247 protein-coding genes, 7 tRNA genes and 4 pseudogenes (1 of these 258 running past the window's edge) are annotated in these 215972 nt (G+C 68.9%); 116 read left to right on the top strand and 142 right to left on the bottom strand.

Features of this window, described 5'->3' with window-relative positions:
* A protein-coding gene (locus EXE48_RS09795) for a sodium-dependent transporter (protein WP_121599736.1) crosses the window boundary here: on the top strand, positions 1 to 343 show its end. It extends 1013 nt beyond the left edge of the window; the window shows 343 of its 1356 coding nt (coding positions 1014-1356); its start codon lies off the left edge, out of view; the stop codon is at positions 341 to 343.
* Positions 344 to 374: 31 nt separating this feature from the next.
* Here the strand turns inward: EXE48_RS09795 and EXE48_RS09790 are convergent, their stop codons facing one another.
* The 4 genes from EXE48_RS09790 to EXE48_RS09775 form a co-directional block, all read right to left on the bottom strand.
* Positions 375 to 1031, bottom strand: coding sequence for an AIM24 family protein (locus tag EXE48_RS09790; RefSeq protein WP_053771027.1), 657 nt, complete (start codon positions 1029 to 1031; stop codon positions 375 to 377).
* A 115-nt stretch (positions 1032 to 1146) separates the two neighbouring features.
* Complete coding sequence (locus EXE48_RS09785; protein WP_053771028.1) at positions 1147 to 1812, bottom strand: cytochrome c biogenesis protein CcdA; 666 nt, start codon at positions 1810 to 1812, stop codon at positions 1147 to 1149.
* A gap of 16 nt (positions 1813 to 1828) precedes the next feature.
* Positions 1829 to 2374, bottom strand: coding sequence for a TlpA family protein disulfide reductase (locus tag EXE48_RS09780; protein ID WP_053771029.1), 546 nt, complete (start codon positions 2372 to 2374; stop codon positions 1829 to 1831).
* The gene (locus EXE48_RS09775; RefSeq protein ID WP_053771030.1) at positions 2371 to 3066 is read right to left on the bottom strand and encodes an SCO family protein; all 696 of its coding nucleotides are present in this window, start codon (positions 3064 to 3066) and stop codon (positions 2371 to 2373) included. The genes EXE48_RS09780 and EXE48_RS09775 overlap by 4 nt, the downstream gene beginning before the upstream one ends.
* Positions 3067 to 3274: 208 nt before the next feature.
* On the opposite strand from EXE48_RS09775, the gene EXE48_RS09770 reads away from it, so the two are divergent.
* A complete protein-coding gene (locus tag EXE48_RS09770) occupies positions 3275 to 3481 on the top strand; it encodes a cold-shock protein (protein ID WP_004595330.1) in 207 nt (68 codons plus the stop codon).
* Positions 3482 to 3678: 197 nt separating this feature from the next.
* Entirely contained in the window at positions 3679 to 4386 is a 708-nt protein-coding gene (gene radB / locus EXE48_RS09765) for a DNA repair and recombination protein RadB (protein ID WP_121599732.1), read from the top strand.
* Between the two features lie 72 nt (positions 4387 to 4458).
* Here radB and EXE48_RS09760 read toward each other — a convergent pair whose 3' ends face one another.
* On the bottom strand, positions 4459 to 5598 hold the full coding sequence (locus EXE48_RS09760) for a CBS domain-containing protein (RefSeq protein ID WP_053771032.1): 1140 nt from the start codon (positions 5596 to 5598) through the stop codon (positions 4459 to 4461).
* Between the two features lie 126 nt (positions 5599 to 5724).
* On the opposite strand from EXE48_RS09760, the gene EXE48_RS18770 reads away from it, so the two are divergent.
* The 3 genes from EXE48_RS18770 (at position 5725) to EXE48_RS09750 (ending at position 7428) form a co-directional block, all read left to right on the top strand.
* Entirely contained in the window at positions 5725 to 5865 is a 141-nt protein-coding gene (locus tag EXE48_RS18770; protein WP_199236367.1) for a hypothetical protein, read from the top strand.
* Positions 5866 to 5922: 57 nt separating this feature from the next.
* Positions 5923 to 6600, top strand: a complete 678-nt coding sequence (locus EXE48_RS09755; protein WP_053771033.1) for an HAD family hydrolase — start codon at positions 5923 to 5925, stop codon at positions 6598 to 6600.
* Between the two features lie 78 nt (positions 6601 to 6678).
* Positions 6679 to 7428, top strand: coding sequence for a hypothetical protein (locus EXE48_RS09750; RefSeq protein ID WP_053771034.1), 750 nt, complete (start codon positions 6679 to 6681; stop codon positions 7426 to 7428).
* Between the two features lies 1 nt (position 7429).
* On the opposite strand, the gene EXE48_RS09745 is transcribed toward EXE48_RS09750, so the two are convergent.
* On the bottom strand, positions 7430 to 7969 hold the full coding sequence (locus EXE48_RS09745) for a hypothetical protein (RefSeq protein ID WP_137711313.1): 540 nt from the start codon (positions 7967 to 7969) through the stop codon (positions 7430 to 7432).
* A 208-nt stretch (positions 7970 to 8177) separates the two neighbouring features.
* Here EXE48_RS09745 and EXE48_RS09740 point away from each other — a divergent pair, with 208 nt between their 5' ends.
* Positions 8178 to 8954, top strand: a complete 777-nt coding sequence (locus EXE48_RS09740) for an aldo/keto reductase (protein WP_137711312.1) — start codon at positions 8178 to 8180, stop codon at positions 8952 to 8954.
* Positions 8955 to 9047: 93 nt separating this feature from the next.
* Positions 9048 to 9941: a bifunctional methylenetetrahydrofolate dehydrogenase/methenyltetrahydrofolate cyclohydrolase gene (locus tag EXE48_RS09735; RefSeq protein WP_053771037.1), complete on the top strand. Its 894-nt coding sequence runs from the start codon at positions 9048 to 9050 to the stop codon at positions 9939 to 9941.
* Positions 9942 to 9951: 10 nt separating this feature from the next.
* On the opposite strand, the gene EXE48_RS09730 is transcribed toward EXE48_RS09735, so the two are convergent.
* Entirely contained in the window at positions 9952 to 11400 is a 1449-nt protein-coding gene (locus tag EXE48_RS09730; protein ID WP_053771038.1) for a bifunctional metallophosphatase/5'-nucleotidase, read from the bottom strand.
* 278 nt (positions 11401 to 11678) lie between these two features.
* Here EXE48_RS09730 and rpl7ae point away from each other — a divergent pair, with 278 nt between their 5' ends.
* The 4 genes from rpl7ae to ndk are packed head-to-tail and all read left to right on the top strand — an operon-like array spanning position 11679 to position 12946.
* Positions 11679 to 12041, top strand: a complete 363-nt coding sequence (rpl7ae, locus tag EXE48_RS09725; RefSeq protein ID WP_006112392.1) for a 50S ribosomal protein L7Ae — start codon at positions 11679 to 11681, stop codon at positions 12039 to 12041.
* Positions 12042 to 12047: 6 nt separating this feature from the next.
* The gene (locus EXE48_RS09720) at positions 12048 to 12272 is read left to right on the top strand and encodes a 30S ribosomal protein S28e (protein ID WP_004595321.1); all 225 of its coding nucleotides are present in this window, start codon (positions 12048 to 12050) and stop codon (positions 12270 to 12272) included.
* 3 nt (positions 12273 to 12275) lie between these two features.
* Positions 12276 to 12470, top strand: coding sequence for a 50S ribosomal protein L24e (locus tag EXE48_RS09715; protein ID WP_004595320.1), 195 nt, complete (start codon positions 12276 to 12278; stop codon positions 12468 to 12470).
* Positions 12467 to 12946: a nucleoside-diphosphate kinase gene (gene ndk, locus EXE48_RS09710; protein ID WP_053771039.1), complete on the top strand. Its 480-nt coding sequence runs from the start codon at positions 12467 to 12469 to the stop codon at positions 12944 to 12946. The genes EXE48_RS09715 and ndk overlap by 4 nt, the downstream gene beginning before the upstream one ends.
* 162 nt (positions 12947 to 13108) lie before the next feature.
* Here ndk and EXE48_RS09705 read toward each other — a convergent pair whose 3' ends face one another.
* From EXE48_RS09705 to EXE48_RS19265, 3 genes are all read right to left on the bottom strand, one after another.
* Positions 13109 to 14353: an outer membrane protein assembly factor BamB family protein gene (locus tag EXE48_RS09705; RefSeq protein WP_053771040.1), complete on the bottom strand. Its 1245-nt coding sequence runs from the start codon at positions 14351 to 14353 to the stop codon at positions 13109 to 13111.
* A gap of 87 nt (positions 14354 to 14440) precedes the next feature.
* Positions 14441 to 15184, bottom strand: coding sequence for a carbonic anhydrase (locus tag EXE48_RS09700; protein ID WP_137711311.1), 744 nt, complete (start codon positions 15182 to 15184; stop codon positions 14441 to 14443).
* 85 nt (positions 15185 to 15269) lie between these two features.
* Complete coding sequence (locus EXE48_RS19265) at positions 15270 to 15404, bottom strand: hypothetical protein (RefSeq protein WP_255409701.1); 135 nt, start codon at positions 15402 to 15404, stop codon at positions 15270 to 15272.
* 114 nt (positions 15405 to 15518) lie between these two features.
* On the opposite strand from EXE48_RS19265, the gene phoU (EXE48_RS09695) reads away from it, so the two are divergent.
* Positions 15519 to 16193 (top strand): phosphate signaling complex protein PhoU, encoded by a 675-nt coding sequence (gene phoU, locus EXE48_RS09695; protein WP_137711310.1) that lies wholly within the window; start codon positions 15519 to 15521, stop codon positions 16191 to 16193.
* Positions 16194 to 16348: 155 nt separating this feature from the next.
* On the top strand, positions 16349 to 16693 hold the full coding sequence (locus EXE48_RS09690; RefSeq protein ID WP_121599722.1) for a hypothetical protein: 345 nt from the start codon (positions 16349 to 16351) through the stop codon (positions 16691 to 16693).
* A 54-nt stretch (positions 16694 to 16747) separates the two neighbouring features.
* On the opposite strand, the gene EXE48_RS19060 is transcribed toward EXE48_RS09690, so the two are convergent.
* From EXE48_RS19060 to EXE48_RS09670, 4 genes are all read right to left on the bottom strand, one after another.
* Complete coding sequence (locus EXE48_RS19060; protein WP_137704543.1) at positions 16748 to 16837, bottom strand: hypothetical protein; 90 nt, start codon at positions 16835 to 16837, stop codon at positions 16748 to 16750.
* Between the two features lie 291 nt (positions 16838 to 17128).
* Positions 17129 to 17926 (bottom strand): ZIP family metal transporter, encoded by a 798-nt coding sequence (locus EXE48_RS09680; RefSeq protein WP_137704496.1) that lies wholly within the window; start codon positions 17924 to 17926, stop codon positions 17129 to 17131.
* 261 nt (positions 17927 to 18187) lie between these two features.
* A complete protein-coding gene (locus tag EXE48_RS09675) occupies positions 18188 to 20650 on the bottom strand; it encodes a DUF2309 domain-containing protein (RefSeq protein ID WP_137711309.1) in 2463 nt (820 codons plus the stop codon).
* Positions 20640 to 22127, bottom strand: a complete 1488-nt coding sequence (locus EXE48_RS09670) for a proton-conducting transporter transmembrane domain-containing protein (RefSeq protein ID WP_137711308.1) — start codon at positions 22125 to 22127, stop codon at positions 20640 to 20642. Before EXE48_RS09670 ends, EXE48_RS09675 begins: the two co-directional genes overlap by 11 nt.
* A 264-nt stretch (positions 22128 to 22391) precedes the next feature.
* On the opposite strand from EXE48_RS09670, the gene EXE48_RS09665 reads away from it, so the two are divergent.
* Entirely contained in the window at positions 22392 to 23408 is a 1017-nt protein-coding gene (locus EXE48_RS09665) for an amidohydrolase family protein (protein ID WP_053771047.1), read from the top strand.
* Between the two features lie 9 nt (positions 23409 to 23417).
* Here EXE48_RS09665 and EXE48_RS09660 read toward each other — a convergent pair whose 3' ends face one another.
* Positions 23418 to 23897 carry an Lrp/AsnC family transcriptional regulator gene (locus EXE48_RS09660; protein ID WP_053771048.1) on the bottom strand — a complete coding sequence of 160 codons (480 nt, stop codon included), beginning with the start codon at positions 23895 to 23897 and terminating at the stop codon, positions 23418 to 23420.
* Positions 23898 to 24006: 109 nt separating this feature from the next.
* On the opposite strand from EXE48_RS09660, the gene EXE48_RS09655 reads away from it, so the two are divergent.
* The 5 genes from EXE48_RS09655 to EXE48_RS09635 all read left to right on the top strand — a co-directional run bounded on the left by EXE48_RS09655 (position 24007) and on the right by EXE48_RS09635 (position 26020).
* Entirely contained in the window at positions 24007 to 24405 is a 399-nt protein-coding gene (locus EXE48_RS09655) for an acyl-CoA thioesterase (RefSeq protein ID WP_121599718.1), read from the top strand.
* Positions 24406 to 24484: 79 nt separating this feature from the next.
* The gene (locus EXE48_RS09650; protein ID WP_137711307.1) at positions 24485 to 24724 is read left to right on the top strand and encodes a glutaredoxin family protein; all 240 of its coding nucleotides are present in this window, start codon (positions 24485 to 24487) and stop codon (positions 24722 to 24724) included.
* A complete protein-coding gene (locus EXE48_RS09645) occupies positions 24721 to 25254 on the top strand; it encodes a cob(I)yrinic acid a,c-diamide adenosyltransferase (RefSeq protein WP_137711306.1) in 534 nt (177 codons plus the stop codon). Before EXE48_RS09650 ends, EXE48_RS09645 begins: the two co-directional genes overlap by 4 nt.
* A gap of 47 nt (positions 25255 to 25301) precedes the next feature.
* Positions 25302 to 25628, top strand: coding sequence for a cupin domain-containing protein (locus EXE48_RS09640; RefSeq protein WP_121599715.1), 327 nt, complete (start codon positions 25302 to 25304; stop codon positions 25626 to 25628).
* Entirely contained in the window at positions 25628 to 26020 is a 393-nt protein-coding gene (locus EXE48_RS09635) for a rhodanese-like domain-containing protein (protein ID WP_137711305.1), read from the top strand. The genes EXE48_RS09640 and EXE48_RS09635 overlap by 1 nt, the downstream gene beginning before the upstream one ends.
* A gap of 30 nt (positions 26021 to 26050) precedes the next feature.
* Here the strand turns inward: EXE48_RS09635 and EXE48_RS09630 are convergent, their stop codons facing one another.
* The 5 genes and pseudogenes from EXE48_RS09630 to EXE48_RS09610 form a co-directional block, all read right to left on the bottom strand.
* Positions 26051 to 26959 carry a Vms1/Ankzf1 family peptidyl-tRNA hydrolase gene (locus EXE48_RS09630; RefSeq protein ID WP_137711304.1) on the bottom strand — a complete coding sequence of 303 codons (909 nt, stop codon included), beginning with the start codon at positions 26957 to 26959 and terminating at the stop codon, positions 26051 to 26053.
* Between the two features lie 421 nt (positions 26960 to 27380).
* Positions 27381 to 27725, bottom strand: coding sequence for a DUF5802 family protein (locus EXE48_RS09625; protein WP_053771055.1), 345 nt, complete (start codon positions 27723 to 27725; stop codon positions 27381 to 27383).
* An 82-nt stretch (positions 27726 to 27807) separates the two neighbouring features.
* Positions 27808 to 28596, bottom strand: a complete 789-nt coding sequence (locus EXE48_RS09620) for a helix-turn-helix transcriptional regulator (protein ID WP_137704492.1) — start codon at positions 28594 to 28596, stop codon at positions 27808 to 27810.
* Positions 28597 to 28700: 104 nt separating this feature from the next.
* Positions 28701 to 29645: pseudogene (locus EXE48_RS09615) on the bottom strand (NADP-dependent phosphogluconate dehydrogenase); the annotation flags it as partial.
* A gap of 43 nt (positions 29646 to 29688) precedes the next feature.
* Positions 29689 to 30915 (bottom strand): threonine synthase, encoded by a 1227-nt coding sequence (locus tag EXE48_RS09610; RefSeq protein WP_137711303.1) that lies wholly within the window; start codon positions 30913 to 30915, stop codon positions 29689 to 29691.
* A gap of 195 nt (positions 30916 to 31110) precedes the next feature.
* On the opposite strand from EXE48_RS09610, the gene EXE48_RS09605 reads away from it, so the two are divergent.
* Positions 31111 to 31968: a helix-turn-helix domain-containing protein gene (locus EXE48_RS09605; RefSeq protein WP_137711302.1), complete on the top strand. Its 858-nt coding sequence runs from the start codon at positions 31111 to 31113 to the stop codon at positions 31966 to 31968.
* A gap of 30 nt (positions 31969 to 31998) precedes the next feature.
* On the opposite strand, the gene gcvPB is transcribed toward EXE48_RS09605, so the two are convergent.
* The 4 genes from gcvPB to fen all read right to left on the bottom strand — a co-directional run bounded on the left by gcvPB (position 31999) and on the right by fen (position 36513).
* The gene (gene gcvPB / locus EXE48_RS09600; protein ID WP_053771060.1) at positions 31999 to 33429 is read right to left on the bottom strand and encodes an aminomethyl-transferring glycine dehydrogenase subunit GcvPB; all 1431 of its coding nucleotides are present in this window, start codon (positions 33427 to 33429) and stop codon (positions 31999 to 32001) included.
* Positions 33429 to 34757 carry an aminomethyl-transferring glycine dehydrogenase subunit GcvPA gene (gene gcvPA, locus EXE48_RS09595; protein WP_137704489.1) on the bottom strand — a complete coding sequence of 443 codons (1329 nt, stop codon included), beginning with the start codon at positions 34755 to 34757 and terminating at the stop codon, positions 33429 to 33431. The genes gcvPB and gcvPA overlap by 1 nt, the downstream gene beginning before the upstream one ends.
* Positions 34758 to 34928: 171 nt before the next feature.
* Positions 34929 to 35312, bottom strand: coding sequence for a glycine cleavage system protein GcvH (gene gcvH, locus EXE48_RS09590; RefSeq protein ID WP_137704488.1), 384 nt, complete (start codon positions 35310 to 35312; stop codon positions 34929 to 34931).
* A 223-nt stretch (positions 35313 to 35535) separates the two neighbouring features.
* The gene (gene fen, locus EXE48_RS09585) at positions 35536 to 36513 is read right to left on the bottom strand and encodes a flap endonuclease-1 (RefSeq protein WP_137704487.1); all 978 of its coding nucleotides are present in this window, start codon (positions 36511 to 36513) and stop codon (positions 35536 to 35538) included.
* 221 nt (positions 36514 to 36734) lie between these two features.
* On the opposite strand from fen, the gene fer reads away from it, so the two are divergent.
* The gene (gene fer, locus EXE48_RS09580; RefSeq protein ID WP_053771064.1) at positions 36735 to 37391 is read left to right on the top strand and encodes a ferredoxin Fer; all 657 of its coding nucleotides are present in this window, start codon (positions 36735 to 36737) and stop codon (positions 37389 to 37391) included.
* A gap of 81 nt (positions 37392 to 37472) precedes the next feature.
* Here fer and EXE48_RS09575 read toward each other — a convergent pair whose 3' ends face one another.
* The 3 genes from EXE48_RS09575 to EXE48_RS09565 all read right to left on the bottom strand — a co-directional run bounded on the left by EXE48_RS09575 (position 37473) and on the right by EXE48_RS09565 (position 41096).
* Positions 37473 to 38054 (bottom strand): TQO small subunit DoxD, encoded by a 582-nt coding sequence (locus EXE48_RS09575; protein ID WP_053771065.1) that lies wholly within the window; start codon positions 38052 to 38054, stop codon positions 37473 to 37475.
* Between the two features lie 163 nt (positions 38055 to 38217).
* Positions 38218 to 40410 (bottom strand): OB-fold nucleic acid binding domain-containing protein, encoded by a 2193-nt coding sequence (locus EXE48_RS09570; protein ID WP_137711301.1) that lies wholly within the window; start codon positions 40408 to 40410, stop codon positions 38218 to 38220.
* Between the two features lie 74 nt (positions 40411 to 40484).
* Positions 40485 to 41096, bottom strand: a complete 612-nt coding sequence (locus EXE48_RS09565; RefSeq protein WP_077152253.1) for a YIP1 family protein — start codon at positions 41094 to 41096, stop codon at positions 40485 to 40487.
* A gap of 163 nt (positions 41097 to 41259) precedes the next feature.
* On the opposite strand from EXE48_RS09565, the gene EXE48_RS09560 reads away from it, so the two are divergent.
* Entirely contained in the window at positions 41260 to 41727 is a 468-nt protein-coding gene (locus EXE48_RS09560; protein ID WP_053771068.1) for a type IV pilin domain-containing protein, read from the top strand.
* Between the two features lie 45 nt (positions 41728 to 41772).
* Here the strand turns inward: EXE48_RS09560 and EXE48_RS09555 are convergent, their stop codons facing one another.
* Together EXE48_RS09555 and EXE48_RS09550 are read right to left on the bottom strand one after the other, a co-directional pair.
* On the bottom strand, positions 41773 to 42906 hold the full coding sequence (locus tag EXE48_RS09555; protein WP_053771069.1) for a Gfo/Idh/MocA family protein: 1134 nt from the start codon (positions 42904 to 42906) through the stop codon (positions 41773 to 41775).
* Positions 42907 to 42931: 25 nt separating this feature from the next.
* A complete protein-coding gene (locus EXE48_RS09550; RefSeq protein ID WP_053771070.1) occupies positions 42932 to 43903 on the bottom strand; it encodes a sugar phosphate isomerase/epimerase family protein in 972 nt (323 codons plus the stop codon).
* A gap of 177 nt (positions 43904 to 44080) precedes the next feature.
* Here EXE48_RS09550 and EXE48_RS09545 point away from each other — a divergent pair, with 177 nt between their 5' ends.
* Positions 44081 to 44968 (top strand): PspA/IM30 family protein, encoded by an 888-nt coding sequence (locus EXE48_RS09545; RefSeq protein ID WP_053771071.1) that lies wholly within the window; start codon positions 44081 to 44083, stop codon positions 44966 to 44968.
* A 64-nt stretch (positions 44969 to 45032) separates the two neighbouring features.
* On the opposite strand, the gene EXE48_RS09540 is transcribed toward EXE48_RS09545, so the two are convergent.
* From EXE48_RS09540 to EXE48_RS09530, 3 genes are all read right to left on the bottom strand, one after another.
* Positions 45033 to 46079: a dipeptide epimerase gene (locus EXE48_RS09540; RefSeq protein WP_053771072.1), complete on the bottom strand. Its 1047-nt coding sequence runs from the start codon at positions 46077 to 46079 to the stop codon at positions 45033 to 45035.
* The gene (locus EXE48_RS09535) at positions 46076 to 47134 is read right to left on the bottom strand and encodes an N-acetyltransferase DgcN family protein (protein ID WP_137711300.1); all 1059 of its coding nucleotides are present in this window, start codon (positions 47132 to 47134) and stop codon (positions 46076 to 46078) included. The genes EXE48_RS09540 and EXE48_RS09535 overlap by 4 nt, the downstream gene beginning before the upstream one ends.
* Positions 47135 to 47505: 371 nt before the next feature.
* Positions 47506 to 47823 (bottom strand): DUF5785 family protein, encoded by a 318-nt coding sequence (locus EXE48_RS09530; RefSeq protein ID WP_053771075.1) that lies wholly within the window; start codon positions 47821 to 47823, stop codon positions 47506 to 47508.
* 130 nt (positions 47824 to 47953) lie between these two features.
* Between EXE48_RS09530 and EXE48_RS09525 the strand changes: the two genes are divergently transcribed.
* Positions 47954 to 48418: a hypothetical protein gene (locus EXE48_RS09525; RefSeq protein ID WP_137711299.1), complete on the top strand. Its 465-nt coding sequence runs from the start codon at positions 47954 to 47956 to the stop codon at positions 48416 to 48418.
* Positions 48419 to 48433: 15 nt separating this feature from the next.
* On the opposite strand, the gene fdhF is transcribed toward EXE48_RS09525, so the two are convergent.
* On the bottom strand, positions 48434 to 50575 hold the full coding sequence (fdhF, locus tag EXE48_RS09520) for a formate dehydrogenase subunit alpha (protein ID WP_137704481.1): 2142 nt from the start codon (positions 50573 to 50575) through the stop codon (positions 48434 to 48436).
* Between the two features lie 227 nt (positions 50576 to 50802).
* Here fdhF and EXE48_RS09515 point away from each other — a divergent pair, with 227 nt between their 5' ends.
* Positions 50803 to 51972 carry a glutathione-independent formaldehyde dehydrogenase gene (locus EXE48_RS09515; RefSeq protein ID WP_053771078.1) on the top strand — a complete coding sequence of 390 codons (1170 nt, stop codon included), beginning with the start codon at positions 50803 to 50805 and terminating at the stop codon, positions 51970 to 51972.
* 48 nt (positions 51973 to 52020) lie between these two features.
* On the opposite strand, the gene EXE48_RS18760 is transcribed toward EXE48_RS09515, so the two are convergent.
* Positions 52021 to 52188, bottom strand: a complete 168-nt coding sequence (locus tag EXE48_RS18760; protein ID WP_167551894.1) for a hypothetical protein — start codon at positions 52186 to 52188, stop codon at positions 52021 to 52023.
* Between the two features lie 131 nt (positions 52189 to 52319).
* On the opposite strand from EXE48_RS18760, the gene EXE48_RS09510 reads away from it, so the two are divergent.
* Complete coding sequence (locus tag EXE48_RS09510) at positions 52320 to 52499, top strand: hypothetical protein (RefSeq protein WP_137707173.1); 180 nt, start codon at positions 52320 to 52322, stop codon at positions 52497 to 52499.
* On the opposite strand, the gene EXE48_RS09505 is transcribed toward EXE48_RS09510, so the two are convergent.
* Positions 52496 to 53647 (bottom strand): CobW family GTP-binding protein, encoded by a 1152-nt coding sequence (locus tag EXE48_RS09505; RefSeq protein ID WP_137704480.1) that lies wholly within the window; start codon positions 53645 to 53647, stop codon positions 52496 to 52498. The genes EXE48_RS09510 and EXE48_RS09505 overlap by 4 nt on opposite strands.
* A gap of 88 nt (positions 53648 to 53735) precedes the next feature.
* On the opposite strand from EXE48_RS09505, the gene EXE48_RS09500 reads away from it, so the two are divergent.
* A complete protein-coding gene (locus EXE48_RS09500) occupies positions 53736 to 54386 on the top strand; it encodes a hypothetical protein (RefSeq protein WP_137711298.1) in 651 nt (216 codons plus the stop codon).
* 2 nt (positions 54387 to 54388) lie between these two features.
* On the opposite strand, the gene yqeC is transcribed toward EXE48_RS09500, so the two are convergent.
* Complete coding sequence (gene yqeC / locus EXE48_RS09495; protein WP_053771081.1) at positions 54389 to 55120, bottom strand: selenium cofactor biosynthesis protein YqeC; 732 nt, start codon at positions 55118 to 55120, stop codon at positions 54389 to 54391.
* 120 nt (positions 55121 to 55240) lie between these two features.
* On the opposite strand from yqeC, the gene EXE48_RS09490 reads away from it, so the two are divergent.
* Entirely contained in the window at positions 55241 to 57100 is a 1860-nt protein-coding gene (locus EXE48_RS09490) for an aldehyde ferredoxin oxidoreductase family protein (protein ID WP_137711297.1), read from the top strand.
* Between the two features lie 48 nt (positions 57101 to 57148).
* Here EXE48_RS09490 and EXE48_RS09485 read toward each other — a convergent pair whose 3' ends face one another.
* From EXE48_RS09485 to EXE48_RS09440, 10 genes are all read right to left on the bottom strand, one after another.
* On the bottom strand, positions 57149 to 57523 hold the full coding sequence (locus tag EXE48_RS09485; RefSeq protein WP_137704478.1) for a DUF7976 family protein: 375 nt from the start codon (positions 57521 to 57523) through the stop codon (positions 57149 to 57151).
* Positions 57520 to 58557: an Mrp/NBP35 family ATP-binding protein gene (locus EXE48_RS09480; RefSeq protein ID WP_137704477.1), complete on the bottom strand. Its 1038-nt coding sequence runs from the start codon at positions 58555 to 58557 to the stop codon at positions 57520 to 57522. The genes EXE48_RS09485 and EXE48_RS09480 overlap by 4 nt, the downstream gene beginning before the upstream one ends.
* A gap of 81 nt (positions 58558 to 58638) precedes the next feature.
* Positions 58639 to 59454, bottom strand: coding sequence for an isopentenyl phosphate kinase (locus EXE48_RS09475; RefSeq protein ID WP_137711296.1), 816 nt, complete (start codon positions 59452 to 59454; stop codon positions 58639 to 58641).
* Complete coding sequence (mvk, locus tag EXE48_RS09470; RefSeq protein WP_053771086.1) at positions 59451 to 60467, bottom strand: mevalonate kinase; 1017 nt, start codon at positions 60465 to 60467, stop codon at positions 59451 to 59453. The genes EXE48_RS09475 and mvk overlap by 4 nt, the downstream gene beginning before the upstream one ends.
* A 70-nt stretch (positions 60468 to 60537) precedes the next feature.
* Positions 60538 to 61548 carry an AbrB/MazE/SpoVT family DNA-binding domain-containing protein gene (locus tag EXE48_RS09465; RefSeq protein WP_121599690.1) on the bottom strand — a complete coding sequence of 337 codons (1011 nt, stop codon included), beginning with the start codon at positions 61546 to 61548 and terminating at the stop codon, positions 60538 to 60540.
* A gap of 2 nt (positions 61549 to 61550) precedes the next feature.
* A complete protein-coding gene (phoU, locus tag EXE48_RS09460; protein WP_053771088.1) occupies positions 61551 to 62222 on the bottom strand; it encodes a phosphate signaling complex protein PhoU in 672 nt (223 codons plus the stop codon).
* Positions 62223 to 62226: 4 nt separating this feature from the next.
* Positions 62227 to 63150 carry a phosphate ABC transporter ATP-binding protein PstB gene (gene pstB / locus EXE48_RS09455; RefSeq protein WP_053771089.1) on the bottom strand — a complete coding sequence of 308 codons (924 nt, stop codon included), beginning with the start codon at positions 63148 to 63150 and terminating at the stop codon, positions 62227 to 62229.
* A gap of 6 nt (positions 63151 to 63156) precedes the next feature.
* The gene (pstA, locus tag EXE48_RS09450) at positions 63157 to 64785 is read right to left on the bottom strand and encodes a phosphate ABC transporter permease PstA (protein WP_053771090.1); all 1629 of its coding nucleotides are present in this window, start codon (positions 64783 to 64785) and stop codon (positions 63157 to 63159) included.
* A complete protein-coding gene (pstC, locus tag EXE48_RS09445) occupies positions 64785 to 65918 on the bottom strand; it encodes a phosphate ABC transporter permease subunit PstC (protein WP_053771091.1) in 1134 nt (377 codons plus the stop codon). The genes pstA and pstC overlap by 1 nt, the downstream gene beginning before the upstream one ends.
* A gap of 159 nt (positions 65919 to 66077) precedes the next feature.
* Positions 66078 to 67325, bottom strand: a complete 1248-nt coding sequence (locus EXE48_RS09440) for a PstS family phosphate ABC transporter substrate-binding protein (protein WP_053771092.1) — start codon at positions 67323 to 67325, stop codon at positions 66078 to 66080.
* Positions 67326 to 67532: 207 nt separating this feature from the next.
* Between EXE48_RS09440 and EXE48_RS09435 the strand changes: the two genes are divergently transcribed.
* The 6 genes from EXE48_RS09435 (at position 67533) to EXE48_RS09410 (ending at position 71578) form a co-directional block, all read left to right on the top strand.
* The gene (locus tag EXE48_RS09435) at positions 67533 to 68486 is read left to right on the top strand and encodes a halo transducer protein (protein ID WP_137704474.1); all 954 of its coding nucleotides are present in this window, start codon (positions 67533 to 67535) and stop codon (positions 68484 to 68486) included.
* A 13-nt stretch (positions 68487 to 68499) separates the two neighbouring features.
* The gene (locus tag EXE48_RS09430) at positions 68500 to 69300 is read left to right on the top strand and encodes a hypothetical protein (protein WP_137711295.1); all 801 of its coding nucleotides are present in this window, start codon (positions 68500 to 68502) and stop codon (positions 69298 to 69300) included.
* Positions 69301 to 69344: 44 nt separating this feature from the next.
* On the top strand, positions 69345 to 69758 hold the full coding sequence (locus tag EXE48_RS09425) for a hypothetical protein (protein WP_053771095.1): 414 nt from the start codon (positions 69345 to 69347) through the stop codon (positions 69756 to 69758).
* Positions 69759 to 69771: 13 nt separating this feature from the next.
* On the top strand, positions 69772 to 70206 hold the full coding sequence (locus EXE48_RS09420) for an Ig-like domain-containing protein (protein WP_053771096.1): 435 nt from the start codon (positions 69772 to 69774) through the stop codon (positions 70204 to 70206).
* A 99-nt stretch (positions 70207 to 70305) separates the two neighbouring features.
* The gene (locus EXE48_RS09415; RefSeq protein WP_053771097.1) at positions 70306 to 70995 is read left to right on the top strand and encodes a metallophosphoesterase family protein; all 690 of its coding nucleotides are present in this window, start codon (positions 70306 to 70308) and stop codon (positions 70993 to 70995) included.
* 232 nt (positions 70996 to 71227) lie between these two features.
* Positions 71228 to 71578: a DUF4870 domain-containing protein gene (locus EXE48_RS09410; RefSeq protein WP_053771098.1), complete on the top strand. Its 351-nt coding sequence runs from the start codon at positions 71228 to 71230 to the stop codon at positions 71576 to 71578.
* 82 nt (positions 71579 to 71660) lie between these two features.
* Here the strand turns inward: EXE48_RS09410 and rpsB are convergent, their stop codons facing one another.
* The 13 genes from rpsB to EXE48_RS09345 all read right to left on the bottom strand — a co-directional run bounded on the left by rpsB (position 71661) and on the right by EXE48_RS09345 (position 77879).
* On the bottom strand, positions 71661 to 72473 hold the full coding sequence (gene rpsB, locus EXE48_RS09405; RefSeq protein ID WP_053771099.1) for a 30S ribosomal protein S2: 813 nt from the start codon (positions 72471 to 72473) through the stop codon (positions 71661 to 71663).
* A 16-nt stretch (positions 72474 to 72489) separates the two neighbouring features.
* Positions 72490 to 73692: a phosphopyruvate hydratase gene (gene eno, locus EXE48_RS09400; protein ID WP_053771100.1), complete on the bottom strand. Its 1203-nt coding sequence runs from the start codon at positions 73690 to 73692 to the stop codon at positions 72490 to 72492.
* Entirely contained in the window at positions 73692 to 73868 is a 177-nt protein-coding gene (locus EXE48_RS09395; RefSeq protein WP_006628057.1) for a DNA-directed RNA polymerase subunit K, read from the bottom strand. Before EXE48_RS09395 ends, eno begins: the two co-directional genes overlap by 1 nt.
* Before the next feature lie 2 nt (positions 73869 to 73870).
* Positions 73871 to 74065: a DNA-directed RNA polymerase subunit N gene (locus EXE48_RS09390; protein ID WP_006628058.1), complete on the bottom strand. Its 195-nt coding sequence runs from the start codon at positions 74063 to 74065 to the stop codon at positions 73871 to 73873.
* A 12-nt stretch (positions 74066 to 74077) separates the two neighbouring features.
* Complete coding sequence (locus tag EXE48_RS09385) at positions 74078 to 74476, bottom strand: 30S ribosomal protein S9 (RefSeq protein ID WP_053771101.1); 399 nt, start codon at positions 74474 to 74476, stop codon at positions 74078 to 74080.
* A complete protein-coding gene (locus tag EXE48_RS09380) occupies positions 74470 to 74919 on the bottom strand; it encodes a 50S ribosomal protein L13 (protein ID WP_053771102.1) in 450 nt (149 codons plus the stop codon). The genes EXE48_RS09385 and EXE48_RS09380 overlap by 7 nt, the downstream gene beginning before the upstream one ends.
* A complete protein-coding gene (locus tag EXE48_RS09375) occupies positions 74916 to 75269 on the bottom strand; it encodes a 50S ribosomal protein L18e (RefSeq protein ID WP_053771103.1) in 354 nt (117 codons plus the stop codon). The genes EXE48_RS09380 and EXE48_RS09375 overlap by 4 nt, the downstream gene beginning before the upstream one ends.
* 39 nt (positions 75270 to 75308) lie before the next feature.
* Positions 75309 to 75393, bottom strand: a tRNA-Leu gene (locus tag EXE48_RS09370).
* Between the two features lie 149 nt (positions 75394 to 75542).
* Entirely contained in the window at positions 75543 to 76295 is a 753-nt protein-coding gene (locus tag EXE48_RS09365; RefSeq protein ID WP_137704471.1) for a DNA-directed RNA polymerase subunit D, read from the bottom strand.
* 1 nt (position 76296) lies between these two features.
* Positions 76297 to 76686, bottom strand: coding sequence for a 30S ribosomal protein S11 (locus EXE48_RS09360; RefSeq protein WP_004046448.1), 390 nt, complete (start codon positions 76684 to 76686; stop codon positions 76297 to 76299).
* Positions 76687 to 76692: 6 nt separating this feature from the next.
* A complete protein-coding gene (locus tag EXE48_RS09355) occupies positions 76693 to 77220 on the bottom strand; it encodes a 30S ribosomal protein S4 (RefSeq protein WP_053771105.1) in 528 nt (175 codons plus the stop codon).
* On the bottom strand, positions 77217 to 77738 hold the full coding sequence (locus tag EXE48_RS09350) for a 30S ribosomal protein S13 (protein WP_053771106.1): 522 nt from the start codon (positions 77736 to 77738) through the stop codon (positions 77217 to 77219). Before EXE48_RS09350 ends, EXE48_RS09355 begins: the two co-directional genes overlap by 4 nt.
* A gap of 55 nt (positions 77739 to 77793) precedes the next feature.
* Positions 77794 to 77879, bottom strand: a tRNA-Ser gene (locus tag EXE48_RS09345).
* 229 nt (positions 77880 to 78108) lie between these two features.
* Here EXE48_RS09345 and EXE48_RS09340 point away from each other — a divergent pair.
* The 7 genes and pseudogenes from EXE48_RS09340 to EXE48_RS19405 all read left to right on the top strand — a co-directional run bounded on the left by EXE48_RS09340 (position 78109) and on the right by EXE48_RS19405 (position 81871).
* Positions 78109 to 79149: a zinc-binding dehydrogenase gene (locus EXE48_RS09340; protein ID WP_053771107.1), complete on the top strand. Its 1041-nt coding sequence runs from the start codon at positions 78109 to 78111 to the stop codon at positions 79147 to 79149.
* Positions 79139 to 79507 carry a DUF7977 family protein gene (locus tag EXE48_RS09335; RefSeq protein ID WP_053771108.1) on the top strand — a complete coding sequence of 123 codons (369 nt, stop codon included), beginning with the start codon at positions 79139 to 79141 and terminating at the stop codon, positions 79505 to 79507. Before EXE48_RS09340 ends, EXE48_RS09335 begins: the two co-directional genes overlap by 11 nt.
* A gap of 86 nt (positions 79508 to 79593) precedes the next feature.
* Positions 79594 to 80172, top strand: coding sequence for a (d)CMP kinase (cmk, locus tag EXE48_RS09330; RefSeq protein ID WP_053771109.1), 579 nt, complete (start codon positions 79594 to 79596; stop codon positions 80170 to 80172).
* A gap of 19 nt (positions 80173 to 80191) precedes the next feature.
* Positions 80192 to 81190 carry an RNA-guided pseudouridylation complex pseudouridine synthase subunit Cbf5 gene (locus EXE48_RS09325; RefSeq protein WP_053771110.1) on the top strand — a complete coding sequence of 333 codons (999 nt, stop codon included), beginning with the start codon at positions 80192 to 80194 and terminating at the stop codon, positions 81188 to 81190.
* Positions 81191 to 81415 (top strand): annotated as a pseudogene (locus EXE48_RS19315) (succinylglutamate desuccinylase/aspartoacylase family protein); the annotation flags it as partial.
* 46 nt (positions 81416 to 81461) lie between these two features.
* Positions 81462 to 81532: transfer RNA gene (locus EXE48_RS09315), tRNA-Pro, on the top strand.
* 78 nt (positions 81533 to 81610) lie between these two features.
* Positions 81611 to 81871, top strand: a complete 261-nt coding sequence (locus EXE48_RS19405; protein WP_086219721.1) for a DUF7563 family protein — start codon at positions 81611 to 81613, stop codon at positions 81869 to 81871.
* A 26-nt stretch (positions 81872 to 81897) separates the two neighbouring features.
* Here the strand turns inward: EXE48_RS19405 and EXE48_RS18410 are convergent, their stop codons facing one another.
* Complete coding sequence (locus EXE48_RS18410) at positions 81898 to 82398, bottom strand: hypothetical protein (RefSeq protein ID WP_158295110.1); 501 nt, start codon at positions 82396 to 82398, stop codon at positions 81898 to 81900.
* Positions 82399 to 82767: 369 nt separating this feature from the next.
* On the opposite strand from EXE48_RS18410, the gene EXE48_RS09300 reads away from it, so the two are divergent.
* The 3 genes from EXE48_RS09300 to EXE48_RS09290 are packed head-to-tail and all read left to right on the top strand — an operon-like array spanning position 82768 to position 85507.
* On the top strand, positions 82768 to 83244 hold the full coding sequence (locus EXE48_RS09300; protein WP_137711293.1) for a PD-(D/E)XK family putative nuclease: 477 nt from the start codon (positions 82768 to 82770) through the stop codon (positions 83242 to 83244).
* Positions 83244 to 83618: a hypothetical protein gene (locus EXE48_RS09295; protein WP_137711292.1), complete on the top strand. Its 375-nt coding sequence runs from the start codon at positions 83244 to 83246 to the stop codon at positions 83616 to 83618. The genes EXE48_RS09300 and EXE48_RS09295 overlap by 1 nt, the downstream gene beginning before the upstream one ends.
* Positions 83615 to 85507: a DUF7845 domain-containing protein gene (locus tag EXE48_RS09290; protein ID WP_137711291.1), complete on the top strand. Its 1893-nt coding sequence runs from the start codon at positions 83615 to 83617 to the stop codon at positions 85505 to 85507. Before EXE48_RS09295 ends, EXE48_RS09290 begins: the two co-directional genes overlap by 4 nt.
* Positions 85508 to 86150: 643 nt before the next feature.
* Here the strand turns inward: EXE48_RS09290 and EXE48_RS09280 are convergent.
* From EXE48_RS09280 to EXE48_RS09220, 13 genes are all read right to left on the bottom strand, one after another.
* Positions 86151 to 86468, bottom strand: coding sequence for a hypothetical protein (locus tag EXE48_RS09280; RefSeq protein ID WP_137711290.1), 318 nt, complete (start codon positions 86466 to 86468; stop codon positions 86151 to 86153).
* Positions 86468 to 90133: an autotransporter outer membrane beta-barrel domain-containing protein gene (locus EXE48_RS19055; RefSeq protein WP_241991978.1), complete on the bottom strand. Its 3666-nt coding sequence runs from the start codon at positions 90131 to 90133 to the stop codon at positions 86468 to 86470. Before EXE48_RS19055 ends, EXE48_RS09280 begins: the two co-directional genes overlap by 1 nt.
* Before the next feature lie 106 nt (positions 90134 to 90239).
* The gene (locus EXE48_RS09270; protein ID WP_137711289.1) at positions 90240 to 91649 is read right to left on the bottom strand and encodes a hypothetical protein; all 1410 of its coding nucleotides are present in this window, start codon (positions 91647 to 91649) and stop codon (positions 90240 to 90242) included.
* The gene (locus tag EXE48_RS09265; protein WP_233559406.1) at positions 91646 to 92416 is read right to left on the bottom strand and encodes a hypothetical protein; all 771 of its coding nucleotides are present in this window, start codon (positions 92414 to 92416) and stop codon (positions 91646 to 91648) included. Before EXE48_RS09265 ends, EXE48_RS09270 begins: the two co-directional genes overlap by 4 nt.
* 40 nt (positions 92417 to 92456) lie before the next feature.
* On the bottom strand, positions 92457 to 94301 hold the full coding sequence (locus EXE48_RS09260) for a hypothetical protein (RefSeq protein WP_137711288.1): 1845 nt from the start codon (positions 94299 to 94301) through the stop codon (positions 92457 to 92459).
* Positions 94298 to 94717: a transcription initiation factor IIE subunit alpha family protein gene (locus EXE48_RS18755; protein WP_199236366.1), complete on the bottom strand. Its 420-nt coding sequence runs from the start codon at positions 94715 to 94717 to the stop codon at positions 94298 to 94300. The genes EXE48_RS09260 and EXE48_RS18755 overlap by 4 nt, the downstream gene beginning before the upstream one ends.
* Positions 94714 to 94983 carry a hypothetical protein gene (locus EXE48_RS09250; RefSeq protein ID WP_137711287.1) on the bottom strand — a complete coding sequence of 90 codons (270 nt, stop codon included), beginning with the start codon at positions 94981 to 94983 and terminating at the stop codon, positions 94714 to 94716. The genes EXE48_RS18755 and EXE48_RS09250 overlap by 4 nt, the downstream gene beginning before the upstream one ends.
* Positions 94983 to 95357, bottom strand: a complete 375-nt coding sequence (locus EXE48_RS09245; protein WP_241991977.1) for a hypothetical protein — start codon at positions 95355 to 95357, stop codon at positions 94983 to 94985. Before EXE48_RS09245 ends, EXE48_RS09250 begins: the two co-directional genes overlap by 1 nt.
* A gap of 53 nt (positions 95358 to 95410) precedes the next feature.
* Positions 95411 to 95650 (bottom strand): hypothetical protein, encoded by a 240-nt coding sequence (locus EXE48_RS09240; RefSeq protein WP_241991976.1) that lies wholly within the window; start codon positions 95648 to 95650, stop codon positions 95411 to 95413.
* 47 nt (positions 95651 to 95697) lie between these two features.
* On the bottom strand, positions 95698 to 96189 hold the full coding sequence (locus tag EXE48_RS09235) for a hypothetical protein (RefSeq protein WP_137711286.1): 492 nt from the start codon (positions 96187 to 96189) through the stop codon (positions 95698 to 95700).
* A 1-nt stretch (position 96190) separates the two neighbouring features.
* Entirely contained in the window at positions 96191 to 96643 is a 453-nt protein-coding gene (locus EXE48_RS09230) for a hypothetical protein (protein ID WP_137711285.1), read from the bottom strand.
* Positions 96644 to 96679: 36 nt separating this feature from the next.
* The gene (locus EXE48_RS09225) at positions 96680 to 97150 is read right to left on the bottom strand and encodes a hypothetical protein (protein WP_137711284.1); all 471 of its coding nucleotides are present in this window, start codon (positions 97148 to 97150) and stop codon (positions 96680 to 96682) included.
* 1 nt (position 97151) lies between these two features.
* Positions 97152 to 97676, bottom strand: coding sequence for a hypothetical protein (locus tag EXE48_RS09220; RefSeq protein ID WP_199236365.1), 525 nt, complete (start codon positions 97674 to 97676; stop codon positions 97152 to 97154).
* 361 nt (positions 97677 to 98037) lie between these two features.
* Here EXE48_RS09220 and EXE48_RS09215 point away from each other — a divergent pair, with 361 nt between their 5' ends.
* Both EXE48_RS09215 and EXE48_RS09210 read left to right on the top strand, forming a co-directional pair.
* Positions 98038 to 98304: a DUF8053 family protein gene (locus EXE48_RS09215; RefSeq protein WP_137711283.1), complete on the top strand. Its 267-nt coding sequence runs from the start codon at positions 98038 to 98040 to the stop codon at positions 98302 to 98304.
* Positions 98305 to 98661: 357 nt separating this feature from the next.
* The gene (locus tag EXE48_RS09210) at positions 98662 to 99267 is read left to right on the top strand and encodes a site-specific integrase (RefSeq protein ID WP_137708375.1); all 606 of its coding nucleotides are present in this window, start codon (positions 98662 to 98664) and stop codon (positions 99265 to 99267) included.
* 325 nt (positions 99268 to 99592) lie between these two features.
* Here EXE48_RS09210 and EXE48_RS09205 read toward each other — a convergent pair whose 3' ends face one another.
* The gene (locus EXE48_RS09205; RefSeq protein WP_137711282.1) at positions 99593 to 99925 is read right to left on the bottom strand and encodes a DUF8153 family protein; all 333 of its coding nucleotides are present in this window, start codon (positions 99923 to 99925) and stop codon (positions 99593 to 99595) included.
* A 317-nt stretch (positions 99926 to 100242) separates the two neighbouring features.
* Between EXE48_RS09205 and EXE48_RS09200 the strand changes: the two genes are divergently transcribed.
* On the top strand, positions 100243 to 100440 hold the full coding sequence (locus tag EXE48_RS09200; RefSeq protein ID WP_094553699.1) for a hypothetical protein: 198 nt from the start codon (positions 100243 to 100245) through the stop codon (positions 100438 to 100440).
* A gap of 191 nt (positions 100441 to 100631) precedes the next feature.
* Here the strand turns inward: EXE48_RS09200 and EXE48_RS09195 are convergent, their stop codons facing one another.
* The gene (locus EXE48_RS09195) at positions 100632 to 100886 is read right to left on the bottom strand and encodes a hypothetical protein (RefSeq protein ID WP_137711281.1); all 255 of its coding nucleotides are present in this window, start codon (positions 100884 to 100886) and stop codon (positions 100632 to 100634) included.
* 131 nt (positions 100887 to 101017) lie between these two features.
* Positions 101018 to 101716, bottom strand: a complete 699-nt coding sequence (locus tag EXE48_RS09190; RefSeq protein ID WP_137711280.1) for a hypothetical protein — start codon at positions 101714 to 101716, stop codon at positions 101018 to 101020.
* Between the two features lie 174 nt (positions 101717 to 101890).
* Between EXE48_RS09190 and EXE48_RS09185 the strand changes: the two genes are divergently transcribed.
* The gene (locus EXE48_RS09185; protein ID WP_137711279.1) at positions 101891 to 102301 is read left to right on the top strand and encodes a hypothetical protein; all 411 of its coding nucleotides are present in this window, start codon (positions 101891 to 101893) and stop codon (positions 102299 to 102301) included.
* A 94-nt stretch (positions 102302 to 102395) separates the two neighbouring features.
* On the opposite strand, the gene EXE48_RS09180 is transcribed toward EXE48_RS09185, so the two are convergent.
* Positions 102396 to 102674 (bottom strand): DUF3892 domain-containing protein, encoded by a 279-nt coding sequence (locus EXE48_RS09180; protein ID WP_137711278.1) that lies wholly within the window; start codon positions 102672 to 102674, stop codon positions 102396 to 102398.
* A gap of 191 nt (positions 102675 to 102865) precedes the next feature.
* Here EXE48_RS09180 and EXE48_RS09175 point away from each other — a divergent pair, with 191 nt between their 5' ends.
* The 4 genes from EXE48_RS09175 to EXE48_RS09160 all read left to right on the top strand — a co-directional run bounded on the left by EXE48_RS09175 (position 102866) and on the right by EXE48_RS09160 (position 106521).
* Positions 102866 to 103828, top strand: coding sequence for a Cdc6/Cdc18 family protein (locus EXE48_RS09175; protein WP_241991975.1), 963 nt, complete (start codon positions 102866 to 102868; stop codon positions 103826 to 103828).
* A gap of 17 nt (positions 103829 to 103845) precedes the next feature.
* Positions 103846 to 105177, top strand: a complete 1332-nt coding sequence (locus EXE48_RS09170) for a lamin tail domain-containing protein (RefSeq protein WP_137711276.1) — start codon at positions 103846 to 103848, stop codon at positions 105175 to 105177.
* A 146-nt stretch (positions 105178 to 105323) separates the two neighbouring features.
* Entirely contained in the window at positions 105324 to 105923 is a 600-nt protein-coding gene (locus EXE48_RS09165) for a hypothetical protein (protein WP_137711275.1), read from the top strand.
* Between the two features lie 274 nt (positions 105924 to 106197).
* A complete protein-coding gene (locus EXE48_RS09160) occupies positions 106198 to 106521 on the top strand; it encodes a hypothetical protein (protein ID WP_137711274.1) in 324 nt (107 codons plus the stop codon).
* 2 nt (positions 106522 to 106523) lie between these two features.
* Here the strand turns inward: EXE48_RS09160 and EXE48_RS09155 are convergent, their stop codons facing one another.
* Positions 106524 to 106763, bottom strand: coding sequence for a hypothetical protein (locus tag EXE48_RS09155; protein WP_137711273.1), 240 nt, complete (start codon positions 106761 to 106763; stop codon positions 106524 to 106526).
* 478 nt (positions 106764 to 107241) lie between these two features.
* Between EXE48_RS09155 and EXE48_RS09145 the strand changes: the two genes are divergently transcribed.
* From EXE48_RS09145 to EXE48_RS09135, 3 genes are read left to right on the top strand one after another with little or no spacing between them, the layout of a single operon-like run.
* Positions 107242 to 107589, top strand: coding sequence for a PadR family transcriptional regulator (locus EXE48_RS09145; protein ID WP_137711271.1), 348 nt, complete (start codon positions 107242 to 107244; stop codon positions 107587 to 107589).
* The gene (locus EXE48_RS09140; RefSeq protein ID WP_137711270.1) at positions 107589 to 107987 is read left to right on the top strand and encodes a hypothetical protein; all 399 of its coding nucleotides are present in this window, start codon (positions 107589 to 107591) and stop codon (positions 107985 to 107987) included. Before EXE48_RS09145 ends, EXE48_RS09140 begins: the two co-directional genes overlap by 1 nt.
* On the top strand, positions 107987 to 108466 hold the full coding sequence (locus EXE48_RS09135; protein WP_137711269.1) for a hypothetical protein: 480 nt from the start codon (positions 107987 to 107989) through the stop codon (positions 108464 to 108466). The genes EXE48_RS09140 and EXE48_RS09135 overlap by 1 nt, the downstream gene beginning before the upstream one ends.
* Before the next feature lies 1 nt (position 108467).
* Here EXE48_RS09135 and EXE48_RS09130 read toward each other — a convergent pair whose 3' ends face one another.
* Entirely contained in the window at positions 108468 to 108776 is a 309-nt protein-coding gene (locus tag EXE48_RS09130) for a hypothetical protein (protein WP_137711268.1), read from the bottom strand.
* A gap of 56 nt (positions 108777 to 108832) precedes the next feature.
* On the opposite strand from EXE48_RS09130, the gene EXE48_RS09125 reads away from it, so the two are divergent.
* From EXE48_RS09125 to EXE48_RS09110, 4 genes are read left to right on the top strand one after another with little or no spacing between them, the layout of a single operon-like run.
* Positions 108833 to 109117 (top strand): hypothetical protein, encoded by a 285-nt coding sequence (locus tag EXE48_RS09125; protein WP_137711267.1) that lies wholly within the window; start codon positions 108833 to 108835, stop codon positions 109115 to 109117.
* Positions 109114 to 109710, top strand: a complete 597-nt coding sequence (locus EXE48_RS09120; protein WP_137711266.1) for a J domain-containing protein — start codon at positions 109114 to 109116, stop codon at positions 109708 to 109710. Before EXE48_RS09125 ends, EXE48_RS09120 begins: the two co-directional genes overlap by 4 nt.
* Positions 109707 to 110009 carry a hypothetical protein gene (locus EXE48_RS09115; protein WP_137711265.1) on the top strand — a complete coding sequence of 101 codons (303 nt, stop codon included), beginning with the start codon at positions 109707 to 109709 and terminating at the stop codon, positions 110007 to 110009. Before EXE48_RS09120 ends, EXE48_RS09115 begins: the two co-directional genes overlap by 4 nt.
* Positions 110006 to 111154, top strand: coding sequence for a tyrosine-type recombinase/integrase (locus EXE48_RS09110; protein WP_137711264.1), 1149 nt, complete (start codon positions 110006 to 110008; stop codon positions 111152 to 111154). Before EXE48_RS09115 ends, EXE48_RS09110 begins: the two co-directional genes overlap by 4 nt.
* A gap of 330 nt (positions 111155 to 111484) precedes the next feature.
* Here the strand turns inward: EXE48_RS09110 and EXE48_RS09105 are convergent, their stop codons facing one another.
* A complete protein-coding gene (locus tag EXE48_RS09105; protein ID WP_121599679.1) occupies positions 111485 to 112123 on the bottom strand; it encodes a helix-turn-helix domain-containing protein in 639 nt (212 codons plus the stop codon).
* 76 nt (positions 112124 to 112199) lie between these two features.
* On the opposite strand from EXE48_RS09105, the gene EXE48_RS09100 reads away from it, so the two are divergent.
* A complete protein-coding gene (locus EXE48_RS09100) occupies positions 112200 to 113042 on the top strand; it encodes a hypothetical protein (RefSeq protein WP_241991974.1) in 843 nt (280 codons plus the stop codon).
* Between the two features lie 272 nt (positions 113043 to 113314).
* Here the strand turns inward: EXE48_RS09100 and EXE48_RS09095 are convergent, their stop codons facing one another.
* Genes EXE48_RS09095 through EXE48_RS09085 form a run of 3 tightly spaced genes read right to left on the bottom strand, consistent with a single transcriptional unit; the run spans position 113315 to position 116460 of the window.
* Entirely contained in the window at positions 113315 to 115501 is a 2187-nt protein-coding gene (locus tag EXE48_RS09095; protein ID WP_137704469.1) for a type B DNA-directed DNA polymerase, read from the bottom strand.
* 3 nt (positions 115502 to 115504) lie between these two features.
* Positions 115505 to 115762, bottom strand: coding sequence for a DUF8156 family protein (locus tag EXE48_RS09090; protein ID WP_053772784.1), 258 nt, complete (start codon positions 115760 to 115762; stop codon positions 115505 to 115507).
* The gene (locus EXE48_RS09085) at positions 115762 to 116460 is read right to left on the bottom strand and encodes a P-loop NTPase family protein (RefSeq protein ID WP_053772783.1); all 699 of its coding nucleotides are present in this window, start codon (positions 116458 to 116460) and stop codon (positions 115762 to 115764) included. The genes EXE48_RS09090 and EXE48_RS09085 overlap by 1 nt, the downstream gene beginning before the upstream one ends.
* A gap of 297 nt (positions 116461 to 116757) precedes the next feature.
* Between EXE48_RS09085 and EXE48_RS09080 the strand changes: the two genes are divergently transcribed.
* Complete coding sequence (locus tag EXE48_RS09080; protein WP_137704468.1) at positions 116758 to 118248, top strand: replication factor C large subunit; 1491 nt, start codon at positions 116758 to 116760, stop codon at positions 118246 to 118248.
* Between the two features lie 15 nt (positions 118249 to 118263).
* On the opposite strand, the gene EXE48_RS09075 is transcribed toward EXE48_RS09080, so the two are convergent.
* Positions 118264 to 119406, bottom strand: coding sequence for a sensor histidine kinase (locus EXE48_RS09075; protein WP_199236370.1), 1143 nt, complete (start codon positions 119404 to 119406; stop codon positions 118264 to 118266).
* Positions 119407 to 119564: 158 nt separating this feature from the next.
* Between EXE48_RS09075 and EXE48_RS09070 the strand changes: the two genes are divergently transcribed.
* Positions 119565 to 120641 (top strand): zinc-dependent alcohol dehydrogenase family protein, encoded by a 1077-nt coding sequence (locus EXE48_RS09070; protein WP_053772780.1) that lies wholly within the window; start codon positions 119565 to 119567, stop codon positions 120639 to 120641.
* 3 nt (positions 120642 to 120644) lie between these two features.
* Here the strand turns inward: EXE48_RS09070 and EXE48_RS09065 are convergent, their stop codons facing one another.
* The 5 genes and pseudogenes from EXE48_RS09065 to EXE48_RS19310 all read right to left on the bottom strand — a co-directional run bounded on the left by EXE48_RS09065 (position 120645) and on the right by EXE48_RS19310 (position 124800).
* Positions 120645 to 121571, bottom strand: a complete 927-nt coding sequence (locus EXE48_RS09065) for an amino acid ABC transporter permease (protein WP_053772779.1) — start codon at positions 121569 to 121571, stop codon at positions 120645 to 120647.
* Entirely contained in the window at positions 121571 to 122317 is a 747-nt protein-coding gene (locus EXE48_RS09060; RefSeq protein WP_137704464.1) for an amino acid ABC transporter ATP-binding protein, read from the bottom strand. The genes EXE48_RS09065 and EXE48_RS09060 overlap by 1 nt, the downstream gene beginning before the upstream one ends.
* Positions 122314 to 123129, bottom strand: a complete 816-nt coding sequence (locus tag EXE48_RS09055; protein ID WP_137711262.1) for an amino acid ABC transporter permease — start codon at positions 123127 to 123129, stop codon at positions 122314 to 122316. Before EXE48_RS09055 ends, EXE48_RS09060 begins: the two co-directional genes overlap by 4 nt.
* Position 123130: 1 nt before the next feature.
* The gene (locus EXE48_RS09050; protein ID WP_053772776.1) at positions 123131 to 123934 is read right to left on the bottom strand and encodes a basic amino acid ABC transporter substrate-binding protein; all 804 of its coding nucleotides are present in this window, start codon (positions 123932 to 123934) and stop codon (positions 123131 to 123133) included.
* Positions 123935 to 124046: 112 nt separating this feature from the next.
* Positions 124047 to 124800 (bottom strand): annotated as a pseudogene (locus tag EXE48_RS19310) (COX15/CtaA family protein).
* A 274-nt stretch (positions 124801 to 125074) separates the two neighbouring features.
* Between EXE48_RS19310 and EXE48_RS09040 the strand changes: the two are divergent.
* Positions 125075 to 126577, top strand: coding sequence for an MATE family efflux transporter (locus EXE48_RS09040; protein WP_053772774.1), 1503 nt, complete (start codon positions 125075 to 125077; stop codon positions 126575 to 126577).
* 71 nt (positions 126578 to 126648) lie between these two features.
* On the opposite strand, the gene EXE48_RS09035 is transcribed toward EXE48_RS09040, so the two are convergent.
* On the bottom strand, positions 126649 to 127104 hold the full coding sequence (locus EXE48_RS09035; RefSeq protein WP_053772773.1) for a DUF5814 domain-containing protein: 456 nt from the start codon (positions 127102 to 127104) through the stop codon (positions 126649 to 126651).
* A gap of 157 nt (positions 127105 to 127261) precedes the next feature.
* On the opposite strand from EXE48_RS09035, the gene EXE48_RS09030 reads away from it, so the two are divergent.
* Positions 127262 to 127334: transfer RNA gene (locus EXE48_RS09030), tRNA-His, on the top strand.
* A 20-nt stretch (positions 127335 to 127354) separates the two neighbouring features.
* Here EXE48_RS09030 and EXE48_RS09025 read toward each other — a convergent pair.
* Both EXE48_RS09025 and EXE48_RS09020 read right to left on the bottom strand, forming a co-directional pair.
* Positions 127355 to 128065 (bottom strand): GIY-YIG domain-containing protein, encoded by a 711-nt coding sequence (locus EXE48_RS09025; RefSeq protein ID WP_053772772.1) that lies wholly within the window; start codon positions 128063 to 128065, stop codon positions 127355 to 127357.
* Positions 128066 to 128129: 64 nt separating this feature from the next.
* On the bottom strand, positions 128130 to 128864 hold the full coding sequence (locus EXE48_RS09020) for an MBL fold metallo-hydrolase (RefSeq protein WP_053772771.1): 735 nt from the start codon (positions 128862 to 128864) through the stop codon (positions 128130 to 128132).
* Positions 128865 to 129055: 191 nt separating this feature from the next.
* On the opposite strand from EXE48_RS09020, the gene EXE48_RS09015 reads away from it, so the two are divergent.
* Positions 129056 to 130138 carry a DUF7972 family membrane protein gene (locus EXE48_RS09015; RefSeq protein WP_053772795.1) on the top strand — a complete coding sequence of 361 codons (1083 nt, stop codon included), beginning with the start codon at positions 129056 to 129058 and terminating at the stop codon, positions 130136 to 130138.
* A 202-nt stretch (positions 130139 to 130340) separates the two neighbouring features.
* Here the strand turns inward: EXE48_RS09015 and EXE48_RS09010 are convergent, their stop codons facing one another.
* Positions 130341 to 131132 carry a hypothetical protein gene (locus EXE48_RS09010; RefSeq protein ID WP_053772770.1) on the bottom strand — a complete coding sequence of 264 codons (792 nt, stop codon included), beginning with the start codon at positions 131130 to 131132 and terminating at the stop codon, positions 130341 to 130343.
* A 118-nt stretch (positions 131133 to 131250) separates the two neighbouring features.
* Between EXE48_RS09010 and EXE48_RS09005 the strand changes: the two genes are divergently transcribed.
* The 3 genes from EXE48_RS09005 (at position 131251) to EXE48_RS08995 (ending at position 133895) form a co-directional block, all read left to right on the top strand.
* Positions 131251 to 131781 carry a hypothetical protein gene (locus EXE48_RS09005; RefSeq protein ID WP_137711261.1) on the top strand — a complete coding sequence of 177 codons (531 nt, stop codon included), beginning with the start codon at positions 131251 to 131253 and terminating at the stop codon, positions 131779 to 131781.
* A gap of 370 nt (positions 131782 to 132151) precedes the next feature.
* The gene (asd, locus tag EXE48_RS09000; RefSeq protein ID WP_137711260.1) at positions 132152 to 133198 is read left to right on the top strand and encodes an aspartate-semialdehyde dehydrogenase; all 1047 of its coding nucleotides are present in this window, start codon (positions 132152 to 132154) and stop codon (positions 133196 to 133198) included.
* A gap of 70 nt (positions 133199 to 133268) precedes the next feature.
* Positions 133269 to 133895, top strand: coding sequence for a class I SAM-dependent methyltransferase (locus tag EXE48_RS08995; RefSeq protein WP_137711259.1), 627 nt, complete (start codon positions 133269 to 133271; stop codon positions 133893 to 133895).
* Between the two features lie 43 nt (positions 133896 to 133938).
* Here EXE48_RS08995 and EXE48_RS08990 read toward each other — a convergent pair whose 3' ends face one another.
* Positions 133939 to 135921: a 3-hydroxyacyl-CoA dehydrogenase/enoyl-CoA hydratase family protein gene (locus EXE48_RS08990; protein ID WP_053772767.1), complete on the bottom strand. Its 1983-nt coding sequence runs from the start codon at positions 135919 to 135921 to the stop codon at positions 133939 to 133941.
* Positions 135922 to 136103: 182 nt separating this feature from the next.
* Here EXE48_RS08990 and EXE48_RS08985 point away from each other — a divergent pair, with 182 nt between their 5' ends.
* Complete coding sequence (locus EXE48_RS08985) at positions 136104 to 136658, top strand: DNA-3-methyladenine glycosylase family protein (RefSeq protein WP_137711258.1); 555 nt, start codon at positions 136104 to 136106, stop codon at positions 136656 to 136658.
* Positions 136659 to 136713: 55 nt separating this feature from the next.
* On the opposite strand, the gene EXE48_RS08980 is transcribed toward EXE48_RS08985, so the two are convergent.
* Positions 136714 to 137169 carry a ribbon-helix-helix domain-containing protein gene (locus tag EXE48_RS08980; protein WP_121599665.1) on the bottom strand — a complete coding sequence of 152 codons (456 nt, stop codon included), beginning with the start codon at positions 137167 to 137169 and terminating at the stop codon, positions 136714 to 136716.
* Between the two features lie 78 nt (positions 137170 to 137247).
* Complete coding sequence (locus EXE48_RS08975) at positions 137248 to 138603, bottom strand: putative ATP-dependent zinc protease (protein WP_053772764.1); 1356 nt, start codon at positions 138601 to 138603, stop codon at positions 137248 to 137250.
* A gap of 112 nt (positions 138604 to 138715) precedes the next feature.
* On the opposite strand from EXE48_RS08975, the gene EXE48_RS08970 reads away from it, so the two are divergent.
* Positions 138716 to 139753, top strand: coding sequence for a succinylglutamate desuccinylase/aspartoacylase family protein (locus tag EXE48_RS08970; protein ID WP_053772763.1), 1038 nt, complete (start codon positions 138716 to 138718; stop codon positions 139751 to 139753).
* Between the two features lie 24 nt (positions 139754 to 139777).
* Here the strand turns inward: EXE48_RS08970 and EXE48_RS08965 are convergent, their stop codons facing one another.
* Together EXE48_RS08965 and EXE48_RS08960 are read right to left on the bottom strand one after the other, a co-directional pair.
* Positions 139778 to 140302, bottom strand: coding sequence for a DUF7979 domain-containing protein (locus EXE48_RS08965; RefSeq protein ID WP_137711257.1), 525 nt, complete (start codon positions 140300 to 140302; stop codon positions 139778 to 139780).
* 49 nt (positions 140303 to 140351) lie between these two features.
* Positions 140352 to 140429 (bottom strand): annotated as a pseudogene (locus tag EXE48_RS08960) (pirin family protein); the annotation flags it as partial.
* Positions 140430 to 140544: 115 nt separating this feature from the next.
* Between EXE48_RS08960 and EXE48_RS08955 the strand changes: the two are divergent.
* Both EXE48_RS08955 and EXE48_RS08950 read left to right on the top strand, forming a co-directional pair.
* Positions 140545 to 141153 carry a class I SAM-dependent methyltransferase gene (locus tag EXE48_RS08955; protein ID WP_137704458.1) on the top strand — a complete coding sequence of 203 codons (609 nt, stop codon included), beginning with the start codon at positions 140545 to 140547 and terminating at the stop codon, positions 141151 to 141153.
* Positions 141150 to 141554 (top strand): hypothetical protein, encoded by a 405-nt coding sequence (locus EXE48_RS08950; protein WP_137704457.1) that lies wholly within the window; start codon positions 141150 to 141152, stop codon positions 141552 to 141554. The genes EXE48_RS08955 and EXE48_RS08950 overlap by 4 nt, the downstream gene beginning before the upstream one ends.
* Positions 141555 to 141643: 89 nt before the next feature.
* On the opposite strand, the gene EXE48_RS08945 is transcribed toward EXE48_RS08950, so the two are convergent.
* A complete protein-coding gene (locus EXE48_RS08945; RefSeq protein ID WP_137711256.1) occupies positions 141644 to 143005 on the bottom strand; it encodes an OFA family MFS transporter in 1362 nt (453 codons plus the stop codon).
* Positions 143006 to 143348: 343 nt separating this feature from the next.
* On the opposite strand from EXE48_RS08945, the gene EXE48_RS08940 reads away from it, so the two are divergent.
* Both EXE48_RS08940 and EXE48_RS08935 read left to right on the top strand, forming a co-directional pair.
* Positions 143349 to 143858: a universal stress protein gene (locus EXE48_RS08940; RefSeq protein WP_137711338.1), complete on the top strand. Its 510-nt coding sequence runs from the start codon at positions 143349 to 143351 to the stop codon at positions 143856 to 143858.
* A 44-nt stretch (positions 143859 to 143902) separates the two neighbouring features.
* Positions 143903 to 144958 carry an NAD(P)/FAD-dependent oxidoreductase gene (locus EXE48_RS08935; protein ID WP_137711255.1) on the top strand — a complete coding sequence of 352 codons (1056 nt, stop codon included), beginning with the start codon at positions 143903 to 143905 and terminating at the stop codon, positions 144956 to 144958.
* A gap of 121 nt (positions 144959 to 145079) precedes the next feature.
* Here the strand turns inward: EXE48_RS08935 and EXE48_RS08930 are convergent, their stop codons facing one another.
* Complete coding sequence (locus EXE48_RS08930) at positions 145080 to 145367, bottom strand: hypothetical protein (RefSeq protein ID WP_121563854.1); 288 nt, start codon at positions 145365 to 145367, stop codon at positions 145080 to 145082.
* Positions 145368 to 145706: 339 nt separating this feature from the next.
* On the opposite strand from EXE48_RS08930, the gene EXE48_RS08925 reads away from it, so the two are divergent.
* Together EXE48_RS08925 and EXE48_RS08920 are read left to right on the top strand one after the other, a co-directional pair.
* Positions 145707 to 146006 carry a DUF7344 domain-containing protein gene (locus EXE48_RS08925; protein WP_121563856.1) on the top strand — a complete coding sequence of 100 codons (300 nt, stop codon included), beginning with the start codon at positions 145707 to 145709 and terminating at the stop codon, positions 146004 to 146006.
* An 88-nt stretch (positions 146007 to 146094) separates the two neighbouring features.
* Complete coding sequence (locus EXE48_RS08920) at positions 146095 to 147015, top strand: DNA adenine methylase (protein WP_137711254.1); 921 nt, start codon at positions 146095 to 146097, stop codon at positions 147013 to 147015.
* Positions 147016 to 147087: 72 nt separating this feature from the next.
* Here the strand turns inward: EXE48_RS08920 and EXE48_RS08915 are convergent, their stop codons facing one another.
* The gene (locus tag EXE48_RS08915; protein ID WP_137711253.1) at positions 147088 to 148023 is read right to left on the bottom strand and encodes a prenyltransferase; all 936 of its coding nucleotides are present in this window, start codon (positions 148021 to 148023) and stop codon (positions 147088 to 147090) included.
* 3 nt (positions 148024 to 148026) lie between these two features.
* On the bottom strand, positions 148027 to 148545 hold the full coding sequence (locus EXE48_RS08910) for a peroxiredoxin family protein (RefSeq protein ID WP_053772752.1): 519 nt from the start codon (positions 148543 to 148545) through the stop codon (positions 148027 to 148029).
* 100 nt (positions 148546 to 148645) lie between these two features.
* Between EXE48_RS08910 and EXE48_RS08905 the strand changes: the two genes are divergently transcribed.
* The 3 genes from EXE48_RS08905 to EXE48_RS08895 all read left to right on the top strand — a co-directional run bounded on the left by EXE48_RS08905 (position 148646) and on the right by EXE48_RS08895 (position 150763).
* On the top strand, positions 148646 to 149431 hold the full coding sequence (locus EXE48_RS08905) for a DUF547 domain-containing protein (protein ID WP_053772751.1): 786 nt from the start codon (positions 148646 to 148648) through the stop codon (positions 149429 to 149431).
* 73 nt (positions 149432 to 149504) lie between these two features.
* Positions 149505 to 149954, top strand: a complete 450-nt coding sequence (locus EXE48_RS08900; RefSeq protein ID WP_053772750.1) for a universal stress protein — start codon at positions 149505 to 149507, stop codon at positions 149952 to 149954.
* Positions 149954 to 150763: a DUF63 family protein gene (locus EXE48_RS08895; RefSeq protein ID WP_137711252.1), complete on the top strand. Its 810-nt coding sequence runs from the start codon at positions 149954 to 149956 to the stop codon at positions 150761 to 150763. Before EXE48_RS08900 ends, EXE48_RS08895 begins: the two co-directional genes overlap by 1 nt.
* A 17-nt stretch (positions 150764 to 150780) precedes the next feature.
* Here EXE48_RS08895 and EXE48_RS08890 read toward each other — a convergent pair whose 3' ends face one another.
* The 6 genes from EXE48_RS08890 to EXE48_RS08865 all read right to left on the bottom strand — a co-directional run bounded on the left by EXE48_RS08890 (position 150781) and on the right by EXE48_RS08865 (position 156115).
* Positions 150781 to 151263: a DUF456 domain-containing protein gene (locus EXE48_RS08890; protein WP_137711251.1), complete on the bottom strand. Its 483-nt coding sequence runs from the start codon at positions 151261 to 151263 to the stop codon at positions 150781 to 150783.
* A 73-nt stretch (positions 151264 to 151336) separates the two neighbouring features.
* The gene (locus EXE48_RS08885; protein ID WP_053772747.1) at positions 151337 to 151918 is read right to left on the bottom strand and encodes a DUF2150 family protein; all 582 of its coding nucleotides are present in this window, start codon (positions 151916 to 151918) and stop codon (positions 151337 to 151339) included.
* 158 nt (positions 151919 to 152076) lie between these two features.
* Positions 152077 to 153198 carry an SDR family oxidoreductase gene (locus EXE48_RS08880; protein ID WP_137704451.1) on the bottom strand — a complete coding sequence of 374 codons (1122 nt, stop codon included), beginning with the start codon at positions 153196 to 153198 and terminating at the stop codon, positions 152077 to 152079.
* Positions 153195 to 154055 carry a TatD family hydrolase gene (locus EXE48_RS08875; protein ID WP_137711250.1) on the bottom strand — a complete coding sequence of 287 codons (861 nt, stop codon included), beginning with the start codon at positions 154053 to 154055 and terminating at the stop codon, positions 153195 to 153197. Before EXE48_RS08875 ends, EXE48_RS08880 begins: the two co-directional genes overlap by 4 nt.
* Positions 154056 to 154145: 90 nt before the next feature.
* Entirely contained in the window at positions 154146 to 155177 is a 1032-nt protein-coding gene (locus tag EXE48_RS08870; protein WP_137711249.1) for a ring-cleaving dioxygenase, read from the bottom strand.
* An 80-nt stretch (positions 155178 to 155257) separates the two neighbouring features.
* A complete protein-coding gene (locus EXE48_RS08865) occupies positions 155258 to 156115 on the bottom strand; it encodes a DUF7260 family protein (protein ID WP_053772743.1) in 858 nt (285 codons plus the stop codon).
* 174 nt (positions 156116 to 156289) lie between these two features.
* On the opposite strand from EXE48_RS08865, the gene EXE48_RS08860 reads away from it, so the two are divergent.
* Entirely contained in the window at positions 156290 to 156655 is a 366-nt protein-coding gene (locus EXE48_RS08860; protein WP_137711248.1) for a cupin domain-containing protein, read from the top strand.
* Between the two features lie 20 nt (positions 156656 to 156675).
* Here EXE48_RS08860 and EXE48_RS08855 read toward each other — a convergent pair whose 3' ends face one another.
* Positions 156676 to 157014: a hypothetical protein gene (locus tag EXE48_RS08855; protein WP_137704447.1), complete on the bottom strand. Its 339-nt coding sequence runs from the start codon at positions 157012 to 157014 to the stop codon at positions 156676 to 156678.
* A complete protein-coding gene (locus EXE48_RS08850) occupies positions 157011 to 159470 on the bottom strand; it encodes a penicillin acylase family protein (protein WP_137711247.1) in 2460 nt (819 codons plus the stop codon). The genes EXE48_RS08855 and EXE48_RS08850 overlap by 4 nt, the downstream gene beginning before the upstream one ends.
* 89 nt (positions 159471 to 159559) lie before the next feature.
* Here EXE48_RS08850 and EXE48_RS08845 point away from each other — a divergent pair, with 89 nt between their 5' ends.
* Positions 159560 to 160300 (top strand): competence/damage-inducible protein A, encoded by a 741-nt coding sequence (locus EXE48_RS08845; protein ID WP_053772740.1) that lies wholly within the window; start codon positions 159560 to 159562, stop codon positions 160298 to 160300.
* An 83-nt stretch (positions 160301 to 160383) separates the two neighbouring features.
* Positions 160384 to 160812 (top strand): desampylase, encoded by a 429-nt coding sequence (locus EXE48_RS08840; protein ID WP_053772739.1) that lies wholly within the window; start codon positions 160384 to 160386, stop codon positions 160810 to 160812.
* Between the two features lie 180 nt (positions 160813 to 160992).
* Here the strand turns inward: EXE48_RS08840 and EXE48_RS08835 are convergent.
* Positions 160993 to 161067 (bottom strand) — tRNA-Val (locus EXE48_RS08835).
* A gap of 83 nt (positions 161068 to 161150) precedes the next feature.
* Between EXE48_RS08835 and EXE48_RS08830 the strand changes: the two genes are divergently transcribed.
* Entirely contained in the window at positions 161151 to 161678 is a 528-nt protein-coding gene (locus EXE48_RS08830; RefSeq protein WP_053772738.1) for a hypothetical protein, read from the top strand.
* A gap of 34 nt (positions 161679 to 161712) precedes the next feature.
* Here the strand turns inward: EXE48_RS08830 and EXE48_RS08825 are convergent, their stop codons facing one another.
* The gene (locus EXE48_RS08825; RefSeq protein WP_137711246.1) at positions 161713 to 161988 is read right to left on the bottom strand and encodes a DUF7553 family protein; all 276 of its coding nucleotides are present in this window, start codon (positions 161986 to 161988) and stop codon (positions 161713 to 161715) included.
* 126 nt (positions 161989 to 162114) lie between these two features.
* Positions 162115 to 163071 (bottom strand): alpha/beta fold hydrolase, encoded by a 957-nt coding sequence (locus EXE48_RS08820; protein ID WP_137711245.1) that lies wholly within the window; start codon positions 163069 to 163071, stop codon positions 162115 to 162117.
* A 158-nt stretch (positions 163072 to 163229) separates the two neighbouring features.
* On the opposite strand from EXE48_RS08820, the gene EXE48_RS08815 reads away from it, so the two are divergent.
* A complete protein-coding gene (locus EXE48_RS08815) occupies positions 163230 to 164753 on the top strand; it encodes a sulfatase family protein (RefSeq protein ID WP_137711244.1) in 1524 nt (507 codons plus the stop codon).
* Complete coding sequence (locus EXE48_RS08810) at positions 164750 to 165172, top strand: GtrA family protein (RefSeq protein WP_053772734.1); 423 nt, start codon at positions 164750 to 164752, stop codon at positions 165170 to 165172. Before EXE48_RS08815 ends, EXE48_RS08810 begins: the two co-directional genes overlap by 4 nt.
* Before the next feature lie 51 nt (positions 165173 to 165223).
* On the opposite strand, the gene EXE48_RS08805 is transcribed toward EXE48_RS08810, so the two are convergent.
* From EXE48_RS08805 to EXE48_RS08790, 4 genes are all read right to left on the bottom strand, one after another.
* The gene (locus tag EXE48_RS08805; protein ID WP_053772733.1) at positions 165224 to 165925 is read right to left on the bottom strand and encodes a TVP38/TMEM64 family protein; all 702 of its coding nucleotides are present in this window, start codon (positions 165923 to 165925) and stop codon (positions 165224 to 165226) included.
* A gap of 105 nt (positions 165926 to 166030) precedes the next feature.
* Complete coding sequence (locus tag EXE48_RS08800; RefSeq protein WP_053772732.1) at positions 166031 to 166804, bottom strand: DUF429 domain-containing protein; 774 nt, start codon at positions 166802 to 166804, stop codon at positions 166031 to 166033.
* A 160-nt stretch (positions 166805 to 166964) separates the two neighbouring features.
* Complete coding sequence (locus EXE48_RS08795) at positions 166965 to 168038, bottom strand: tyrosine-type recombinase/integrase (RefSeq protein WP_137711243.1); 1074 nt, start codon at positions 168036 to 168038, stop codon at positions 166965 to 166967.
* Positions 168035 to 168232 carry a YbdD/YjiX family protein gene (locus EXE48_RS08790; protein WP_137711242.1) on the bottom strand — a complete coding sequence of 66 codons (198 nt, stop codon included), beginning with the start codon at positions 168230 to 168232 and terminating at the stop codon, positions 168035 to 168037. The genes EXE48_RS08795 and EXE48_RS08790 overlap by 4 nt, the downstream gene beginning before the upstream one ends.
* A gap of 97 nt (positions 168233 to 168329) precedes the next feature.
* Here EXE48_RS08790 and EXE48_RS08785 point away from each other — a divergent pair, with 97 nt between their 5' ends.
* From EXE48_RS08785 to EXE48_RS08765, 5 genes are all read left to right on the top strand, one after another.
* Positions 168330 to 168641, top strand: coding sequence for a winged helix-turn-helix domain-containing protein (locus EXE48_RS08785; RefSeq protein ID WP_137711241.1), 312 nt, complete (start codon positions 168330 to 168332; stop codon positions 168639 to 168641).
* Entirely contained in the window at positions 168642 to 168929 is a 288-nt protein-coding gene (locus tag EXE48_RS08780) for a winged helix-turn-helix domain-containing protein (RefSeq protein ID WP_514111746.1), read from the top strand.
* A 1-nt stretch (position 168930) separates the two neighbouring features.
* Positions 168931 to 169848: a hypothetical protein gene (locus EXE48_RS08775; RefSeq protein WP_137711239.1), complete on the top strand. Its 918-nt coding sequence runs from the start codon at positions 168931 to 168933 to the stop codon at positions 169846 to 169848.
* Between the two features lie 168 nt (positions 169849 to 170016).
* Positions 170017 to 170502, top strand: coding sequence for a hypothetical protein (locus EXE48_RS08770; protein ID WP_137711238.1), 486 nt, complete (start codon positions 170017 to 170019; stop codon positions 170500 to 170502).
* A gap of 109 nt (positions 170503 to 170611) precedes the next feature.
* On the top strand, positions 170612 to 170974 hold the full coding sequence (locus EXE48_RS08765) for a nucleotide pyrophosphohydrolase (protein ID WP_137711237.1): 363 nt from the start codon (positions 170612 to 170614) through the stop codon (positions 170972 to 170974).
* 1 nt (position 170975) lies between these two features.
* Here EXE48_RS08765 and EXE48_RS08760 read toward each other — a convergent pair whose 3' ends face one another.
* The 7 genes from EXE48_RS08760 to EXE48_RS08730 form a co-directional block, all read right to left on the bottom strand.
* A complete protein-coding gene (locus tag EXE48_RS08760; protein WP_137711236.1) occupies positions 170976 to 172256 on the bottom strand; it encodes a hypothetical protein in 1281 nt (426 codons plus the stop codon).
* A complete protein-coding gene (locus EXE48_RS08755) occupies positions 172237 to 173193 on the bottom strand; it encodes a hypothetical protein (RefSeq protein ID WP_137711235.1) in 957 nt (318 codons plus the stop codon). Before EXE48_RS08755 ends, EXE48_RS08760 begins: the two co-directional genes overlap by 20 nt.
* Positions 173186 to 174028 carry a DUF8125 domain-containing protein gene (locus tag EXE48_RS08750; protein WP_137711234.1) on the bottom strand — a complete coding sequence of 281 codons (843 nt, stop codon included), beginning with the start codon at positions 174026 to 174028 and terminating at the stop codon, positions 173186 to 173188. Before EXE48_RS08750 ends, EXE48_RS08755 begins: the two co-directional genes overlap by 8 nt.
* Entirely contained in the window at positions 174025 to 174516 is a 492-nt protein-coding gene (locus EXE48_RS08745; RefSeq protein ID WP_241991972.1) for a DUF8063 family protein, read from the bottom strand. Before EXE48_RS08745 ends, EXE48_RS08750 begins: the two co-directional genes overlap by 4 nt.
* A 30-nt stretch (positions 174517 to 174546) precedes the next feature.
* Positions 174547 to 176244 (bottom strand): Env/VP5 family phage fusion protein, encoded by a 1698-nt coding sequence (locus tag EXE48_RS08740; protein WP_241991971.1) that lies wholly within the window; start codon positions 176242 to 176244, stop codon positions 174547 to 174549.
* A 126-nt stretch (positions 176245 to 176370) separates the two neighbouring features.
* Complete coding sequence (locus EXE48_RS08735) at positions 176371 to 176772, bottom strand: DUF8023 family protein (protein WP_137704437.1); 402 nt, start codon at positions 176770 to 176772, stop codon at positions 176371 to 176373.
* Entirely contained in the window at positions 176772 to 177134 is a 363-nt protein-coding gene (locus EXE48_RS08730; RefSeq protein ID WP_137711232.1) for a hypothetical protein, read from the bottom strand. The genes EXE48_RS08735 and EXE48_RS08730 overlap by 1 nt, the downstream gene beginning before the upstream one ends.
* A gap of 182 nt (positions 177135 to 177316) precedes the next feature.
* Here EXE48_RS08730 and EXE48_RS08725 point away from each other — a divergent pair, with 182 nt between their 5' ends.
* From EXE48_RS08725 to EXE48_RS08715, 3 genes are all read left to right on the top strand, one after another.
* Positions 177317 to 177712 (top strand): hypothetical protein, encoded by a 396-nt coding sequence (locus EXE48_RS08725; RefSeq protein ID WP_137711231.1) that lies wholly within the window; start codon positions 177317 to 177319, stop codon positions 177710 to 177712.
* Between the two features lie 152 nt (positions 177713 to 177864).
* Entirely contained in the window at positions 177865 to 178614 is a 750-nt protein-coding gene (locus tag EXE48_RS08720; protein WP_137711230.1) for an adenylate/guanylate cyclase domain-containing protein, read from the top strand.
* 12 nt (positions 178615 to 178626) lie between these two features.
* Positions 178627 to 179115 (top strand): Pycsar system effector family protein, encoded by a 489-nt coding sequence (locus EXE48_RS08715; protein ID WP_137711229.1) that lies wholly within the window; start codon positions 178627 to 178629, stop codon positions 179113 to 179115.
* A gap of 159 nt (positions 179116 to 179274) precedes the next feature.
* Here EXE48_RS08715 and EXE48_RS08710 read toward each other — a convergent pair whose 3' ends face one another.
* From EXE48_RS08710 to trmY, 4 genes are all read right to left on the bottom strand, one after another.
* Complete coding sequence (locus EXE48_RS08710; RefSeq protein WP_137711336.1) at positions 179275 to 181098, bottom strand: hypothetical protein; 1824 nt, start codon at positions 181096 to 181098, stop codon at positions 179275 to 179277.
* Positions 181099 to 181676: 578 nt separating this feature from the next.
* Positions 181677 to 181749 (bottom strand) — tRNA-Pro (locus EXE48_RS08705).
* A gap of 376 nt (positions 181750 to 182125) precedes the next feature.
* Complete coding sequence (locus EXE48_RS08700) at positions 182126 to 182542, bottom strand: CHY zinc finger protein (protein ID WP_082356887.1); 417 nt, start codon at positions 182540 to 182542, stop codon at positions 182126 to 182128.
* Entirely contained in the window at positions 182523 to 183137 is a 615-nt protein-coding gene (gene trmY / locus EXE48_RS08695) for a tRNA (pseudouridine(54)-N(1))-methyltransferase TrmY (protein WP_053772730.1), read from the bottom strand. The genes EXE48_RS08700 and trmY overlap by 20 nt, the downstream gene beginning before the upstream one ends.
* Before the next feature lie 50 nt (positions 183138 to 183187).
* On the opposite strand from trmY, the gene EXE48_RS18750 reads away from it, so the two are divergent.
* On the top strand, positions 183188 to 183328 hold the full coding sequence (locus EXE48_RS18750; protein ID WP_199236363.1) for a hypothetical protein: 141 nt from the start codon (positions 183188 to 183190) through the stop codon (positions 183326 to 183328).
* Between the two features lie 45 nt (positions 183329 to 183373).
* Here EXE48_RS18750 and pyrF read toward each other — a convergent pair whose 3' ends face one another.
* Positions 183374 to 184204 (bottom strand): orotidine-5'-phosphate decarboxylase, encoded by an 831-nt coding sequence (gene pyrF / locus EXE48_RS08690; RefSeq protein ID WP_053772729.1) that lies wholly within the window; start codon positions 184202 to 184204, stop codon positions 183374 to 183376.
* A gap of 158 nt (positions 184205 to 184362) precedes the next feature.
* Between pyrF and EXE48_RS08685 the strand changes: the two genes are divergently transcribed.
* The gene (locus EXE48_RS08685; protein WP_137711228.1) at positions 184363 to 185625 is read left to right on the top strand and encodes an MFS transporter; all 1263 of its coding nucleotides are present in this window, start codon (positions 184363 to 184365) and stop codon (positions 185623 to 185625) included.
* 25 nt (positions 185626 to 185650) lie between these two features.
* Here EXE48_RS08685 and EXE48_RS08680 read toward each other — a convergent pair whose 3' ends face one another.
* Complete coding sequence (locus EXE48_RS08680) at positions 185651 to 186955, bottom strand: carboxylate--amine ligase (protein ID WP_137711227.1); 1305 nt, start codon at positions 186953 to 186955, stop codon at positions 185651 to 185653.
* 151 nt (positions 186956 to 187106) lie between these two features.
* Here EXE48_RS08680 and EXE48_RS08675 point away from each other — a divergent pair, with 151 nt between their 5' ends.
* A complete protein-coding gene (locus EXE48_RS08675; protein ID WP_053772726.1) occupies positions 187107 to 187664 on the top strand; it encodes a DUF5813 family protein in 558 nt (185 codons plus the stop codon).
* A gap of 39 nt (positions 187665 to 187703) precedes the next feature.
* The gene (locus EXE48_RS08670) at positions 187704 to 188027 is read left to right on the top strand and encodes a DUF7991 family protein (RefSeq protein WP_053772725.1); all 324 of its coding nucleotides are present in this window, start codon (positions 187704 to 187706) and stop codon (positions 188025 to 188027) included.
* A gap of 34 nt (positions 188028 to 188061) precedes the next feature.
* Here the strand turns inward: EXE48_RS08670 and tmk are convergent, their stop codons facing one another.
* On the bottom strand, positions 188062 to 188655 hold the full coding sequence (tmk, locus tag EXE48_RS08665) for a dTMP kinase (protein WP_053772724.1): 594 nt from the start codon (positions 188653 to 188655) through the stop codon (positions 188062 to 188064).
* A gap of 143 nt (positions 188656 to 188798) precedes the next feature.
* Here tmk and EXE48_RS08660 point away from each other — a divergent pair, with 143 nt between their 5' ends.
* The 6 genes from EXE48_RS08660 to EXE48_RS08635 all read left to right on the top strand — a co-directional run bounded on the left by EXE48_RS08660 (position 188799) and on the right by EXE48_RS08635 (position 194872).
* Positions 188799 to 189662, top strand: coding sequence for a universal stress protein (locus EXE48_RS08660; protein ID WP_137704426.1), 864 nt, complete (start codon positions 188799 to 188801; stop codon positions 189660 to 189662).
* A gap of 117 nt (positions 189663 to 189779) precedes the next feature.
* Positions 189780 to 190676, top strand: a complete 897-nt coding sequence (locus tag EXE48_RS08655) for a complex I NDUFA9 subunit family protein (RefSeq protein ID WP_121599625.1) — start codon at positions 189780 to 189782, stop codon at positions 190674 to 190676.
* Between the two features lie 109 nt (positions 190677 to 190785).
* Positions 190786 to 191964, top strand: a complete 1179-nt coding sequence (locus tag EXE48_RS08650) for a tubulin/FtsZ family protein (protein ID WP_173230323.1) — start codon at positions 190786 to 190788, stop codon at positions 191962 to 191964.
* Positions 191965 to 191981: 17 nt separating this feature from the next.
* On the top strand, positions 191982 to 192638 hold the full coding sequence (gene cofC / locus EXE48_RS08645; RefSeq protein ID WP_137711226.1) for a 2-phospho-L-lactate guanylyltransferase: 657 nt from the start codon (positions 191982 to 191984) through the stop codon (positions 192636 to 192638).
* 118 nt (positions 192639 to 192756) lie between these two features.
* Positions 192757 to 193920 carry a 7,8-didemethyl-8-hydroxy-5-deazariboflavin synthase subunit CofG gene (cofG, locus tag EXE48_RS08640; protein ID WP_137711225.1) on the top strand — a complete coding sequence of 388 codons (1164 nt, stop codon included), beginning with the start codon at positions 192757 to 192759 and terminating at the stop codon, positions 193918 to 193920.
* A 94-nt stretch (positions 193921 to 194014) separates the two neighbouring features.
* Complete coding sequence (locus EXE48_RS08635) at positions 194015 to 194872, top strand: mechanosensitive ion channel family protein (protein ID WP_137704424.1); 858 nt, start codon at positions 194015 to 194017, stop codon at positions 194870 to 194872.
* Positions 194873 to 194893: 21 nt separating this feature from the next.
* Here EXE48_RS08635 and EXE48_RS08630 read toward each other — a convergent pair whose 3' ends face one another.
* Positions 194894 to 196345 (bottom strand): MATE family efflux transporter, encoded by a 1452-nt coding sequence (locus EXE48_RS08630; protein WP_053772717.1) that lies wholly within the window; start codon positions 196343 to 196345, stop codon positions 194894 to 194896.
* A 115-nt stretch (positions 196346 to 196460) separates the two neighbouring features.
* Here EXE48_RS08630 and thiE point away from each other — a divergent pair, with 115 nt between their 5' ends.
* Positions 196461 to 197093, top strand: coding sequence for a thiamine phosphate synthase (gene thiE, locus EXE48_RS08625; RefSeq protein ID WP_053772716.1), 633 nt, complete (start codon positions 196461 to 196463; stop codon positions 197091 to 197093).
* A gap of 39 nt (positions 197094 to 197132) precedes the next feature.
* Here the strand turns inward: thiE and EXE48_RS08620 are convergent, their stop codons facing one another.
* Together EXE48_RS08620 and EXE48_RS08615 are read right to left on the bottom strand one after the other, a co-directional pair.
* The gene (locus EXE48_RS08620; protein ID WP_053772715.1) at positions 197133 to 197984 is read right to left on the bottom strand and encodes an SDR family oxidoreductase; all 852 of its coding nucleotides are present in this window, start codon (positions 197982 to 197984) and stop codon (positions 197133 to 197135) included.
* Positions 197985 to 198417: 433 nt separating this feature from the next.
* On the bottom strand, positions 198418 to 199167 hold the full coding sequence (locus tag EXE48_RS08615) for an SDR family oxidoreductase (protein WP_137704422.1): 750 nt from the start codon (positions 199165 to 199167) through the stop codon (positions 198418 to 198420).
* 135 nt (positions 199168 to 199302) lie between these two features.
* On the opposite strand from EXE48_RS08615, the gene crtID reads away from it, so the two are divergent.
* The 7 genes from crtID to moaA all read left to right on the top strand — a co-directional run bounded on the left by crtID (position 199303) and on the right by moaA (position 205809).
* Positions 199303 to 200805 (top strand): bifunctional phytoene desaturase/3,4-desaturase, encoded by a 1503-nt coding sequence (gene crtID / locus EXE48_RS08610; RefSeq protein ID WP_137711224.1) that lies wholly within the window; start codon positions 199303 to 199305, stop codon positions 200803 to 200805.
* Positions 200802 to 201743, top strand: a complete 942-nt coding sequence (locus EXE48_RS08605) for a prenyltransferase (RefSeq protein WP_121599619.1) — start codon at positions 200802 to 200804, stop codon at positions 201741 to 201743. The genes crtID and EXE48_RS08605 overlap by 4 nt, the downstream gene beginning before the upstream one ends.
* Positions 201740 to 202630 carry a bisanhydrobacterioruberin hydratase gene (gene cruF, locus EXE48_RS08600; RefSeq protein WP_053772711.1) on the top strand — a complete coding sequence of 297 codons (891 nt, stop codon included), beginning with the start codon at positions 201740 to 201742 and terminating at the stop codon, positions 202628 to 202630. Before EXE48_RS08605 ends, cruF begins: the two co-directional genes overlap by 4 nt.
* 140 nt (positions 202631 to 202770) lie before the next feature.
* Entirely contained in the window at positions 202771 to 203328 is a 558-nt protein-coding gene (locus EXE48_RS08595; RefSeq protein WP_053772710.1) for a diadenylate cyclase, read from the top strand.
* Positions 203329 to 203414: 86 nt separating this feature from the next.
* Positions 203415 to 203840 carry a universal stress protein gene (locus EXE48_RS08590; RefSeq protein ID WP_121563996.1) on the top strand — a complete coding sequence of 142 codons (426 nt, stop codon included), beginning with the start codon at positions 203415 to 203417 and terminating at the stop codon, positions 203838 to 203840.
* Positions 203841 to 203921: 81 nt separating this feature from the next.
* Entirely contained in the window at positions 203922 to 204689 is a 768-nt protein-coding gene (locus tag EXE48_RS08585; protein ID WP_053772708.1) for an MBL fold metallo-hydrolase, read from the top strand.
* Positions 204690 to 204804: 115 nt separating this feature from the next.
* Positions 204805 to 205809: a GTP 3',8-cyclase MoaA gene (gene moaA, locus EXE48_RS08580; protein WP_121599617.1), complete on the top strand. Its 1005-nt coding sequence runs from the start codon at positions 204805 to 204807 to the stop codon at positions 205807 to 205809.
* Positions 205810 to 205854: 45 nt separating this feature from the next.
* Here the strand turns inward: moaA and EXE48_RS08575 are convergent, their stop codons facing one another.
* Positions 205855 to 206247 carry a DUF1648 domain-containing protein gene (locus EXE48_RS08575; protein ID WP_053772706.1) on the bottom strand — a complete coding sequence of 131 codons (393 nt, stop codon included), beginning with the start codon at positions 206245 to 206247 and terminating at the stop codon, positions 205855 to 205857.
* A gap of 206 nt (positions 206248 to 206453) precedes the next feature.
* Positions 206454 to 206528: transfer RNA gene (locus EXE48_RS08570), tRNA-Arg, on the bottom strand.
* Positions 206529 to 206628: 100 nt separating this feature from the next.
* Between EXE48_RS08570 and EXE48_RS08565 the strand changes: the two genes are divergently transcribed.
* Positions 206629 to 207243: an AAA family ATPase gene (locus tag EXE48_RS08565; protein ID WP_053772704.1), complete on the top strand. Its 615-nt coding sequence runs from the start codon at positions 206629 to 206631 to the stop codon at positions 207241 to 207243.
* On the top strand, positions 207240 to 207692 hold the full coding sequence (locus EXE48_RS08560) for an RNA-binding domain-containing protein (RefSeq protein WP_137711223.1): 453 nt from the start codon (positions 207240 to 207242) through the stop codon (positions 207690 to 207692). The genes EXE48_RS08565 and EXE48_RS08560 overlap by 4 nt, the downstream gene beginning before the upstream one ends.
* Positions 207693 to 207747: 55 nt before the next feature.
* On the opposite strand, the gene EXE48_RS08555 is transcribed toward EXE48_RS08560, so the two are convergent.
* From EXE48_RS08555 to EXE48_RS08535, 5 genes are all read right to left on the bottom strand, one after another.
* A complete protein-coding gene (locus EXE48_RS08555) occupies positions 207748 to 208353 on the bottom strand; it encodes a DUF7978 family protein (RefSeq protein ID WP_137711222.1) in 606 nt (201 codons plus the stop codon).
* Between the two features lie 111 nt (positions 208354 to 208464).
* The gene (locus tag EXE48_RS08550) at positions 208465 to 209058 is read right to left on the bottom strand and encodes a GNAT family N-acetyltransferase (RefSeq protein WP_053772701.1); all 594 of its coding nucleotides are present in this window, start codon (positions 209056 to 209058) and stop codon (positions 208465 to 208467) included.
* Positions 209059 to 209129: 71 nt separating this feature from the next.
* Complete coding sequence (gene lipP1 / locus EXE48_RS08545; RefSeq protein ID WP_137711221.1) at positions 209130 to 210062, bottom strand: LipP1 family hormone-sensitive lipase; 933 nt, start codon at positions 210060 to 210062, stop codon at positions 209130 to 209132.
* 73 nt (positions 210063 to 210135) lie between these two features.
* Positions 210136 to 211056 carry a DMT family transporter gene (locus EXE48_RS08540; RefSeq protein ID WP_053772699.1) on the bottom strand — a complete coding sequence of 307 codons (921 nt, stop codon included), beginning with the start codon at positions 211054 to 211056 and terminating at the stop codon, positions 210136 to 210138.
* Between the two features lie 117 nt (positions 211057 to 211173).
* A complete protein-coding gene (locus EXE48_RS08535) occupies positions 211174 to 211833 on the bottom strand; it encodes an ArsR/SmtB family transcription factor (RefSeq protein ID WP_053772698.1) in 660 nt (219 codons plus the stop codon).
* Between the two features lie 149 nt (positions 211834 to 211982).
* Here EXE48_RS08535 and gpmI point away from each other — a divergent pair, with 149 nt between their 5' ends.
* Both gpmI and EXE48_RS08525 read left to right on the top strand, forming a co-directional pair.
* Positions 211983 to 213506: a 2,3-bisphosphoglycerate-independent phosphoglycerate mutase gene (gene gpmI, locus EXE48_RS08530; protein WP_137704419.1), complete on the top strand. Its 1524-nt coding sequence runs from the start codon at positions 211983 to 211985 to the stop codon at positions 213504 to 213506.
* Between the two features lie 63 nt (positions 213507 to 213569).
* Positions 213570 to 214712: a thiolase family protein gene (locus EXE48_RS08525; protein WP_053772696.1), complete on the top strand. Its 1143-nt coding sequence runs from the start codon at positions 213570 to 213572 to the stop codon at positions 214710 to 214712.
* A 288-nt stretch (positions 214713 to 215000) separates the two neighbouring features.
* Here the strand turns inward: EXE48_RS08525 and thiL are convergent, their stop codons facing one another.
* Entirely contained in the window at positions 215001 to 215909 is a 909-nt protein-coding gene (gene thiL / locus EXE48_RS08520) for a thiamine-phosphate kinase (protein WP_137711220.1), read from the bottom strand.
* Positions 215910 to 215972 lie beyond the last annotated feature (63 nt).

Genomic DNA, 215972 nt, shown 5'->3' with positions numbered 1-215972 from the left:
CCGCGTCCCGGCGTCGGCCGCGCTGGGCGCCGCGGTGTTCCTGCTCGGCGTTCCGGTGACGGTCGACTCGATCTTCCTCGGCCTGTACGACGGGCTCGCGTACGGCATCCTGCTTGTCCTCGGATCGCTGCTGCTCGCGCTGTTCGTCGGCTGGGTCGTGCCCGGCGTCGGTCGCGAGGAGCTCCGGAAGGGGATGGGCGACGCCGCCGGCTTCGACGGCGCGTGGATCTGGGTCGTTCGACTCCCCCTCGTCTTCGTCATCTTCGTCTCGTTAGTCCTCGGCGTCACCGACTACGTCGGCTTCCTCACCGGCGGCTTCGCCGACTGGCTGGCCGCGCGGTAACCGCGGGTCGCGGGGGTGTCGCCTTCCCGCCTTAGACGTGTTCCTCGCGCGGCTGGACCACGACGAAGCCGTCGGCGCCGTCGAAGCGCATCTGGTAGCGCTCGCCCGACTCCTGGCCGATCATGTCCGAGAGGCTCCGGTTGACCTCCACGTCCGGCGACGTGCCGCCCCACGCGACCGTCGCGCTCGGGTCGGTCGCCACCGGCGGTTCCAAGACGATCGGATCGCCGTGCGTCGTGATCGCGACGTAGCCCGGGCCTTCGAGGTAGACGTTGCTGAAGCCGCCGGCGAGCGCGCCGGCGAGGCTGTCGATGGTGTTGATCTCGTAGGAGAGCGACTCCTCGAACGCGAGCACGTCCTCGCCGTTGACCGTGATCGACTCGCCGGCGCCGAGTTCGATCACCTGGACCTTCTTGCCGTCGTCCGCGAAGTAGACGTGGCCCTGCCCCTCGACGGCCATGATCGGCGTCCCCTCGCCGGTGGCGGCCTCCTTGAGGAAGCCGGTGATGCCGCCCTCCGCGGAGGCCTTCCCGGTGAACGACACGTCGCCGGTGAACGCCACCATCGAGCCGGCCTTCGCCATGACGGTGCCGTCGACGTCGACGTCTAAGGTGTAGCTGTTCTCGCGCTGGAAGGGTTCCGCGCTGTCCGTCGGTGCGTTCGCGGCGGTGAATTCGTCTAGGTTCATGGTACGGGGACCGAACCGCAGCGGTTCGGCTGTACGGGAATTCCGCGCTATCGGTTAAGAAGGTATGGGGCGGCGTGCGAGCGCCTCGCACGGGGCGCCCGCGACGCGCCCGGGCTCAGTACACGACCAGCGCGAGGTAGAGCTGTCCGATCCCCGCGACGACCATCACGGCGCCGGCGATCCGCTTCAGCAGGCCGGCGTGGGCCATCACCCGGTTCGCGTTGCTGACGAGGCCGACGCCGGTCGCGACGGTCGTCGCGGCCATCAGGACCGCGACGGTGCCGGCGTAGATGCCTACGAGCAGTACCGCCGTCTCCAGCGGGAGCGCGATGGCGCGGGCGACGACGCTGAGGAACACCGGCGCCACGCAGCCCGCGCCGGCGAGCGCGTACCCCGCGCCGAACACGCCGAATCCGAGTACGCTCGACCGCCGCTCCGGCAGCGGCACCGACACCGACGGCGCGCGCCCGGCGACCACGAGCAGGCCGAAAGCGATCAGTAGCGCTCCGACGAGCGTCTCGAACACGGTGATGTTCGACAGCGTCGAGTAGCCGACTCGGACAGTCGCGCCGGCGAGCAACGCGAACGTCGCGAGCACGCCGACGGCGGCAGCGATACCTCGAACTCCCGCCCCGACGACGGACGCGGAGTCGGCGTCGACGGAGTTCACGTAGAAGCCGACGTACCCGGGTAAGAGCGGGTACGCGCACGGCGAAAAGAACGTTGTTACGCCCGCAGCCACGGCCAGCGGGACGTTCGTCGCGAGCGAGATGTCGGTCATGAGTCGGGTCGCCGCGTCATCCGTCGAGCGCCCGCTCGATGCCCGCGACGAACTCGTCGGCGGTGTGCGTCCCGGAGGTCGCCCACCGGACCCGTCCCGAGGCGTCGATGGCGCGGGCACTGGGATACCTCCCGACGTCGAGCCGCGCCGCGAGTTCGGCTGAGACGTCGGCGGCGACGAGCCAGTCACCGTCGTGTTTACGCCACCAATCCACCACCTTGTCCTCGCTAATCCTCTCGCCGACGGGCTCCGTCGTCACGGAGACGAACAGCACCTCGTCGCCGATCCGATCGTGGGCCGCCGCGAGGGCCGGCATCTGCTCGGCGCAGGGGGGACACCACGTCCCGAAGAAGTCGACGAACGTCGGCCGGCCGGGCGCGGGAAGCGTCACCTCACCGCCTCGGCTCCCGGGCGCGTCGACCGTGTCGAGCGTCACCGGCTCGATCGGCTCTGGAGCGTCGCCGCCCCCGAGTGCGTCCGGGACCCCGCCGGTCGCGACGACCCCGGCCCCGCCGAGCGCCCCGGCGCTCGCGAGCCCCGCCAGCAGGTGTCGTCGCCTCACGCCGTGACCACCCGCCGGAAGTCGTCGACGATCCGTTCCACGTCGGTCGCGGGGCCGCGCGGGTACGCGCGCTCGACGATCCCACGCTTGTTGACGAGGAGGATGAGCCCGTAGTGCGGGAACGTGTACTCCAAGCTCTCGTAGTCGTTGTCGAACGCCTTCTCGATCTTGAGCCCGAACTCCTCGTCGAACAGCTCCTGGCCGCGCTCGTACGTCTCCGGGCGGAGGAAGTGCCAGTTGCCGGCGTCGAGGTCGACCCCGCGCTGGTCCGCGTACTCCCGGAGGACCTCGGCGGTGTCGCGCTCGGGGTCGAACGTGGTGGGGAGGAACGCCGCCTCGTCTTCGAACCCCTCCTCGGCGGCGACCTCCTGCGCGCGCCGAAGGCGGAGGATGAGGGCCGGACAGACGCCGTCGGGGCAGTTGGTGTAGAACATCGTCCACAGGAACGCGCGCTCGCCCTCGAACTGCGCCGTCGATATCTCCTCGCCCGTGATCGGGTCGGGAACGGTGAATTCGGGCATCTCGTCGCCTTGGATCGGGTGGACCGGGTCTCCCCGAGTCTGCTCCGGCGGGCCGAGGATCGTCCCCTCGGGACCGGACTCACCGAGGACGCCGGCACAGCCGGCCGTGGCGGTCGTCCCAGCGACGGCGCCGGAGGCGGCGAGCGAGCGGAGGAAGTTGCGGCGGTCCATGTCGTTGCCCGACCTACGTGGTCGCTCGTAAATGAACCCCGCGCCTGGTGGCGCGCGATGAACACGACCGATATCGCCCGGAAAGCGGTCCCAGCCGCCGTGAACGGCCGCTCCGGTGCGATCAGACCGGTGGACAAACGTCCGGAACCCCCGTGGTACCGTGACCCTCGCAAGGGTTATCCCCCAACCGGCTGTACGTTTATTCGCAATGGCAAACGGTAAGGTTGATTTCTTCAACGACACTGGCGGCTACGGTTTCATCTCGACTGACGACGGCGACCTCGACGACGACGAAGACGTGTTCTTCCACATGGAAGACGTCGGCGGCCCGGACCTCGAGGAGGGGCAGGAAGTGGAGTTCGACATCGAGTCGTCCCCCAAGGGACCCCGCGCGACGAACCTCGTCCGCAACTAACCCTTCACACCGCGGACGACGCGTCCGCACGAACCACCGGATTTCGGCCGTCGCTCGACGCGATCGGCGCCGTCTCCGTTTCTCTCACACGTATCACGCCTCCGCGAGCGGCGGCTGATCGCTGCCGCGCGACGGCCGGCCCCCGCGGAGCGACGCGATCGACCGTTTAAATACGAGCGCGGGCCAAGTCGGGCCCAGTGAGCGATCCGATCCCGACCGGCTGCCGGCCGGTCGACGAGCTGTTGGGCGGCGGCTTCGAGCGCGGCGTCGTCACGCAGGTGTACGGCCCGCCGGCCGCGGGGAAGACGAACCTCGCGCTCGCCGCGGCGGTCGAGGTCGCGGCCGGCGGCGACCGAGCCCTCTACGTCGACACCGAGGGGCTCTCCATCGACCGGTTCGAGCAGATGGCCGCCGGCCGGCTCGACCGGGGCGACGGCGACGAGGACCTCGAAGCGCTCGCCGCGCGGCTGGTCATCTCGGAGGCGTACGACTTCGACGACCAGCGCGAGGCGGTCCGCGACGCCGAGGAGCTCGCCGAGGAGGTCGAGCTGATCGTGTTAGACTCCGCGACGGGCTTCTACCGGCTGGAGCGCGCCGGCGACACTCAGGGCGGCGAGTCGCTCCGGAAGGTCGCAAAGCAGGTGACCCATCTCCTCTCTCTCGCCCGGCGTCACGATGTCGCCGTGGTGATCACGAACCAGGTGTTCACCGACCCGGAGGGGGACCGGGACCGCGCGCTCGGCGGCAACACCCTCAACCACTGGACCGGCGCGATCCTCCGCGTCGACCGGTTCCGCGGCGGGAACCGCCGCGTGACCCTCGAAAAGCACCGGTCGAAGCCCGCGGGCGACACCGCGACCTTCCGCATCGTCGGCGACGGGCTCGCGGAGGGCGCGGACGGGTAGCCGACGCGGCGAACGGCCGCGGAAGGCGGAGAAGAAGAGGGCGGTCGGTGGACCGGACGGCGGCCTACCGGCTCACAGCTCGCCGAGCTTCCGGAGGAGCTGGCCGCGGTACTCCTCGTCGGCGTTGACGCCCTTGATCTCTAAGACGTTCCGCTCTAGCTTGTCGAGCGCGACGTGGAAGGCGTGCTCGGCGCCGTACCCCTCGCCGGAGCCGCCGACCTGCCCCTCGTTGGTGCGGAGGCGGATCTGACACTGGATCAGGGGCGTGCCGCGGAGCTTCTCCTTGTGCGCGTGGAGCCGGACGTGCGCGTGGATGACCTGCATCTCCGCGTACTTGTCCGCGACCTGCTCGATGGACTCGACGATGTGTTCGCGGGAGGTCCCCTCCAGCAGGTCGACGTTCGTGATCTGGACGTCCATCGAGTCCTGCTCGGTGAACGTGAGCGCGCGCAGCACGTCGGTCTTCGTCACCATCCCGGCGACGGTGTCGGCGCCCTCGGGGGTGACGACCAGCCCGGAGACGTCGTTGTCGAACATGCGCTGGACGACCGTCTGCGCGGTCTCGTCGTTCGCCGCCGTGACGACGGGGTTCGACATGATGTCGTAGACCGGGATGTCGAGCATCCGGTCGATGTCGCCGGCGCGGTCGCCGCTGCCCTGCCGCTCCTGGTCGCGGACGACGAACTCCACGATGTCGTTCGTGGTGACGACGCCGACGAGGTCACCCTCGTCGTCGAGGACCGGGAGCCGGGAGACGCCGTTCTCTCGGAGGCGGTTGATCGCGCGGCCGACGCTCTCCGTCTCGCCGATGCCGATCACGTCCTCGGTGGCGATCTGGGCGACGGTGATCGCGTCGAGGCTGTCGATGACGGCCTCGAGGATCTGGTCGACGGTGACGATCCCGTAGAGCTTCTCCCCTTCGTAGACGGGCGCGATCTTCACGTCGCCCTCGACGAGGAGCCGAGCGGTCTCGCGTACGTCCTCGTGTCGGTCGACGGAGGGCGCGGGCTTCATCACCGCCGACACCTTCGTGTCGTCCTCCATGCGCGACCGCACCAGCTGTTTCTCGCCGACGACGCCGGCGTACTCGCCGTCCTCGACGACGACGATCCCCTTGGGGTTCTCTCGCTCGAAGATAGAACGGACCTTGGCGAGCCGCTCGTCGACGTCGACCTCCACGTATTCCGCGACCGCGATATCAGAGATGTTCATAGTCCACTTCGAGGGTTCGACGGGCCGGGTATTGAAAGTGCGGGAGTCGTCGCGCACGCCGACACGTCTCGCCCGTTCGCCGGAATCCGCCTGAAGGTATTTGCGTGTCGCCGACCAAGTCGTTGCGTGAAAATCTCGACCGCCCTGATCGCCGCCGGCGTCGCGCTGATCGTGATCCCGCTGCCGGTTCCGATCCCCTCCGTCGGCGTGATCGCCGGCGCGCTCGCGGTGCTGGGCGGGCTCTTCCTCCGCCTCTTCGGCGTGTGAGGCGCCGTCCACCCGGCGTGTGAAAGCTTTTTGCCCGTTACCCCCGCACGGGGATGCGTGTACGACGCCGTCGTCCTCGACAACGACGGGGTGTTGGTCGGACGGACGCCGTTCGACACGCTCCGCGAGGCCGCGTGGGACGCGTTCGTGAGCCTCGGCGTCGAGGATCCCGACCTCTCGCACGTCGACGACGTGGCCGTCGGCGTCGACCCCGCGACCCTGACCGACATCTGCGAGCGGTACGGGGTCGACCCGACGGAGTTCTGGCGGGTCAGGGACGAGACCGCCGCCGCGGCGCAGATCGACGCGGCCCGGAAGGGGCAGAAGACGCCGTACGACGACGTGGACGCGCTCCGCGCGCTCGACGCCTCGCTCGGCGTCGTCTCCTCGAACCAGCAGGAGACCGTCGACGCCCTCCTCGACCACTTCGGGCTGGCGGGCCACTTCGAAGTCGCGTACGGCCGCGAGCCCTCGGTGGCCAGCCTCTCGCGCAAGAAGCCCTCTCCCTACTACCTCGAACGCGCCCTCGAGGACATGGGCGCCGAGACGGCGCTGTTCGTCGGCGACAACGAGTCCGACGTGCGCGCGGCCGACAACGCGGGGATCGACTCCGCGTTCCTCCGCCGCCCGCACCGCCGGTCGACGGAGCTCGCCTGCCACCCGACCTACGAGATAGACGACCTCCACGACCTCGTCAGCATCTGCGGCCGCGCGCCGACCGACGGTCCGGCCTGACCGCCGGCCCTCGCGGACGACGCCGACCGACCGGGGCCCGACCGCAATCCTGAACTACGCGCCCGACGAGTCAGAGCCGTGTCCGCGCCCTCCGCACGCGTCGGGTCGCGCCGACGCACCGACCGAGACGCACTCGACGACGCGACCGCCCGCTACCGCCGCGCCGAGCGCGCGGTCAGTTGGACGCTCGCGCTGCTCGCCGCCGGCGCCGTCCTCGCGGCCGTCACCGCGCTCTCTCTCTGGCCCGGGGTGGCGGTCGCCGGCCTCCTCTTGCTCGCGCTCCGCGCGCCCGCGTTCCGGCGGCGCGGCACCGCGCGGCTCCGGACGGACGCCCCGCCCGCGACGGTCGTGCGCGAGTTCGCGTCCGGGAAACCGCCGATCCTCGCGTTCCAGTGGGCCGTCGCCGACGAGGTGCGCGAGGTCGACGACGGCCCGACCGACTCCGCCGACGGAGACGCGTCCGGAACGGCCGCGACGTACGAGTTCTCGTACCTCTTGGGGCTCAAGACGGTCGAGCTCGACCTCTCCGTCGACGCGAGCGACGGGGACGCGCTCGGCGGCGCGGTCGACGCGGGCGAGTCCGAGCGCCGCCCGGTCGCGACGGTCGAAATCGAGGGGACTGCCGGCGGGAAGCCGTGGGCGTCGTACGCGGTCGCGGTCCGCGAGGCGGCCGACGGCGGGAGCGTGGTCGACGTCGAACTGCGGCCGACGCGGCGGTTCGACCTCCGCCGCCTCCCGCAGGGACGGGTCGCGGAGCGGTACTACGCCGACGTGCTCGCCGCGCAGGGATACGAGGTCGTCGAGCGGTCGGTGTCGATGACGCGGTGACTCACGCGACCGGTTCGGCCTTCGGCGCGTCGACGACGGTCCGGGAGACGCCCTCCGCGTCGGCCGCGCCGCGGACCTCGATCCCGCGCAGTCGGAAGGCCAGCGCCGCGTCGTTCCGGGCCGCTGGCGACCGGGGGCGAAGGACGGTCTCGCCCTCGTCGCCGTCGTCGTCGCGGACGACGACCACGTCGCCGTCCCTGAACGCGACGTACTGGACATCGCGGGTCGACACCTCGACGCGGGCGTTCTGGAGCGCCGTGACGCCGGTCCCGGCGAGCGCCGTCGCGAGCGCGAACCCGGCCACCTCGATCCCCTCCCCGGACCCGGCGGCCAGCTCGATCAGGGCCCCGAGGAGGGCGATCGCGCCCGCGACGGCCGACCAGCCAACCTCGCGTCCGACGGGCGGCGCTCGGCCGCTCGCGAGGCGCCTGACGGTCGTCTCGGCCACGCGAGCGAGCCCCTTCCGAACACGGATCTCGTCGGGGGCGACCTCGACTCGTCCCACGGTCGTCGCGAACGACCACGTCCCGGTCCGGGTCACGCGGCGCGGGGATCGATCGGCGCTCGTTCGACGGGCGGCGCGGACGGAGCGGGTCCGGCGCGGGGGCCACGCGGAGGGCGGACTGACATCGTCACCCCGGGCTACAAGCGCCGCCCACCTAAGTGATCCCGTGGCCTCCGGCGCCGCGTCGGATTGCGGTCGCCGACGTGACGGGAGGCTTTTGTCCGCGTCGCCCGGACGCCGGCGCATGGACCTCCCGCCGGTCGGCCTCGGAACGATGGGGATCGACGACCCGGACGCGGTCGCGACCGCGCTCTCGGTCGGCTACCGCCACCTCGACACCGCTCGGATCTACGACAACGAGGCCGTCGTCGGCGACGGGCTCGCCGCGGGGCTGACCGCCGTCGACCTCGATCGCGGCGAGGTGACCGTCGCGACGAAGCTGTGGATCGACAACCTCGAGGGCGAGGCGGTCGCGCCCGCGGCCCGCGAGAGCGCGGAGCGACTGGGGGTCGACGCGATCGACCTGCTGTACGTCCACCGACCGCGCGGCGACTACGATCCCGAGACGACGCTGCCGGCGCTCGACCGACTGGTCGAGGAGGGCCTCGTGCGGAACGTCGGCGTCTCGAACTTCGAGCTCGCGGACCTCGACCGCGCGGTCGAGGTCCTCGGCCGCCCGCCCGCCGCCCACCAGACCGAGCTCCATCCGCTGTTCTACCGTCCGGAGCTGCTCGACCACGCCCGCGAGCACGGCTACCCCGTCGTCGCCTACTCGCCGCTCGCCGGCGGGCGGGTGCGCGAGGTCGACGCCGTAACCGAGGTCGCGGACGCGCACGGGACGACGCCCGAGGCGGTCGCGATCGCGTGGGCCGCCGCCAAGGAACCGGTCGTGACGATCCCGAAGGCGTCGAGCGAGGCGCATCTCCGGGCGAACCTCGCCGCGGCCGACCTCGACCTCACCGACGCGGAGGTCGCCGCGATCGACGCCGTCGAGCGCGAGGAGGAGCTGTTCCCCGAATAGTCGATCCATAAATTCGGATCAGATCTGATTCAAATCGGGCTAGATACGCACGATCCCGGTTCACTTTTACCTCGGGACCGCCGACGGTCGCGTATGACCGAGATCATCGACGGCGAGTCGGTCGCGGCCGACGTGCGCGGCGCGGTCGCCGACGAGGTGACGCGGCTCTCCGACGCCGGGGTCGAGCCGGGGCTCGCCACGGTGCTGATGAGCGACGACCCGGCCAGCGAGACGTACGTCTCGATGAAACAGCGCGACTGCGAGGAGGTCGGCATCGAGAGCTTCCACGTCGAGATCGACGCCGACGCCCCCGCGAGCGAGCTGTACGAGACGATCGACGACCTCAACGACCGCGACGACGTCCACGGGATCTTGGTCCAGCTCCCGCTCCCGGACCACGTGGACAAGCGGACGGTCCTCCGACGGATCGACCCGGAGAAGGACGTGGACGGCTTCCACCCGGAGAACGTCGGCCGCCTCGTCGCGGGCGACGCCCGGTTCAAGCCCTGCACCCCCCACGGCGTCCAGAAGCTGCTCGACGCCTACGACGTGGAGACGGAGGGCGCCGACGCCGTCGTCGTCGGCCGCTCCGACATCGTCGGCAAGCCGATGGCGAACCTGCTGATCCAGAAGTCGCCGACCGGCAACGCGACGACCACGGTCTGCCACTCCCGCACCGAGGACTTGGAGGGAAAGCTGGCGGGGGCCGACATCGTCGTCGCGGCCGCCGGGCTCCCCGAGTTCGTCGACGGCTCGATGCTCAAGGAGGGCGCGACCGTGATCGACGTGGGCATAAACCGGGTCGACGCGGACACCGAGAAGGGGTACGAACTCGTCGGCGACGTTGACTACGAGTCGGCCAGCGAGGTGGCGGGGGCGATCACCCCGGTACCCGGCGGCGTGGGACCGATGACGCGCGCGATGCTCCTCTACAACACGGTGAAGGCGGCCGGGCTCCGGCGCGATGTCGACGTGAACTTACCGTAGCGCTCGCCGCTCAGTCGTCGTCGGCCGCGGCGGCGCGGTTCCGGATCTCGATCCGGCCCTCGATCTCGGGGTCGATCCCCCGCTCGCGGGCGTAGTCGGCCAGCACCTCGTACTGGATGTCCGCCTCGTCGATCCGGTGGCGCTGGGCGAGCGTCGGGTACTCGTGTTCCGAGTGGAGCAGGTACTCGGAGACGGCGACCGTGTAGCGGGCGTCGGGGTCGATCGGCTCACCGCCGACGGTGGCCTCCAAGATCAGTTCGGCGTCGTCGTCCCAGACGACCCGGGCGTTCGAGACGTGGCCGTGCCACCAGTCGTCCTCGCCGAAGTCCACGTCGGGCGCGGCCATCTCGCGGAACACGTCGCCGAGCTCCGCGCCCGTGACCGAGGCGAGCGCGACGGGCTCCTCGAACGGGATCAGACTGATCAGGTCCGCCTTCGTCACGCCGCCAGTCCACGGGTCGCCCTGGCGGAGCCCGCCGGCGTTCGACAGGCCAACGTCGGCGTCGTGGACCCAGCGGAACGCGTCCGCGACGAAGTTGCCGACGCGGCACTCCCCGCCGTGGACCACGTCGCCCGTCCGCTCGATCGGCTTCTCTACCGTGTCGACGACCTCGCCGAGGTCGGCCGCGGCCATCCGCTCCGCGAGCGCGGTTTCGAGGCCGGGCGCGGGGTCGGCCCCGTCCGGTTCGTGGAGCGTCGCGGTCGGGGGGTCGGCGTCGAGGTCGATCTCGGCCACCGTCTCCCCGTTGACGCCGGGCCGGACGAGCAGCGTGTCGTCGACGACCTCGTTCCGGCGACTGTGGACGTGGCCGCCGAGGACCGCGTCGACGTCGAGCCCGCGGGCGAGGTCGTCGTCGCCCGCGCCGAGGTGCGAGAGGACGACGACGCGATCGAGGGGGTCGGCGCCGGCGGCCGCGCCCCTCTCGCTCGCCGGCGCCCCCCGGTCCCGGCGCTCGGCGACCGCGGTCCGCATCTCCGCGAGCGCGTCGCGCGCCGCGGCGACGGGGTCGTCGAACGAGAGGTCGGCGGCCATCGGGTTCAGCGAGTCCGTCGCGGGGTCGGTGACGCCGACGAACCCCACCGTCTCGCCGTCGACCTCGCGCGTCGCCCACGGGACGACGCCCTCGGCGCGCCCGAACGGCTCGCCGTCCTCGTCGCGGACGTTCGCGGAGACGAACGTCGCCGGCGAGTCGGCGACGAGGTCGCGGAGCGGGTCGGGCCCGTAGTCGAACTCGTGGTTGCCGAACGTGTCGAGGACGGTGTCGGTCGCCTCGTAGAAGTCGAGGACCTGCCTGCCGGTCGCGACCAGCGAGAGGACGCCCGGCGCGGTCGTGTCGCCGGTGGCGACGACCGCGGCGTCGGGCCCCGAGAGCGCGCGGATCCGGCCGGCCAGGCGGGCCGCCCGCTCGGGGGCGTCGAAGACGTTCTCGATGTCGGAGTAGTGAACGAGGCGGACCATTCGATGTGGGACGGGAGGGGCGAGCGGGGCTTAAAAATCGCGGAGTCGGCCGGCGCCCGCGCGGTCGGGCCGGGGGCGGCTCGCGCGCCGTCCGTTCCCCCGCCCGCGGTTTCGCCCCGTGATCCCCGCTCGCACACGCGCAGGACATTGAAAGCGCTTTTATGGATGTCCGGACTACGACGGGGCACAGCCTCTGTGGGGTCGATGATGTGCCGTTCCGTTAGGGACCGACCACGGGACGGACACGCGAGCCTACACGGAGGATAGGTGAACAACATATGCCCGTTTACGTAGACTACGACACCCCGGCGGACCTCGCGGAGCGATCCCTCGAAGCGCTCGAGGTCGCCCGAGACACCGGCACCGTGAAGAAAGGAACCAACGAGACCACCAAGGCCGTCGAGCGCGGCAACGCCGACCTGGTCATCGTCGCGGAGGACGTCTCCCCCGAGGAGATCGTGATGCACCTCCCCGAGCTCGCCGAGGAGAAGGGGATCCCCGTCGCCTTCGTCGACACCCAGGACGAGGTCGGACAGGCTGCCGGCCTCGAGGTCGGCTCGGCCGCCGCCGCTGTCGTCGACGCCGGCGACGCCGACGACGACGTCGAGGACATCGGCGAGAAGGTCGCGGAGCTCCGATAACCTCCCATGAGCGCAGAAGAGGGCACCGGCGACTCGACGACCGCGGAGGTCATCGAGGTCGTCGGCAAGACCGGGATGCACGGCGAGGCCATGCAGGTCAAGTGCCGCATCCAGGAGGGATCGAACCAGGGCCGGATCATCACCCGGAACGTCCTGGGTCCCGTCCGTCTGGGCGACGTGCTCCAGCTGCGGGAGACCCAGCGCGACGCCGACTCCATCGGAGGCCGATAACCAATGGTCGAGACACGCACCTGCGATTACAGCGGTGAGGAGATCGAGCCCGGCACGGGCACGATGTTCGTCAAGAAGGACGGCACCGTCCTCCACTTCGTCGACTCGAAGGCGGAGAAGAACTACTTCCTCGGCCGCGAGGCGCGCGACGTCGAGTGGACCGAGGAGGGCCACCGAGCCGGAGGCGACGAGCAGTGAGCCACCACGACGAGCGCACGTTCGTAATGGTGAAGCCCGACGGCGTCCAGCGCGGCCTCATCGGCGAGATCGTCTCTCGCTTCGAGGAGCGCGGGCTCAAGCTCGTCGGCGGCAAGTTCGTTCAGCTCGACGAGGAGCTCGCGAAGGAGCACTACGGCGAGCACGAGGATAAGCCGTTCTTCGACGGCCTCGTCGAGTTCATCACCTCCGGCCCCGTCTTCGCGATGGTGTGGGAGGGCGCGGACGCGACCCGACAGGTCCGCGCGATGGTCGGCGAGACCGACCCGACCGAGTCCGCCCCGGGCACGATCCGCGGCGACTTCGGCTTAGACCTCGGCCACAACGTGATCCACGCGTCGGACCACGAGGACGAGGGCGCCAACGAGCGCGAGATCGACCTGTTCTTCGACGACGAGGAACTCGTCGACTACGACCTTGACACCTCGGCGTGGGTGTACGAGGAAGAGGACCACTGACGCCGCTCGCGGATTTCGCTTTTCGCCGCCGCCCCGCCTCCGGAGAGCCATCGCTCGCTCGACACACCGCGTTTCCGGTGAATTCTCCCGGAGAGTTCCGCTCTGTCGTCCGGTTTCTCCCGACGGACCGCACATAAACGACAGCGACGGTCCCCCGCCGGCTCAGGTGTCGACCGCGATCGCGGTCCCGTCGTCGGTGACCACGATCACTTCGTCGCCGCCGTCGCCCGTCACGTCGGCGAACAGGGGCCCGCCGTAGACGACGACATCGGCGGGGCCGCCCCGGGCGAGCACCTCGCCCTGCTGGGTCATCGCGAGCACCTCGCCGGCGCGGTTGACCACGACCGGCGCGCGCTCGCCGTTCCCGTCGACGTCGCCCATCCGCGGCTCGTTGATCCGGGTCGAGGCGCCGTACTGCTGTTTCCAGACCACTTCGCCGTCGAGGAGGTCGACGGCCCAGACGCTCCCGGAGCCGCCGACGTACACCCGACCGGGGTCGGCGTCCCCCACGGCGATCGGGCGGTCCTGGAGCTTCACCTCGTACCGGTCGGAGCCGTCGCTCGTCTCGACGGTCTCGATGTTCCCGTTCGCGCCGCCGAGCGCCAGCACCGGTCCGTCGCGACTGTCCGCCGCGTTCCAACTCAGCGGGTTCACGCTCGGCTCGGTCGTCCAGCGCGTCCCGCCGCTCGCGTCGAGCATGTGGACCGTCGCGGGGTCGCCGGCTGTCGTCAGCACCGCCAGCCCGCCCCGCTCGCCGGCCTCGGCGTCGGGCTCGGCGACGAGCGGTCGCCGGGTCACCTCGCCCGACAGCGAGGCCTCCGCGACCGCGTCGCCCTCGCCGTCGACGACGAGAACGCCCCCGTCGGCCGTGACCGCGGCCACCTCCGCGCTTCCGTCGCCGGTGAGGTCGCCGATGGCGGGGCGGATCCCCGATGGGCCGCCGAGGTCGACCGCGAACCGCCTCGCCCCGTCGGCCGCGTCGACGACGACGAGCCCGCCTGACGCCGTGGTGAGCGCGACGACCGGGTCGCCGCCGAGGGTGCCCGTCGCGAGGCCGCTGACGCCGACGGGACCGTCGCCGGAGCCGTCCCCGTCGTCGCCGCCGCCGCGCTCGGCGTCCGGCCCGGCTATCGGCACCGTCCACGGGGTCTCATCGGTCCCGACGATCGTCGCGCGGACGACCCGCGACCCGTTCTCGACCGCGGGCCGGAGGAGGAGCGGGTCGCCGTCGACGGTCGCGACCACGGCGCCGCTGCCGTCGTCGCCGGCCGCCGGTTCCGACTCCCACACGACCGTCGTCCCCGTGGTGGCGTCGTCGACGCCGACGAACGCGAACAGCGCCACGCCCACGCCGGTCGCCCCGCCGGCAAGCAGGATCAGCGTCGCGAACAGGACGCGTCGGTCCATTTGAACCCCATTCGGGCGTCGCCGTGAAACGGTTGTCGGATGCGGCCCCCCGGCCCGCGTCGCGGGGAGTACTGCCCGGATCCGGCCCTACCGTCCCAGCAGCGTCCCCACGTGGTCGGCGCGCTCCTCGCCGACGAGGTCGCGCAGCGCGGCGGGGTCGCGCTCGCCGTCGGCGTCGACGAGGTAGACGGCGCCGTCGCGGTCGCCGTACGCGCCGTGGAGGTCGTAGACGAAACCGTACACGGTCGCGTCCGCAGCCTCCTCCCGCCCGCGGGCGAACGCGACCTGCTCGTGGACGTTGTGCTCGACGAGGCGGTCGCGGAGCGAGGGGTCGGCGTCGTCGCCCCGGTACTCGCCCGCCGCGTCCCCGCCCGTCTCGTCGGTCGCCCCGCCGACGACCCGCGGATCGCTCAGCCCGTCCTCGACGATCGGCAGCAGCGCCTCGACGTCGGCGCGGACGCCCGGTTCGCTCGGGAACTCGCCTGTGCGGGCCGCCGTGAGCGCGGCGTCGACGGCGCCGCACCCGGTGTGGCCGACCACGACGAGCACCTCGGTGTGGGTGTGTCCGAGCGGATACGCCACGCTCCCGTCGAGGACCCGCTCGCCGTCGACGACGGCGCTGACGCTGTTGCCGATGGTGCCGGACGCGAAGAGGTACCCCGGTTCGTCGACGGCGAACATCCCCTCCTGCGAGACGCGCGAGTCGGAACAGCAGACGGAGACCACGCCCGGCCGCTGTTCGTCGCGGTGCCGGTTGAAGGAGCCGGGCGGCAGCGCAGCGACGTGGTCGTCGTTTCGGTCGAGGAGGTCGGCGAGTATCCGGCCGTCCATACCGTCCCGACCGCCCGCGGGAACAAAAAACGCCGTGCGGGGGCCTCGCCGAAGCGGACCGCGCTCGCCGCGCGGGCGGCCGCCCTCAGGCGACGAGTCCGACGAGGGAGACCGCGATTCCGACGACGAACACCGCGAGGAGCGCGACCGTCGCGATCACGACCGCCGGGGCGAGGGCCTCCTCGTTCTCGTCGAGGACGATGTCTTCGAGGTTCTGCATGTTCGCCCCCTCGTCGCCGCGGGGTTTGAACGCTTCGACCGAGCCGCCGGACCGCGCGGCGTCGCCTCCGCCGACGTGTTTTAGTGCGTCCGGCGTGGCGGATACGCCAACACGATGCCACGCGAAGAGTACCAGACGAAGTTAGAGGGGCTCCGCGACGACGTACTCTACATGAGCGAAGTGGTCGCCGAGCGCCTCCGCAAGGCGCTCGACGCCCTCGAACAGCAGGACGAGGAGTTAGGCGAGGAAGTGATCGCCGGCGACGCCGAGATCAACGACCGCTACCTGGAGTTGGAGGGGCGGTGTACGGACCTCATCGCGTTACAGCAGCCGGTCGCGGGCGACCTGCGGTTCATCGCCGCCTCGTTCAAGATCATCACGGACCTCGAACGGATCGCGGACCTCGCGACGAACCTCGGGGAGTACGCGAAGCGGGCGGACCGCGAGGCGTTCCCCGACGTCGACGTTCAGCGCATCGGCGACGACACGCTGGCGATGCTGGAGGAGGCGATGGACGCCTACGCGGAGTCGGACCCCGAGCGCTGTTACGCGGTCGCCGAGGCGGACGACGACCTCGACGCCGCCTGCGAGGCCGCGAGCGACCTCGTCGTCCGCGACCTCATCGAGCGCGACGAACTCCGCGAGGAGGAGGACGTGGAGGCGACGATGCGGAACGTCTCGCGGCTCCTGCTCACGATCCGCGACCTCGAACGCGTCGGCGACCACGCGGTCAACATCGCGGCCCGGTCGCTGTACATGATCGAGAACGACGACGCACTGCTGTACTGACCGGCGCCCGGGCCCCTCCGATCTTCCGCCGCGTCGACGGTCCGGCCGCTGTCTCCGTCACCGGCCCGGTACAGTCCGCGCCGCCGGCTCGGAACCTGTCACCGAGCCTGACGCTGCCCCCCTGTTATATCCGTCAGACCGGCGATGTCCGACGCATGGTTCTCGGAGCAATCGTCTCGTTCGTCGTCGCGCTGCTGGTCGGCGGCCTGGGCATCTACGTCAGCGGTCGGATCGTCGCGGGCGTCGACGACTACTCGCACGCCGTGGTCACGGCGCTGCTCGGCGCCCTCGCCTGGGCGCTCGGATCGCTGATCCCGCTGATCGGTCCGGTCGTCGCGCTGGTCGCGTGGGTGTGGGTGATCAACTGGCGGTACCCCGGCGGCTGGAGGGACGCGGCGGTCATGGGACTCGTCGCGTGGGCCGCCGCCCTGGTCGTCATCGCCGTGCTGAACGGCGTTCTCGGGCTCGGTATCAGCGCGTTCGGGGTGCCCGGCGTCTGAACAGGCTCTCCCCTTGCGAACGCCGACCCCGGTTCGGGAGGGGCGACCCGGCGTTCAGGTGACGATTTCGATGCGGGAGCCCCCCGCGGCCCCCTCGTCGATGCGTACGTCCCAGCCGTGCGCGTCGACGATGCGCTCGACGATGGCGAGGCCGAACCCGCTCCCGTCCTGTCCTCGTCGTGTGGCCCTTCTCGAAGACGCGCTCGCGCCCGCGCTGCGTCGGCCGGTGTTCGACGTAGGAGACGGTCTTCCGCGCCAGCAGCGGCGCCTGGTTCTCGACGGCGTTCTGGATCACGCAGTCGGCCGGCCTCGATGCTCTCGCTCGCGACCCGATGAGCCGGCGCGGTCCCGGACCGAACGCCGGCCGGAACGGCCGCTCCGGGATCCGCGGAACTCAGTCGGCGGCGGCGGGCGCCGTCAGGGCCTCGGCGCGCGTCAGACCGCGGCCCACCACGCCACGACGACCGCGACGCCGCCGAGGATCGAGCTCAGGACGGCGTGGCGGCGGAGCCGGTCCCGGAGCCGGTGACCGTCGGCGTCGTGGTCCGCGGCGTCGACCGGGCACGTCTCGCTCCCGGTGGTACACTCCGGCAGCAGATCGACGGCGACGTGAAGGAACACGCCGGCGGCGATGCCGAACAGGAGCCCGCGAAGCCCGCTCTCCGGCGAAACCCCGGCGATGCCGACCGGGAGAGCCACGATGCCGACCGCTGCCGCGGGCAACAGCAGGGCGACGACCGACTGCCCCCGCTCGGCGAGGCGACGGGCCGCGGCGTACCCGGCGGGCGCCTTGTGCGAGACGAGCGCGATACCGAGAACGGAGGTGAGCGAGGGCATCGCCGCGTAGATCGCGCCGATGATCGCACCGGCCGAGAGCGCGTGAACCGTCAGTTCAGCCGTCGTTCGATCGACGGGCAGCTCCCGATGTGTGAACAGGTGTCCGACCGTGTGGCCGGCGTACCCGCCGAGGAAACCGATCGCGATGCCGAGACTGCCGAGCCGGCCGTGCTGACCGAGTGCTTGGGGGATCAAGAAGAGCGCGGCGCTGGTCACCATCGCGCCGCTGGCCAGCCCGTACCCCCAGACCGGCTCCAAGGGGTTGCTGCTCCGCACCGCACGCGCTCCGAGCGGTGCGCCGACGGCCATCGCCGCGAACGCGGTCCAAGAGACCGCCACGAGCTTCCAGTTAACACCGTCGACTATCGCTGCCACCGACAGGAGTATGAGCGCCATTAGTCCCGTCGCTCCGACGGCTCGTTCCCGGACGGCCGTCGATCGATCCGTCGCAACTCGGGAGTGATGGTCTCCGGTCACTATTGTGCGGTAATAACTAAATTACCTGAATTAATAAAACTTCGGGGCACGTGTCTAAACCGGACGCGGACCCGCACCTACGGACCGCGGAACAGCCGCGATGACGGTTTGAACGGGGTTACACGGCGGATTACACCCAGAGGTAATCGGCGACGCACCCTCGCCGAGCGGGCCGTGATCTCAGTCGTCCGCCACGGCGGGGGCCGTGCTCGGTTCCGCGTCCGCTCCGGCCTCCTCGGGAGTCGGTTCCCACGTCAGGTCACCTTCGTACTCGAAGGCGCGGTGGTCCCGCGTCGGGTCGACGACCGTCAGCGACAGCCAGCCGTTGTCCAAGAGCCCCGCCACCGACTCGTTGTCGGCCAGGATCTCGGTGACGCGGTTGACCGGCGCGTGGACGACCGTCGAGAGCCGGAGGGGCAGGTGGTACGGCTCGTCGTCGGCGGCCATGACCGACTGGAGCGGGAGGCCGGTCATCAGGTCGCCCCCGTTGCCCTGGTAGACCCCGACGTTCCCGACGGGATTGTGCGTCACCTTCGACCCGCTGCCGTACGCCGCGTTGTCGACCGTCGAGAAGTAGTACTGCGCGTTGATCCACTGGGTGACGACCATCGGTCCGGCGAGGATCGCTTCGAGCGCGTCGCCGTCCGGGTCGGTCGCCCAGTCGTACGAGTGGAGGAAGGCGCGCCCGTCGAGGTCGAGGCCGTCCGTCAGATCGCGGGGTCCGACGACGAAGCCGGCGTTGCCGGCCAGCCCCCACTCGGGGCGTGTCTCGGCCCAGTCGCCGGCGCGGCGCTCGGTCTCGCGGACGCCCGCTCCCGCGGCGGCCCCGCCGGTGCGCTCGTCGGCGGCGCGCTCGCGGGCGGCGTCGAGGTCCGCGCGCAGCCGTTCGAGCTCGGCGGCGTGCGAGTCGGGCACGTCGCGGTCGTACAGCGTCACCTCGTCGGTCGTCGTGTTGTGTTCGGCGGCGAGGAAGACGGTGTCGTCGGGCACGTCGATCCCGCGCTCGCGCAGTCCGTCCCTGACCTCGGGGTCGTTACAGATCGCGGCGAGCACGCGGGCGCTCGGCCCGCCCGGGTTGCCGGCGCAGGCGCCGCAGTCGAGGCTGGAGTCGTAGGGGTTGTTCGCCGTCTCGGCCGCGTGGCCCGTGAAGACGACCAGGCGGCCGAACGACTCCCACCCCATCAGCTCGAACGCGGTCGCGGCGTACTCGACCCGCTCGTCGCGGGACAGCCCCGTCGGAAGCCCCTCGGCGTCGGCGTCGTGTCCGTGGACGCCCGGGTCGCAGAACTCGTGGTCGCCCGGAATCGCGCCGTCGGCGCCGCCGAGCAGGTCGCGTACCCGACCGGGGACGAGCGTGCGCGCGGCGAGCGCGAGCCCGTACCCGCTCCCGGCGCCCTCAACGAAGCTGAACGCGGTGGCGGGGTTCGACCGCAGCGTCTCGACCACCTCGCCGGCGGCCTCCGCGAGGCCGCCCCAGCGGTCGCGGCTCCTGCGCGCGGCGCCGTCCGTCGGGACCTCCTCGACGCGGTGCTGCGGGTCGAGGATCGGCGGACAGGCGTCGACGGACACGTCGGCGCCGTAGCCGCTGTACTCCATCGGGACGCCGAAGAAGCCGGCGTACCCGTGCGTCTCGTAGTCGCCGGTCGCCTCGACGTGCCGGCGGATCACCTCCGAGCGCGTGTCGATACAGAAGACCAGCTGGGCGTCCGGGCGACCCGACGCGCCGCCGTCGGCGCGCGCGCCGCGCTCCTCCCCGCGGGCCTCGCTCTCGGCGGCGACGCGCTCGACGAGCCCGTCGCGGTACGTCGCCTCCCACGCGCTCAGGAACGCGTCGGCGATCTCGTCGCTCGGCTCGACCGCCGGCCCGTCGGTCTCGGGCGGCGAGAGGTCGACCTCGAGGGAGTCCGCCAGCGCGAGCCGCGCCGCGAGGTACCCCGTCAGCGTGATCGGGTACGCGGACTGCCACGCGCCGCCGTCGTCGGCGCGCCGCTTGAGCAGGCCGGTCCACCCGGGGAGCGCGGCGAACTGCGCCTCGAAGACGGCCTCCCACCGCTCGCGGGGATACGGCGCCAGCGCGGCCTCGATCGCCTCGGTCGGCGATGCCGGCAGGTCGGCGACGAGCCCGTCGTCGGGAATTTCGTCGTCGTGGCGGGCCACCGAGCGGAACGCGTCGTAGAACCCCGCCTCGCGGTTCGGCATCGACCACTCGGCCTGCCCCTCGTCGAGGAACGCCGAGAGCCACTTCGTCAGCACGCGGTCGACGCGGTCGGCGCCCGCGTCCGAGCCGTCCGCCTCGCCGGCGCCGCTCGCCCCGTCCGCGTCCTCGGCCGCCGCCAGCCGCTCCAGCACGGCCTCCGGGTCCATCTCGTACCCCCGGTCGGTCAGCTCCCCGTCGAGGCGCTCCGGGTCGATCCGCCCCTCGTCGAGGGCCGCCCGGAACGTCTCCGCGCGCGGGTAGCCGCGGCCGCCGAGCAGGGTCGCCGCCCGGCTCACGGCCTCGTCGAACGGCAGGTCCTCGAAACCGGCGAGGGGGTTCGCGGTCACGAACGAGTGGACCGGCCAGACCGAGCCCACCGCGGTCGCGGCCGCGTCGATCTCCGCTTCGATGCCGTCGGCGTCGTCGGTACCGGTCTCAGTTGTCATTGTACTCCTCCGTGGCGGTCAGAACGGTGTTCGAGGCCGGTTGGCTCGCGTTCAGCAGTGCGACGTAGAGGCGCTCGCTCCGCTCGTGGACGCCGGTCTCGACCGCGACGTACGCCGCGAGGAAGGCGACGGCGACGACGGCGTGGACCGCGGTCAGCTCGGTCGGCGCGGAGACGAGCGGGAGCCCGGAGAGGACCCCCGAGACGGCCCGATACGCGAGCGCGTACACGCCGATGGCCGGGAGCGCGACGAGCGGGACCGCCGCGTAGCGGGCCGCCGTCGAGAGGGCGGTCTGCCGGACGGCGCTCCGGGCTGCGTGGAGCGTCGTGAGCGTCACGAACCCGGCGAGCAGCAGCCCGGTGTCGACGCTCGTCCCCTTCCCCGTCAGGAGCGCGAACGTCGCGCCGCCCGCGAGCCCCGTCAGCAGGACGACGACCGCGCCGACGACGCCCGTACCGCCGGCGTCGTGGCCGGTCGCTCCCGGGGCCGCGCGCTCGACCTCGTCGCCCGCGCTCAGGAAGTGGTACGCCTTGTAGAAGCCGTGGAGGATGAGGTGCGTGACGGCGGCGCCGAAGAAGCCGAGCCCGGCCTGGACGATCATGAAGCCCATCTGCCCGACCGTCGAGCAGCCCAGTTCGCCCTTCACGTCGGAGCGAACGGTCTTGAGCAGCTTCCCGCCGAGGGCGCTCGCGGCGCCGACGACCACGATAGTGAGCATCAGCCCGGTCTCGACGGTCACGACGGGCGCGAAGCGGAGCAGCAGGATCCCGCCCGCGTTGACGAACCCGGCGTGCATCAGCGCCGAGGCGGGCGTGGGGGCGGTCATCGAGGAGAGCAGCCAGCCGTGGAACGGGATCAGCGCCGACTGGATCATCGCCGCGAGGACGAGCGCGGCGCCGGCGACGAGCCACGCGGGCCCGCCGAGGGCGTCGGCGCTCGCGGCGACGCCGGATATGGTCGTCTCGCCCGTCGTCCGCCACAGCGCCGTCAGCGCGACGCCGAGCAGCGCGCTGCTGGCGAGGAAGTGACGCCGGGCGACGCTCGCGGCGGCGCGGGCCTGCGGCCAGCCGTCGACCGTGCCGACGAGCCGGGCCATCAGGAGCCCCATCGCCAGCCAGCAGGTCCAGAACAGCGCGACGTGGTCGGCCGCGACGAGCGCCATCACGGCGAGCGTGAACCCGAAGACGCCGAGGAAGAAGTCGGTCTCGTGGGCGCTCCCGGCCATGTAGCGGCGCGAGTAGCTGTGGACGATCCCGCTGAAGAACGTGACCACCACCCACATCAGGACGGTCAGCCCGTCGACGGCGACCGCGCCGGGGACCTCCCACGGTCCGCCGAGTCGGAGTCGGGCGACGAGGACGGCGACGCTCGCGGCGAACAGCGTCCACGCGAGCCGTGTTAGTGCGACGGGAACGGGCGACGCGTTCGCCGTCTCCCGGAGCGCTCCGACCGTCCGTTTCGAGGTGCGTCCTGACATCGTTCGAGCCGTCACGCGACCGCCGCCGGAGTCCGGACCGCGTCCGAATCCGAATTCGGTCGCATCTACCTGCTTCAGAGAACGTAACGTCTATTAAAATTGTCTGTATTCACAATTCGTTCGCAGATCCCAAATTAAAGAACATTATGTTTATTGACTCGCGACCGCACAACGGACGAGCCCGGCCTTCGGCCGCGCTCGACTTTCGCCCGCCCGGCGTCGCCACTCAGGAAACCATAACGTCCCCCGGTCCGGAGGGGCGGTATGGAAGAACTCTCGGGGACCGTCCTCGCCGGCGAGTCGTTCGAGCCGGTGCGGGGGCGGGTCGTCGTCGAGGACGGGCGGATTGCGGCGGTCGAGGAGACGGCCACGGAGTCGACTGACGTCGTGCTGCCGGCGTTCGTCAACGCGCACACCCACCTCGGGGACTCCGTCGCGAAGGAGGCGGCCGTCGGCCTCTCGCTCCACGAGGCCGTGGCGCCGCCGGACAGCCTGAAACACCGCCGGCTGGCGGCCGCCGACCGCGACGAACTGGTGTCGGCGATGCGCCGCACTCTCCGATACATGCGCCGGACGGGCACCGTCTCCGCGCTGGACTTCCGCGAGTCGGGTCTTCCGGGCGCGCGCGCACTCCGCGAGGCGGCCGAAGACACGGGCGTCGACCCGTTCGTCTTCGGCAGCGGCGACCCGGCGGTGCTCGACGTGGCCGACGGCTACGGCGCCTCCGGCGCTAACGACGACGACTTCGCCGCCGAGCGCGCCGCCTGCGAGGAGCGCGGCGTCCCCTTCGCGATCCACGCCGGTGAGCCCGACGCGACCGACATCCACCCGGCGCTCGACCTGGACCCGGACCTGCTCGTCCACATGGTTCACGCCGAAGAGGAGCACCTCGAACGGGTCGCGGACCAGTCCGTTCCGGTCGCGGTCTGCCCGCGCGCGAACGCGGTCCTCGGCGTCGGGACGGCGCCGATGCGCGACCTGGTCGACCACGCGACCGTCGCGCTCGGCACGGACAACGTCATGCTGAACCAGCCGTCGATGTTCCGCGAGATGGCGACCGCCGCGAAGCGGTTCGACGTCACCGACCGGGAGGTGCTGCGGATGGCCACCGCCGCCGGCGCCGAGATCGCCGGACTCGACTGCGGCGTCGTCGAGCCCGGGCGGCGGGCGGCGCTGCTCGTCCTCGACGGCGACTCGGACAACATGTCCGGGACGGCCGACCCGGTCAGCGCGGTCGTTCGGCGCGCCACCGGGCTGGACGTGAAGCGGGTCGTCGGCTGACCGCCCCGGTCAGTCGCCCTCGTGCCGCTCCGCGTCGAACCGCCCGAATGGGGTCGTCTCGTGGGTCCGCACGAGCACCTCGTCGGCGACCGTGACGCCCATGTCGAGGAGCGCCTGCGCCACGGGCGTGATGTCGCTGTCCGACTCGCCGACCACCGTCACGAGCAGGTTCTGCTCGCCCGTCACGAGCTCCTGGACCGACACCACGCCGTCGATCTCCAGGATGTCGGGGATGAGCTCGCCGCGCTCCGGGATCGACGCGGTGCAGTAGAGCAGCATCCGGAGCGGGTACCCCGACCGCTGGTAGTCGACGCTGGCGCTGTACCCCTTGATCACGCCCTCCGACTCGAGCCGCTGGATGCGCTTGCGGACGGTGCTGTCCGAGGTGCCGGTCCGCTCCGCGATGTCCCCGGACGACGTGTTCCGGGCGTCGGCCTGGAGCGCGTAGAGGATCGCCCTGTCGACGTCGTCGATCGCGCCGTTGTCCATACCCCGTCGATAGGCGCGTGTCGCTTTATACGTTGGCGCGCGGCGTCCGGCGGCGCCTCGCTCGCGCCGATCCCGACGCCTACATACGGACTCCGCCAGTGGGTCGGGTATGGCGCCCTATACCGTGGACATCGACGTGCGGTTCCGCGACATCGACGCGCTGGGTCACGTCAACAACGCCGTCTACGCGACGTACGTCGAGCAGGCGCGGACGCGATACTTCCGCGACGTGCTCGACATCGACATCTCGCAGTCGTCGACCGTGCTGGCGTCGCTGTCGGTCGACTTCCGTCGCCCGATCGAGTTACCGGACGAAACCGTGACGGTCACCGTCGAACTGGCCGACTTGGGGCGGTCGAGCGCGACGATGACCCACGAGATCCGCGTCGGCGACGCGGTCGCCGCGGAGGCCGAGGCGACGGTCGTCGCGCTGGACCCGGAGACCGGAGAGCCGGCGCCGATCCCCGAGGAGCACCGGGCCGAGATGGAGTCGTACCACGACCTCTGAGGGGCTCGGGGGACCGGGTCCCGCCGGCCGATCCGCGCCGGACGCACACCTTCTTGACGCCGCGGACGGATCGATCGGTATGAGCGTTCGACTGTACGCCCTCGACGGGTGTCCCTGGTGCGAGACGGCGGCCGACGCCTTGGAGGAGGCTGGCGTCGACTACGAGACGGAGTGGGTGGAGGCGCTCCACTCGCGGCGGAACGAGGTCAGGCGCATCAGCGGCCAGCGCGGCGTCCCGGTCCTCGCCGACGAGGAGCGCGGCGTGACGATGGCCGAGAGCGCGAACATCGTCGAGTACGTCGAGAGGACCCTCGCATGAGCATCTACACCGGCCGCGGCGACGAGGGCGAGACCGACCTCCGGGACATGAGCCGGGTGTCGAAGTCGAGCCACCGCATCGAGGCGTACGGCTCCGTCGACGAGGCGAACGCCCTCCTCGGCACGGTCCGGCCGACGGGCCACGACGACGTCGACGACCTGCTGGAGACGGTCCAGAACCACCTCCACATCGTCCAGGCGGACCTCGCGAACCCCGACCCCGACCCGGACGACCCGCAGGTGGAAATCGATCACACCGCGGAGCTCGAGGACCGCATCGACGCGTTCGACGAGGAGCTGGAGCCGCTCCAGTCGTTCATCCTCCCGGGCGGCGGCGAGGCCGGGGCGGCGCTTCACCACGCGCGCGCCGTCGTGCGACGGGCCGAGCGCCGCGTCGTCGACCTCGCGCGCTCGGAGCCGATAAACGAGGCCGTCGTCACCTACCTCAACCGGCTCTCCGACCTCCTCTTCACCCTCGGGCGGGCGGTCAACGCGCGCGACGGCGAGCCCGAGGAGTCGCCCACGTACTGAGTCGTCCCGAGCGCGCGATTTTTCCCCGTTCCCCGCGAGGTGGTGGTATGACGCTCGACAGCTACGCGGCGGCGGTCGACGGGCTCGACCCGGGCCCCGGCGAGGTCGAGACGGCGGAGCTACTGGTGACCGACGACGTGCTCGTGAAGGCGTTCGTCCTCGGCCCCGACGCGGCGGTCGACCCGCACGAACACGCCGACGCCACGAACGTGTTCCACGTGCTGGAGGGGGAGCCGACCGTTGTCCGCGACGGCGAGGAGGCTGCGCTCGCGGCGCCCGCGGTGGTGCCGAACGAGCGGGGCGCGGTCCACGGCGCCCGCAACGACACCGACGAGCGAGTCGTGCTCACGGCCAGCATCGCACCCCTCCCCTGATGGACGGCGAAATCGATCCCGAGGCGCTGTCGGCGCTGCTGGCCGAGGGCGACGGCTCCCCCGACGAGTCGCTGCGTATCGTCGACATCCGCGATCGGCGCGCGTTCGACCGCGGCCACCTCCCCGACAGCGAGTGTATCCCCTTCCCGGAGCTGACGAGCCGGGTCGCGGAGCTGGAGGGGGCGGACCGGATCGTCACCGTCTGTCCCCACGGCGTCGCCAGCCAGCAGGCGGCCCGGCTCATCGGGAGCTACGAGGGCACGCAGGACGCGCGCGTCGAGAGCCTCCGCGGCGGCATCGAGGGGTGGCAGGAAGCGGTCGGCGAGCTGACCGAGTCGCCGGCGCCCGAGGGGGACGACGGCGCCGACGAAGGCCCAGCGTCGCCCTTCTGACGCGGCCCGACCGCCCCGGGACCGGGCTTCTCAGACCGCGCGAACCCGAACCCGCCAGAAGTCGCGGAACGCGTCGTCGAGCGCCGCCTCCGGCTTCCCGGTGGCGTCGGAGACGTCGGTGACGTCGGCGCGGTCGCGCACCCGCCCGAGGACGCTGCGCTCGCCGACGGCGATCACGCGGTCGAGGTCGTTCGCGTCGGCGACCTCGGAGAGCGCCTCGGTCGCCCGGTCGAGGTGGTCGTCTATCTGTCCCTCGCGGCGGCGCTCGAAGCGCCCCTGCGAGAACCCACCCTTCGAGTGGGCCTCCTTCACGTCGCTGGCGAACCCCTCGAAGGCGACCCGATCGGCGCCCTCGTAGGTGCCCACGGCGAAGGTGTCCGAGCGGACCAGCGCGAACGCGAACCGGCCGGTCGGGCGGAACCACGACTCGTTGAGCCGGAAGCGGTCGCTCCACCGGTCGAACGGGTCGGGCGCTATCGGCGGGGTCAGGGCGACGCTCACCGCGCCGGTGTCGTCGGCGAGGACCACGGCCGGAGCCGCGCGCCGGACGAGCGCCGCGCGCTCGCCGAACCAGTCCGCGACGGTCGCCGGGACGGAGTCGGCGTCGGGGACGAACGCGGTCAACAGCCCCTCGGGGTCGTCGCTCTCGACGGCGCGGAAGCGGTCGAGCGCGTCGGTCAGCTTCGGTCCGCGCAGGTCGCTCACGCGCCGGAACTCGACGGACGCCTCGGTCCCCTCCGCGCGCTCCAGCCGCTCCTCTAGCGACTCGATCCGGTGTTCGAGCTCGTTGACGCGCTCCTCGGCGCGCTGGCGGTCGGCGACGGCGTCGGACCGGCGCTCCTCTTCGGCCTCCGCGCGCCGTTCGAGGTGTCGCTTCTCCTCCTCTAACTCCTCGATGCGCTCCTTCAGCTCGGCGCGCCCGAGCAGCCTGTCGATCATACCGAATCGGCGACCCCCTGCGACCTAAAAGGTGTGTCTGCGGCGGCACCTATTCGTAACCGAACGACGCTGTGGCGCGTGCCTGCGAGCGGCCGCCCTCGGCGGCCGCGAGTCGCACGCGCGAGGGAGTCGCTGGCGGCGCCAGCCGCCAGCGACGAGGCTGGGGAGGTGTGAGGCGCGGTTGCGGTGCCGTGCGGGGCGGGACTCAAAGGGGCAGCCGGGAGGCGGTGTTCACGGCCGAGCTGCTGACGCTTATTTATAAGCGAGCGGTTGGAAATTTGGCGGTGTTCGCCGCTCTACCGTCAGCAGTCACTCATAGCTGAGCGGCCGAGGACTCGAGAACGTTCTCCACCCCTCTCTGACCGGCTAGTTATGAACAGCAGCTACGATCGACGGGAAATCCGGAGTCACTTCTCGCGTATCACGCGTTCACGAACGGCTCCCAGCCCTCCCAGCGCAGCAGCTTCTCGGCGCGGTCCGCGTCCGCCAACAGCACGTTCCGGCGGTCCGGGAGCGTCTCGTCGGCGAGCTCCCGGGGAATCGCGAGCGTCCCGCTCGGCACGTCGTCGTCGCCGGCGACCGGAATGTGGCCGCCGCCGACCTTCATGACGAGCGGGGCGTCGAGTCGCTCGACCCCCTCGCCGTCCGCGTACAGCTGCTCGTTGACGTGCTCGTGGTCCGCCCGCTGGATGACGGCGCGCTCGCCGCCGTGGGGTTCCACGTACAGTTCCCCCAGGTAGTAGCCGCTCGAGAATCGCTCGAACATACTATGCGTGCTACTCTCTGCCATGACGGGATATAAGCGTTTCCCGCGACTCGCGCGCGCTGAGATTCGGCGGTGGCGTCCGCTACGGAGCGAGCACGTCGCCGTCGTTCGCTCGGTAGTACGCGGCCAACGGCGTGCCGCGCCCGCGCTCGGCCTCGAACAGGTCGGCGAGCCACGCCACGGCGTCCGGGTCGTCGTTCGCGGCGTACCCGAGGAAGTTGCCCCTATCGCCGTGGATCGCGAGGTACGCCGTCGTCCGCCCCTCGACGGTGCTCAGGTACCACGCGAACGGGAGGTCGGTGGCGACGCTCACCTCCACCCCGGCCTCGACGATGGAGCGCGCCCGCTCCGGGCTCTCCGCGGCCAGGTACTCCGCGACCGACTCCGTCAGGACGTACGACAGCTCCAGCGACCCCTCGACGACGGTGCGGCGGTACAGCGTCGAAACGAACCGCTCGTCGTTGGCGGCGATCGATGCCCCCCGGAGCCGGTCGGCCGCCTCGACGACGCGCTGAAGCCGGGACAGCACCGTCGCCGGCGGCGTCCCGGCTATCGTCACCACCTCGGCGTCCGCGAAGAACCGGTGGTTCCGCGGCGACGACGGGAGCTCGTTGAGGACGCCGTTCGCGGTCTCGACGGCCTCCGCGACCGCGACCGCCTCGTCGACGGTGTCCAGGAGGATCCGGCCGGCGTACGTCGCCTCGTAGCCGTCCGCGCCGCGCTCGACGAGCCCGTCCGCTTCGAGGGCCCGGACCGCGCGGTTGACCGTCGACCTGGAGTGCTCGAACGCGTCGACGAGGTCCCGGATCCGCGCGGGGCCGTCTGCGAGGCGGACGAGGTACTGCCGACGACTGAAGGCGAGGTCGAGCACGAGTGAATTGTCGGACAGCCATCAGTAATACGTGTCGTTCGAGGAAGAGGTCTCGCCGCGTGCGGGCACCGGCGCGCGGCGCGGCGCCGCGCGCGCCGGGACGGCTACGAGTCGTCGCGCCGCGCGACCTCGTGGCGGCCGAACCCGTACCGGAGGCGGTTCGCGAGCCGCCGGGAGAACCGCCCCTCGTTCCGCGAGTCGAACCGCTCCGCGAGCGCCTGGTAGATGATCGGGACGGGCACCTCCTGTTCGAGCGCCTCCTCGACCGTCCACGTCCCCGTCGAGCCGCCGGCCACGTGGTCCGCCACGTCGCCGAGGTCGGAGCCCTCCTCGCGGAACGCCTCCTCGCAGAGCTCCAGCAGCCACGAGCGGATCACGGCGCCGTTGTTCCAGGTGCGGGCCACCGACTCCATGTCGAGGTCGTAGCGCCCGTCGGTGAGCAGTTCGAACCCCTCGCCGTACGCCTGCATCAGCGCGTACTCGACGCCGTTGTGGACCATCTTCACGTAGTGGCCCGAGCCGGACTCGCCCATGCGGTCGTGGCCGCCCGGGCCGGTGGCCACCGCGTCGAAGACCGGGACCATCGCCTCGTAGGCCCACTCCGGGCCGCCGACCATCAGGGAGAACCCGGCTTCCGCGCTCGCGGGACCGCCGGAGGTCCCGCAGTCGAGGTATGCGGCGTCCGTCGCCTCGGCGCGGCGGACCGACGCCTCGAAGTGGGAGTTCCCGCCGTCGACGACGACGTCGTCGCCGTCGAGGTGGGGCTCTACGTCCGCCAGGGTGGCGTCGACGGCGTCGCCCGCGGGCACCATCAGCCAGATCCGCTTGCCGTCGGCCTCGCCCGACCCGTCCAGCCGCTCGCAGAGGTCCGCGACCGAGTCGGCCGGCTCCGCGCCGTTCGCCGCCGCCTCGGCGGTCGCCTCCGCCGAGAGGTCGAACGCGACCACGTCGTGGCCCGCCTCCAGCGACCGGTTCGCGACGATCTGCCCCATCCGACCGAGTCCGATGACCCCGAGTTCCATGCGCGAGGGGTGGCGACCGCCCGCCGTAGTGGTTCCGGTTCGGCTCCTCGCCCGCCTGCCCGCCGCGGCGCTATTCGCCCGCCTCGGCCTCGCGCTCCCCGAGGTGCGCGCGGAGCGCGTCCACGTCCTTGTTGCCCGCGCCGGTGTTCAGCAGGACGACGGTGTCGTCGGGGCCGAACTCGCCGGACTCGGCGAGCGCGAACGCCCCGGAGACCGCGGCCGCGCAGGTGGCGCCGACCTCCAGCCCCTCGCTCCGCGCGACCTCGATCGCGGCGTCGAGGATCTCGCGGTCGGTCGTCGCCACCGCCCCGCCGTCGGACTCGCGGACCGCGTCGAGGATCAGGTGGCTCGCGCCCGGGTCGGGGATCGCGATCCCGTTACAGACCGTGTCGACCTCGTCGTCCGCGAGCGGCTCGTGGCGGTCCGCCCCCGACTCGTAGGCGCGGACGATCGGGGCACAGCCCGCGGCCTGCGCGGCGTACATCGGGACCAGCCCGTCGGTCCAGCCGAGGTCGCGCGCCTCGCGGGCCGCCTTGTGCATCCCCACCAGCCCGACGCCGCCGCCGGTCGGGTAGACGACTGCGTCGGGCGCCTCCCAGTCGAGCTGGGCCAACAGCTCCAGCGCCATTGTCTTCTTCCCCTCGTGGCGGTACGGCGTGACGAACGTCTTCGTCGAGTACCACTCGGGGTGCTCGTCCATCGCCTCGGCGTACGCCCGCCCCGCGTCGCCGATCTGCGAGTTGCCGTCGACGGGGTCGGTGACGGTGAGGTCCGCGCCGTGGACCTCCGTCATCGCCTTCTGGGTGAACCCCGCCCGGGAGGGGAGGAACACGTGCGCGTCGAGGTCCGCGCGGGCCGCGTACGCGGCGGCCGCCTGCCCCGCGTTGCCGGCGCTGTTCAGCGCGACCTCCGCCGCGCCGTGCTCGCGGGCCGCCGTCATCGCGGCCGCCTGCCCGCGGTCCTTGAACGTCCCCGTGGGGTTCGCGCCCTCGTCTTTCAGGAGGACGCGGCCGACCCCCATCGCGTCCGCCAGCGCCGGGCACTCGACGAGCGGCGTGGCGCCCTCGCCGAGCGACACCGCCGCCTCGGCCGGGAACGGGAGCAGTTCGTCGTAGCGCCACATCGACCCGTCCGGTCGGGCGTCGAGCGCCTCCGGCGTCAGGTCGATCCGGTCGTAGTCGTACTCGGGGTCGAGGATACCGTCGCAGTCGGGACAGCGGTGCGTCGCCGTCTCCGCGTCGAACGTCTCGCCGCAGTCGACGCAGGTCAGGCCGATGAACGCGTCTGTCGTCTTCATGCGCTGCGGCTCGCGTGCCGGGGACTTCGGTGCTGTGGTCGCGGCGCGATCCGAGGCATTCGGCGTCGCAGTCGCGGGTACTTATGCTCGAAACGAATGAAGGGGTACGCCGAGGGGGACCGTAGCCGTACCTCCACGGGAGATGCTCGCTCCAGCGACCGCGTTCGATCCGCCGCGGGAAGCGAGGTGGAACCGATGAGCCGAACGGAACTGCGGTTGGGCCTCCCGACCGGATCGTGGCTCGGGGACGTGTCCCGACGCGTCCCCGCGGCGACGCTCCGGGTCGCGGAGACGATCGCGGTCGACGGCTCGGCGGCGACCGACGACGACGGCCTGACGGCGACCGAGGAGGACCTGACGGCGGCCGCGACCGTCCGCGTCGGCGGCACCGACAGGGACCGCGTCGAGGCCGCGCTCCGCGAGCACGACCGGGTCGACCGCGCGACGGCGGTCGAGCGCCGAGGGGACGTTCGCACGCTCCGGGTCGTCGGCCGCGCGCCCGCGTACCTCCCCGCGGCGCGGGCGGTCGGCCTCCCGATAGCGGCGGCGGTCGAGGTCGTCGACGGCCGCGCGGCGGTGAGCGTCGTCGGCGACCGCGACCGGGTCGAGGCGTTCGGTCGACGGCTCGCGGCCGACGGCGTGACGGTCGGCGTCGCCGCCACCGGGAGCGACGAGCCGGAGCGCACGCTCACGGAGGCGCAGCGCGAGTTGGTCTTCGAGGCGGTCAAGAGCGGCTACTACGACACTCCCCGGCGGTGTACCCTCACCGAGCTGGCGGCGGCGAACGACATCGCGAAGTCGACCTGTAGCGAGACGCTCCACCGCGCGGAGGGGCGGGTGATGCGTCGGTTCGTCGACGGCGGAGGGCCGTTCTCGGCGTCGGAGGCCGGAGACGTCGACGACGGGGGCGGCGAGAACGTTCCCACCGAGACGGCCGCGCTCGACGGCGAGGAGTCCGACGCGGCCGAGCGCGCCGGCGACGAACTCGACGGCGAGGAGTTCGACGCGGCCGAGCGCGAGGAGCCGGTTCGGTCCGCGGCGACCGAGCCGTGAGCCCCGCGGTCGCCGCGTCGGTCGCGGCGACTACTCCCCGTCGAGCGCCTGCCACGACAGCCGCGGGTTCCGCGCGGCGCCGACCTGGTCGATCCGGCTCGCGGCGGTCCGGCTCGGCGCCGCGTCGAGCGCCTCGTCGGTGTCGGCGTACGCGAGGTTGAACGCCTCCGCGAGGTCGTCGAGGGAGGACTCCCCCTCTATCTCGGTCGGCTCGGTCAGCATCGCCTCCGGCACCATCTCCGGCCACTTCGTCGTCGGCGGGTGGACGCCGAAGTCGAGCATGCGCTTGGCCACGTCGGCGGCGTCGCGGTCTCCCGCCGTCGCCGCGAACTCGTGGTGGAACGGGCCGAAGGGCACGTCGAGGTCGATCCGCTCGGCGAGGTAGTTGGCGTTGAGGACGGCCTTCGCGGCCGCGTCCGCCAGCCCCTCGTCGCCGAGGCGCGCGATGTACGCGTACGCCTTGATCGCCACGAGCCAGTTCCCGGCGAAGCCGTGGACCTTCCCGATCGTGTGCTCGGGCTGGAACCGCTCGTACCCCTTCCCGCCGTTCGTCTCGCGCACCCGCGGGGCCGGGAGGAACGGCGCCAGCTCGTCGACGACGCCGACCGGCCCGGCGCCCGGACCGCCGCCGCCGTGGGGGGTCGCGAACGTCTTGTGGACGTTGTAGTGCATCACGTCGAACCCCATGTCGCCGGGGCGGCCCCGCCCGAGCAGCGCGTTGAGGTTCGCGCCGTCGTAGTAGAGCAGCCCGCCGGCGTCGTGGACGATGTCGGCTATCTCCGCGATGTCGCGCTCGAAGAGCCCGACGGTGTTCGGGTTCGTCAGCATGAGCGCGGCGGTGTCCTCGCCGACCGCCGCCTCCAGCGCCTCCAGGTCGACGCGGCCGTCGTCGCCGGAGGGCAGCTCGACCACGTCGTAGCCCGCGGTCGCGGCCGTCGCGAAGTTCGTCCCGTGGGCTGACGCCGGGATCACGACCTCGGAGCGGTCGTTGCCGTGGTGCTCGTGGTACGCCTTCGCGACGAGGATGCCCGTGAGCTCGCCCGCGGCGCCCGCAGGGGGCTGGAGCGTCACGGCGTCCATTCCGCCGATCTCGGCGAGGGCCTCCTGAAGCCGGTACTGGAGCTCCAAGTTCCCCTGCGCGGAGCGCGCGGAGCGGTCGGGGTGGATCGCCGCGTTCGGGTCGGCCGCCACGTCCTCCGTGAACTTGGGGTTGTACTTCATCGTACAGCTCCCGAGCGGGTACGGCCCCGCGTCGATCGCCCAGTTCATCTGCGAGAGCCGGGTGTAGTGGCGCGCCGTCTCCGGCTCCGAGGGGTTCGGCAGCGTCAGCTCCTCGCGGGTGAGGTCGTCGGGGAGCGGGGAGTCCTCGCGCACGTCGACCGTCTCCTGGCCCTTCTCCGAGAGCAGCGGCTCGCGGACGCCCTCCCCCTCTCGCTCGTAGTTCGCCTGGTCGTGGATCATCAGAGCACCTCCTCGAAGGCCGCGACGAGCCCGTCCGTCCGCCCGGCGTTCAGGTCGGTGACGCACACCTGAAGCAGGTGGTCGCCGATCGCGTGGACCGCGAACCCCTCGGTCTCTAAGTCCTCGGCCACGGCCGGCGCCGGCTGGTCGACGCGCACCGCGAACTCCCGGAAGTGGTGGCGGTCGTGGACCGGCGCCGCGGCCCCGGAGAGGCCGTCGATCCGGTCCGCGAGGTCGGCGGCCTCGCGCACGCAGTCGTTCGCGAGGTCGACGAGCCCGTCGGGCCCGAGCGTCGCCGCGTGGATCGCCGCGCGGAGCGCGACCCACGCCTGGTTCGTACAGATGTTCGAGGTGGCCCGCTCCTTGCGGATGTGCTGTTCGCGGGTCTGGAGCGTCAGGGTGTACGCGCGGTCGCCGTCGGCGTCCTCGCTCGCGCCGACGAGCCGGCCGGGGACCTGCCGCAGGAAGTCGTCGCTACACGCGAAGATCCCCAGCCCCATGCCGTAGGCGGTCGGCAGCCCGAGCGACCCCGCCTCGCCGACGACGACGTCGGCGCCGACCGCGGCCGGCGACTTGAGGACCGACAGCGCGACCACGTCCGAGCCGAGGACGAACAGCGCGTCCGTCTCGTCGGCGAGATCGCCGATCGCCGCGAGCCGCTCCTCGATACAGCCACGGACGGTCGGGCTCTCGGCGTACAGCATCGCCACGTCGTCGCCCGCGCGGTCCGCGAGGGCGTCGACGTCGGCGGTCCCGTCGGCCATCGGGTACGTCTCGACGGTCAGGTCGGCGCCGTCGCAGTAGTTCTCCAGCACCGCCCGCTTCCCGTCGCGGAGCTGTTCGGGGACGAGGACGGTGTCGCCGGAGGTCGACCGGACGCGGTCCGCGAGCGTCGCGGCCTCGCCGAGCGCGGTCGCGGCGTCGTACATCGAGCAGTTCGCGACGTCGAGGCCGGTCAGCTCGACCAGCATCGACTGGTACTCGAAGAGCGCCTGGAGGAACCCCTGGGACACCTCCGGCTGGTACTGGGTGTAGCTCGTGAGGAACTCGGCGCGGTCCGCGAGGTGGTCGACGACGCTCGGGACGTAGTGGCCGTAGTGTCCCCGGCCGAGGAACTCGGTCAGGTCGTCGTTCCGAGCGAACATCCGCGCGCACTCGTCGCGGATCTCGCGTTCCGTCCGGGGTTCGATGCCGAACTCGCCGTCGAAGCCGACGGCGTCGGGAATGTCGAACAGGGCCTCCTCGTCGTCGACGCCGATCTCGGCCAGCATCGCCGCGGTCTCTTCGTCGGTGTGGGGCGCGTACGGCGTGCCGTTCGCCCGGCTCATCGGTGCGTCTCGCCTCGTCCGCGGCGGTTCGGTCGTCCATAGGCGGCCCGTCCGGGTTCGACTCGTCGGTTCGGGGGTGAAGTGAGGTCGGAAGGTGGCGTGGTCATATTCGTGTGTCGGATGGGTGTGTCGTCCGGTGTCCGCGGTCCGCGCTCCGGGGTGTCCCCGGCGTCACGCGATCTGGTCGTCGTACTCGTCGGCGTCGAGCAGGCCGTCGGCCTCGCCGTCCGCGGCGGGGGCGACCTCCAGCATCCACCCCTCGCCGTACGGGTCCTCGTTGACGAGTTCCGGGCGGTCGAACAGGGACTCGTTGACCGCGACGACCTCGCCCGAGACGGGCGCGTACAGGTCGGAGACGGCCTTGATAGACTCGACGACGCCGAACGACTCGCCGGCGGCGACCTCGTCGCCGACGTCGGGGAGTTCGACGAACACCACGTCGCCCAGCTCGTCTTGCGCGAAGTCGGAGACGCCGATACGGACCGCGTCGCCGCCGGTCGTCGCCCACTCGTGCGATTCCAGGTACCGTCTGTCGTCGGGAACGTCGAAGCTCATTGGTCAGGGTCGCCGCGGTCCGCTCGGAGGCCTGGCCGCACGGGCGCCGGGCCGTCGGCGCCGTCGCCGGGGGCGACCCGTCGGTCGGCTGCGGGCGGCGTCCGCGATCGGATGGCGGTCCGCGACACGTGTGGATCACCCTTCCGGCGACGAGGAAATAAAAGGTGTGTTCGCGGCGGTCGAGCCGGGGATCGCCGGCCCGAGCCCGCGTCGCGCCGCCCCGTCAGGTCCAGCGGTCGAGCCCGGTCTGGACCTGCGACTCCGCGATGCGCTCGAACCCCCGCTCGACCTCGTCCGCGGCGACGCCCCACTCGTCGACGACGTACTCGCGGGCGGCCTCGACGTCCGGGTTCACGTCGGCGTCGACCGCGACGTCCTCGGCCGGGGGGTCCATGAACAGCTCTCGGACCGCCTCGGCGTTCTGGATCTCGGCGCCGCGCGCCTCCAGGACGTCCCACAGGTCGCCGTGTTCGCGGATCGACTCCACCGCCGTCTTCGGTCCGATCCCGCGGACCCCCTCGTTGAAATCGGTGCCGCAGAGCATCGCGGCGTCGACGAGCTCTTGGCGGTCCAGTCCGAGGTCGTCGAGCGTCGCCGCCAGGTCCATCAGCTCCGGGTCGCCCTTGCTCGTCAGCTGGCGGAGCGTCGTCGGCGCGCCGAACAGGAGGGTGTCGTAGTCCTCGCTGCCGGCGTGGTCGACGGTCCCGGTCGCGGCCATGTGCGCGCACTGCGCTTCCCCCTCCGCGGGCGCCTCGACGACCGGCACGTCGAGCAGTTCGAGCAGCTCGCGGGTCGTCTCCTGGATCGCGTCGGTGAGCCGCTGGGTGCGGGCCTCCAGGCGCGCCGCCTCCACGGCGTCGCCGCGCTCCGCGGCGGCTGCCCTGCGCTCCTCGGCCGCCTCGCGCTTCTCGCGCCGCTCGGCAACCTCGTCCGCCTTCAGGTCCGTGACGGCGCCGTCGAACACCATCACCGGGATCAGGTCGTGCTCGAAGAACTTCGGGAGCCCCTGGACGACCCCGATGAGGTTCGCGACCTCGACGCCGTCGGCCGTCGTGTACTTCTCGTCGCTCGTCCACTTGACCGTGGTCGTGAGGTAGCGGTACAGCCAGTTGTGCGCGTCGACGGCGACGACGCTCCCCTCGATGTCCGCGAAGGGGACGTCGCGGATCGACGCGAGGTCGCGCAGGTCGGCGTTTCCCATCGTCGGTCAGTGGGGCGCGCCGCTATTAAACGCCCTCCGGTCCCGGTCCCGCGCCGCCCGGTCCGTCTCCGCTGCCGTCCGGTCCGCCTCCGCTGCCGCCCGGTCCGCCTCCGCTGCCGCCCGGTCCGCCTCCGCTGCCGTCCGGTCCGCCTTCCACCGGAACTCGCCTGCCGACTTCTGGGCAGTTTATGTGCGTCACGCGCGTACGAGCCCCTGACTGAATGGTCTCCCCGTTCGAGGTGTTGGAGGTCGACGAGGACGCCGACGACGACGCGATCGAACGGGCCTACCGCGAGCGCGTCAAGCGGGCGCACCCGGACCAGGGCGGGTCGCTCGACGAGTTCCAGCTCGTGCGTCGCGCCTACCGAGAGCTGTCCGAGCGCGACGGGGACGGCGACGAGGGCGACGACCGGGCCGACCCGGCGGACGTGGACCTCACGAAGGGAGCCGACGCGCGCGAGCCCGCCTCGACCCGCGTCGAGTTCCTCGACTACGAGGCCGTCGTCGACTACGGCTGGTCGCTCGACGACGACGAGCTGTTCCGGAAGGCCGGCCACGCCGACCTCGCCCCCGACGCCCACGGTCGGTTGCTGGTCCACCCCGACGAGAGCCTGCTGGAGGCGGCCGAGCGGAGCGGCTTCGCGTGGCCCTTCTCCTGTCGCGGCGGCGCCTGCGCGAACTGCGCGGTGTACCTCGCGGAGGGCGAGCTCTCGCAGCCGACCGACCACATCATGCCCGACGACCTCGCCGAGCGCGGCTTCCGGCTCTCCTGTAACGGCTACCCGCTGACCGACGAGCTGTCGGTCGTGTTCAACGTGAAGCAGCGGCCGGAGCTCGACGACCTCATCCTCCCGCCCGGTCCGTTCACGCGCCGCTGAGCGCCTGCGGCGCGCCGCAAAAATCTCCGTGGTTGCCCCCGGATCGCCGAACGCCGGCGACCGCGGGCGACGCCCTCTCCCTCACCCCAGCAGGTACCGGAGCGCCGGCGTGTTTCGAACCAGCTCCGTCTCCTCTAACGCCCGGTCGATCCCGACGATCCGGCCCGCGCCCCACGCGCCGAGGCCGAACAGGAGCAGCAGGTACACGAGCGAACTGTCGACGAAGTAGCCGTGCGCGACCGGGAACCCGTCCACGAGTCCGCCCTGCCACGCGGCGGTCCAGAACATCGACATCTGGATCGCGCCCATCAGCGCGGCGAACCGGAAGAAGACGCCGAACAGCAGCGCCAGCCCGATCAGGATCTGTCCGAACACGACCATCGGGTCGACGATAGCCGCGTAGTCCGCGAAGAAGAGGAACAGCCCCTGGAGCGGGTTGGCGTCGGCGACGGCGTTCTGGAGGAACCCGACCGAGCTCCACGCGAGCGGGTCGGCGAGGCCGCCCTCGAACAGCTTCGACAGCCCCGCCTGGAGGAACACCCACGCCATCACGACCCGGAGTCCGAGCATCGAGTACGCCAGCCAGGTCTCCGAGTAGTTGAAGTCCACGTTGCGGCCGAGCAGGTCCGCGCGAAGCGTCCGTTCCGACGGTTGTGTTGCCATTGTGTAACACCTCACGTGAGGAAGTTTCATACACCAGCAATAATCTACCGGCGGAGCCGATGCTCGTCGGTTCTACGCGAAGCGTAATTCAAAACCGCCGAACATATTTGCCTCGGGCTGACGGCCGAGAGCGGGGACGCCCGGACCGAACCGGCCCGGCGGCTCAGAACGACTCGGCGACGGCGGCGACGACGGCGTCCTCGACCGCGTCGCGCTCGCCGGAGAGGAACTCGATTTTGCCCTCGCGGACGCCGGCAGTCGCGATGTCGGCGTTCGGCGCGAGCTCGGCCGCGCGCTCGGCCACGTCGCGGACGGAGACGTCCGCGGTCGTGCGCACGTACAGCTCGTCGGTGCCGACGCCGACCGTCGCGAACGGTTCGCCGTCTGCGCGCCGCCGGTGGAGGTCGTCGAGCAGGAGCGGCGTCGGCGGGAAGTCGTAGCGGTGGGTGTAGCCGTCGGTGTCGAGCAGCGCGAACTCGACGCCGTCGACCGCCTCGGTCACGACGTTCGCGTCCGCGGTCTGGATCTCGGTCTCAAGCTTCTCGCGGAACTGCTCGGAGACGTGCGCCGCGAGGTCGCCGCCGTCCGAGAACAGGAGGTCGGCGATGAGCTCCCGCTTGTCCTGGTACGACTGGTAGTACGCCTCCAGCGCGACGGCCTCGCGGAGCTCCGCGACGCGCTCGGCGTCGTAGCCCGCGTCGCGGGCGAGGTCGACGTAGCGGTCGGGGGCGTCCGCCCAGTAGCTCACGGCGGGCAGGTGCCGCAGGTCCTCGCGGACCTCGCCGTTGATCGCCGACGCCAGCGACGCGACGAGCGCGCCCGTCGAGAGCGTCTCGTCGCCGCCCACGTCGGACAGCTCCGGCGAGACGAGCGTGTCGACCGCGTCCCGGGTCTCCGGGTCCGCGACCGCGGCGTCGACGACGACCGCGTCGACCCCGTACACCGACAGCAGGTCGATGCCGTCGGCGGACTCGGTCGTCGAGCCCGCGCCGACGAGCAGGAACAGGGGGAGCTTCTCGTCGTGGCGGTCGCGGTCCTGGAGCATCCGCGTCGCGTCGTTGGTGGCCGCGTCCATCCCGTACACCGGCTCGTCGAGCGGGCGACGGGTGAAGTAGTGGTACTCGGCGTCGCTCTTCGCGTGCTCGTCGCGGATCAGCGGGAGCACGGCGCGCTCGACCGCGGCGCCCGCGACGTAGCCGTCGGCGGTGGCCGGGTGGCGGACGACGATCGGCCGCGATTCGAGGACCGCCCGGCGGACCGCCTCGGCCGCGTCGAGGAGGCCGTCGGCGAGTTCGGCGACCGTCTCGTCGCCGGCCAGCGGCTGGAGCCCCTCCGGCCGCGCCTCGTCCGTGAGCGCCTCGGCCAGGCGGCGGCGGACCGCCTCGGCCGCCTCGCCGTCGAGGAGGACGAGCGCCTCGGACTCGACCTGGATGTCGCCGCGGTGGCTCTCGACTTCCCCGTCGACCCGCACCGCGTCGCCGACCTCGACGTCCGGGTGCGCCCGGACGCCCGGCTCGACGAACGCCGCCACGTCGACGGCGCCGGTCTCGTCGCTTACCTCGAACACCGTCGGGCCGCCGGTCTGACGGACGCCGACGACCTCGCCCTCGATCCGGACCACGTCGCCGACGGCGTCCCCCAGCGTCTCGATCGACACGCGCTCCGGTTCCCCGTCGCCCTCGGCCTCCGGCGTCTCCTCGTCGCCGGTGGTCGCGACGTCGTCGGTCTCGGGCTCTGCGGATTCCGTCTCGCCCCCGGCGGGTTCCGTGTCAACCCCTGTCTCGTCGTCGGACTCCGCGGCCTCGTCCGACTCCGTCGCCTCGTCTTCGGGCGCCGCCGTCTCGGTGCCCGTGTCGGCCTCGGCGGGCTCTGCGTCGGCCTCGGCGGACTCCTCGACCGGCTCGTCGTCGCTCTCGTCGGTCGGCTCCGCGGTCTCGGCGGACTCCTCGGTCGTCGGCTCGTCGTCCGGGTCCTCGTCGGGGAGGTGTTCCCCGGAGGACTCCTGGACGAGGACGCCGCGGAACTCGCGGTCGGCCTGCCGGATCGACCAGGCGAGGTCGACGTTGCCGTTGTCGCGGACGCCCTTCACCTGGACGAACACGTCGTCGCCCGGCTCCCAGCTGAGGCTGTCGAGCCGGCGGTCGAGTTCGGAGCGGTGGAGCAGCCCGGTGACGCCCGGCGCGAGGTCGACGAACACGCCGAACTCGGCGTACCCGTCGACGACCCCCCGGTAGAACCGGCTCGGAACCAGGTCTTCGGGGGAGTCGCCGCGGAAATCGAACACGACGTCTTCCTGGTGCGAGTCGCAGACGCGACCGCCCCCGACGTCGGTGCCACAGATGATACAGGATCCCATTTGAGTACACCGAGAGTCTCGGGCCTAAAACGGTTGTCGAAAGCCCGCTGGCGGCGGCGCGAGCGCCCGGCGCGTCACGCGCCGAGCAGCGTTCGCGCGGCGGCCACGGCGCGGTAGCCGACCCCGTAGCCGAGCGCGGCCGGCGGCACCGCGGCGACGGCCGTCCGGAGCGGTCCCAGCCCGTGGACTTCGCGGAAGCCGACGAACAGAAGCACCGCCGCGTACGCGCCGCAGGCGACCCTGAGCTCCGGGATCGCCGGACCGGCCAGCGCCATCGGCGAGCTCGCGTACGCCACGGCCTGAACCGTCTCGCTCACGCCCCCGCGGTCCCGCAGGGAGAAATGTCCGTCGGCGATCTCGACGCTCGCGACGACGACGGCGACGGTCGCCGCCGCCGCGGTCAGGTGGAGGCCGACGGGCGCCGCCAGCGCGACCACGACGAGGAAGACCACGGCCTGCGAGAGCAGGGGCGAGGAGGGGACGACGACGGGCATCGCGGCGGGGTCCGACGCGATCCACCCGAGCGTGAACGCCGCGGCGACCGCCACCGCGAACGTCAGCGCGGGCGCCTGGTCGCCGGGCGTGATCCCGTTCGCGAACGCCCGCCGCGGCCGGACGAGCACCTCGGCCCACGTGCGCGCTATCCCCCGCGGGCCGCGAGGCCGACCGCCCGACGAACCGCTCATCCGAGAGGTCACGACGGCAGTTCGACCGCGCGGAATAACCCGTTTCCGGTTCGGTCCCGTCCGCGGAGTCGACCCGTGCGTTCGGGGAGGTCGCCTCCAGACTTATCAGCGCTGATACGCGGCGCGCAAACCCTTATAACGGCCCCCGCTGACTGTCGCTCGAATGGCCGCGTTCAGCAACGACGAGCGAGGGTTCACCCCGCTGGCGGGGACGGGGCTGCTGGTCGGGGTCGTCGTGCTGCTGCTCGCTCTCGTCGGCGCGGCGGTGTTCGGGCTCATCGACGGCGTCGCCCCGCCGGACGCCGAGTTCGAGGGGCAACAGCAGAACGGCTCCCTCGTCGTCGTCGCGCTCGGCCCCGAGCCGGTGCCGGCCGAGGAGCTGTACGTCCGCGGCGAGGACCCGGACGGCAACGTCCAGTTCGGCGCGTGGCCCGGCGACGGGATCGTCAGACCGGGCGATCAGGTCGTCGTGCCCAACGCGACCGGCAACGAGAACTTCGAGGTCGTCTGGGAGCCCGTGGCGTTCGACACCCGCGAGACGCTCGGCAGCTACAACGGCGAGGACTCCGCGATAGAGGAGTGGAGCGAGGAGAACGGGGGCGCCGCCGCGGGCGGCGCCGTGGGCGTCTGAGGCCGGTCGGCGTTCGACCCCCGGGCGACGCCCGCCCGCGACCGCTCACGCGACCGCGACCCGCTCGCCGCGCTCGTCGGCGCGCTGGATCGCCGCGAGGACTTTCTGGACCTCGTAGCCGTCCTCGAACGACGGCTCGAACGACCGCCCCTCGGCGACCGCAGAGAGGAACTCGTAGCTCTCGTGGACGAACGTGTGCTCCCACCCGATCACGTGTCCGGGGGGCCACCAGCGGTCGACGTACGGGTCCGACTCCTCGGTGACCAACACCGTCTCGTAGCCGCGGTTCCCCTCGCGGAGGACCTCAAGTTCGTTGAGTCGCTCCAAGGAGAACTTCAGACTCCCCTCCGTCCCGTGGACCGCGACCGTGTGGTCGTTCTTGTGGCCCGCGGCGACGCGGCTCGCCTCGAAGGTCCCGGTCGCGCCCGACTCGTAGCGGACCTGCGCGCCGTACGCGTCGTCGACGGTCACGTCGCGGTACTCGGTCACCTCGCCGTCCTCGTCGTAGACCGGGCGCTCGTCGACGAACGTCGTGAGCCGCCCCGACACGCGCTCGATCTCGCCGACGCGGCCGCCGACGAGGAAGTCCGCGAGGTCGATGGTGTGCGCCCCGAGGTCGCCGAGCGCGCCCGACCCCGCCATCTCGGCGTCCATCCGCCACGCCCACGGCGCCTCGGGGTCGACGAGCCAGTCCTGGAGGTACCGCCCGCGGACCTGTCGGATCTCGCCGAGCTCGCCGTCCTCGATCAGCCCCTTCGCGTGCCGGATCGCGGGGACGAACCGGTAGTTGAATGCGGTCCCCGCGGTGACCCCCGTCGCCGCGGCGGCGTCGCGCATCGCCGCCGCCTCCTCGACCGTCGGCGCGAGCGGCTTCTCGCAGAGGACCGGGACCCCGGCTTCGAGGGCCGCGATCGACGGCTCCGCGTGGACGTGGTTCGGCCCGAGGTTGTAGAGGACGTCCACCTCGTCGATCACCGCCTCCCAGTCGGTCGCGGTGTTCGCGAAGCCGAACCGCCCCGCCGCCTCGGCCAGCGCTTCCTCGTCGCGCCCGACGAGCGCGTGCCGCTCGACTTCGGGCGCCTCCGGGAAGAACATCGGGAGCCGCGCCAGCGCGTTCGCGTGCGCCTTGCCCATGAATCGATACCCCAGTACGCCGATCCGCAGTGGTTCGTCGGTCATTGTCGTGGATTCCTCGGTCGCCGCCTCACTCCGCCCAGTACGCCTCGCCGGGTTCCGTCTCGAAGACCGCGCGGTCGAGCACGTCGACCGCCTTCTCTAACCCCTCGCGCGCCGAGGTGAGCGAGTCCTCGTGTTCGATCGACAGCGCGCCCTCGTAGCCGACGATCCGGAGCGTCGAGACCACGTCCTTCCAGTGCTCCTCGCCGTGCCCGTAGCCGATCGAGCGAAACAGCCACGAGCGGTCGGCCTCCTCGGCGTAGCCCGTCGTGTCGAGGACGCCCTTCACGCGCGAGTTGGCCTCGTACACCCGCGTGTCCTTCGCGTGGACGTGGTGGATCGCGTCGCGCTCGCCTAGGAACCGGATCGCCTCCGTCACGTCGATCCCCTGCCAGTAGAGGTGCGAGGGGTCGAAGTTGGCGCCGATCCGCTCGTTGGTGGCCTCGCGCAGCGCGACCATTCCGGTCGGCTCGTACACCAGCATGTTCGGGTGCATCTCGACCGCCACGTCGACGCCGTGATGCGCGGCGTGTTTCGCCAGGTCGCGCCAGTACGGGACCGCCACCTCGTCCCACTGGTAGTCGAGCGCGTCGGCGTGCTCGGTCGGCCACGGCGCGGTCACCCAGTTCGGCGTCGAGTCGCCTGGCGCGCCCGCGGGGAGCCCGGAGAAGCAGGTCACCGTTTCGACGCCGAGCAGGTCGGCCAGCTCGATCGCCTCGCGCAGTTCGCGGTCGGCCGCCGCGGCCCGCTCCTCGTCGGGGTGGAGCGGGTTGTTGTGCGTCGCCAGCGCGGAGATCCGGAGCCCGTGCCCGTCGAGCAGGCCGCGCAGCTCGTCGCGCGCCTCCCCGTCGCCGAGGAGCCGCTCGCGGTCCGCGTGGTCCTCGCCGGGCCAGCCGCCGACGCCGAGTTCGACGGCGTCGACGCCGAGGCCGTCGAGGTACGCGGCCGCGTCTTCGATCGGTTCGCCGCCGAGGGGGACGGTCAGCACGCCGATGTCCATGCGCGGGCCTACACCGACGCCCCCGATAAGTGTTCAGGGGGCGCCGCCGGGCGGGGCCTCGTCCGGTCGACCGGCGGCCGCGCGGCCGTCTCCGTGACCGTGCGTTTCCGCCCCGCACCGCGTCGCTCCGCCGCGAACCGCATGAGGTTTTAACGGGTGGAACGCGTATGACGGGATATGGGAATCCTCTCGCGCGCCTCCTACGTCGTCCGCTCGAAGGTGAACGCCCTCCTCAACCGGGCCGAAGACCCGACGGAGTCGCTCGACTACTCCTACGAACAGATGCGCGACGAGCTCCAGGACGTCAAGCAGGGGATCGCCGACCTGACGACCCAGAAGAAGCGCCTGGAGATTCAAAAGCGCAAGCTTGAGGAGAACGTCGAGAAGCACAACCGCCAGGCCCGCGAGGCGGTCCAGCAGGACCGCGACGACCTCGCGCGGAAGGCCCTCGAGAAGAAGAAGTCGAAGATGAACCAGATCGAGGAGCTGGAGGGCCAGATCGCCGAGCTGAACAACACCCAGGAGCAGCTCGTCGAGAAGAAGAACAAGCTCCAGAACCGCATCGAGGAGTTCCGCACGAAGAAGGAGACGATGAAGGCGCGCTACGAGGCGGCCGAGGCCTCCTCCCGCGTCTCCGAGGCCATGACGGGCGTCGGCGACGAGATGGAGGACGTGAGCCGCTCCATCGAGCGCGCCGAGGAGCGCACCGAGGAGATGGAGGCGCGCGCCGAGGCGATGGACGAGCTGGAGGACTCCGGCGCCTTCGAGGACGCGCTCTCCGACAAGGACAGCATCGACCGCGAGCTGGAGGGCCTCTCGACGGACAGCGAGGTCGACGCCGAGCTGGAGACGCTCAAGGGCGAGCTCGGGAAGAGTGAATCGGCCGACGACGGCGACGCCGTCAGCGACGAGGACGTCGACGCCGAACTGGCGGACATCGAGTCGGAGATCGACGCGGACGAGTTAGAGAGCGATCTCGACGGCGATTCGAGCGCAAACCTCGACGAGGAGCTCGACGTCGAGCTAGAGGAGTCGGAGTCCGACGCGGACGAGCAGCGGAACTGAGGTCCCGTCCCACCCGCGGTCGGTCCCCGCGGTCCCCGCCTCTCGGTTCTCGTTTCCGAGCCGTTCAGTCCGAGGCCAGGCGCGCGCCGGTCCCCGCGCGGTTCTGGTCCGCGAGTCGGATCTCGCCGTCAGCGAGGTCGACGCCCGCGTACGGGTCCTCGGCGAGCAGCAGCGATCCGTCGAGGTCGGCGTAATCGAGGAGCGGCGCGAGCTGCGCGGCGGCCGCGATGGACGCGTTCGCCTCGATCATACAGCCGCACATCACCTCGAGGCCGTGGGCCCGCGCGGCGGCGATCAGTCGCCGGGCCTCCGGGAGGCCGCCGGCCTTCATCAGCTTCAGGTTCGCGATGTCGCAGCGGTCGGCGATCGCGGGCACGTCCGCCGCGGTGACGCAGGACTCGTCGGCGGCGACCGGGAGTTCGGACCGCTCGTAGACGTAGCGGAGCCCCTCGGGGTTCTCGGCGGGGACCGGCTGCTCGACGAACTCCACGTCGCGGTCGGCGAGCCACGCGCTCTTCGCGACCGCCTCCTTCGGCGTCCAGGCCTCGTTGGCGTCGACGCGGAGCCGGGCGTCGGGCGCGGCGTCGCGGACCGCGTCGATAAGCTTGCGGTCGCGGTCCGTGCCGAGCTTGATCTTCAACACGTCGTACCCGGCCGCGACGGCGTCTGCCGCCTTCTCGCGCACGCGTTCTGTCTCGTCGAGCCCGACCGTGAACGAGGTCTTCGGCGCGTCGCTCGGGTCGAGGCCCCACAGGCGGTAGAGCGGGACGCCGAGCCGCTTCGCCGCCAGGTCGTGGACGGCGATCGAGACGGCGCAGCGGGCGGCGGGGTTGCCGTTCACCACCTGCCGGAGCTCGGCCTCGATCTCGCGGACCGCGTGGGGGTCGCCGACGCGCTCGACCGCGTCGAGGAGGGCCGGCAGCACCGCCGTCACGGTGTCGGCCGTCTCGCCGTAGTGCGCCGACGGCGCAGCCCCGCCGACCCCGCTCATCCCCGCGTCGTCCGTGATCCGCACGACCACGTTCTCCGCCTCGGTCTGCGTCCCGCGCGCGATGGTGAACGGGTCGTCGAGCGGCAGCGAGACCCGTTCGAACTCGGCGTCGAGGCTCATCGGCCGCCGACCCCCGCGTCGACGATTCCGTCCACGATTCGCTCCGCGCCGTCGCGGACGGGGTCGGCGGCCGGGACGCCGACCGCGTCGCCGAACTCGGTCACGGCCTCGGCGGCGGCCGCGTCGTCGCTCACGTCCTTCGTGTTGAGCGCGCCGGCGACGACCGCGGTCTCGCGGACGGGCGCCGCGAGGTCCTCGTAGAGGTCGACGTAGTCGGCCAGCGGCGGGAGGTCGAACGACTCGTAGCCGTGGACGACCTCGCGGCCCGCGGCGTGACACAGGACGAGGCCGTCCGCCATCGACCCGTGGAGGATGCCGCAGGTGACGGCCGAGTAGGCGGGGTGGACGATGCTCCCCTGTCCCTCGACGACGAGCAGGTCGTGGTCGTCGCCGACCGCGACGAGCATCTCCTCGACGGCGCCCGCGGTGAAGTCGGAGACGACGCGGTCGATGGGGTTCCCCCAGCCGGCGATCATGATCCCGGTCTGCCCGGTGGGGACGAACGCGGCGTCGATGCCGCGCTTGCGGGCGGCGGCGACGATCTCCAGCGAGGCGGTCATCTTCCCGACCGAGCAGTCGGTCCCGACCGTGAGCACCACGTCGGCGTCCACGTCGCCGGACGCCCCGGTCGCCACGCTGAGGTCGTCGTCGGGCCTCCGCACGTCGATCAGGTCGACGCCGTGCTCGGCGGCCAGCGCGGCCAGGTCCTCGTCCTCGTTCAGGAAGTAGTGGAGGCCGCTCACCACGTCGCAGCCGGCCTCGACCGCGGCCTCGACGTCCGCGCGCCACGACTCGTCGAAGCCGCCGCCGATCGGCGCGATGCCGATGTACAGCGCGTCGAGGTCCCCTTCGGCCGCGTCGTGCGCCTCCGCGAACGACGAGACGATCGGCGCGTCGGAGACGTCGGCGACGTGGTCCGCCACGCGGTCGCCGGCGCTGTCGCGGTCGAGGACGGCGCACACCTCCTGGTCGCCGTAGCGTAACACGCCGAGCGCGGTCTTCGCGCGGTCGGGGAACTTCTCGTGGGCGAGGACGGCGATCCGCTCGTGGTCCATGATGGGTCGCTCGCCCCGGGAGTTGTTAAAAGAGTCGAGGGTCGACCGGGCGATCGACTCGACCGCGCCGATTCCGTCCGACGAGATCCGAACGACGGCTGCGACACTTATAACCGAACTGCGGTGGCGCGTGCCGGCGAGCGCCCGGAGCGAAGCGGAGGCCGCGAGGAGCACGCGCGAGGGACGCGGTGAGCGCTCGAAGAGCGCGAACCGCGAGGCTGGGGAGGTGTGAGGCGCGATTGCGGTGCGGAGCGGGGCGGGACTCAAATGGGCAGCCGGGAGGCGTTCGCCGCCGATCTACTGCCAGCTATTTATCAACGACCGACCGGCGACTACTCAAAAAGAACGACAGCGGACTCGGAAAATCCGTATCAAGCGCTGCCGTCGACGAACTGCTCGGCGCCCTCGTAGAACCAGTAGCCGTTCTCGCGCATCGCGCGGCCGAGCTCCTGGTGGAACTCGACGAAGTCCGCGAACTCCTCCTTCTCGACGTGCTCGAAGATCTCCTCGACGGAGACGACCGTCTCGAAGTCGATCCGGATAGGGTGGTCGCCGTACTGCTCGACGTACTCCGCCGCCGTCAGCGGGAAGTCCTCCTCCTCGTCGATCTTCTTCGCGAGCACGGCGTGGCCGTACTGCCGCATGCCCTCGCTCCCCTGCTCGCCGTCGGGGTCGTGTGGCCAGTCCATGTGTTGAGGTTCGCCGGATCGGGGATAGTGGTTTCGGATGCGGCGGTGGCGGTCGGCCGCGCTTCGCGCGGCTCCGCCCCATCCCGACCGGCGCACAAGACACTTCACGGCGCTCCGCGTCGCCCCCGGTATGCGCCGCAGAGCCCTCCTCGCGTCCGCGGCCGCCGCTTCGACCGCCTCCGTCGCGGGTTGTCCCACGCCGCCGTGGACCGACGACCCCACCGAAATCGACGGCGCCGACGTGACGTTCCGGCGCGAGCACGACGGGGAGATCGACGCTTCCGGCGGCGGGAACGACGTCGCCGAGGTCCGCCGCCGCCTCGACGAAGACCCGCCGCGGCTGGTCGTGGCGGGCTCGCTCCTCGACGGCCCCCGGAGCTGCTACCGCGTCACGCTGTTTGAGGCCGCGCTCGACGAGGGGACGCTCCGCCTCCGGATCGTCGCCGAGGACGACCCCGATTCGGACGTCGACCGCTGTTCGGACGTCGCCGAACCCCACCCGTACTCGGTCGCCGTCCCGTTCCCCGAGGCGCCCGTGCCGGAACGCGTCGTCGTCCGACACGGCGACGAGACGGTGCTGGAAGAGCGGGTCTGAAAACTCCGACCCCGCTCAGTCGTCGGCGGACGCGGCGCCGTCGCCCGCGGGCTCGATGTCGACCTCTATCTCCGCCGAGGCGGCCTTGTACTCCGGAATCTTGGCGCGCTCGTCGAGCACGTCGTTGGTGAGTCGGTTCGCGGAGGCGGCCGCGAAGTGCGGCGTGGTCCAGACGACGCCCTCCTTGATGTCCTCGGTCACGTCCGCGCGGACGGTGATCTCGCCGCGCCGGGACTTCAGCGTCACGTGGTCGCCGTCCTCGATGCCGTACCGCTCGGCGTCGTTCGGGTGGACGTCGACGAAGTTCTCCGGGTGCTGCTTCGAGAGCGTCGGCGACCGCCGGCTCATCGTCCCGGTGTTGTAGTGCTCTTCGAGCCGCGCGGTGGTCAACACGAGCGGGTACTCCTCGTCGGGGGTCTCCTTCGGCTCCTGGTGGACGACGCCCTCGATGCGGCCGAGGCCGTCGTCGGTCTCGAACGAGTCCGCGTAGAGGAACGAGTCGCCCTCGTCGCCCTCCTCGTAGCAGGGCCAGTGGATCCCGGTCTCGCCGAGCGCGTCGTAGGTCATCCCGTGCATGATCGGGCACACCTCGCGCAGCTCCTCGAACACGTCCTCGGGCCCCTCGAAGTCGAACTCGTCGCCGTCAAACAGCCGCGTGCCGACCTCACAGAGGATGTCGAGGTCGTGGCGCGTGTTCTCGTGGACCTTGTGGACGCCGCGCATGCGCTGGACGCGCCGGTCGGTGTTGGTGACGGTGCCGTCGCGCTCGGCCCACGTCGTCGCCGGGAGCACCACGTCCGCGAGCTCGGCGGTCTCGGTCATGAAGATGTCCTGGACCACCATGAAGCCGAGCTCCTCGCGGAACCGCCGCTCCGTCTCGTTGCCGTCGGGCTCGCTCATGATCGGGTTCTCGCCCATGACGTAGAGCCCGTGGACGGTGTCGCCGATCGCGTGGGAGATCTCGACGTTCGTCAGCCCGGGCGCTTCGGGGACCTCGAAGCCCCACACCTCCTCGACGCTCTCGCGCGCCTCGTCGTCGTCGACGAGCTGGTACCCCGGGAGGACGTTCGGCATCGCGCCCACGTCGCAGGTGCCCTGGACGTTGTTCTGCCCGCGCAGGGGGTTGACGCCGGTGCCGGGCCGGCCCAGGTTCCCCGTGACCAGCGCGAGGTTGATCTCGTTCTGGACATTGTCGACGCCGCAGGTGTGCTGGCTCATCCCCATCCCGGTGAAGATGGCGGCGTCGTTCGCCATCGCGTACTTCTCGGCGGCGAGTTCGATGTCCGCCAGCGGGACGCCGCACTCCTCGGCGGCCGCCTCCACGTCGAAGTCCGCCAGCGTCTCCTTCAGGTGGTCGATCCCCTTCGTGCGCTCCTCGACGAACGCCTCGTCGATCCAGCCCGCGTCAGGCTCCGCCTCGTGGCGCTCCAGGATCGTCTTGAGGACGACGTTCAGGAGCGGGATGTCGGTGCCGGGCTTCAGCTGGAGGTGCATGTGCCGGTCGGTCTCGTCGATCTCGAACGACCGGGTGGTCTTGTTCGCGTGCGGGTCGACCTGGATGACGGTCGCGCCCTCCAGGACGGCCTGCCGGAAGTACTGGCTGTTGGCGATCGGGTGCTGCTCGCCGGGGTTCGCGCCCTGGATCCACAGCACGTCCGTCGCGTCCTCTAGGTCGGCCATGCTGTTCGTCATCGCGCCCATGCCCAGGCTGGTGCGCAGCGCCCAGACGGTGGAGGCGTGACACATCCGCGTACAGTTGTCCACCTGGTTGGTGCCGTACCGGCGCGCCAGCTTCTGGATGAGGTAGTTCTCCTCGTTGAACGTCTTCGAGGAGCCGAAGAATCCCATCCCGTCCGGGCCGTGCTCCTCGCGGATCGACCTCATCTCGTCGACGACGCGGCCGAGCGCCTCCTCCCAGGTCGCCTCGCGGAACTCGCCGTTTTCCTTGATCAGCGGCTCGGTCAGCCGGTCCTCGTGGTCGACGACCTGCGTCGCCGCGCCGCCCTTGATACAGACGCTCCCCTCGTTCACCGGCGCGTCGCCCCACGGCATAAAGCGCATCTCGCCCGGCTCGTCGCCTTCGAGCACGCGGATCCCGCACCCCACGCCGCAGTACGGGCAGATCGTCTTCACCGCGTCGTCCGGTTCACTGGACATCCGTCTCACCGTCCCCGTGTGTGTTCATACCACACGATCTATCGTCGTCGTCCATGAGTGTATCGGTGGTCTGGAGCCCCAGCGTCGCCGAACGCGCGGAGTCCGGTCGCCGCGCCGTCGGCCTCTGCGCGTCCCTAGTTAACATCAGTCGTTTCAAAATTGTTAAGCGTAATTATTATGGAAAAACATTTACTACGGATTGTTAACACGTTACAATTGGGATCAACATGAGAGCAGTTGTTTATCAAGGCCCGTACGAGGTGGCCGTCGAGGACGTGGACGAACCGGAGATCGAACACCCGAACGACGTCGTGGTCGACATCACGACCTCCTGTATCTGCGGGTCGGACCTCCACATGTACGAGGGGCGGACCGCGGCCGAAGAGGGGATCGTGTTCGGTCACGAGAACATGGGGATCGTCAGCGAGGTGGGCGACGCCGTATCGACGCTGGAGGAGGGCGACCGCGTCGTCATGCCGTTCAACGTCTCCTGCGGCTTCTGTCAGAACTGCGAGGAGGGGTATACCGGCTTCTGTACTAACGTCAATCCCGGCTTCGCGGGCGGCGCGTACGGCTACGTCGCCATGGGCCCGTACCCGGGCGGACAGGCCGAGAAGCTGCGCGTCCCGTACGCAGACCACAACGCCCTGAAGCTCCCCGAGGGGCGCGAACACGAGGACGCGTTCTCGCTGCTCGCGGACATCTTCCCGACGGGCTGGCACGGCACCGAACTGGCGAACCTCCAGCCCGGCGAGTCGGTCGCCATCTTCGGCGCTGGCCCCGTCGGGCTGATGGCCGCTTACAGCGCGAAGATCAAGGGCGCGGCCGAGATTTACGTCGTCGATCAGGTGCCGAGCCGACTGGAGCTCGCGGAGGAGCACTGCGACGCCCACGCCATCGACTTCTCGGAGGGCGACCCCGTCGACCAGATCATCGAGGAGCACGGCGGCATGGTCGACAAGGGGGTCGACGCAGTCGGCTACCAGGCGACGGACCCCGACGACGTCGACACTGAGACCGAGGACTACTCCTACCAGCCGGCCAAGGAGAATCCCGCAGTCGTGATCAACAACCTGATACGGGTGGTCCGGCCGACCGGCGAACTGGGGATTCCCGGCCTGTACGTCCCGGAGGACCCCGGTGCGCCCGACGACATGGCCGCGCAGGGGCGGCTCGGCATCGACTTCGGGAAGTTCTTCGAGAAGGGGCTCAAGTGCGGCACCGGCCAGTGTAACGTGAAGGAGTACAACCGGTACCTGCGCGACATGATCATCGAGGGCCGCGCCGACCCGAGCTGGGTCGTCTCCCACCGGGTCGACCTCGAGGACGCGCCGGAGATGTACGAGGCGTTCGACGCCCGCGAGGAGGGCGTCACGAAGGTCCTGTTAGAGCCCTGAGACCGAACGCGTCGCGCCCCGAGAACCGCTATTTTTCCGCGCCCGCCGTCACGCCCTGAGCCACGCCTTCGGGTGGTCGCTCCGGAGGTGCGCCTGGTACTCCCGGACGAGCGCCGGATACGAGTCCGCCACGCAGTGCCAGTCGCAGAGGTCGCACTCCCGTTCCACTCTGTCGTCGTCGCCGCGGACGTGGCCGCCGCGTCTGTAGGTCGGCATTTGATGCTCCGTCGGCTCGGGTCGCCTCGCGCCTGAGTCACGTACGCACTCACCACGGTTCAGACTGTCGACGACCCGCGCGCGAGACGCGCCGCAGAGGGCGGCGACTGGTCCCGCCCGGCGAAACGGGTATGCTACTCCGGGACGTGGTGACGGCCATGTGTCAGTACTGTAACTGGGCATTCCACGACGGGTGGGGGGAGCTCCTGAAGTACGACGAGACGTACCAGTCGGCGGTCGGCGCGGAGACGGAGTCGACCCACGGGTTCCACGACGAGTGGGACGACCTCCGGAGCGAACTGGGGATCTAAATCGGGAACACCGCGTCGGGGTCCGCCGTCGCCTCGCCCTCGTCCGCCACGAGCCCGCCCAACTCCTCTCGGATCCGTTCCTCGTGGAGGTCCTCGCCGATGAACACCAGCCGCGTCCGCCGGTCGTCGTCGGGGCCCCACTCGCCGATCGGTCCGGCCTGGACCGACGGGCCGGCCTGGCTCACGCCGATCACCTCGTCGGTGCCGGCGACGCGGACCACGCCCTTCGCCCGGACGATCGACCCGTCCCAGTCGTCGAGCCACTCGGCGAGCGCGCCCGGGTCGAGGGGGTCGCTCGACCGGTAGACGAACGATCCGACCCCGTGGGCCGCGGCGGCGCCCTCGGAGTGGACGTGGTCGTGGCCGCCTCCGTCACCGTGATGACCTCCTCCTCCGTCCCCGTCGTGGCCATGGCCGTCCGCCTCCTCGTCGGCGATGGCGCGCTTCCAGCCCGCCGACCCCTTCGCCGCCGCGAAGTCGAACCGGCCGGTGTCGAGCACCTCGTCCGGGTCGACCGCGGAGTAGGTGGTCCGGATCCGCTTCGCCCTCGGTCCCAGCCGCTCCGCGACCGACTCGATCCGGTCGAGCACGTCGTCGGGGACCATGTCGGTCTTGTTCACGAGGAGGACGTCGCAGAACTCGATCCCCTCGACGAGCACGTCCGCGAGCGGGCGGTCCGTCTCCGGCTGTGCGCCCCCCGGCAGCGTCTCGCCCGCGTCGAACTCCTTCCAGAAACCGTACGCGTCGAGGACGGTCACCATCGTGTCCAGCCGGAACCGCTCCCGCGGATCGACGTCGCTGTCGTCGGTCCCCTCCGTGAACGCCCGCGCGACCGGTACCGGCTCCGAGATGCCCGACGACTCCACGAGGAGGTAGTCGAACTCCCGGGAGTCGGCCAGCGCCGCGGCCTCCGAGAGGAGGTCGTCCTGGAGCCGACAGCAGATACAGCCGTTCGAGAGGTCGACGACCCCCTCCTCGTCGTTCTCGCGGGCGATCTTCTCGGCGTCGACGTTCACCTCGCCCATGTCGTTCAAGATGACGGCGAGCCGCCGGCCCCCCGGGTTCGAGAGGAGGTGGTTCACGAGCGTCGTCTTCCCGGCGCCGAGGTAACCGCTGAGGACGGTGACCGGGATGCGCGCGTCTGTCATGTATGATACCAATGACCACGTCTGTATGAAATGATCGATCGGGTGGATTAGAGAACGTTCATCCGTCTCACCGCCGTACCGCGAGGCGATGGACCTGAGCGAGTCGACCGTCCGGGACCGCGCCCGGGCGTACGCGGAGACGGAGCCGCTGTACGACGTGGAGCGCCAGCACGTCGAGACGGTCCCGAAGACGTTCGCGGGCGACGAGTACGGGCGCCGCGACGCCCAGTGGATCGTCCGGTGGTACTTCCGGCGGTACCTCGGCGAGTATCCGGACCGGGAGCGACGAGAGCGCGAGGACGCCTTCCGCGACAACGACTTCGGCGACGTGATCGACGCGCTCGACGCCGCCGTCGACGCCCTCGGCGCCGGGGACCCCGAGGGAGACGCACACGCCGACGAGGGGCGCGACCTCGACGCTCCGGCCGACGAGGACTGCGACCTCGACGCCGCCCTCTCGGCGCTCACCGCGCTCGACGGCGTCGACGTCGCGGTCGCGTCCGCCTTCTGTCAGTTCCTCGCGCCCTCGCGGTTCGTCGCGATCGACCGCCGGACCTGGGCGGTGCTGGCCGCGACCGGCGAGCTCGACGGCGACTATCCGGACCCGCCGTCGGCGGCCGACTACCGGGGGTTCGACGACGCCTGCCGGGCCGTGATGTCCCGGACCGGCGTCGACGCGTGGACGCTGTACCGGGCGCTGTGGCGGTCGTTCGAGGAGGTCTCCGGAGGGAGTCCGTAGCGTTACTCGACGACCTCGACGACCGGGTCGTCCGCGATCAGGCGCGTGAGGAGGACGCGCGGCACGTCGGCGCGGTGGAGGATCTCTCCGGCGACCGCCCGCGCCGCGGCGGCGTCCGCGTCGTCGTCGACCTTGTTCACGACCGGGATCGCGGTCGCGCCGCTCGGCGCGCCCTTCAGCCCGCCGGCCGGGCTCGCGAGGACGGTCGCCACGTCGGCCGGGCGGATCTCGTCGCCCGTCTCGCGGCCGGTGATCGCGGCGACCTCCTCCGGCCGGTGGACGAGGTCGTCGGTGAGCGGCTCGCCGACGACGTGCGCGCTCGCGATCGGGACGACGACGTCCGCGTTCGACGGGATCTGCGGCTCGCGCTCGCCGGGGGCCTTGAACTCACGGAGGCGCGCCCCGTCGGCCTTCACGAGCGTCGCGCCGGGCGCGGCGTCGGCGACCTCCGCGACGGTCGCGGTGTCGTACCCGAGGTATCGGTCCGACCGATCGCGCTCGGGGACCAGCCCCAGCGGCCAGTCCCCCTCTCCGACCTCGTCGAGCGCGGCCACGGGGTCCTCGGTCACGCGCACCGCGGCGACGCGGTCGTCGAAGATCGGTATCCGGACGCTCGCGGTCACGACCGCCCGGTCGAGTCGGTCGGCGAGCGCGAACAGCGTCGACTTCTTGCCGCCCGCGCCGACGACGCAGACGGTCGCGTCGCGGGCGTCGAGCGCGGTCGTCAGGTCCATGACCGGCCGTTCGGCCGCCGCCGGGGTCACTCTAACGGTGGGGCTAGCGGGAGGCGGTCGGGCGGGTCCCACCCCGCGCGGCGAACAGATTGATACGTCTCCGCCGCGCAGAGCGCCTGAATGAGTCGGAGCCGAACCCACGTCCTCCGGGTCGACCTCGACGCGGGCGAGACAGTCCGAGAGCGCGTCCCCGAGGGGTGGCGACGCGACTACGTCGGCGGGAAGGGGCTGGGGGCGCGCTACCTCTACGAGGAGCTGTCTCCGGGGACCGACCCGACCGCCCCGGGGAACGCCCTCGCGCTCTTCGTCGGGCCGCTCGCGGGCTACCTCCCTGGCGAGACGCGCTACGCCGCCGTGACGAAGTCGCCGCTCACCGGCGGCTTCCTCGACTCGTACGCCGGCGGCGACTTCGCCGACCGCCTCGCGGGGTCGCTCGGCGACTGTCTCGGCCTGCTCGTGACGGGCGCCGCGGACCGTCCGGTCCGGGTCGAGGTCGAGGGGGGTCGCGCACGGATCGAGCCGAGCGACGCGTGGGGCGACGACGCCGCCGAGACGGCCGCGCGGTTCCCGGACGCCGGCGTCGCCTGCGTCGGCCCGGCGGGCGAGCGCGAGGCGGCCTACGCGACGGTCGCGAGCGACGGCGGCGACCACCAGGCCGGCCGCGGCGGCGCCGGCGCGGTGATGGGATCGAAGCGGCTGAAGGCGGTCGTCGCCCGCGGCTCGCCTCCGGCTGTCCCGGACGACCTCACCGCGCTCCGCGACCGCGACGCAGCGGCGTACGGCCGCGACCCGACCGGCGAGTGGCAGGCCGCTGGCGAGACGGTCGAGACGGTCGACTACGCCGACGAGGTGGGGATCCTCGCGGCGGAGGGGTGGACGGCGACCGGCTTCGACGGCGCCGACGACATCGGTGTCGAGGCCGCGCTGGAGCGCGCGACGGGACGCGAGGGCGAAGATCAGACCGTCCCCGGCGGCTTCCGGATCGACACCCCGGACGGCGAGGTGGTCCCGCGCGGCGCGGCGCCGATCACGCTCGGCGCCGGCCTCGGAATCGACGACTTCGACCGCGTCGTGGCGCTCTGCGGGGTCTGCGACCGGCTCGGCCTCGACGTGATCGGCGCGGGCAACGCGGTCGCGTGGGCGGTCCGCGCGGGCGAGGCGGGGGTCGTCGACTGTCCCGTCTCGTTCGGCGACGCCGACGGCGCGGAGCGGCTGCTGGAGTCGATCGCGGCCCGCGAGCCGGTGCGCGGTCTCGCCGTCGACCCGGATCTGCCGGACGCGCTCGCCGACGGGATCGACGCCGCCGTCGACCGGTTCGGCGGCGCGGACCTCGTGCCCACGGTGAAGTCGATGGCGCTGCCGGGGTTCGACCCCCGCGCCGCCGTCGGGGTCGCGCTCGCGTACGCGACGAGCGACCGCGGCGCGTGCCACCGCCGCGCGCGGCCGCAGGACACCGAACCGCTCGCCCGCCCCGACCGCTCTCCCGCCGATCAGGTGCGAGACGTGGTCGGCGAGCAGAACGCCCGCTCCGTGCTGTGGAGCCTCGTCGTCGACGACTTCGTCGGCGAGGCGGTCGGGGCCGACCTCGGCGCGGAGTGGCTCGCGGCGGTCGACCACCCCGCGGTCGACCCCGCCGCGCGCGGCGACGACGCCGCGGACGACCCTGTCGACGCGCTCGCGAGGACCGGCGAGCGGATCTGGACGCTCACGCGGCTGTTCAACGCCCGCGAGGGGCTCGACCGCGCGGACGACGCGCTCCCCGAGCCGCTCCGCACGCCGGCCGCGGACGGGACGCCCGGGGTCGACGCCGACGCCTTCGACCGCCTGCTGGACCGCTACTACGCCGCGCGGGGATGGGGCGAGCGCGGGCTCCCGACGCCCGAGACGCTCGCCCGCCTCGGCCTCGCGGGGATCGCCGACGACGCGACCCCGCTCGACGAGGGGCCGATCGACCCCGCGGCGGGCCGTTCGGACGACTAACCGGCGGAGGAGAGCGGGCACCGACCGCCGACCGCGGGCCCGGGCGGCTCAGCGACGCAGCCCGCCTTCCGACTTGATCCGCATGATGTGCCGGACGTTGAGGTATATCTCCTCGGGCGAGGTCTCCTCGCCCGAGTCGTACAGGTCCGAGACCCGGTAGATGATCGCCGAGAGCTGCTTGCTCTCGGAGCTGTCCCCGCGCACGTCCTCGGCGACCTCGCGGAGGAACTCGCGGACCTCCTCGTCCGCGGCGAACTCGCCGCCTCCGGCGTCGTCCGGCACGACCGGGTCGACCCCCGCGGCCGCGAGGGGGTCCTCGCGGTCGTCGCCGCTCGCGGCCCCGTCGTCCGCGCCGCCGCTTCCCTCGGCGTCGGGGGCGCCCTCGCCCGCGTCGGTCGTCTCGCCGTCCGCCGCGTCGGTCATCGGCCCTCGCTCACCCCGCGGCGGCGCACGACGCCGGCGTTGTTCGCGACGTTCTCGACGAGCACCTTGAACGCGTCCGCGGTCTCGCCGTCCTCCAAGACGACCGGCTCGCCGTCGTCGCCGCCGGTGCGCACGTCGGGGTCGAGCGGGATCCCGCCGAGGAACGGGAGGTCGTGCTCCTGCGCGAGCCCCTTCCCGCCGCCGGAGCCGAATATCTCGTGGAACCCGCCGCAGTCGGGACAGCGGAAGCCGGCCATGTTCTCCGCGATGCCGAGGACGTTCGTGTCGTGTTTGCCGAACATCCGGAGCCCTTTCACCGCGTCGTCGAGCGCCACGTCCTGCGGCGTCGTGACGATCACCGCCCCCGTCAGCGGCAGCGTCTGGAGGATGGTGAGCTGCGTGTCGCCGGTGCCCGGCGGGAGGTCCATCACGAGGTAGTCGAGGTCGCCCCACTCCACGTCCTCGACGAGTTGGGTGATGATCTTGTGGACCATCGGGCCGCGCCAGATGACGGGGTCGTCCTCGCCCGTGAGGAAGTCCATGCTCATCAGCTTCACCCCGAACCGCTCGGGGGGAACGATCGTCTCGCCGTCCGTCTCCGGCCGCTGTTCCGCCGACACCATCCGCGGCACGTTCGGCCCGTATACGTCGGCGTCGAACAGGCCGACGCGGGCGCCGAGCGCCGAGAGCCCGGCCGCGAGGTTCACCGCGACGGTCGACTTCCCGACGCCGCCCTTCCCCGAGGCGACCGCGATCACGTTCTGGACGCCCGGCAGGACCTGCTCGTCGGCCGAGAGTTCGTCGGGGATCGACGCCGACAGCTCCACGTCGAGGCCGGTGTCCGCGAGCGCGTCCCGCACGTCGTCGGCGATCGCCGACTCGGTCGGCGAGAAGGGGGCGCCGAGCGCGAGCGAGACGCGGGCCGTCCCGTCCTCGACCGCGACGTCGTTCACCAGCCCGAGCGAGACGATGTCGCCGCCGAGGTCCGGGTCGCGCACGTCCGCGAGCCGCTCCCGCACGTCCGATTCGTTCATGCCCGAGGGGAGGGCCGTGGGTCGAATAAGGGTTCTGTACCCGGGCGCGCCGCCGTTCCCGGCGCGACCGCGGTCGACCGGTCAGTCGATCCGGGTCCCGGCGTCCTCCCCGCGCAGGAACGGCGCCAGCCCCTCCGCGCCGAACACGTGCGCCGGCGCGTCGAGCGCGAGCAGCTCGCGCACCTTCGCGGCCATCCCCCCCGACACGTCGGTGGCGTCGCTCGCGCCGAGCGCGTCCGCGACCGCCTCGAACGCGTCGATCGCGTCGATCACGTCGCCGTCGCCGTCGAGGACGCCAGGGACCGTCGAGCAGACGCCGACCCGGCGCGCGCCGAGCCCCGCGGCGAGCTCGACGACCAGCTCGTCGCCCGAGACGACCGTCACCCCGTCGCCCGCCGTCGCCACCCCGTCACCGTGGAGAACCGGGACGAACCCCTCGCCGAGCAGCGTCGCCGTCGACCCGAGCGGGAGGTCGAGCCCGCCGCCCGTCCCCGCCGTCCGCGCCGCGAGCGACAGCGGGTGAACGGGCACCGCGGGCACGCCCCGCTCGCGGAGCCGGTCCAACACGTGCGCGTTCAGCCGCTTCATCGCGCCGTGGACCGCCGCCACCGCGTCCGCGTCGCGCGTGCCCGCCGTCGTCGACACGCCGCGTTCGCTGGCGTGGTGGTGCCCGAAGCTCCCGCCGCCGTGGACGACCGCGAGCCGGTCGACGTCGCCCGCCGCGAGCGCGTCGGCCACCGCGTCGCAGGCGGCGTCGAGCGCGTCGCCGTCGAGGGTCTCGGGCCGGTCCTTCTCGGTGATCAGGCTCCCGCCGAGCTTGAGGACGACCGGCGGCACGCCGGCGGCGGGGTCCGCAGCGCCGTCCGCGCCGTCGCCCGCCGCGCCGGGGCCCGTCACGGCTCCACCACCCGGACGCCCTCGGTCGCCAGCTCGGCGCGGAACGCCTCCTCGCAGCCCTGGGTGAACGAGAGCGCGGTCTCCGTCGCGTCGCTCTCGTCGAGCGCGACGATACAGCCGCCGCCGCCCGCGCCGGTGAGCTTCGCGCCGTGCGCGCCCGCGTCCCGCGCGGCCCACACCATGGCGTCGAGCGACCGGGCGGAGACCCCCAGCGCCGCGAGCAGCCCGTGGTTGAAGTCCATCAGCTCGCCGAGCGCCGCGAGCAGCTCCGGGTCGGGCTCGCTCCCGGGGTCGGCGTCGGCGAGGAGCCGCTCGCCCTCCCGGACCAGGTCGCCGACGGACTCGACGGTGTCGGCCGCGAACTCGTGTTCCGCGCGGAGCGCGCGGACGCCGGCGACCAGCTCGCCCGTGTCGCCCGCGCCGCCGTCGAAGCCGACGACGAACGGGAGGTTGGGGGCGTCGATCGGCTCGCAGTCGTCGCCCTCGACCCGGACCGCGCCGCCCATCGTCGAACAGAAGGTGTCCGCCCTGGAGGCCTGCCCGTCCTGGACCTCGAACTCGGCCTGATACGCCCGCTCGGCGAGTTCTCGGCGGTCGAGCGGCTCGCCGAGCGCGCGCGTCGCGGCGTCGATGCCGGCCACGACCACCGCCGCGGACGACCCCAGCCCCGCGCCCAGCGGGATGTCGCTCTCCACGGTGATGTCGAAGCCGGCGTCGGGGGCGTCGGCCGCGTCCCGCGCCTGCTCGACGGCGGCGTCGACGTACCCCATCGCGGCCTCGACGAGCGGCGTCGGCACGTCCACGTCCGGACGGTCGCTCGTCCCCCCGGAGTACTCCACGGTGAACCCGTCCAAGGAGAGGTCCTCCGCCTCGACGCGCACGTGGTCGTCCTCGCGCGGCTCGGCGGTCACCGCGGCGCGTCGCTCGATGGCCGCCGGCACGGCCGGCTCGCCGTAGACGACGGCGTGTTCGCCGAAGAGGTACACCTTCCCCGGCGCCTCGCAAACGGTCATACGACGACGGTCGCTCCGCGGGCTTACAGTCGTTGCGCTTGCCGGAGCGGCGCGTTCCGCGGTCGCACCCCTACTCCGCGTCGCGTACCGGCTCGCCGGACCGGACCGCCCGCCGGAGCCCGACCTCGGCGACGTCGCCGGCGCGCTCGGCGGTCCGTCGGAGCGCACGCGAGGCCCAACGCAGCTCCGCGGCGCTCGGTCCCGCCTCGTCCAACCACCGGTCGAACGAGTCGATCCGCTCGCGCGCCTCGCGGGCGGCGACGACCGCGTCCCGCGCGGCGGCGACGGGGTCGTCGCCGAGGGTCACGCCCACTCCGTCGACGACGACGTCGCGGACCGTTCGGCCGACCTCGCGGAACGCCTCCAGCGGCGGTCCGTCCGGCGGCTCGTCGAGCGCGGCGGCGGCGGCGCCGATCTCCGACGCGGCGTCCCCGAACCGGCGGAGCTCGCGCATCGCGGTCCACGACTCGAACAGCTCCGGCCGCGTCGCGCCGAGCGCGTCGACCTCGCTCAGGTCCGCCGCCCCCCGAGACACGGACCGCTCGATCATCGCCGCGAGGCGCTCGACCTGGTCGTCTCTGGAGCCGACCGGCGACTCGTCGGGCGCCGCCTCGAGCGACTCGACGGCGTCCGCGTGGATCGAGCGCGCGGTGAACGACAGCTGGCGGAGCGACTGGCTCACGGAGACCTCCTCAGAGTCTAACATGATCCGCACCGTCGTCTCGGTCTCGGACTCCGCGGCCACGGACATCCCGATCCGACCCCGAGCGGTCCGCTCGACGACGCGCCGCTGCGCCGGGGTGAGCGCCCCGTCGCACTCGATCGTGACCTCTCGAAGGCCGGCGGCGTAGGCCGCTCGCAGCGCCCGCGCGATCACCTCGGGCTCGGCCGACTCGATCCGGCCGGCGGCCGGCGCGTCGGCGTCGCAGCCCTCGGGCGTCTGGACCGCCAGCACGCCGTCGATGTGATCGTGGAGGCTGACGGTGTCGCCGGCGGTGACGCCCTGCGACTCGGCCCACTCTTTCGGCAGCGAGACGGTGTACGTTCCGTTTCCGACGGTCTGGACCTTGCGGGTTTCCATGCTCAGTAGAGTAGCTCCGGGTCGTTCTCGACCATGTACAGGGTTCGCGCCGCGATGTTCACCGCGTGGTCACCGACCCGCTCTAAGTCTCGCACGGTCAACAGCAGCCGAGACACGTCGTCCAACAGCCGCTCGGCGGCCCACCCGTCGTCGTCGGTCTCGGCGATCAGTTCGCGGGTGACGCTCTCGCTCGCGCGCTGGCAGAGCGCGTCCACCTCGTCGTCGTCGGCGGACACTGCCCGGCACGCCGCGGGGTCGCCGGTCTCGTACGCCGCGAGGCTCCGTTCGAGGAGGTCGAGCGACGCCGCGCCGATCGCGTCGACCGCCACCTCCGGGGCGACGGTCTCCCGCGCCGCCAGCGAGTAGTTCGCGAGGTTCACCGCGAGGTCGCCGATCCGCTCTAAGTCGGTGATGATCTTGAACGAGGCGGTGACGAACCGGAGGTCGCCGGCGACCGGCTGCTGAAGGGCGAAGAGGTCGACGCAGCGGTCCTCTAACTCGAGGTACGTCTCGTTGACCTCGTCGTCGCCGGCGGCGACCTCCCGCGCCAGCGACTCGTCCCGGTTCTCGACGGCCTCCAGGCTGTCTCCGAGCCGCTCCGTCACGAGGTCGCCCATCGCGAGCACCTCCGAGCGGAGCCCGTCGAGCGACTCCTGGTACCGTTCTCGGGGCACGGAATCACCCGAACTTGCCGGTGATGTAGTCCTCCACGCGCTCGCTGTTGGGGTCCTCGAACACCTGGTCCGTGTCGCCGTACTCGACCAGTTCGCCGCCCGTGAGGAACACCGCGGTCTGGTCGGAGATGCGGGCCGCCTGCTGCATGTTGTGCGTGACGATGATAACGGTGTACTCCTCCGCGAGGTCGTCGATCAGGTCCTCGATCTTCGCGGTGGCGATCGGGTCGAGCGCGGAGGCCGGCTCGTCCATCAGGATGACCTCGGGGTCGACGGAGAGACATCGGGCGATACATAGGCGCTGCTGTTGCCCGCCGGAGAGGCCGAGCGCGTTGTCGTCGAGCCGGTCGCTCACCTCGTCCCACAGCGCCGCGTCGCGGAGGCACCGCTCGACCAGCTCGTCGCGCTCCTCAGCGTCGCTCCGGTTCAGGAGCCGAGCGAGCAGGCCCGTGTCGAGGTCGCCGTGCTTCTCCGGGCCGTAGGCGATGTTCTCGCGGATCGACTTCGGGAACGGGTTCGGCGACTGGAACACCATCCCGACCCGCTTCCGGAGTTCGACGAGGTTGACCCCGTCTTGGTAGATCTCCTGGCCGTCGAGCCTCACCGAGCCGTCGATCCGGGCGGAGCTGACGCGGTCGTTCATCCGGTTCAGACACCGGAGGAACGTCGACTTCCCGCAGCCCGAGGGGCCGATCAGGGCGGTGACGCTCTTCTCGGGAATCTCCATCGAGACGCCCTTCAGCGCGTGGTCGTCGCCGTAGTGGACGTGGAGGTCGTCCACGGACATCTTCGCTTCGCCCCGGAACTCGTAGTCGGTCCATTCGGACTGGGTCTGTTCGACAGTCTCACCGGGAGTCGTCGTGAGCGGCTGGTCGCTGTCCGTCGTCGCGGTGTCGGTCTGGGTCTGTGGGTTGGTGTTTTCGCTCATTGGTAGTTACGTGTGCTTGAGGCGGCGCCGGAAGTAGTAACGCGTGACGATGCCGACCGCGTAGAACGAGAGGACGACGACGAGCAGCACGAACGCCGTCGCCCAGCGGAACTCGTCCGCGTTGCCGACGTTGCTGCTCGCGCCGACGCCGGCCGTGATGAGGGCGTACAGCTGGTACGGCAGCGCCGACGTCGCCTCCATCAGCGCCGGATTCGCCACGAACGGCGGCGCCGACGTGAACTGGAAGCTCCCGAGGACGTCGACCGTCTGTGAGCCGGGAATGAACGTCCCGCCGGCCATCGTCAACAGGATCGGCGCCGTCTCGCCGGCGATCCGGCCGACGCCGAGGATGACGCCGGTGACGACGCCCGGGAGCGCCGCCGGCAGCACGACGCTGCGGATCGTCTGCCACTTCGAGACGCCGAGGGCGGCGCTGGCGTCGCGGTACTCGTCGGGAACGGAGAGCATCGCCTCGCGCGACGTGATGACCACGAGCGGCAACAGCATGAAGCCGAGCGTGATCATCCCGGCGAGCAGCGACTTCCCGTTACCGAACCGCGGGATGAGGAACGCGAACCCGAACAGCCCGAAGACGATACTCGGGGTGCTCCACAGCCCGTTGGTGGCGACCTCGACGACCTGCGTGAACCGGCCGCGCTCGGCGTATTCGGTGAGGAACAGCGCCGCGCCGACGCCGAGCGGGACCGCCAGCACGACCGCGCCGATGACGAGCCAGACAGTGCCGACGATCGCCGGCAGCACGCCCTGGAAGTCGTTGAACAGGGCGACGCCGTTCATCACGAACGGCACGGAGACCGGCAGCGCGACCGAAACGCCGAAGACCGACATCGTCGGCCCGCTGCCCAACCCGAACTCGGCGCCGTTCAACAGGCCGGGGATCCCCTGGACGACGACGAAGGCGACGAGGATGAAGAGGAACGCGACGATGGAGAGCGCGTTGAGGTAGACGAGCACGTACGCGCCCATGTGGCGCCCGCGAGCACCGAAGCCGCCGTACGCCTTCGCCGACGCCCAGCCGCCGTACAGGGAGGCGAACAGCGTGGACGCGGGGATGAGGAACTCGGCGGTGATGGCGGCCTGCTGGGCCCAGTCGAGCTCCCACGCCCACTCCGGACCGATGACGCCGGTCAGGAACACGAGCCCCGTCAGCGCGAGGAGGGCCCCGAGCGGGAGCGTCGAGCCGACGTCCTCCCGCGGGAGGACGGTGAGCGCGAACGCGAGGCCGCCGACCGCGACGCCGCCGAGGACGCCGACGGCGGTGCCGAGCCCGAGCGTCTGACTCACGACGCTGCCGCCGATGACGACCCACGGGACGGCGGCGCCGAAGCCCGCGATGAGCCCGGCGCTCGGGTCCGGGTCCGTCTCGACGTAGCCGAGCCGCGACCCGGCGCCGAAGGCGATCACCGCGACGCCGAGCGCGGTCAGGAGGCCGCCGAGCAGCGTCACGGTCTGGACGCCGAGCAGCGACCCGGTGAGGCTGACGCGCTCGAACAGCGCCGCCACGGCGAGCGCGAAGAGGGTCGCAGAGAGACCGACGGCCACGCCGGCGACGGCGTCCGTCTCGGTGGTCTCGGACTCGACGAGCTTCGCGTCGGTCTCGCTGGCACCGGCCATCAGACCTCACCTCCCAGCCGCTTGTACATGCGCCACTCGATGTACTGCGCGCCGATCGAGATGACGAGGACGGTGACGAACAGGATGACGCCCGCGACGAACAGGGCGTCCATCTGGAGCCCGTCCGCCTCGCCGTAGTTCCGCGCGATGATCGAGGTCAGCGTCTCCTGCCCGTAGAAGACGTTGACGAGCGGGTCCGTGAGCCGCGGCACGCCGCGAAGCATCACCGTGGCGGCCATCGTCTCGCCGATGGCGCGGCCGACGCCGAGCAGAACCGCGGCCGACACCCCCGAGAACGCCGCCGGGAGCGTGATCGAGGTCATCGTCTGCCAGTCGGTCGTGCCCATCGCCAGCGAGCCGCTCTTCATCGACTCGGGGACGCTGCTCAGCGCGTCCTCCGCCACGGAGACGACCGTCGGCAGCGCCATCAGGCCGACGACGATCCCGACGAACAGGTACGACCCCTGCCCGGTGGTCTGGAACTGGTCGGAGGCCCACGGGCCGAGCACGGTGAAGCCGATGAACCCGTAGACGATCGAGGGGATCCCGGCGAGGATCTCGACGCCGGGCTTGACGACCTCGCGGACGGTGGGCGGGGCGATCTCGGAGAGGAACAGCGCCGCCGAGACCCCGAGCGGCGCGGCGACGGCCGACGCGATGAGCGTCACCATCACCGTCCCGTGGATCATCGGTACCATCGAGTACCGGATCGGCGGCGAGACGGCGTCCCAGTTCGGCTGGATGAACATCCTGAGCCCGGGGACGGTGACGCCGAACACCGTCGCGCTCTCGTACTGGATGACCGGGACCGACTCCCGGAAGATGAACACGATGATGAGCCCGAGGATGAGAATCGTCGATATGGTCATCATCAGCGCGATGGTGTACGCCGTCTCCTCTTGGTACCGGAACCAGCCGATCCCCGCGGCGCCGAGGAAGACGACGAACGGAACGATCGTGAGGTCCGAGACGGCCAAGAACCCGACGAGCGTTCCGAGCAGCGACATCGCCATCACGAGTATGATCGCGAGCGCGGCCGGTTCCGTGTCCTCGACGAACTCGCGGGTCCGCCGGATCTGGGCGCTTACAGCGCTGTTTATTCGTCCGCTCTGAGAGTCTGTTACCTCTGCCATGAATCTGTTATGAGTGCCATTTGCGTCTTGCGTGTATTATAGAAGTGGTGTTTACGTCGAGAGGGGAGTTTGCGCGTCCCGGAGTCTGCGGACGACGGCCCGGGCGGGCCGCGCCGGATCACGTGGCAGCGCGTGACCGAGCGTCGAGGCGGAACCGGTCTACGGCATCAGCAGGTCTTCCGTGGCCACGGACGAGACCTGCTCTTTCATCGTTTCAAGGTCGCTGGTCGGGAGCGGGATGTAGTTGTTCCCCTCGACGAAGACGGTCTGTCCGAACTCGTTGAGGAACATGTTGACGAACGCCGCCTCGCGCGCGTCGTACCCGCCGCCGTCGGGGTTGTCTTCCTCGATGAGCGTGTACATGTGGAGGTCGCGGTTCAGCGGGTACTCGCTGTCGAAGATGGTGTTCTCCGCGTCCCGGCTGGTCTCGTACAGCGTGCCGTCGAACTCGATCGCGATGGGCGTCACTTCCGGCCCCGTGAACGCGAGCGCCATGTACGCGATGGCGCCCTCGTTCTGGGCGACGGCCTGCGCGACCTGCTGGTTCTGCCCGAAGCGCGTGTCGACGCCGGACATCGAGGCGTCGGCGCTCCCGAGCATGTTCAGGCGGAACGAGGTGTCCGTCCCGGAGCCCTCGGCGCGGCCGATGACGTAGATCTCCTGGTCGTAGTCGACGCCGTCGATCTCGCTCCAGTTGGTGATCTCGTCCTGGTAGATCGCGCGGATCTCCTCGCCCGTCAGCTGGCTCACGCCGGCGTCGGCGACGTCGGAGCTGATAACGACCGGCTGGCCGTCGCGACCGACGACGTTGTCGACGACCGTGCTCTGGGCCTTCTCCTCGCTCCAGTCGAGCTCGGCCGTGATCGGGCCGGAGGAGTTCCCGATGTCGACGAGCCCCTCGGTGACGGCCTCGCAGCCGGTCCCCGAGTGGCTCAGGCCGACCGTCGTCGGGAACGGCGGCGAGGAGCGCTGGTCGGTCGGCTCGTAGCCGAACTTCGCCGCGAAGTAGTCGGCGATCTTCATGTCGCCCGCGCCGTCGGACGAGAGCTGGTCCCAGCCGGGGACCGAGCCCTCGTCGTTCGACCCCCAGTACTCGCCGTCGCTCGGCGGCGCGTTGGAGTTCCAGTAGGAGCTCCCCGTGTTCGAGATGGGGTACACCGTCGAGGAGCCCTCGGCGTTGAGCAGCGCCGTGTTGAGACCGGAGCCGTCGTCGCCGCCGGACCCTCCGTCGCTTCCGTCGCTTCCGTCGCTTCCGTCGCTTCCGTCGCCGCCGGAACCGCCCGAACCGCCGTCACCACCGTCGCTGCTGCCCCCGCAGCCCGCCAATCCGGCGGACCCGAGCGCCCCGGACGTGATGAGAACTTTCCGCCGCGACACGCCTCCGTCAACCCAGTTCCGGTCTGACATCGAGTGGAGACAGGCAGTAGTGTATTAAACTGGTTTATATTTCTGATATGTCGGTATCCGTGGCCGGGTAGAGGCGTCTGTAGATCCCATATTAGTAATATCGGGTTCAATAGGATATATAGACAAATATAGCGCTCTGCTGGCCTCTATCGCATAAATACGTATCTGACCGAAGGTATTACTCCGCCGCGTCGAAAACGGACGTGCATGTCTCGACCCGCGACGGAAGACGTTTCAGTCGACGTACTTGTCGACGAGGTCTCCGATCGAGTCGACGCGGATCCGGAGTCGATCCGCCGTCGGCTCGACCCCGTCACCGACGACGGGACCGTGACGGCCGCTGCCTTCGAGTCGACCGTCACGGACGTGTCGCAGATCCTCGCCACCGCCGAGACCCGCGTCGACCTCGCGACGCGCGCTCACGAGGACGCGACCGCGGCCGCCGCCGACGCGCCCGACCTCGACGTCGTCGAGGTCCGCAGACGGGCGTTCGGGGCGCGGCTCGACGACCTCCGGGCGGAGGTCGAGGCGCTCGCCGACGACCTCGGGGCGGCCAGGGCGGACCCTGAGTCGCCGATGGACGTCTACCGCGCCGCGGTCGAGCTTCACGAGGTGACGACCGGCGCACAGGACGTGGTCCGCGTCGCCCACGACCTCGAAACCGAACTCGAGGCGTTCGAGGCGTGGCTCTCTTCCGCGAACCGCCGCCACGACGGGCTCGTCGACGAGGTCGAGGCCGCCGAGGAGTCCGCCGAGTCCCTCGCGGAGACCGTCGAGGCGCTCCGGGCCGCCGAGGAGCCCGACCCGGAGCGACGGTTCGAGGCCGGCGTCCAGGCGCGCGTCCTCGACCTCGTCGTCGCCGACCTCCGCGCCGAGGCCGAGGACCTCCGCGCGTGGGCCGAGCGCGACGGCGTCGCCTTCCCGGACGACGTCGACGCGCGGCTCGACGAACTTGAGGCCGAGGTGGCCGCACACGGCGCGGCGCTCGCCGACGGCGCGGACCGGGATGACCGGTTCGGCGAGCGGCTCGACGCGCTCGACGCGGAGCTCGCGGCGATCGAGCCGCCCGTCGCGTGGGCGCGGGTGGACGAGACGGTCGCGGAGGCGCGGTCCGCGCTGTCCGACGACGGCGGAGCGCCCGCCGACCGGGCTCGTCAGTAGTTTGACTACCGCGATGTCGCAAGGAGGCGACGCGTCGACGCGGGCTCGCGCCGCGACCGTGGTCGCCCTCCTCCTGCTCGCCGGCTGCGGCGGCGTCGTTCCGGGCGGGGCGGCACCGCCCGACGCCTCGCCGCCAGACTCGCCGCCGATCGACTCCGAGCCGAACGAGACCGCAGACGAGCGGCTCGTAGACGTCCCGTTTCCGGCGGGGTTCTCCCGGACGGGGATCGACATCGCGACGGCGCGCGAGCGGTCCGTGACCTTCCTCCGAACGGAGCCGGTGACAGGGGCCGCGGTCGAGCGCTTCCGCGCCGGGGCGTACGCCGACTACGAGTACGACGCAACCTCGGAGCGGACCCGGTTCCGACTCGACGTTCACAACGGGTACGTCGACGTCACGCGCAGCGAGGTGTACGTCGACGGGGGCGTCCGGTACAGCCGGAGCGCCCGGAACAGGGACGTCTCCTTCGAGGCGTCCAACGGCTCGCTGGCGGAGACGCGGTACCGCGCGGCCGACTCGATGTGGGCGGTCGCCTCCCGGATCCTGACCGTGGCGGACTTCCGCGCGGTCCGGACCGTCGACGAGGACGGCGAGCGGCTGATCCGCTACGCGCCGACGGACGTCGCGGTCCGAAACGCGACCGACATCCGGGGCTACCTGACCGTCGACCGGAACGGCGTCGTCCGAGAGGCCGTCCTCGCGTACGATCGGGCGGGCGAGTCCAAGCGGTTCGAGTACGCGGTCGCTCCCCGCTCCGCCGACAGTGAGGTCGCGCCGCCCGCGTGGCTCCCCGCGGCGCGAGCGGACGCCTAGGCGCCGGGAAAGCGTTGATTCATCCGCAACGCGACCGAGGAACCGTGCCCCGCCACACCTTCGCCCTCTGTTGCGTCCTCTTGATCGCGACCGCCGGCTGTACCGCGCCCGGCGGCTCCGCGGCCGACGCGACGGTCGAGAACGCCGAGTCGACGTCGTACCGGATGACCGCATACCTGATCGACGACCGGGTCGCCGCCGGTGACCTCACCGTCCGCGTGACGGACGGCGCCGGGACGCGGGAGACGATCGAACTCGTTCGGCTGGACGCCGCGGGACCGTACTACGACCTGTTGCTCGGTGCGGCGCGGAACGCTACGGTGCGCCGGCTGTCCGCGGAACTCGCTGAGCCACTCCTTCGTGTTTTCCGACGGCCCGGAGAACGGGTACCGGTCGACCTGCTCGTGACCGAGACGCCGCGACGGAACGCGAGCGACCGGTTTAAGTGGATCTGCTGATGGATCGGAACCGATGCCCTCCACAACTCGCCGCGCGTTCGCCGCCGGGCTGTCGACAGTCGTCGCCGCCGGGTGCGTCGGCCGCGACGACGCCGACGCCGCCCCCCACTGGGTGAGCGTCTACCTCGCCGACCGCGAGGCGACGCGCGACGTGACCGTGACGGTCCTCGACGCGAGCGGCGCGACGCTGTTCGAGGAGTCGTACCGGCTCTCCGACGACAACGAGGCCAAGGAGGACGCGACGTTCCCCGGGCCGGCCGAGCCGGAGACGGTCGTCGTGACCGTCGACGACGCCCGGTTCGAGCGCGACTGGCCCGGGTTCGAGCGGGCGTCCCTCCCCTGCGACGGGCCGAACAGAAGCGGCGTCGAGCTCTGGATCGAGTCCGCCCCGGACCAGGGCCCCGACCTGCGGCTGGAGGCCGACTGTCAGCACGTCACCGAGGCGTGAGCCGGGAGCGACGCCGGAGGAAACGGCTTCGGAACGTTATATATCAATATATACGGGTCTTAGCGGCGCTTAATAGGTGCTCAGCCGTATCGATGGGCAATGGGTCGCTTCCACCCGGACGTCGAACCGAACCACCTCGATATCGACATCGACGAGTACGAAGACGCGTACGTCGTCGGTGACGTTCACGGCTGTCCCGAGCCGCTCGACCGGCTGCTGTCGAAGCTACGCGTCACCGACGACGACCTCGTCGTGTTCGTGGGTGACCTGGTCCGGAAGGGCCCCGACAGCGCGGCGGTCGTCGAGCGCGTCCGCGAGGCGGACAACATGTTCACCGTCCGGGGGAACAACGAGGAGAAGCTGCTGCGCGGCGACAAGTCGCTCGACGCGCTGTCCGAAGCGGACCTCGAGTGGATGGCGTCGCTGCCGGTCGCGATCGAGATCGGGGACAACCTGATCGTCCACGGCGGCGTCGACCCGCGCGAGCCGCTCGACGCGCACACGATCGATGACCTCCAGACCACCCGGTCGCTGGTCCCGGGCGGCAGCTACGACTCTCCGTACTGGTACGAGGAGTACGAGGGGCCGCCGCGCGTGTTCTTCGGTCATACCGTCCTCGACGACCCGGTCCTCACTGAGGGCGCGGTTGGCCTTGATACCGGCTGCGTCTACGGCGGGTCGCTCACGGCCTACGACCTGCGGAACGAGTCCGTGACCGCCGTACCCGCGCTCCGCGGCGGCGTTGAGCGCAGCGACGCCAAGATCGTCGACGTGGCCGAGCTGGGCTGAGCCGCTCGGCGCCCGCTCGGCCGGCAGCGACCGCGAGAGTCCTCCTCGGAACGCCGCGCTCTCGCCGATACGACGCGCTCGCTCCCGGCATCGACGACCGGCCGGCCGCACGCCTGTCACCTCGACGATCGCGTCGACGGCCGACTGACATGGGCGGCGGTCGACGGGCTCCCGCCGGGCGGCCCGCCCTCTCCCAAAGCTTATCTCTCAGCTACGAAACCAAACTCCTGCTATGTCAACACCAGCCACAGACGCCGGGGACGGTCGCGTCGACGGCGACACGACGCTGGCGGCGCTCTCTCACGCGTCGGCGCTGTTCGCCTCCTTCCTCGGGCCGATCCTGTTCCTGATCCTCGCGGACGACGACGACGAACTCGTCACGCAGAACGCGAAGAACTCGCTGAACTTCCAGATCGTCGTCTTCGCCGCGCTCATGCTCGCCGCCGTGCTGAGCTTCGTGTTCGTCGGGCTTCTGCTGTTCCCGATCATCGCGGTTGTCGACCTGGTACTGGTGCTTCTCGCGACCGTGAAGGCCAACGACGGACAGGTCTACTCGTACCCGTTCACGCCGGACATCGTCTGAGGTCGTCGTCTCTTCAGCGCGATGCCGGCGGCTAGCGGGCGGTGACGGAACGAAACGGAAGTGGACTCGAAAACCGACCGCGTTAGAGTTCGTCCTCGAAGTCTTCGAGGGCGAACACGGTGTCGGCCCCGCGGCGGTCGAGCGTCTCGTTGGCGAGGAGCCAGTAGACGACCGACAGCGCGCGGCGGCCCTTGTTGTTCGTCGGGATGACGAGGTCGACGTTCGACAGCTGGTTGTTGGAGTCGCACATCGCGATGACCGGGATGCCGACGGTGATGGCCTCCTTGACGGCCTGCGCGTCACCGATCGGGTCGGTGACGACGACGACGTCCGGCTCGATGTAGCCGGCGTAGTCGGGGTTCGTCAGCGTGCCCGGGATGAAGCGCCCGGTGCGGGCGCGGGCGCCGATGGCGTCCGCGAACTTCTCGGCCGGGAACCGGCCGTACTGCCGCGAGGACGTGACCAGGATCTGCTCCGGGTCGTAGCTCTCGAGGAAGTCCGCGGCCGTGCGGATCCGCTCGTCGGTCAGGCTCACGTCGAGGACATACAGCCCGTCGTCGCGGACGCGGTGGATGAACCGCTCCATGTCCTTCGTCTTCTGCTGGGTCCCGATGTGGACACCGGCGGAGAGGTAGTCCTCGACGGGAATCAGCAGGTCGACGTCGTCGTCGGGCATGACGTCGTCGTCGAACGGGGAGGCCTCCTCTTCGGCCTCCTCTGCGGCCTCGCTCTCGGCGTCGGCAGACGCCCCAGTTTCGGCGTCGGCAGACGCCCCCTCGGCGCCCGCGTCGGCGGTCGGTTCCTCGGTCGTGTCGGCCTCCTCCTCGACCGCCGCGTCGACCGCCTCGGTCTCCGCGTCGTCGTCGAGTTCGACCGCGTCGTTGTCTTCGCTCATGCGTGGTGTGGGCCCGTCATACCGCGTCGTCCGCGATGCGGACCAGTTCGTTCAGCTTGGCGGTGCGCTCGCCGCCGACCGTGCCGGTCTTGATGTAGCCGGCGTCGGTCGCCACGGCGAGGTGTGCGATGGTTGCGTCCTCGGTCTCGCCCGAACGGTGGGAGATGACCGTCTCGTACCCGTTGCGGGCGGCGAGTTCGACCGCGTCGAACGCGTCCGACAGCGTTCCGATCTGGTTCGGCTTGATCAGGATGCTGTTGGCCGCGCCCGCGTCGATCCCGTCCTGAAGTCGCTCGACGTTGGTGACGAACAGGTCGTCGCCGCAGATCAGCGTCCGGTCGCCGACCCGCTCGGTCAGCTCCGCGAACGCCTCGTAGTCGTTCTCGTCGAGCGGGTCCTCGACGTACGCGAGGTCGTACTCGTCGACGAGGCCGGCGACGTACTCGATCTGCTCGTCGGCCGACTTCGTCTCGTCGCCGTAGACGTACGCCTCTCGGTCGTCGTCGTACAGCTCGGCGGCGGCCATGTCGAGCCCGAAGCGGATCTCAAAGCCGACCTCCTCCTCGACCCGGTCGACCGCCTCGTCGACGACCTCGAACGCCTCCGCGTCCGAGATCGGTGGCGCCCACGCGCCCTCGTCGCCCTTCGCCGCGGGCACGCCGCGCTCGTCGAGCACGTCCGCGACAGCCGCGTGGACCGCGGCGTTCGCGAAGACGGCCTCCGAGACGCTCGGCGCCCCGACGGGGGCCGCGAGGAACTCCTGGATGTGGGTCGCCTCCTTGGCGTGCTCCCCGCCGCCGACGACGTTGCCGAGCGGAATCGGGAAGTTCTCGCCGCGGAACGCGCCGCCGAGGTGCTGGTACAGCGGCGCGCCCAGCACGTCGGCCGCCGCCTTCGCCGCCGCCATCGAGATGGCGACCGCGCTGTTGGCGCCGATGGCAGAGAAGTCGTCCGTCCCGTCGGCGGCGCGCAAGGCGTTGTCGACCGCGCGCTGGTCGCCCGCGAAGACGCCTTCGAGGCGCGGCACCGCGTGCTCTCGGGCCTTCGCGATGGACTCGCTCGCGGGCAGTTCGATCGCCTCGTACTCGCCCGTCGAGGCCCCGCTGGGGGCCGCGCCGCGGCCGAAGCCGCCGGACTCGGTGAGCACGTCGGCCTCGACCGTCGGGTTCCCGCGCGAGTCGAGGACGCGGCGGAGCGAGACGCTGGTGATCCGCGTCATCAGCTCTCCCTCCGGACCGTGAACGGGAGCGCGCCCGCGTCGTACTCCTCCGCGGCGACGAGGATCGGCTCCGTCTGGTCGGTGTCGATCAGCACGGGCGCCCCGTAGGACACCTGTAGCGCTCGCGCGCCGAGGATGCGTGCCTTCTCGTATCGATTGTATCGCTGTCCTGACATGGTTACTGGTACGGCGAGACGACGTCGACCAGGTCGCGGTGGCTGACCAGCATGCGCCGGCAGCAGTGCCGGTCGACCCCGAGGTCGTCGAGCACCTCGCCGGGGTCCTCGTCGCCCTCGCGAGCCCGCTCTTTGAACTCCTCCCAGTGTTCACCCACGACGTTGCCGCACGTGAAACACCGGACCGGGATCATCATGACTGGATCACCTCAGCGGTAGGACTTCTGGTAGCGAGCGCGCGCGCCGGGTCCGCCCCACTTCTTGGGTTCGGACTGGCGCACGTCGTTGACCAGCAGGGTGCGGTCGAAGTTCATGTACGCGTCGCGCAGCTCGGCGTCGCCGAGGTGCTGGACGAGGCCGCGGGCGATCGCGGTCCGGGCCGCGTCCGCCTGCCCGCTGAAGCCGCCGCCCTCGACGTCGATGTCGATGTCGACGCCCTCGCGGAGCTCCTCGCCCGCGATGCGGAACGGCTCCAGCATCTTGAGCCGCGCCTGTTCCGGTTCGACCAGCTCGACTGGCTGGGAGTTGATGCGCACGCGGCCCTCGCCCTCGCGCACGGTGGCGCGGGCGACGGCCGTCTTCTTCTTGCCTGAGGTGTTCGTTACCATGTGACGTTGGCTCCCAGAGACTCGGAGATGTCCCCGAGCGTGGTGAATTTGATGTTCGAGAGGCGGTCGAGCGAGGTGCCGTCGAGGACGACGCTCTCGACGTCCTCGTCGCGCTCGTAGGGGTTCCCGACGTACACGCGCACGTTCGAGAACGCCTCGCGACCGTCCTCCGACTTGTACGGCAGCATGCCGCGGATGGCGCGCTTGAAGATCCGGTCCGGGCGCTTGGGGTAGTAGGGCCCGCTGTCCGAGCCGAGCTCCGCGCGCTTGTGGTACGTCTCCATCGTCGACTCCTCGTTGCCGGTGATGACGGCGCGCTCGGCGTTGACGACGGCGACGGTCTCCCCGGCGAGGGCGCGCTGCGCGACCTCGGAAGAGACGCGACCGAGGATACAGTCGCGGGCGTCGACGACGACGTCCGCGTCGATCTTCGCGAGACTCATCGGATCACCCGCACGTCGCTCCCTTCGGGGTTCTGTTCGATGAACTGTTCCAGCGTCACCGCTTCGCCGGCCTGGTCGATCTTCGTCCGGGCGGTCCCGGAGAAGTCGACGGCGGCGACGGTGACGTTCGTTTCGAGCACACCGCTGCCCAGCACCTTGCCGGGGACGACGACCGTCTCGTCTTCCTGAGCGTACCGCTCGATGCGGCCCAGGTTGACCTCAGCGTGCGTGCGCCGTGGCTTCTCCAGTCGGTCGGCGACGTCCTGCCACACGTTGGCACCGGAGCCACGCGAGACCGACTTCAGATCGGCGATGAGGTTCTGTAGTTTCGGGTTCGTCTTGCTACTCATAGCTGTCCCTCCTGAACGGAGAGTTCGTGGAAAACGGAGTGCAGGGAGCAGGATTTGAACCTGCGGACCTCTACAGGACAGCGCCCTGAACGCTGCGCCGTTGGCCTGACTTGGCTATCCCTGCGTGCACTCCATCGTATTCCGGCTCCCTTCAAACCACTTTCGGTCCCGCCGTCCGCCGCGTCGGCCGCGGGCGCTCCGGCGGTCGGAGCGGGGCCGCGGCTGTCGGCGGGGGCGACGGTCAGGGTGTTGGTTCGAAGGGCCGTCATTTCCTTAGACTGCGACTTTCGTCTGTAGTTCGTCCGCGCGCTCCTCGATGGAGTCGATGGCGCGGAGCAGCAGTTCCTCGACGTCGAACGAGCCGTCCGTCTCGATGTGGAAGACGAACGCGCCCGGCACGTCCTCGACCGCGACCTCCTTCCCGGGGAACCGTTCCGAGAGGTCGTTGTCGAACTCGTCCGTGAGCTCGATGTCGCCCTCGGGCGTCTCGATGACGCCGCGGAGGATGTTCGGCTCGTCGTCGTCGAACTCGCCCCGGTCGCCCTCGACCGTGACGCGCTGGAGGTGGCGGTAGCCGACGGAGACGCCGCCCTGGTGTTTGGCGTGCTCCTTGCCGGTGTCGAGGACCGCGTCGGCCTCGAACTCCAACCGCTGTCCCTCCTTCAGCTCGATGATCGGGACGTTCTCGTCGGCGACCTCGACGAGCGGGTCGCTGCTCTCGACGTCGCCGGAGTACGCCGTCGCCGGGCCTTCGACGTCGAGCGCGAGGGTGACCTCGTCGCCGAGTTCGAAGTCGTCGAGCGGCGTCGTCAGGGGCACGAGCCCCAGACGCAGGCCGATCATCTCGTCGAACATGACCGAGGAGTTCTCGACGAACCGAACGGTGTCGATCGAGAACGTCGGGACGTCGGCGATCATCGCGCGGCGGATGCCGTTCGCGAACGCCGGCGTGAGCCCGCGGATCAGCACCCGCGCGCTGCGTTCGTCCCGTTCGACGTACTGGACGTCGAATTCGTCTTCGGTCATGTCAGACTCGCTTGTTCTTCGGCGCCTTCGTCCCGTCGTGCGGGATCGGCGTGACGTCCTCGATGCGCCCGATCTCGACGCCCGCACGCGAGAGCGCGCGGATCGTCGCCTGCGCACCGGGACCGGTGGACTTGTTGAGGTTGCCGCCGGGGCCGCGCACGCGAACGTGCACGCCCTCCAGACCGGCGTCCTTGACGCGCTCGGCGACGACCTCCGCCATCTGCATGGCGGCGTACGGCGACGCCTCGTCGCGGTTCTGCTTCACCACGGTGCCGCCGGACGACTTGGCGATCGTCTCGGCGCCCGTCTCGTCGGTGACCGTGATGAGCGTGTTGTTGAACGACGCGTACACGTGGGCGATGCCCCACTTTCCGTCCTCGGATTCACTCATGGTTGGTTACTCCTGTGACTCCGCGCGCTCGGGGTGGAGATCGTCCGCGAGCGGGCTCGTCTCGTCGAAGGCGATGGCGCCTTCGTCGTCGACGTCCACCTTCACCGACGGGCGCGTGACGCGGGCGCCGCTGACGGTGATGTGGCCGTGGACGATGAACTGGCGGGCCTGCTGGGTCGAGGAGGCGAAGCCCTGTCGGTAGACGACCGTCTGGAGGCGACGCTCCAAGAGGTCGGTCACGTCGAGCGACAGGACCGTCGAGATGTCGTCGTTGTCGCCGAGGATGCCGATGCGGCGAAGTCGAGTGACGAACTCCGCGCCGGCGTCCTGGGCGGCCTCGACGTCGCCCTGCGCCTCGCCGAGCAGCCGTCGGGCCTCCCGACGCATGTTACGCAGCTCGGACTGGGCACGCCAGAACTCCTCTTTATTCTTCAGGCCGTACCGCGAGAGGAGATCGGACTCCTCGGCGATGCGCTCGCCCTGGTACGGGTGGTTCGGCGTCTCGTAGCCCTTGGTGTTCTTTCCGGTGCTCATTCGTCGTCACCGCCTTCGTCGTCCGCCATCTCCTCGCGGATCTCCTCGACGTTGACCCCGATGGTCCCCTCCGAGCGACCCGTGGACTTGGTGCGCTGGCCGCGGACCTTCTGCCCGCGCTTGTGGCGCACGCCCTTGTACGATTCGATGACCTTCATCCGGTTGATGTCGTGACGGCGCTTCTCGCTGACGTCGGTGCCGACGAGGTGCGTCGTCTCTCCGGTGAAGAAGTCGTTCTGTCGGTTCGTCATCCACGACGGGACGTGGTCTTCGAGGTTCTCGGCGATGTCGACCACCGCGTCGATGTCCTCCTCGTCGAGGAGCCCGAACGTGGCGTTGCGGTCCACGTCGGCCTTCTCGGCGACCAGCCGCGCCGTGCGCGTGCCGATGCCGTCGAGTTCGGACAGGCTTCGCTCGACCGTCTTCGTCCCGTCGAGGTCCGCGCCCCCGATCCGAACGAAGTACTGGAGGTCTTCCTCCTCCTCCGGCGAGTCGTCCTGTGATTCTTCCGTGCTCATGTGTTGGTTGTGGTGAGCCCTACCGACGCGAATCGGCGGTACTCGTCCGTTCGAGCGTTGCGGCGGGGATTCGAACCCCGGAGGCAGTGACGCCACAGAGTTAGCAACCCTGCGCCTTGGGCCAGGCTTGGCTACCGCAACCCGCGTTGTATCATCGCCCTTGCGGACTCGGGGCCCGACGCCCCTGCAGTTCGTGCGTTCGTATGCTCCCGCCTTCGGTACTTAAACATCACGAAACGGTCGGGTCGCTGTGGGGGTCTCGCACGGTCAGTTCGCGCGCAGTCCCGCGGGTTCGCGTCTCCGTTCGCGGGGCCGGTCCCCCGTTTCCGTGAGGCGTAGTGTTTAGTGGGTCCCGCGGGAGGGTCCGAGCATGAAGGCCGTTCAGTTCGCCGACCACGGCGACCGCGACGTGATCGAGTACGGCGAGTTCCCCGACCCCGAACCGGACCGCGGCGAGGTGCTCGTCGACGTGAAGGCGGGCGCGTTGAACCACCTCGACGTCTGGACGCGACGCGGGATGCCCGGCATCGACCTGGAGATGCCGCACGTTCCCGGCAGCGACGCCGCGGGCGTCGTCGAGGCCGTCGGCGACGGCGTGACGCGCTTCGAGCCGGGCGACCGCGTCGCCGTGAGCGCCGGCGTCTCCTGCGGGGACTGCGAGTTCTGTCGCAACGGCGAGGAGTCGCTGTGCGTCTCCTTCCACATCATCGGCGAGCACGTCCGCGGCGTCCACGCGGAGAAGGCGACGGTGCCCGCGGCGAACCTCGTCCCGGTCCCGTCCGGCGTCGACTGGGAGGTCGCCGGCTCCGCGTCGCTCGTCTTCCAGACCGCGTGGCGCATGCTCCAGACGCGCGCCGACATCGAGGCCGGCGAGAAGGTGCTCGTCCTCGGCGCCTCCGGCGGCGTCGGCCACGCCGCGGTCCAGATCGCCGACCACGCGGGCTGTGAGGTGTACGCGACCGCCTCCACCGAGGAGAAGCTCTCGCACGCCGAGGACTGCGGCGCAGACCACGTCATCGACTACGAGGCGAACGACTTCGCCGAGGAGGTCGCCGCGCTCACCGGCAAGCGCGGCGTCGACGTGGTCGTCGACCACGTCGGCGAGGCCACCTACCCGAACTCGCTGAAGTCGATGGCGAAGGGCGGCCGGCTCGTCACCTGCGGCGCCACGACCGGCCCGAACCCCGGCGCCGGGCTCAACCGCATCTTCTGGAACCAGCTCTCCGTCATCGGCTCCACGATGGCGACGCCCGGCGAGGTCGACGACGTGCTGGAACTCGTCTGGGACGGCACCTTCGAGCCCCGCGTCCGCGAGGTCCTCCCGATGAGCGAGGCCGCGCGCGCACACGAGATGATCGAAAACCGTGAGGGCTTTGGCAAGGTGGTGCTAAAGCCGGACAGTGAGCTCTGAGACCGACAACGACGACGCGGACGCGACCGCCGACGGTACCACCGACGGCGGCTACGTCCACGTCCCGGGCACCGACGACGGCGCCGACGCGACCGACAGCGCCGGCGCCGGCGGCCCGACCGCCGCCGACGAGCCCGCCGCCGACGGCTTCGGCCGCAAGGGGTGGGCGCTGACGGCGGCGATATTCATCTGCGCGCTCGTCATCCCCGGGATCATCTACGTCTACCCGTACGCCGCGGGCTGGTTCGGTCTCCCCTTCTTCGCGACGTACCTCGCGCTCCCGCTCGTCCCCGCGCTCCTCCTCGGCCTCGTCGCGGTCTGGTCGATGACGGCCGCGACGGCCGACGACGAGCCCTGACCGAGCGGGGCCGGATTGCCCGCGAACGGACGGCCCCGCCGCGGCCGAACGACAACCGTTTTGAACGACACCCGCGCAGTGGTGATATGTTGATCACCGTCTCCGGCCCGCCCGGCAGCGGGAAGAGCACTAACGCCGTCCAACTGGCGGACGCGCTCGGCCTCGGACACGTCTCCGGCGGCGACATCTTCCGCGAGATGGCGGCCGAACGCGACATGACGCCCGTCGAGTTCAACGAGTTCGCCGAGGAGGACCCACAGATCGACCGCGACCTCGACCGCCGGCTCCGCGAGATCGCCGTCGAGCGCGACGACGTGGTCCTCGAATCGCGGCTCGCCGGGTGGCTCGCGGCCGACCACGCCGACTTCCGGTTCTGGTTCGACGCGCCGCTGTCGGTCCGCGCCGAGCGGATCGCGGCGCGCGAGGCGAAGCCGGTCGACCGCGCGCGGACGGAGACGGAGCGCCGCGAGGCCTCCGAGCGCAAGCGGTACCGGGAGTACTACAACATCGACATCGAGGACCTCTCGATCTACGACGCCGCGTACAACACCGCCCGCTGGGGCCCCGAACCGTTCCTCGACGTCCTCGTCGCGACCGTCGAGGCGTACGACCCCGAGGACGACGAGGGGAAATCGCCCGTCGAGGGCGTCGCGTACGACTTCTGAGTCCCCAACCCGCCTCCACATGACAGACGCCTCAGACTCCGACGCCGACGCACTCGCCGACGGGGAGGACCCGCTCAGGGCGCCGCCGGGCGAGCGCTCGGTGCCGGAACTGCTCCGGTTCGGCGTCGTCAACCTCGACAAGCCCGCCGGCCCCTCATCGCATCAGGTGTCGGCGTGGGTGCGCGACGCGATAGACGAAACGCTCGCCGCGCTCGATCCGGCCGGTCCCCCCACCGGCGGCGTCGCCCACTCCGGAACCCTCGACCCGAAGGTCACCGGCTGCCTCCCCACGCTGACCGGGGACGCGACGCGCATGGCGCAGGTGTTCCTCGAAGGCGCGAAGGAGTACGTCGCGGTGCTGGAGCTCCACGGGGCCCCGCCGGCGGACTTCCGCGAGGTGGTCGCGGAGTTCGAGAGCGAGGTGTACCAGAAGCCGCCCCGAAAGAGCGCCGTGAGCCGTCGCCTCCGCACGCGGACGGTCCACGACCTCGACGTGCTGGAGGTCGCCGACCGCCGGGCGCTTCTCCGGATCCGCTGCGAGTCGGGGACGTACGTCCGGAAGCTCTGTCACGACATCGGGCTCGCGACGGGGGTCGGCGCGCACATGGGCCACCTCCGCCGCACCGCCACCGACCCGTTCGACGACCGCGACCTCCGCCCGCTCCAGGACCTCGTGGACGCGCTCGCCTGGGCCGAGGAGGGCGACGACGCGCTCCTCCGCGAGGTGGTCCGTCCCGCCGAGGACGCCCTGACGCACCTCCCCGCGGTGGCGGTCGCGCGGTCGGCCGCCCGCAGCGTCGCGACCGGCGCGCCGGTGTACGCGCCCGGCGTGATCGACGCGGACGACGCGGCGGTCCCCGGAACGGTCAGCGGTCGGGAGCCCGACGCCGACGAGGGCGATCCGCCGCTCGTCGCGTGTTTCACCCCGGACGGCACCGCGGTCTGTCTGGGGCGAGTCGTCGGCGACCCGAGCGCGGACGGCGGGAAGGTCGTCGACTTGGAGCGCGTTCTTTTATAGGTCCGCCACCGCGTCGACGCCGGCGACGCGTTCGACGAGAGCGACGCGCTCGCCGAGGCGGTCGACGCGGCGGGAACGTCACGCGCGACGGTCCGCGCCGAACATGACGGGTACGTCCTCGGCCGGTGCGAGGGGCTGGCCGTCTACGAGGGCGACCCGATCGGGAGTCTCGCCGTCCGGGACGGCGGCGACCCCGTGGCGTCGCGGGACGCCGCCGACGAGTGAAGCGAAGTCCTTAATTACCGGACCGCCGTTCGTCTGCGTGTAGTTAGGGACCGTGGGGTAGTGGTATCCTATGCGGATGGGGTCCGTATGACCTGAGTTCGACTCTCAGCGGTCCCATCAGAAATTTTACCCATTCTCATTATCAGCAGCCTTAGCACCATCTAACGCCCGAAAACCGCATTCGGGGGGTACGCTATGAACCGCCAACCTGGCGGTTCCGACGAAACCGCGCAGTGCCGGTATTGTGACGGTCACGTCTCTGATAGGTTCCGGGCTGTCTTCGGTGACGAAGACGACGTCGCGCACCGGTGTCTCGGGTGTGACTGCTTCCGTCGCATCAGCCGCGGTAGCGCCGCCGGCGTCGACGTCGACCTCGTCGATCCTGCCGAGGATCCGAACCGTAACCGCGGTCAGCGTGTCGGCGCCGCTCTGCGCGCCGACGGAGGTAGCCGATGAGTCGCCCGCGCAGCCAGCCGTGGTACTCAGGCGCGCATCGAGCGCTCGTTCCCGAGGTCGGTCCCGTCGACGAACACGGCCTCTGTGAGTGCGGTCACTGCGATCGCGAACAGAGCTACCGTCTCCCCTGGCCCGAGATCGGAGGCGACGTCGCGTACTGCGGGTATCACGTCGCGCGGTACCGACATCACAACCGAGAGCTCTGGGAGCGTCTCCGTAGCCTCGACGAAGTTGAGGATCCCGATGTCTACGCCGTCGTCGGCAATCGATTCCTGACGCTCGAGGAGGTCCCCGAGGCGATCTCCGTCGACGGCGAGAGGATGCGCCGCGTCGCGCTCGGTGTCGACGGCTGGGCGCTGTTCGACAGCGCTGAGCCCGATGACGACGGGAAAGTCCGATTCGTGACCGTCGATCGGAACCTCGAGCCCCGGGAGTCGGTGGAGATCAGCCGATCGTCCGCCGGCGAGTTCCTGAACTGGTTCCGTGAACACGAGGGCGTTCACGACCTCGACGCAGACGCTCGTCACGCGCTCTACGGAGGTGAGCCTCGTGATGACTGAGAAAGTCAGAGAAAACCATGAAGACGCTGATCAGCGTGTCTACACCGGAACCGAGGTGAGGGAAGAGCGCGGGCACGAGGACCTGCCTCTGACATGGTGTGTCAAGCACACCAGTAGATTGTTCAGTAGGATTAAGCATAGTCCTTGCGAAAACACAGAAACATGTCAGCTGCTCTCAGGTGAATTTGAACAGCGAGATGACGCTGATCGCGACCGAGCGTCTATCGCTCGGAAGTACCTCCTTGAGTCGACTGTGCGGGCGTACAGTAGCAGTGAGATAAATATCATATCGAGGACTAATACCGGAAGGGCGAAGATACCCGGGAGGTTGGGCCGATGAGCAGCGATACTCTCGCTGCCGCGAAGCGCGCTGGCGAGAACGCCGAACACGAGGTCTTCGACGTCGTCGTCGAACTCGAATCCACCGCGGACAGCGAACACTACGATGCTGTCGCCGAGACCGCTATCTTCCCGCGCTCAGACCTCCCGTTTGTCGGGATCTGTGTCCTCGAAGCTGGAACTGTCGTCGAGATCAAGAGCACGATGGCGGTCTACGGGAGCGCGCAGCGTCGCGGGCGTTTCAGCCTCCGCGAGACGCAGCACGATGCGCTCCTCGACGCCGCCGGCGTCTACGTCTTCGTCGTTTGCGAGCCCCGCCCGGCTCGCCCGGCGATCGCGATGAAGGTCGTCCCCGCGACGACTGTCGAACACCTTATCGACGAGACCTCCAGCTGGCGCGATAGGCACGACGGCCGCGGTCGGGAGACGCAACTCGCCTGGTCGCGCGTGTTCGACCCCGCGGAGGTCGAGTGATGCGGTCCGACGGCATCTTCCTCCGTCGTCCGATCGCGCGGTGGGTCGCTGGCGAGAAGCACGCCGCGAACCCGGTCACGAAGGACGTCGTTCTCGACTCGGTCGGGACACCGTTGATCCCACGGCGCCGGATCGCCGGTGTCCACATCGACCGCGTCAGCTCTGAGATGGTCCCGGTCCGTGGGTATCGCGACGGTCGCTACGTCCTCGCGATCGCACCTGAACACGCCTCCGTCGATGTGTTCGATCCGAGCGAGCGCGATCCGGGTGAGCCCGCGCTCAACGTCACCGAGCCGTGGATCCCGCTCGTCGCGGTGTTCACCGCCGGCGAGCGCGGTGCCGTGGTCGTTCCCCGGAAGGAGGTGGAGCTTTGAGCGACGACTACCTCGAACCCGGGCCGCAGGGCGACCTCGACGAACTGCTGGGCGACGCCCAGCCCGTCACCGGTGACGACGAGGACTCGATCGAGGGCGTCGTCGATTCCGAGGAGGCGCGTGAGCTTCGCGATGCCGCCACCGAGGGGACTCGACAGGTCCATCCCAGCAGCCCGGAGTCGACCGATTACCGGACCTTCGACGTCGAGGGGCCGATCGAGTGCGTCGAGCCGCGTGTTCACGCGTTCGGCGCGCATCTACTGTTCTCGCAGCCGGACACTCGTCGGAACGGTCACCCCGGCTCGCTGTCGCCGTACGACGCGATCGTCTCACAGTACGAGCCCAGCATCGCCGACGACGTTGGGTCGTTCGCCTTCGACGGTGAGCTCTGGGAGATCAACCCGGACAAGACGAACTACTGGTCCGGCGGTATCGCGGCGCCGTCGCGTCCCTACGAGACGTTCAACGAGTACCAGATCGCTATTCGAGCGCAGGACGGTCTCGGTGAGCGGAAGGCGTCGTTCCAGTTCCGGCCGTCGGTACCGGACGCTCGAACGGCTGACGGCGAACGGATCGGGTCGATGCCGGAAGATCTCCCGTACGGCCTGCGCGTTCAGGCGAATTCCAGCAACCTAGAGCCGGACGAGGTGATACCACTGCTTCGTCGACTGGCTGAGGAACTCGACATCAGTACGCACTACTTCCGAGACGAGTGCGTTCACAAACACTCGAACGCTTACCAGATGGAGATGTACCTCCGCCTGGACCGCGGCGCCGGCGAGCAGCACGTCGCCGGGCAGGGCGCCGTTCTCGATCAGCTCGCGCTCTTCGGTTCGAACAACCGCGGGAAGGGCGAATACAAGTGGGACAACGAGAAGGTCATCGGTCACCGGAACGCCGTCGCACTTGACGAGTCGACCTGGAAGAAGCTCACAGAGAAGCCGAACGGCGTCGGGAAGCTGGTGAAGTACTACCATCCCGAGTTCGCCCGGTCTGAGGAGACGTCGTCGGACGACGATCCGCTCTCAGATCCGAAGCTCGAGCTCCAATGGTCGAAGGAGTACTCCGACCTCTCCTCGGTGCCCTGGAGCGATGAAGGCGCGTTCGACGTCGAGGCGCTTCGGACGGAGCTCGACGAGTCGCTCGTGAACGTCCTCCTCTGGGCGGGGCTCCCGACGCGAGCCGACCCGCGCGTTTACACGGCGGATCACTACTTCGAGGCGACCGAGTCAGAGCGAGATCTTGACCTCGTAGAGAACAAGATGCCCAGCGTCCAGGAGGGCGAAGAGCAGCAGGCGGTCGCGCACTTCGCCCGCGGTGACGCCACCGAGTCTGAGCGCTCCGTACTGGCCGCGCTGACCGATGGCGGCGACGGTGCCGACGTCGAGCAGTTGGCCGAGCTCTCGGACACGTCTCGCTCGACGGTCTACCGCGCCGCCGAGAAGTTCGACGACCTCGTCAAGATCGCGAACGCGAAGATGTCGTTCGAGGACAGTCTGATCCGTGAGAAGTTCCAGGACCTGCTGAACACCTTCGAAGACGTCACGGACTGGGTCGTCGGCGGCGTGCGGCAGCTCGCGTCGGCGGAGACAGAGATGATCGACCAGGACTCCGCGCTCGCACGCTGGGCTCGGCGTCACGGGATCTCGATCACCGAGTCCGTCGACGGGATGGTCGTCGACCTCGGCGGTCAGCCGCTCTCGCGCGTCGAGCTCGTGAAGCTCATCCGGGCTGGCGTCGACGCTGCGGAGGACACGGGCTCGATGGCGTACCGGAAGTTCATCAGCGGCGAGTTCTCCTGGACGGAGAAGGAGAAGGGACGTCGGACGGGTCAGCGCCCGATCAACCGCAACGGGGACGTTCTCTTCTCGTCGAAGCTCCCCCGCTGACCACCGACAGTTGAGTGGCAACACTATCCTGCCCCCTGTTTCTTGTAGAAATAGTTATGTTTTGAGCGGTATCTGAGCCGATTTTGCTCTCGATCGCGGTCGCGATCGACCTCGACGTCGTCGCGAGCGCTGCGGCTGGTCAGGGTTCGATCCCACGGGCTGGGACGGACCCCTTAGGGAGTGTGCCTAAGGGCACCCCCTTCGGGGGAAAATACACAGCAACCGCTTTCGGAAGTTCCACCTGAAGCACTCGAAACAGGGGTTCGTCCCGCGCGGAAAATTTCAGTCCTAACCACTTCGAAGGAGCTTCAGGAACCCAACCGGCGCGTATCTCTTCGAACGCTTACAGCGGAGCAGCACGCGCCGAGAAAACAGGTCTGCTCGCGAGTCTTCTAAGAGGTTAGTCGGTCGCGAGCAGAACCGAGGAAAGCAATTACAAATAGTACCGCTAGAGCCCCAGTGAGCAGGAACTCTGTCGAGCGAACTATCTCGGCCAACGCTCCGCCCTGCGCCACGAACAGTTGGCCGAGCAGTGACCGCCTACAGCTGTAGGCTGTCCGACCACACGTTCGGAACATCACGTGAAGAGCGAGCGGGATGCCGAGGAAGGTCAATATCGCGTACGCTTTCGCCTTCTTCAGCATCACACGGTCGCCTCAAGCCGGCCGAGCGTCTGCTCGATGACCCAGTCGCCGATAGCCGACCAGACGGTGTCAGCGAACGTTCCGAGTTGCGAGGTCATCGCACTCACGTTCGGGTCGACCCAACCGAGTGCGATCGCGACCCCGCCAACGACGAGGATCGCGATCCCGTAGGCTGCCCCCGACGAGACCGTGTCACCGATGATCTTCCCGATTTTGACGACTTTCAGGATGTAGAGCGCGCCCATCAGCAGCATCGCGCCCATCAGCAACTGCTGGCCGGCGCCCAGCGCTTCAAGCGCGTCGAGGAGCCAGCTCATCAGTCCGACCCCTCGTCGTCGTTCGAGAACCGCCCGCCAATAACGACCTGCGGCCGGTCGTCGTCGGGTGAGTTGTTCGCGCGGTACTCGCGGACGAGCTGAATGAGCGCGTAGCCGCCGATGAGGACGGCGATGAGGAACGCGTCGGAGTTGACGAACTCGGCGAGAAGGTCGCCCTCACCGAGGCCCTGGAGCGCGACCACGCCGGCGACGGCGACGATGGCGATCCACCGCGCAGTAGTGAACTCGTCGGCCTCTCGGAGGAGGAACAGCGAGCCGATGGCGATGCCGCCGACGGCGAGGATGGCGCCGGCCTCGGAGCCGAGCGAGAAGAGCCCGGCCTGCCCGGCCGCAACGACGACGGCGGCGCCGATGGCGCCGGTGAGCAGCCGGTTCTCGCCGATACTCACGAGACCGCTGCCGACGCTGGAGACGGCCGCCTTGACGCCGTTCCCGAGCGTGGGACCGACTCGCGGGATGCGGGAGACGGCGCTGTCGGCGCCGGAGGCGAAGCCGTCGATGGCGTCCCGAGAGGCTGCCGGTCGGGTCCCGGCGACGAACAGCATCGCGACACTGCCGAACAGCACGGAGAGGCTCGGCAGGTTGCCGGTGGTGAACGTGGCGAAGACACCGCCGCCGACGGAGTCGGTCCCCGGACTTGGCGGGTCGGTCGGTTCGATCGAGACGAGGCCGACGTCGTCGCGGTCGACAGTGATCGCGTCCGGCTTCTCGGCGGCACCGAGCTCGTTGCCGGAGCCGTCGACGACAGCGTACCACTGGCCGTCGGTGCCGGCGACGTACTCCGCGGTCCACGAGTCGCCGACGACGCTGGCGGGCTCGACGACGAACTCGGTGTTGGTCGCGTTGACGCTCTCCGGGACGCGGACGCGCATGGAGTTCCGCTCGGGCTCGACGCGCGCAGAGAGCGTGTTCAGGGTGACCCTCGAACCGCTGCTCGCGTTCGGCGCGTAGAAGCGCTGGTCGCCGTTGCTGTAGAGTTCGACGTAGTCGCTCTCGGCGCTGTACGTCTCGTTCTCAGCGTAGTAGACGAGGCTTCCCTGCGGCGTCTCGCCGACTTCGAGGTAGCTCCCGGAGTTCCACGAATCGAGCTGGATGCGGGAGTCCATGTCGAAGCCGACCGGCGTCGCGCGGACGACGGAGATCTCGGAGTCGTGCGCGTCGACGCGGGAGCCGGTGGAACGGACCTCGACGGTCGTTCCCTCCGGCACCGGGTCGCCAGCGAGCGCAGACACGTCGATGTCGAGCGTGGTTCCCGAGAGGTTCGCGGCCGACTGCGGGACGCTCGACCAACTCCCGGTTTCGTTCAGCCGGTAGTCGAGCGCTCGCATCGAGAGGACGGTACGAGCGTGCGGGATGGTGAGCGTGGCGTTCGCTCGCGAACTTGTGTACGTCTTCGAGATGTTGTAGCGCTCGGAGAGCGCTTCGCTCTCGTAGTCGACAGTGCGCGGCGATTCGAGGTCGTGGCGGAACTCCAGTTCGACCTGCGGCTCGGGGCCGTCGCCAGAGTACGAGCCGTCGCCGACGTGGACGGTGACGTTGTTCTGGCCGTCTTCGAGCCACGAGATGCTGCCCCCGAGGTCGACGGTCTCGCCTTCGGCGAGTGTGCCGTTGTAGGAGGCGGTGTGGCCGTTCAATTCCACGACGGGAGCGGGCGTCCGGCTGACCTCAGTCCATGACACCGACACGTCGACGGGACCGTTTACCGACACGTCTGCCGACTGTGAGCCCGTCGAGAGGTCGACCGACTCTGTGACCGTCTCACCCGGCCCGAGGACTCCCGAGTAAGACACGGTCGATCCGCCGACCGAGGCCGACGGATCCTCTGTCGCCGTGATCTCTGTCCATGACGCCGACACGTCGACAGGACCGTTTACCGACACGCCAACGGACTGTGAGCCTGTCGAGAGGTCGATAGGCTCGGTTACAGTCTCGCCCGGCGCGAGGATCCCCAAGCGAGACACGGTCGATCCCCCGACTGAGACGGACGGATCCTCTGTCCGTGTCCGAGTCTGGTAGTCGATCGAGTAATCAAATGTCCCGTACCCGTTGCCGGACGACAGCGAGATGCTGTTTGTGTCAGGCTTAAAGTCTATCTCTCGCGTTATGGTGCCGGTTGTGGTCACGTCTCCGAGAGATATTGTCTGGCCGGTGTCGGTCGTGATCTCGACGTTTTGAGCGGTCGCTCCGCCCTGAATATCGGCCCAGTTTTCAGCTCCATATTCCGCGGATCCGATGTGTCTAACGTGCCGTTCGAAGTTGCCAGCGTCAGAGGCCGGAACCTTCCAATACCCTGACGATCCGATGCTTTTCGCGTCGAACCCGAGCGTCACTGTATCAGAGTTTATGTCGACCGCTTGGTCTAGATCGACGGTGTAAATGCCGCCGCCGGAGCGCGGTGGTTGCCAATCAGACTTGACGAGCGTCCCGTCGGTTGGTTGGACCTGATCTGCCTCGGACCCTTGTTGAACATAAATGTCCACCGAAGCGGACACGTCAGGAGCGTCCCAAAACTGGATTTGGAGCTTGTTGAGATTGTTAGGCGGGTTTTTGAGCCGTGTTGTCGAGGACGTTACACCTCCACTATTTTTGCCGACGAGAGTAACATCGGACGTTTGCCCGCCTTCGCTCGATCCTGTCGGCTCGATATTTGTCGGCTCAAGCGTTATAACCGGCTCACCGTTACCGTTCGGCCCAACTGGATCGACGTTGCCGCCCACGCTGATTGAGTCCGTCTCGCCCGCCGAGAGTGTCCCCGATTCGGTCTTATCTGTGCTCGATCCGGCCCCCGTGAGCGTTACAGAACCGTCCTCTGTGGGTTGGTTGCCGCTCACGTCGATCGTCGTTGAGTATCCGTCCGAGACGGTGCCCGTCGAGAGCGAACCGGTCGACGTTTGCTTGACGCCGGTGAGAGTGATCGTCTCGTCGCGCGGCGTGTCCGTCCCGCCGACGTTGATCGGCAAGGCATCGCCATTAGTCGCGGAGATACTCGTCGATGCGGGTTCCGTGTTCTCTACGCCCGTCAAGTTGATCACGAGGTCGTCGACGGAGTCGCGCGAGTCGAGCTGATACGTGTGCCGCGTGCCGTCGACGGCTGGCTGGTCGCGGATGACGAGTTCGCCGCCGAAGGTGACGGTGTTCGTCGAGAAGCCGCGGACGTAGAAAGCCGCGGAGTCGCCGCGGACCTGAATGGTCTCCGTATACGTCCCGTTCTCCTCGTGAGCGATGCGTGCGACCGACGGAACGCCGCCTTGAGTCCGGTTGAACCACTCAGTCGGCACAGAGACCCAGCGGCCGTCGTGCGTCCGGTCATCCGAGAGGTTCAGTGCCGGCTCGCCGTTAACCGTGGTCGTCTCGACGCGCATCGTCTGTGCGCCGGCAGAGGCGTGAACTGTCGGACTCTCGTCGTCTCGGAGGTGTGACGCCGGAATCGCGTTCAGGCCACCGAGCGGCCCGCGATCGACACCGCCGTCGACCTCCTGGAGTTCCGTGCCGTCAGGCGTGACGACCGTGCCGTTGTTCGGCTCGATCTCGGTGTCGTCCGACGGCATCAGCAGCATCGGACCGGCGGCCATCGCGACGATGACGACGCCGATCAACCCGACAACTTTCAGCTGCTCGTCGTCGAGGTAATCGTCGATATTCATGCCGACCTCCATCGCGGGGGGATATGGGGGGTTGGCGCACGCGCGTGCGCGTAACCGTCTGCTCGGCGCGGTTCGACTCGATTTTGGCGATTGGTTGAGATCAGTTTCATTTGGCGCTCACTCTCCGAACTTCCGGCGAGATGATGCGGAGCTTTCCTGGAACCTTGTAGCGGCGAGGAAGATCGTCCCAGCCGAACTCAGTGTACTGACCGCTGGTCCAGAACAGACCGCGGCCGAGCCTCCACGTCGACGTCATTTCGCTGCTCATCGGCGGCCGAACACCGATGATCTCGTCACTACCGGTGGGGTTGTCGGTGCCGGAGAGGGTGACTCCCCAGCGCATCTTCTTTCGAATCATCCACGAGATCTCTCTCGGCTTCTGTGTGAGCAGCACAAACGACAGCCCGTTCCGGCGGAAGTCGACGTACTGCTGGCTGACGGCGTCGATTTTTGTCGAGAGACCGCCGTTGTCGTTCGAGGCGTGGTGTTTGAACAGGTTGCTCGCCTCGTCGCAGACCCACGTCGTCCGCATCGAACGCTGCTCGTTGACGTTGTGGTGGACGAGCCAGCTGAACCACCAGTGACTCGTCGGCGTCACCTGCTTGTCGTCGAGCTCGGGGTCGTGCTTCGCGCGCTCCGCTTCCCAGACGCTGGTGTACTCCAGCGGCGGACACTCGGACGCCTTCCGGGTGATCTCCTCGGCACCTCGGAACCTCGGGTCGGGGTAGACGACGTGGAACGCACCCGACATGAGGACGTTGTTGTTCAGGTCGTCGAGGTCGCTGTACCGCTCGACACGCCAGACGATGTCTTCGAGGTCGACCTCGATCGGCTCGAAGTCCGTCTCGGCGAAGCCTGAGTCGTCCTCTGGCGGCGCGAGTTGGACTTTGTACTCGATACCCTCTGGCAGACACACCACAGCCCACGGGGCGAGCGGGAGCCACTCGGTCCGCTGTGGCGTCCCACGCCAGACGACGGCCTCCCCGTTGACTTCCATCCAGCGAGCGATGAACGTCGACACGCTGGTGGTCTTCCCGCGCCCCATCGGCCCGTGGATCAACGCGTCCGAGCCGCCAGTCGTTTCGAGGTCACTATCGTCGACGCTCGTGTCCGGGTCGGTCAGGTACTCGAACACGCCTTTCCGGGCGTCCGAGAGGCCGCTGAAGTCCTCGAAGTCGAGTCGGAACCCGTCCATGTCCGAGGTGTGGACAATCGCGTCGAGCATCGCTCGCGGATGACGAAGCGTGCTGTGTGGCGGTGTTCCTTCGACTGGGTCAGGAGTCCGCTCTAGCCGGTCGAGGAGCTTCGGGAACGGCGTCATCTCCATGTGCCGAACCAGATTCTCGCCGATGCTGTGCCTCCGCTTGTCGTTTTGAACCTCCCGAGTAGCCTCGATGTTTGTCGCCTGAAGGCCTGTAAGCCACTCGTACAGGTACTCCGGGTCCTGTACGACCTCAAGCATCGAGTCTGCCGAGTCTACCGGGATGTCGTCCGGGATGTCCGCTGAGTTACTCATGATATGTTGCCTCCAGAAGAGGACGCGACAGTTCCGCTCGCTAGCTCCTCGGCGTTCGAGGCAGCCGTCCGGAGCGCACTGTTCCAGGCGGGCAGAACGTCCTGCGCGAGCATTGAGTCGAGGACCGCCGTCTGCTCGTTCGCGAGCGCCGTCCACCACTGGCTCATCGGGTTACAGACCTTCGCGGTGAAGTCGCGCGGGAGGTGTCCCGAGGCCGCGTACGCGACTTCATCCGCCCACTCGACCGCGTCCGCCTGAGACCGGACTCCCGCCTCTCCGAACGGTTCTCGAAGCGCTCGGTGTTGGTCGACGACGCGCTGGTGGAGTCGCGGGCGCATCGCGATGAACCGTTGGCGGTCAACGTGTCGAACGCCGTCCTGCTCGTCGGTGAAGTCCCCAGACTGAGCGCGGATGACGTCGACAGCCTTCTGGAACGCCGGAGAGAGAACGTCCTGAATGATGCGCGTCCGCTCGGTGCGCGCCTCCGACGGTGACGGCGCCGTGTCGCCACAGAGCCGCTCTCGCTTCTCGTGCGAGTCGAGACACGCCGCAACGGTCCACTGGTCGTTGACGAGCCGGCTGAACCACTTGTCCGGCACGCGGCCAACGGAAATCGCGGCCGCGACGTGGGACCACACCAGCAGCTCGTGCCGGCTCTTGAATCCGGAGCGGAGTCGCGACCGGATGTCGCGTTGTTGAGCGCGGAGTGTCGGCAGAGCTGGGACGTGGGCCTTCTCCGCGGACCGCTCGTCGTCCTCGCGTTGCATCGAGATGATCGACCCGAGCGGGTCCGGCGAGGTGGCAGAACTAATCGTCCGCCACCCCCGAATCAGTGTCCGCGTCGATTTCCCACGGCGCCGGTGTGTCGCCATCGCCGTCGTCCGAGTCCGAGCCGGAAGAGGCGCCGACGTTGTCGGCCATGTCGGTGCCGAACATGTCGTCCATCTTCTCGGCCATCTCCTTCCGCAGGGTCTGAACCGTGGACTGAGCGCGGTCGAGCGCCTGCCAATCCATATCCTGAATCTGCTTGTGGAGGTCCTCGAACGTCCGCCGAGCGACATACTCCTGCCGCTCGGTCGCGACGGTCGCGCGAACGTCCGAGTAGTGGTACGGCGCCGGCTCGACCGACATCTGCCCGTCGACGGCGACCGTGCCGGCAACGAGGACCGGGAGCAGTGCGAGCGTCGCAGCGACGAGCTGCGCGCCGAAGACCGCCATGCCGGCGAAGTAGGCGAGCGCCCCACCGCCGACCGCGACCCCCAGGAACGACCAGTTGAGCTTCTTCGAGAAGTTCGAGAGGCTCGTCGAGATCGCCGCCGGGAGCGCCGCGATTCCGTCACCCTCCGGCGGCTCCTCAAGCTCGTCGTCCGCGACGTCGACCGTCAGCGACGGTGAGAACGAGAGGGTCGCCGGCGAGTGCGTGAGGACCTCATCGCTCGTCGGGTCGACCTCGTACATCCGTTCGAGGTCAGAGTCCGCGTCTCCCTCGTCGACGGTCGTCAGGTCCTCTCGGGGGACGGCCGCCGGGTCCGCCCAGTACCGGGCGATCATCGCCGTGAGCCCCTTCGCGGGCGCGTATAGCGTCCCACCGCGGCTCACGACTGTCTTGATGCGGTTCGGAACGAGGCGGCTCGAAGCTGCCTCGTCGCCGGTCGGCGTGACCGCGTCGTCGTCGAGGCGCCGCTGGAAGAAACCCGCCTTCTCCGCGTCGGCGTCTCGGAGGCCGAGCATCAGGATAAGCCCAATGAGGCCGACTACGACACCCACAACCGCGGGCGCGTTCGCGAGCACGGCAGCGGTCGCGAAGGTCGCGAACCCGGCCGCTCCGATGAAGATCACCCCGGAGAGGATGAGCCAGAAGCCGAGCGGCTTCTGCGCCCCGATCACGATCCGGTCGAACACGTGGTCGGCGATCTTCCGGGAGACGAACAGCGACGCGAGCGCCGGGAGCAGGATGTAAATCCCGCCCCAGCGGAAAAGGTCACCTTCAGAGTCGACCGAGAATGCCGGCGACTGCGCGAGCGGGTTGCTCTGGTGCTCGAACCGCCAGCGGGCGCCGTCGACGATCTGCCCGTCGCGCTCTAGCCACATCGACACTTGAACTGTCTCGTCGAAGTGCGGCTGAAGCGAGATGCGCGACGCGTCCCGCCCCTTCTCGACGTTGATGCCGACGCGCTGGACCTCTTGGCCGGCCGCGTACGTCCGCTGTTGGCCGTTGGGTCCGGTCGTCGTCTCGGGCGTCCAGTAGACGAGGACAACCTCGTACTCGCCCACAGCGTCGACGTACGCGCTCGTCTCAAACGTGAGCGTGTTCGTCTCGACACGCGTCGACGACGTGAGCGGCTTCTTCTGCGAGTTGATGAGCGACAGAGAAGAATACTTTACGAACGCACCCCCGGTGCCGAGGCTCCGCTCGGATTCGATCGTCACGGCCTCGGACGTGCTCGGCGGCTGCTTTCCGCTTCGCCGGAGCTCCTCGATAGAGAACGGTCCGGGGGATTCCCACGTCACGTTCCCCTCGGTTTGAGAGAGTCCGTGGGCCTCCACGGCCGCCGAGGCGTCCGTCTGAGTACCCACGGCGGCTCCGGCCACCGGCACGAGCGCACTCGCGACGAGAAACGCGGCGGTCGCGACGACCCACGCGCGTTTCATCGGGCCTCCTCGTGCTCGTCGCTCTCACCACCGTCCGTCACCGGTGCCGGAGCGCGTTCAGGCGACTCTCGGCGCTCTAGCTCTTCGAGACCGACCGGTCGGAACCGCTCATCGACGCGCTCGTCGATCGGCGGCGCCGCCTCGATCTCGTCGAGACGCTCGCCGCACGTCGGACAGAAACGCGACTTCATCGCGTTCAACGAGGAGTTACACCTCGGACACGCGTCGAATCGGCAGCGGTCGCGCAGGACGAACAGAGCCATCCCAGCGCCGAAGCCTGCCAGCGTCACGACCGCAGCGTCCGCGAAAACACCGAGGGCCGTGACACCTACGGCAGCGGCGTAGAGCGCGTATGCCGTCCCGCTCGGGGCGTCGAGGAACCACTGTCGGACCGTTCGGCGAGTGGTAAGCTTCATGCGTTCACCTCACCGTCAGACTCCGATTTGTAGAGGTCCTCGAACACGAGCCAGTTGTTGAAGGCGTATCCGGCGACAAAGCCGAGAACGCCGACAAACGCGACGGGTAGGCTCGACACGGTAATTCCGAGGACAACGACGAGGCCGAGCATGACCGCCATGAACGCGTGGTCTCCCCTCTCCTCGTACCGTTTCTCCACTTCGATGAACGGTGCCGAACGCGTAACCGAGACGGTTCGGACTTCTGGAGGCTCGCTCGCCGCCATCAGTCATCATCCTCCGTCGAGAGGACCGATGCGAACACCCACGCGAGGATCGCGACGACACCGACCGCCGCGAGCTCGCCGCCGGTGAGTTCGAAGCCGAGCCCTTCGAGCGCGATTACGCCGGCACTGCCACCGACGAGGCCGCCGACCGCGGCGGCGCCAATCTCCCACACCGCGGGGCCGAAGTACATCCCGCCGATGAGGCCGCCAGCGCCGAGCACGCGCTCGGCGTTCGCGGCGCCGAAGATGCGCTTGAACGCCTTCTTCGGGTACATGACGAGATACGCCAGCACATCAGTGTACTCGCCGATGACGTACGCGAAGCCCGCGATGATAACCCATCCGAGGATGGCTTCCATGCTCATCGTCGGCATCTACATCGCCTCCGTTGACCGCGCTATACTGCCTGTAATCGTGTTTTCGTGTTTCATGAGTCGTCGATTGAATCTTCGAGGTCGTTGCTCGCGTCCCAGAGCAGCTTGATGAGGAGGATGGCGCCGGTGATGACCACCGCCTGCGTCCCCCAGCCTTCCGGAAGCGGACTCGATTCGCCGAGCGTGCTGAACAGCGAGCTGATGTAGAACAACTGGTTGATGTTCGTCCACGCGTAGAGCGCGAGCTGGTCGACGAGCGGGATGTTGACTACCGCCGCGACAGTGCCGAACAAACCAGTTATCACCGCTGCTGGACTTTTCAGTGCGTCTGGTGCCATTGTCAGGTTCCGAGTATCCCCGCGAGTCCCGGCACCGCGTCCGCGATGACCAGGATGATTCGCTGCCCGATGAACGCGACCGTGTACACGACGAGGACGACCTCGCCGGCAAGGATGATCGGCGCGAGCGGCCCGCCGATCGTCGCGAAGGACACGAGCGCATCGATTATCGTGTCGACGATGCCGAGGATGCCGGTCCCGCCGATCGCGGAGCCACCGAGGGCCGAGCCGACGCCGATGAGCGTGTCACCGATGAACAACGGAATGTCGGCGAGCCCGAGTGTACCGACGAGCCCCGGCCCATCGCCCTGGAAGACGAGTACGATAAGGTCGAGCACCTGAGTGACGAGGCTGTCAACGCCGCTTATCAGCGGCTCCAGCAACGCCCCGAGGATGAACCCCTGCGGAGCACTCGCGAACCGATACAGAACTCCGGGGATGCTCGTGTCACCGCTTCCGCCTCCGTCACTGGCGCTAGTCTCACTCGCAGCCACGTCACCCACCTCCAACGAGCCGGGCAGCAGCTGCTTGGAGGCCGACGCTCAGGACGTATACCGACGCGAGTACAATCGCGACGTTGATCGGGAGCGAGAGGATACCGAAGTTCGACGTACTGAACGCGAACGCGTTCGAGTACGCCGTCCCGATCGCGCCGATCGTGAGCTCGATGAAGCCCGGCGAGTCCACGGTCGGTCGGCCGCCTGCTCCGAGGGGCTCTTCCCACCCCTCGATGAAGCCGGCGAACCCGCCGACAATCGACACGAAAGCGTCCGCCCCCGCCGAAATGAAATCGGTTACCCCCGCAACGACGGTTGCGATCACTGACGTGAAGATGGCCTTGCCGAGCTTCCCCCAGTTGACGGGGTTCGAGGCGTCCACAATCGGGTTCGTGCCAGACGTGTCGCCGTTGATGAACTCTAGGAGCCCGCTGTCGCCGCTGCTAGACATCGGCGCTCACCTCCCGAGTCCACGGCGACGAGTTGGTCATTGGTCGTCGGTCGCCTCCTCGTCGGCTCCGATCACCGGGACGTCGAACGGGAGTCCCGGGAACAAGTTCCCAGTCTCTTCTTCGTCGAGGAACGTCGCAAGGAAATACAAGCTCAAGAGGGCGAGTCCTACCGTTAGCGGTAGCGCGAGGATACCGGCGATCGTCTCGCCGAACACTGCTATAATCGCGTCCGCCGAGATACGCGACCCCGCTTCGATCAGCGCTGCCGGCGCGGTGAGGAGTCCGTCGAACAGCGACGAGATCGACTCGCCGGCGCCTTCGAACGGCGACGTCGCGAACTGCGTGATCGCGTTGATGATGTCGACAATCGCGATGAACGGCGACGTGATCAGGCCGATCACTGACGCACTCAGGACGGTCGCTGCTTTCCCGCCGTTAGAGAGGTAGTTCGCGATACCGTTCAGCGTGTCCACGCCGCCACCGTCTCCAAGCGAGAGGGTAGCCATGTTATCCCTCCAGCGCGTTCTTGAGCGGGTCCAAGAAGCCGGCCACGTAGGCGCCACCGATGACGACTAGGCCGATGAGGATGTTCCGCGGCGTGAACAGTCCGCCGCCACCGACGCCCGCGAAGACGCCGCCCCCGCTCGCCTGGTTAACCGTCGTGCCGATCTCGATGCTGTCCGCGGACTCCTCGTCGGAGTCGCTTGCGTCCTCGGTGACGAGGACTCGGTACGAGTCGTACTTCTCCGAGTCGACCGCGAACGTCTGCCGTGCCGTGTCGTTTTCGTCCGCTGACGAAATGCTCCCAGCCTCTACCTCCGTCGAGAGGCCGTCCGCGATCCCGTAGACCGTGTAGTTGAGCGCGTCACCGCTCGTGTTCGTGACTTCGAGGTAGACGCTCTCGGTGTCACTGTCGACGGTAACCTCCTTGTCTGCGAGCTCGGCGCCCGACTGTGCGACTGCGGGTACCGCCATCGACGTGAGAAGCGCGAGCGCCAGCAGCGCCGCGAGTCCGGTCTTCTTGATGTTCATGCGCTACCTCCGTAGCCGCCGCTACTGCGAGTCTGTGTCATTGGATTTCGAAAATGTCCATTTCCGGCGGACACACCGTACTTCTCGGCCAATTCAACATCGAACGGGTACCGTACCCGGAACCGTTCGAGGTACTCAGCGAACCGGTCGCTAACCGCCAGCCCGCGAGTGCCGTCGCTCACGGTCGCCGACCACCCCGGCTTCTCTCAGTTGTGTTGTCCATCGCTGTCTATCGGCCAATTCCGGCCGATAGACCGGCTGTAATGTCCCCCTCCGTTGAACCCTCGTCTCAAATGGGACAAAGTAACCTCTCGTCCATGTCAGAGGTACCTTTAAGAGACCCAGACAGTACGGCGCTGCTATGCAGAAGCTACAGAACCACGGTGGATCGGGAGTCGTGACGCTCCCGCGCGACGACCTCGAAAAAGACGACCTCCTGGAGGAAGGCGAGCTCCCGGACGAACAGCACCTCGACGTCGATCGGCTCGGGCGACGGACCTACGTGGTCCGAATCCCCGAGGAGGGAGGCGACCTCCCGGAGCTGGCGCAGTGCGAAATCGTTGAGCGGCTCGCCGCGAAGCGGGCACTCGATCTCGGTGTCGGGCGGAGCGTCTCGCAGGCGGACTAATCTAGACAGGATAATTCTGACCAGCTCCTGACTGATTCTGCGGTAGGGGGCCAAGCGGAAGGAGGCGAGCCGGTCAGAGGAGATGTGGGAGGGGAGTGGGAGTTATGACTCGCCTCCAACAGGGACGAAACGTCCCTAACGCCATTGCGTCGGTTTATTAGTGAATAGATTTTGATCCTCTCTCGCTTTGTCAATACATAACACCTCTTCCATTGCCACCCTCAGGCGTTGGATTCGCCAGTGGGGTTTCACGTTTCTATACAAACGCGAAGAACAGGCGGCGAATCCGCCCCGATCACTCTCGAAACCCCGTCCGTCGCAACCTTCATATTTCATGGACATGCGGAGAAGCACGAAATGAGAACAGAGCGAAACCGCGACGGCTCCTGGAACGTCTGGATGTCCCGCGAGGAGTACCAGGCGCTACCCCGAGCTGCCGACTCGTTCCAGCACGAGATCGCGATTCGGTTGATGGGCGACTGCGGACTCCGTGTCGGCGAGGTCCTCGACGTCGAGCCGCGGCACATCTCGCGGATGACCGACGGTCGCCACTACGAGCTCGAGGTCGTCGGCGGGAAGGACACGACCGGCGAGTTCGTCGACGGGAAGCAGCGCGAGACGTGGCTCCCCGTCGACGTCGAGGCGACGATCAACCGCTATGTCCAGACTGAGGAGATCGCGCGGGACGAGTCGCTCGTCGACGTGACGAAGCGCACCGTTCAAAATTGGGTTGAGAAAGCCGCCGTCAGCGCTGCCGAAGAGAGCGGCGATCCAGACTACGAGCGTGTGAGTACCCACGACCTCCGTCGCTGCTGGGCGAACCACTTGCTCGTTGAGGAACACGTCTCCCCGCGGATCGTGATGGCGCTCGGCGGCTGGAGTTCCTACGACGCGATCGAGCCCTACCTCGCGGCGCCGACAGAGAAGAACATCATCGACTCGATGAGCGGGGTAGCGCTGTGAGCAGCGGTCGTGCGGAGCTCACGTCTTCCGGTTTTGCTTGAGCGGCGTTGTTTGTGATCTCCTCCGGGACCCTAGTGTTCGCTCACGATGATGTGACTCTCCCGTTCTAATCGGTTCGCAGAAGGGCCGCTCGTGTCCGACTCTCCATCACTTCCGGGACAGGCGCCTACGAAACACTCCTTTGTTGATGGATTTTAGCGGCCGTGCTGAATACAGCGCGCGAATGTGGCACGAACTGAGGCCAATCTACGGGAGAGAGTGATCGGTCAGTACAGGTGACCCACAGATCGTTCGGTGCGGCGATTGAGTCGGTTTTCACAACTTCTCATAAGTCGTCGAAGTCAGCAACGGTGACCGCCATGCCGAGGAACATCAACCCAAACCCAGCGGCACCTGCCGGGATCGAATTCTGTAGCAGGAATCCCCCTGTGAACGCACTCACACCGCCAACAATAGCTCCACGCTTCCTTGCTGGGGCGGCCTCACGAGAGAGGGAGATAAACCTTTGGCGATGTGCTATCATCATTGAACTCACAGTCACATAGAGCGGTAATAGTGAGATTGTAAGCAAGTGGTCTGTCGCAGCAAATTCTGCGACGGATGCCGTAACTAACAGTCCAACAAGTAGCGACACAGCGTACCGGAGGGCACGATGCATATCTCGAACTGTGGTTACTGCGGATAAAAACTATCTATGTTACATACACTAGCCGACTGGTTTTTTTTTTCGGTTATTAAGAAGGCACATTCTATCGGTTAGTTCAGGATTTAGGTGGAGAAAACAACGCAGTTCCGTTGCTAATTACATCCTCTGTATCTCGCAGCGCGGTCTTGCCAATTACGGGAGTTCGTCAAGTACCTGCTGAATAGAGGGCGCGTACTCACCGGTCCTCGACACCGGTCACCGAAGTTTGGTGATTGGCGAGCGGTTCTTACTACACAAGCGGTATGTGAGCGGAGACCCCTTGTGGGATTATGGGCGCTCTCGAACGAATTGCTGCCTCGGACCTGAAACTCAGGGTCGTCATCGGTGGGGCAGCAGTAACCTTTGCGACCATCTTCGCCGGACTCTCGTTCGGATTACAGTCGACAACAGGGCTGGCCCTCGGAGTCGTAGTCGGCATCATTGCTTCGTTTGCTGTAGGGTATCTCCTTCTCCAGTTGGTGGCGTGACTCCCGCCACCGTCGGATACTCGCTTAACTGGAGACCAGTCAAAGAAGAGAATTCGGGCTGCTGAGTATACGCTCTATATGCAGCACGCTATTCTTGTCAGGTGAAGGGAGTCCCCCCGGCTCAGTGTCTAATTTAAACTGAAGGGGCTACTCGCCAGTTGGGCGAGAAGGATGTGCTTCTCGCCCGCCTCTCAGTCCTTCCCGTAGAACACCGCGGTATCGGCCTTGTCGGGATGTTCTTTGAACATCCTGTCCTCAAGATCAGATTTCAACTGCGACTGTGTATCTGAGAGGTCATCGTACAGGTCGCCGTACACTGACTTCGGAACATCGCCGCGATGGGCCATCGCTGATAACAGCTCACTGTGTGCCTCTTGGACATCACGCATCGCATGGGCAATCTCTTCCCAGTTCTCGAAATCGGTCGTCTGTAGGTTATCGCTCATAGGTCGCCTCGTTCATCTGATTCAATACGCTCGCCGGACTTGTACACACGGGCTCTTGACGTGGTCCCCACCGTCTGTGCCACGACCTCGTCCGACTCTCCGCCAGTTCCCGGACACAGTCGAATCAATACCTATTCTTCGGAAAGGAATTTGTAGGCAGGCCGTCCATAGAGTTCCTCATACAGGTGGTTGACGACATGGATGATGTTCCAGAGATCGTTGATACTGTCTAGCATTTGTAGGTCGAATCGCCGTTCAACGTCATGAACGAGCTCTCTCCGGTTTTCTCTGATTTGGGTGATGTCGCTCAGGTATGAGCTGTCGATGAGGTCGAAGTGGTGTAGGAGTTGGGCGCGGGTTTGGTACTTTCCTATCTGATTTTGAAGCTGTTGTTCACCAGTTTCCGTGGCTACGTCTTCATCGAGTATTTCTAGGAGTAAATCGCCCATGAGATCTTTCACGAGCTCGTATCCGAGAGTGTAGATGACCATTACAGTATTGCCGACAGTGTATCGGCCAATCCTATCAGCCATTTCGTGAGCAGCTTCTGGATTCTCTTCGACGTCTTCCAAGAACGCGTCTCGGGCCTGTTCGCCTTGCTTCTGGTACATCTCGCCGCAATCTTTGATGAGCGTATAGATTCGGACGGTAGTGATGTACCTGTATTCGTAGTCCTCAATTTCGTCTTCTTCTCTGTGGATGACGTAGGTTGTGAGTAGATCTTCGAGTTCTCTTACAGAGGAATCATGAGTTGGTTCTGTTTCGAGGCCTTCGAGGCCATGTTCGTTGAGGTAGTCGAAGATATCGGGGCCCTCTCGCTCGTCAAACATGGTTGATGGCTATTTCCTAGTAGTGTAAAAAGGTGGTCTGGGCTACGAGCGTGCGTCTTTAATTAAATGAGCTATTCGCAAGTTGAGCGAAAAGGACCTGCTTCTCGCCATATTGATTGATCATCAATCGTCTTAGCCGAATCTACTAAACAGATGATATTCTAATAACAATCAATGCCGGATCCGATTACGAGTGCGATTGCGGGATCTGTCGCGAGCAAAGCGATAGAAGGTATTATCGATGTGATTGAGTCTTCGGAAGATCCTGAAGAGGCTTGGAAAAGATCCGGTCTTGAAGTTGCAATCCAAGCTGAGTCTGCGTATAAATATGGCATTGAAGCAGGTGGGTTACAAGATCTGGATCGCACTGGAGAAAAGTTAGACGAATTTGGTGAGATGGCACAGCAGCTAGCGATTCGTGGTGAACTACGCGGATTTGATGAGGAATATGTCGATATTCTCGAAGATTTCTCAAATGCCATCGCCACGTGGGTAGACACACCCTTTGATGATATGGTAAAATCCTGGAATGATATGGTAGATCCGAATATTACAGATATTAAGACAGATGTGAATATTGAGTAAATGGAGATTTAGTATACAAGCTCAGGCCACGAGTACATCGTCCTCAGGGACGGTCTCGACGAATTTCCGCCAGCAGACCGAGGTTGGATGATTCTTAAAGAGTTGGGAGATTACCTAAATCATCCTGCGGAATATTGTTACCGTCTGTCCTGATATACTCGCCTTTGACCGTGTGGACCTCATCACCGACAACATACTTACCGTTCTTCTTGTATGCGGTCACGTATGTCATATCTCTCGAATCAAGGTCTCTGACAACGCTTGTTTTCAATTTCAGATCAGTGATTTCACCGCTTAAAGTCCCTGAGGCTGCGACTTTTGAGATGTCGCCATCTGAATTTTTCTCTACTTTTTTAATGTATGAATCGGCCATATCGGCAATTGTTGGAGAGATATAATGAATGTCTGGTTCGCAGCGGAAGTAGTCTCACCATCCGGAACCATCCGGAACACCGAGGGTTTCGCTTAAATCCCGGTACCGTCTCCGGGTGAGACGTGATAAGCGACGGAGCAGTTTTCGAAGACGACCACCTTCCAGATCCGATTGTCGGCCGGAATCGCCACATGAACGAGGTGACCGATGCCCTCGCGCCGATCGAAGACGGCCAGCGCGCCGAGAACTGCTTTCTCTTCGGTCCCTCCGGCGCCGGGAAGACGACCGTCGCGAGGGCCGCCGTTCGCGAACTCCGCCGCGAGGTCCTCGACGTCCCGTACGCCTACGTGAACTGCTGGCGGGACTACACGCGGAACGCCGTCCTCGAACGACTATCCCGCGACCTTGTCGGTGCGGCGGTCCCACGCTCCGCGTCGACGTCGACGCTGCTCGACCGCGTTCATCGCGACTTCAACGGCCCGGGCGTCGTCATCCTCGACGAGGTCGACCAGCTGCGCGAGACCGAGCTGCTCTACGACCTCCACGAGTTCCGCGGGCTCTCATGGATCGGAATCGCGAACGACGAGGTCGACCTGCTCGCCGACCTCGACGAGCGCGTCCGCTCTCGCATCTCGGTCGGCTATCGCGTCCGCTTCGACCGGTACGGCGAGGACACGATCGCGGAGATCCTAGAACGACGGGCTCGTGAAGGGCTCGGACCGAACGCCGCGAGCGATGAGGTGTTCGAGACGATCGCTCGGCTCGCCGACGGCGACGCACGCATGGGGATCACGACGCTCCGGGCGGCAGCGCGGAAGGCGAGCAGCGAGGGACTGTCGAACATTCCGAGGCGACTCGTCGAGGACTCGATCTCCGAGGCGGAGCAGGAGATCGCCATGAAGAGGTACTCGAAGCTGAACCAGCACCAGCGCGTCGTCGTCGACGTGCTTCAGGAGGATGGACCGCTCATCCAGCGCGAGCTCCACGAACGGTACTCCGAGTGCCACGACGATCCGGTTAGTCTGCGGTACTTCCGTGACGCTCACCTCTCGAAGCTGGAGCACTACGAGCTCGTCGAGACGGAGAGCCGGTCCGGAAAGAAATTCTACAGCCTCGCAGAACCCGCTGAAATCACAAACATTCAAATCTGCTGACTCATTCTTCGAGTATAATGGCTAGCAAAAGCACGTGGGCCAAATGGGGGATTGGTGTACTCCTCATACTTGGCGGACTCGGCTATTTTGTCGAAGGCCTACGTGGTATTCTTGGTGGTAGTTTGTTTATTCTAGCCGGACTACTACTGCTACCCACCCGCGATCCGATCGTAACAACCGTTGTGGAGAGGTCCTCATTCGATATTGAGAAAGTACCTGGGGCAGCTGTCGTTGTGATAGTTTTAGTGGCGGTCTTCGCAGGAGGTGCCATCGTTCCGACGGTAGACGGCCCTGCCGAAACTTCGCCATCTCCAGAAATTTCTGACTCCCCTGAATCTACAGAGTCGCCCGAAACGACAGAATCACCTGAAACAACCGACGAGTCGAGTAGTTCTGACGATTCAGCTGGTTCCGACGGAACGAGTGAGACAGACGATACAAGTAGTTCTGCTGGAGGAGACACTACGAGTGACACAGACGGGACTAGCGATACTGGAACATCGACTGAATGGACAGTCACGGTGATCGACGTTGTAGACGGTGATACGATGGACGTACGCATGCCCGATGGGAGTACCGATACGATCCGGCTGCTCGGGGTGGATACGCCCGAAACGTCAGCTGGTTCGACCGAACCGGGAGAGTGGCCGGGTATCTCCGAGAACACACATGGGCGTGAGCACCTCGCTAACTGGGCCGGGCAGGCAACATCGTACGCAGAAGAACGCTTAGGCGGTCAGGAAATCCATATCGAGGTCGATGACGAGTCCGACCGGCGCGGCTCGTTCGACCGGTTGCTAGTGTACGCGTCGCAGTCAGAGAGTTCCTCGAAATCATTCAACATGCGGCTTCTTGAGAACGGCTACGCACGAATGTACGACAGCCAGTTCACGCAGCGGGCGGAATACGGTGCTGCTGAGATGGAGGCGAGAAGCAACGACGTTGGCGTGTGGGATTACACCGATACTAGCGAGTCTGACTCTGGCAGTTCGAGCGACCCAGATAGCAGTTCAGGGTCGGTTTCCATAGAAATCGCAGAGATTCACGAAGACGCGGCAGGGGACGAGTTTGATAACCTCGATGATGAGTATATTGTCCTTGAGAACACCGGCAGCAACAGCCTAAATATGGACGGATATACCCTTGAGGACGACGCGAATCACGTGTACACCTTTGACTCATTCACGCTCGGTTCCGGTGATTCAGTGACTATCTACACCGGTGATGGGTCGGACTCAGATACCGAGTTGTACTGGGGGCAGGACGCTCCGGTGTGGAACAACGGTGGGGATGTCGTAACCGTGCGCGACGACAGTGGGAACGTCGTCGTACAGCGGTCGTACGACTAGCATCTATGGCATTCGAATTTGAGGGTAACCCAATGAAGGACTCGTGCTCTGTAACCAGCAAGAGCGATGAGAGCAGTCACCATGGAATGACCTCAGTGGGGTATTAACACAGGTTGTTATGTACTTCCATTATCAAGTCACACCCAATGCCTGAGGGGATATTCAGATCTAAGCTTGACAAAGCCGATCAAACCCTCTCGGAGATATACGACGGAACACACCTGACAGGGTTTCGGGACGATCTTGAGAAAATCTGGATGGACAATCGAAAGAAGGGGTCTGCTGAACGCAGCCCTGAGCAACTGGCCGCAGATGCCAACCGAGCGGCGAGTAGATTGCGGGAGGATCTTCTGACAATTGAGGACGGTGTGAGCAAATTTCAAATTCTGGATGGAATAACCGGTGGCATATCTGTTGTTATCATACTCCAAGTCTTTTCGTGGTCAGGAGTAGGATGGGTCCCGTCGGCTGTGGTTTCAGCTATGGTATTTGCTGTGACTACGCTTCTTAATCACGGCATTCTATATACAAAAGCAGTAGTTGACCGGCTTGCCTACCTAGATTCTTCGGCACAGGAACCGCCGCGATTGCTGGAGTGGAAACGTGCTTGGAATCTCAAAGTTTTACGCAGCAACAGTTCTATCGCTGGAATTTTGCTAGTTGCTCTATTTCGAAGTATCTGGCAGTCGGCTTATCGCATAGGGTTGGAAATCGTTGACGATGTACTCGCTGAACGGCTCGGTTGAATTCTCCGTAGCAGATAAAATTAGCAATTTGATCCCAAGGAACCATCCAACGGGGTCGTTCTTCACATTGTATTATACTCTTAACAGTTTCCGAACAAGATGCGATGGGCTTAGTATCCATCTGCGGGTGAGGATTTCATCAGACCTGTTTTCACACTCCGGAACACCATCCGGAACTTGTCTAATCGCATTACGTCATCGGGTTCGGAACCATCCCTAACCATCCGGAACACCCTGTGGGACCCTCAAGAGGGAGTCCTGACCACCGCAGGGTATGGCCTCGAAGCCACCTGTCCACGGCAGTAGCGCACGCACGAAAGAGTTCGATGTCGACCTCGTCGCAGAGGGCATCGAGACCGGAACCGGCCCGTACAGCGCGAGCGTCGTCGTCAGCGTCGACGCGAACTCCACGCTCCGCATCGAGATTGAGGCGGCGAACGAACTGAACTGGGAGCTCGACGCGCGGATCGCCAGCGGCTCGCTGGAGATCGGCCGCGCGTTCAACGACGGCGATGGCGTCCCCGAAGATGTGATTCCTAACTGGGTCGAGCGCGTCGGCGAGGTGGTCGTCGACCGGATGGCGGAGGGGCGCGTGTGAGGTTACTCTCCGACTTCGAGAAATTCACGACCCTCGTCCGTCAGCCACCATGCTGGGTTCCTTCCAACCTTCTTGAAGTCAAGCAGTTCCTCGTCAGCAAGCGCGTAAAGCCGCTTCCGAGTACCCTGCTTAGAGAAATCGAGATACTCAGCTACCTCGTTCGTCGTCAAGAAGTGGTCCGGAGACTGCTCGAAGAACCGGAGAATCTCTTTGTCGCTCACAGTCTCCTTGCGACCTGCCATTACTCAGATTACGAGACTCCGGGGTTATATCATTTTGTGGATATTAGTTGTTCTGAACAAACTTGTTCAAAACAATTGGTTGCTTCAACACAACTAAGTGCCCACCCTTCAGAACGTGTAACCACGGAAGCACTCCCGCGGACCCGTCGCTGGTCGATGGGTCCCTTCGAAAACGTAAGCGGACCCCGCTGCTGGTACAGCGGGTCCGCGCGGGCTTCCGTGTCTAGGCCACGAAAGCCATGTCAGCAAACCCGTCCGGGACCCTTCAAACTCCCGGCACAGACCACGGCGGTATCGTTCTCACTGGCGACAGCGACGCTTGTCCGGGTTGCGGTCGCCCGCTCTCGGCGCACGGCTACTCGTTCGAGGGCTTTGGCGGTCGCACCACGCTGTCACCGTGCGGCCTCGACGTCAGCGGCGTTCCCCTTCGGGAGCTGCTCGACGCGATCGGCCGAGACACCTCGCAGTTCACAGACTCATGAGTTCCGACTCCACCACGCCGACGACCGACCCCGAGACGCACCGCATCCGCCACACCGACCTCACGATGTTCCAGATCGACATCCTCGCCGTCTGCGCGCGGCTGGAGCCCTCGCTGGACGAGGTGAAGGGCCTCGCGATCAAGGACGGCCTCGAAGACGTCATCGAGAAGCCGGTGAACCACGGCCGCCTCTACCCGAACCTCGACGAGCTCGCCGCGAAGGGGCTGATCGAGAAGGGGAAGATCGACGACCGGTCGAACTTCTACCGCGTCACCGAGGAGGGGTTCCGCGTCCTCGACGAGCGCCGCGACCACATCGCGCGAGCGATCGACGGAGGTGCGTGATGTCGGAGAACTCGCACGCCGGCACCGTCGCGGAGCAGCTGGCGATCGCCGAGGCCGACGGCGACGAGCCGACCGTCATCGAGGTGCCGATCACGCTCCACCGGAACGATCAGGGCCTCCATGCGTGGGTCGACGAGAGCGCTGTCGGCGACGAGGTCGCGAACGAGATCGACATCGAGGAGGTCGAGCGCCGGCTGTTCAACCGCTTCCCGGAGGTACTCCTCCGGAACGCGGAGGAAAACCTGACGCCGGAGTGGTGCCGGAAGCCGGACGAGGCACCGCGGGTCGCGGTCGCTGAGTACTACCCGGATGTCGAGCGACTCGGCGGCGTCACGGTGTCGATGGACCAGCGCGCGCAGTGGGCGATGATCCCGCGGGACGACGGAGGGGATGCGTGATGCCGGAAGTCGTCGAACGCGAGACGGAGCGGACGTTCGGGATCACCGACCACACGGTCCAGCAGGTCGCGGTCGAGACCGGAAGCTCGGTGCTGGCGACGTACGAGTGCGTCGACTGCGGCGCCAGCGCGAACTCGGTGCTGGTCTTCGATCAGTTGGACTGCGAGGCCGGCGAGTTCGACCGCCCCGAGGCGCTCGGTGAGCCGTCGCCGATGGACATGCGTGCCCATCGCGACGTCGAGGCGATCGTCGACGACCTGGAGCGCAACGAGAGCGTCGAGGAGGTGAAACTGAACACGGACGGCCGCGACCGAGTCAGTTCGCTTCGCGTTCGGCTCACGGGGACTATCCCCGGTACGAGAGACATCGGCTCGGTCCTCCGAGATCAGGATCTCGTGATCGCCGGTTCCGGTGTTTCGCCGGCGGGAGACCTCAGCGTTCAGCTGACCTGTCCGGAGGTGACTCGGTTTGCCGCGTGAGCTAGATGGCGAACTGGTCGACGATACAGTCGAGATCGAGGCCGTCGAGCTCCTCTTGGAGATTCGCTTCGGCCGTTTCGGCGTCGGCGTCGCTGCCGTACGCCCGCTGCTCGGAGAGGGAGTTTTCGAGGCGGTCGAGGTCGTCTTTACAGCCGGGACAGCAGATGACGACCGGCGCGTTCGCGAACCAGCCCAGGTCCCGCTCCTCTTCGAGGTACATCCGCCACTCCGGGTCGAGGTTCCACTCACTGGGTCGGCCGGGAATCTGCTCTCCGCAGCTGGCACAGGTGTCGGGGACGTCGTCGGTCATCGGTCTACCTCACGTATCTGCCATCACCCGCATCAGTCTTCGGGGGGTGTCGCGGCGTGAGCGACTCCGAGACCTCCGAAGACGAGTACAGCGATCCGTACTTCGAGCGCATCTCTGGAAAGAAGGCCGTCCAGTGGCAGTGTGGTGTCGCGGCGTACGGCCGGTTCGAGCCGGACGAACCGGAGTACTGCGACCACGAGCCGGAGACGATGGAACTCGATGAACCGGCCAAGGTCAGCCCCGACGGCGAGATCTCGCTCCCCGGCTTCCCGGGTGAGTGTCCGGAGTGTGGGAACCCGAAGGAGTTCGAGATCAACGGACTCGGGGTGATTCTCCGGTGAGCGGCCTCGACTGGCCCACCGGCTTCGAGCGGACAGCGGCCGCGGAGCGCGAGCGGAACCGGTGTTTCGAGGCGACGCTCGGGGCGACGACGAAAGAAATCGCGACCGAGATGGGCCGGATGGACGTCGACGAGTGGCGCGGCGAGATCGCGAACGCTCACACGAAGTCGAACGGGCTGCCGCTCCACAACGCGAACCCGGACGATCCCGGATTCGTACTGCGGTGGGTCGACGACGGCGAGCAGTTCGCCGTCGCATGCGACGACTCGCCGCGACTCCGCGACAACGTCCGGTACGTCCTCAAGTGGGTCCACGAGACGCGGATGCGGAGCCAGCGGCCCGTTCAGACCGGCGACTCGGAGTTCGCTGCGGCGCGGCTCCCGCCGGGCGATGACGACGAGGCGGTCGTTGGAACTGCTACGAGGCAACCGCCACACGAGGTCCTCGGTGTCGCACCGAACGCGCCCGAGAACGTGATCGAGTCAGCGGCTCGGGCCCGGAAGGCGGAGACCCATCCGGACAACGACGGCGACCGAGAGGAGTTCAAGCGCGTCGTGAACGCGAAGAAAGCGATGCTGGAGGACGGCCGATGACGGACATCGAGCGCCGCGCCGTCGACGCCGAGCGCCCACTTACGGGGGTAACGTACGGGCCTGCGGTCGACGACGACGGCTACGTTCTCACGCTGATCACGGCGGACGGCCCGCTCGAAGTCGAGTTCGACGAGGAGGCGATGTACCTTCTCTGGACCGAGGTCAAGGGCACGCCGTGGCCGGACCCGCCGACGTCGACCGAGCAGGACCTACTGTTGAAGCGGCTCGTCGAACTCGCGAACGGCGCCGACGAAGAGATGCTGAAAGGCGCGATCAGCGCGCTCGGAGGGAAGCGGTGAGAGACGACGAGTACGAGCCACCGGAGGGAGGCGACGAGCTGATCCCGATGGCGCCGCGGGAGGCGCTCGACATCTGGCTCGAACGCCAGGAGATGGACAAGGCCGAGTCGACGGTCCAGAGCTATCGCTACCGGGTCAAGCCGTTCGTCGAGTACCTCGAAGACGAGGAGGGTATCGAGAACCTGAACGACCTGAACGGCCGCCACTTGCTCCGGTTCGATTCGATGCGTCGGTCGGGCGGCGACATTCAGAAGAACACGCTGAACAACCAACTCGGGACGATCCGGCAGTTCCTCGAGTTCGGGATCAAGGCGAACGCGGTCAAACCCACGGTCGCCAGTCAGGTCGATATCCCGCACGTATCGAAGGACGAGCGGATCAACCGCGAGAAGCTCCCGACACAGCGGGCGAAGGACATCCTCGCGTTCCTCGACCGCTACGAGTACGCGAGCCGCGACCACGTCATCGCGTTCCTGCTGTGGGAGACCGGCGCCCGTGCGGGGTCGCTCCGAGCGCTCGACCTGGAGGACGTCTACCTCGAAGAGGACGACCTCGACCGGCTGCGGTACCAGGAAGATCTCGACGTCGGGGAGTCCGTCCTGGAAGACATCCTCGCGGGCGTCGAGCTCCCGTTCATCTACTTCCGACACCGGCCGGAGACCGGCACACCGCTGAAAAAGAAGGACAGCGGCGCGCGTCCGGTGAACATCTCGGAGGAACTCGGCGACGTGCTCGGAGCGTACATCCGAGTCCGCCGGGCGACGGGGACCGACGAACACGGACGGAAGCCGTTGCTCTCCTCGAAGAAGGCGCCGGGGCGGATCACCGTCTCTGGAATCCGGATTCGGTCGTACGAGATCACGCAGCCGTGTCAGGTCGGGAAGGAGTGCCCGCACGATCGCGACCCCGAGGAGTGCGAGGCCCGGGTTCCCGGTCAGAAGTCGCGTTGCCCGTCGGTTCGGTCGCCGCACAAGTGGCGGACGGGCTCGGTGACGTGGCATCGCGACCGGGGATGGCCGCCGGAGGAGATTGCGACCAAGATGGCGACCTCCGTGGAACTGGTGAACAGCGTCTACGATCAACCGGAGCAGCTGAAGCGGATGGCGATCCGCCGCGAGAACCTCGACAAACTGTACGAAAAATGATACACTCAAACGAAACGCTCGATTCGGATGAAGCGCAGCAAAAACCGTGTTTGTGTCCTCAGCGGTCCCATACGAAATTTTACACGAACTGTCCGAAACCGGCCAGATAGACCGGTATGACGATGGTTTGGTACGACAGTGACCGCCCGGTTCACCCGTCAGTTACGCCCGTCGAGGACGCGGGAGACGACGTTCGGAGTCGGGTCAGACACGCGAGCAGTCAGGCGACCGAGCGCGTCTACGACCACCTCGGTCGAGCGTAACACCCGCTCTCGTCAGGGATCCATCGCACGTGCGGCGTCGAGATCTGGTGCTCCCTCGAGGCCATCGTCAGCTGTCGGCCGTCACGTCGGTCAGGTACCACGCGATAAGCCGCGCCTGTGCCCGGCGGACAATCCCCGACGCGGTCGACTTGTCCACGCCGACCACGTCGGCGAGGTCCGCGAGGGTACACTCTCGCGGGACCTCGAAGTATCCCTCTCTGAGCCCGGCGGCGAGGAGTTCCTCCTGTCGCCGCGTGAGGAGTCGGTCCGACCGCTTCTTCTCCACCTTCGAGAGGAGTTCGTACTCGGTACCGCTCGATTCCAGCGCCTTCCGGAGCTGGTCGAACTCCTCGCGCGTACCGGTCAGGTCGAACTCGTAGAACCCGTTCCGAACTTCGATCGGAAACTCGGGCGGGAACCCTCCGGACTCGACGAAGGCGTAGAGGTCGACGTCGGTCGTCTCGTACGTCGCGAGGAGTCGGTCGTCGGTGCGTTCCAACACCTCGTACGCGTCGACCGCCCCGTGTTCGCGAAACGCTGCTGCGACCGACCCCGGGGTTCGAGTCAGCACCTCTCCGAGTTCCTTCGCGGTGGCGCCACTGCGGACGCCGGACAGCAGGCGAAAGGTCGCATCGGGGAACGCCTCCGACAGGTCGGCGATGTACAGGTCCGGCGGGAGGCGAATGCGGAATCGGGCGTCGATCATGCTGAGTACTGCCGCCTCGGACAGATACCAACACGTTGGGGTCATTCACACATGAATCGCCCGGCAACACTGTAGTATGAACTCCGAGTCGGCCGGGGCGGCCACGAGCGGACGGGCGACGCTGCGGACGATGGCACGGACGATCACCGGACCGATCGGAGAGCTGTGGCGCCGCGATCCGGTTTTGTCCGCCGTGGCCGCGATCAACGCCACCCTGTTCGGTGCCTTCGCCGTCGGCACCGTCTTGGACCCAATGGTCGTCAACGGGGAACCGGCGTGGCTCAAGCCAGCGAAGTTCGCCGGCTCGATCGCGCTCGTGTGCGCGACGCTCGGCTGGCTCGGTGTTCACCTCCCGGTCGACCCGGACTTTCGCCGCCGTGTCTCCCGGATCGTCGGCGTCGGTCTCCTCATCGAAATCGTCCTTATCGGCGGACAGGCCGCGCGCGGCGTCGGTTCTCACTTCAATCGGGCGACGGTCATCGACGGGGCGATCGGAGGCGTCATGGGCGTTACAATCGTCATCGTCACCGTCGCGATCGCCGCGCTGGCCGTCCGGGCACGCGGCGACGAGTTCGACGTCCACCCGGCGTTCGCCGCGGGCATCCTCCTCGGGGTCGGGTGGTTCGTCGTCGGCGCGTTCGAGGGGGCGGCGATGATCGCGATCCAGTCCCGGGTCGTCGAGACGACGGAGCCGACGGTCCCGGTCGTCGGCTGGCAGCTCGTCGGCGACTTCCGCCTGGCGCACTTCGTCGGCCTCCACGCCCTCCAGCTGTTGCCGCTGACCGGCTACCTCGCGGCAGTTGGACACCGTCGAGGCCTCGTCGACTATCCGCGACGCGTCGTATACCTCGTCGCTGCCGGATACGTCGCGGTCCTTCTCGTGACCGCCGCCCTCGGCGTCGCACCGGTCCTCATCTGACGAGGGATCTCACGAAGCGTGGGCGATAACGCTTACAGCAGCAGATATTGATACCTGAGTAGCAGCCACATCACCACGCGCCGAGAGGAACTGCGGCACATGGCGATTTCACGCCAATCGAGACTGAACGTCTCTCCGACGAGATTTCGCGCCCGCGTGTGCGCCAGCCTCCCCACCCCCGCGGGGGATGGAGTCGAAATCCCTGCCGACCGAGGCGACACAAGATCAGTTCTGATTAGGGCCAGAGGGACCGGAGAATCAGATACCAGTTCTCAGAAGCTCGCCAGCGTCTCGTCTCTCGTCTCACCGAGATACTGCCGGATCGCTCCCTCGTCCCAACCGACCGCCGCCAACACGCTCTCGACGGCGCGGACAGCGCCGTCCTCGTACCACGCGGCGTCGTATCGTGGTATCTCTTCGAACTCCAATCTGACCCGCGACGCACCTCGTGCGTCGGCATCAACGACCACGTACCGGACGGTCTGTCCCGGGGCGAGCCCCGCGCCCTCGATTTGCGCCCGCTTCAGGGCCGCGACGGTGAGCGTCTCCATCGAGTACTCGTCTGGGTCCTTCGACACGCGATTGTCGACGACGAGCGCGTCCGGGTCGACCGTCCCCTCTCGTAGGTCCCCGAGGCGCCGCCGGAGTACGTCGCACACCGCCTCCGGAGAGCGCGTCTCGTCGAACACGCGGAGCGCCTCGCTCTGGACCGCTTCGACCCATTCCGGCGTCGAGCGCTGTCGCCCCTCGATGCCTCGCGTCTTGACCGCGTCGCCGACTCCCGTCTCGGGGTAGTCCTCACCGCGGCGCTTGCCGAAGTACCGAGTGAGCGCTCCCGACTCGGAGTTCCGCATCGGACAGAACGCGACCCACTCGAACGCGCATTCGTACTCCAACTCGATGCCCGCCTCTTCGCTGATCTCGGCTGCGACTTCCTCCAAGGGGCGCTGCTCGCGACCGTCGGCCGGAGTCACCCAGATGGAGTCGACGATGCCGTGGACCACGCGCCAGCCGGCCGCCTCCAGTGCGGTCTTCGCATTGAGGAGGAGCTCGCGAGCGTAGGCGTTGATCGCCTCGTGGCACTCGATGCGCCCGAACTTGGCGTTCGAGAAGCCCTGATACCCGAAGCAGGACACGAGGATCCACTTGATCGCGGAGGAGGCGGCCTCCAATCGCTCCCGTTCGTCGCCGGCGGCGTCGGGAATCCGTTCCTTGATCTCGCTCCGGGCGTCGATCAGCGGGCCGAGCACCTCCGGCAGGTAGCCGTCCCGGTCGCAAACGGAGTAGCCGAGCCCCGGCACGTCGTCGGTGTCACAACACCCGCAGCGGACGGTCTCGGGCGAGATGTTCCGGGTCCTGATGATGTTGGGATACAGGGATGCGAAGTCGAGTTCGTGAACGTCCTCGTGGACGCCGACGTCGGGGGCGAACGTCGTGCCGCCGCGGTCGGCGTCGTCGAGCGTCGACGCCCGCTTGAACAGTTCCGGACGCCACGCGCGCCACGGCACGAGCACGCCTCGGTCCCTCGCTTCGCGGATCTGCATCGCCGTCAGCACTCGCCCTATCGACGCCCACCCGAGTTCCTGTAACGGGAGCCCGGAGCGCTCGACGAGGTCGAGACAGCCTTCCAGCCCGGACTCATGGTAGAAGAACGAGTTGGACTCGTCGATGATGGCGCGTCCGGGGACCGAGTACCGAGCCGGCGAGTGCCCCACGTTGCCGTACGAGGCGTACGTCGACTCGCCGGCGAGCTTCGTGTAGCCGTCCCGCCGACCGAGTTCGAGATCGACGCCGTAGGCGTCGGCCGCCTCGAACAGCAGGGGCACGAGGTCCGCCGTCGAGACGACCAGGACGTCGGGATCGCGTTCGTCGAGCGCCGCTTGAACGCCGGCGACGGTCTCGGCGGGCGACGACCAGACTCGGTCACCGTCGACGGCGAGCTGCGGCAGCGACTCGATGCCCGACTCGTGCCGGGGTAAATCGAGGTGGAGCGTCCGCAGGTCGCGCACCGAGCGGTCCGGAGCGGCGGGCGTGTCTGTTTCGAGGCAGAAGCGGAGCTGGCGGGTAAAATCGACGTTGTAGCAGGTGTAGGCGTCGGGCTGTCCGAACTGCTCGGTTCGGCTCGCGACCCTTCTGACCGCGTCGATCGAGGCGGCGTCGACGCGGAGCAGCGGCCGGGCGTCGGTCCGGAACGTCTGCCGGTGGGCCTCGACGCCGAGTCGCTCGACCGCGTCCTGTCCGTCGAGGAAGGACCAGAGGTCGCGGAGCGCGTCCGAGAGCCCGTCGCGGGACGGCGGCGTCGGATTTGGGCCGCCCGATCGACCGTAGAGATCGCCCGCTGAGTCACCGACGAAGAGCGTCGGGTGGTGGTCCTCGTGGACCTCGCGAGCGGCGCCGTCCGGGGTGAGCGTCCATCGGGCGACGCGGCCGTCACCGAGGTACTCCAGCGTGAGCGTCACGGGCTACGCCTCGGTGAGCGACTCGACTTCGTCTTCCAGTTCGGCGATCCGGCGCTCCTGTTCGAGCGCGATCGCCATCCACACCGGCGCCAGCGGGTCGGCGGGGTTGAGGTTCCCCGCCGCGTCGGCGTGGTCGCGAGCGTACGCGAACAGCCGGTCGAATCGGGGCTTGTCCTGCCGGCGGAGGACGCGTCGGAACGAGCGCCAGTCGTCTTCGATCGCGCTCAACTGATCCCGGTACGTCGGGTTCGTCCGACCCATTACCGGACGCTCGGCGCGGCCGCGGCGCGGTCGACGGTCGCTCCCTCGTACATCCGGGCGCGGTGTTCGAGGACCTCCTGCCAGTACGCGAGCGTCGTCTGGAGCCAGCCGTCGTCGGTGTGGTAGACGAGCGTCTCCGTGTCGCCGTTAGCGTCCTCGAAGCGCGGGCCGAACGGCGTCTGCCGGCAGGTGAGATGCGTCGCCGCGGCGCGGCGCACCGGCGTCGAGAACTCGTCGTCGCGGCACCGCGTCACGAGGACCGGCACGTCGTGGACGCGAGCGACGCGGGCGACCGACGCGATCGCGCGGACGAACAGCCGCTCGGCGGTGTCGGCGTCGACGTCGGCGGCGCGGTACATGCCGTCGAGGCCGGTCGCGACGACGACCGAGGGCGACTCGCGGGCGGCGAGCCGCCCGCCCAATCGGTCGAGCAGCGAGGTGTGCTGGTGGGCGGTGAACCCGCGGGCGACCTCGATGCGGTCGAGGACGCGGTCGGCCGGGGCGAGCTCGCGGAGGCGCGTCGTGTTGGCCCTGTTCGCGCCGTCGACCCAGAACGCGGGGCCGTCGGCGCCGAGGACGCGGTCGAGCAGGAGCGCCTGGACGGGCGTGACGCCGAGTTCGTCGTCGACGTCGACGAGCGTGACGCCGGGCGCGAGCTCCGGGAGGTCGGCGGTCGGTCGTCGGGAACGAGTGGACATGGTAGGGCCGACGGGGAATTACCTAAAAGGGGTGAGCCATGGACGGGCGGTGAAAGTGGAAGTGGTGACGAGGGTTGGACCCGTCGAACGACGGGGGACGCACACGAGACGGATCTCGGGGTTGTGACGAGACAAAGTACCTGGCGGCGTTCCGGATCGCGGACCCGCGGAATGGGAGGCGGGCCTGCTCGAGTACTCCGCACCGATTACCGCTCACCCAGGAGTCAGTTTGCTCTGGAGGTCGGCGATCCCGCCCGCTCCGCAACCACTAAACGCGGCTCGCTCCTTGCTCCGGTAATGGCCGACTGGACGGAGAAGTACCGCCCGAGCACGCTCTCGGAGGTGCGCGGCAACGACAAGGCCCGCGACGCGTTCGCGGAGTGGGCCCGGTCGTGGGACGACCACCGCGAGGCGGTCGTCCTCCACGGGAGCCCGGGCGTCGGGAAGACGAGCGCGGCCCACGCGCTCGCGAACGACATGGGGTGGGAGACCGTGGAGCTCAACGCCTCCGACCAGCGCACCGCCGACGTCATCGAGCGGTTCGCGGGGCGCGCGGCGCGCAACGCCACCCTCGGCGGGAGCGCGGCCGGGGGCGGCGCGGCCGGCGGCGACACCGCCTCGCGCCAGCTCGTCGTCCTCGACGAGGCCGACAACATCCACGGCAACTACGACCGCGGCGGCGCCTCGGCGATCACGAAGCTGGTCAAGGAGTCTGGCCAGCCGATCGTGCTCATCGCCAACGACTACTACGACATGTCGCGCGGGCTCCGGAACGCGACCCAGGAGATCGAGTTCCGCGACGTCTCCGCGCGCTCCATCGTCCCCGTCCTGCGCGACGTCTGTCGCAAGGAGGGGATCGAGTTCGAGTCCGACGCCCTCCAGCGAATCGCGGAGGGGAACCGCGGCGACCTCCGCGGCGCAATAAACGACCTCCAGGCCGCGACGCAGGGACGCGACTCGGTCACGGTCGAGGACGTGGTCACCGGCGACCGGGACAAGGCGCTGGGCCTCTTCCCGTTCCTCGACGCGGTCCTCAAGGAGGAGTCCGCGGAGGAGGCGCTCCAGTCCGCGTACGCCGTCGACGAGACGCCGGACGACATCTCGCGCTGGATCGAGAACAACGTCCTCGACGTGTACGAGCCCGCGGAGGCGGTCCGCGCGTACGACTTCCTCGCGAACGCGGACGTGTGGCTCGGCCGCGTGCGCGCCACGCAGAACTACTCCTACTGGCGGTACGCGACCGACAACGCGGCCGCGGGCGTGGCGGCCGCCCGCGACGGCGAGAAGGGCGGGTGGACGCGGTACGGCCGCCCGCAGTTCTGGTCGTCGTCGGACGCGACCGCGGACGAGGTCGTCGGCAAGATCGCGGCCGCGAGCGGGTGTAGCGTCGCGACGGCTCGCCGCGAGGTGCTGCCGTTCCTCGAGGCCGTCACCCACCACTGTAAGCCCCGCGAGCTGACCGTCGCGATGGCGGCCGCCTACGACCTCGACGAGGCGGGCGTCGCCTTCGTCACCGGCTCCGGCGAGTCGACGAACAAGGTGGCGTCGATCGTCGAGGACGCGCAGGCCCGCCGCGAGGAGCTGATCGAGGAACACGCCGACGGCGCCTTCGCGGTCGACGGCGCCCGCCGCGGCGACGAGGGCGACGCGGCCGCGGACCGCGACGGCGACGGTTCCGGATCGACTGACCCCGAGAGCGACCCGGCCGACTCGGGGGAGGAGCCGGCGGACGACGAGTCTCCGAACGAGAGCGACGACGATCAGGCGGGACTGACCGACTTCATGTGACCCGGCGGCGGTCGCTCACAGGCTCCCGCCGCCGAGCCGGGGCGAGTTCGGATCCGCGTCGCTTCCGCTCGGCGTCGGGGAGTCGACCGCGTCCGCGCAGCGGAACTCGAACCGCGCGCCGCCCTCGCGGCTCTCGGTCACCGAGACGGTCCAGTCGTGCGCCGCCGCGATCCGCTCGACGATGGCCAGTCCGAAGCCGGTGCCGTCGGGGGCGGTCGTGTGGCCCGGCTCGAAGACGGCGTCCCGCTGGTCGGGGTCGATCCCCGGGCCGTCGTCCGCGACGTAGAATCCCCCGTCCGTCCGTCCGACGCGGACGCGGACCGCGGCGGCGTCGGGGTCGCTCGGGTCGGCGTCCGCCGATCCCGAACCCGTCGCGAACGTGTCCGGCGTGACTCCCCCGGCTGAGCCCGCTCCGTCGTTCCCGTGGGCGGGGGCGCTCGCGCCGGCTCTGTCGGGGGCGCCGTGTTCGATCGCGTTCCGGAAGAGGTTCTCGAGGCACTGCCGGAGCCGCTCCGAGTCGCCCGTCACGGTCGGGAGCGGTCCGTCCACGACGAGCGCGGCGTCGGCCGGCTCGCCGACGGTCCGCCACGCGCGGTCCACGACCGACCGCAGGTCGGTCGGCTCGGCGGTCCGGACCGTCTTCCCCTCCTTGGCCAGCGTCAGGAGGTCCGAGATGAGGTCGTCCATGCGGTCGAGCGCGTCGAGGGCGCGGTCCAGCCGCTCGTTCGACGCGTCCCCGTCGAGCTCGGCGGCCAGTTCGACGTTCCCGAACGCGACGGAGAGCGGGTTCCGGAGGTCGTGCGAGACGACGCTCGCGAACTCGTCGAGCCGCTCGCGCTGGCGTTCCAGCCGCTTCCGCCGCTCGACGCGCTCGTCCGCGGGGAACAGGTACCCGACCACGTCGCCGCCCTCCGTCGCCCGGCCGCGCTCGTGGACCCACTGCGGCTCGCCGCCGGAGACGACGCGGTACACCACGTCGACCGGGGCGGCGTCGAGCGCCTCGCGGAGCCGCTCGCGGTCCTCGTCGACCACGCAGTCGAGCCAGCCGCCCTCCGCGCGCTCCGGGACCTCGATCCGAGACTCCCCGGACGCCTCGATCACGAACCGCGCCGGATCCCCCGCAGGCCGGCGGTAGGCGATTCCGGGGCGTCGTTCCATCGCTGCGGACACGTGTCAACGAGGCTACTCGGTCAGTATAAACCTTACTCGCCTATCACTTGTCATACGCTGAGATCAAGTCTGAAAAGTGCGAAAATAACAGGACAGGCCCCCGCGACGCCGAGAGAGCTTTGTCGCGGCCCCCGGTGGATCGCCGTATGCGCGCAGCGATCCTGCGAGAGTACGGCGAGCCGCTCGCGGTCCGCGACCTCCCCGAGCCCGACCCCGGCCCGGACGGCGCCGTCGTCAGCGTCGACGCCTGCGGCGTCTGCCGCAGCGACTGGCACGCCTGGGCCGGCCACGGCGAGTGGGCGGCCGACCGCGTCGCGCGCGGCCAGGTCCTCGGCCACGAGCCGGCCGGCGAGGTGGTCGCCGTCGGCGGGGAGGTCGATCGGTTCGAACCTGGCGACCGCGTGGTCGTCCCCTTCTCGCTCGGCGACGGCACCTGCCCGCACTGCCGCCGCGGGGCCGGCAACGTCTGCGAGGACGGCCGGGCGCTGGGGTTCGAGGCCGCCGCGCCGGGCGCGTTCGCGGAGCGCGTGGCGGTTCCGGCGGCTGACTACAACCTCGTCGAGCGCCCCGAGTGGCTCGACGCGACCGCGGCCGCTGCGCTCGGCTGCCGCTACATGACCGCGTACCACGCCCTCGCCGAGCGGGCGACCGTCGGCGGGGGCGACGCCGTCGCGGTCCACGGCTGCGGGGGCGTCGGGCTCTCCGCGGTCCAGATCGCCGCCGCGCTGGGCGCCCGCGTGATCGCGGTCGACCTCGACCCCGACGCCCTCGCGCTCGCGGCCGAGTTCGGCGCGGCTGAGACCGTGAACGCGGGGTCGCTCCCGGGAGACGAGTCCGTCCCCGAGCGGGTCCGCGCCCTCACCGACGGCGGCGCCGACGCCTCGCTCGACGCCTTGGGGATCGCGGAGACCTGTCGGAACTCCGTCCGGTCGCTGCGCCCGCGCGGCACGCACGTCCAGGTCGGGCTCACCACGGACGCGGAGCGGGGCGAGGTGTCGCTGCCGACCGACTGGATGACGCGCTGGGAGGTCTCCTTCCTCGGCTCCCGCGGGATGCCCCCGACGAGCTACGACGACCTGTTCGCGCTGATCGAGGCGACCGGGATCGACCCCGGCGCGCTGGTCGCCCGGGAGCTGTCGCTGTCGGAGGTGTCGGGCCGGCTCGCCGCCATGGAGGAGTACGACGTGCGGGGCGTCGAGGTTGTCACCGACTTCGAGGGGTGAGCGTCACCGCTCGCGGTCCGCCCCGAGCCCGGGGATCGCGACGCGCTCGTCGACGCGCTCCATGACCTTCGACGCCGTCAATACGAGCGCGAGGTACATCGCGCCGAGCACGAGGAAGACGGTGGTGTACCGGAAGGTGTCGCTCGCGACCTGGTTGGCCAGGTAGTACAGCTCCGGGACTGTGATGAAGCCCGCCAGCGACGAGTACTTGATCAGGTAGACGAACTCGTTCGTCCACGAGGGGATCGCGTAGCGGAGCGCCTGCGGGAGGACCACGTGGTATATCGACTCCAGCTTCGAGAGCCCGATCGCCCGCCCCGCGGTGATCTGGCCGTCGTCGACGCTCTCGACCGCGCCGCGGATGTACTCGGCCTGGTAGGCCGCCCCGTTGAGCGTGAACCCGAGGATCGCCACCCAGACCACCTCGCGCGGGAAGACGCCGGACAGCACCGCCGGGACCGACGCCGCCAGGTTCAGCCCGTAGTAGAGCACGAACAGCTGCGCGAGGAGCGGCGTGCCGCGCAACAGCTCGGTGTAGCCCAAGGAGAGCCACGCGGAGAACCGACCGTACACCCGCGCGACGGCCAGCGGCACGGCGATGAAGAAGCCGCAGACGAGGCTCACGCCGGTGATGACCACGGTGAGCCACGTCCCCTGCGCGAGGACCGGCGTGAGCTCGACCACGAACGCGGCGTCGGCCGCCACCCCGGCGAGCCCCGGCACGCCGGCGAGCGCGGCCTCGACGGCGTCCGGTGCGACGAGCGGCTCGCCGACCGGGGCGATCGCGCCGCCGAGCCACCGGTTGCCCCAGCTGACGACGAGCCAGCCCCAGAACAGCGCGCCGGCGGCGACCAGCAGTAGCCGGCCGGCGGACTCGTCCGCGTCGGCCACGCGCTCGCCGACCGTCCGCGGTCGCGTCGCCCCCGCCATCACTCGTGGCTCGCGATGCGGTCGAGGAACCGGGCGGTCCGGTCCCGCTCGGGTCGTTCGAACAGCTGTTCGGGCGGCCCGCGCTCGACGACCCGGCCGTCGTCCAGGAACACGACCTCGTCGGCGACGGCCCGCGCGAAGCTCATCTCGTGGGTGACGACGAGCATCGTCATCCCGTCGTCGACCAGCCCGCGCATCACTTCCAGCACCTCGCCGATGAGCTCCGGGTCGAGCGCGCTCGTCGGCTCGTCGAACAGCATGAGCTTCGGCTCCATCGCCAGCGCGCGGGCGATCCCGACGCGCTGCTGTTGCCCGCCCGACAGCTCCGCGGGGTACGAGTCCAGCTGGGCGGCCAGCCCGACGCGCTCCAGCTGGTCCGCCGCGCGGTCCCGGGCCGCGTCCTCGGAGAGCCCGAGCACGCGCCGGGGGCCGAGCGCGACGTTGCCGACCGCGGTGAGGTGCGCGAACAGGTTGAAGCTCTGGAACACCATCCCCACCTCGCGCCGGAGCTCGTCGACGTCGGTGTCGGGCGAGAGCACCTCCTCGCCGTCGAGCGTGATCGACCCCTCTTGGGCCTCCGCGAGCCGGTTGACGCAGCGGAGCATCGTCGACTTCCCGGAGCCGGACGGCCCGATCAGGACGGTCACGTCGCCGCGGTCCATCCCGAAGGAGACCTCGTCGAGCACCTGCTCGTCGCCGTACCACTTCGAGACCTCGCTCACGCGGAGGAAGCCGTCGTCAGTCACGCCGACTCACCCTCCGGGATCGCGTAGCGGGTGCCGAGGTAATCGAGCGCGCGGTTCGTCGTGAACGTGAGGACGAAGTAGATGGCACTGATGAACAGGATGACTTCGAGGACCGCGGTCGTCTGCTCCGTGAACAGGTCGTAGCCGCGGGTCAGAAGCTCCGCGAGGCCGATCGCGAAGACGATGCTCGTGTCCTTCAACACGATGGTGAACTCGTTTTGGAACCCCGGGATCGACCGGCGGAGCGCCTGCGGAACGACGACGTAGCGGATCGCCTCGAACCGGGAGAGACCGACGGCCCGGCCCGCCTCCAGTTGCCCGTCGTCGACGCTCGACAGGGACGCGCGGAAGATCTGCGACTGGTACGCCGCGCTCCGCAGTCCGAGCCCCAAGATCCCGGCCGAGATCGCCGGCGAGATCGATCCGACGCCGAGGTTCACCTGCGGGACGCCGAGGACGAAGTACATGACGAGGAGGATGACCACGATGGGGGTCCCGCGGAGGACGACGCCGGCCGTCTCCACGAGGCGCTTCGAGAGCCCGTCCCCGTACACCTCCACCGCGCCGGCCGGGAAGCCGACGAGGAAGCCGAGCAGGATCGACGCGACGGTGAGCCCGACGGTCAACAGGAGCCCGCCGCCGAGGTAGTCGGCGTTCCGGACGACGAACCACCAGTCCGCGGGGTCGCCGACGAGCCACCAGTCGATCGACTCGACGGCCGACAGGAGGGCGCCGCTCGCCGTCGGGTCCGGGGCCCCGAGGCTGGCGAGGCTGGTGGCCGCGGCGAGCGCGAGCGACCCCGAGACCGACATCCTACTCCTGCCCGAACCAGGTGTTGGTGATCTCCTGGTACGTGCCGTCGTCGCGGACGGTCTGGAGGCCGTCGTTGAGCGCGGACTGGAGCTCCGACTCGTTCTGCCGGATGCCGAAGCCGAACTGCTCGCCGGTCTCCTCGACGAACGCGATCGTCACGTCGCGGTTCGCGGCGAAGGTCTCGGCGACGGGGTTGTCGACGACGACAGCGTCGATGTTGCCGTTCGCGAGGTCCTCGACGGCGAGGACGTAGCTGCCGTACGTCGAGAAGTTGTCCGACGAGATGATCCCCTCGTCGACGAGGTTCGTCTCCACCTGGTTCGCGCCGGTGGTGCCGGACTGCGCGCCGACCCGGGTGCCCTCGAAGTCGCTCCACCCGGACGGCTGGAAGTCGCCCCCCTCGCGCACGAGGATCGCCTGGTCGGACTCCCAGTAGGGGTCAGAGAAGGCGATCGTCTGCCGGCGCTCCTCGTTTATCGTCATCGCGGCGGCGATGACGTCGATCTCCTCGTTCTGCGTGAGCGCCGGGATGAGCCCCTCGAACTCGAAGGTCGCCCACTCGCCGATCTCGTAGTCGGTCTCGGCGACGACCGCTTCGAGCAGGTCGACGTCGAACCCGACCAGTTCGCCGTCCTGCCGCATCTCGAACGGCGGGAACCCGGGCGCGGTTCCGGGGGTGATCGTCGTGGCGCTCCCGCTGTCGCCGAGGCAGCCGGCGACGCCGGTCAGTCCGACGGCGGCCGATCCGCCGGTCAGCTTCAGGTACGTCCGACGGCTCACGTCGGAATCGGCGTGGTGTGTCATACCTGTGCGAGTGCGGCGATTGGTTTTAACCTTTCCTCCCTCGGACGGTGGTTTCCACGTATCGACGGGGAGACCGGGCTCGGACGGACGGATCTGGCAAAAACTGCGCCGCTCAGTCCCCGCCGATCGGCGCGGCGCCGTCGCGCATCTCGTCGGCCCCGCGGAGGGTCCACGCCGCGCCCGCGGCGAGCGCGATCGCGACGCCCAGCGCGACGAGGTTGACCTGCTGCCAGACGGCGGTGTACAGGACCAGGTCGCGGCCGAGCAGCAGCGTGCCCACGAGCGCGCCCATCGAGCCAACGGCGAGCGCGCGGACGGTGCCGGCGGTGCCGGCGTCGAGCCCGTCGTACCCGACGCGGACGGCCTCCGTGGCGTACGCGACCGTCGCGACGAGCCCGAGGTGACCGGCGAGGCCCGTGATGTAGAACGCCGCCTGCGCGGGCGGCGCGTAGGTGAGGAACGGCACCGCGCGCGAGAAGGCCGCGCTGACCATCTTCACGCTGCTCGGACTGGCGACCATCTGGGGCGGCGGGCGTCGACACCGTGTACCCGCCGGGCACGAGCCCGCTGAGGGTGACGGTGATCGCGCCGACGGTGATCTGGAGCGGGAGGATCGCGACCGCGAGCGTCGCCGCCAGCTTGGTCCGGCGCTCAAACCCCGAGCCGAGCCACGTCCACCCGGCGACCCCGATGATGAGGAAGCCGGTCACCATCGCCCACGCGCGGTGGAACCACTCGATGAAGTCGGGGTTGATCGTCAGCGCGGGGATGAGCTGGTCGGAACACAGCGGCCACTGGGCCTGGCACGCCAGCCCGGATCCCGTCGCCGCGGTGTAGACGCCGAGCGAGAAGAGGACGAGCGTCATCCCCGTCGTCGCCGCCGCGTATCGCCTGAACGTTAGCCACGCGGGCCGAAGACTCATTGGCTGGATTCGGGCGCGCGCGCACTTAGACCGTTCGGCCGCTCCTCGTCGCCGGGAAGCGCTCGCCGCGGGCCGCCGGCTTCCGAACGCTTTTGACTGACCAGTCAGTCAGTATCGGTGTAAACCGAATGGCAGACACGGACCGCCGGAGCCCCGATCCCCCGCACAGTCCCCTCCCCGAACGCGACGGCCCGACCCACGCGGAGGCGATCGCCTGATGGGCCTCCGCGACGCCGTCGGCTCGCTGTTCAAGGGCGCCGACGAGCTCGACCTCACCTCCGGCGACATCGGGTGGCCGCTGTTCTTCCTCTCCCTCCCGATCGTCGTCCAGAACCTCTTTCAGGTGCTGTACAACCTGGCCGACACCTTCTGGCTCGGGCGCTACAGCACCGAGGCGCTGTCCGCGATCACGTTCGCGTTCCCGATCGTCTTCCTGATGATCTCGCTGGCGCTCGGCGTCTCCGTCGCCGGGAGCGTCCTCGTCGCCCAACACACCGGCGCCGGCAACGAGGAGCGCGCCGCCTACGCCGCCTCGCAGACGATGGCGTACGCCGCCGTCATCTCCGTCGTCTTCGGCGTGCTGGGCTACGTCCTCGTCGACGACATCACGGCGCTCCTCGGCGTGAACGAGACCGTCGCGCCGCTCGTCGTCGAGTACATGCGCGTGTACGCGGTGGGCCTCTTCGCCGTGTTCGGCTTCGCGGTGTTCATGTCGCTGATGCGCGGCTACGGCGACACCGTGACGCCGATGTACGTCATGGCCGGCTCGGTCGTCCTCAACATCCTCCTGGACCCGATATTCATCTTCGGGTTCGACGCCAACCCGCTGTTCGGCGCGCTCGGCCTCGGCGGCGTCGAGGCCGCCGCCCTCGACGCGACCGGGTTCACCGGGTGGGGCATCGGCGGCGCCGCGATCGCGACGGTCGGGTCCCGGGCGCTCGCGCTCCTCGTCGGACTCCGGATCATGGTCCGCGGGGACCGCGGGGTCCAGATCCGGCTCTCGGAGATGCTCCCCGACCCGGAGTTCGGGAAGACGATCCTCGGCATCGGGCTGCCGGCCTCCGCGGAGGGCGCCGCCCGCTCGGTCTCGATCACCGCGCTCCTCCTCGTCGTCGCCAACTTCCCGAACGCGGTGAGCGGGGCGTACGGCATCGGGACGCGGATCTTCTCGGTCATCTTCCTGCCGGCGCTCGCCGTCTCGCAGGGGATCGAGACGATGACGGGGCAGAACATCGGCGCCGGGGAGCCGGACCGCGCCGCCGAGACGAACCACTTCGGCGCCCGCGCCATGCTCGGGCTGCTCACGGTCGGCGGCGGGGTCATCGTCCTCGCCGCGCGGCCGATCGCGGGCGTGTTCTCCCCGGACCCCGCCGTCGTCGACCACGCGACGACGTTCCTCCAAGTGAGCGGTCTCTCCTTCGGGTTCATCGGCGCCATGCGCGCCTACACCGGCGGCTTCCGCGGCGCCGGCCACACGATGATCGCGGCCGTCATCTCGCTGATCACGCTCGGCTTCGTCCGGCTCCCGGTCGCGTGGGTCGCGGCCGGCTCGCTCGGGGCGATGGGCCTCTGGATCGCGTTCCCGGTCTCCAACGTCGTCGGCGGCGTCGTCGCGTACCTCTGGTTCGAACGCGACACGTGGCGCGACGGGAACCTCACGGAGGACGGCGCGGCCGTCGACGAGATCGGCACCGACGTGACGTCGCCGGACGACGACTGACACCGTGAACTTTCGCGGGCGCGGACCCAGTGAGCGGGCGTGGCGTCGACGGGTCGACTTCGATCCGGTCGCTATCCGGACAGCTCCCGCTTCGCCTTTCGGGCCCGCTCGGACATCTCGCCGTTACCGTCGACGTCCGCGAGCGTCTCGATCGCCTCCAGCTTGCGGACGGAGTCGTCGAGGAAGGAGAGCACGTCCCCGGTGTACGCGTACACCATGTAGTCGTCGGTCATCACGTCGACGATGGCCTGCGGCCCGAGCCCCTCGGCGCGCAGTTCGAGGACGTAGCGCATGAACTTCTCCTCGGGACAGCCGCAGTAGGGGTTCGAATCGCAGTCGCAGTCGAGGAAGTCCTCGGCGAAGTCGAGCACGCGGTCTCGGGTCGTCTCGTCGAGCTTCGAGAGCCCGTCGCCGGTGAACAGCAGGTCGAGGGTAGCGCCGGCGAACGCCCCCTTCGGGATGTTCGCCTCCAGCTGGGAGGCGAGCTGCCGGTGGTTTTTCACGTAGATCTTGTCGGTGAAGGCCACGGGTACCCGTCGATACGCCGGCGCGCCTCAAAAGCGACGCGGTGACCGGGGCCGACGACGGCCCGCTCGGTCGTACCGCCTGGGGCGCCACTCGATGCCACGCCCGTCCTGGAGTCGTAACCGTTATTTACCGAAGCGAGGTACGTTTCGACGCGTGTCCGGGTTAGGGTAGTGGACTATCCTTCAGCCTTGTGGAGGCTGAGACGCGGGTTCAATTCTCGCACCCGGACCTTCTTTGAATCGGCGTAAGTCAGAGACCGGAGGTTCCGTCGACCGCGTCGGCGAGTCGATCCAGAAACCCCGCTTCATGTCGCTCGTCAACGTGCGCGATGTTCCACAGTCCCGAGTCGGTTATCTCGTTGCGAGGACTCTCTCGTCCTAACCACTCGTCGCTCCGGGGGTCGACGGAGTCTCGCTCGAAGTTGCTGACGAGCGCGATCGCGTTCCGTTCGACGTACGCGCGGTCGCTCTCGGGGCCCGGCTCGTCCCCGATGTGGACCCACAGAAACGGGAGGTCGCGAATATACTCGCTGACTCGGCGCTCGTGGGCCAACTCCGCGAGGCGACGCTCGCGGTCGGCGGTCGACCCCTCGCCCCAGCGGGGGTACTCGTCGCCGAGCTCGTCCCGTTCGATCATGGCCCGGCCGACGTGCCTGCGGAACACCGAGCCGCGGTGATTCCCGCCGCCCTCGTAGCTCCCGCGGTTCGCTCCGCGGTGCGCCCGCAGCCGAGTCCACAGCGACGTTCCGGACCCTGTCGAGACGGCGTGCGTGCCGACGCGCGTGACTCGCAGCTGGTCTGTCGCCTCTCGGGCCCCTCCGCTCGCGAAAAAGAAGTAGACCCCTCGCTCGGGCCAGTCCATGCGCCCGGTACACTCCGCGAGACGCCGCTTCCCGCCGACGTTCGCTTCGAGACGATCGAGGAGGTCGTAGAACCGATCGAGGTCCGAAGCGCGGGACATACGACTGCGTACCGGGGTGACACACAAAACCGCCGGGGGTCCGCAGCGCGGGACGGCGTGGCGGTCAGAACCCGATCCGCTCCCCATCTTCCGGGACCAGCACGTCTTCGGTCGCCGCCCGGAGCTCCTCGCGCGAGAGCAGGCAGTGGTTGATCGCCTCCATGTGGACCACGGCGACCGCGGCGTCGGTCGCATCGCGCACGGCCCGCACGTCGTTGACGCCCATCGTGATCGGCTCGTCCCGATTGAACCGCGCCGCGCCGCCGTTGAGGACGACCGCGTCGGGCTCGACCCGCGCGAGCGTCTCCGCCACCGGCTCGTACCAGACCGTGTCGCCGGCGAGGTACAGCGTCTCCGCACCCTCGAAGACGAACCCGGAGACGGGGCCCATCGCCTCGGCCAGTTCCCCGTGTCCGTGGCGGCCGGGCGTCCGGCGGAGCGTGACGCCGTCGAACGACGCCGGCCCCTCGACCGGCCGCACGTCGGTGAAGCCGTCCTCGACGAACGCGTCCGCTTCGGCCGGCTGGCAGAACAGCGGCACGTCCGGGTCGAGCGCTTCGACCGCCGCCTCGTCGAAGTGGTCGGGGTGGCGGTGGGTGACGACCACCGCGTCGTGCGCGAGGTCGATGTCCGGCATCGGCACGAGCGGGTTGTTCCGTTTGTTCGGCGTGTCGTCGATCGGCGGCAGCGCGCCCCGCTCGGCGAACACCGGGTCGACGAGGAATGTCGTCTCGTCCACGGTCGCGAGGACCGTGGCGTTGCGGACGAGGGTGACGTCGAGGGCGGCGTCGGTCGACATACCGCCCCTTCGACGAGCGGCATGTTGTGGATTGCGGCGGGACCGCCGCCGACCGCGGCGTCCGCGAGTTATTTGTCGGCCGCGGGTCAACCCCTGCGTCATGAACGGACGTGAGTCGACGTGAGCCCGCGCGGTCTGCGCTCCACGAGCGACGGGACCGGTGGCGACCGCGCGACGGGCGTCGGGTCGGGATGAGCGGGTCGTCCGAGGGGTCGTCGAGCGCGAGCGACGACGCGGACGCCGCCGACGCGGGCGAAACGGACACCGCCGACACGATGCGCGAGCGCGCCGGCGAGAACCGGGTGAAGCTCTGGCTGCTGTTGCGCGCGGACCGGCTCGTCGTCGCGGCGGTGCTGACGCTGGCCGTCTTCGTCGCGTTCGTCGCCGTCGCGGTCGCGCTCTCGCCGTCGCTCGCGACGAAGGTCGGATCGAGCGACCCCATCGAGACGCTGTTCGCGTCGATGATCACCGCGATCGTCACGGGGGCGACGCTCGTCGTCACGATCGGACAGCTCGTGCTCACGCAGGAGAACGGCCCGCTCGGCGACCAGCGGGACCGCATGGACGACACGCTCGCCGTCCGGGACGACATCGCGGACCTGACCGGCGGGCCGGCGCCCACGGACCCGGCCGCGTTCCTCGACGCGATCCTCGGCGCGGCGGCGGGGCGCGCTCGGGATCTCCGCGACTCGGTGGAGGGTCAGGGAGACGACGGCGACGGGTCCAGTCGGGACGCGCTCCGAGCGGAGGTCGACGACCTCGCGACCGGACTCACCGGGAACGCCGACGCCGTGCGCGGCCAGCTCGACGGCGCCGAGTTCGGTTCCTTCGACGTCGTCTTCGCCGCGCTCAACTTCGACTACGGGCCGAAGATCGGACAGATAGAGCGCATCGCCACCGAGCACGACGACGCCCTCACCGACGACGAGCGCGGGCTCCTCGGGGAACTGAAAGCGACCGTGTCGCTGTACGGGCCCGCCCGCGAGCACGTCAAGACGCTGTACTTCCAATGGGCGCTGATCGACCTCTCGCGCCTGATCTTGTACGCCGCGGTGCCGGCGCTGGCCGTCGCGGGCCTCATGGTCACGGTCGTCGACGCCGGCACGTTCCCGGGGAGCACGCTCGGCGTCGCCCACGTGACGCTCGCCGTCGGCGGCGCGTTCGCGGTCGCGCTCCTCCCGTTCTCGCTTTTCGTCTCCTACCTGCTCCGCGTGCTCACGCTCGCGAAGCGCACGCTCGCCATCGGGCCGCTGGTGCTGCGCGACTCCGAGTAGCGAGCGCGGTCGCTCTCGGGGAGACCGCGCGCTCGGCGGCGGAAGATGTCGCCCGCGACTATTCTCCATTATCGATAAATACTAAAATTCTGGTAGTTGGCGCATAATATGCCATACAGAGGCCCCATACAAATAATCGAGCAAACCTTCAACCCCCGATGTAACATTTTAATTATGTTTAGAAAGCTCGTTCTCGGGTTGGTCAGAGGAAACCGACGAGAGTCACGATGATCCAAAGAATGGCCAGATAGAGAGTTAGGAGGAGAGAGAACATCTGGAACAATGGAATGAGAATCTCTTTGAGATGCTCCTTGGATGCTCTACCGTATTCCGGCGGATGATAGGTAACGTTCAGAGTTTTCGGTAGCGCGTCAACTATACCATCAGCATGCCCCGCCCCAACAACCGCGAGTACCGTATCGTTCTCCTCAGCCGCATCAGCGATTGTCTGTGCCATTATCTCGTCCCGATTCTGGTTTCCTGATCTGAACTCCATATTGTACCACCTGAGAAGAAGAACAGGTACAGAGAAACTCACGGCAAGGAAGCCAGCTCCCGCGAGATAGTCCTCCGTTACTAGCCCGACAATCACGCTACTGGGTAAGAGGAGGAAATACAACGAGGCGGAGATCACCCTCATCGTAAACGGGGCATTCCGTAGTACCTCCGCGTCACTCTCCCGCGTGAAGTACACGTCAGCACCCTGTAGCTCAGCGAAGTCGACGAGAATGTCCTTCGAAACATAGAGTGGGCTTAGAATATAGAACATTCCCGCTACCGCCTGTTGGAACCAGCCCTCTGTAACCCCGTAGTCGCCGGTATTCTCTGTTCCTTCCAAAACGAGAGCATCAATACCCTCTTTCATCAACTCCCGCTCTTTGTCGTGATCTCCGCGACTACTGTGAATCTCCCCTTTCAGGTGGACTACTGACTCTGACTCTGTACTACTATCCTCCTCGATCGTGCCAGTCTTTTTGACAGTGGCTCGACTCATTGCGTATGTTAACTGACGTGCCAGGGAATTATAGGGTCAAGAGAATGACCGCAAAAAGACGTCCAAAATCTGTGTCTGTAAGCGGACAGAGCCAGTGTCCGCAAGGGAACACCAACCAATGAGCTTGGAAAGTGAGGATTCTGAGTCAATATCTGATCTTGACGCGAGTCTAAAAACACAGGACAAACCGATTATTGATGCGTTCTCGCATGCGGAGCACCAAGTCCTTCTAACCACAGAAGTAGCCGAGAAAGTTGAATTAAGCGACCGACAAGTGCGCAGGCGGTTGAAAGACCTCGCGAGCCGGGATATTCTAGGAACTCGAAAACCGGGACGGGATCGACTCTGGTGGCTTAAACAGGATGTAAGAGAACCAATTACAGCGCAATATCCACTTCTTCGGTTTGTCCAAAATCGGATCAGTGTTCAGTTGTTGCTGGCTGGACTAGTAGTCGGAATTGTAGCATTATTCCTTGTTCCAATAGCTTCTTTCACGTACGCTAACAGTATTACACCACCTATTGTTACAAGAGAAATATTGCTCCAAGCTGGTTTACTCGCCAGTATGCTGGCAAGCGGTTTTCTGCTTTCCGCCGTACTGGCCGGCATAGTCGAGTGGTCAATTAGATATTTCGGTGTGGGGTTATAATTTCATTGTGCAGAGTAGGGATATAATTCCCATCGTAAGGTCGATTATACTGCTGAAGCTGAAAATGTCGCCCGCGACACTAACGACCGGTCTCATCTCCGGCGGCGTGCCGCGTCGACCGGGAAACCCTCGTGGCGGGCGGTCGCCTGCGCGGCGACGGGCGGGTCGCGTGTGCGACCGATGTCACGCGCCTGGGTTCTCCGCGCTGTCATCGCTCCCATCGGGGAGTACTCGGGCGGGGACTGATGGCGCGCGAGCCAATGTTGCGCCCGGAGGGGCTTAACGGCCCCGCTCGCCGCCGGCCTCGGGCGTCCGGCGGTATCGACGCCTATCCGAACGCACTTACGTCCCTGTCACGGACCCACGCGCAATGTCTGTCCGAGTCGGTATCCTCGGCGCGACGGGCGCCGTGGGCCAGCGATTCATCCAGCTGCTCGACGACCACCCGACCTTCGACCTCGCCGCGGTCACGGCGAGTTCGGAGAGCGCGGGCGAGACGTACCGCGAGGCGGCCAAGTGGCGCGTCGACACGCCGATCCCGGCGGACGCGGCCGAGATGGAGGTCGCGGAGACGACCCCGGAGGGGATCGCCGACGCCGACGTGGACCTCCTCTTCTCCTCGCTCCCCTCGGGCGTCGCCGCGGAGGTCGAGCCCGCGTTCCTGGAGGCCGGCTACGTCGTCTCCTCGAACTCCTCGAACGACCGCATGGCCGCGGACGTGCCGCTCACCATCCCCGAGATCAACCCGGACCACCTCGACCTGATCGAGGTCCAGCGCGACGAGCGCGGCTGGGACGGCGCCTTGGTGAAGAACCCCAACTGCTCGACGATCACGATGGTGCCGACGCTCGCGGCGATCGACGAGTTCGGCCTCGAAAACGTCCGCGTCTCCACGCTCCAGGCCGTCTCCGGCGCCGGCTACTCCGGCGTCACCTCGATGGAGATCATCGACAACGCCATCCCGCACATCGGCGGCGAGGAGGAGAAGATGGAGACGGAGTCGCGCAAGCTGCTCGGCGAGTTCGACGGCGCCGAGGTCGCGCTCCACGACGCCGACGTGGCCGCCTCCTGTAACCGGATCCCGACGCTCGACGGCCACCTTGAGAACGTCTTCGCGGAGTTCGCCGAGGACCCTTCGGCCGCTGACCTCCGCGAGGCGATGCGCTCGTTCGAGGGCGTCGGCGACCTGCCGAGCTCGCCGGACCAGCTCATCAAGGTGTTCGGCGACGACGAGCCCGAGCGCCCGCAGCCCCGCCTCGACCGCACGTACGCCGACGGGATGGGGATCGTCGCCGGCGGCGTCCAGTCGACCGACGCCGGCGCGAAGTACAACTGCCTCGCGCACAACACGATCCGCGGCGCGGCCGGCGCCTCGCTGCTCAACGGCGAGCTGCTCGTCGAGGAAGGGTACGTCTGAGCGGTCGCCGTCGGATGCGGCGGGCGGCCTCAGCGAAGTATTGAACCGGCCGCCCTCACGTCTCGGATCCATGGTGGACAAGGAGACGGTACGCCGCGGGTACGACCGGCTCGCCGAGGCGTACGCAGCGGACCGCAACGAGACCGGCCGCGGACGCGAGGTGTTGGCCGACTTCCTCTGCGCGTTCCCCGCGTCGGCGCACGTTCTCGACGCCGGGTGCGGACAGGGTACCCCCGTCCTCAGCGATCTGAGCGCGTCGGCGACCGCGACCGGACTCGACGTCTCCCGCCGGCAGCTGGAGCTGGCCGCGGACCGCGTCCCGGACGCGGCGCTCGCGCAGGGCGACATGGTTCGGCTGCCCTTCGGCGACGGCGCCTTCGACGCGGTGACGGCGTATCACTCGCTGATCCACGTTCCGGCCGAACAGCATCAGGCCGTGGTCGACGAGTTCGCGCGCGTCCTCGTCGACGGCGGGCGACTTCTCTGTTCCGAGGGACCGAAACCGTGGCACGGCGAGAACCCGGACTGGCTAGACACCGGCGTCGAGATGCAGTGGGACATCGCGGGGGCGGAAGCGACCCGGCGACACCTCCGGAACGCCGGCTTCGTCGTCGAACGGGAGTCGAGGGCGGGAGACTCGCTCGCGGAGGGCGACGACGCGCGCTGGACGTTCTTCACGGCGCGGTTGGAGGGCTAGACTGCAGTCCGGTGGGAGACCCGCACCGCGGCCGGGTTCGTCGTTACTTCCCTTCGAACTCCGGCTCGCCGTCGCCCATGAACGCCGTGATGCCCTCCATGAGGTCGTCCGTGTTCATCACGTGGCCGAAGCCCATCGCCTCCACTTCGAGGCCGGCCTCGTTGTCGGTGCGACCGGCGTGGATCGCGCGCTTCGTGTACTTCTGGGCGATCGGCGGGCCGCCGGCCAGCTGCTCGGCCAGCTCCCGCGCGCGCTCGTCGAGCTCGTCGTCCGGGACGACCTCGTTGACGAAGTCGTACTCGGCCATCGTCTCGGCGTCGTAGCGGTCGGCGGTGAGGATGATCTCCTTCGCGCGCCCCTCGCCGACGATCCGCGCGAGCCGCTGCGTGCCGCCCCACCCCGGCAGCAGGCCGAGGTCGAGCTCGGGCTGGCCCAGCTCGGAGCGCTCGGAGGCGATCCGCATGTCCGCGGCGGTCGCGAGCTCCATCCCGCCGCCGAGGCAGTAGCCGTCGATGGCGGCGATCACGGGCTTGTCGGACGACTCCAGCTTGCCGAACGTCTGCTGGCCCTGTCGGGAGAGCTCGACCGCGTGGATCGGGTCCGCGCCGCCGGCGGCCATGCTCTGGACGTCGGCGCCCGCGGAGAAGGCGCGGTCGCCCGCGCCCGAGAGCAGGATCGCTCGGACCTCGTCGTCGTCGTCCAGCCGGTCGACCGCGTCGGCGAGCTCGTCGAGGACCTCGCCGCTGATCGTGTTCATCCGGTGCGGGCGGTCGATCTCGACGTGCCCGACCCGGCTCTCGGCGTCGACCTCGACGTTCAGCACCTCGTAGTCGGGGCCGTCGTCCGCGTCGGCGTCGCCGTCGCCGCGGAACCCGCCCTCCTCGGCCGCCTCGCGCAGGTAGTCGGTCGCCTCGTAGCGCGCCTCGCCGGTCTCCTCCGCGAGCGCGTCGAGCGTCTCCACGAGGGCGGCGAGCCCCTCCTCGTCCGCGAGCTTGGCCGGGCCGTCAGGGAAGCCGGCGCCCAGCTTCACCGCCTCGTCGATGTCGTCGGCGTCGGCCACGTCGTCGCCGATGAGGCCGGCCGTCTCGTTGGCCATCACCGCGAGCAGGCGGCGGCGGACGTCGGCGTCGACCGCGTCGGTCGGGATCTGGGCGCCGTCGCCGTCCTCGTAGTCGTAGAACCCCTTGCCGGTCTTCTTGCCGAGGTCCTCCGCCTCGACCTTCTCGCCGAGCAGCGGGCACGGGCGGTAGGCGTCGCCGAGGACCTCGTGCATGTACTCCAACACGTGGTAGCCCACGTCGATGCCGACCTGGTCGGCCAGCTCGAACGAGCCCATCGGGAGGCCCATGTCGAACTTCGTCGTGGAGTCGACGGCCTCCATCGTCGCGTCGCCGGACTCGACGATCCACGCCGCCTCGTTCATCAGCGGGACGAGGATGCGGTTGACGATGAAGCCGGGACTGTCCTTCCGGACGCGGACGGGGGTCTTCCCCATCGACTCCGCGAGCCCCTCGATCAGTTCCAGGGTGTCGTCGCTCGTGTGCTTCCCGGAGATGACCTCGACGAGGTCCATCCGCACCGGCGGGTTGAAGAAGTGCATGCCGCAGAAGCGCTCGGGCCGGTCGGTGACCTCGGACAGTTCGGTGATGGAGAGACTGGAGGTGTTGGTGACGAAGACGGCCTCTTCGGGGGCGTGCTCGACGACCTCGTCGTACACGTCCTTCTTGATCGCCATCTTCTCGGGGACGACCTCGACGACCACGTCGGCGCCGTCGAGCGCGTCTCCGAGGTCGACGAAGGCGTCGACGCGGTCGAGCGCCGCGTCGGCCTCGTCGTCGCCGATCCGGTCCTTCTCGGCGAGCTTGCCGAGCGACCACTCGATCTGGTCGTACCCCTTCTGGACGAGCTCGTCGTTGATGTCCCGGAGCGACACGTCGTAGCCGGCGAGGGCGGCCACTTCCGCGATGCCGTGTCCCATGTTCCCGGCGCCGAGCACTGCCACGCGCTGGACGTCTTCGAGTTGCATACCCGAACGGTCGGAACCGTCATGGTTGAACGTTTCCATCTTCCAAACGCCAAACTCGAAGTAAGTTTATTCGGGCGGGCCGCCCCCGCCGCGGCGGTCCGAACCGAATCGTACTCCCGCGTGCGTCCCCGGGTTCCGACACGGACGACCGAGTCGCGGCGACCCTGCGCGAGGACCCGACGATGGCCGCGCTGATCGACCGTCACGGCCCCCTCGACGTCGCGCCCGCGGGCGACGAGTTCGCGCGGCTCTGTGCCTCGATCGTGAACCAGCAGCTCTCGACCGCCTCCGCGGCGGCCATCCGCGAGCGGTTCGTGGACGCCCTCGGCGGCGACCCGACGCCCGACCGCGTCCTCGCGGCCGACGAGGCGGCGCTGCACGAGGCCGGGCTCAGCGCCACGAAGGTCGAGTACCTGCGGAACGCCGCCGACGCGTTCCGCGACGGCGAGCGCGACCTCACCCGGGAGGGGCTGGCGGACCTGAGCGACGCGGCCGTCGTCGACCGGCTCACGGAGATCCGCGGGGTGGGCGAGTGGACGGCGCGGATGTACCTGATCTTCGCGCTCGGTCGCGAGGACGTGCTGCCGCTCGGCGACCTCGCAGTGCGGAAGGGAATCGAACGGATCTACAACGACGGCGAGGAGCTGTCGCGCGCGGAGATGCGCGAGATCGGCGAGGCGTGGCGCCCCTACCGGAGCTACGGCACGCGGTACGTCTGGGCCGAGTACGAGTCGTGAGTCGGCGACGAGCCGGCGGCGGTCGAGCGCGGGGAGTCGGTCGTAGACGTGCGGCTCAGTTGGTCTCGCTGCCCTGTCGCGGGCGCCGCCCCTCGCCCTCGACCGGCGCCGGCTCGTCGCCGGCGGCGTCCTCGCGGTACAGCCGGAGCAGCTCTTCGAGGAGGACGGCGTGCCGGTCGCCCGGGACGTACTGGTGGTCGATGAAGTCCTCGGCGTCGCTGAACCGTCCGCGGAGCGCGAGCTTCCGGACGAACGCCACCGAGTCGAAGAACGGCGGCTCCCCAGTCTCGCCGTCGTCGCCGCCGAGCTTCCGCTCCGTCTCGGGGATCACCTCCGCCTCGATCGCGTCGTAGTCGATCGTCGACGGATCGTACTCGTCGAGCGTCCGCGAGAGCACGTAGTCGGCGGAGAACCGATAGAACTCGGACTTGCTCTCGAACTGCCCCTCGTCGACGAGCGACTCGATCTCCTCGACGACCGGCTCGGGGAATCGAACCGTGCTCTTCACCATATGCCGTCACATTGACACCCCCGGTCTTATACCTTCGCCAGACGGGCCCGACGCCCGAACCGGCGCCGTCCGGGCGGTCTACTCCTCTTCTTCGAGTATCTCGCCCGCCTCGCCGCGCTCGGCCTCGTCGGTGTCGGCGCGCCGGCGCACGTCGACCCGGTAGTCGGTGAGGATGTCGCGGCCGAGCAGCAGCGGGTACTCCATGTGGCCGCGGTCCTCGACGCTCGCGGTGACGGTGTGCTGGTTCCCGCCGATCCCGATGACGAGGTCGACGACCGGGCGGGCCTTGCCGCCCTTCACGCTGCCCGACTTGACGCGGGTCATGCTCTTGATCGGGCCGGCGCCGATCTCGGCGGCCAGCTGGGTGTCGATGCTCGTCCGAGTCGCGCCCGTGTCGGACTTCGCGAGCGCCTGCGTCGAGCCGGAGGTGCCGGTGACGACGACCTCCTCGATGTAGCCGATGTCGGGCTGCTCGGTCGTGCTCGGCTTCGGGGCGGGCGCGCAGGAGGGCCGCGAGTCGTCGAGCGTCGCGGCGACGCGCTCGACCGCCGCCTCGTCCACCTCGCCGCCGACCGTCTCGATCGCGTGCTTCGCGATGTACGGGGCCGGGCTCGTCCCGGTCGCCTCGAAGAGGCCCTTGAACCCGGCGGTGGGGTTCACTTCGAGGACGTACCAGCCGTCGTACCCCTCCACGAGGTCGACCCCGGCGTAGTCGAGCCCCATCACCTCGGCGGCGTAGAGGGCCGTGTCGGCGGCCTCCTCGGGCATGTCGTCGGTGGCGTCCTCGACCGCGCCGCCGAGCGCGACGTTGGTGCGCCAGTCGCCCTCGGGCGCGTAGCGGTACATCGACCCGACGATCTCGTCGCCGACCACGTACACGCGCAGGTCGCGGTGCTTCTCGTCGTCGCGGTCGATGAGCTTCTGGAGGAACGCCTGCCGGTTGCCGACCTTCGGGTTCACCCGCTCCGTGAGGTCCACCTTCCACGTCCCGCCGCCGTGGGTGCCGATCGCGGTCTTGTACACGCCCACGTCGCCGAACCGTTCGCGGCCCTCGTTGAGGCGGTCGTTCGACAGCGCCAGCAGCGCGTCGGGTACGCGGATGTTCCAGTCGGCGAGCGTCGCGGCCGTGGCGAACTTGTGGATCGACGCCAGCACCGCGTTCGGCTCGTTCAGCATCGGGCGGATGCGCTCGAACGTCGCCGCCAGCCCCAGCAGCTCCGCGGGCTGGTCGGTGTTCGACAGGAGGAGGCGGTTCGCGATCACGTCGACCGCGGGCTCGACGGAGACGTCGCCGTCCTCGACGCTGACCGCGGCGTTCTCCTCGCGGAGCCACACCGGCTCGTGGCCGAGGTCCTCGACCGCGTTACAGATCGCCTTCGTCTCCTTGCTGTTGTGCAGCGACAGGACTCCCACCCGAACCGGGTCCGAACTCATAGCGACTCCTGCGCGGGCGTGCGTAAAAGTTCGACCGATCGACTCGGCCGACGGGCCGCCCGGGGAGTGACGGGTCGCCATATATATAGCCCGCCCCCCGCTCCGCTCAGGCATGAGCGACGACCGGGCGTTCACGTACAACGGCGGGGCGGTGCCGCCCGGCGACACGCAGAACATCCGCTACGGCATCAGCGAGACGTACCTCGGCGACCCGGTGCGGATCCCCGTCACCATCGTCAACGGCGAGCGCGACGGGCCGACCGCGTTCCTCACCGCCGCGGCCCACGGCGACGAGCTGAACGGGATCGAGGTCGTCCGCGAGGTCGCCCACGAGTGGGACCTCTCCGAGCTGGCCGGCACCCTCGTCTGCCTGCCCGTGCTCAACGTCCCCGGGTTCCTCGCGCAGCAGCGGTACCTCCCCGTCTACGACCGGGACCTGAACCGGTCGTTCCCGGGGAAGCCCGGGTCGACCAGTTCGAAGCGCATGGCCCACCAGATCTACGAGAACTTCATCGCGCCGTGCGACTTCGGACTCGACTTCCACACCTCCACCCGCGGCCGGACGAACATGCTCCACGTCCGCGCGGACATGACCGACGAGGCCGTCTACCGTCTCGCGATGGCGTTCGGCTCGAAGGTCGTCATCGACAGCGACGGGCCGAGCGGCACCCTCCGCGGCGAGGCGACCGACGACGACATCCCCACGATCACGGTCGAGATGGGGGAGGCGCACCGGTTCCAGCGCCCGCTCATCGACGACGCGCTCGACGGGGTCCGCTCCGTGTTCGCGGAGTACGGGCTCTTGGAGACCGACGCGGTGCGCTGGCCCGGCTGGCGCACCATCGTCGCCGGCGCGGGCGAGAAGACGTGGCTCCGCGCCGACTCCGGCGGCATCGTCGACACCCACTTCGAGAGCGGGTCGCTCGTCCGCGAGGGCGAGCGCATCGCGACGATCACCAACCCGTTCAAGGAGGACGCCGTCGGGGTCGAGGCCCCCTTCACCGGTCTCCTGATCGGCCTCCTGGAGAACCCGGTCGTCTACCCCGGCAACCCCCTGTGTCACCTCGTCGAGATCGGCGCGTCGACCCGCCGGGCGATCGAGGCCGGCGACGCGCCCAGCCCCGTCGGCCAGCCGACGCCCTCGGAGTGAGGGGTCGCGGCGGCGCGCCTCCCGTCACTCACCACCGAGCCGTCCACGGAGTCCGACCGCCGCGCCGGCGACGAGCGCCAGGAAGCCGATCAGGAACGCCGCCGGCTGGAGGAGGACGCGCTGCGCGACGACGGCGCCCGGCTCGCGCTCGACGGTCCGCGTCCAGAACTCGTACCGCTCGCCGTCGCGCTCGACGATCAGGATCCCGTCCCCGAGCGCCGGCTCCGTCGGGTACGACAGCGAGTCGACGCGCTCGGCGGGGTCCTCGACGCCGAAGCCCCCCTCGGGCGAGTCGCGAGCGCGGTCGAAGGCCTCTCGGGCGTCGGGCGGGAGGTCGGCGTACGCGACGACCGCGTCCGACGCGTCCGACCCGTTCCCCCCGCTCGCGGCCGGCGACTCGAAGCCCGCGACGGACCCCTCGGTCACCGGCTGGACGGTGTGCGTGTAGGCGGGGCTCGGCTCGCCGACGGCGACGGGGAGGTAGAGGGGATTCGCCATCAGGAGGACGCCGAGCGCGGCGAGCCCGGCGGCCGCGAGCGGGATGCGCATACGCCGCGTTCGGCGGGCCGGGAGTTGAGCGTTCGGGGTCGCCGCCGCGCTACCGACCGATCGTCCCCTGCCGCGTCACGGGCGCGTCGGGGTCCACCAGGAACGCCACGACCGTCGCGCCCTCGTCGCCCGCGGTCGGCGGCGGTGGTGGAGTCCATTACCGACTTGTAAAATTACGCGGTTAAAAAGCGGTCCGGTGGGGGCGACGCGCTCTTGTGTCCCGCGCACCTCGTTTCGATAGCGTGACGACCGTCCTCTCGGACCTTGAGCGCCGCAAGCGCGACGACCGGCCGGACGGGACGTTCTACGACGATCCGCGGTTCGTCACCCACGCGGACGACGCGTTCCTCGCCCGGCTCACCGCGCTGTACGCCTCCGTCACCGAGCCCGGCGACCGCGTCCTCGACGCGATGAGCAGTTGGGTGTCGCACCTGCCCGAGACCGACTACGAGCGCGTCGTCGGCCACGGGCTCAACGAGGCCGAACTGGCCGCCAACGACCGCCTCGACGAGTTCGTCGTCAGCGACCTCAACGCCGACCCGTCGCTCCCGTTCGCCGACGGATCCTTCGACGCCGTCTGCTGCGCGCTGTCGGTCCAGTACCTCCAGTACCCCGGTCAGGTGTTCGCGGAGTTCGCGCGCGTCCTCGCGCCCGGCGGGACGGTCGTCGTGAGCTTCTCGAACCGCATGTTCCCGACGAAGGCCGTCCGCGCGTGGCGCGCCGCCTCGATGGCCGAGCGCGCCGACCTCGTCGAGCGGTACCTCGACGCGGGCGGGTTCGCGGTCGCCGACCGGATCGCCGAGCGCCCGGGCGAGGACCCGTTCTACGCTCTGGTGGGGACGCTCCCGTGACGCCCCGCCGCGTCGCGGCCGGGGGCTTCGACCTCGCGCTTGCCCTGACGCTCGGCGCGGCCGCGCGGCTGGCGCACGTCCTCTGGTACCGCCTCTTCGAGACGAGCGTCGCCGTCGACCTCGCCGGCTCCGCCGCGCTCGGCGCCGTGTTCGGCCTCGGCCACGTCGTCGTCGCCTCCGGCGACCGCGTCCTCGGTCCGGCGGGGGACACCGCCGACTCGCGGGCGTGGCGCCCCCGACGCGTCGCCGCCGCGGGCGCGGTCGGCTTCCTGCTTCACGCGTCGATCGCCCCCGCGTTCACGCCGTTCGGGCTCGAACCGGTCGGCGTCAACGCGGTGCTGACCGCCGGCGGCGTCGCGGTCGGACTCTGGGCGTTCGCGGTCCGTCGGGCGACGCGGTAGGAGCCGGCGGAGGCGGTCGGAGCCGGCGCCCCCGGTAGGGGCCGGCGGACGCGGTAGACGCCTGACGGCGGTCGCCCCCGCGCCGCTCGTCAGTCCGCCGTCGACGGGGCGGTCGACTCCAGCCCGGAGCCGCTGGGCGGTCGGAGGACGAACACCGCCGCTCCGGCGCCGAGCGCGAGCGCGCCGCCGAGGAGGAACGTCGGGTTCCAGCCGAGGTTCGCGACGAGGTAGCCGGCGACCGTCCCGGAGAAGACCCCGCCGCCGACCTTCGCGGTGTACAGGACGGCGTAGTTGCCGGATGAGTTGGCCGAGCCGTAGTAGTCGGCCAGTATCGACGGGAAGAAGACGTACAGCGGCGAGGAGAAGAACATCGCGCCGAGGACGAACGCGACGAAGACGGCGCCGTTGCCCGCCTCGCCGGCCGCCACCAGCCCGATCCGGAAGAGCCCGGCGAGGAGGAACGAGCCCGCCATCACGCGCTTGCGGCTGAAGCGGTCGGTCGCCTCGCCGAGGATCAACCGCGAGACGCCGGCGGCGACGGGGAGCAGCGTCGCGGAGAGCGTCGCGACGAGCGCCGCCAGCCCGAAGTTCTCCGCGAACCGGACCACGTTCGCGATGACGAGGAGGTCGGCGCTCGCCATCGCGATGAACATCGCGTACAGCAGCCAGAACTGCCAGGTCGAGAGCATCTCTCCCGTCGAGTAGTTGCGGCCGCGGATCGAGGCGGCCAGGCCGTCGTCCCCGCCGTCGCCGTCGTCGTCCCCGTCGCGGTTCAGCCAGTCCGTCGGGGGGTCCCGGAGGAGGAGCGAGCCGACGAGCGTGACGACCAAGATCCCGATCCCGATGTTGCGGAGCACGTCGCTGTACGCCGCCACGGTCGCGTTCGCCCGCACGTACGGGACCACGAGGGCGCTGCCGGCCGCGAACGCCATCGTCCCGACCCCGGTCGTCAGCCCGGTGCGGTCGGGGAACCACTTGACGGCGGTGTTGACGGCGACGGTGTAGACGATGCCGACGCCGACCGCGCCCAGCGAGTACAGCAGGTACAGCTGCCACAGGCTCGTCGCGTACGCGAGGCCGATGTAGCCGCCGCCGGCGAGCACCGCCGCGAGGAAGGTGAGCGCGCCCGGCCCCCGGCTGTCCCGCCACTTGCCCGCCGGGAACTGCGAGAGCGACTGGAACACGACGTAAAAGGAGAACACCGCGCCCAGCGCCGGGAGCGCGATGTCGAGGCCCTCGGAGAGCGCCGGCGAGATGGACGACCAGACGTACTGGTACGGGCTCACCGCGGCCATCATCCCGGCCGCGGCCGCGATCTGCCACCAGCGGGAGAAGCCGAGCGTGTCGGCGGCGCGCGCGGCGTAGTCGACACCGCCCGTCGACCCGTCGCCGTCGGCCGTCGCCTCTCCCTCCCCGTCGGCGCCTTCCGCCGTCGGTTCGCCATCACCCATCGTCGTCCGTCGTCCGCGTGGTGTCGGTCTGTGTCATGACGTGCGTGCCCTGTCGTTTCGCCTCTCGGCACCGGTCCCCCGGTTCGGGGAGGTCTCGTTTCCACCCACCGCGCTCGCCGACTAAAACTCGTCGTTGCGGTCGGTCCCCGCGAGCCGCTCGCCGGTCCGGAATCGCCCGCGGTCGTCCGGCGGTTGGTCGCCGCCCGACGGCGGTCCCGATCCGTCGCGCGGCGCCCCGGATAAATTATGATAATCGTCTATCCTGTCGAAAATTGTTAAGATGGAGCCTCTCGTAGCCGTATTCGAACACGGGGCGTCACAGGCCGACGCCCGAACCCACACCATGTCCACCGACACCGACGCCGCCGACCCGCGCGACGGAACCGCGAGCGCCTCCCGCGACGCCGACCGCGTCCCGCGGTCTCCCGGGCCGGGGCGCTTCGAGCGCGTGATGGTCGTCACGACCGACGACCCCGCGGGGCGGGCCGCGGCCTCGGCGGCCGTCGACCTCGCGGCGACGCACGGGGCGACCGTCGACGCGCTGTACGTCGTCGACACGACCGAGGGCTGGGACATGGTCGTCGAGCGCCGCGAGCGGGCCGGCGAGGAGCTCGTTGAGGCCGCCGCGGCCCGGGGCGCCGCGGCCGGCGTCGAGGTCGAGAAGTGGTTCCGCTACGGCGCGCCGCACAGGGAGGCGGTCGACTTCGCCGCCGCGCACGACGCGGACCTCGTGGTGGTCGGCGCCGCCCGCCGGACCGGGCTCGACCGCCTGCTCCACCCTGACCCGGTCCCGGCCCGCGTCCGGCGCGGCGTCGACGTCCCGGTCATGGTCGTGGGCCCGAACGACGACTGACCCGCGCGGCGACCGGTTAAGTGGTCGCGGCCCCTACGATCGGTGTGACCCACGTAGGCATCGTCGGCGCGGGCGCGGGGGCGGCCGCGGCGGCGTTCGTCATCGACGGCGCGGTCCCGGACGCGGACGTGACGGTCTTCGAGAAGTCCGGCGGGCTCTGCGGGCGCGCGGCCACGCGGCGCCACGACGAGCTCACGTACGACTACGGTGCGAACTACCTGAAGAGCGACGACGACCGCGTCGTCGAGCTGATCACGGAGACGCTCGACGACGAGGGGCTCGTCGACGTGACGGAGCCGGTGTACACCTTCGAGGCGGACGAGACGGTGTCGCCGGGCCGGGACGCCGACGACCACAAGTGGAGCTATCGGCGGGGGCTCACGCAGATCGCGAAGCGCCTGTTCGGCCGCACCGACGCGACCGTCCACCGACGGACCCGGATCGAGACGGTCCGACGCCTGGACGGCGCGGCCGACGGCGACGGCCGCTGGGAGCTCGTCGACGCGGACGGCGCGACGCGCGGGCCGTTCGACGCCCTCCTGCTGAACCCGCCGGCCCCGCAGACGAGGGACCTCCTCGCGACCGCCGAGTGGGACGACCCGCTCCGCGAGACGCTCATCGAGGCGGTCGGCGAGGTCGAGTACGGCAGCGTCTGGACCGCGGTCCTCCGGTACCCGTTCGAACTCGACGTGCCCTACTACGCGCTCGTCAACACCGACAAGGAGCACGCCGTCGGCTGGATCTCCCGCGAGGAGTGTAAGCCCGGCCACGTCCCGGACGGCGAGACGCTGCTCGTCGTCCAGGCGAACGACGCCTGGTCGACGGCGCGCTACGACGAGGACCCGGCCGAGAACGTCGCCGCGCTCGCGGAGCACACCGCCGACATCGTCGGCGACGAGCGGCTGGCCGACCCGACGTGGACCGATCACCAGGGGTGGCGCTACGCGCTGCCCGAGGGCGGCGTCGACCGCGGCCCGGTCGACTCGGCGCGCGACGCGGGACTGTACCTGCTCGGCGACTGGGTCGCCGGCGAGGGGCGGCTCCACGCCGCGCTCGCGAACGGCCTCGACGTCGGCGAGCGCGTCGCGTACGGGATCTGAGGAGATCGGCGAGAAGGCAATCCGCGGCGGTTCTGCGACTGTTTTCGGCGTCGCAGCTGTGCGCGCGAGTCTCTTCGAAAAGCGATTCAGCGGCGGTTCCGTCGGACGCGGGTCGTTCGCGTCAGTTCGTCGTGATCCGGTACTCGACGGTCCCCAGGCCGGGGAGCGTGAGCGTCCGGACGCGGCCGCTGCGTCGGCGCAGGGTCCGCAGGACGGACCGCGAGACGACGGCGAGCGCGACGGTGCCGGTCAGCAGCGCGACGGTCGCGACGGGGTACGCGAACGCGACGAACGGTGCGACGACGAGCGCGAGGAACGCGAGCGTCCCCAGCGGCGAGCGGCTGCCCGGCGGCGAGTCGGCGCCGATCGGCCGGTGCGTCTCCGCCGAGGTGATAGAGCCTTGGTACATATCTCACCGTACACGCTCGGCCGACTAAAACCTTTCACTTTCCAAATAAGTTTTGAGAAACGGTACCACACATCACGCATTCAGAACATCTGAAACGGTTGTTAACGGGGTGTAAGCGGTACCATGGTACTCGTTGGTATACTTCTCATATTTCTGTAAAGTGTCGACAACGATCGGCCGTTCGGCGCTGGTTCCCCTCCGTCGCCGGCCGGGGCGACCGGTCGCGGACGCCGCCGTCGCGTCACGCGCCGTCGAGCGCGTCGACGAGGCGGGGACGCGCGTTCGGCGGTGCTTTTATTTCGTTACGACCGCTTTCGTAGATACGAACGGAGCTACACGATGACACTCGACACTCCCACCACCGATCCAGCGGCCGTGGTCTCGGCGCCGGAGCGCAGGCGCGCGGTCGCCGCCCTCGCGGACGGCGCCGTCGAGACGGTCGCGGATCTGCGCGTTCGCGGGCGGGCCGACGAGATCGCCGCCGAACTCCGCGAGACGCACCTGCCGGCCTTAGAGGAGGCCGGCTACATCGAGTGGGACCGCGAGGCCGGGACCATCGAGCCCGGTCCCAACTTCGAGGAGGCCGCGAGCCACGTCGACGACCTCCCGATGCCGGGCGTCGAGGCCTCCGACGACTGACCGCCGCGAGCGGTCGATCGGGCGCGGAGCTCCGCCGCCGACGCGGCCCGGGACGTTTATCCCCGGGCGCGGGCGACACCCGACAGCGATGGCCGAGCCGATCCTGAAGTGGGCCGGCGGGAAGCGACAGCTGCTCGACGAGCTGTACGCCCGGTTCCCGGCCGAGTTCGGCCGGTACCACGAGCCGTTCGTCGGCGGCGGCGCCGTCTTCTTCGACCTCGAACCCGCCCGCGCGACGGTCAACGACGCGAACCCGCGGCTGGTGAACTTCTACGAGCAGGTCCGCGACCGCCCCGACGAGCTGATCTCGCGGCTCGCGTCGCTCGACGACCCCGAGAGCGGCCCCGACCCGGCCCTCCCGTACGACGAGGAGACGCCCCGCGGCCGGGAGGTGGACGCCTACTACTACCAGCAGCGCGCGCGGTTCAACCGCCGCCCCTACGAGGGCTCGTTCGACCCCTTAGAGGAGGCCGCGCTCCTCCTGTATCTCAACCGGACCTGCTACAACGGGCTCTACCGCGAGAACGCGGACGGCGGGTTCAACGTCCCGATCGGTCGGTACGCCGACCCCGACTGGGTCCGACGGGACCGGATCCGTCGGGCGAGCGACCTGCTCGCCGACGCGGAGATCCGCAACGGCGACTTCGCGTACGTCCTCGACGCGGCCGAGCCCGGCGACTTAGTCTACTTCGATCCCCCCTACGAGCCGATGAGCGCGACCGCGAACTTCAACGAGTACAGCGCGGACGGCTTCGACCGCGAGGACCAGCGCCGCCTGCTCGACGTCGCCGGCGAGCTCGACGACGCCGGGGTGTGGGTCGTCCTCTCGAACAGCGGCGTGATGTACGACGCGTACGCCGAGGCGGGGTTCCGCGTCGACCGCGAGGGCGCGACCCGCGCGATCAACAGCGACGCGGACAACCGGGACGCGGTCGACGAGATCGTCGCGACGAACGTCCCGCCAGCGAAGCGACGCGAAACGGCACAGAAGGACCTCTCGCAGTACTGAGGGACCGCTCGCGGGACTGAAGTCGCGCGCGGCGAGGGCGGCACCGACTCCCGCCGCGCGTCGGATCGCCCCTCACGCGCCCGGGCCGACGCCGAGCGCGCCGAGCGCCCACGCGGCCGTCGTCGCGGCCGCCAGCGCGACCATCGTCGCCACCGCGGGCAGCGGCTCGTCCCTGCGCGTGAACCGCCGGTACCCCGGGGCGAGCCCGACCAGCGGGAGCAGCGTCGCCCCGGTCACGAGCGGCGGAAGCACTCGGCCGGCGAGGGCGGCGGCCGCGAGCGCGGCCGCGGCGCCCCCGAGCGCGTACGCGGCGCGGAGCCGGGCCGCCGACCACCGCGCCGCGAGCGTCCGCTTCCCGACGGCGGCGTCCGCGCGGCGGTCGGGCCACGTCGTCTCCAAGAGGTTGACGAACACCACGACGGCGAAGGGGAGCGTCGCGAGCGCGGCCTCGGCGGTGACCGCACCGGCCGCGACCGCGAACCCGTACAGCGGGAGCGCGGCGCCGCCGAGGAGCGCGTTCGTCGCCGCTCCGAGCCCGTTCCACGCGAGCCGGAGCGGCCCGACCGAGTACTGCCAGCCGACGACGAGGATCCCCGCGAGGAGGACGGCGGCCGGCGGCGTCAGGAGCGGGCCGTCCGCGAGGCCGACCGCCGCGGCCGCAACGCCGAGGCCGACCGCGGCGAGCCCGAGGCCGCCGGCGGCGATTCCGGCCCGGAGCGCGACCGCCCGCGGGAGGTCGGTCTCGACCAGCGCGCCGCTCCCGCCGGAGAACCGTGTGCGGTCGGTGAGCGCGTCGGTCTCGACGTCGGCGTACTCGTTGGCGTAGTGGACGCTCGCGGCGACCGGTAGCAGCGCGGCGAGCCCGAAGCCGACCCGGACTGGGCCGGCCGTCGCGCCGTGCCCGCGGCCGTACGCCATCGCGACGCCGAGGGCGTACACGAGCGCGATCAGGCCGAGCTGGGACGGGCGCGAGAGCCGCCAGAGGGCGATGGGCGCGCGCCGCTCCATCGGTCAGTCGTCCCGGAGCGCGCGGACCTCGGCCAGCAGGTCGTCGGTCTCGGGCCGGTCGGCGGGCAGCCGCCCCTCGTACGCGTACGCGACGACCGGCTCGCCGGAGCGCACGTCGAGGACCATCGCCACCGGCATGCGCCCGACGAGGTCGTGTAGCGACCCGAGGACGCCGAACCGCACGGGCTGGTCGTACGCGTCGCTCACGTCCGCGTCGGGGTCCGCGAGCAGCGGGAACGGGAGGTCGTACGACTCCTGCCACGACCGCGCCCGGTCGACGGGTTCGGGCAGCACGGAGACCACCGTCGCGTTCAGCGCCGCGAACTCGTCGTACCGGTCGGCGATCGCTTGGACCTGCGTCCGGCAGTTCCCGCAGTGGTAGTCGCGCTGGAACAGGAGGACGACCGCGTCGGCGTCGGGGTCCGCGGCCGCGGCCGACAGCGCGAACGGGTCGGGACCGGCCGCGACGTTCGGGAGCTCGAAGTCGGGGACCGCCTCGGCGGACGTCCGGGTGTCGCTCATACGTCGCGTACGCGCTCGCGCCGGATAAATCGAGACCCGGTCTGGCGCCCGCCGCGCGGAACCGGGCCACATATAGGTCCGTGCGACCATATCTCAGGCCATGGCAAGGCCGGGGGCGACCGACGGGGGTGAGACCGCGGAGCGGCCCGCCGCGGACCGAGGGGCGGCAGAGCCTCCGACCGCCGACTCGGGCTCGGGGGCCGCGCCGGTCGACGCCGCCCGCGGGTTCCTCCGCGCCGTCCGGACGGACGGGGCCGCCGACGCGGCCCGCGATCGGCTCGACGCGCTGTCGCCGACCGCGCTCGACGCCCTCTCGCCCGCCGAGCGGCTGGCGTTCTGGATCAACGTCTACAACGGCGCCACCGGCGACGCGCTCCTCGACGACCCGACGCGCCTGTCGGACCGCCGCCGCTTCTTCGGCGCCCCGGTCGTCTCCGTGGCCGGCACCGACCTGAGCCTCGACGAGATCGAACACGGGATCCTGCGTCGCTCGCGGTGGAAGTACGGGCTGGGCTACCTGCCGAACCCGTTTCCGTCCGCGTTCGTCCGCCGGCACCGGGTCGCCGAGCCGGACCCGCGGATCCACTTCGCGGTCAACTGCGGCGCGGCCGCCTGCCCGGCTGTCTTCGCGTACGACCCGGCGACCGTCGACGAGCAGCTCGACCACGCGACCGAGACGTACCTGCGCGGCGAGACGGTCGTCGCGGACGGCACCGCCCGCGTGCCGCGGCTCATGCTCTGGTACCGCGGCGACTTCGGCGGGACGAGCGGGATCCGCGAGTGGCTGCGGCGCTACGGCGTGATCGACGCCGACGCGACGCCGCGGATCCGCTACCGCGAGTACGACTGGACGCCCTCGCTCGATCCCTTCCGCGGCCGGGACTGAGTCCGCTCGCCGGAGTCCGGACGCGCGGCCGCATTGGGCGGGCTTTTTGAACTCCCCCGACGAGGGACCGCGTATGACCGATCTCGACATCGACCTCGTCCTCGTGCCCGTCGACGGCAGCGAGGAGTCACACGAGGCGGTCGACTACGCCATCGCGCTCGCGGCGGAGTACGACGCGAGCGTCCACGCGCTGTACGTCCTCGACGAGGAGGTCGTCCGCGCCATCGACCACGGGGTGGTCGACGAGAGCGAGGTGGCAGACGACTCCGAGGCGTTCACCGACTCCGTCGCCCGCCGCGCGGACGCGGCCGGGGTGCCCCACAGCAACTCCATCGCCTACGGCTTCTCCACGTCGGTGAAGACGGTCCACCCCGGGAGCGTCGTCCTCGACACGGCCGAGGAGCTGGAGTCGGACTTCATCGTCGTCCCGCGCGAGCCCGTCTCCGGCGACCCCGGCGAGGTGCTGGGGAAGGCCGCCGAGTACGTGCTGCTGTACGCGAGCCAGCCAGTCCTGTCCGTCTGATGGTCGGCGCCCTCCTCCCCGCGGGCACGACGCTGCCGCCCCTGCCGCACCTGGTCGTCCTCCTCCTCGCGACCGCGGGCGTCGTCGCCGCGCTCCGCCGCCGCCGTCCCGCGGTCACCGGGCGCCGCGTGCTCGCGCTCGCCCCGTGGATGGCGCTCGGCTCCGCGGCCCACGTCCTCTACGTCGTCGACGCGCTCCCGCCGCTCCTCGCGCCGTTCGCTGGCTCGCCGGCGGTCTACCTCACCGTGGGAGCGCTCGCGGGCGCGGCGTGGCTCGCCGCCGACGCCGCCCGCCCGGACCGCATCGCGGCGACGATCGCGGCCGCCGGCGCGCTCTGTCTCGTCCCGGTCGTCGCGGTCGCGGTCGGCACAGGGGTCTCCCCGGTCGGCGCGCGCTGGTCGACGCTCGCGCTCGCGCTCACCGTCCCTGTCGCCGGCGCCACTTGGGCCGGGCTGACGCGCGCGCGCCCCGAGACGAGGGTCACTGGCGGCGTCGGCGGGCTCGCGGTGTTCGGCCACGCGCTCGACGGCGTCTCGACCGCGGTCGGGACGACCCAGCTCGGCTTCGGCGAGCGCACGCCCCTCTCGCGGATCCTGCTTGAGGTCGGCGGGCTGCCGTCGCTCCCGGTGATCGGGGAGGGGTGGCTGTTCCTCCTCGTGAAGCTCGCGGTCGCGAGCGCCGTCGTGTGGCTGTTCGCGGCGTACGTGCGCGAGGAGCCGGCCGAGGGGTACCTCCTCCTCGGATTCGTCGCGGCGATGGGGCTCGGCCCGGCCGCGCACAACCTGCTCCTCTTCTCGGTGGCGGCGTAGCCCGCCCGCGACCGGCGTTACAGGACGCAGAGGGCGAACGCGACCGTGACGCCCGCGAGCAGGACGGCCTGGACGAACGCGCTGGCGAGGGCGCCGACAACCGCGTAGGCCGCCTGCCGGGCGGCCTCGCCCGTGTCGCCGTCGTGCTCGTCGAGGGCGGCGACGAAGACGGTGCCGCCAAGGCCGACGACGAGCCCGATCGGCCCGAGCGGGACCAGGAGCACGATCCCGATCAGCGTCCCGACGACGACGGTCCGGGTCGAGGCGCCGCCGATCCGGCCGGAGACCATTCCGGACACGAGGTCCGCCGCCGAGGCCAGCAGCGAGACGGCGACGAGCGCGACCAGCGCGACGAGGCTCGGCTCGGCGAAGCCGGTGGTGTACGCGTATCTGACGACCGTCAGCGCCGCGAGGACGCCGCCCGGCACGAACGGGACGAACGAGCTGGCCGTCCAGACGACGAGGAGCGCGATCGCCAGTCCGGCCGCGAGAGAGACCATGCGGACCCGACGCTACGGGCGCTGAAAACACTTCACCTCGATCGACCCGACGGGGCCGGGTCCGTCGACGCCGTCAGTCCTCCTCTTCGACGACTTCCGGGTCCTCGATGGCCGACTGGAGGGAGTCGAGCCCGTTGACCCACTCGGAGACAAGCCCGTACTCGAGGTCCTCGACGAGCTCGATGTCGAGCGCCTCGCCGTCGATGACGCGCGTGCCGGCCTGGACCACGTAGCCGAGCGCGGCGTCGAGGTCGTCGCCCTCCTCGGCCTCGGCGGCGGCGCGCACGAACTCGCTCACGTCGCCGTCGACGACGCCGCCGACGACGTACTCCTCGGCCGCGTAGAAGACGGGGACGAGCGAGGTCTGGACGCCGTCGATCAGCATTACCTTGTCCTCGTCGTCGAACTCCACGTCGGCGAGGACGATCTCGCGGATGTCGCGGAGCTCCTCCACGGCGCGCTCCTCGCCGATGCGGTCGTCGTCGAACGCCGCGAGCACCTTCACCACGGCGATCGCCGCGTCGTCCTGGAGGTTGAGGAGGAGGCGCGCCGAGTCCTCGTTCTCGGGGTCGAGTTCCTCTTCGGCCAGCCTGTCGAGCCAGTTCTGCCAGCGTTCGTCGGTATAGAACGTTTCGACGGCGTCGTCGTCGGTCATGTGCCCTACGTCGCCCGGCCAACTCAAATGCCTTTCCTATCGATCGCCGCGCGAGACCGCGTCTCACCCGCGTGAATCCCGGATTCCCGGCGGCGCCCCCGTCCCGCGGTCGGACGCCTCCGTCCCGCGGTCGGGCGCCTCCGTCGCCCCTCCCGGACTCACGTCATCGGGTCGTCGCCGAGGTCGGGGTTCGCCCGCGCGAACGCGACGATCCGATCGACGTACGACTCGAACGGCGGGACGGAGACGTCGGTGTCCGCCAGCGCGTCGGTCGCGTTCGGGCAGCGGTAGCGGGTCGGGTGGTCGAAGTAGTCGATCGTCGCCGGCTCCACGTCGACGCCCCGGGCCGAGAGCACCCGCGCGGCCGCCTTCGCGACGGGCTTCGGCGTCGGGACCGTGACCGTCCGGCGCCCGGCGGCGTCGCTCATCGCGGCGACGAACGCCGGGACGGTGAGCGGGTCGGGGTCGCAGAGCTGGTACGTCTCGCCGACGGTCTCGGGGCGACCGCTCAGTTCGGCGATCGCGTCGACCACGTAATCCCGGGGCACGACGTTCAGCTCCGTGTCCGCCGCGCCGGGGACCGAGAACGCGACCGCGAGCCGCCGCGGCTGGGCCAAGAGGAGCCGCAGGAGGTTGTAGGGCCCGTCGAGCTTGTCGGTCTCGCCCGTCTCGCTGTCGCCGACGGCGATCGCCGGGCGGTAGACGGTCGCCGGGAGCCCCTCGGCCATCCGCTCCCGCACCGCGACCTCGGCGCGGTATTTCGTCGCCTCGTAGTGGTTGTTGAACGACTGCCCCTCGCGGAGGTCCTCTGCGGTGAACACCCCGTCGTACCGGCCGCTGACGTAGCAGGTGCTGACGTAGTGGAGGCGGTCGACGCCGACGCGCTCGGCCGCGTCGAGGACGTGTTCCGTGCCGCGGACGTTCACCGCCTCCGCGAGGTCGGCGTCGACGCTCAAGTCGTACACCGCGGCGAGGTGGTACACCTCGTCGACGCCGCCGAGCAGGTCGGGGTCGTCGAGCGCCGCGCCCAGTCCGAGGTCCGGCTCCGTGATGTCGCCCTCGTAGAGGTGGACGGCCGCCCCGTCGCCGGCCTCGTCCTTTACCTCGGCGACGATGTCGCGGGCGCGCCGCGCCGCGAGGTCGCGGTACCGCGGCTGGACGAGGCAGGCGACCGGGCCGTCGCCGCGGGCGAGCACGCGCCGGAGCAGCGCCGAGCCGAGGAATCCGGGGAACCCGGTGAACAGGACCGCCGGCGGCCGCGAGGCCGTCGCCCCGCTCACGGTTCCTCACGCTCCAGCGTCGCCTCGGTGTCGATCCCGTACACGTCGCGCGGCGTCTCGACGTGCGCCCGACGGACCGCCCCCTCGTGGCCCTCCTCCAGCAGCCAGCGCACCCGCCGAGGGACGGTCTTCGGGCCGAGCACCATCCCCGGGCGGTCGGGGTCGTCGACGAAGTCCGTCTCCATCAGGAACGGCTCGCCCGCCTCGGCGGCGCGCTCCAGCCGCTCCTTGTCGCTCATCACGCTGGGCGTGACGCCCGCCAGCTCGCCCGCGGCGTAATGTTTCACGACCTTCGAGGGATCGAGTCCGACCTCCTCGGCGACCGCCGCGAGGTCGGTCAGGTCCTCGGTCGCCTCGGTGTGGAGCTGGACCGCGCAGCCGACCTCGGCGCCCAGCTCGAACGCCCGGCGGGTGACCGCGTTCGACGCGTCCCACACCGCGTCGGTCACGTCGTAGTGGGGGCGGCCGGACTTCAGCGCGAGCGCGTCGCCGTCCGCGACGTACTCGCTCGCGGCTTCGAGTCCGCCGCGCATGAGGTCGCGGGCGGCCTCGGGCGAGAAGCCGCGCTCGTCGACGAGCCGGCTGATCAGCCCGGGGTGGACGCCGAGGACGGGCCACGCGCGCCCCGGCAGGGCCTCGGTCGCGGCCGCGACGGTCTCCAGCGTCTCCTCGAAGACGGCGCGGAAGTCGTCGGGCTCGTCGGGCTCGACGCCGAGCAGCCACGAGGGCTTGTTCACGACGAGCAGGTGGGTGCCGCCGAGCCGCGCGAACTCCTCGACGGCCTCGATCCCGCGGCCGTGTCGCGGGTCGAGGTGGAGGTGGTTGTCCAGCACGGGCGTGCCGAGGTCCTCGGTCATGGGCGTGGATTCGGCGGCGACGGATTAGAAGGATCGGTCCGCGGCGTCGTCCGCGCCGTCCGTCTCGCTCGACGTCCGTGCCGGCCGCGATCAGTCGGCGCGGTGCGCCGCGAACTCGCCGTCGGCCCGCGGCACGGTCACGTCGACGAGGCCGGATTCGATCTCGTCGCGGCGGTCCTCGAACCGCCCGGGCAGCACCAGGCGCTCGCCGAGCGCGTCCAGCGGCTCGTCGCTCGCGTAGCCGGGGTCCGAGGTGGCGAGCTCGAAGAGCACGCCAGCGAACTCCCGGAAGTAGACGGAGCGGAACCAGTGCCGGTCGATCTGTTGCGTGGGGCGGAGCCCCATCGATGCGACCGCGTCGCGCATCCCCGCCTGGTCGTCGTCGGTCGGGGTCTGGAACGCGACGTGGTGGACCGTCCCGCGCCCGGAGCTCCCGCGCCGGTCGACCGCGACCACGTCGACGTACTTCCCGACCGGGCCGCCCGCCGCGAAGCGCGTGCGCTCGCCGCCCGTCGCCGCGTCCGTCGCGGTCGCCTCCGCCTCAAGCCCCATCGTCCGGAGGAGCTGCCGGGTGCGCTCCGGCTCGTCGATCCACAGCGTCACCGAGTGGAAGCCGCGGATCGCGGCCGACTCGGGGACGTGCGCGGTCCACGCGGTCGTCGGGTCGTCGGCCGGAACCTCGACCGCGACGAGCTCGACCGGGAGCCCGTCGGGGTCGCGGAACGGGAGCACCGTCTCGCCGAACCGCTCCTCCCGGTCGTCGTAGTCGACGCCGCGCTCGTCGAACCGCTCCTCCCAGTAGTCGAGGCTCCCCTCGGGGACCCGGAACGCGGTGCGGGAGACCTGTCCGGAGCCGACCTCGCCCTCGGGGAGGTCCGTCCACGGGAAGAACGTCACGCTCGTGCCGGGCGTCCCCACGGCGTCGCCGTAGAAGAAGTGGTACGTGCCGGGGTCGTCCTGGTTGATCGACCGCTTCACGAGGCGGAGCCCGAGCGTCTCGACCCAGAAGTCGAGGTTGCGCTGCGGGTCGCCCGCCACGCAGGTCACGTGGTGGATCCCCGGCGTGGGCGTCGGGCCCTCGCCCGCGGCTCGGTCGGCGCCGTCGTCGGTGGCGTCTGTCATGTCCCGCACTACGTCGCGGAGGGACTTGAACCGGCGCGGACACGGGTGTTACCGGGTCCCGGCCGCGGCCGACGGGCGGCTCACCGCGTCCGCGCCATCGCCCGCTCGATCCGGTCGCGCAGTCGCTCCAGTCGGTCGCCGAGCGTCCCGACGGCGGCGAGGATCGGATACGAGGCGTCGAGGTCCTGATAGCAGTACGTCGCGAAGTCGATATCGTCCCCGATCGCGAGCCGGCGCTCGTGGTCGGCGAGCACGCGCTGGCGCCGCGCGGCGATCCGGTCGCAGTCCTCGACGAGCGCCTCTATCCGAGTCCGGCAGGCGTCGAGCGCGCCGAACCCGGCGGCCGCCGCCGCGGCGTCGCCGTCGCCGAGCTCGTCGTCGATGGCCGCGACCTCCGAGCGGACGGGGTCGAGCCGGGACCCGGCGCGCTCGACCGACTCGATCTCGGACTCCAAGGCGTCGAGGAACGCCTCGCGCTCCTGGACCGCGGTCTCGATGGCGCTCAGGAGCGAGCGCTTGTACGCCTCGTGGAAGCTGTCCGTCCGGGTGAGCGCGTACGCGATCTCGGGGCCGAACTCGGCCGCGACGCTCCGCTCGTAGGTGTCGTCGTACTCCGTCTCGTAGTGCGGCACGGACATCACCGTCGCCCGGTACGCGTCTCGGACCGCGACGAGGCCCGACCCGGGCGACGCCGCGCCGCCGGCGCCGTCGGGACTGCCCGCCGCCCCGCCGATCGCGCCGCCCGCGCCGCGCGTCGGATCCATCGCGGCGGGGCCCGCCGCGGTCGCGTTCCCGTCCTCGGTCGGGACCGACGAGACGCGGCCGCGGAACGCGCGGAGGGCCTCCCGCTCGTCGACGGTCCGGCGGCGCTCGACGCGGAGCGCGGCCCGCGCCGCCCGGATCGGATCGCTCCCCTCGTCCGCGTGGGTCGCTGCCATACGTCGCGGCACGCACAGTCCCCTCGTAAACGCTTATATGAGGGGTCCGGCGGTCGCCCGAGCGGTTTACACCGCTACCGAGTGCTATATATCTCCCACGCGCCCCGGACGGTCGCGGGCGCCGCTGCGACCGGGGTGAACAGCGACTTTACCGCTCCGGCCCCGACCGCCGGTATGGAGAAGGCGTCCCTCGCAGAGGCGTTCGGCTCGTTCGACGAGACGTGGTCGCCGCGGCTCGCGGCCGAGCTCAACGGACAGGCGGTCAAGCTCGTGAAGGCGGACGGGGAGTTCGTCTGGCACAGCCACGCGGACGCCGACGAGCTCTTTGTCGTCCGCGACGGCCGGCTCCGGATCGAGTTCCGCGAGGCGGACGACGCGGTGCTGGAAGCCGGCGACTTCATCGCCGTCCCGCGCGGGACCGAACACCGCCCCGTCGCCGAGCCCGAGGCCGAGGTCCTGTTGTTCGAGCCGCGCGAGACGCGCAACACGGGCGACGTCGAGACCGACGAGACCGTCACCGACGTAGAGCGGCTGGACTGAGCGCCGGCCGCCGGAGCGCGTCAGGTCGCGACGGCCCGCGCGAGCGACCCGAACAGCGGCAGCGCCAGCCCCGCCCCGACCGCGACGTAGGTGATCGGCCGCATCCCCGGCACCGCCGCGGCCGCCGGGCCGAGCGAGACCGCGAACGCGGCGAGGGCGACGACGCCCGCCCCGAGCGCGTACGCGACGCCGCGGCGGACCGTCGGCGCGGCGAGCGACGCGAGCGCGCCGGCCGCAATCAGCCCGAGCCAGTGGACCGACGCGAGCGCGACGCCGACCGCCACGGCGGCGACGACCGCGACCGCGTGCGCCCGCGGCTCCGTCCTGGCGCGCTCTACCGGCGACGGCCCGTCGCTCATCGCGACCCCTCCGTCGGCTCGAACCGCACTACCGGGTCGCCGCCGCCGAGCGGCATCGGGCGCTGGTCGTTTTCGAGCCAGCGCCGGAGCTGGTCGTCGTAGTGCTCTGAGAAGTAGTCGCCCGAGTTCCCGCCCGGGAGGACCGCGGTGGCGTTGGTCCCCGGGCGCACCACCATCCGCCAGCTCGACCCGACGGACGACTCGACGCGGTAGTTCTTCACGGTGGCGGGCGAGCCGTCCGCCGGGCGCTCCGCGTAGTTCAGGAACGGCGCCTCGCCGCCGAGCGGGTGGGTCATCGCCCGCGTGGTGTTGTAGTCGCCGTACCGCTCCCACCCGGCCTCGTCGACCTCGGCGAGCGCGTCGCCGAGGGCCGCGACCGCGAGGTCGGCCCGCGAGCGCCCGTCGAACAGCGGGTCGTCGTCGGGGAGCCGCGCGAGCGTCCAGTCGCTCGGGTAGTAGGAGTCGTCGAGGTCGGCCTCGCCGAACGCGGGGCCGAAGACGCGCTCGCGGAACGCCGGCAGGTAGCGGGCGAAGAGCAGCGCGCCGCGGGCGTCGCGCGCCATCCGGTAGTCCCACTCGTCGAGGGCGTCGGCCGCGTCGACGAGCGCCGGGCCTGGGTCGGACCGGTCGCGCACGGCGGCGACCAGTTCCGGGACGAGTTCCGGCGCGCGCCCGTCGCGCACGTCGCTCTGGAGCCCGCGGTGGAACTCGGGGTCGGTCGTCCCCCCGTCAGCCGTCCGCGCGTCCAACCGGTCGGCGATGCGCGCGCCGCGGTACGGGGTCGCGTAGTCGACGCCGACGTAGTGGATCGGGTCGTCGATCGGCCGCTGGTTCGCCGTCGAGAGCGCGTCGGGGTCGATCGCGTGCGGCTTCTCCTCGAAGGGGACGAACCCCTCCCACGAGGACTCGCCGAACGGCTCGAACCCCTCCCACTCGCCCTCGCCCGCGGAGCCGTCGAAGACCCGGTCGCCGTCGACGACCTCGCCGTCCGTCCGGCGGATCGGCAGCCGTCCGGTCGCGAAGTAGAGCGTCCGGCCGTCGGCGTCCGCGTACACGAGGTTCTGCGTCGGCAGGTCGAAGTCGCGCGTCGCGTCGATCAGGTCGTCTATCCCCCCGCTGCGCCCGTACGCCTCGATGGCGGTCGTGGTGCGCGTCGCCGTGTGGCCGGTCCACGCGACGCCGACCGTCCGCCCCTCGCGCTCGATCAGCGGGCCGTGGACGGTGCGGCGGACGCGAAGCTCCCGGTCCTCGCCGCCGGCGACCGGGATCGTCTCGCGCTCGTCGACCTCGAACGGGCGCCACTCGCCGTCGTACCGGTAGCGGTCGCCCGCCTCGTCGATCTCGTAGCGGTAGCAGTCGAGCACGTCGGCGCCGAGGTTCGTGAACGACCACGTCCCGCGGTCGTTCACGCCCGCGATGACGAACGGCACGCCCGAGAACGTCGCGCCCCGCACCGAGCGTTCGGGGGTGTCGACCGACTGCTCGTACCATAGCGGCGGCGCCTGAAGCGAGAGGTGCGGGTCGTACGCGACGGTCGGCGTCCCGCTCGCGGTGTGCTCGCCCGAGACGACCCAGCTGTTCGAGCCGACGCCGGTCGGCGACTCGAACCCGGAGAGCCAGTCGGTTAGGGCCGGGTCGACGGGGTCGACCGAGCCGCGCTCCCGACCGTTCGAAGCTCGCTCCCGGTCGTTCGAAGTCCGCTCCCCCCGCTCGCCCGCGTCGGCCAGCGCGGACTCCCGCGCCCCGTCGAGCCGCGTCTCGGTCCCGTCGAGGATCGGGTCGTCGTGGTCGTACCGCGTCGGGAACAGGGTCGCCGCGCGCTCCGCGCCGAGGCGGTCGGCGACGAGCGCGCGGCGCAGCTCCGAGAAGCTGCCCGTGAGCGTCCACGATATCTGCTTCTCCATCAGCATCGAGTCGACCGGGGTCCACGGCTCGGGCTCGTAGCCGACCAGCACGAACTCCAGCGGGAGCGGGAGGTCCTCCATCGCGGCGTTGACGCCGTCGGCGAACGCCTCGACGAGCGGGCCGGCGCGCGTCTCGGCGACCGCGTCCCAGGTGGCCGCGGCGGCGTCGGCGAAGCCCATCGCGACGTTGAACTCGTCGCTGTCGAGCGTCGCCTCGCCGATCACCTCCGAGAGGCGGCCGCGCATCACCCGGCGCTGGAGGTCCATCGCGAACAGGCGGTCGAACGCCTGGCAGTAGCCCACCGCGAAGTACGCCGCGGGCTCCGCGTCGGCCTCGACCTGCGGGACGCCGAACTCGTCGCGCGAGACGCTCGCCGCCCCGTGCGGGCTCTCGACCGTCTCGGGGAGCGACCGATCGGCTGCGTCCCACGCCCCGCCCGACAGCGGGGCGAACGAGTCGAGGAGGTCGGCCGCGTCGCTCGCCGCCAGTCCGGCGCTGCCGGCCGCGAGGACGCTCGCGAGGACCGCACGGCGTGTGGTGTCGCGTGTCACCTCCCGACCGAGGCCGCGGTCCCTCATTATTATTCGGGTCTGTCCGCGGCGGGAAACGCACATCCGTCGGCCGCTCGTACGCCGGTCCGATGGAGGTCGCGCTGATCACGGTCGGGGACGAACTGCTCTCGGGCGACACGGTGAACACCAACGCGAACTGGCTCGCCGCGGAGCTGAGCGAGCGCGGCGTCGCCGTGTCGCGGATCCTCTCGATCCCCGACGACAGGGCCGAGATCGCTGACCGGGTCAGCGAGTACGCGGGCGACTTCGACGCCGTGATCGTCACCGGCGGGATCGGCAGCACCCCGGACGACGTGACTATGGAGGCGGTCGCGGACGCGTTCGACCGCGAGATGGCCCCGACTGACCTCACGCGCGAGTCGGTCGAGCGGCGGCTGGCCGCGATCCGCGAGCGCGTCCCCGACCGCGAGTTCGACGTCGACGTCGCGGCCGAGGCGTCGGTCCCAGCGGGGAGCCGCCCGCTGGTGACCGAGGCCGGGCTCGCGCCGGGCTGCGTCGTCGAGAACGTCTACGTCATGCCCGGGATCCCGGACGAGCTGAAGGCGACGTTCGAGACCGTCGCCGACGAGTTCGCGGGCGACCGGCGCTCGCGGTTCCTCTACACCGTCGAGCCGGAGTCGAACATCGTCGACGCCCTGGAGGAGTCGACTGAGCGGTTCGATGTCGCCGTCGGCTGCTACCCGGACCGCGAGGCCGACCACAACCGGCTCAAGGTGACCGGGACCGACGACGACGCGCTCGACGCGGCCGCGGCGTGGCTGCTGGAGCGCGTCGACGCGAGCGAGACGCCGGTGTCCAGGGACTGGTGAGCACGGTGTCGCCCGCGGACCGGTTCGGGCCTCTCCCCCGCTGGTCCGATCGGACTTATGCCGGCGTCGGGCCTTCATCCGGTATGATCGAACTCACGCGGGCGGCGTACGACGACATCGTGTACCGGGCCTACGAGGGCGGCGAGGCCGAGGTCTGCGGCGTCCTCGCCGGCGACCGCGGGACGGACGGGGACCCCAGCGTGGTCACGGAGACCCATCCGGCCGAGAACGTCGCGGACACGCCCGAGATCCGCTACCGGATCGACCCCGAAGCGCAGCTCGACCTGATCGAGACCGTCGAGGCGGCGGGCCGCGACGTGGTCGGCTTCTACCACTCCCACCCCACCGGCCCGACGCACCCGAGCGAGACGGACGCCGCGCGGGCGACGTGGCCCGACCACTCGTACGTCATCTGCGCGCTCGACGGCTACCCGTTCGTCGGCTCGTGGCGCTGGCGCGACGGCGCGGACGAGTTCGAACAGGAGACGGTGACGGTCCGGAGCGAGCGGTAAAGGCCCGCCCGGTGGCCGAAATCTGGGCTTTGGCGACCGACTCGGTGGGCTCGCGGAGTTGTGGCGCGGTTCTGGTCGGCCCGGGTGGTGACTTTTTGCGCCGGTGCTCTCGGTTGCGAGACGGACGACACGTGCGCGTGTGACTTTCGACACTTCCTTCACGAACGGCAGGGAAATGTATGGGTTGGGGCGGATTCGAACCGCCGGCCTGCTCCGTGTGAAGGAGCCGTCATAACCTGGCTAGACCACCAACCCGCTCACTCCGAGGTATCCGACGTCCGGACTTAAGAGTTACTTTACGCCGAAGCTTCATTTCGCGGCCGCCCGGATCCCTCGTCGTGACTCACGAACTCCGCTTCCTCGAACGGCTCCGCCAGAGCGTCGCGAGTCTCCTCCACGCGCCGCTGTCGCTCGTCGGCCTCTACGCCGAGCGAGAGACGCCACGAGAGCAGTACGCGCTTACGCTCCGCGAGCCGTACCCGGTCGTCGAGGCGCGGCTCCACCGGCTCGGGTTCGTTCGGAACCTCGTCTCCTCGCTCAAGTACCGCGACTACGAGACGCCCCCGCAGACGACCGTGGCCAGTTGGGTCCGGTACCCGGAGGGGCCGCTCGAAAGCGACGACCAGCTTCACCTCGCGCTGTACGCCGGGGCCGACCGTTCGACGACCGACGTGTACGCTCACTGGGAGCCGTCGTGGATCCGGCACCCGATCCGCCACTACCGCGCGACGGACGTCGACGCCGAGGAGGGGATCCGACGGGTGCGGTCGCTGTTCGAGGCGGCCGATATCGAGTACGCGGTGCTGCCCGCCGAACAGCGAATCGGCGGCGACGCGGCCGCGACGGCCGGCCCACCACTGAAGTAACTCGGCGTACGCGATCGCGCCGAACGGAGCGCCGTTACTCCGCGGCGGTGTCCTTGCCGCGGTACTCCGCGACGCGCTTCCGAGCGGACGCGACCGCCTCGCGGGCCTCGCCCTCGGCGCGCTCTTCGAGCTCCTTCAGGTCCGCTTGGAGCTTGTCCAGCCGCGAGGGCTCCGGCTCCTCGTCGTCCCCCTGGCCCACGAGTTCTTTCACCCGTTCCTCGACGGGCGCTAACTCCTCTTTCACGCCCGCCTTCGCGTGGTCCGCCGCTCGACCGAGGTAGTACCGTGCGTCTTCGAAGTGCTTGCTCATATCTGTCCCTTGGTGAAGGGCAGATATAACCTTTGTGGCGGCGCACCGAGGACAATATTCGTCGCGGCGCGCCGCCCGATCCGAACGCCGAGCCCAACTCGGGAACGCCGAGACCGCGCCGAGGGATTACTCTCGGGCGCCCGGCGGCAGCGGGTCCGCGTGGTCCGCGATCGCCTCGGCGACGCGGTGGGGGTGTTCGTGGACGACCCAGTGGCTCGCCTCGTCGATCACAAGCAGCCGGCCGTCGGCGCAGCGCTCGACGCTCTCGTGAGCCAGTCGGCGCGCGAGGAACCGGTCCTGTGCGCCCCAGACGACCAGCGTCGGTACCGTCACCTCCGTCGTCGCCGGCTCGGGGCGGTCGCGGACGATCGCGCGGTACCAGTTCACCATCGCCTCGAAGGCGCCGTCGCGGTCCCACGCGCGGCGATAGCGCCGCAGGTCTTCGTCGGTGAAGGTGCCCGGCGCGCTCGTGTCGCGTAACGCGTTCGCCGCGAGCCGCCAGTTCCCGGCGCTGGCGATCGCTTCGGGCAACCTGGGGAACTGGAACGCGAGCACGTACCAGCTCTTGAGCCGCTGGTCCCACGAGGTGCGGAGCGCGCGCTCGAAGACGCTCGGGTGCGGGACGTTGACGGCGACCAGCTCCGAGACGCGGTCCTCGTGGTGGAGCGCGAGCCACCACGCCACCGCAGCGCCCCAGTCGTGTCCCGCGACGGCCGCCGTCTCCCGATCGTACGCGTCGATCAGCCCGACCACGTCGCGCGCGAGTTCGTCGATCCGGTAGTCGCGCACGGCCGAGGGCTTCTCGGAGCAGTTGTAGCCGCGTTGGTCGGGGACGACGACGCGGTAGCCCGCGTTCGCGAGCGACGCGATCGCGTCGTGCCAGCCGTACCAGAACTCGGGGAAGCCGTGGAGCAGGACCAGCAGCTTCCCGTCCTCGGGACCGGCCTCGACGACGTGGAGCGGCACGCCGTTCGTCTCGACCGCGCGGGATCGGCCCGGAACCGACTCGGGAATCTCGTCGTCTGGGACCGACTCCGGCAACGCCCCGTCGTCGACCGGCCGGCCGGTTGGCGTCTCGTCCATGTCGACACGGTGTGCCGGCACCGGGAAATAGGTACGCTCGACGGGAGATGCCCGGGATCGAAATCCTCAAGCCGCTGGCTATCGCCGTTCCAGGTATATTCGCGGATCCCGAAGTCCGCCGCGGTGTGCGCGTTCTCCGGGGATTCGCACCGTACCCTATGACATCTGACTCGTCGACCCCTTCAGCCGCGGACGCGGACGCGTCGTCCGACGACGCGCCCGTCTCCAACGTCGTCTTGGTCACGGTGGACTCGCTTCGCGCGGACGCCGTCTCCCCGTACGACGCCGAGCGCCGCTCGCCGGTGATCGACGACCTCGCCGACCGGGGGACGGTGTTCGACCGCGCGTTCGCGACCGGCAACTGGACGCCGTTCTCGTTCCCCGCCATCCTCGCCTCGGAGCCGGTGTTCGCGCGGACGGGCGACATCGGCGTCGACGAGTCGGTGACGCTCGCGGAGGCGGTCTCCGAGGCCGGGGTCGCGACCGGCGGCTTCAACGCCGCCAACGGGTTCCTCACCGAGCACTGGGGGTACCCCGACGGGTTCGACGAGTTCGAGCCGTTCGTCACGAGCGTCGGCTCCAGCGTCTACAGCCGGTACCTCGCCGCGCACCCGACCGTCGAGGCGTGGATCCAGCTCGCCACCTCGCCGATCCGCCGCCTCGGCTCGAAGCTCCGCGGCGACAGCGACGACCGCCCGTTCCTCGACGCCTCGCGCATGTTCGACGTCGAGGACGCCGCGACCGCGTTCGTCGACGACACCGAGGAACCGTTCTTCCTGTGGGTCCACTACATGGACACCCACACCCCGTACGTGCCCGCGCCGCGGTACATCCGCGAGGTGTCGGACGGCATCGTCGGCACCCACCAGATGCTCCACGCGCACGCCCGGACGAGCCTCGGCCTCGAAGTCGACGAACGAACCCTCACGGAGCTGCGGACCCTGTATCAGGCGACGGTGCGACAGGTCGACGCCAGCGTCGGCCGGCTGCTCGACGCGCTCGACGCGGGCGGCGTCCGCGACGACACGGCGGTCCTGCTCGCCGGCGACCACGGCGAGGAATTCCAGGAACACGGCCACCTCGCGCACTACCCGAAGCTGTACGACGAGCTGATCCGCGTCCCGTTCGTGGCCGACGTCCCCGGGCTCGACGGCGGGCGCGTCGACGGCCGGGTCGGGCTGGACGCCATCCCGCCCACCGTGGCCGACCTCCTCGGCGTCGACGCGCCCGACGACTGGCACGGCGAGTCGCTCCTCCCGGCGCTGCGCGGCGACGGGACGCCCCCGGAGACAGACGAGGAGTCGGCGGCCGACCCGGTCGTCTCGGTGACCGTTCGCGGCGGGGACGTGACCCAGCAGCCGATCCCCCGGTCGCTGTCCGACGGCGACCTGTTCGTCAGCGCACGCGACGAGGACTGGACGTACATCGAGAACGTCGACGCCGGCGGGCGAGAGCTGTACCACCGCCCCTCCGACCCGACCCAGCAGACGAACCTCGCGGTCGACCCCGACGCGGAGGCGCAGGCGGTCATCGATCGGTTCGCGCCCGTCGTCGACGCCCACGCGGAACTGCTCCGCGAGCGCGGTGCGGCGGCGGCCGCGGCGGCCGCCGAGCGCGGCGAGGACGAGGGGGAGGTCGACGAGGACCTCGAAGCCCGCCTCGAAGCGCTCGGGTACAAATGATCAGAGCGGTCCTGCGCGACCTCGCGAGCGGACCGATCGCGGTCCAGATGCGCCGGTTCGTCGTCGTCGGCGCGCTCACCGCCGCGCTCCAGTTAGCACTGCTCTGGCTGTTCGTCGACACCGCGGGACTGAACTACCTCGTCGGCGCGGCCGTCGCCATCGAGATCACGATCGTCTGCTCGTACGTCCTCAACAACGCGTGGACGTTCCGCGCGAGCCGCAACACGGGCGTCTCCGAGTACCTCACCGGACTGCTGAAGACGAACCTGGTCCGCGGCACCGCCATCCCGATCCAGCTGGGCGTCCTCGCCGCGCTCGTCGAGTGGGGCGGCGTGATGTATCTCGTCGCGAACGTGGTCGCGATCATCATCAGCGGCCTCTACCGCTTCGTGCTCGACGCGCAGTGGACGTGGGGGTAGCCCCGGAGTCGACCACCGCCGGATTGCCCGGCCCGCAACGCGCCGCGCGCCTCAGAACGGCAGCCGCGGCTCGACCCGTTCGACGAGGTCCCGGACCGCTTCCTGCTTGTAGTAGCCGACCGCTGACGCGGCGACGACCAGCCCGACCAGCGCCATCGCCGAGAGGAACCGCCCGCTGGCGAGCTCCCCGCCGGCGTACACCGTCAGCACGTACGCCGGGAGCCGCCCCACGGCGATGACGCCCATGAACGTCGGCAGCGACCACTTGGTGAGGCCGCTCAGGAAGCAGATGGCGTCGTCCGGGAGGCCGGGGATGATGACGAACGCGAACAGCCCGGGGACGCCGACGGTGTCGACGAACCCGTCGAACCGCTCGATCACGTCCTCGTGGATGACGTTCTCGACGAAGGAGCGCCCGTACCGCTTCGAGAGCGAGAAGGCGACCGCGCTGCCGATGAGCACGCCGGTGAGGCTGTACACGGTTCCCCAGAGCGAGCCGAAGAGGAAGCCCGCGACGAGGGCGACGACCTGTCCCGGAATCGGGGCGACGACGACCTGGAGGGCCTGGAGGCCGATGAACACGATAGGGGCGAAGACGCCGAACTGATCGAGCCACGTCCGGAGGGCCTCGGCGTTGGTGAGGAAGCCCGCGTAGCGGCTCACGAGGACGTAGAGCCCGACCGCGAGGACCGCGACGCCGACCGCGGCCGCGATCCCCCGCCGGCGGTCCGCCCGCGAGGAGAAGAGTTTCATTCGTGTCGTAGCGGGCGACAGAGGGACTTGAACCTTACCAACGTCTGAATCGGATCTCGCTCGTCTCCCCTGGGTACGTCGGCGGGCCCCGATCCCGGCCGCGCCTCACGCCAGCGGCTCCGCGCTCCAGTACGCCATCCGCATCGGGATCCCCTCGGCGTCGCGGTAGTCGGGGTCGCCCGGCAGGAATCGGAGTTCGTCGGCCGGCCGGCGCGCGACGGCGGCGAGCGCGAGCGCGTCGATCGCGTCGTCGACGGTCGCGTCCGCGGCCTCCGCGAGGTCGGGCGCGTCGTCGGCCAGCCCCCGACAGATCTCCCCGAGCGCGGCGCCCGGCTCGCCGAAGTGGTCGGCGAGCGCGTCCAGCCGCTCGCCGACGCCCGGCGCACCGGTCTTCGAGTGGTCGAGTGGCCGCCCGGCGAGCCCGCGGAAGCACACCTCCGGGTGCGCCTCCATTACCGCCTCGCGCGCCGCCTCGTCCTCTCGAAGGAACGCGTCGACCTCCCCGACCGCCGGCGCGATGTGGTACGACTGCCGGCTCAGTCCCTTGTCGAGGTCTCGTCGGTTCCGCTCGCTTACGGTCTCGTAGTCGCCCCCGTCCGCCGCCGCCTCACACGCGCCCCGAGAGGGGACGGGGAAAACGCTGCTCGGTCGGCCGCTGGCCGACCGCGCGGCCGCGTCGACGGCCTCTCGGGCCGCCAGCGTCTCCGCGTCGTCCGGGAGCCCGATCGGCACGTCGACCAGGATCCGATCGACGCCGTCCGCCCACAGCGCTTCGAGGTCGCGTTCGAGGCGCGCGTCCGGCTCGCCGTCCCCGTCGATCACGACCGCGAGCCACGCGCCGCCCGCCCAGTCGACGCCCGCGACGGTGTCGGTTGGCATTACCGATCGGTTCCGGCTCTGGACACTCAATCGGTTCGGTGCGTCGGAAACCGACGGCCGTCGCTCACCGAGGCGAACGGATGCGGGAGAAGTGGGCCGGCACGACGGCGACTTAGGGCTTTGAGCGGCCCGCTCGGTAGTGTCTATTTCTCGATTCATCTTACTGGGTGCTGAAATCAAGTTCATCGTCGAAGTTGAGTTTCTGGAGGTGATCGCGACGGCTGTTCATCTGGTCGTGGTAGCGCGACCACCGCTGGGACTCGGTCGCCCAATCGTAGTGATCGCGGATGGTCTGGACCGAAGCGTTGACGCGCTGCGCGACGACCTCGGGCGGAATCCCCGCGTTCAGCATCCACGTCACCGCGCCCGTTCGAATCCGGTGCGGGGACCGGGACGACGGGCACTTGCTCGCGTGCTTGAACTCGGTGAAATCACAGCTGGTCCGCTGCTTTCCGTGCGGGCAGTCCGAGTGAAGACACGGGAGGGTCGCGACGTACGACCAGGTGCGTATCGTGTTCTCGGTCGGGCGCCCGTATCGGCTCGCGAGGTAGGGCTGCCGATCGTGTTCGTCGCGAACGTCGTAGCGGTTCCCGAGGAACTCGCGTAGAACGATCGCGGTCTCATCAGGGACCGCGACCGCACGTTCCCCGTGCTGTTTGTTCTTGAGCGGAGTCCCCGTCTCCGGCCGGTGATGAAACTCGACGTACCCCTCTTCGGGGTACACGTCGTGAACGTCGAGCGCACGGAGACCACCCTGCCGGGCGCCGGTGTGCCACGCGAGTTCGAGGAAGGTGTGTTGCCGGGTCGCCCGGTGAACGTCGGAGTCCCGGTAGTAGTTGAGCAGCGAGAGCGCCGCCTCGGTCGATAGGCTCTCTGAGTTCGCGCGTTCGGACGCGTCGATGTCGGGAACCCGCACCGAATCGGAGAGGTCGTCGACGGCGCCGATCTGTTCCAGGTACTCGGTGAACTTCTGGAGCGTCCACATCTCTCCTTCGAGGGTCGCCGGTGCGACGGCGCCGCTGCGCAGCTCGTAATACTCGTCGAGGTCGTAGCCGCGGAGGTCGCCGATCCGTTCGACGCCGATCCCTTGGCACCACTCGACGAACAGCTTCAGCCGGTACTTCCACGATTTGACGCTGGCGTCGGTCGAGTCGGAGCGCCGCCGACGGAGGTAGCGGGTGACCGCCTCCCGAGGATGGAGGTCGCCCGGGTCGCGCGAGCGGTCGCGGCTCACAGGTAGCCCTCCGGTGCGTCGAGGATCGGATGATCCGGGTGCGCCTCGGCGAAGTGGTCGAGGTAACCGGCCACCTGTCGCGCGTACCTGGTGAACCCGTCCGGCGGATCGGGCTCGATGGAGGCTCCGCACACCTCGCAACTGGAGAGATCGCGGGTTTCGGTCGCCGCGATCAGTCGGGGATTATCTCTCATCACGACCTGCTATTCTGAGGCTACCAAAATATAGTTTGTCCCTGTAGCGAACGTTTCTTATCTCGGATTATATAATGTCGCGCCCTCGATAGCGGGTATGCGAAAATCCGGGAAATGGATGGTTCTCCTCGACGAGCGGATTCTAGAGCTGTTCGTCGAGTCAGATGAGGATTACCTGTCCGTCTCCGAGATCGCGGAGCATCCCCGGATTCCGTACAGCTCTCAGTACGTAGGCCAGCGGAGCAGGAAGCTCGCGAACCACGGACTACTGTACGCGGTTGGGAACGGGATGTACACGCTGACCGACGAGGGAGAGGCGTATCTCAAGGGGGAGTACAATGCGGCAGAGAACGGGAACGCGGAGGTATCGACGAGTGAAGGCGCTGGTGAGACTCAGGACGAGGCTTAGATGTGTAAGATGCGTCGGATGGGTCAGTGGATGTATCCTGTTGATGAAAGGATTCTCGAACACCTTTCCGAGGAATCATGGGCCTCTCCTTCGACTATGGCAGCAGAACTAGAGTTTAGCCAATTGAACGTTGACGCGGAGTATATTGAACAGCGGTGTGAACAACTGGTCAGCCGCGAGCTGATCATTCCAATAGTGGAAGATGGTGAAATGTATGAAATCACGAGATGGGGGCTTGCGTATCTAAGGGGGGATCTAGACGCAGGCCACCTGCCCGTCTGGTCATAAAATGCTCATTGAGACTGTTCTAGGTGCGTTCGTACTTATTATCGCGATAGGCGTATTAATTGGAACAGTCAAACCAGACTACTTGTCAAGCTTCATTGTAGCAATTGGTCTACTAATCGCTCTGCCGATTGTTCTTCTCATCAAGAGTGTCAAATTAGCTGTCTGGCTGGTTGCTTTCTTTTGGACGCTGTTCCTGAACATTGGATATTTAATTGGAAAGTCCCTCCTCAAATTCTTAGTAGTGACGGTAGTCGGTATTATTCAGGGGTCAATCACAGTTGTAACTACCCCCATTAAGTATATCGGACGAGCCGCAGAAACGGGCGTTCAGCATATCAAGAATCTGGAATTCAACTTGGGACTACTCTCTAATATCATCTCAGCTAGGGAGATGATGGTTGACATCATCGTTGATGTTGACGATGTTGAGGCCAAATTAGAGAAGGAGGACGAGTATCGAGATGAGTTTGTTCGAGTAAAAGAATCAGGCAAAAACAAGCTATCATTTGGCGAATATACTTTGTCGCTCTCAATAGGAATTCTCCTAATCATCACGCAGGCTCTCTCAATTCAACCATTAGGAACTACTATTCGGGGGATCCCGCTTAGCCTCGGAATAGAAATTGGTCTAGTTCTAATTGCTGTCTCAATTACCTACAGAATAATTATCATTGAATATCTTTGCTACTCGGGCGACGAAAAGTTTGGTTCTCTGGAGAAAATGGATGTAGCCCTTTCCTATCAAAAAGGCATCGCCAATGTGGGGGTAGTTCAGTTTCTATCTTTCTTAGTATATTTCGGGATGTATATCTCAGACGTTGATACCGATGTACTCAAACCAATTTTGAAGCGATATTACCGTGACGAAAACTATATTGATGCTATGAGATTTGCCGCAGAACAAATCGAGTGGAAGTAATATTTGAGGATAAGAGCCTGCGCGACCCCCCACAAGGAGGGGCCGCGCAGGCTCCCGCCCACTGACATGGGTGGGTGAGTCGGTGGGTGGATCACCGTGTTTCGCTGTGATTATCACTTTGCTTCAACTATGAGGTAGCTTTATTTTCCATGTATTTGAGCGGTATATGTGAAACTGAACGATTACCTGATTGACAAGGAGGAGGTGACAGCAAAGATCGGAGCGTTCGACGATCCAGACTCGTTTGTCGATTCGAGCGAAGGAACACTCGCCTGTACACCGTATAGATTGGTATACATCAACGGAAACGATGTTACCGACATCTCGTTGAAGGGAGTGAACTCAATCAAATACAGAGATGAGGGGTATCCGATGCGGTATCTCGGATACGGTCTCATTGGTATCCTGCTCGGAATTGTAGTATGGTTTGTACGGTTCTTCCTGGAACTTGGGGCGATGGTTCCCGGAGAACTGGGATGGTTGTTTGTCGGAATATTCGTTCTTAGTGGGTTCGGAACGTGGATTCAGGGGCTATTTATGCGCCGATCCAGTCTGAAGGTGTTCACACCGAACAAGACGTACGAGTTTTATTCAAAAGAGGCAGGTCTGGATGAGATCGGTCACGCCGTACGGGGCCACGAAATGAAAGCCTGAGCAGCTAGAAGGAGCGTTCTGACGAGAATAGATTTTCCTGCGAATAAACCATCGTAATGGTCTTCAGTTTCTAGAAATTTGAATAGCCTCGGGGGTGAGATCCTCAGTGATGGCATCTTTCGGAGACCTGATGGAGCGTTATAACCAGTTCGTTGCCGATCGTGATTGGGATCAGTTTCACACGCCAAAGAACCTCGCTGAAGCGATCAGCGTCGAGGCGAACGAGTTGCTCGAAATCTTTCTCTGGCACGACAATCACCCCTCCGAAGAGGTCCGCTCCGACCCGGAAGTACGGGCTCGCGTCAAAGAGGAGGTCGCCGACGTGGTGATCTACTCGATAGCGATGGCGGAGCAGTTCGACATCGACCTCCCCGAGGCCGTCGCGGAGAAGATGGAGGACAACGAGGAACGCTTCGACGAGGAGACGGTCGCAGAGATCACCGAGGACCTCAGCGATTGGCAGCGCGACTGAGCTAGAGCAGGTCGCTGAAGACCGACACGGACTCACTCAGGCCTTTGATGGTCTCATCATCGACCCACACGGTGTATATTCCGTCGCTCTGGAGGTCTTTCAGGAACCGAGCGTAGCCGTCGGTGGGACGCTGGGACAGGACTAGGAACCGAAGCGGGTCGTCGTCGAAGTCGCCGAGGCGAAAGTCGCGGTAGCGGTACTCCGCGAGCTGGCCGATCGCGTATCGGATCTGGTCGCGTTCGTTGCCCTCGTCGATGTACTTCGCCTCTGCGAGCAGGTGGATGTCGTCGCGAGTGGCGATCAGGTCGCTGTACTCGGTCTCTTCGACGGTGAACCCGCTGTCCCCGAGCGTCTCCTCAACCACGTCGAGGATGTGCTCGTGTTCCTGATTCTTCTGCTGGGTATCGGCGGTGTCCCGGACGAAGCTAATCTCTGTCTCGTCGCCGGTCACCTCGACATCGTCGGCACCGCTCCGGTCGCGACGGGAGCCGCTGGAGGAGCCCCCGCTGCTGCTCCCGTTCGAGCCCGTACCGGAGCTGCTCCTGCGCTGTTGGCGTGAGCCCGAGCCGAATCCGCCGCTGCCGGTCGACGTGGGCGAACTCGTCACGAACTGGCCGTCGGTCTTGGAGGCGTGCGCCGCGGAGGGCGTGTCGCGCTCGTCGACGTCCACGCCTCGCAGGCGGCCCTCAAGGAGCGGTCTGAGCTTCTGGATCTCCTTCACCTCGGACATTACGCCCATCGGGTTGAACGAGTAGCCGGCGTCTTCGCGCATCTCTCCGAACGTGAGGATGTTCTCGGAGAGGGCGTGAGACTCGTCGATGATCTGGGCTTCCTCCTTCTCGGAGACCGGAACGCTCTCGACGGCGTCGCTGTCACCGAACCAGTACATCTCCTTGAAGTAGATCAGGAACGGGTAGTCTCGACCGCCCTGGAGTTCCTCCAGCCAGACCGCCTCGTCTTTGGTGTCGAACCCGCCGACGACGCCGACGCCGATCACACCGCCGCCAGCGTCGCTGTCGTTGATATACTCGGGCTTGGTACCGTGGAAGAGGAACACGTCGCCTGCCGAGATGCTTTCCCACTTACCTCGCTCTCCATCGGGAAGGCCCCAGAAACCGCGGTGAAACGTCGTAACCCAGTGTTCGATTCGGCCGGAGAACTTGTAGACGGGAGCATTCAACAGATCAGATTTCATCATCCTAACTACAACAGGTTCTAATAAAAAGACATGTTGTTGAAATGGGTTGACCAATGAAATTCTCCTAGGCCGGACCACCTTCACGTAACTCGGTGAGGAGATCGGACCAGCCGAGGTCGAGCGAGAACAAGTCCGGTTCGAGGTTCCAGTTCCACGGAGCGGCGTCGTCCGGATCGGGTTCTGCGGTCGCGGGTTCGAGGTTTTCGACGGTCCCGCCGAACAGTTGGTTCGTCGGCTTGTCGGCATCAGCGGGCCAGTCGGCGAAGAAATCGACCTCCTTCTTCGAGTGTTTGAAGTAAGCAGTCGTGAACAGCCGCTTTAGCTCAGGGTGGCAGTCCTTCCCCGTGTGGAATACGGTTCCGAAGACGTCGACGTTGATCTTCGCCATCCGCTTCGCCAGCGGAGAGAACTGCGCCGCGACCTCGTAGGAGTTGGTCCGCGCGTCGAAGTGTGTCGATCCTTCGTCGATGAACACGAACTTCGGCCGGTCGCGATGCTCGATACAGGTGACCGCGAGATCGTGCGCGCTGGTGGCCACGAGGTCGGTCCGGGGCCACGTCCGCGAGTTTGAGATGACGAGGAGGTCGTCGACGGTCGCCGAGCGGAGTTCCGCCAGCAGCGCCATCAGGTTCGTCTTCCCCGTGTTCGGGTTGCCGGCGCCGCCGATGAACGCCGTCGCGTCGTTATTGGTCATCACGTCGTCGAGCCGCAGCGGGAGCCGCAGCGCGGAGCCGTCGAGGTCCTGCTCGGTGACGCCGACCAGATGCGAGAGCATCAGGGAGTTGCCCGAGCGAATCGCTTCGGACGCCTTCCGCGACTGCTGGGTCCGGTCGACGAGGTCGAGCAGCTGCGAGCCCTGGACAAGCTCCGGGTCGAGGTCGTTGAGGAACACCGACGCCGACACGTCGTCCGGGTCGATCGCTCCCGCTCGGGGGTCGAGGTCCCGATGAGTATCGATGCGACCGGAGAGTTGTTCCGCGAGTTTGGCCGCGGTCAGCATCCCTTCGTCGGAGTTACCCATCGGCACGCACCTCGGCAGATTCAGCGTGTCCGTTTCGGTCGGTGTCGGGTTCCTCCGGAGTCGAGAAGTCGAATCCCGACTTGTGGTCCATCTCGTCGATCGCGTTGTCGTCGACGAGGTCGGAGAGGTCCGAGTCCGAGGCGTCGTCGAGGCCGAAGTCTTTCAGCTCCTGGTCAACTGCGCGCTCGATCCCTTCCCCCGAATCGGGCAGGGAACCGTCCTCGAACAGCTCAACGATACGTTCGACCGTGTTCCGGGTCGCACGGCGGACCACGACGAACGCGGAGCTTTCGAGGATGAATCCTCGCTGCGCGTCGTCTTGGAGCTGGCCTCGACATTCGTGGACGGCGCGAAGCGCGCGGGTCAGCTCCCGATCGTCGAGCGTCCCGCGCCAGGTGCCGACGACGGTCATGTCTTCGAGGTCGACTTGTTTCCCGACGTAGAGGTTCGGAGACAGCTGCGTGAGGTCGTACGTTGAGTTCACGAACTCGTCGTCGTCGAGAACGTCCATCTCGCGGAAGTCGTCAGGCGGGAGTCGGTAGATACCACCCTCCAGCACGCGGGCGTCGAGGTCGATCAACCAGACGAACGAAGGATTGTAGAGCCAGCTGACGACCTTCGATCCGGTCATCCAACCGAGCGGAGTCACGAGCAACGCGGTGACACCGGCGATGTACCAGAAGCGCGAAATAGAAATGTCGAACCCGGCGACCATCGCGACGATCGCGGCGGCGATGGAAAGCACGACGAGCTGGGGAGCGCGTGCCCGGAGCCAATCGAGCAGGTCGAGGTGCGCGGGCTGTTCATCTTCCGTGGCGGGGTTCGTGGCTTTCATGCTATCCTCTCTGCCTCTTCCGATTTGCCGTAGACGCGCCGAGCAACGAGGTACAGGGTGGTAAGCGCAACACCGAGCGCGCCGCCGACCCCGGCGGCTTGCGTATCGCTCGCGGTGAACGGCCCGCCGACGATCGTCGACGAGGTTTCAAGCGGGACGCCGTAGAGCGTGGTTCCGTCGTCGATTGTGACGCCAGCGGCGCCGTTGTCGGGGTCGACCGCGAAGCGGATCGTCGTGCGCCCGTCGACGACGAACGAGCGACGGTTCAGTTCTCGCGGTTCGGTCAGGGCGACGGCCTCGGTAACTGTGATGCGCTCGCGCCGGTCGGCGTCAAGGACGATCACCGCGGCGGAGCCGTCGTAGTCAGCCGAGCAGAGCGAGATGTACTCGGTGACGTACTCGCCGCAGGTCTCCGTCGAGTTCTCAGCCGTCGCGTTCGGGGTGTCCTGTGCGGCGACAGCGCCGGACAGAGACGCGACTACTACCACGACGACGAGTAAAAATCGAGGGAACATGGGCTAATCCGAGAGGGCGAGGAAACCGACGATCGCGGCGATCCCGACGCCGACGAGTTCGCCCGGTAGTCCGAACATGTCGAGCGCGCCGAGGTCGAGGCCGCCGCCGTTGTTTTGGCTCGCCTCGTACTTCTCGATCAGTTCTTGATTCTGTTGTTCGAGCGAGTTCCACTCTTCCTGGGTGATGTAGTTCGAGTCGGTCTGGGGTTCAGACGACTCGAACGAGGCAGACTGTGCTTCCTCGCCAGTTTCGGTGTTCTCGAACTTGTCGACGGTGAACGTCGCTTCGAGGTTCAGCGTCTCCATGTTCGTCTCCGTGGTATTGGCGCGGTAGCGAGCGTCCGTGACCTCGGTGATGGTTGTTTCGAGGTCGTCGGCAGCGTCGTAGTACCACGTCCCGCTTCCGGTCGCAGTCCAGTCGGTCGCGTTGACGGCCACGGTCTCGTTCGCGGCTGTCGTCACCTCAACAGCGGTTCCCTCGTAAGGTTCCGAGGTGAGCGTGATGTTCCCACCGTCAACGCCGGACTCATACGCGGACCAGTCGCCTTCGAGCAGCGAGGTGTCCGTGGTGAAGTACACGTCGCCGTTGAAGGTCGTCGGGTCGTAGGTCTCGCCAGCTTCGATCGGGCCGTCAGACTCGTCGGTGAGTCCGAACGTCCCACGGAGCGTAGCCCCGGAGTCGCTGAAGGTGATCGTCGCCTCACGCTCAACGTCGACGGAGATGTTCAGCGCAGCGAGGTCAGCGATCGCTTGCGCAGTACCTTCTTCATCGGACATCATCGCCGCACGTTCGCGAGGTGTGACGAGTTCCGAGATCTCGATCGAGCCGGACTGAACGTCGCCGTAGACGTTCGTCACCCACGTCGAGATACCGTTACGGACATCGGTAAACGTGGTATCCATCTCGTCGTACAGAGGCTTCCATTCGGCGGCGTTGAGGTAGATGAAGTCACCATCAACTTGGCTCAGGGACAAGTGGACAGCCTTCTTTCCCTCAGAGATTTGGTTCGGAACGTGTTCCGTGGCGGTAAACGGGGAAAGCGTGGCCTGCCAGTCGTCGTACCAGTGGATGGAGATTTCCTTGACAGGAAGGTCCGTCCCGTCGGGAAGGGTGTTGCTCACATCGGAGACAGAGAGGTCCTGCGAACGCATCTCCATGCTGATATCGTAGCTGTTGAGCAGGTCGCCTTCGCCCATGTCAGGGTGATCGACAGCCGACTGAAGCAACGCCTGAAGCTCGTTGACCGACTCATTCCACGACTTGAGGAAGTTCCCCTTGACGGTGGATTCGTACGAGTCAATCGCGGCGTTCGCCGCCGACAAAACCTCACTCTCCGAGACGCCAGCGTTCAGCTGCTCGATGGCAGCCACCTTGGCATCGGTGTACGCGGTATTCTTGACGCCGTCGAGGATGTTCTGATTGTCGACGATCGTACTCTGGTTGTTAGAGCGCCGCGTTTTGACAGCTTGATAGATTTGCTGTTCAAGAGCGTCAGCGGTCAAACCCTCCGCCGGTGGGTCGGAGCCAACAATCTCGAACTCGCGGAGCGCCCAGCCGAGGGCGGCGGAGGCGCCGATCGCGCCGACGCCGATCAGCGGGGCGATCGCTTCGGCCTCGCGGGTAAAGCCGTAGTCCGATCCGAGGGCGACAGCGCCAGCGGCAGACGCGCCGAGACCCTTCATGAAGGTGCGGCGGCCCACACGAGAGCGAGACCGAGTAGGAGCGTCGTCAGCGCCCACACGGTCCCGAGCAGAAGGGCGGTCAGAGGCGTTACAGCTAGTCGATGTGTCATGGTTTGAACTCATAAGGTGAGGTGCGAGGGCAGTTTACCGAACAGCGACGCCCCACGCGACGACCGTCGCAAGGAACGCGACGATCGGGCCGAGGTTGCTGCTCGTGTTGATGAGGTCAGCGAGCTGGGGAACGTACTGGTAGCCGACGATGACAAGGGGGCCGACAGCGATCGCGACCTGTTCCCACTGCTCGTACGATTCGAACTGTTTGGTCTCGCTGCTCGCGAAGGCGATCGCGTACGCAGCCAGCGAGATGAACGTGGCGTGCTGGGCGGTGAGTGTGTAGTCGATCCAGGTGAGCATCACCTCGGAAATCCCACCGAACTGGTAGAGTCCGGCGAGAACGAACACGACGCTCAGGAGCGCCGGGAGCGTTCGCAGGTGGGTGTAGTCCGAGAGGGCGTCACCCATCGAGTTCGAGTACGACGACGCCATCAGGAACCACCCGGGAACGCGCAATTCGTTGGGTTGTAGTCGTGCGTCGAGCCGTCGTCGCGTTCCAGCGTCACCTCGTCGGTGGCCATCGCGACCCAGATCTGTTCGCCCACCTCGATGCGGTCCTGCGCAGCTGCGCGCTTGACCTCGTCCTTCGCGAAGTAGCGAACGACTCCGCGGCTTTCGTCCTTGATTTTGAGCCGGTACCACGGGCCGTACTCACCCTCTCCTTCAGTCAGGTCGAGTACGAGCCCTTCCAGCACGTCACCCGGGCCGAGTTCTACCGTGGGAACATCGGACTCCGGCGATTCTCCTTCGAACCGTTCGTAACCGTCAGGCGGCGTCGGGTTTTCAGTCGACATCTCCAACTGTTAGTGGTCAGAGAAGTCATGTATAGTATCAAGCTAGGCTCGGTGAAAGTAGTCCCACGGTAGCAGGATAATTTCGAATGTCCCAGAGGGTCTGCTCTGTTAGTCATGGTATAGCAGGTGATCTGAGAAACACAGTTCAAACGTTTAATATACTACATAACCAACCGAATAACATGTCGATCGAATCTTGGATTCGGTCTGCAACATGGCCCATACGGCAGTTCTTTGTTCGGTGTAGCGTTTGGTTCAAACAGGGAGTAAAGGAGGCGGTGGTAGGACTCTTAGGAGTCGCCTTTGTTACAATTCTGCTCTACTCTATAGTTGAAGATGTGGGTTTAGCTACAGCGGTATCCACGTGGGCAACCCTGTTCAGTGACGTATTTGGCCTCATATCAGTTGTTGTTGAGATCGTGCTATTCGGTGGGCTTGCGCGTACCGGACTCTACATTCAAAAACAAGAGCGTATAGGGCAGATAGGACTTACTTTGCTGGGGATAATGCTGTTAGGTCTCACTATTATGATAGTCCGCTTAGTTCCAGGAGGGTTGGAATTACCAACCGTTTTTTGAATAAATAATCTCTAATTTGTCGCTCACAACATGTGAAGCACGCATTACGTTCTCATAACGATTCAGCTCTAATATGGAGATATCTTTCTCGGACAACCTCTTTGTACATATACATCGCAAATTTTTATATTATGTCATCCAAACTTAGAGTAATGACCTTTGATAAAGACGAAATTGAAGAGCGTGTCGATGAGCAGGCCGAGAAAGTAGAGGAACGACTAGATCACATTCCGGATGGACAATCAATGCCGGATCCGGAGGATATGCTCTTGGCCTCAGCTAAGAAATTCAAATTAGGAATAGTTTTCATTGATATTAATGATTTCTCTGACTACTCTAGCGACTATCCAGAGGAGGACGTGCTATTTATGTTGAACCTGTTTATCCCGGAAATTATGGAGATCGTCCGGGACTACGATGGTTACTTTGAGAAGAATACTGGTGACGGGATATTGGCATACTTTGGTGTTGGTGAGGACTACTCATCAATCAGCGAGACAGTTCTGGAATATTTTGCTACAGTGAAGTACTCCTTGGCAAACCATATTAATCCCACTTTGGATGACAATGGTATTGAACCTATTACGATTAGTGGCGGAGCTGCTATCGGTAAAGATATTCACATTTCCCGTATTGGCAAACATAGTCTAAACCGGCGGACAGCCGTGGGAACAACAGCAAACAGTGCTTCGAAACTTGAAGATATGGCGGGGACTAACCAGTATTTCGTGAATGAGGGGCTCTACCAGTACGCAAATAAGGAGGATGGATGGGGGGAGTACCTCACGGACAAAGGTCGACTTGAAGGGTTTACGTGGGGAAGTGACGATTCAGGGTGGACGACTCAACACTATTATAATTTCAACGGAATCTGGGCAGACACCAATACGGACAACCTATAATTGGAAGAACAAATGTCTGAAATTTCTCCTGATGAACTCGTTACGCGGACCAACGATCATCTCAACCAGTATATTTCATTGGCAGATAATAAGGCCTCAATCCTGCTTACTGCACAAATAGCGTTTCTGGGATTATTCGCTAACGCTGTAAGCGATCTGTCGATTGAGTCGCAAATAGTGCGGTGGGGCGCCATTTTGAGCGTAGGGTTCACCGTAGCAGGGGTCTTCCTCTCAGGATGGGTGGTATATCCTCGGACCCCGAAACCTGAGACAGGACTCATTTTCTGGGAAAATATCATCGAGTATGATTCGAAAGAGGAGTTCCGTGATGAGTTCAAGCAGTTGGAGGATGGGAGAGCACAAACAGAATTGATCGAGGAGAATTATGATTTGGCAACGGTAGCGAGTAGTAAATACTGTTTTCTCCGGTGGTCGCTCCGGTTTACAGCCGGGACCGTTGTATTCGCGGTGATTGCTGGGGTGGTTTTCTTGTTCTTCTAACTCATCGATACGAAACGACAATAATATGAGTATTCTATTATACAAACACAAAAATAAAAGCCATATCTGGAGTCAAAACTAACCGAATTGTCTACGTTCTGTGTATCAGTAACTGGGATCTGGCTGTTCGTGTATAGATCTAAATGGTGACGGCAGGACTTAGCTATCATTAGGACGGACCATACACGGCCGCCGTTCATCCCGATTCATTTCTGGATTAGAGACGTGGTAGTCCTCAACGATGAGGAGGCGATCAACTACCTCGGGATCAGTTATCCCCTCTTCGACGAATCCGCTTGCGAGAGTTCTCGGGTTGTGGCTTGCGACCTCTGTACGAGCGTCACGGAACACCTCTCCTTGAGCGAGATCGTGCCGGAGCCGAGTATTCTGGATAACGTTCCTTATCGGCAATTCTAGTGATACCATGTCGACACCGCCGCCGCCGGGTTCGTGTTCATTCCCGTCGCGGTCGACGATCGCTTTCAGCTCGTAGCCGAAGGCGGGTTCCGTCGAGCGGCGATCGAACGCCTCGGAATCAGGTTCCATCTCACCATCCAGTATCTGACCGACGAACTCCCTGTACGACGGGTCGATGTTCAGATGCGCCAGTATCGAGGGAAGGGATACGTCTCTCCCGTGTACGTCGAGGTAGTCGTGAACGCGGTCGCGTATCAGCGTCTTTCGCGGAGATTCTCCGTAGGCCCATGCGCTGTCGGCACTCGGCCATCGCTCGGCGAGTGATCGGTCCTGTTCTGGTTCCGGCGCCGGAGCAGCTGCGTCAGCGGCCCAACGAAGATCGTCGTCGAACGCGGATTCAGTCTCGGGGGGCCCGTCGAGCTGGTCCTGGTCGACAGTCCACGGTGAACCACAGCAGGAGCAGACGACATCGGCGCCGCGGCCGTCGTCCCAGCGGATGCGCTCACCGTGCGCGTCGACCTGTCCCGACTCTTCATTTTCGGCACGCTGTTCGCACCGATCGGCGCGGATGGCCTGATTTACAGTCTGCGAGCGGGTGGTCCGCTGGCGAGCAGCCGACCAGTAGACAGCTCCCCAAGCGATGTACTCGATCGGCTTGTCCAGCAGGTCCTCGGTGTAGCCGCCCATGTACGCGGCGAGGTAGGAACCGAGGTTCCCGACGTCTGCGTTCATCGAGATACACCCATCGTCCTCCTGAAGGTAGTCGTCGATCGCGTCGTAATCGTGAGCTGACCACCCGGCGGGGTCGCAGACCTCTAGGTGCTTGTCGATCACCCGTTCGAACTCGGAAGCGACCAGGCGGAGGTCACCGAACCCGGCTCCGTCGAAGTAGACGCCGACGTGAATATGAGTGTAGCAGGCATTGAGGCCGGCGTCTTTGTCGGGGTCCGCGGCGGTGCCCATTCCGTGCGGTTCCGCTTGAAGCCAGTAGCCCCACTGCTCCGAGTCGAGGTCTAGGTGATACTCCATCACGTTACGGAGCGTGTCGCGAACGCCGCCGTAGCTGAACGCGTCGTGTATCGAGTCCATCTGTTCGACGGGTGGGAGTCGGTCGCCGTCGGGGACCGAAGAAGCGGTCAGGGTGAGCATCACGGTCACCGGGTCATCCCAAGCGGGAGCGGCTTCGCCACCGGATGGACGCTTTCCGCCGGACATCTGTCGCTGGAGCGCGCGAGCCCGTGCGTACTGCTTTTTGCTGTACTCTTTCCCCCACGCGTCGGCAAGCGGTACGTCGAACTCGTCGCCCGATTCACGATCTTCGAAGCGGGCCATCATCCCGCTGTACTCGTGGTGAGCGCGCAGGAAAGCGTGAATCGCGTCGAGCCACGTTCCGGCGGAGCGGGAGCGAAGCGAGTCGACGGCGAAGGAATCTTCGAGCGGGTGATCGGGGTCGACGAACTCCTTTTCCCAGTCGGCTTCCGTGACGATGCGGCGAAGCTTCCGCCCGTGCGCCTCCGAGAGAGGGAGGTCGGCGAGGTGCGGGTACTCGGTAGCGAACTCCGTCACCCGTTCGACGATCGGATCGGCGTCCTCCTCTAATCCGGTGAGAGAAGCCGTTACAGAGTTAGTCTCCTTGGAAGGCCAAGACGCGGCCGGCTCGTCGGGCGCGCTCATCGCTCACCTCCGAGCGTGCGCGACCGCTCCGCGACCGCGACGGCACCGCCGCTCGTTTGGCGACCTTCGGTCGCCTGTGCGCGGTCGGCGCCGTTCGGTCCGCGTTCGGCGGACCTCACGGACCACAAGGTCGCCGACCGCTTGGAGAGACTGACGGGGCTCGCCTCGAGGGAGCGAACGAGATCGTGCCGGAGCCGTGGGGAGGTGGACCGGCGCGCAGCTGGCCGGCTCACTTCTCGTCGGGATTTGAGAGCTCGCTGGGCCGCGCGGGACAGTCCAGGGCGTGGCCGTACTCGACGCCGCTCGACGAGTTCCGAGTACACCGCTGGTTACAGAGCCCGCACCAGAACTCGCCCGGACCGCCAGCAGACAGGGTAGTCCCGGTTGAGCCGTCGGAAAGGCTCACAGAGACCACCCCGTAGAGCCGCTAAGACCTGTCAGTAGAGGCTGGAAAAAGTATAAGCGGGTAGTGGGCCGGCACGAATTTGAATCGTGGTTACGGCCACCCGAAGGCCGAAGGATACCAAGCTACCCCACCGGCCCGCACTCGACAGAAGGCCGCTCGTTCTTTTAATCCTTCCGAAAGGGGGGCGATCAGTGAGACACTGATGGAACGCGAATCGGGGAGGAACGAGCAAATTGATAGCAGCCGCCGACACCTCCAAAGCCCCAGCCTCGAGGCCACAGTACGCTCGTTGCGCGCTTCAGTCTCTCACTCCGTGCTCCTTCCAGTGCTTCCATCGCCGACTGTGGCCTCGCGGCTACCCGTTTGAGTCGCGCCCAAGACGGCACCGCACCTCACGCCTCCCCGGCCTCGCGGTTCGCGCTCTCCGAGCGCTCGCCGCTCCCTCGCGCGTGCTCACTCGCGGCCGCTGAGGGCGGCCACTCGCAGGCACGCGCTGCCGCCCCGCGTCATCGATTATAAATCGTCGTCGCCGTCCTCGTCGTGCGGACCCTCGCCCTCGAAGTACCGGTCCCGGTGCTTCCGACAGCCCGGGTTGAACGCGGCGCCGCAGACGGGGCAGGCGTCTTCGCCGGCGTTGAGGTATTCACGGGCGGTGAGCGTCGTCCGGCAGACGCCGCACAGCACCGCCGATTCATCGAAGCGCTCGCGGGGCCACGGGACCGCCTCGTGGTCGGTCGCCGCGTCGTGGCAGGCGTCGCAGGGGTAGTACGCCTCACAGCAGCCGAACCGGAGCGCGATCACGTCCACGGGGTCGTCCCAGTGCGCGCAGCGCGTCTCGGGGTCGACGTCGATTCCGCGGAGGGGGACCTCGAAGCGCGGGTCGGCGTCGGGCGCCGTCGTCGTCTCGCGGTCAGTACTCGGCGTAGCCATCGGTGTCGAGCCAGTTATGAACCACCGTGACCGTGTGGTCGGCGTGGAGCAGTTCGGGACCGACGCGCAGCCGCCGCTCGGCGCGTTCGGCGACCGCCTCCGCCTCGTCGGGCGCGAAGTCGTGGTGGTCCGAGAGCACGAACACGGGATCGCTCGGCGGCTCCGCGTCGACGAGCGGGTCGCCGTCCTCGTGGAGCTGGACGAGGGTCCCGTCGGGACCGCGGCCGTCGTCGCCGACGAGCCGGTCGAGGGTCGCTTCGAGTCCCATCCGGCGGAGTTCGACGCCGGGAGAGACGTCCGCGGGCATGTGCCCGATGGCGTCCGCCTTCGCGTCGAGCGCGTCGCGGATCCGCGCGGCGACGTTGCGCTCGTCGGGGTGGAGGTGGCGGACCGTGTCGGCGTCGACGGTGACGGCGAACTCGTCGGCGATCACGAGGTGGACCCGGACCGACTCGCGGATGCCGTGCGAGAGGAAGAGGCCCGCGCTCACGCACCGACAGAGGAGGTCGAGCCGCCCGGCCCCGGGGATGTCGGACAGCGAGATCGCGTCGGGGTCGGTGGGCACGTCGCGGCCGATGACGACGAACTGGCGCATGTGCGGGGCTCGCCCCCGATCCTGATAAGCCGTGCGACCCAACCGCCGCCGTGAGCCTCACCGGACTCTGCCAGGTCTGCGAGGCGGCGACCGCGAGTCACGCCTGCGACCGCTGCGGGCGCGCCGTCTGCGACGACCACTGGAACGAGACCGCCCGCGTTTGCTCGGGCTGCGCCGCCGGACGAGGGTAGCGCCGGCCGAGCCGACGCCCGCCGGAACGCCTCGCCGTCGGTGACCTATCGGTGGCGGTTCAGTCGCTTCTTGAGCCGCTTGGCCGCGTCGCCCGCGGCGCCGAAGTACGTCGCCTCGTCGTCGGGGCGGCTCGACTCCTCGCCGGCGAAGATGATGCCGCGCGAGGAGTTCACGAGCCCGACGTCGACCGGGAGGTCGGGCCGGGACGCGAGCCCGTGTTCGACCGCGGCCTCCGCGTCGCCGCCCTGCGCGCCGACGCCGGGCACGAGGAACGGGACCTCGGGCACGATCTCGCGGACCGTCTCCAGCTCGTCGGGCGTCGTCGCGCCCACGACCAAGCCGACGTTGCCGTTCGCGTTCCAGGTGTCCGCGAGCGCGGCGACGCGCTCGTAGAGCGGCTCGCCGGAGGCGAGTTCGAGGTCTTGGAGGTCGGCCCCGCCGGGGTTCGACGTGCGACAGAGCGCGAACACGCCCTTGTCCGCGCGGTCGAGGAACGGCTGGAGCGAGTCGCGGCCGAGGTACGGGTTCACCGTGATCGCGTCGACGTGGTCGAGGATCCCGGCGTACTGGCGCGCGGTGTTCCCGATGTCGCCGCGCTTCGCGTCGAGCAGGACGGGGACGCCCTTCCCCTCGGCGTACGCCGCGGTCTCGCGGAGCGCGCGCCAGCCCTCCGGGTCCTCGTAGAAGGCCGCGTTCGGCTTGTAGCAGGCGGCGTGCTCGTGGGTCGCGTCGATGATCCGGCGGTTGAACGCCCACCGCGGGAGGTCGGCGTCGGTCACGGTCTCGGGGAGTCGGCTCGGGTCGGGGTCGAGCCCGACCGACACGACGCTGTCGACCGCGTCGATCCGGTCCGCGAGCGTCTCGAAGAAGCCCATACGCGCCCTGCGTCGGCGGGCGCACTAACCGTTGTGTTCCGCGGCCGCGCCCCGGGGCGCGCGCGAGCGTCCCCGCCGGCCGGGCCGACGTATGTGCCGACCCGGGGCCGCCGTAATAACAGGATACACCGGTCGGCCCCTCGTCGGTCGCCACACGTATGGCCGGTCGCACGGGCGGTAGGCTCGGGACGGCGGTCTCCGGACCCATCGTCAAGTACTACGTCTACAAGGCGACGAAGTCGGTCGAGTTCTACCGGCCGATCATGTACCTCTTCTTCCTGGCGCAGGGGCTCTCGTTCACGCAGATCGCCGTCCTGGAGGCGCTGTACAACCTGACGACCGTGTTCGGCGAGATCTCGACCGGATACGTCGGCGACCGCGTCGGGCGGCGAAACAGCCTCCTCATCGGGACGGCGCTCATCTCCGCGACGCTCCTCGGCATCGGCCTGTCGGACTCGTTCCTCCCGCTGGCGGGGCTGTACGTCTGCTGGTCGCTGGGCTACAACTTCCGCTCCGGAAGCGAGGACGCGTGGCTCTACGACACGCTCACCGACGACCTCTCCGAGGACGAGTTCGCGCGCGTTCGGGGGCGCGGCGAGTCCGCGGCGCTGGCCGCCGGCGCCGTCGCGGCGGTCCTCGGCGGGTACCTCGGCGGCGTCGACCTCTCGTACCCGTGGTTCGTCGCGGCCGGCGTGACGAGCCTCGGCGTCGCGGTGCTCCTCACCCTCGACGAACCGGAGACGTACAAGGAGGCCGACGCGGACGACCTGACCCTCCGCCGGACCGTCGGCATCGTGCGGGAGGTGCTCTCGCGCCGTCGGATGCGCTCGTTCCTGCTGTACTACTACGTCCTGTACGCCGCCGTCACGTACCTCGCGTTCGTCTTCCTCCAGCCGGTGTTCGAGACCGTCGTCCTCGACCTCGGGGTGGCGCGGTCGCGGGTCGAACCCCTCCTCGGGTGGTTCTACGCGGCGTACAGCCTCGTCGGCGCGGTCCTCACCTACTACACGGGGGCGATACGGGACCGGATCGGGCTGCGGGCGTGGTTCCTCGCGCTCCCGTTCGCCGTCGGCGGCGCGCTGCTCGGAATGTACTTCGTCCCGGTGCTCGCGCTCCCGACGTTCCTCCTGATTCGGGGGGTGTCGGACGTCACGCGGTCGTTCGCCGGGCAGTACGTCAACGACCGCGCGGAGACGCTCGGCCGCGCCACCGTCCTGAGCGCGATGGCGATGGTGAGCGGGCTCGCGGTCGTCCCGTTCCAACTCGGCAGCGGCGTCATCTCCGACGCCGTCTCGCCGCTGTTCGCGCTCGGCGTCGGCGGCGGCGTCCTCGTCGTCGGGGCGACGGCCGTCCTCCTCTGGCGGGTCCCGGTCGGCGACGAGCCGGCCGACGGCTCGGGTGGTGAACGCCCGGACGGCTGAGGCGCTCGCTCGGCGCCGCCGCCCGCTAACAGGAGCAGTAGTACTCGCGGTCGGCGAACTCCGTCTCGAACAGCGTCGCCGCCGGACCCGGGTCGGAAGGCCGGTACACGCCGGTCGTCAGGTCCCCCTCGCGCTCGAACGCGCCGGAGACGAGCCGGCGCCAGTCGGCCGCCGACAGCTGGTCCCAGAAGGCGTCGTCGCCCGCCAGAAGCGAGAGGTAATCGCGGAGGTACACCCACCGCGTCGGCTCGACGCCGTCGGACTCGTAGGTCGCGTCCGTGACAGCGGCGTAGGCGGCCATCGGGAGGTTCGCGCCCGCGGCGACCGGCATCGAGATCCACTTCCACGGACGGGTGTTGACGTCGAGCAGCAGGAACTCCTCGCGGTCGGCGTCGTAGACGAACTCCGACTCGCTGATCCCGTGGTACCCCGCGTCGCCGAGGACGGCGAGCGCGCGCTCCTCGATGGCGGGCTCGTCGGCCGTCTCCACGAGACAGGAGGTGCCGAAGTTGCGCGGGTACCGAACCGCGGCGTTGCCGACGACGGCGAGCGCGTCGCCGCTCCCGGACGGCGGGACGTAGGATGCCAGCGAGTGGTCGCGCCCCGCCGCGATGTCGACGCGCTTCTGGGCCATCACGGCGATCCCCTCGTCGCTCGCGGCAGCGACGACGTCCGCGAACTCCCCGCGGTCCGCGACCTCGATCACGTTGGTGCCGAACGCCTCCTCGAAGTCGCGCTTGAGCTCGGGTTTCACCACCAGCGGGAACCCGAGCGCCTCGGCCGCCTCCCCGACCGTCGCGTCGGGCTCGCCCGTCGCCGCCGCCGCGGTCTCCGCCAGCCGGTACGTCTCCGGGTAGGGGACGCCGAGCGCCTCGCAGGTCGCGTACAGCTCCGACTTGTTCAACACGTCGTCGAGCGTCTCGCTGCCGGCGAACGGGATCCGGACGCCGTCGGGGTCGGCCTCGGCGTACGACAGCGCCCACTCGTCCATACAGCCGAACGCGACCGCCTCGGTGCCCGCGGCGTCGACGACCGCCTCCACGTCCTCGCGGAACCCGTCGAGGTCGTCGAGCGGGTACGTCACCGCCCCGGCGAAGTCGACCGCGTCCGAGGGCGGCGCGAGGCCGTCGTGCGTGACGGTTCCGGCGTCGGCTCCCCCGTCGCCGCCCGCCCGGTCGAGCGCGATCACGGGCACGTCGTGGGCGTCGAGCGCGCGGGCGACCCCGAGCCCGGTGATGTGCGCGTTGCTGACGAGCGCCGGCGGCCGGTCGAACTCGGCGTCCGCGAGCGCGTCGATCAGTCCCTCCGTGGACCGGAACGTGTCTGCCATACCCCGCCTCGTCGGCGGACGCACAAAAGGGTCCCACGTGCCGGCCCGGAGTGCCCGTATCGAGGACGGAGCGGGGATCGTCCGCGTCGGCGGTCGCGGTTCGCGCGGGCGACGCGAGCGGCTTTTCAGGGCGCGTCGCCTCCGGATCGGTATGACCGAAACCGAAGACGAGGCCGACGCCGAGCGCGTCGACGACGCCGACGACGCCGCCACGGCCGACGAGCTCCCCGACCGGGTCCGGCGCGCGTTCGCGGACCACGGCTCGTTCGAGCGCGAGGGCGACGTCTGGGTCTCGACGACCACCGCGTTCGACGGCCGCGTCTGCGCCGAGCCGGCGGCTGAGGGACGGATCGCGTTCGCGGTCACCGTCCGCGTGCCGACGCTGTCGGCCGTCACCGCCGACGAGGTGGCCGACGTGGTCGAGGACGGCTGGGCCGACACGTTCGAGCGCCGCGCGGTCGACGTGGGCGGCGTCACCCGGACGGACCGCGAGTTCGACCCCGTCGTCGAGCGCGAGGGCGACGAGATAACGGTCGCCTACGAGTTCGTCGACGTCAACGAGCGCCGCGGCGTCGACGACGCGGGCGCGCTGATCGACTTCGTTGAGGGGACGTACGTCCAGGGCGTCATCCCGGGCTACGAGTACACGGCGCCCGTCTCGGACCTGCTCTCGGCCGCGCGGCAGCAGGGCGGCGGCGGTCCCGTCTGAGGCCGATAGGGGGAAGTGTCGGCGGCCCGTACGGCGACCATGCTCGCGCTGTTCGGGTTCGGCAGCCTCCTCGCCTTGGTGGCGTTCCACACGTTCCTCGCCGGGGTCGCGACCCGGTTCTTCCGGATTCAGCTCTCCACGTCGTGGGGATCCGTCCTCTACACGCTCGTGTTGACTCCCCTGCTCCTGCTCGTCTCCACGCTCGTGTTTACCGGCGCGCTCGGCGTGGGAACCGGGATCGACGTGGGGAGTTCGACGATCCTGTTGGCGCTCCTGATCGCGCTCCCCTTGGCGCTCGGGGTCGCCATCGACTACCTCTACGTCCCGTCGCCCGACGACTACGAACTGCCGGACACGCGCTGACGGCGACCGCCGTCGCCCGCGGCTGCCCCGGCGGTCAGCGGTCGACCAAGCCGGCCACGATGTCCTCGACCCGAGCGACCACGTCCTCCGGCGCGCGCGTCGCGTCGACGCGATGGAACCGACCGGGGTCGGCGTCGATCAGCCGCTCGTAGTTGTCGCGCACGGCGGCGAGGTAGCCGTCGCGCTCGAACTTGTCGGTCCGGCCCGCCCGCTCGGCCGCGGTCTTCGGGTCCAAGTCGAGGTAGATCGTCGCGTCCGGCGGGCGCGAGAAGGCGGCGTGGATCCCGCGGACGTACTCAAGCGGTCGCTCGATCCCGGCGTCCGAGCGCGCGAGCGTCGCCCCCTGGTAGGCGAACCGCGAGTCGGAGTACCGGTCGGCGATCACGAGGCCGCCGTCCGCGAGCGCCGGACGCACCGTCTCCGAGAGGTGGTTCGCGTGGTCGGCGGTGTACAGAAACAGCTCCGCGAGCGGGTCGGCGTCCGGGTCGCCCATCGAGCGCCCGACCGCCTCGCCGTACCAGCTGTCGGTGGGCTCGCGGGTGAACGTCGCGTCGGGGTACACGTCATGTAGCGCCTCCCAGACCGTCGTCTTGCCGCTGCCGTCGAGCCCCTCCAGCGTGATCAGCATGGTCGCGTTCCGCCGCGGCGAGGAATAAACAGCCCGGGTCGGAACGGGGTCGCTCGGAGGCGTCGCGACGCGTTCGAGCGCGCTGGTCGACGGCGGCGAGAGCGACGCGAGCGTTTTTCACCCGCGGGCGTGACCGAGGGGATATGTTCGACCGGATCTGCGTCCCCACCGACGGCAGCGACGCGGCCGCGGCGGCGTTCGACCACGTCCTGGCGATCGCCGCCGACCACGGCGCGACCGTCCACGTCCTCCACGTCGCGGACACGACCCGCGACAGCGTAACGCGCATCGGCCGCGACGTAGTCGACGTGCTGGAGACGGAGGGCGAGTCGATCGTCGAGGCGGCGGCCGCGCGCGCCGCGGAGCGCGGCGTCGACGCGGAGACGGCCGTCGAGCAGGGGGGCGTCCCCGAGACGGTCGTCGACTACGCGGACCGGACCGACGCCGACCTCGTCGCGATGTCCACGCGCGGGCGGCAGGGCGTCGAACGCCTCGTCGGCAGCACCACGGAACGCGTCGTCCGGCGTTCACCGGTGCCGGTGCTGGCCCTCCGGCCGGGCGACGAGGCCGTCCCGTACCCGTACGAGGACGTGCTGGTGCCCACCGACGGGAGCCCGGCCGCGACCGCCGCGCTCGACCGCGCGCTCCCGGTCGCCGAACGGGCCGGGGCGACGGTCCACGTCCTCTCGGTCGTCGACACCGGCGGCATCGGCGTCGGGGACCACGTCGACGTCGACGTGCTCTCGGAGTACGCCGACGACGCGGTCGCGGCAGGCGTCGAACGCGTCGAGGCGGCCGGACTGGAGGCGGTCGGCGCCGTCGAGGTCGCCTCCTCGCCCGCCCGGGGGATCCTGTCGTACGTCGACGACCCCGGCGTCGATCTCGTGACGATGGGGACGCACGGGCGGACCGGCGTGGGCCGGTACCTGCTGGGCAGCGTCGCCGAGCGCACCCTCCGCAGCGCTCCCGTTCCGGTGCTGACGGTCCCGGTTCCGGACGAGGAGTGACCGCGACAAACGGGTCAACCGCCCTCGCCGCGGACCTCCCTGCCCCGGATCGCGCCGGCGTCCGCGAGCGTCTGACATCGCGGTAGGTTTACGGGCCTTCCACGCCTCGTGGCTCGCATGAAAGTGTTGGTAGCCGGGGGGACCGGATTCATCGGGTCGTACCTCTGTCGCTCGCTCGCCGACGACGGCCACGCCGTGACCGCGCTCTCCCGATCGCCCGAGGAGGCGCCGGAGGGCGTGACGGGCGTCAGCGGCGACGTGACCGACTACGACTCCATCGCCTCGGCCGTCGAGGGGCACGACGCGGTCGTGAACCTGGTCGCGCTCTCGCCGCTGTTCGAGCCCGACGGCGGCAACCGCATGCACGACCGGATCCACCGCGGCGGGACGGAGAACCTGGTCCGCGCGGCGGAGGACGGCGGCGTCGACGGGTTCGTCCAGCTCAGCGCGCTCGGCGCGGACCCGAACGGCGACACCGCCTACATCCGCGCGAAGGGCGAGGCGGAGGAAATCGTCCGGGACAGCGACCTCGACTGGACGGTCTTCCGCCCCTCCGTCGTCTTCGGCGAGGGCGGCGAGTTCGTCTCCTTCACCAAGCGGTTGAAGGGGATGTTCGCGCCGGGGGTCCCGCTGTACCCGCTCCCCGGCGGCGGGAAGACGCGGTTCCAGCCGATCCACGTCGAGGACCTCGTACCGATGATCGCCGCCGCGGTGACGGACGACGAGCACGCCGGCGAGACCTACGAGATCGGCGGCCCGGAGGTGCTCACGCTCCGGCAGGTGACGGACCTCGTCTACGAGGCGGAACGGAAGGGCGTCACCATCGTCCCGCTGCCGATGCCGCTCGCGAAGGTCGGCCTCTCGGTGCTCGGGGCGGTGCCCGGGTTCCCGATGGGGCCGGACCAGTACCGGTCGCTGAAGTTCGACAACACGACCGCCGACAGCGACGTCGGCGCCTTCGGCGTCGACCAAGCGGATCTGACGACGCTCGGCGAACACCTCGGGATCCGATGACCGGGGGACCGAACGTGTCAACTGTCCTAATCTCAACGCTGGTAACGGCAACCGAAGGCTTATATACGAGATCGCGTTCTGTTCAGTTCAAACGCGGAGGGAGCACACGATGAAACTCGCAATGATCGGATTCGGACAGGCGGGGGGTAAAGTCGTCGACAAGTTCTTGGAGTACGACAAGCGGACGGGCTCCGAGATCGTTCGAGCCGCGGCGGCCGTCAACACGGCGAAGGCGGACCTCATGGGGCTCGAACACATCGCCGAGGACCAGCGCGTCCTCATCGGCCAGTCGCGCGTGAAGGGCCACGGCGTCGGCGCGGACAACGAACTGGGCGCGGAGATCGCCGAGGAGGACATCGACGAGGTCCAGGGCGCCATCGACTCGATCCCGGTCCACGAGGTCGACGCCTTCCTCGTCGTCGCCGGCCTCGGCGGCGGGACGGGCTCCGGCGGCGCGCCGGTGCTCGCGAAGCACCTCAAGCGGATCTACACCGAGCCCGTCTACGGGCTCGGCATCCTGCCGGGCAGCGACGAGGGAGGTATCTACACCCTCAACGCGGCCCGCTCGTTCCAGACGTTCGTCCGCGAGGTGGACAACCTGATGGTGTTCGACAACGACGCCTGGCGGAAGACGGGCGAGTCCGTCCAAGGCGGCTACGAGGAGATCAACGAGGAGATCGTCCGGCGGTTCGGCATCCTCTTCGGCGCCGGCGAGATCCAGCAGGGCCAGGAGGTCGCCGAGAGCGTCGTCGACTCCTCGGAGATCATCAACACGCTCTCCGGCGGCGGCGTCTCCACGGTCGGCTACGCGGAGGAGGAGGTCGAGGAGCGCTCCTCGGGCGGCCTGCTCTCGCGGCTCCGCGACGACGGCAACGACGAGGAGCTCGACAGCGCCCACACCACCAACCGGATCACCAGCCTCGTCCGGAAGGCGGCGCTCGGCCGGCTCACGCTGCCCTGTGAGATCGAGGGCGCGGAGCGCGCGCTGCTCGTGCTCGCCGGGCCGCCGGAGTACCTCAACCGGAAGGGCATCGAGCGCGGCCGCAAGTGGCTCGAAGAGCAGACCGGCTCGATGGAGGTCCGGGGCGGGGACTACCCGTACCGCGGCGCCGGCTTCGTCGCGACCGTGATCCTGCTCGCAGGCGTCACGAACGTCCCGCGGATCAAGGAGCTCCAGCAGGTCGCCATCGAGGCGCAGGACAACCTCGACGAGATCCGCGAGGAGAGCGACGACAACCTCGACGAGCTCGTCAACGACGACAGCGACGAGCTGGAATCCCTGTTCTAAGACCTCCCGCCGCCGCGATGGAGGTCATCGTTCCCTTCTCGACCGACCGCCCGAAGTCGCGACTCTCGGACGCCCTCTCCCCCGACGAGCGCTCGGCGTTCGCCCGCGCGATGCTCGACGACGTGCTGGACGCCGTCGCCGCCGCCGGCGGCGAGCCGCGCGTCCTCGCCACCGACGCGGTCGACGCGGACCGCCCGGTCACCGTCGACGACCGCCCGCTGACCGCGGCCGTGAACGCGGCGCTGGACGCGCGACTGGGGGCTGACGGCGACGAGAGCGACGCCGACGGCCCCCCCGAACCGGTCGCCGTCGTGATGGCGGACCTCGCGCTGGCGACCCCCGACGCGGTCGAGCGCCTGTTCGCGGCCGGGCGCGACGCGGAAGTTGCCATGGTGCCGGGCCGCGGCGGCGGCACGAACGCCTTCGTCGCCTCGCACCCCGAGTTCCGGGTGGACTACCACGGCGCCTCCTACCTCGACCACCGCGACATCGCGGCCGAGGTCGGCGCGTCGTTCGCCGCGGTCGACTCGCACCGCCTCGGGACCGACGTCGACGAGCCGGACGACCTCGCCGAGGTGCTGATCCACGGCGAGGGCCGCGCCGCGGCGTGGCTCCGCGAGGCTGGCTTCGCGCTCGACGCGTCCGAGGGCCGCGTCTCTGTCGTGCGGGAGTGACCGAGATGCGGTCACCGGGATCGCTCCGCCCGCTCGTTGCCCCGCGTAACCGGTTCCGGTGTCGTCGGGGGGATCCGCAACCGCGATTCTTTTTAAACGCCGACCGCGAGTGACGGCCGTGTTCGCCGGGGCCGACGAGTACGGGGTCGACGTGACTGTCGCCGACCGGGCGGTCGAGCGACTGCTCTCGGTCGGCCCGGACGACGTCGAGGCCGCCGACCGGCTGACCTTCGCGCGCAACGTCTTCATCCCGCTCACGACGGCGTGCCGGTACACCTGTACCTACTGTACCTATTACGACGTGCCCGGCGAGGTGTCGCTGCTGTCGCCCGCCGAGGTGCGCGAGCAGTGCCGCGTCGGCGCCGACGCGGGCTGTACGGAGGCGCTGTTCACGTTCGGCGACGATCCGGACGAGCGGTACACCGAGATCCACGAGACGCTCGCCGAGTGGGGGTTCGACTCGATCCACGAGTACCTCTACCGGGCCTGCGAGATCGCCCTGGAGGAGGGGCTGCTCCCCCACTCGAACCCGGGCGACCTGACCGAGGCGCAGTTCGCGGACCTCCGCGAGGTGAACGCGTCGATGGGCGTCATGCTGGAGACGACCGCGGACGTCGACGCGCACGCCGGGGGGCGCCGGAAGACGCCCGGCCAGCGGCTCAACACGATCCGCGCCGCCGGTCGACAGGGCGTCCCGTTCACGACCGGCGTCTTGGTCGGCATCGGCGAGGACTGGCGCGACCGCGCCGAGAGCCTGCTCGCGATCCGGGCCCTCCACGAGCGGTTCGGCCACGTCCAGGAGGTGATCGTCCAGAACGTCGTGCCCAACGAGCGCTCCGACTTCTCGAGGCCCGACCGCGACGTGATGCGCCGCGTCGTCGCGATGGCACGCGCGGCGCTGCCGCCCGAGGTCTCCGTTCAGGTCCCGCCGAACCTCTCGCCGGCGGCGGAGCTCGTCGACTGCGGGATCGACGACCTCGGGGGCGTCTCGCCGGTGACGGACGACTACATCAACCCGGCGTACGAGTGGCCCGACCTCCGCGGGCTCGAGGCCGTGGCGGACGCCGGCGGCGTGCCGCTCCGCGAGCGCCTCCCGACGTACGCCCGGTACCTCCCCGACGACATCCGGCCGCCGGGCGTCGACCGGGCCCCCGATCCTGACGGTCGCGAGGCGTGGATCCCTCCGGCGGTTCGCGAGCGGATGGCCGACGACGACGTCCACGGCCGTCGGCTGCGCGCGGTCGCTCGCGGCGACGGGCCGCTCGCGGTGCGGAGCGACTGACACGCCGCCGCGCCGGGCGAGCGCCTCCTCCGGCCGGGCGTAAACAAGCGCGCTGCCAGTAGCTTCTTTATATAGTCTCGCGAACGGGGTGACGATGCTCCCCTTACAGCTCGACGCGATCGCGAACGCGGTCGACGTGGCGGCGATCGCCGTGACGGTGGTCAGGTTCGTCGCCGGCTTCGTCGCCGTGTTGTTGCTCGGAAAGCTCGTCCTCATCCCGGGGCTGCGACGGGTCGTCAGGGCGCGCGGGTTCGACGAGGCGGTGTTGAGCCTCGGCACGAACGTTCTCAACGCCGTCGTCTGGGTGGCCGCGGTCGCGATCGGCTTCGCCGTCGCCGGCTACGGGAGCTTCCTCTCTGCGTTCGCCGTGTTCGGCGGCGCCATCGCGCTCGCGGTCGGCTTCGCCGCACAGGAGCTCCTCGGGAACTTCGTCGCCGGCGTGTTCATCCTCAAGGACAAGCCGTTCGAGGTCGGCGACTGGATCGAGTGGAACGGCAACTCGGGCCGCGTCGAGGAGATCGACCTCCGGGTCTCGCGGGTCCGGACGTTCGATAACGAACTGGTGACGGTGCCGAACGGCGACCTCGCGAACAGCGCGGTCACCAACCCCGTCGCCTACGACACGCTCAGACAGAAGTTCGTCTTCGGGATCGGCTACGACGACGACATCGACGAGGCGACCGACATCATCGTCAAGGAGGCCGAGGCCCACGAGGAGATCCTCGACGACCCCGGCGTCTCGGTCCGGCTCGTCGAGCTCGGCGACTCGGCCGTCGGGCTCCAGTCGCGGTGGTGGATCGCCGACCCCGACCGCGGCGACTTCGTCCGCGTGCGCTCCGAGTACGTCACCGCGGTGAAGGAGTCGTTCGACGACGCCGGCATCGACATGCCGTACGTCCACCGGCAGCTCACCGGCAGCGTCGAAGTGATCGAGGAGGTCGCCGCCGAGTAGGCCGCAGCCGCGTCCGCACCGCTATCCGACCTCTTCCTCCGCCTCGCCCGCGTCGGGCCGGTACTGCCGGCTGACCGCCTGCCACCGGTTCGAGCGGAACCGGTAGCCGTTCAACCCGGCCGGCACCAGCTTCTCAGCCACCAGCGCCGCGTAGAGCCCGCCGACGCCGAGCGGCGTGACGAGGCCGACCAGCGCGACCGGGAGCGCGAACGCGTACAGGCCGATCATCGACGCGAGGAAGGGCCAGCGCGTGTCGCCCGCGCCGCGAAGCGACCCCGTTATCGAGCCGTCCACGCCGAGCGGCAGCGCGCTCACCGCGGCGGCGACGACGAACGCCGCGGTGGCGCTCACCGCCGCCGGCTCGTCGACGAACACGCCCGCGATCGGCGTGGCGGCGGCGATCACCGCGGCCGACGCGAGGACGTAGACGACCGCCGACAGGGAGATCACGTCGCGGCCGTACGCCGTGGCGAGCGCCTCCTCGCCGGCGCCGAGCCGCTGGCCGACGAGCGTGCTCGCGGCGATGGAGAACCCCCAGCTGAAGCTGCCGAGCAGCGCCCTGACGCGGCGGCCGACCTCCAGGGCGGCGACGGTCGCCTGACCGAACGACGACGCGACCCACAGGAGCGGGAAGACGACGACGCCCTCGGCGACGCGGCGCGCGATCAGGGGCGACGAGACCCGGAGCAGCTGGCGCGTCAGCCCGGCGTCGAACCACGGGCCGGAGCGGCCGACCGGGACGGGGGAGGCGCCGCGGCCGAGGTACGACCGCCCGGTCATCCCCCACGCGAGGACGAGCCCGACGGCGGCGATGGAGACCGCGGTGCCGAGGCCGGCGCCGAACACGCCTAACCCCGCGCCGAGGACGAGCCAGACCGTGAGGACGACGTTCAGTATCGCACCGCCGGCGCGCGCGACCATCGGAGTGCGCGTGTCGCCGACGCCGGCGTACGTCCGGCTGGCGATCATGTTGAAGAACTCGAAGGCGAGCGCGGGCGCGGTGACGGCGAGGTAGGTGGTCCCGGCCGACAGCGCGGCGCCGTCGCCGCCCACGAGCGCGATCAGCCGCTCCGCGCCGAGGACGTACCCCGCGACGATGGGCGCGACCAGCAGCGCGGCCACGATCAGCGACTGCTTGACCACGAGGCCGGCGCGCCCGCGCTCCTCGCCGCCGTAGTTCTGCGAGACGAGCGAGACGGTGCCGCCCGCGAGCCCGATGGAGACGAACTTCGCCAGCTGCCAGTACGCGAACGCGAACCCCATGCCCGCGACCGCCGACACCCCGACCGCGTACCCGATCACCGCGAGGTCGACGGTGTTCTTCGACATGATCGCGAACCCCGTCACGATCCGGGGCCACGCCAGCCCCATCGTCTCGTCCAGCCGCGACCGGTCGATGACGCCGGCCCGGTCGAGCGCGCCCGCGACCGCCTCGGCGACGCGCGCGGCGCCGTTCCGGAGCCGGGATAGCATTGGACTCCCGTACGGGTCGCGCCGGCTTGTGTCTGTCCGTCACGGCCCGCGACCGGGCCGCGCGGCCGCGGTCGAAGCGCAACCGTTTTGACGCGACCATCGGATTGTACCATACGTGAATATCAGCGAGTGGCGGACGTACCTCGTCACGGCGGCGAGCCGCTCCGCGGGGCGCGCGACCCCCGAGGTGGTGGCGGCCGCGCTCGACGGGGGGCTCGACGTCGTCCAGCTCCGCGACAAGGCGGTGACCGACCGCGAGCGCTACGAGACGGGGCTCCGGATCCGCGAGCTGACCGCCGAGGCCGGGGTTCCCCTGCTCGTCAACGACCGGATCGACCTCGCCGCCGCCGTCGACGCCGACGGCGTCCACCTCGGGCAGACGGACCTCCCGGTCGCGGTCGCTCGCGAACGGCTGGGCGAGGACGCCGTCGTCGGCGTCTCGGCCTCGACGGTCGAGCAGGCCGAGGCGGCCGAGGCCGCGGGCGCGGACTACCTCGGCGTGGGGGCCGTCTACGGCACCGACTCGAAGGACGTCTCCGGCGACCGGGACGGGATCGGGGTTGAGCGGATCGCCGCGGTGGCCGACGCGGTCGACGTCCCCGTCTTCGGGATCGGCGGGATCGACGCGAGCAACGCCGCGCCCGTGGTCGAGGCGGGCGCGGCCGGCGTCGCGGCGCTGTCGGCCATCACCGCCGCCGAGGACCCGGCGGCGGCGACCGCGGCGCTGCGCGAGGCCGTGACGGAGTGATCCGGCCCCGCCGGTGTGGCGTCGACCGCACCGGCGCGGTCACCAGTCGCGCTCGAACTCCGGGTCGAACAGCCGCGCCGACATCGGCGCCGGGTCGCCCTCTGTGAGGTTGTACGCCGAGAAGTCGGTGACGCCCGCGTCGCGGAGCAGTCCCTCGTCGTAGAAGCTGTTTCCCGTACACTCGGCCGGGTCGCGGGCGAGGATCTCGAGGACCGCGTCGGAGACGACCTCGGGGGTGCGCCAGTCGTCCTCGGTCCCGAGCCCGAAGTAGCGCGTCGCGCGGGTGTCGATGGTCGTCACCGGCCAGAACGTGTTACAGCCCACGTCGTCGCTCCCGAGCTCCTCTGCGAGCGAGAGGGTGACGAACGACATCCCGAGCTTCGACCACGCGTACGGCGCCTTGCCCGGCGAGCGGTCGGTCGTGACCGGCGGCGCGTTCGTCAGGAGCCACGCCTCGTCGAGCCCCGCGAGGTGGTCGGCGAAGGCGTGCGCGACGACGTGAGTCCCGCGCACGTTCACGTCCGTCAGGAGGTCGAAGCGGTCGGCGGGCAGGTCGGCGACGTTCGCCAGCTGGATCGCGCTGGCGTTGTTGATCACGATGTCGACCTCGCCGAAGCGGTCGATCGCCTCCTCGACGACCGCCTCGACGCGGCCCTCGTCGCGGAGGTTCAGTTCGATCGGGAGCGCCTCCGGCCCGCGCTCCCGCACCTCGCGGGCCGTCTGCTCGATCGACCCCTCCAGCTCGGAGTCGTCGTCGTCGGTCGTCTTGCCCGTCGAGACGACGTTACAGCCGCGGTCGGCGAGCGCGAGCGCGATCTGCTTGCCGATGCCGCGAGTCGTTCCGGTGATGAACGCCGTCGAGCCCGAGAGGTCGGGGTCCGCGAGTGGCATACCGCCCGTTCGACCGGCCGGGGGATAATTCTCGGTGGTCGATTCGCGGAATCGACGCGCGGCGGCGACAATTGGTAATAAGCGAACGATGCGGTGGCGCGTGCCTGCGAGCGGCCGACAGGCCGCGAAGCGGCACGCGCGAGGGAGTCAGGCGCGGCGAGGGCGACCGGAGGGAGCCCGTCAGACGCGTCTGACGAGGCTGGGGAGGCGTGAGGTGCGGTGCGGGGCGGGACTCAAAGGGGCAGTCCCGAGGGCGACGGCGCGTGACGTAAGCACCGCAACGAGGGAGCGAAGCGACTGAGTGAGGAGCGCAGCGAGCGCACCGAGCCCTCGCGGCTGGGGCTTTGGAGGTGGTTGTCACCGGGCCGTTATCGATTATTTACCAGCGAGCGGTTGGGGCCTTCGCGACCGCCAATCCGGACACAATCCACTCTTATCGCGTCGCGGACTTCCACTCCCGCAGCCCCAGCCGTCCGCCGTTCAGGTCCTCGGCGGGCGCTTCGGTGGCGGCCCAGACGAACAGCGGCGCGACGCTCTCCGGGTCGCGGGCGCGCTCCTTGCCCGTGAGGTCGGTGGCGACGAGGCCGGGGTCGACGACGCCGACGGTCGCGTCGAGGTCGGCGGCGAAGCCGCGAGCGACCGCCTCGGCGGCCGCCTTCGACACCGCGTACGCGCCCATCCCGGGCTTGGACTCGGCCGCGACCGCGCCCGACGGGACGACGACGCGCGCGCCGTCGGCCAGGTGGGGGACCGCCTCCGATATCGTCGCGAACACGCCGCGCGCGTTCGTCCGCATCGTGTCGTCGTAGTCGGCGTAGGTGACCTCCGTCGTCGGCCGCTCGCCCGGCGCGCCGTGGAACACGCCGGCGTTCGCGAACACCACGTCGATCGGGCCGGCCTCGCGGGCCGTCCGCTCGAAGAAGCGTTCGAGGTCGAACTCGTCGCGCACGTCGACGCGGTCGCCCCACGCGGCGCCGCGCTCGGCGGCGTCGTCGCTCCCGTCGTCGGCTTCGGTCCTCTCGTCCGCGTCGCCGCCCCCGCCGTTCAGCGCCCCGACGGTCCGATCGACGGCCTCGCCGTCGCGCCCGGAGACGGCGACGAACGCCCCTTCGTCGACGAACGCCTCGGCGACGGCTCGTCCGATCCCGCTCGTTGCTCCGGTGATCGCGACCGTCAGATCCATGTAAACACAGGTACGCGCGTCGGCGACTTAGTGGTATCCACTCGGGGCGAGACGACCGCCCCGTCTCGACGCGACGAGGTGCGATCCCCGACGCGTCTGGCCGGATTTATACCCCCGCCGCTCTTAGAATCGCGTATGGACGTGGTCCCGGACATCGACGGCGTGGCCGGCGAGTCCGTCGTCGTGATCGGCGGCGGATTCGGCGGCCTCTCGACGGCCTGTTACCTCGCGGACGCCGGCGCGGACGTCACGCTGCTGGAGAAGAACGAGCAGCTCGGCGGCCGGGCCAGCCGGCTCGAAGTCGACGGCTTCCGGTTCGACATGGGGCCGTCGTGGTACCTGATGCCGGACGTCTTCGAGCGGTTCTTCGGCCACTTCGGCCGGTCGCCCGACGAGTTCTACGAACTGGAGCGGCTCGACCCGCACTACCGCGTGTTCTGGAAGGACGGAGACAAGGTCGACGTGCTCCCGGACCGCGAGAAGAACAAGGAGATATTCGAGTCGTACGAGCCGGGCGCGGGCGAGGCGTTCGACGAGTACCTGGCCGAGTCCGAGCGGACCTACGAGATCGGGATGGAGCACTTCGTGTACGAGGACCGCCCGCGGCTGCGCGACTACGTGGACACGGACGTGATGCGCTACTCGTGGGGACTCTCGCTGCTGGGCAAGATGCAGGGCCACGTCGAGGACTACTTCGACCACCCGAAGCTCCAGCAGCTGATGCAGTACACGCTCGTGTTCCTCGGCGGCTCGCCGACGAACACGCCGGCGCTGTACAACCTGATGAGCCACGTCGACTACAACATGGGCGTCTATTACCCCGACGGCGGGATCGGCGCCGTCGTCGACGGCATCGTCGAGCTCGCCGACGACCTCAGCGTCGAGTTCGTCACCGACGCCGAGGTGACGGGGATCGAGGGCCGGTACGGCGCGTTCGCGGTCGACACCGAGGGCGGCGAGCGCTACCTCGCCGACCGCGTCGTCTCCGACGCCGACTACGCGCACACCGAGCAGGAGCTGCTCCCGGAGCACAAGCGGCAGTACACCGAGGAGTACTGGGAGTCGCGGACGTACGCCCCCTCCGCGTTCCTGCTGTACCTCGGCGTCGAGGGCGACGTGCCGGACCTCGAACACCACACGCTCGTCCTGCCGACCGACTGGGACGAGCACTTCGCGCAGATATTCGACGACCCCGAGTGGCCCGACGACCCCGCCTACTACCTCTGTGTCCCCTCCAAGACGGACGACACCGTCGCGCCCGAGGGGCACAGCAACCTCTTCGCGCTCGTGCCGATCGCGCCCGGGCTGGCCGACACCCCGGAGATCCGCAACCGCTACCGCGACCTCGTCATCGACGACATCGCGGAGAACACCGGCACGGACCTGCGCGGGCGCGTCGTCGTCGAGGAGACGTTCTCCGTCGACGACTTCGCGGACCGGTACAACAGCTACGCGGGCAGCGCGCTCGGCCTGGCGCACACCCTCACGCAGACCTCGCTGCTGCGCCCGTCGCACGTCTCGGACGCGGTCGACGGGCTCTACTTCACGGGATCGACGACGACGCCCGGCATCGGCGTCCCGATGTGCCTCATCAGCGGGGGGCTGACCGCGGAAGCGATGGCCGACGACGACGTGTGATCCCCGCCGTGAGCGACCAGAACCGATCCGCCGGAGAGGGCCAGCCCCGGTCCGTCGAGGACGAGCAGTCCCGGGCCGCCGGGGGCGGCGGCGAGGGGCTCCGCTACCTGCTGGTGCTGTCCCGGCCGCGCTTCTGGCTGTACCTCGCCGGGCCGGTCGCGGTCGGCGTCACTTACGGCATCGACGCCGTGAGCGGGCTGTTCACACCCGTCACCGTCGCGCTCGCCCTCTACTTCCTCGTTCCCGCGAACGTGTTCCTCTACGGCGTCAACGACGTGTTCGACGCCGACATCGACGAGCTGAACCCCAAGAAGGAGGGCCGCGAGGCGCGCTGGCAGGGGAGTCGGCCCGTGGTCGCCGCGGTCGCCGCGTCCGGCGCGCTGGGGCTCGCGACGCTCGCGGTCACGCCGCGGGTCGCGTGGCCGTACCTGCTCGGCTTCCTCGTCTTGGCCGTCGGGTACAGCGCGCCGCCCGTCCGCTTCAAGACGACGCCGTTCCTCGACTCGCTGTCGAACGGCCTGTACGCGCTCCCGGGCGCGGCGGCGTACGCGACGGTCGCGGGGGCGCACCCGCCGCTCGCGGCGCTCGCCGGCGCGTGGCTCTGGACGATGGGGATGCACACGTTCTCCGCCATCCCCGACATCGAACCGGACCGCGCGGCGGGGATCGACACGACCGCGACGCTGCTCGGCGAGGGGCGCACGTACGCCTACTGCTTCGCGGCGTGGACCGCGGCGGCCGCCGGGTTCTGGGCCGTCGACGCCAGGCTCGGCGCCCTGCTCGGCGTGTACCCCGTCTTCGTCGCGTGGGTCGCGCGCTCGTCGGTCTCCGTCGACCGCGCCTACTGGTGGTTCCCGGCGCTGAACACCGTCGTCGGCACGCTGCTGTCGATGGGCGGCCTCTGGCGGGTGTACCCGCTCTGGGAGGCGCTGCCGTGACCGACGGCTCGCCCGGCGGGACCTCGACCGCCGCCGGACTCGACGCGCTCCGCGAGCGCGCGCCGGACACGCGCCGCGAGGCCGAGGCGCTGCTCGACCGTCTCGTCCGCGAGAACCGGTTCACCATCGCGGTCGTCTTCCCGCTCGTGGGGGCGGTAGCGCTCGTCGGCAGCGCCGAGGGCTGGGTGCCAGAGCCGTTCGCGTTCCACCCGTGGTTCGTGCTGTTCGGCGTGATCGTGATGCGCTCGCCGCTGGTCGTCGGCGTGCTGCCGACGGTCGACCGCCGCGCGCTCGGCTGGATCGGCGTCCTGACCGCGTACACGTACCTCATCGAGTCGGTCGGCGTCGCGACCGGGTGGCCGTACGGGGAGTTCGCGTACACGGTCGACCTCGGGCCGATGCTCGCCGGCGTCCCGGTCGCGCTCCCCGTCTTCTTCATCCCGCTCGTGATGAACGCCTACCTGCTCTGCCTGCTCCTGCTCGGCCCGCGCGCCGACAGCGTGTGGGTCCGGTTGGCGACCGTGATCCCCGTCGTCGTCGCGATGGACGTGGTCTTGGACCCCGGCGCGGTGTCGCTCGGCTTCTGGGACTTCGGCGGCGGCGCGTTCTACGGCGTCCCGCTCTCGAACTACGCCGGCTGGGTGCTGTCGGCGGTCGTCGCCGTCGTCACGCTCGACCGCGCCTTCGCGGCGGTCGGCGTCCGCGAGCGGCTCCGCGACTGCGAGTTCATGCTCGACGACATGGTGAGCTTCGTGATCCTCTGGGGCGGGATCAACCTCTGGTTCGGGAACCTCCTGCCGGCGGCGGTCGCGGCCGCATTCGGCGTCGGCCTCCTCCGCGCCGACCGGTTCGACACGCGGCTGTTCACCCAGTGGCGCGGGTCGTGAACGGCCGGCGTCGCCGCGGGTCAGGGTCGCGAGCCGCCCCGGGCCGACTCTGTTGCGCTTAAATACCGGTGTCCCATCTGGTCGAGCGTGATCGACGGCGGCAACAGCGGCGGACGACGGAACCGAGGGGCGCGAACGCGATGAACGACCTCGCCATCGACTACGGCGACCACGGGCGGGTGTGCGAGGTCGTCGACCGACTCACCTACTGCGCCGAGCACGTCGGCGTCGCCTTCGACGGGTGGGACGAACCCCACGTGAAGGGGCCGGGGCTCTACTTCGCCGTCATCGGCGACAGCGACTACGGGGCGTACGCGGACCCGATGGGCGACAACCGCTGGCCGCGGGACACCTGTCCGTCCGTCTTCGAGGAGGACGCACTCACGTCCGCGGCCGAGTCGGTGAGCGTCGCGCAGGACGGCGGCGTGGTGGTCGCGGTCGACGGCGGCATCGAGAGTCAGATGGTCCGGTTCCGCGACCTCGGCACCCGCGACGAGGAGGCCGACCTCGTCGACGACGTGAGCTACGAGCCGTGGATGGGGTCGCGCCACATGAGCGCCATCGAGACCTCCGTGCGCCCGGAGGTCGTCGCGACCGTGACGCTGAGCGAGGAGACCGGCCGCGTCAGCGTGTTCCGCGACGGCGAGGCGAACAGCATGCGGCGCGAGGAGATCGGCGGCCGCTGGCGCGGCGAGTAGCGCGACCCGGCCCCCGACCGCGGAGCGATCCCGGACGGCGACACCGAGGCCCCACCGTTAAGCCCCGGCCGGGCGAACGGCGACGCATGTACGACGACATTCTCGTGCCGACCGACGGGAGCGACGCCGTCGACCGCGCGCTCGACCACGCGATCCGACTCGCCACCGACCACGGCGCGACGCTCCACGCGCTGTACGTCGTCGACCAGCGGATCGCGGCCGCCAACTCCGGCGACCTCCACGACGACGTGGTCGAGGACCTCGAATCGCAGGGCGAGGCCGCGGTCGACGCGGTCGCCGAGGCGGCCGCGGAGGCCGGCCTCGACGCCGAGACCCACGTCGCGTACGGGACGCCGGACACGGAGATCGTCGACTACGCCGACGAGGCCGGGATCGACGTGATCGTGATGAGCCCGGAGGGGAAGTCCCCCCGCGAGCGGATCCAGTCCCTCGGCAGCGTCTCCGACCGCGTGGCCGACGACGCGTCGGTGCCGGTGTTCCTGATCAAGTGACCCCTCGACCGACCGCGACCGGCCGGGGCCGGTCGGCGCCCGTCCGAGCCAGTTAGGTGGGTGGCGCCGCGACCCGTCGGCATGGAACTCACCGTGCTCGGGTCCGGCAGCGCGATGCCGGTCCCCGACCGCGCGCAGGCCGGGTACCTCCTCGACGACGGCGACCGCTCGCTGCTCGTCGACTGCGGCAGCGGCGTCCTCGGGCGCCTCGCCGGCACCGACACCGGCTACGAGGGCGCCTCGACGGTCCTCCTCACGCACCACCACCTCGACCACGTCGCGGACCTCCTCCCGCTCGTGAAGGCGCGCTGGCTCGCCGGCGAGGAGCACCTCGAAGTCGTCGGCCCCGCGGGCACGAAGTCGCTCGTCGACGACCTGCTCGACGTCCACGACTACCTCGACGGGCGGATCGACCTCGCCGTCCGCGAGGTGTCCGCGGCGCGGTCGTTCACCGCCGGCGGGTTCGACGTGACCGCCCGCGAGACGCGCCACTCCATGGACGGGTTCGCCTACCGCTTCTCGCCGCCGAGTTCGGACGCCGCGCCCGGCGACGGCCCCCTCGCGCTCTCCGGCGACACCGAGGCGTTCGCGGGGATGGCGCGGTTCGCGGACGGCGCCGACTGCCTCGTCCACGACTGCTCGTTCCCGGACGACGTGGACGTGTCGAACCACCCGACGCCGACGAGCCTCGGCGAGTCCCTCGCGGGCGCGACGGTCGGGACGCTCCTCCTCTCGCACCTCTACCCGCACACCGGCGGCCGCGAGCGCGAGATGGCGGAGGGCGTCCGCGACGCGGGCTTCGACGGCGAGGTGCGGGTCGCGGCGGACGGCCTACGCGTGTCGCTTTGAGGCCGGAATCGTAACCGGCGATCGGCGGCGTCGCGGGCGCGACGTAACCGCGGAGTGTTACGCACCCGCACGTTCGACCCGGATATTTAAGCGCGCGTAGTGGCTCCCGTCCCTCATGGCCGGCCCACTCGCGGACGACTTCGGACGGGAGGTGACGGGGGTCCGTATCTCGCTCACCGACCGGTGTAACTTCGACTGCGTCTACTGTCACAACGAGGGGTTAGGCGACACGCGCGGGCCGATGGAGCCGAGCGAGTCGGAGATGAGCGCCGACGACGTGGTCCGCTTCCTGGAGGTCGTCGAGGGGTACGGCGTCGACGCCGTGAAGTTCACCGGCGGCGAGCCGATGCTCCGCCAAGACCTCGAAGAGATCATCGAGCGAACGCCCGACTCGATGGAGGTCTCGATGACGACGAACGGCACCTTTCTCCCCGGACGCGCGGCGGACCTGAAGGCCGCCGGGCTCGACCGCGTCAACGTCTCGCAGGACGCGCTCGACCCCGACGACTTCGCGGAGGTGACGAAGTCGGGCGCCTACGAGAAAGTCTTGGAGGGCGTCAAGGCCGCCGTCGACGCCGGGCTCGACCCCGTGAAGCTCAACATGGTCGTGTTCACGCACACCGCGGGCTACGTCGAGGAGATGGTCGAGCACGTCGCCGACAACGAGGGGCTCCAGCTCCAGCTCATCCAGTACATGCCGGAGCTGACCGGCAGGCCCGAGTGGAACGTCGACATCGGGCGCGTCCACGACTGGCTCGCCGGGAAGGCGGACCGCGTCGAGCACCGCGAGATGCACGACCGGAAGCGCTACTTCGTCGGCGAGGCGAGCGACGACGCGACGGGCGGGATGGTCGAGATCGTCGACCCCGTCGAGAACGAGGAGTTCTGCGCCAACTGCGGCCGCGTCCGCGTCACCCACGAGGGGTACCTGAAGGGGTGTCTCAACCGCAACGACGACCTCCGGTCGATGGGCGAGATGACCCGCGCGGAGATCGCCGAGACGTTCGAGGAGGTGGTGGCCAATCGGGTTCCGTACTACGGTGAGTACCTGATCGAGGGCGACGACGGCGAGTACGAGCTGAACGAGAAGTACCTCGGAACGCCGCCCGCGGCGGACTGAGACGAAAGCCCGCGCTCCGCCCGGTGGCCGGTCACGTCCTTCGGCCTATCGCATTTCAAACCAGACGGCCACCGCCACCATCCCGCCGGCGAGCGCGAGGGTGATCGGAACGATCGGGACGTTGTACCCCAGGTTCACGCCGAACGCCATCACCTGAACCGCGAGCAACAGCAGCATCGCCAGCGAGCCGACGATCCGCTCCCCGACGTCGGCGTCGGTGATCTCGAACAGCAGGCTCATGAACACGACGACCGCGGGCATCGTCAGGATCGCGATCGGCTTCCCGACGACGCTGTCAGCGTTGCCGGCCGCGTTCCAGTGGATCGCCATCTGGTCCGGGAGCGCGCCGTACAGCGCGATCCCGAGCGCCAACAGCGCGGCGACGACGAGGCCGGCGACAGTCTTCTGACGGGCGAGGAACCTGGCTGGAGGGTTCATGTGAACAGGTGACGGCCGCACCGAATAAATACGTTATTCGCGCGAAACGAACGCCGCCTTCCGTCACTCGGCGCGCTTGATTCCGTTCAGCGATGTCACGAGCACGGTGGGATTCGAACTGAAATCAGACGTGCTCGCTCGCTTCGCTCGCTGCGCGCGACTGATAGCGTTCGAATTCCCTGCGTGCCGGTTCGCTCGTCGCTGTACGGGCACAGTGGGATTCGAACCCACGACCATCGGATTAGAAGTCCGACGCTCTATCCTGGCTGAGCTACGTGCCCCTATCGTCTCCTGATCCCCCGTGTCTAAAAAACGCCCGCGGTTCGCGCGGTCGGCGGGCCAACAGCAGACCTAAGTCCGCGAGCGGAGTAGCCGCCGGTAATGAACGTCATCGGAACCGTCGGCCTCCCCGGTAGCGGGAAGGGGGAGGCGGCGAACGTGGCCGAGGCGGCCGGCATCCCCGTCGTCGTCATGGGCGACGTGATCCGCGCCGAGTGCCGCCGCCGCGACCTCGACCCGGCGCAGCACCACGGGCGGATCGCGCAGGCGCTCCGCGAGGAGGAGGGCGACGACGCGATCGCCGCGCGGACGCTCCCGCGGATCCGGGAGGCGGCGACCGAGAGCGACCGCGACGAGACGGTCCTGGTCGACGGACTCCGCTCCACCGTCGAACTCGACCGCTTCCGCGAGGCGTTCGGCGACGACTTCACGCTCGTCGCGATCCGAGCGCCGTTCGAGCTCCGCGCCGAGCGGCTGGGCGAGCGCGGTCGCGACGACTCCGACGCCGACCTCTCGGCGTTGCGCGAGCGCGACGCCCGCGAGATCGACCTCGGGCTCGGCGAGACGCTCGAACGCGCCGACGTGGAGATCGACAACACCGACAGCCTCGCGGCGTTCCGCGAGCGCGTCCGCGAGGTGCTGGGCCTCGACGGCGGGGGGTCGGATCGCTCCGACGGCGGCGCCGAGGCGGCCGAGGCCGGAGGTGACGGCGCGTGATCTACAGCGTCGACGTCCGGATCGAGGCGCCGGTCCACGACACCGAGGTGACCGACCGGGTCGCGGACGCGGTCGCGAACGTCTTCCCGGACGCCGAGCCGGCCCACAAGGACGGGCGGCTCGTCGCCGAGACGCACAGCCTCGACGCGTTCTCCGACGTGCTCCACGAGCAGGAGATCCTCGACACGGCCCGCCGCGTCTTCCGGCAGAACCGCACAGACGAGGGGTTCGCCTTCTCGCTGAAGAAGCAGGCGGCGCTCGAGGGCGTCGTCAACTTCGCGGTCGGCGAGCCGGACGAGCTGGGCGAGATCGACGTGGAGGTCCGCGTCCGCGAGCCGGACGTGGAGTCGTTCATCGACTACGTCGCGCCCGAGACCGACGAGGGACAGCCCGTCGACCCCGTCCGCGAGTACGGCGACCGCTTCGACCCCGAGGACGAGGCGTACTGAACGGTCGGCTCCGGGCCGGGCTCACTCGGCCGTCGCCCCGGCCGCCGCGCCGGGCTCACTCGGCCGTCGCCCCGGCCGCCGCGCCGCCCACCGCGCCGAAGAGGGCCGGGTACACGATCCCCGCGAGCAGCACCGCCGTGACGAGCGTCGGGGCGACGCTCCCGCCGTCGCCGACGGCGTATCGGAACAGGAACGCGCCGATCAGCGCCAGCGGGAGGTAGCCGGCGGTCGCGAGCGCGCCGAACCGCGCGCCGCCGACGGGCGTCGCCGCGCCCGCGGCGCGCGCAATCGCGACGCCCGAGACGAGCAGCAGCAGCGGCGGGACGACGTACAGGTACGTGAACCCGCCGTCGCTCTCGGCGATGAAGCTCACCGACTGCGCGGCGCCGATCAGCGACGGCACCTCCACGTCGACGAAGTGCGCGTTGTAGAACACCCAGCCGACGCCGCGCCAGACGGAGATGGTTTCGCCGCCGAACAGGTCGGCGAAGAAGTTGATCCCGGAGAGTCCTTCCTCGACCCGCCCGCTCTGCGTCACGTACGTGACCAGGTAGCCGAGGACGTAGGCCACAGCGCCCGCGACCGCTCCGAAGACCGCCCCGCGTGCGAGGCTCTGTTCTCCGCCCGTCGCGCTCGTTCCGCCGGTGGATGCCGAAGACATGCGCCCGGTATCGTTTCGGGCGCGGTAAGTGTTTGTTGGGTCGGGGCGATCGAAGAAAAAACGGCGTTTCACGCGTTCTGTGTGTTATTTACGCCGAAATCCCAGGTCGAATCACGCGGTCGCCTCACGCCACTCCGCCTGCGAGATCGTGTACCGGACCTCGTCGTGGACGCTGCCGTCGGCGAAGGTGATGTGGTTGCGTAACAGCCCCTCGCGCCGCCCGCCGAGGCGGTCGACGTACCTCTCGATCGCCCGCTGCGACTGCTCGTTCTCGGGGAGGTGGCCGACAGCGACCACGTCGAGATCGAGGTCGTCGAACGCCACTTCGACGAGCGCGGCGGCGCGCTCGCCCGAGTAGCCGCGGCCCCAGAAGCGCTTGCGAAGCCACGTGCCGAGGTTCGCGGTCCGCTTCTCCCAGTCGACGTCGAAGCCGCCGAAGCCGGCGATCGCTCCGGCGCCGTCTTCGCCCTCGCGCGGGCGGATGACGTAGGTCGCGGCCTCGCCGTCCTCGAACCGTTCGCGGCCGCGTTCGAGGAACTCCAGCGTCTCCCGCTTCGTCTCGTGGGGGTCCCACGTGACGTACTCGGTCACCTCGTCGATGCCGGGGTCCGACGAACAGATCCGGTAGCACTCGTCGAGGTCGACCGCCTCGGGACGCCGCGCCTCCAAGCGAAGCCGGTCGGTTTCGATGGTCTCGGGGAACATACCGACGCCGACGGCGGCGAACGGATAAACTCCACCGGCGGCCTGCGACCGGTTGTCACGGTCGGCCGTCGTCAGGCGTCGAGCGCGTCGGCGAGGTCGGCGCCGACGTCCGCGATCGCGTCGCGGGCCCGGTCGACGTCTCGCATCGTCATGAACCCGTGGACCATCGCCGGGTAGTTCTCGTACCGCGTCGCGACGCCGTCCGCGACCAGCCGCTCCGCGTACGCCCTCCCGCCGTCGCGGAGCGGGTCGAAGCCCGCGGTGACGACGGTCGCGGGCGCGACGCCGGAGAGGTCCCCCGCGTTGATCGGGTCGGCGTACGGGTTCCGGCGGTGAATCTCGCTCCGGTAGTACGCGGCGGAAAACCACTCGATGTCCTCGCGAGAGAGGACGACGCCGGCGTGTTCGTTGACCGACTCCTGTTCCGGGTCGACGCCGATCCCGGGGTACAGGAGGACCTGGCGTTCGATCGCGGGCCCGTCCCGCTCGGCGGCCATGAGCGCCGTCACGGCGGCCAGGTTGCCGCCGGCCGAGTCGCCCGCGACCGCGATGTCGCCGGTGCCGCCGAGGGCCGCGGTCGACTCGGCGGCCCACTCGACGGCCGCGTACGCGTCCTCGACGGCGGCCGGGAACGGGTGCTCGGGCGCGAGCCGGTACTCGACCGACAGCACCGCGCATTCGCTCTCCCGTGTCAGGTGGCGGCAAAGCCAGTCGTGGGTCTCGACGCTCCCCAGCACGAACCCGCCGCCGTGGAAGAAGACGACGGTCGGATAGGGCGGGTCGCCCGCCGGGCGGTAGAGCCGCGCGTCGAGGTCGCCGGCGGGGCCGGGGATAGCCACCGACTCCGTCGCGCCGACGCTCGGCGGATTCAGGTTCTGAAGCCGCGACAGGGGGTCCGTCAGGAGCCGGAGCAGTTTCAGCTTGTAGCCTCCGTGCGGGAGGGGGATCCGCGACTGTCGCGTCGCCGCGCGCTTCGCCTGGGGATCGATCTGGTCGGCGCTCACGACGCGGGAGTCGTCGGGCCGTCGACAAGACGGTTGCGGCGGGGGCGGCGGGATCCCAGGGGCGTCGACCCGCCTACCCGATCACGCCGGCGGCCCGCAGCTCCTCGCGGAGCGCGTCGCGTTTCACCAGCGCGAAGCCGACGCAGATGACGAGGAAGCCGGCGACCGTCGTGGCGGTGATCCCCTCGTCGAGGACGAGCCATCCGACGAGGGCCGCGAACACCGGCGCGACGTAGGAGACGAGGTTGATCTCGATCGGCCCGAGCCGGTCGAGCAGGTGGAAGTAGATGAGGAAGCCGATACCGCTGGCGACGACCGAGAGGTACGCGAGCGCGAGCAGCGACTCCGTCGTCCAGACCGCGTCGGCGACCGACTCGCCGAGCGCGACCGAGACGAGGTGGGTGAGTCCCGCGCCGAGCAGCATCGACCACGCCTCCATCGTCTCGATGGCGATGTCGGCCTCGGAGGCCCGGGAGAGCACCGAGCCGAGCGCGAAGGAGGCGGCCGCGAGCAGGACGAGCAGCTTCGCGACCGTGCCGCCGCTCGTCAGGTTCGCGGGGTCGGGGTTCGCGAGGACGACCGCGCCGACGAGTCCGATCGCGAGGCCGAGCGCCCCGACGGCGGTCAGCCGCTCCGCGGGCAGGACGGCGCGGGCGAAGACGGTGGTCAAAAGCGGCGAGAGGCTGACGATGACGGCCGCGACGGCGCTCGTCACCGCCGGGTCCGTCTCGCCGACGAACAGGAAGGAGTGGTAGGCGGCGATGATGAACACGGCGCCGGAAACCACTTCCAGCCACGCGTCGCGGCCGCGCGGGACGGGGTCGTCGACCGCGTACGCGGCGTACGCGAGCATCACGACGCCCGCCACGTCGTACCGGAACGCCGCGAACAGCACCGGCGGGAAGTACGCCAACCCCGCCTTGATCGCGACGAACGCCGAGCCCCAAACGGCGGCGAGGACGAGGAACAGCGAGAGGTTTCTGAGACGGCTCACGTCGGCCCTCTTCCCGGACCGGGCCAAAGGCTTCCGGAAGCGGTCCGGTTCGCTGGCTCGGACGACCAATGGCTCGGACGACGCGGCGGCAGCCGAGGTTCGGGGGACGGCCGACCGTCAGCGCACTCGGTACCCGTCTGCGTCGCGGGCGATGACCCCCACGTCGGAGAGCCGTCGGAGGGCGCTCTCGACCGTCGACTCCCGTGCGCCGACCTCGTCGGCCACCGCCGCGGGGGTGCCGTCGGTCTCGACGACCGCGGCGATGACGGCCGCGAAGAAGCGGCTGTCGGCCTGCCCGCCGAGCCGCTCGTCGATCTCGGCGAGGGCGTCCTCCACGCGTCCCTGGACCCACCGCTGGGCGAGCGAGAGCTCGCGGTCGAGGTCCTGGAGGCGCGCGAACTCCTCCGCGAGCTCCGCGAGGTCGCTAGTCGAGCCGGACCCGTCCGGCGCCTCGATCGAGAGGTGGGGACAGCGCCCGGACATGTCGAGGCTGTTCTTCGCCGGGTACGCGCTCTTCGCGCCGAAGCCGTACGGCGAGACGCTCACCTCCAGGCGGAGGCTGCGCGCGATCCGGAAGTACTTCCGCCGCTGGTCGTCCGTGGTCGACTCGACGACGCCGGCCTCCTCCAGCTTCCGCAGGTGGTCGATCACCGCCTTCGGGCTCACGTCCAGGTACTCCGAGATCTCCGTGACGTAGCAGGGCTTGGTGGCGAGAAGCCGGAGGATGCGCCGGCGGTTCTCGTTACCGAGGAGATCGAGCAGTACCGCGGAGTCCATTAACGTGTGGTTAGCGTCGGGCGGATAAAAGGTTGACTTCCGGTGACGGGCGCGCCGGGCGCGGATCGACCGAGGGAGCGGCCCCGCCGGGAGCGCGGCGAGACGCCGCCCACCGAAGGGTAGTTACCCCGCGGGCGGCACGCGGGAGTATGGAGACGGCACTCGTTATCCTCGACGGCTGGGGGCTCGGCGACCACGACCGCCGCGACGCGGTGAAGGCGGCCGACACGCCGACGTTCGACGCGGCGACGGAGCGCGGGGCGGACGGCCGCCTCGTCGTCCACGGGCGCCGCGTGGGGCTCCCCGAGGGACAGATGGGCAACTCGGAAGTGGGCCACCTCAACATCGGCGCCGGGCGAGTGGTGAAGCAGGCGTACACGCGGATCACGGACGCGCTCGCCGAGGGGTCGCTCTCGGACAACGACGCGATCGCGGACGCGCTCGATCACGCCGACTCGACCGGCGGCCGGGTCCACTTCATGGGACTGGTCTCCGACGGCGGCGTCCACTCCGACGTGGAGCACCTGCTCGCGCTGATCGACGCCGCCGCCGACGCGGGCGTGCCGGCGACGAGCCACGCGTTCACCGACGGGCGCGACACGGCCCCGGAGATCGCCGACGGGTTCCTCGCCGACGTGACCGCGAAGGCGGACGAGCGCGGGACCGGCCACGTCGCGACCGTGACGGGGCGGTACCACGCGATGGACCGCGACGAGAACTGGGAGCGCACGAGGAAGGCGTACGACGCCATCGTCTCCCGCGCGGCGCCCCACGAGGCCGAGAGCGCCGTCGCGGCCGCGAAGGAGGCCCACGCCCGCGGCGAGACGGACGAGTTCGTCGAGCCGACGCTGGTCGCCGGCGAGCCCGCCCTCGAAGACGGGGACGCGGTGATCTTCTTCAATTTCCGCGCGGACCGCGCGCGGCAGCTGGTCCGGATGCTCACCGGCACCCGGCCGGCGTGGGAGTTCGACCTCGATCAGCCCGACGTCCGCATGACGACGATGACCGAGTACGACGAGACGTTCGAGTTCCCGGTCGCGTTCCCGCCGCAGATCCCCGAGAACACCATCGGCGAGGTCGTCGCCGACGCGGGCGGCACCCAGCTGCGCATCGCGGAGTCGGAGAAGTATCCCCACGTCACCTACTTCCTCAACGGCGGCCGCGAGGTGGAGTTCCCCGGCGAGATCCGCACCATCGTCGAGAGCCCGGACGTGCCCACCTACGACCGTCAGCCCGAGATGTCCGCCCCCGAGGTGACCGACGAGGCCGTCGAGACCATCGCCTCGGAGGACCCCGACCTGCTCGTCCTCAACTACGCGAACCCGGACATGGTGGGCCACACCGGCGACTTCGACGCGGCGGTCGAGGCCGTCGAGGCCGTCGACGAACAGCTCGACCGGCTGCTCGACGCCGTCGACGACGCCGGCGCGCACGCGGTCGTCACCGCCGACCACGGCAACGCCGACGACATGGGCACGGCCGACGACCCGCACACCGCGCACACGTACAACCCGGTCCCGTTCGTCTACCTGACGCCCGACGGCGACGACGGGGGACGCAGAGTCCGCGAGGACGGCTCGCTCTGCGACATCGCGCCGACGCTCCTCGACCTGATGGACCGCGACCAACCCGCGGAGATGACCGGCGAGAGCCTGCTCGCGAATAAACGATAAACTTCGGAGCGATTCCCACCCGTTCCACGGCGTTTTAATACGGCGTCTGTCCTGCTATCTTTCATGACAGACGAGACCACGCCGGTGATCGCGGCCGCCTACCGAACGCCGCAGGGGAAAGACGGCGGCGTCTACGAGGACGTCCGCAGCGAGGACCTCTCGACGACGCTGATCGACCACGCGCTCGACGAGACCGGGCTGACCAGCGACCACGTCGACGACCTGATGTGGGGCGTCGCGCAGCAGCGGACCGAGCAGGACAACAACGTCGCGCGCGTCATCGCCCTCCTCTCGGAGCTGGGCGAGTCGGTGCCCGCCACCACGATCAACCGCTGGTGCGCCTCCTCGATGCAGGCGGTCATCTCGGCGTCGGACGCGATCGCCGCGGGCAACCGCGACTGCATCATCGCCGGCGGCGTCGAGAACATGAGCCGCGTCCCGATGGACGGCGATTCCTACCAGCACCTCCACCCCGAGCTCTCGGAGCGGTACAACCTCTTCCAGCTCCAGATGGGGATGACCGCCGAGAAGGTCGCCGAGGAGTACGACGTGAGCCGCGAGGCGCAAGACGAGTACGCGGCCCGCAGCCACCAGCGCGCCGCCGAGGCGACCGAGTCCGGCCGCTTCGACGACGAGATCGTCCCCGTCGAGACCGAGGACGGGCTCGTCGAGGAGGACGAGGGGATCCGCCCGGACACCACCGCCGAGAAGCTCGCCGACCTGCCGCCCGCGTTCACCGGCGACGGCAGCGTCACCGCCGGGAACTCCTCGCAGATCTCCGACGGCGCGTCGCTCACGGTCGTCACGAGCAGGGCCTTCGCCGAGGAGCACGGGCTCGACGTGCTCGCCGAGGTCGGCACCAACGCGGTCGCCGGCGTCGACCCTACGGTGATGGGGATCGGCCCGGTCCCCGCCACCCGCGGCCTGCTCGAACGCGCCGGCACGGACATCGACGACTACGACCTGGTCGAACTCAACGAGGCGTTCGCCTCGCAGTGCGAGTACTCGCGGCGCGAGCTCGGCGTCGACAAGGACAAGTACAACGTCAACGGCGGCGCCATCGCTATCGGCCACCCGCTCGGCGCCTCGGGCGCGCGCCTCCCCGTCACGCTGCTCCACGAGATGCAGAAGCGCGACGCCGAGCGCGGCCTCGCGACGCTCTGCGTCGGCTTCGGGCAGGGCGCCGCGATCGAGTTCATCCGGTAGACGACCCGCGAGACGGATTTTCCGCCGCGGCGCGCCTGCGAGCGGCCGCCCCCGGCGGCCGCGAGCCAGCCCGCGAGGGTGTCGCGAGCGGTGCGAGCGAAGCGAGCACCTCGATTGCGAGCGGTGGAACCGCGAGCAGCGAGCGACGAGGCTGGGGAGGCGTGAGGTGTGGTCGCGGTGCGGTGCGCGGCGGGAATCGAAGGCGCGGCACGCGGACGGAGCTTCGAAGACGTTCGCCGTCAGTCGGCAGCCGGTTTCTTATAGGAAAGCAGCCGGCACCTCGGTGTCTTACTCCTCGGCGTGCGTGAAGCCGCGGTCGGGTAGCGGATCGCCGTCGACCGTGACCCGCGGCGCCTCCTCGGGCTCTTCGACCACACGTCCGATCCGCGTCAGGCCGGCCGGACACGCCTCCGCGGCCATCTCGAAATCCTCGTCCGGCACCGCACACAGCAGTTCGAAGTCCTCGCCGAAGTGCGCGGCGAGTTCGAACCGCTCCGCCGACCCCCCGGCCACCTCTTCGACGGCGGGATGGACCGGCACCGCGTCCCGCTCGATCTCGATCCCGACCTCGCTCGCCTCCGCGAGCTGGTGACACGAGCGGGCCAGCCCGTCCGAGGAGTCCATCATCGCGGTCGCGGTGCCCGCGAGCGCGAGCCCGTCAGCGACCCGCGGCGTGAACCGGAACAGCTCGTTCGCGCGCTCGACCGCCGCGTCGTCCCCCTCTTCGAACAGGCGCAGCGCGGCCGCGGACCGTCCCCACTCGCCGGTGACGCAGAGCGCGTCGCCCGGCCGCGCCCCCGACCTGGTGACGGGGCCGGCCTCGGTCACGTCGCCGACCGCGGTGGTCGCCGTCGTGAACTCGGTGTGCTCGTCGAGGTCGCCGCCGACGTACTCGGCGTCGACCGCCTCGCAGACGTCGACCGCGCCGGCGACGAACGAATTGAGCTCGTCCCGGTCGAACGCCTCGTCGGCGTAGACGGCGACAGCCGCGCGCGCGGCCGCGCCGGTCGCGGCCACGTCCGACAGCGACGCGCCGACGGCGCGCCAGCCGGCGGTGTACCGCGTCGTCCCGGGCGGGAAGTCGGTCCGCTCGTGGAGCATGTCCGTCGTGATGACCGTTCCGTTGACGACGGCGGCGTCGTCGCCCGCGTGCGGGAGGTCGGCCGCGAGGGCCCGGAGGGCGTCGCGTTCGTTCACTACCGACGCTCGGCGCGGCGAGGGCAATAAGTGATCGGTCCGGGCGGCGGGACCGCCGACCGC

Source organism: Halorubrum sp. ASP1, assembly GCF_005435135.1.
Classification (GTDB): Archaea; Halobacteriota; Halobacteria; order Halobacteriales; family Haloferacaceae; genus Halorubrum; species Halorubrum tropicale.
Note: the sequence above shows the minus strand (reverse complement) of the source record. Positions and strands in the feature narration are given on the sequence as shown.

Bases quoted from the DNA above. Each gene is read 5' to 3' on its own strand.
- EXE48_RS09715 (WP_004595320.1), top strand. From the start codon at position 12,276: ATGGTCGAGACACGCACCTGCGATTACAGCGGTGAGGAGATCGAGCCC.
- fer (WP_053771064.1), top strand. From the start codon at position 36,735: ATGGTCTCCCCGTTCGAGGTGTTGGAGGTCGACGAGGACGCCGACGAC.
- eno (WP_053771100.1), bottom strand. From the start codon at position 73,692: ATGACGCGGATCACCAGCGTCTCGCTCCGCCGCGTCCTCGACTCGCGC.
- pstB (WP_053771089.1), bottom strand. From the start codon at position 63,150: ATGAGCGAAAACACCAACCCACAGACCCAGACCGACACCGCGACGACG.
- pyrF (WP_053772729.1), bottom strand. From the start codon at position 184,204: ATGGGCTTCTTCGAGACGCTCGCGGACCGGATCGACGCGGTCGACAGC.
- EXE48_RS08650 (WP_173230323.1), top strand. From the start codon at position 190,786: ATGAAACTCGCAATGATCGGATTCGGACAGGCGGGGGGTAAAGTCGTC.
- EXE48_RS08805 (WP_053772733.1), bottom strand. From the start codon at position 165,925: ATGAAACTCTTCTCCTCGCGGGCGGACCGCCGGCGGGGGATCGCGGCC.
- EXE48_RS08655 (WP_121599625.1), top strand. From the start codon at position 189,780: ATGAAAGTGTTGGTAGCCGGGGGGACCGGATTCATCGGGTCGTACCTC.
- EXE48_RS08750 (WP_137711234.1), bottom strand. From the start codon at position 174,028: ATGAAAGCCACGAACCCCGCCACGGAAGATGAACAGCCCGCGCACCTC.
- EXE48_RS09200 (WP_094553699.1), top strand. From the start codon at position 100,243: ATGGGCGCTCTCGAACGAATTGCTGCCTCGGACCTGAAACTCAGGGTC.
- EXE48_RS09740 (WP_137711312.1), top strand. From the start codon at position 8,178: ATGGACCTCCCGCCGGTCGGCCTCGGAACGATGGGGATCGACGACCCG.
- EXE48_RS19405 (WP_086219721.1), top strand. From the start codon at position 81,611: ATGAACCGCCAACCTGGCGGTTCCGACGAAACCGCGCAGTGCCGGTAT.
- EXE48_RS09265 (WP_233559406.1), bottom strand. From the start codon at position 92,416: ATGCAACGCGAGGACGACGAGCGGTCCGCGGAGAAGGCCCACGTCCCA.
- EXE48_RS08840 (WP_053772739.1), top strand. From the start codon at position 160,384: ATGATCGAACTCACGCGGGCGGCGTACGACGACATCGTGTACCGGGCC.
- EXE48_RS09775 (WP_053771030.1), bottom strand. From the start codon at position 3,066: ATGGACCGCCGCAACTTCCTCCGCTCGCTCGCCGCCTCCGGCGCCGTC.
- EXE48_RS08620 (WP_053772715.1), bottom strand. From the start codon at position 197,984: ATGCCACTCGCGGACCCCGACCTCTCGGGCTCGACGGCGTTCATCACC.
- EXE48_RS09655 (WP_121599718.1), top strand. From the start codon at position 24,007: ATGGCGCCCTATACCGTGGACATCGACGTGCGGTTCCGCGACATCGAC.
- mvk (WP_053771086.1), bottom strand. From the start codon at position 60,467: ATGACCGTTTGCGAGGCGCCGGGGAAGGTGTACCTCTTCGGCGAACAC.
- EXE48_RS09005 (WP_137711261.1), top strand. From the start codon at position 131,251: ATGAGCTTGGAAAGTGAGGATTCTGAGTCAATATCTGATCTTGACGCG.
- EXE48_RS09705 (WP_053771040.1), bottom strand. From the start codon at position 14,353: ATGGACCGACGCGTCCTGTTCGCGACGCTGATCCTGCTTGCCGGCGGG.
- EXE48_RS08890 (WP_137711251.1), bottom strand. From the start codon at position 151,263: ATGGTCTCTCTCGCGGCCGGACTGGCGATCGCGCTCCTCGTCGTCTGG.
- EXE48_RS09635 (WP_137711305.1), top strand. From the start codon at position 25,628: ATGGACGGCGAAATCGATCCCGAGGCGCTGTCGGCGCTGCTGGCCGAG.
- EXE48_RS09560 (WP_053771068.1), top strand. From the start codon at position 41,260: ATGGCCGCGTTCAGCAACGACGAGCGAGGGTTCACCCCGCTGGCGGGG.
- EXE48_RS08945 (WP_137711256.1), bottom strand. From the start codon at position 143,005: ATGGGTGATGGCGAACCGACGGCGGAAGGCGCCGACGGGGAGGGAGAG.
- EXE48_RS09665 (WP_053771047.1), top strand. From the start codon at position 22,392: ATGGAAGAACTCTCGGGGACCGTCCTCGCCGGCGAGTCGTTCGAGCCG.
- EXE48_RS09640 (WP_121599715.1), top strand. From the start codon at position 25,302: ATGACGCTCGACAGCTACGCGGCGGCGGTCGACGGGCTCGACCCGGGC.
- EXE48_RS08820 (WP_137711245.1), bottom strand. From the start codon at position 163,071: ATGGACGAGACGCCAACCGGCCGGCCGGTCGACGACGGGGCGTTGCCG.
- EXE48_RS09630 (WP_137711304.1), bottom strand. From the start codon at position 26,959: ATGATCGACAGGCTGCTCGGGCGCGCCGAGCTGAAGGAGCGCATCGAG.
- EXE48_RS09020 (WP_053772771.1), bottom strand. From the start codon at position 128,864: ATGTCGACCGACGCCGCCCTCGACGTCACCCTCGTCCGCAACGCCACG.
- EXE48_RS09270 (WP_137711289.1), bottom strand. From the start codon at position 91,649: ATGAGTAACTCAGCGGACATCCCGGACGACATCCCGGTAGACTCGGCA.
- EXE48_RS08895 (WP_137711252.1), top strand. From the start codon at position 149,954: ATGGTCGGCGCCCTCCTCCCCGCGGGCACGACGCTGCCGCCCCTGCCG.
- EXE48_RS09540 (WP_053771072.1), bottom strand. From the start codon at position 46,079: ATGAGCCTCGACGCCGAGTTCGAACGGGTCTCGCTGCCGCTCGACGAC.
- EXE48_RS09660 (WP_053771048.1), bottom strand. From the start codon at position 23,897: ATGGACAACGGCGCGATCGACGACGTCGACAGGGCGATCCTCTACGCG.
- EXE48_RS09050 (WP_053772776.1), bottom strand. From the start codon at position 123,934: ATGACACACCACGCCGATTCCGACGTGAGCCGTCGGACGTACCTGAAG.
- EXE48_RS09010 (WP_053772770.1), bottom strand. From the start codon at position 131,132: ATGAGTCGAGCCACTGTCAAAAAGACTGGCACGATCGAGGAGGATAGT.
- EXE48_RS08565 (WP_053772704.1), top strand. From the start codon at position 206,629: ATGAACGTCATCGGAACCGTCGGCCTCCCCGGTAGCGGGAAGGGGGAG.
- EXE48_RS09730 (WP_053771038.1), bottom strand. From the start codon at position 11,400: ATGGTCCGCCTCGTTCACTACTCCGACATCGAGAACGTCTTCGACGCC.
- EXE48_RS08875 (WP_137711250.1), bottom strand. From the start codon at position 154,055: ATGACCGAGGACCTCGGCACGCCCGTGCTGGACAACCACCTCCACCTC.
- EXE48_RS09040 (WP_053772774.1), top strand. From the start codon at position 125,075: ATGGGCCTCCGCGACGCCGTCGGCTCGCTGTTCAAGGGCGCCGACGAG.
- EXE48_RS09610 (WP_137711303.1), bottom strand. From the start codon at position 30,915: ATGAAGACGACAGACGCGTTCATCGGCCTGACCTGCGTCGACTGCGGC.
- EXE48_RS09300 (WP_137711293.1), top strand. From the start codon at position 82,768: ATGAGCAGCGATACTCTCGCTGCCGCGAAGCGCGCTGGCGAGAACGCC.
- cmk (WP_053771109.1), top strand. From the start codon at position 79,594: ATGTTGATCACCGTCTCCGGCCCGCCCGGCAGCGGGAAGAGCACTAAC.
- EXE48_RS09210 (WP_137708375.1), top strand. From the start codon at position 98,662: ATGAGAACAGAGCGAAACCGCGACGGCTCCTGGAACGTCTGGATGTCC.
- rpl7ae (WP_006112392.1), top strand. From the start codon at position 11,679: ATGCCCGTTTACGTAGACTACGACACCCCGGCGGACCTCGCGGAGCGA.
- EXE48_RS08590 (WP_121563996.1), top strand. From the start codon at position 203,415: ATGTACGACGACATTCTCGTGCCGACCGACGGGAGCGACGCCGTCGAC.
- EXE48_RS09295 (WP_137711292.1), top strand. From the start codon at position 83,244: ATGCGGTCCGACGGCATCTTCCTCCGTCGTCCGATCGCGCGGTGGGTC.
- EXE48_RS08725 (WP_137711231.1), top strand. From the start codon at position 177,317: ATGTCGATCGAATCTTGGATTCGGTCTGCAACATGGCCCATACGGCAG.
- EXE48_RS08755 (WP_137711235.1), bottom strand. From the start codon at position 173,193: ATGGGTAACTCCGACGAAGGGATGCTGACCGCGGCCAAACTCGCGGAA.
- EXE48_RS08845 (WP_053772740.1), top strand. From the start codon at position 159,560: ATGGAGGTCGCGCTGATCACGGTCGGGGACGAACTGCTCTCGGGCGAC.
- EXE48_RS09225 (WP_137711284.1), bottom strand. From the start codon at position 97,150: ATGGCTACCCTCTCGCTTGGAGACGGTGGCGGCGTGGACACGCTGAAC.
- EXE48_RS09280 (WP_137711290.1), bottom strand. From the start codon at position 86,468: ATGAGCTGGCTCCTCGACGCGCTTGAAGCGCTGGGCGCCGGCCAGCAG.
- EXE48_RS08995 (WP_137711259.1), top strand. From the start codon at position 133,269: ATGGTGGACAAGGAGACGGTACGCCGCGGGTACGACCGGCTCGCCGAG.
- EXE48_RS09415 (WP_053771097.1), top strand. From the start codon at position 70,306: ATGGGTCGCTTCCACCCGGACGTCGAACCGAACCACCTCGATATCGAC.
- EXE48_RS08975 (WP_053772764.1), bottom strand. From the start codon at position 138,603: ATGAGTTCGGACCCGGTTCGGGTGGGAGTCCTGTCGCTGCACAACAGC.
- EXE48_RS09350 (WP_053771106.1), bottom strand. From the start codon at position 77,738: ATGAGCACGGAAGAATCACAGGACGACTCGCCGGAGGAGGAGGAAGAC.
- EXE48_RS09070 (WP_053772780.1), top strand. From the start codon at position 119,565: ATGCGCGCAGCGATCCTGCGAGAGTACGGCGAGCCGCTCGCGGTCCGC.
- EXE48_RS08855 (WP_137704447.1), bottom strand. From the start codon at position 157,014: ATGAGCGACGGGCCGTCGCCGGTAGAGCGCGCCAGGACGGAGCCGCGG.
- EXE48_RS09360 (WP_004046448.1), bottom strand. From the start codon at position 76,686: ATGAGTGAATCCGAGGACGGAAAGTGGGGCATCGCCCACGTGTACGCG.
- EXE48_RS09385 (WP_053771101.1), bottom strand. From the start codon at position 74,476: ATGGTAACGAACACCTCAGGCAAGAAGAAGACGGCCGTCGCCCGCGCC.
- gcvPA (WP_137704489.1), bottom strand. From the start codon at position 34,757: ATGAGCCGGGCGAACGGCACGCCGTACGCGCCCCACACCGACGAAGAG.
- EXE48_RS08965 (WP_137711257.1), bottom strand. From the start codon at position 140,302: ATGCGCATCCCGCTCGCGGCCGCCGGGCTCGCCGCGCTCGGCGTCCTC.
- EXE48_RS08920 (WP_137711254.1), top strand. From the start codon at position 146,095: ATGGCCGAGCCGATCCTGAAGTGGGCCGGCGGGAAGCGACAGCTGCTC.
- EXE48_RS08860 (WP_137711248.1), top strand. From the start codon at position 156,290: ATGGAGAAGGCGTCCCTCGCAGAGGCGTTCGGCTCGTTCGACGAGACG.
- EXE48_RS09480 (WP_137704477.1), bottom strand. From the start codon at position 58,557: ATGAACGAATCGGACGTGCGGGAGCGGCTCGCGGACGTGCGCGACCCG.
- EXE48_RS08585 (WP_053772708.1), top strand. From the start codon at position 203,922: ATGGAACTCACCGTGCTCGGGTCCGGCAGCGCGATGCCGGTCCCCGAC.
- EXE48_RS18755 (WP_199236366.1), bottom strand. From the start codon at position 94,717: ATGAAGCTTACCACTCGCCGAACGGTCCGACAGTGGTTCCTCGACGCC.
- EXE48_RS08870 (WP_137711249.1), bottom strand. From the start codon at position 155,177: ATGACAGACGCCACCGACGACGGCGCCGACCGAGCCGCGGGCGAGGGC.
- EXE48_RS09180 (WP_137711278.1), bottom strand. From the start codon at position 102,674: ATGGCCGATTCATACATTAAAAAAGTAGAGAAAAATTCAGATGGCGAC.
- EXE48_RS09090 (WP_053772784.1), bottom strand. From the start codon at position 115,762: ATGGGTCGGACGAACCCGACGTACCGGGATCAGTTGAGCGCGATCGAA.
- EXE48_RS09785 (WP_053771028.1), bottom strand. From the start codon at position 1,812: ATGACCGACATCTCGCTCGCGACGAACGTCCCGCTGGCCGTGGCTGCG.
- crtID (WP_137711224.1), top strand. From the start codon at position 199,303: ATGGACGTGGTCCCGGACATCGACGGCGTGGCCGGCGAGTCCGTCGTC.
- rpsB (WP_053771099.1), bottom strand. From the start codon at position 72,473: ATGAGCGAAGACAACGACGCGGTCGAACTCGACGACGACGCGGAGACC.
- EXE48_RS09515 (WP_053771078.1), top strand. From the start codon at position 50,803: ATGAGAGCAGTTGTTTATCAAGGCCCGTACGAGGTGGCCGTCGAGGAC.
- EXE48_RS09645 (WP_137711306.1), top strand. From the start codon at position 24,721: ATGAGCATCTACACCGGCCGCGGCGACGAGGGCGAGACCGACCTCCGG.
- EXE48_RS08925 (WP_121563856.1), top strand. From the start codon at position 145,707: ATGACACTCGACACTCCCACCACCGATCCAGCGGCCGTGGTCTCGGCG.
- EXE48_RS09525 (WP_137711299.1), top strand. From the start codon at position 47,954: ATGCGCCGCAGAGCCCTCCTCGCGTCCGCGGCCGCCGCTTCGACCGCC.
- EXE48_RS09245 (WP_241991977.1), bottom strand. From the start codon at position 95,357: ATGCCGACGATGAGCATGGAAGCCATCCTCGGATGGGTTATCATCGCG.
- EXE48_RS09430 (WP_137711295.1), top strand. From the start codon at position 68,500: ATGTCGCAAGGAGGCGACGCGTCGACGCGGGCTCGCGCCGCGACCGTG.
- EXE48_RS09625 (WP_053771055.1), bottom strand. From the start codon at position 27,725: ATGTTCGAGCGATTCTCGAGCGGCTACTACCTGGGGGAACTGTACGTG.
- EXE48_RS08915 (WP_137711253.1), bottom strand. From the start codon at position 148,023: ATGGAGCGGCGCGCGCCCATCGCCCTCTGGCGGCTCTCGCGCCCGTCC.
- EXE48_RS08800 (WP_053772732.1), bottom strand. From the start codon at position 166,804: ATGCCAACCGACACCGTCGCGGGCGTCGACTGGGCGGGCGGCGCGTGG.
- EXE48_RS09790 (WP_053771027.1), bottom strand. From the start codon at position 1,031: ATGAACCTAGACGAATTCACCGCCGCGAACGCACCGACGGACAGCGCG.
- EXE48_RS09575 (WP_053771065.1), bottom strand. From the start codon at position 38,054: ATGGCAACACAACCGTCGGAACGGACGCTTCGCGCGGACCTGCTCGGC.
- EXE48_RS08985 (WP_137711258.1), top strand. From the start codon at position 136,104: ATGGCCGCGCTGATCGACCGTCACGGCCCCCTCGACGTCGCGCCCGCG.
- EXE48_RS09550 (WP_053771070.1), bottom strand. From the start codon at position 43,903: ATGGACATCGGCGTGCTGACCGTCCCCCTCGGCGGCGAACCGATCGAA.
- EXE48_RS09055 (WP_137711262.1), bottom strand. From the start codon at position 123,129: ATGTCGGTCTCGGGGTCGCTCGCGCTCGCCGCGGCCACCAGCCTCGCC.
- asd (WP_137711260.1), top strand. From the start codon at position 132,152: ATGTCTGTCCGAGTCGGTATCCTCGGCGCGACGGGCGCCGTGGGCCAG.
- EXE48_RS08775 (WP_137711239.1), top strand. From the start codon at position 168,931: ATGCTCATTGAGACTGTTCTAGGTGCGTTCGTACTTATTATCGCGATA.
- EXE48_RS09325 (WP_053771110.1), top strand. From the start codon at position 80,192: ATGACAGACGCCTCAGACTCCGACGCCGACGCACTCGCCGACGGGGAG.
- EXE48_RS19055 (WP_241991978.1), bottom strand. From the start codon at position 90,133: ATGAATATCGACGATTACCTCGACGACGAGCAGCTGAAAGTTGTCGGG.
- EXE48_RS09105 (WP_121599679.1), bottom strand. From the start codon at position 112,123: ATGATCGACGCCCGATTCCGCATTCGCCTCCCGCCGGACCTGTACATC.
- EXE48_RS08765 (WP_137711237.1), top strand. From the start codon at position 170,612: ATGGCATCTTTCGGAGACCTGATGGAGCGTTATAACCAGTTCGTTGCC.
- EXE48_RS18760 (WP_167551894.1), bottom strand. From the start codon at position 52,188: ATGCCGACCTACAGACGCGGCGGCCACGTCCGCGGCGACGACGACAGA.
- EXE48_RS09100 (WP_241991974.1), top strand. From the start codon at position 112,200: ATGAACTCCGAGTCGGCCGGGGCGGCCACGAGCGGACGGGCGACGCTG.
- EXE48_RS09195 (WP_137711281.1), bottom strand. From the start codon at position 100,886: ATGAGCGATAACCTACAGACGACCGATTTCGAGAACTGGGAAGAGATT.
- EXE48_RS09485 (WP_137704478.1), bottom strand. From the start codon at position 57,523: ATGACCGACGCGGCGGACGGCGAGACGACCGACGCGGGCGAGGGCGCC.
- EXE48_RS08785 (WP_137711241.1), top strand. From the start codon at position 168,330: ATGCGAAAATCCGGGAAATGGATGGTTCTCCTCGACGAGCGGATTCTA.
- yqeC (WP_053771081.1), bottom strand. From the start codon at position 55,120: ATGGACCTGACGACCGCGCTCGACGCCCGCGACGCGACCGTCTGCGTC.
- EXE48_RS09500 (WP_137711298.1), top strand. From the start codon at position 53,736: ATGGACCTGAGCGAGTCGACCGTCCGGGACCGCGCCCGGGCGTACGCG.
- EXE48_RS09185 (WP_137711279.1), top strand. From the start codon at position 101,891: ATGCCGGATCCGATTACGAGTGCGATTGCGGGATCTGTCGCGAGCAAA.
- EXE48_RS09735 (WP_053771037.1), top strand. From the start codon at position 9,048: ATGACCGAGATCATCGACGGCGAGTCGGTCGCGGCCGACGTGCGCGGC.
- EXE48_RS09340 (WP_053771107.1), top strand. From the start codon at position 78,109: ATGAAGGCCGTTCAGTTCGCCGACCACGGCGACCGCGACGTGATCGAG.
- EXE48_RS09530 (WP_053771075.1), bottom strand. From the start codon at position 47,823: ATGGACTGGCCACACGACCCCGACGGCGAGCAGGGGAGCGAGGGCATG.
- EXE48_RS08720 (WP_137711230.1), top strand. From the start codon at position 177,865: ATGACCTTTGATAAAGACGAAATTGAAGAGCGTGTCGATGAGCAGGCC.
- EXE48_RS08535 (WP_053772698.1), bottom strand. From the start codon at position 211,833: ATGGACTCCGCGGTACTGCTCGATCTCCTCGGTAACGAGAACCGCCGG.
- EXE48_RS09130 (WP_137711268.1), bottom strand. From the start codon at position 108,776: ATGACCGACGACGTCCCCGACACCTGTGCCAGCTGCGGAGAGCAGATT.
- EXE48_RS09465 (WP_121599690.1), bottom strand. From the start codon at position 61,548: ATGGAAACCCGCAAGGTCCAGACCGTCGGAAACGGAACGTACACCGTC.
- EXE48_RS19265 (WP_255409701.1), bottom strand. From the start codon at position 15,404: ATGCAGAACCTCGAAGACATCGTCCTCGACGAGAACGAGGAGGCCCTC.
- EXE48_RS09555 (WP_053771069.1), bottom strand. From the start codon at position 42,906: ATGACCGACGAACCACTGCGGATCGGCGTACTGGGGTATCGATTCATG.
- EXE48_RS09720 (WP_004595321.1), top strand. From the start codon at position 12,048: ATGAGCGCAGAAGAGGGCACCGGCGACTCGACGACCGCGGAGGTCATC.
- EXE48_RS09390 (WP_006628058.1), bottom strand. From the start codon at position 74,065: ATGATGATCCCGGTCCGGTGTTTCACGTGCGGCAACGTCGTGGGTGAA.
- moaA (WP_121599617.1), top strand. From the start codon at position 204,805: ATGGCCGGCCCACTCGCGGACGACTTCGGACGGGAGGTGACGGGGGTC.
- EXE48_RS09690 (WP_121599722.1), top strand. From the start codon at position 16,349: ATGGTTCTCGGAGCAATCGTCTCGTTCGTCGTCGCGCTGCTGGTCGGC.
- EXE48_RS09080 (WP_137704468.1), top strand. From the start codon at position 116,758: ATGGCCGACTGGACGGAGAAGTACCGCCCGAGCACGCTCTCGGAGGTG.
- EXE48_RS08555 (WP_137711222.1), bottom strand. From the start codon at position 208,353: ATGTCTTCGGCATCCACCGGCGGAACGAGCGCGACGGGCGGAGAACAG.
- EXE48_RS09670 (WP_137711308.1), bottom strand. From the start codon at position 22,127: ATGTCAGGACGCACCTCGAAACGGACGGTCGGAGCGCTCCGGGAGACG.
- EXE48_RS09085 (WP_053772783.1), bottom strand. From the start codon at position 116,460: ATGTCCACTCGTTCCCGACGACCGACCGCCGACCTCCCGGAGCTCGCG.
- EXE48_RS08615 (WP_137704422.1), bottom strand. From the start codon at position 199,167: ATGGATCTGACGGTCGCGATCACCGGAGCAACGAGCGGGATCGGACGA.
- EXE48_RS09650 (WP_137711307.1), top strand. From the start codon at position 24,485: ATGAGCGTTCGACTGTACGCCCTCGACGGGTGTCCCTGGTGCGAGACG.
- cofC (WP_137711226.1), top strand. From the start codon at position 191,982: ATGGAGGTCATCGTTCCCTTCTCGACCGACCGCCCGAAGTCGCGACTC.
- EXE48_RS08685 (WP_137711228.1), top strand. From the start codon at position 184,363: ATGGCCGGTCGCACGGGCGGTAGGCTCGGGACGGCGGTCTCCGGACCC.
- EXE48_RS09365 (WP_137704471.1), bottom strand. From the start codon at position 76,295: ATGACCGAAGACGAATTCGACGTCCAGTACGTCGAACGGGACGAACGC.
- EXE48_RS08715 (WP_137711229.1), top strand. From the start codon at position 178,627: ATGTCTGAAATTTCTCCTGATGAACTCGTTACGCGGACCAACGATCAT.
- EXE48_RS09510 (WP_137707173.1), top strand. From the start codon at position 52,320: ATGCTACTCCGGGACGTGGTGACGGCCATGTGTCAGTACTGTAACTGG.
- fdhF (WP_137704481.1), bottom strand. From the start codon at position 50,575: ATGTCCAGTGAACCGGACGACGCGGTGAAGACGATCTGCCCGTACTGC.
- EXE48_RS08980 (WP_121599665.1), bottom strand. From the start codon at position 137,169: ATGGTGAAGAGCACGGTTCGATTCCCCGAGCCGGTCGTCGAGGAGATC.
- EXE48_RS08550 (WP_053772701.1), bottom strand. From the start codon at position 209,058: ATGTTCCCCGAGACCATCGAAACCGACCGGCTTCGCTTGGAGGCGCGG.
- EXE48_RS09440 (WP_053771092.1), bottom strand. From the start codon at position 67,325: ATGTCAGACCGGAACTGGGTTGACGGAGGCGTGTCGCGGCGGAAAGTT.
- EXE48_RS09375 (WP_053771103.1), bottom strand. From the start codon at position 75,269: ATGAGTAGCAAGACGAACCCGAAACTACAGAACCTCATCGCCGATCTG.
- tmk (WP_053772724.1), bottom strand. From the start codon at position 188,655: ATGCTGATCACGCTGGAGGGGCTCGACGGCAGCGGCAAGACGACGGTC.
- gpmI (WP_137704419.1), top strand. From the start codon at position 211,983: ATGGAGACGGCACTCGTTATCCTCGACGGCTGGGGGCTCGGCGACCAC.
- EXE48_RS08700 (WP_082356887.1), bottom strand. From the start codon at position 182,542: ATGGCTACGCCGAGTACTGACCGCGAGACGACGACGGCGCCCGACGCC.
- EXE48_RS08900 (WP_053772750.1), top strand. From the start codon at position 149,505: ATGACCGATCTCGACATCGACCTCGTCCTCGTGCCCGTCGACGGCAGC.
- EXE48_RS08595 (WP_053772710.1), top strand. From the start codon at position 202,771: ATGAACGACCTCGCCATCGACTACGGCGACCACGGGCGGGTGTGCGAG.
- EXE48_RS08630 (WP_053772717.1), bottom strand. From the start codon at position 196,345: ATGCTATCCCGGCTCCGGAACGGCGCCGCGCGCGTCGCCGAGGCGGTC.
- EXE48_RS09435 (WP_137704474.1), top strand. From the start codon at position 67,533: ATGTCTCGACCCGCGACGGAAGACGTTTCAGTCGACGTACTTGTCGAC.
- trmY (WP_053772730.1), bottom strand. From the start codon at position 183,137: ATGCGCCAGTTCGTCGTCATCGGCCGCGACGTGCCCACCGACCCCGAC.
- EXE48_RS09420 (WP_053771096.1), top strand. From the start codon at position 69,772: ATGCCCTCCACAACTCGCCGCGCGTTCGCCGCCGGGCTGTCGACAGTC.
- EXE48_RS09680 (WP_137704496.1), bottom strand. From the start codon at position 17,926: ATGGCGCTCATACTCCTGTCGGTGGCAGCGATAGTCGACGGTGTTAAC.
- EXE48_RS08790 (WP_137711242.1), bottom strand. From the start codon at position 168,232: ATGAGAGATAATCCCCGACTGATCGCGGCGACCGAAACCCGCGATCTC.
- EXE48_RS09220 (WP_199236365.1), bottom strand. From the start codon at position 97,676: ATGAACATCAAGAAGACCGGACTCGCGGCGCTGCTGGCGCTCGCGCTT.
- phoU (WP_137711310.1), top strand. From the start codon at position 15,519: ATGCCACGCGAAGAGTACCAGACGAAGTTAGAGGGGCTCCGCGACGAC.
- EXE48_RS08885 (WP_053772747.1), bottom strand. From the start codon at position 151,918: ATGACCGACGACGACGCCGTCGAAACGTTCTATACCGACGAACGCTGG.
- EXE48_RS09395 (WP_006628057.1), bottom strand. From the start codon at position 73,868: ATGTCAGGACAGCGATACAATCGATACGAGAAGGCACGCATCCTCGGC.
- EXE48_RS09490 (WP_137711297.1), top strand. From the start codon at position 55,241: ATGAGTCGGAGCCGAACCCACGTCCTCCGGGTCGACCTCGACGCGGGC.
- EXE48_RS09075 (WP_199236370.1), bottom strand. From the start codon at position 119,406: ATGGAACGACGCCCCGGAATCGCCTACCGCCGGCCTGCGGGGGATCCG.
- EXE48_RS08635 (WP_137704424.1), top strand. From the start codon at position 194,015: ATGCTCCCCTTACAGCTCGACGCGATCGCGAACGCGGTCGACGTGGCG.
- EXE48_RS08660 (WP_137704426.1), top strand. From the start codon at position 188,799: ATGTTCGACCGGATCTGCGTCCCCACCGACGGCAGCGACGCGGCCGCG.
- EXE48_RS08670 (WP_053772725.1), top strand. From the start codon at position 187,704: ATGCTCGCGCTGTTCGGGTTCGGCAGCCTCCTCGCCTTGGTGGCGTTC.
- EXE48_RS08865 (WP_053772743.1), bottom strand. From the start codon at position 156,115: ATGGCAGCGACCCACGCGGACGAGGGGAGCGATCCGATCCGGGCGGCG.
- EXE48_RS08730 (WP_137711232.1), bottom strand. From the start codon at position 177,134: ATGTCGACTGAAAACCCGACGCCGCCTGACGGTTACGAACGGTTCGAA.
- EXE48_RS09205 (WP_137711282.1), bottom strand. From the start codon at position 99,925: ATGCATCGTGCCCTCCGGTACGCTGTGTCGCTACTTGTTGGACTGTTA.
- EXE48_RS09535 (WP_137711300.1), bottom strand. From the start codon at position 47,134: ATGGACCACGAGCGGATCGCCGTCCTCGCCCACGAGAAGTTCCCCGAC.
- EXE48_RS09380 (WP_053771102.1), bottom strand. From the start codon at position 74,919: ATGAGTCTCGCGAAGATCGACGCGGACGTCGTCGTCGACGCCCGCGAC.
- EXE48_RS09160 (WP_137711274.1), top strand. From the start codon at position 106,198: ATGGCCTCGAAGCCACCTGTCCACGGCAGTAGCGCACGCACGAAAGAG.
- gcvH (WP_137704488.1), bottom strand. From the start codon at position 35,312: ATGAGCTTCGACGTTCCCGACGACAGACGGTACCTGGAATCGCACGAG.
- EXE48_RS08910 (WP_053772752.1), bottom strand. From the start codon at position 148,545: ATGAGCGACACCCGGACGTCCGCCGAGGCGGTCCCCGACTTCGAGCTC.
- fen (WP_137704487.1), bottom strand. From the start codon at position 36,513: ATGGGAAACGCCGACCTGCGCGACCTCGCGTCGATCCGCGACGTCCCC.
- pstA (WP_053771090.1), bottom strand. From the start codon at position 64,785: ATGGCCGGTGCCAGCGAGACCGACGCGAAGCTCGTCGAGTCCGAGACC.
- EXE48_RS09115 (WP_137711265.1), top strand. From the start codon at position 109,707: ATGACGGACATCGAGCGCCGCGCCGTCGACGCCGAGCGCCCACTTACG.
- EXE48_RS09760 (WP_053771032.1), bottom strand. From the start codon at position 5,598: ATGAACATCTCTGATATCGCGGTCGCGGAATACGTGGAGGTCGACGTC.
- EXE48_RS09675 (WP_137711309.1), bottom strand. From the start codon at position 20,650: ATGACAACTGAGACCGGTACCGACGACGCCGACGGCATCGAAGCGGAG.
- EXE48_RS08780 (WP_514111746.1), top strand. From the start codon at position 168,642: ATGTGTAAGATGCGTCGGATGGGTCAGTGGATGTATCCTGTTGATGAA.
- pstC (WP_053771091.1), bottom strand. From the start codon at position 65,918: ATGGCAGAGGTAACAGACTCTCAGAGCGGACGAATAAACAGCGCTGTA.
- EXE48_RS09260 (WP_137711288.1), bottom strand. From the start codon at position 94,301: ATGAAACGCGCGTGGGTCGTCGCGACCGCCGCGTTTCTCGTCGCGAGT.
- EXE48_RS09025 (WP_053772772.1), bottom strand. From the start codon at position 128,065: ATGTCCCGCGCTTCGGACCTCGATCGGTTCTACGACCTCCTCGATCGT.
- EXE48_RS08990 (WP_053772767.1), bottom strand. From the start codon at position 135,921: ATGCAACTCGAAGACGTCCAGCGCGTGGCAGTGCTCGGCGCCGGGAAC.
- EXE48_RS08825 (WP_137711246.1), bottom strand. From the start codon at position 161,988: ATGAGCAAGCACTTCGAAGACGCACGGTACTACCTCGGTCGAGCGGCG.
- gcvPB (WP_053771060.1), bottom strand. From the start codon at position 33,429: ATGATCCACGACCAGGCGAACTACGAGCGAGAGGGGGAGGGCGTCCGC.
- EXE48_RS08735 (WP_137704437.1), bottom strand. From the start codon at position 176,772: ATGGCGTCGTCGTACTCGAACTCGATGGGTGACGCCCTCTCGGACTAC.
- EXE48_RS09605 (WP_137711302.1), top strand. From the start codon at position 31,111: ATGAGCCGAACGGAACTGCGGTTGGGCCTCCCGACCGGATCGTGGCTC.
- EXE48_RS08815 (WP_137711244.1), top strand. From the start codon at position 163,230: ATGACATCTGACTCGTCGACCCCTTCAGCCGCGGACGCGGACGCGTCG.
- EXE48_RS09570 (WP_137711301.1), bottom strand. From the start codon at position 40,410: ATGGGATCCTGTATCATCTGTGGCACCGACGTCGGGGGCGGTCGCGTC.
- EXE48_RS09065 (WP_053772779.1), bottom strand. From the start codon at position 121,571: ATGGCGGGGGCGACGCGACCGCGGACGGTCGGCGAGCGCGTGGCCGAC.
- EXE48_RS08680 (WP_137711227.1), bottom strand. From the start codon at position 186,955: ATGGCAGACACGTTCCGGTCCACGGAGGGACTGATCGACGCGCTCGCG.
- EXE48_RS09505 (WP_137704480.1), bottom strand. From the start codon at position 53,647: ATGACAGACGCGCGCATCCCGGTCACCGTCCTCAGCGGTTACCTCGGC.
- EXE48_RS09135 (WP_137711269.1), top strand. From the start codon at position 107,987: ATGCCGGAAGTCGTCGAACGCGAGACGGAGCGGACGTTCGGGATCACC.
- EXE48_RS09355 (WP_053771105.1), bottom strand. From the start codon at position 77,220: ATGAGCACCGGAAAGAACACCAAGGGCTACGAGACGCCGAACCACCCG.
- EXE48_RS08675 (WP_053772726.1), top strand. From the start codon at position 187,107: ATGACCGAAACCGAAGACGAGGCCGACGCCGAGCGCGTCGACGACGCC.
- EXE48_RS08940 (WP_137711338.1), top strand. From the start codon at position 143,349: ATGTCCACCGACACCGACGCCGCCGACCCGCGCGACGGAACCGCGAGC.
- EXE48_RS09410 (WP_053771098.1), top strand. From the start codon at position 71,228: ATGTCAACACCAGCCACAGACGCCGGGGACGGTCGCGTCGACGGCGAC.
- EXE48_RS09165 (WP_137711275.1), top strand. From the start codon at position 105,324: ATGCCTGAGGGGATATTCAGATCTAAGCTTGACAAAGCCGATCAAACC.
- EXE48_RS09230 (WP_137711285.1), bottom strand. From the start codon at position 96,643: ATGTCTAGCAGCGGCGACAGCGGGCTCCTAGAGTTCATCAACGGCGAC.
- EXE48_RS09770 (WP_004595330.1), top strand. From the start codon at position 3,275: ATGGCAAACGGTAAGGTTGATTTCTTCAACGACACTGGCGGCTACGGT.
- EXE48_RS09155 (WP_137711273.1), bottom strand. From the start codon at position 106,763: ATGGCAGGTCGCAAGGAGACTGTGAGCGACAAAGAGATTCTCCGGTTC.
- EXE48_RS09170 (WP_137711276.1), top strand. From the start codon at position 103,846: ATGGCTAGCAAAAGCACGTGGGCCAAATGGGGGATTGGTGTACTCCTC.
- EXE48_RS09140 (WP_137711270.1), top strand. From the start codon at position 107,589: ATGTCGGAGAACTCGCACGCCGGCACCGTCGCGGAGCAGCTGGCGATC.
- EXE48_RS09145 (WP_137711271.1), top strand. From the start codon at position 107,242: ATGAGTTCCGACTCCACCACGCCGACGACCGACCCCGAGACGCACCGC.
- EXE48_RS09175 (WP_241991975.1), top strand. From the start codon at position 102,866: ATGAACGAGGTGACCGATGCCCTCGCGCCGATCGAAGACGGCCAGCGC.
- EXE48_RS09700 (WP_137711311.1), bottom strand. From the start codon at position 15,184: ATGGACGGCCGGATACTCGCCGACCTCCTCGACCGAAACGACGACCAC.
- EXE48_RS08970 (WP_053772763.1), top strand. From the start codon at position 138,716: ATGAGCGACGACCGGGCGTTCACGTACAACGGCGGGGCGGTGCCGCCC.
- EXE48_RS09215 (WP_137711283.1), top strand. From the start codon at position 98,038: ATGCAGAAGCTACAGAACCACGGTGGATCGGGAGTCGTGACGCTCCCG.
- EXE48_RS09565 (WP_077152253.1), bottom strand. From the start codon at position 41,096: ATGAGCGGTTCGTCGGGCGGTCGGCCTCGCGGCCCGCGGGGGATAGCG.
- EXE48_RS08930 (WP_121563854.1), bottom strand. From the start codon at position 145,367: ATGTACCAAGGCTCTATCACCTCGGCGGAGACGCACCGGCCGATCGGC.
- EXE48_RS09190 (WP_137711280.1), bottom strand. From the start codon at position 101,716: ATGTTTGACGAGCGAGAGGGCCCCGATATCTTCGACTACCTCAACGAA.
- EXE48_RS08905 (WP_053772751.1), top strand. From the start codon at position 148,646: ATGGCAAGGCCGGGGGCGACCGACGGGGGTGAGACCGCGGAGCGGCCC.
- EXE48_RS09545 (WP_053771071.1), top strand. From the start codon at position 44,081: ATGGGAATCCTCTCGCGCGCCTCCTACGTCGTCCGCTCGAAGGTGAAC.
- EXE48_RS09250 (WP_137711287.1), bottom strand. From the start codon at position 94,983: ATGGCGGCGAGCGAGCCTCCAGAAGTCCGAACCGTCTCGGTTACGCGT.
- EXE48_RS08575 (WP_053772706.1), bottom strand. From the start codon at position 206,247: ATGAACCCTCCAGCCAGGTTCCTCGCCCGTCAGAAGACTGTCGCCGGC.
- EXE48_RS08525 (WP_053772696.1), top strand. From the start codon at position 213,570: ATGACAGACGAGACCACGCCGGTGATCGCGGCCGCCTACCGAACGCCG.
- EXE48_RS09015 (WP_053772795.1), top strand. From the start codon at position 129,056: ATGAGCGGGTCGTCCGAGGGGTCGTCGAGCGCGAGCGACGACGCGGAC.
- EXE48_RS08810 (WP_053772734.1), top strand. From the start codon at position 164,750: ATGATCAGAGCGGTCCTGCGCGACCTCGCGAGCGGACCGATCGCGGTC.